We start from the raw sequence: 227,116 nt of genomic DNA, 5'->3' as shown, positions 1-227,116 counted from the left end.
CTGAACCTGCTGCGCATGAGCGGCGCACATCGCATTGCGGTGCTGGAGATGGGCATGAACCACCCCGGCGAGATTGCCGAGCTGGCTGCCATCGGCCAGCCCACGGTGGCCCTGGTCAACAACGCCCAGCGCGAACACCAGGAGTTCATGGGCACGGTGGAAGCCGTTGCGCGTGAAAACGGTTCGGTGTTGCGCTTTCTGCCCAAGGACGGCGTGGCCATCTTCCCAGCAGGAGATGAATACACACCGCTGTGGACGGAGCTGAGCGCCGGTCGCCCAAATCTGATGTTTGGCGAGGCCACTGATGGGGCCCAGGTTTTTGCTGGCGATGTGGTCTGGGCCAATGGAGCCTGGAGCTTTGCACTGAACACGCCGCAGGGCGTGGCTGCGGTGCAGCTGCATATTGCCGGCCGCCACAATGTGCGCAACGCACTGGCCGCGGCTGCCTGTGCCCATGCCGCCGGTGTGTCTCTGGCGGCCATTGCGAAGGGGCTGTCCGGCTTCGAGCCCGTGACCGGCCGCTCGCGTGCGCTGGCTGTGCAGATCAATGGTCAAGGCGTTACGGTGGTCGACGACACCTATAACGCCAATCCCGATTCCGTGGCTGCTGCCATTGCCGTGCTGGCCGAGCTGCCCGCACCGCAGTTGCTGGTGCTGGGCGATATGGGGGAGGTGGGCGATAACGGCCCGCAGTTCCATGCCGAGGCCGGCGCGCTGGCGCAGCAGGCAGGGATTGCCCATTTCTTTGCTCTGGGTGACCAGAGCTCGTTTGCTGCTTCTGCCTTTGGCAGTGGTGCTCAGTATTTTGATAGCATGGCCGCCCTTCAGCAGGCGGTGTGCGCAGTTTTACCCAAAGTAGGTAGTGTTTTGGTCAAGGGTTCGCGGTTCATGAAGATGGAGCAAGTGGTGCAGAGCATTGAGGCCTGCGCAGACAAGAAGCAGGGCAACTGCGGGGAGGCCGCATGCTGCTGATGCTGGCTCAATGGCTGCAGGGTATCTCGCCGGAGTTCGGCTTCTTGCGCGTCTTCCAGTACCTGACGCTGCGCGCCGTGCTGGCTGCCGTCACCGCCTTGCTGATCGGCCTGATCGTCGGCCCCAGGGCAATTCGCATGCTGACCGCACTCAAGATCGGTCAGCCCGTGCGTGGCTACGGCATGGAGACCCATCTGGTCAAAAGCGGCACGCCCACCATGGGCGGTGTGCTGATTCTGTTCTCGATTGCCGTGTCCACCCTGCTGTGGTTTGACCTGTCCAACCGCTTTGTCTGGATCGTGCTGCTGGTCACGCTGGGCTTCGGCGCGATTGGCTGGGTGGACGACTGGCGCAAGGTCGTCAACAAGGACCCCGAGGGCATGCGCTCGGGCGAGAAGTATTTCTGGCAGTCCGTCATTGGTCTGCTGGCCGCCCTGTATCTGGTGTTCTGCATCTCCGAGAACAGCAATGCCGAGGTGTTTGCGCTGTTCGTCTCCTGGGTGCAGTCGGGCTTTTCCATGGACCTGCCGCCCAAGGCCGGCCTGATGGTGCCCTTCTTCAAGGAAGTCAGCTACCCGCTGGGCGTTCTGGGCTTCATCGTCATGACCTATCTGGTCATCGTGGGCGCCAGCAATGCCGTGAATCTGACCGATGGCCTCGACGGTCTGGCCATCATGCCCGTCATCATGGTGGGCACGGCGCTGGGCATCTTCGCCTATGTGACCGGCAACGCCACCTATGCGCGTTATCTGTTGTTTCCCAGCATCCCCGGCACGGGCGAGCTGATGGTGTTCTGCGGCGCCATGGCAGGCGCAGGTCTGGCCTTTCTCTGGTTCAACGCGCACCCCGCCCAGGTCTTCATGGGCGATGTGGGCGCGCTGGCGCTGGGCGCCGCTCTGGGCACGATTGCCGTGATCGTGCGCCAGGAAATCGTGCTGGCCGTGATGGGCGGCATCTTTGTGGCGGAAGCCATCTCGGTGATGCTGCAGGTGACTTACTTCAAGTACACCAAGAAGCGCTATGGAGAGGGCCGCCGCCTGCTGAAGATGGCGCCGCTGCACCACCACTTTGAAAAGAGCGGCTGGAAGGAAACCCAGGTCGTGATCCGCTTCTGGATCATCACCATGCTGCTGTGCCTGCTGGGCCTGTCCACCCTGAAGCTGAGGTAATCGCCATGCAAGACGAAGACCTCAAGCTCGATGATCAGGTTCTGCTGCCGGAAGTGGAATCGGGCGCTATGCAAATGCAAGCACCTTCCGTTGATCTTCAAAGCATTTCGGATGGAAATATGTCTGAAATGATTCAGGAGAAAGCGCAGGATGCTCCTGAAATGGAAGCGTCTGTCATCATTGCCAAGACCTTGGATGCCGAGCCGGTGCCCGATATCTCCACCTTGACGGCAGCCAGGGACGCGGCCGCCTTTGTGGCGCAGATCTTTGCCGACCCCAGCATCTCCGACGCGGCCGACGCCGAAGTGACTGCCGCCGAGCCGCAGCCCGAGGCCGAGCAGCAGGAGGTGGTGGAGCTGCCGCCTGTCCCCGTGCATTGGCCGCAAGGCGCGGCGCAGCACCTGCAGGGGCAGCGCGTGCTGATTCTGGGCCTGGGCATCTCGGGCATTGCGATGGCCCGCTGGTGCGTGCGTGCCGGAGCCGAGGTCACGGTGGCCGACACGCGTGAAGCCCCACCCTATCTGTCCGCGCTGCAGACCGAGCTGCCCGGCGCGCGCTTTGTCGCAGGCGAGTTCACGGCGGCTCTGGTCGACGGCCAGAGCCTGAGCTCCGTCTATCGCTCGCCGGGCCTGAGCCCGGCCAGCGTGGCGCCAGTCTTCAATGCCGCGCGCAGCATCGGCCTGCCCACGGGGGGCGAGCTGGACCTGTTTGCCTTTGCGCTCAAGGGCCTGCGCGAAGCTCATGGCTATGCACCCAAGGTGCTGGGCATCACCGGCACCAATGGCAAGACCACGGTCACCTCGCTGACCGGTCAGCTGCTGGAGCATGGCGGATTGAGCGTGGGCGTGGCCGGCAATATCGGTCCCACGCTGCTCGACACCCTGTCCGGGCGCATCGATGCCGAGACTCTGCCCCAGGCCTGGGTGCTGGAGCTGTCCAGCTTTCAGCTCGACGACTGCCGCGGCTTCGAGCCCACGGCAGCCACGGTGCTCAATATCACCCAGGACCATCTGGACTGGCATGGCGGCATGCAGGCCTATGCCGATGCCAAGGCCCATGTCTTCGGCGAGCAGGCTCTGATGGTCCTCAACCGTGAAGACCCCGTCGTCATGGCCATGCTGCCCGCGCCCGTGGCGGTGCCCGGCAAGCGCGGCAAGACGTTCCAGCGTGCCCATGTCACCTTTGGCGGCGACATGCCGCGCCGCCCAGGCGACTTCGGCCTTGAGGTGGTCAACGGCATGACATGGCTGGTGCGCGCCCATGAGGCCGACGAAACCAGCAAGGGCAAGAACGTCGACGATCTGCACATCGTGCGCCTGATGCCCGCCGATGCGCTGCGCATCCGCGGCCGCCATAACGCCATCAATGCGCTGTCGGCCCTGGCGCTGGCGACCGGCGCGGGATGCACGCTGGCACCGCTGCTCTACGGTCTGCGCGAATACCGGGGCGAGCCGCACCGCGTGCAGCCCGTGGGCCGGGTGGGCGATGTCGAATACTTTGACGACAGCAAGGGCACGAATGTGGGCGCCACCGTGGCCGCCCTCATGGGCCTGGGGCCGGACCACCGCATCGTGGTGATTCTGGGCGGTCTGGGCAAGGGCCAGGACTTCACCCCGCTGGCCGCGCCCGTCTCGCGCTATGTGCGCGCGGCCGTGCTGATCGGCCAGGATGCGCCGCTGATTCGCGAGGCACTGGGCGACACCGGCGTGAGCCTGGTCGATGCCGCAAGCATGCAGGACGCCGTGCAGCAGGCTGCACGCCTGGCCCATGCCAATGATGCGGTGCTGCTCTCGCCCGCCTGCGCGAGCATGGACATGTTCAAGGACTATGCGGACCGCGCCCACCAGTTTGTGGAAGCGGTGCGCGAGCTGGCGCTTGAAGCCGGCCAGCAACTGGAGGACGGCGCATGACAGCCGCCTTCCTGACCAGCCTCTCCGGTCGCATGCGCTCGTGGTTCCGCACAGTCGGGGACAAGCCCATCGACGTGCTGCCAGTGCGCGTGGGCGGGCCGCTGTACGACCGTCCTACTCGTACTCCGGCAAGCGTACTGGGGCTGGATCAGGCATTGATCTGGGTCGTCATCGCCTTGCTGTCCTGGAGTCTGGTCATGGTGTATTCGGCATCGATTGCGATGCCCGACAACCCGCGCTTCGGCAAGATCGAGCCCTATCACTTTCTGCTGCGCCACACCATGTCGATAGGCATGGCCTTTGTGGCTGCGCTGCTGGCCTTCCAGGTGCCCATGAATGTCTGGGAGAAGGTGGCGCGCAAGCTGTTTCTGATCTCCATCGTGTTGCTGGTGGCGGTGCTGATCCCGCATGTGGGCACGGTGGTCAACGGCGCGCGTCGCTGGCTGTCGCTGGGCATCATGAACTTCCAGCCTTCCGAGCTGGCCAAGTTCTCCATCCTGATCTACGCGGCCGACTACATGGTGCGCAAGATGGAGGTCAAGGAGCGCTTCTTCCGCGCCGTGCTGCCCATGGGCCTGGCCGTGGTCGTAGTGGGCGTGCTGCTGCTGGCCGAGCCAGACATGGGGGCCTTCATGGTGATCGTCGTGATCTCCATGGGCATTCTGTTCCTGGGTGGCGTGAACGCGCGCATGTTCTTCATCATCGCGCTGCTGGTGGTGCTGGCCTTCGGCATGATCATCGCCACATCGGAGTGGCGCCGTGAACGTATTTTTGCCTACCTCGATCCCTGGGATGAGAAGCATGCGCTGGGCAAGGGCTACCAGCTCTCGCATGCGCTGATTGCCATCGGGCGGGGCGAGATCTTTGGCGTGGGCCTGGGCCGCAGCGTGGAAAAGCTGCACTGGCTGCCTGAGGCGCATACCGACTTTTTGCTGGCCGTGATCGGCGAAGAATTTGGTCTGGTCGGCCTGCTGCTGATTGCTGCCGTCTTCTTCTGGTTGACCCGCCGCATCATGCTGATCGGCCGTCAGGCCATCGCGCTGGACCGTGTCTTTGCCGGGCTGGTGGCCGAGGGCGTGGCGATCTGGATGGGCTTCCAGGCCTTTATCAACATGGGTGTGAATCTGGGCGCCTTGCCAACCAAAGGCCTGACTCTGCCGTTAATGAGCTTTGGCGGTTCGGCCATTTTGATGAATTTGATTGCGATAGCTGTGGTGCTCCGAGTCGACTACGAAAACAAGCTGCTGATGAAGGGAGGCCACGCATGAGCCTGCTCATCAAGCCAAACAAGCCGCGCACGGCACTGGTGATGGCCGGTGGTACCGGCGGTCATATCTTCCCCGGTCTGGCCGTGGCACAGGAGCTGCGCTCGCGCGGCTGGAATGTGCACTGGTTGGGCGCGCCCGGCTCCATGGAGTCGCGCATCGTGCCGCCCCAGGGCTTCGCACTGGAGCTCATCGAATTTGGCGGCGTGCGCGGCAAGGGGCTCAAGACCCTGGTGCAACTGCCGTTCAGGCTGGCGAAGGCCTTCTCGCAGGCGCGTGCCGTGATGAAGCGCGTGCAGCCCGATGTGGTCATCGGCCTGGGCGGTTACCTCACCGTGCCCGGCGGCCTGATGGCTGCCGCTTCGGGTGTGCCCGTGGTGCTGCACGAGCAGAACTCCGTGGCTGGAATGGCCAACAAGGTTGTGGCCAAGGTGGCCAAGCGCGTGTTCACGGCTTTTCCCAAGGTATTTGCCAAGGGGGAATGGGTGGGCAATCCGCTGCGTCAAGCGTTTCTGGAGCAGGCCGAGCCCGCCCAGCGCTTTGCTGGCCGTAGCGGCCCGCTCAAGCTGCTGGTGGTGGGCGGCAGTCTGGGAGCCAGGGCGCTCAATGAGATCGTGCCCCAGGCTCTGGCCCTGATGCCCGCCGAGCAACGCCCCGTGGTGCTGCACCAAAGCGGCACGACCCAGATCGATGCGCTGCGCGCCAACTATCAGGCTGCTGGCGTACAGGCCGAGCTGACCCCTTTCATCGACGACACGGCCAAGGCCTTTGCGGATGCCGATCTCGTCGTCTGCCGTGCCGGTGCCAGCACCGTGACCGAGATCGCTGCTGTAGGGGCGGCAGCGGTCTATGTGCCCTTCCCGGCTGCGGTGGATGACCACCAGACCAGCAATGCCCGCTTCCTGGTGGATGCCGGTGGCGGTTGGTTACAGCCTCAAAGTACTTTGAGCGCCCAAGGGTTGGCGGAAATGCTACAAAATATGCAGCGTGCGACGCTGTTGGAGCGCGCTGAACTCGCGAAGAAAATGCAAAAGACTGATGCCACCGCGAAGGTGGTCGCCGCTTGTGAGGAGTTGGCAGCATGAAACACGCCATTCATCACATTCACTTTGTCGGTATTGGCGGCGCCGGCATGAGCGGTATTGCAGAGGTTCTGCACAACCTGGGTTACGCCATCTCAGGCTCGGATTTGGCTGACAGCGCCACGCTGCGCCGCCTGGCGGGCCTGGGCATCAAGACCTTTGTCGGTCACGCGGCCGAGAACGTTGTTGGCAGCGATGCCGTGGTGACATCCACGGCCGTGCAGGGCGACAACCCCGAGGTCCTGGCTGCGCGCGAGAAAAAGATTCCTGTGGTTCCTCGTGCACTGATGCTCGCCGAGCTGATGCGTTTCAAGCAGGGCATCGCCATTGCCGGCGCGCATGGCAAGACCACCACCACCAGCCTGGTGACCAGTGTGCTGGCCGAGGCCGGTCTGGACCCCACCTTCGTGATCGGCGGCAAGCTCAACAGCGCAGGCGCGAATGCCAAGCTGGGTCAGGGCGACTACATCGTGGTCGAGGCTGACGAGTCCGATGCCTCCTTCCTGAACCTGCTGCCTGTGATGGCCGTCGTCACCAATATCGACGCCGATCACATGGAAACCTACGGCCATGACTTCGGCCGTCTCAAGCAGGCTTTTGTCGACTTCTTGCATCGCATGCCGTTTTACGGGCGTGCCATTCTCTGCGTCGACAGCCCTGCCGTGCGCGAGATCCTGCCCAAGCTGGCGCGTCCGGTCACGACCTACGGCTTTGCCGAAGATGCCCAGGTGCGCGCCGTGAACGTGCGTGCCGAAGCCGGTCGCATGCGCTTTACCGTGCGCCGCCAGAACGGCCAGAGCTACCCCGATCTGGAGGTCGTGCTGAGCCTGCCTGGCGAGCACAACGTGCTCAACGCCCTGTCTGCCGTGGCGGTGGCCATGGAGCTCGAGATTTCCGACGAGGCGCTGCTGCGCGCATTGGAAGGTTTCAAGGGTGTGGGGCGGCGCTTTCAGCGTTATGGCGAGCTGCCGGCTGCCAATGGCGGCACCTTCACCGTCATCGACGACTATGGTCATCACCCCGTGGAAATGGCAGCCACGCTGGCTGCGGCACGCGGTGCCTTCCCGGGGCAGCGCCTGGTGCTGGCCTTCCAGCCGCACCGCTACAGCCGCACGCGCGACTGTTTCGAGGACTTTGTGAAGGTCATCGGCAGCGCCGATTCCGTGCTGCTGGCCGAGGTCTATGCCGCGGGTGAGGCCCCCATCGTGGCTGCCGACGGTCGCTCCCTGGCTCGCGCCTTGCGTGTGGCGGGCAAGGTCGAGCCTGTATTTGTGGAAAACATTGCCGATATGCCGGCAGCCATCGCTGCCAATGCGCAAGCGGGCGATGTATTGCTGTGCATGGGGGCCGGGTCGATTGGCGCCGTGCCTGGAAAATTGGTTGAAATGCTTCAGAAACAAGAGCTGGCTGCGCCCGCAGGGAGCGCGCAATGAGCATGTTTGGTACAAATATCGACGTGAAGTCACTGGGCAAGGTCGCCGTGCTCATGGGTGGTCGCTCGTCCGAGCGCGAGGTCTCGCTGATGTCCGGCGCTGGCGTGCTGGCCGCATTGCAGTCCAAGGGTGTCGATGCCCACAAGTTCGACCCTGCCGAGCAGGGCCTGGACCAGCTCAAGGTGCAAGGCTTTGACCGCTGCTTCATCGCGCTGCATGGCCGCTACGGCGAGGACGGCACGGTGCAGGGCGCGCTGGAGTTGCTGGACATCCCCTATACGGGTTCGGGCGTGATGGCTTCCAGCATCGCCATGGACAAGATCATGACCAAGCGCATCTGGCGCTTTGAAGGCCTGCCCACGCCGGACTGGCGCATGGTCGATTCGGCCGAAGCCACCCGTGACGCATTGCAGGCCCTGGGCGCTCCCATGATCGTCAAGCCCGCACGCGACGGATCCAGCATCGGCCTGACCAAGGTGATGAATGCCGACGAATGCGCCAAGGCCTACGAGCTGGCGGCCCAATACGACGCAGAAGTGCTGTGCGAGCAGTTCATTGCCGGTGACGAGACCACCTGCCCCGTGCTGGGCACGGGAGCCAAGGCCGCTGCGCTGCCAGTGATCCGAATCGTTGCGCCCGAAGGCAACTACGACTACCAGAACAAGTACTTCACGGATACCACACAGTACCACTGCCCTAGCGGCCTGCCGGCTGCCGAGGAGGCCGAGATCCAGCGCATTGTGGAAAAAGCCTTCCGCACCCTGGGCTGCCGTGGCTGGGCGCGTGCCGACATCATGATTCGCGCCAGCGACCGCAAGCCTTTCTTGCTGGAGATCAATACCTCTCCAGGCATGACGGGGCATTCTCTCGTCCCCATGGCTGCGCGCGCCTCCGGCGTGAGCTACGAAAACCTGTGCCTTGGCATTCTGGCCATGAGCACGCTGGATGGAGAAGCGGAGCTGCCATGAACCGCAACCACCCCACAGCCGTCGTCCCGTTCGACGTCAAGCTCATGAACATCACTGCCACGGTGATGTTCATGGGCTGCTTGACGGCGTGCGTGATGGCCGTGGGGTGGTGGTTGATGCGAACTCCGGCCTTCAATATCGGCCGCATCGTGGTGGAAGGCGAGCTGGTGCATAACAACGCCGTGACGCTGCGTGCCAATGTGGCGCCAGTGCTCAAAGGCAACTTCTTCACGGTGGACCTGAAGGCGGCTCAGCACGCATTCGAGCAAGTGCCCTGGGTGCAGGAGGCGCAGGTGCGCCGCGAGTATCCGAACGGCTTGCGCGTTGCGCTCAAGGAGCATGTGGCCGAGGCCTTCTGGGGGGCCGAGACCGGCACCGGTCTGGTCAACAAGGCCGGTGAAGTGTTTGAAGCCAATCTGGGCGAACTGGACCGCGAAGGTCTGCCCCGTCTGCAAGGCCCCGAGGGCTCGGCCCCGCGTGTTCTGCAGATGTATCGAGCGCTGGAGCCGGCCTTGAAGCCGCTCGATGTGGCACTGGACAGCCTGACTCTGGATGCGCGTGGCAGTTGGACGCTGGTGCTGGACAACGATGCGCTGCTGGAACTGGGCGGCGGCACCACCGAAGACATATTGCAGCGCGTGCAGCGCTTTGTGCGCACGCTGCCTCAGATCACCTCTCAATACAAGCGCTCGGCTGCGGCACTGGAGTCTGCAGACCTGCGTTACGAAGACGGCTATGCCTTGCGACTCAAGGGCGTGACCACTGGAACCTCCGCGCCGGCAACTGCTGCCAGGGCCAGACGATGAGCGGGAGCAGGGGAACAGACATGCAAGGCGCACACAAAGACAAGACAGAACCTACCGGGGGCGGAAGCTGATATGGCAAGAGAATACAAGGATGTGATTGTTGGGCTGGATATCGGCACGGCCAAGGTCATGGCGGTGGTGGCCGAGGTCATGTCCAATGGCGAGCTCAAGCTGGCAGGGTTGGGCGTAGCCCCCAGCAACGGCTTGAAGCGCGGCGTGGTCGTGAACATCGATGCGACCGTGCAAAGCATCCAGCAGGCGCTCAAAGAGGCCGAGCTGATGGCGGATTGCAAGATTCAGCGAGTGTGCACCGGCATTACGGGCAGTCATATCCGCGGCCTGAATTCCAGCGGCATGGTGGCCATCAAGGACAAGGAAGTCTCGTCCACCGATATGGCCCGCGTGATGGAAACCGCCAAAGCCATCAATATCTCGTCCGACCAGCGTCTGCTGCTGGTCGAGGCGCAGGAGTTTGTCATCGACGGCCACGAGGTGCGCGAGCCCATCGGCATGAGCGGCATTCGCCTTGAAGCCAAGATCCATATCGTGACCGGCGCCCAGAGCGCGGCCGAGAACATCATCAAATGCGTGCGCCGCTGCGGCCTGGAAGTCGAGCAGTTGCTGCTCAACCCGCTGGCATCGGCCCAGGCCGTGCTGACCGACGACGAGCGCGAGCTGGGAGTGGCCGTGGTGGATATCGGCGCGGGCGCGACCGATGTGGCCATCTTCACCGGCGGTGCGATTCGCCACACGGCCGTGATCCCGATTGCCGGTGACCTGATCACCAGCGACATCGCCATGGCCCTGCGTACCCCCACCAAGGATGCCGAGGACATCAAGGTCGAGAGCGGCTATGCCAAGCAGTTGCTGGCCGATCCCGATGCCCAGGTCGAAGTGCCGGGCCTGGGCGACCGCAGCCCGCGCATGATCAGCAAGCAGGCCCTGGCCGGCGTGATCGAGCCCCGCGTGGAAGAGATCTTCTCGCTGGTGCAGCAGGTCATCCGAGAATCGGGCTACGAAGAAGTACTGTCCTCGGGCATCGTGCTCACGGGCGGTAGCGCCGTCATGCCCGGGATGATCGAGCTGGGCGAAGACATCTTCCTCAAGCCCGTGCGTCGCGGGCTTCCCAAATATTCCGGTGCGCTGGCCGACATGGTCGCCCAGCCCCGTGCCGCCACGGTGATGGGCCTGCTCGATGAAGCACGCCTGGCACGTCTGCGTGGCTACAAGGTGGCCCAGAAGAGCGGTTCCATGAAGACCGCTTTTGGCCGGTTCAAAGACTTCATCGTGGGGAACTTCTGATATGAGCACTTATCGCATGTTCATCACCGGACCACCACAGATGGATTTTTCGCGGTATCGACGACGAAGACCGCGAAGACCTCAAGAGTTCGAAATTTCTTTTCCACAGCAGCGACCAACCACCAACAGAGAACAGGAGCACCACCATGCCTATCGACATGATTGAAACCGAAGAATTCAACCAAGGCACGCAGATCAAGGTGATCGGCGTCGGCGGCGGCGGCGGCAATGCCGTCGACCACATGATCGAACGCAGCGTCCAGGGCGTCGAATTCATTACGGCCAATACCGATGCTCAAGCTCTGTTGCGCAGCCGCGCTCACCGCACCATCCATCTGGGTGGCAGCGGCCTGGGTGCCGGCAGCAAGCCCGACAAGGGTCGCGATGCTGCGGAAGCTGCTGTGGAAGATATTCGCGCTGCCATCGAAGGCGCGCACATGCTCTTCATTACGGCAGGCATGGGTGGTGGTACGGGTACCGGTGCATCGCCTGTGATCGCACGAGTGGCCAAGGAAATGGGCATTCTGACGGTGGGTGTGGTGACCAAGCCTTTCGAGTGGGAAGGTGGTCGCCGCATGCAGAACGCTGACGCCGGCCTGGCCGAGCTGGAAGCGAATGTGGACTCGCTGATCGTTGTGCTCAACGAAAAGCTGCTCGATGTGCTGGGCGACGATATCTCCCAGGACGAGGCTTTTGCCCATGCCAACGACGTTCTGAAGAACGCCGTGGGCGGCATTGCCGAAATCATCAACGAGTACGGCCATGTGAACGTCGACTTCGAAGACGTGCGCACCGTGATGGGCGAGCCAGGCAAGGCCATGATGGGCACGGCCAAGGCTGCCGGTCCCGATCGTGCCCGCATCGCCGCCGAGCAGGCCGTGGCCTGCCCGCTGCTGGAAGGCATCGATCTGTCCGGCGCCAAGGGCGTGCTGGTGCTGGTGACCGCCGCCAAGGGCAGCCTGAAGCTGTCCGAGTCGCGTCTGGCCATGTCCACCATCAACGCCTACGCGTCTCCCGATGCGCATGTGATCTATGGCGCAGCCTACGATGACTCGCTGGGCGACGAGATCCGCGTGACCGTGGTGGCCACCGGCCTGTCGCGTCCCAATGTGCGTCGCCAGAACATCCAGGTGGTGCAGGGCGGTCTGCGTACCGGTACCGACAACGTGGCCGTGGGCCTGCCTCCCCTGGGCGGCATGGAATACGGCACGGCCAACACCAATGTGCCCAGCGTCTGGCGCACCAACCGCACCCAGGCTTCGGAGCGTGTGAGCGCTCTGGCATCTGGCGGCATGGATGATGTGGAGATCCCGGCCTTCCTGCGCAAGCAGGCGGACTGACAGCCCGACACCCCCTGAGCGGCTGCGCCGCTTCCCCCTCTCTCGCTTCGCAGGAGGGGGACGACGCCATCGCTGCGGGGGCGGCCCTTGCTCGGCATCTCTGAGTTGGTGCTCGCCAGTATTTGAGAGGTCAGCCGCAAAGGCCTTTGGTTCGTTAAGGACTGAAGACCCATCAGTTCGCTGTATCGCAGCGATTAAGACAACCCTGGGTCGGTGTAAGCCGGCTCGGGGTTGTCCCATTTAAAATATCAGCATGCTTCAGCAACGTACCATCAAGACCATTTCCCGTGCCGTAGGCGTGGGCCTGCACAGCGGCCAGCGTGTCGAGTTGACGCTGCGCCCTGCCCAGCCTGATACCGGCATCGTGTTTCGTCGCGTGGACTTGCCCGAGCCTGTGGATATCCCCATTTCCGCCGAGGCAGTGACCGATACGCGCATGGCCTCCACCATTGGCAGCGGCGGCGCCAAGGTGCATACGGTAGAGCACCTGATGTCGGCCATCGCCGGTCTGGGAATCGACAACCTCTATGTGGACATCACTGCCGAAGAAGTGCCGATTCTCGATGGTTCCTCGTCCTCGTTCGTTTTTCTGCTGCAAAGCGCAGGAATCGAGTTGCAGAGGGCTCCCAAGCGCTTCATCCGCATCAAGAGCCCGATTGAGGTGCGCGAAGGTGAAGGCCAGAACCTCAAATGGGCACGCTTCGATCCCTACCACGGCTTCAAGCTGCGCTTCGAGATCGACTTCGCTCACCCCGCAGTGGACTCCACGGGGCAGTGCGTGGAGTTCGACATGGGCCTGGACAACTACACACGCGATATCGCCCGTGCACGCACCTTCGGCTTCACCAAGGACGTGGAAATGCTGCGCAACAATGGCCTGGCACTGGGCGGCGGGCTGGACAACGCCATCGTCATGGACGACTACAAGGTCCTGAACAGCGACGGCCTGCGCTATGACGACGAGTTTGCCAAGCACAAGATACTCGATGCAATCGGCGACCTGTATCTGATCGGCAAGCCCATTCTCGGTGCCTACAGCGCCTTTCGCTCGGGGCACGGCCTCAACAACAAGCTGCTGCGCGCCATGATCGCCCAGCCCGAGACCTGGGAGATGGTGACCTTCGAGAGCGAGCGCCAGGCTCCTCAGGGCTTTGCCATGCCTGCCCAGGCCTGGTGAGCGAGACCTCCATGCTGATCTTTCGCTGGCTGGCCGCCTTGCTGATTCTGGCTTCGGCACTGAGCTTTGCCTTCTACCTGGGCACCGGCAAGGCGCACTACAAGCGCCTGGGTTTTTTGCTGTTCAAGTGGACGGTGATCGCCGGTCTGGCCTTTTTTGCCGTGATGTTTGTCGGGCGCATCATCTGAGAGCTAATGAATATTGATAGCGGCTTGCCAAATCCGGCTTGGCGCTTCATGGGTTTCTGTTCTGTAAACAGCGCGCAAAAAGTGGTAAATCGGCAGTTGCTCACTTCTTGCGGTGCCGAAATTGGGTAAAGATGGAGCCGCTGCGGCCGCCATGACTGGCCGCACACCTTGTTGACCGAAACGATTCGACAAAGGAGTACCCATGTCCCGTTTGACTACCCGCATTCTTTCTGCCTCCATTGCCGCATGCCTGGGTCTGGGCAGTCTGGCCGTCCAGGCGCAGCCCGGACCGCCCCCCGGCCGGGGCAATGGTCATGGACAGCAGGACATGCGCCATGGCGGTCGCCATGATGATCGTGGCCGACATGAGCAGCGCTATGACAGGCGCGACGACCGACATGCCGATCGTCACGACAATGGTCGTCGTGGCGGTGGTCCCGACCATAACTGGTACAAGGGCAGTCGCGTGCCACCCCAATACCGCAGCCAGCACTATGTGGTGAATGACTGGCGTGGTCACCGCCTGTCGGCACCGCCGCGTGGCTATCACTGGATTCAGAACGGCGGCGACTATCTGCTGGTGGCCATTGCCACAGGCGTGATCGCCTCCATGGTGCTGGGCAATTACTAAACCGTGACACACCTCTCGAAAAGCCGCGGCATGCCGCGGCTTTTTTGTATGGGAAGGAGTCCTTTAAAGCAGGCTCATTTTGGGTCATGCAATTGACCATCTCCAGAATCTGGCCGAACATTCTCCGGACGCACAGCAATACAGACCGGGAGTGGATCACGGAGGGTTGACCTTATATGCGAAGAGTCGATGTGACGACCGGGGATGGGCATTCCATCGTGCTGACACGCATCGGCCCCGCGCGGGGGGCGGTGGTGGTCGTGACGCACGGCACGTTTTCCAGCGCCTCCTCATGCCAGAGGCTGGGTCGATTCCTCGCTGCGCAGGGTTTTGGCGTCTGGCTTTTCGATTGGCGAGGACATGGGCTGAATCAGTCAGTCAGCCACGATTACGACCTGGAAACTGTGGCCGAGCAGGACGTTGACAGCGCTCTTCAAGAGATTCTCCGCCAGGAGCAAGGTCGGTCCATGGTATTCATCGGGCATAGTGGTGGGGGCATTGCAGCAGCCATCTGGGCAGCGCGCCAGCCCGAGCGTGCGCAGGCGCATCTGGCCGGTCTCGTGTTGCTGGCCGCCCAGACGACCCATGCCGCTGCAACCTTTTCAGCGCGGATCGCAATCCACGGGTACAGGGCCTGGATAGGCCGTAGGCAATGGCTGACCGCAAGCTCAATGGTGGGTCCCGAGAGGGAAAGCGCTCGCCTGATGCGGCAGTGGTGCCATTGGAACCTGCGCCGCAGCTTTGTCGGGAAGGACGGCATGGATTATCCGAGCAGCCTGGCCCAGGTTCGGATTCCCGTTCTGGCACTGGCAGGATCTGCGGACCGTGTGATCGCTCCCTGGCGGGGCTGTGAAGCCCTTGCCAGGGCCTTCGGAGGGCCTGATGTGGAGTTTCTGCTATGCAGCAAGGCCGCAGGCTTTGCGGAGGACTACAGCCACAGTCGGTTGCTGATGTCCGGCAATGCGCAATCCGATGTGTTTCCCTGGATCGCGCAGTGGATCAGGCTCAGGTCCGCACTGGCTCAATAGACCCGTCCGCCCCGGTACATGGCATGTTGCTTGCGGCGCAGATCGGTGGACTTGGCCATCAGTCCCATGGCTGCAGCCGCATGGGCATGGGTGATGGCCAGTCCCAGCGCGTCGGCGGCATCGGTACCAGGCAGTCCAGGCAGTTGCAGCAGTCGTTTGACCATTTCCTGAATCTGGCTCTTGGCTGCGCGACCATGACCGACCACGGCTTTTTTCATCTGCAGGGCGGTGTATTCGGAAACCGCGAGATTGGCGTTGACCAGGGCCGTCAGCGCAGCGCCGCGTGCCTGGCCCAGCAGCAGCGTGGACTGCGGGTTGACATTGACGAAAACGATTTCCACGGAGGCTACCTCAGGCTGGTAGCGGGCAGCGACCTCGGAGATGCCGTCAAACAGCACCTTGAGGCGACCCGGCAGGTCGCCGAGCTCCATCTTGTTGGTGCGTATGGTGCCGCTGGCCACATAGGACAGGCGCTGGCCTTCCATGTCGATGACGCCAAAGCCCGTGGTCTGCAGGCCGGGGTCGATTCCTAGAATTCGCATGGCTATCGATTATCCACGTACAAAACCTTCACGCTCCATACGGGTGGCGGCAAGCAAGAGCCGCTTCCTCGGGGGAGGGCACGGGGCCGCCCAGGCGAAGCGCCTCAGGGGGGCGTCACCATCGGTATATAGCGCGCAATCGTGCGGCTGCGCTGCGCCAGATAGCGCGATTGCGGCATTTTCTCGAAGCGCTTGGGCGCCGGAAGCATGGCGGCAAGCCGTGCTGCCTCAGCCGCATTGAGCTGGGCGGCACTCTTGCGGAAGTAATGCCGGGCGGCGGCCTCGGCGCCGAACACGCCCTGGCCCCATTCCACATTGTTGAGGTAGATCTCCAGAATGCGCTGTTTGCTCAGCATCAGCTCCAGCAATTGCGCCAGCACCAGCTCCTGCCCCTTGCGCAGAAAATTGCGTTCGCCCGACAGCAGCAGGTTCTTGGCCAGCTGCTGGGTGATGGTGGAGCCGCCATAGACCTTGGCTGGCTTGATGTTGCTTCCGGCTTTTTCTGCCTGCATGGCCCTGGCCTCGGCTTGTGCGTTGCGCTGCCATGCCCTCTGAACGGCATTCCATTCCACGCCATGATGCTCCATGAAGCCGGCGTCCTCGGAGGCAATCACCGCGCGCTTGAGGTTGCCGGAGATCTGGTCGTAGTCCACCCATTGCTGGCGCCAGCGCAGGCCCTCGCTGCTGTGCACAAGCTGCCAGGCTTCGGAGCGCTGATAGCTGGTGGACTCCGGGTCCAGCCAGGCCATGACTGCGATGCGTGCCACAAAAAACAATTGCAGCAGCAAGGCCGAGCAGAGTATCAGCAGCAACAGTCGGCCCAGAGCTTTCATGATCTGCCCGCCTCAGTGGGCCGCTTCGGCGAGCAGCAGTGCACGCAGCTCGGCCAGCACCTGTGTCGACGGCGGACGTACGCCGCGCCAGAGCGCAAAGGACTCGGCCGCCTGCTCCACCAGCATCCCCAGGCCATCACGCGCCAGTGCGCCATGGCTGCTGGCCCAGTTCAGAAAATTCTGGGCGGCGGGTCCATACATCATGTCGTAGGCCAGACTGCGTGCGTGCAGCACGCTGGTGGGCGCCGGCACATCGGCCCCGGCCAGACTGCTGGCCGTGGCGTTGATGATGATGTCGAAGTTTTGGGTCAAATCGGTCTCAAGCACTTGTCTTTCAAGTGCTACCAGCTCTACTTGATGTAGTGCGGCAATGGCCGCGTGCTGCTCAATCAGCGCCACCGCCTTGGCCTGTGTGCGGTTGGTGACGACGATGCGGTGCGGCTGCTGCTCAATCAGCGAGCCAAGTGAGCCGGCTGCAGCGCCACCCGCACCCAGCAGCAGCACATCGCGCCCGGTGATGGGCACGCCGGCATTGCGGGTGATGTCGGCCACGATGCCCAGGCCATCGGTGTTGTCGGCATGAATGCCGTTGGCGCTGAATACCAGAGTGTTGGCGGCACCCGCCAGGCGCACGCGCTCGCTGGCGCTGGTGGCCAGCTCGGCAGCCTGCAGCTTGAAGGGAACGGTCACATTGCAGCCCTTGCCGCCGCGCGCGGCAAAGTCGCGCACAAAGTCGGCAAAGCCATCGAGCGGTACCAGGGCTCGGTCGTAGCTGAGGGGCTGGCCGGTCAGCTCGGCAAAGCGGGCATGAATCCAGGGGGAGCGGCTATGGGCAACGGGGTTGCCCATGACGCAGTAGGCATCAAGCGTATTTGTCATAAAAAGGCTGAAGGAAATCGCTGAGCAGAGTTGGGTATGCGTGGCCTGCGAAACCAGCCAAGCCTGAGCCAAGGCAGCCGCGCAAGGGCCGTCCCGCTGCGCTGGCTGCGTTCCCCGCCCTCAAGCGAAGCGATGCGAGAGCGGGGGAAGGCGCCGAAGGCAGCACAGGGGGTCACCTTATGTCTGTTTCCAGTGTCTGCTCTCGCGTGAATCTGAAGCGCGAGACGACGGCAATCTGATCGGCCTTGGTACGCATGGCCGGGCCGAAGTGGCCATAGGGGCCGGCGGCCCGGGCGATGGCCTCGGCACGGGTATCGAGCATGCGGTTGCCCGAACCCTGCACAACTTCGGTGGAAAGTACGCGGCCGTCATGATTCACAGTCAGGATCATGACCAACTCGCCATACAGCTTCTTGCCCTTGTTCTCGGGGAAATTTTCCGTGCCCTTGTCCTCCACCTTGCGGCGCAGCGCATCGTAGTAGACCGCATACACGGCCTCCTTGGTGGCGGGGCTGATATAGCGCTTCTTTGGGCGGGCGTTTTCTGCGTTGATGCGCTTTTCAATCTCGGCCAGCAGCTTGATGAGCTGCAAGCGCTTTTCTTCCTGGGCCTCCAGGGCCTTGTTGTCGGCACTCAGGCGCGGGTCTATGGGGGGCAGCGCGGCCATTTGCTGGCGCAGCTGGGTCAGCAACTGGTTCTGCTGCTCCTGCATGGCATCGAGCTGACGCTGTTTTTCCTCGAAATCATCGCCCACCGCCGTCAGGGCCGAGTAGGGCATGGGGCTGGTGGAGCGGCCCTGGTCGGCATCGCCGCCGCCGGCCAGCGAGGTCTGGGCAATGGCCTGGGCCTTGTCCGGCGTCTCGTTGGCGCGGGCGTTGACCAGAATCACTTCCAGCGGCGTGTCCTGAAAAACGCGCTCAAAGCGTTCCGGGTCCACGAAACGGATGGTCAGCAACACGGCATGGACGGCGATGGACACGCCCAGCGCCAGCTGCAGCGTACTCAGTCGTCGAAGAGAGGTGGGCAGTTTCACGGCAGCGTCAGGGCGATGAGGTTTGGAGGTCAGGACTTTGGCTGGTCTGCAGCGGGATCGGCGTCGTTCATGTCCACTGCAATGGAGATGGGGCCGGCCACGGTGTCGTCATCGTCCTCGGCGCTGTCCTCGCCGTCGCTCCCGGCTTCGGCTCCTGCATCCAGGCGTTCGATCAGCGTGCCCGAGATGTCCAGCGAGATCTCGTCGATCTCACCCAGCTTGACGCGCACATGGGCGCCGCGCGGCAGGTTCTGCGCACCCAGCACGGGCAGTACCAGCGGCAGATTGTCGGCTCGCACCAGGAAGGATCCGTTGGGGCCTTCCTTGAAGACGCTGGCCGTTAGCTCGGTAATGCCGTTCTGCTCCAGATACTTGAGCGTCCAGAAGCGCTCCATGCCGGCCTGATAGCCGTTGTAGGCGCTGTAGGCACCGTCAAAGCTGCTGATAATGCCGAACAGCTCGGCATCCTTGGGCTTGAATGGCGCTGCCAGGGCGGCCGTCTTGCCGTGGCGGGCGCAGGCAATGATCTGCCACTGATTGACCAGATCCACATAGCGGCGCAGCGGGGAGGTGGCCCAGGAGTAGGCTTTCACGCCGATGCCTGCATGGGGCAAGGCCTTGGTGCTCATGCGCACCTTGACGCCGGGTGCCAGGCTGGCCTGGCTGCGGTAGATGCCGGGCACACCGTGCTCGGCCAGCATCAGTCCCCAGGTGCTGTTGGCTACGATGGCTGCCTCGGCCACGATCAGGTCCAGTGGCGCGCCGCGCTTGCGCACGGTGATCTGCACCTGCTCGCTGCCGTTGGGCTCCGCGCCGTCGTTGCCGACGAGACGGAAGTTGTAGTCCGGACGGTTGAAGTTCTCGGGCTTGCCGCGCACCACTTCGCGATTGGCCTTGAGGAACTTGGACCAGCGCTGCAAAAAGGTGAGCTCCTTGCGCTTGCCCAGCAATGAATCAGGCGTATTTTCAACCTCGATTGAGGAGTCGGTCAGCCATTCCTCGGTGACGATGTGATCGAGCTTGTCGTAGCGGAAGTTGACTTCCACGGGCACGCGTTCGAGACGGGTTTCGCTGGAGATGGTCTCCAGCGTCTCCTCGTTGATCTGCACATACAGCGAAACGGCGGGGTTGGAGCGGCCCTCGTCCAGCGTATAGATATGCACCACGTCGTCGGGCAGCATGGTGATCTTGTAGCCGGGCATGTAGACGGTGGACAGGCGGGCGCGGCCCAGCTTGTCCAGCTCGCCGCCGGGTGTGATGGCCAGACCGGGAGCGGCAATGTGTATGCCCACGGTGACGGTGCCCGTACCCAGGCCGGTGACGGACAGCGCATCGTCGATTTCAGTGGTGGCCGAGTCGTCGATGGAGAAGGCCTTTACATCGGCCACGGGCAGGTCGGCTGGTGGCTGAGGTGCCTGCACGGCGGGGAAGCCCGTGCCTTTGGGGAAGTTGTCGAACAGGAAGCGCTTCCAGTGGAACTGGTAGGACGAGTCAATAGCGCCTGCGCGGTGCAGCAGCTCCAGCGGGGCCAGCTTGGTGGTGCGGCTGGCGTCGACCACGGCCTTGTATTCGGGGGCGTTCTTGTCGGGCTTGAACAGAATCTTGTAGAGCTGCTCGCGGATCGCCTGCGGGCACTCGCCGCGGCCCAGCTCCTCGGCCCAGGCGTCGATCTGTGCCTGAATCTGTTTTTTCTTCTCGATGGCGGCAAGGGCTTGCTGCAGGATTTCCGCAGGGGCCTTCTTGAAGCGGCCCTTGCCCGCACGACGGAAATAGTGCGGTGCGTCGTACAGGCAGAACAGCGCACCGGCCTGCTGGGCCAGCGTCGCGGATTCGGAAAAATAGTCACGCGCCAGGTCGGCAAAGCCGAACTCTTCCTCGGGGGCAAATTCCCAGGCCAGATCCAGATCGATCTCGGCGGCCTGGGCCTGGCCCTGAGCGACCAACTCGGCAGGAGCCGGCTTCTCGAACTTGAGCAGGATATTGGCGGCCTTGACCTTGACCCGCTTGCCCGAGTCCAGCTCGACTTGGGCAGAGGATTCGGCTTCGGAGAGGATGCGCCCGGCCAGAAATTTGCCGGCTTCTTCAAACAGTGCGTGCATAACCGCGCATTTTCCCACGAGCCGAACATTCGGTGCTCAGAAGTGATTCAGTTCATGCTTGAGATCGGTCAACATCAGACGCAGCCCCCGCGCGGTCAGGGCCGCGAACAGGGGGGCACGTTGCAGCAATACAGCCGTTCCCCAGGTCGGCGCATGGAGTCGCCGAGGGGATCAGGCCAAGGCCAGAAATTCGTCGATCCGGTCCAGATATTCGGCGAAGTTGCTCAGGGCGTGGTCGCCGCCTTCTTGCACCAATTGCAGGGCGTGAGGATAGCGCTCGCTCATCTCGTTCCAGTCCAGCACCTCGTCGCCCTGGGCGATCAGCACCATCTCGGGTGCTGCCGGCGTCATGGTGCGGGTGTCGAGCTGGCGCAATTCCTCAATGTATTCGGGGCGAAAGAAGAACTTTTCCTCGCGGTCATGCCAGCTGGACTGCTCGCCAATGTATTTTTCCAGGTCGCGGGCCGGGTTGACGGCGGGGTTGATCATCACGCTCTTGCAGCGCGCCAGCTGGGCCACCCAACTGGCGTAATAGCCGCCCAGCGACGAGCCCATGACGGCCATGTTCTGGCGTGGCCAGTTGGCGATGCCCTCGGCGATCACGGCCGCCGCTTCGCGCGGCGAGGGCGGCAACTGAGGACACCACCAGCGTACCTTGGAATGCCTGGCGCCCACGTAGTCCGCCATGATGCGTGCCTTGCTGGACTGAGGGGAGGAGCGAAAGCCATGCAGATACAGCAGGTGGGTGGTCGTCATAGCGGCAATCTCCTCTGGTAAAAAACACTTCTGTCTCGGCCATTGTGGACGGTTTGCTCCAAGACTATCAGGGGAGAAGGCCTATGGCGGGGGGGAATGAGCGTGGGCCGACTTGAGTCGTCAGCAAAGCTCAACCCTGCAAGCTGCACGGCGGTCGGCTCCCACGATAATTGCGGCCCATGTCCGCCATCGAATTCGATAAGCCCTCGCTGCTGCAACGCATTGTTCCGCTGTTTCGCGGCTTTGATTTCCTGCTGCTTCTCTTTATCGCCATGTTGGCGGGTGCGGGGCTGCTGGCCATGTACTCGGCAGGTTTCGATCACGGCACGCGCTTTGTGGACCATGGCCGCAATATGCTGATTGCGGCGGGCCTGCTGTTCGTGCTGGCCCAGATATCCCCCCAGCAACTGATGAAGGTGGCCGTGCCGCTCTACACCCTGGGCGTGGTGTTGCTGGTGGCGGTGGCGCTGTTCGGCATCACCAAGAAGGGGGCCACGCGCTGGGTGAATGTGGGAGTGGTGATTCAGCCCTCCGAGCTTTTGAAGATCGCCACGCCGCTGATGCTGGCCTGGTGGTTCCAGCGCCGCGAGGGCAATCTGCGCGCATCGGACTTTGTCATCGCCTTTGTGCTGCTGATGGTGCCCGTGGGCCTGATCATGAAGCAGCCCGATCTGGGCACCTCGCTGCTGGTGATGGCTGCCGGCCTGTCCGTGATCTTTTTTGCCGGCCTGCCCTGGAAGCTCATCGTGCCGCCCGTGTTGCTGGCCTTGGTCGGCATTTTCCTCATCGTCTGGTTTGAACCCCAGCTCTGCGCCGATGGCGTGAGCTGGTATTTTTTGCATGACTATCAGCGTACACGCGTCTGCACCTTGCTGGACCCCACGCGCGACCCGCTGGGCAAGGGCTTTCACATCATTCAGGGCATGATCGCCATCGGTTCGGGCGGTGTCTGGGGCAAGGGGTTCATGGCGGGCACGCAGACTCACCTGGAATTCATTCCAGAGCGCACCACCGACTTCATCTTTGCCGCCTATTCCGAGGAATTCGGCCTCATAGGCAATCTCTTCATCATCGTCGGCTTTCTGCTGCTGGTCTGGCGGGGGCTGGCCATTTCCATGAATGCCAACTCGCTGTTCGGCCGACTGATGGCAGCGGCCGTGGCCATGATCTTCTTCACCTATGCGTTCGTGAACATGGGCATGGTCAGCGGGATTCTGCCGGTGGTGGGCGTGCCTCTGCCTTTCATCAGCTATGGCGGCACGGCCATGGTCACGCTGGGCCTGGCGCTGGGCGTGCTGATGTCGGTGTCGCGGGCCCAGCGGCAACTCCCCGGCGGTGATGGGCATATTCCCCATGCGTGAAGACCCGTGATAGGGATTGAGTGCTCTTAAAAGGAGAGCTGCAATCCTATGCCTTGCAAGCCTTGAGTCATGGTTTTATGTGAAGCTGTATGCCGAGGCGGCGGGCTTAGATCGTTGAAAAATGTCAGTAGTTCCGTCCAAGGTCTTGCCTGGACTGTAAACAGCGTTTACAAACGGTTCTGGGGGGTCAGAAGACCGATCAAGCGGGAGCGGCAAAGACCCAGGTGGGGTTCTGTCATGCAAAGCGGGCAGGGCGGAACCCGGCAAGTGCGAAGCTAAGTGAATGGAGCGGAATGTTGTTCAGCCTGGTGGGGCAGCATTCCGCTCTTTTTTATGCGCAGCCCGAGACAAGTCAGGGCTTGCAGCTATCTCTACAATGCTCTCATGATTTCCCGCGAACCCACCATCGAACGCTTGGCCACGGCCCGTCAGTTGCTGCTTGAGCCCTTCGGCCTGGACGAAACCCATCTTGCGCGTGCGCTTGCCGAAATTCGCTCGCACCAGGTGGATGACGCCGATCTCTACTTCCAGTACACCCGCGCCGAGGGCTGGAGTCTGGAAGAAGGCATCGTCAAGACCGGCTCCTTCTCCATCGATCAGGGAGTAGGCGTTCGGGCGGTCAGCGGCGAGAAGACGGCTTTTGCCTATTCCGACGACATTTCCGAAGCCTCGCTGCTGGATGCCGCACGTACCGTGCGCTCCATCTCCAGCGCCACCCAGACGCGCCGCGTCAAGGCGGGTGCGCAGAAGATTGCACAAAGCCGTTCGCTCTATCCCGAACTGGACCCCATCAGCACGCTGGACAGCACGGCCAAGGTCGAGTTGCTGGGCAAGGTGGAAAAGCTGGCCCGCGCCAAGGATCCGCGCGTGGTGCAGGTCATGGCAGGCCTTGCCAGTGAATACGATGTGGTGCTGGTAGCCCGTGCGGACGGCACGCTGGCGGCGGACGTGCGCCCGCTGGTGCGCCTGTCTGTGACGGTGATCACCGAGCAAAAGGGTCGCCGTGAAGTCGGCTCTTCGGGCGGTGGCGGTCGCTTCGGTCTGGCCTATTTCAGCGACGAGCAGATCAGCCAGTACGTGGACGAGGCTGTGCATGCAGCCCTGGTCAACCTCGAATCGCGCCCTGCTCCGGCCGGCGTGATGACCGTGGTGCTGGGCTCGGGCTGGCCCGGCGTGCTGTTCCACGAGGCCGTGGGTCATGGACTGGAAGGTGACTTCAACCGCAAGGGCTCCAGCGCCTTCAGTGGCCGCATCGGTCAGCGCGTGGCCGCCAAGGGCGTGACCGTGCTGGACGACGGCACGATTGCCGATCGTCGTGGCTCTCTGAACGTCGACGACGAAGGCCATGTCAGCCAGAGCAATGTGCTGATCGAGGACGGCATTCTCAAGGGCTATATCCAGGACTCGATGAATGCGCGCCTGATGGGCGTCAAGCCCACAGGTAATGGCCGTCGCGAAAGCTATGCCCACATTCCCATGCCGCGCATGACCAACACCTATATGCTGGGCGGCGACAAGGATCCGCAGGAGATCATCGGCTCCATCAAGAAGGGCCTGTACGCCACCAACTTCGGTGGCGGCCAGGTGGACATCACCAGCGGCAAGTTCGTGTTCTCTGCCAGCGAAGCCTACTGGGTGGAAAACGGCAAGATCCAGTACCCCGTCAAGGGCGCGACCATCATCGGCAGCGGCCCGGAGTCGCTCAAGCACATCAGCATGATAGGCAACGACATGCGCCTGGACTCGGGCGTAGGCACCTGCGGCAAGGAAGGCCAGAGCGTGCCCGTGGGCGTGGGCCAGCCCACGCTGCGCATCGACGGCCTGACGGTCGGCGGCACGGCCTGACGGAAACCCCCGGCGGGTTTTCCCACCCAAAGCAAGACCCCGCTCTGCATGGCAGACCGGGGTCTTGTCGTTTCCGAGTGCGGCAATCGCCTGCCAGCAGGGTCTTTCAAGGGTGTTTTTGTGTTTGAGCGCGAATATTGTCGATTCGCTGAAAAATTGCATTCAATCTGGGTTTTTTGAAATATATATCAATAAAATTCAAAAAAAATAGAAAAAATGCAAAAAACTTGCGCTAAAGAAAATTATGAAAAATGCGCCATGTCAGAGGGAGAACCTGTTTTTGACAGAACTGCCGCGCCGGCCACAGATGTTGCAATGCAAAAGAGCTGTGCTACATTGAAAGACATGCAAACGCAACGCGCCTATTTCTTTTACTTTTGGTTCTCGCCCCCGGCGGCTGAGAGGTAAACGCGCGCACCCTGCAAACACCTCCCAAAGAACCGCCGAAGCTGCAAAGCCCGGCGGTTTTTTTTCACCCCTACGTTTCAGCACCCCCGGTTTTCAACGATCAAACACCTCACGAAAGATTGCCATGACTGCTCTGAACACTTCCGCCACTGATTCCTGGTATCGCGCCGGCTCTCCCAAGACAGGCCAGACCGACGACGCACGCATCAAGGAAATCACAGTGTTACCCCCTCCAGAGCACCTCATTCGCTTCTTCCCCATTCGCGGCACTGCCGTGGAGACGCTGATCAGCGACACTCGCCGCAGCATCCACAACATCATGCGTGCGCAAGATGACCGCCTGCTGGTCATCGTCGGCCCTTGTTCCATTCACGATCCGGCCGCTGCCCTGGACTACGCCCGCCGCCTGGCGGTCGTGCGCGAGCAGTACAAGGACACGCTGGAAGTGGTGATGCGCGTCTATTTCGAGAAGCCCCGCACCACCGTGGGCTGGAAGGGACTGATCAATGATCCCTACCTGGATCAGAGCTATCGCATCGACGAAGGCCTGCGAATTGCGCGCCAGCTCCTGATCGACATCAACCGTCTGGGTGTGCCTGCGGCCAGCGAATTTCTGGATGTGATCTCGCCCCAGTACATCGGTGATCTGATCAGCTGGGGCGCCATCGGTGCCCGCACCACGGAAAGCCAGGTGCACCGCGAACTGGCCTCGGGCATTTCGGCGCCGATTGGCTTCAAGAACGGCACGGACGGCAATATCCGCATTGCCACAGACGCGATTCAGTCGGCCAGCCGCGGCCACCACTTCCTGTCGGTGCACAAGAACGGCCAGGTCGCCATCGTGCACACGGGAGGCAACCAGGACTGCCACGTGATTCTGCGCGGCGGCAAGACCCCCAACTACGATGCCGCACATGTGGCGGCCGCCTGCCGGGATCTGGAGGCAGCTGGCCTCACACCTTCGCTGATGGTGGACTGCAGTCACGCCAACAGCAACAAGCAGCATGAGCGCCAGAAGGATGTGGCCCGTGATATCGCAGCTCAGATCGCTGGCGGCTCCAGCAGCGTGTTCGGCGTGATGATCGAAGGCCACCTGGTCGGCGGTGCACAGAAGTTCACGCCTGGCAAGGACGAAGTCTGCGATCTGACCTATGGCCAGAGCATTACCGATGCCTGCCTGGGCTGGGATGATTCCCTGGCAACGCTGCAAGAGCTGTCGCAGGCCGTGAGCCAGCGCCGCGCTGCTGCGCTCGCCAGCAAGCAGGAAGCTGAAGTGCTGGCCTGATCGACAGGGAGGGCATGAACGACGCAGGCCACAGGGCGTGTTCCCTGTGGCCTGTTTGCTTTTCCAGATGGAGTGGAGCGGGTTGTCTGCCGGCTCAGTGCTTGGTGTCTGGTGCCGGCTCCGGCGTCATATCGCAGCCGTTGAGCGTGGCATCGATGCGATTGAGAAGGCGCAGCAGATGTTGCTTGTCAAAGTCGGTGCGCTGCTGCCACTCGTGATCGGCCAGCGGATAGACATGGCTTTGGTGGGGGAGGCTGCCCTTGGCCTCGATCACGGCGCGCAGGCGCGGGATGAACACCCATTGCAGCCACTCGTGCAGCTTGAGCGTGTCATACATGAAGGGCGTGGTGGACTCCAGTGCCTTGGGGTCCGGGGCAACAGCAGACCAGAGCTTCTGGACTTGCAGTTCGGCCTCCAGCTGCAGCAGATGCTCGCGTATTTCTTGGTGGATGTTTTCAGCGGTCATGGTGATGGTTCCTGAAGGCATTGCAACGGCCTTGCAAACTGGCATTCGTCAAAGAGCTGCCTACTATGTGAGTCTTGTCATCGTGTTTTCAAGACAGGGCGCACCATGTCGATAACTGGCGGGTTACGAGACCGTAATGGCACTTGAAAAACACTGTTTTGACCTTATATTCATGCAAAGCGTGCAGATGATGCTATGAAATTTAATGATTTTGCATGGCTTTGCAGCCTATGTTCCCGTAACCACTGTGATGCTTGATGCAAGCCCTTGAGGCCTGCATTGTTTGCCGCAGCTGTTTGCAAACCGTCAGCTTGCAGCATCTTCAGCACCGCGGTCACCATTAAGCTGTGGCCACGACAACGAATGGTGCAAGAGTCACCAGGTCAGAGGAGATTTATGCGTAGTGAAGTAATCGTGGTTTTGGATGGCGACCGTGAATACCGGGTCGATACCCAGTCGCTGCCCCCCATAAGTTCGGATGAGGGCCGACGTTGGCTAGATCAGCAGTTTGTCTCGCTCGAATGCGAGCCTTTGCGGGCCACGGGCAAGGTGCTGCTGGCTGACAAGCTGGTGGTGGTTGCACGTGAGGCGCGCAATCGCCCCGAGCTGTTTGACAACGAAGACTGGCGCAACAGCTATGCCCTGGCAGCGCATGCTGTGCTGTCCAAGCCCTTGATCCGGGTGGATGTGCCGGCGATGTCGATTAGTTATTGACACCCCTGAGCCGCTTTGCGGCTTCCCCCTCTCTGCTTCGCGGAGGGGGCGACAGCCTAGCTGCGAGACGGCTCTTGTTTGCTGTCCCTATGTGGAGGCATGCCAGTTTTGAAGATCGCTGATGAAAATGCCCGCGTTGAGCGGGCATTTGCTTGTGTTCGAGGCTTATTTCAGCGCTTGCAGCAGCTTGGCGTGGATGCCGCCAAAGCCGCCGTTGCTCATGCAGACGATATGGTCACCAGGTTGGACGACGGCACTGATCTGCGCTATCAGGGTCTCGATATCACCCGCTACCTGAGCGCGCTGGCCGGCGCCTACGCCCATGGATTCCAGTGCTTCGGCGGCATCCCAGTCGAGGCCCGCAGTGTGGCAGAAGACCAGATCGGCGCTTTCCAGCGACCAGGGTAACTGGCTCTTCATGGTGCCCAGCTTCATGGTGTTGCTGCGAGGCTCGAACACTGCCAGGATGCGGGCCTCTGCCCCGAGCTTGCGGCGCAGGCCGTCCAGGGTGGTGCGGATGGCTGTGGGGTGGTGGGCGAAGTCGTCATAGACCTCGATGCCGTTCACGGTGCCGCGCAGCTCCATGCGACGCTTGACATTCTGAAAGCGCGACAGGGCTTCGCAAGCCGCCTCGGCACTGACGCCCAGATGGTCGGCGGCAGCGATGGCGGCCAATCCATTGAGCTGGTTGTGCACGCCAGTCAGGCTCCAGCGCAGTTGCGCCACCTGTTTTCCGCGGTGCAGCACGGCAAAGTCGCTGGGATCGCCATCGGCGCTGAAATCGCTGACAGCCGAGCCGAAGCTGCGCACTTCGCTCCAGCAGCCCTGGGCCAGCACGCGGGTCAGGCTTTCTTCCAGGCCATTGCTCACCACGCGGCCGGTTGACGGCACGGTGCGTATCAGGTGGTGGAACTGGCGCTCGATGGCAGCCAGATCGTCAAAGATGTCGGCGTGATCGAATTCCAGGTTGTTGAGCACGGCCGTGCGGGGGCGGTAGTGCACAAACTTGCTGCGTTTGTCGAAGAAGGCGGTGTCGTACTCATCGGCCTCGATCACAAACACGGGTTCGTCACCGACGGGGCCAGGGCCCGCGACGGGACGCTGGGCCGCACCGAGGCGGGCGGAGACGCCAAAGTCCAGCGGCACGCCGCCGACCAGGAAACCGGGTTGCAGACCCGCGCACTCCAGCACCCAGGTCAGCATGGATGTGGTGGTGGTCTTGCCGTGGGTGCCGGCCACGGCCAGCACATGGCGACCGCGCAGCACATGTTCGGCCAGCCATTGCGGGCCGCTGGTATAGGCGGCGCCGGTGTCCAGAATCGCTTCCATCAGCGGGAATTTGGGCGATCCGTCGGGCAGACGTTTGCGGCTGACGACGTTGCCGACCACATACATATCGGGCTTGAGCGCAATCTGGTCAGCGCCATAGCCCTCGATCAGTTCGATGCCCAGTTGGCGCAGCTGATCGCTCATCGGCGGGTAAACGCCGGAATCACAGCCCGTCACCTTGTGACCGGCTTCTCGTGCCAGGGCGGCCAGGCCCCCCATGAAGGTGCCGCAAATGCCCAGAATATGTATGTGCATGGCCGGGGATTCTACGTTTGCCTGCATGACCTGAAGGCGAGCCATGGCCCGCCTGGGTGCTGGCGGTAACCTTTCTTATCAAATTGATAGCTGGTTGCGCATGATTTATATGGATTTAAATGTGTTTTCACTTTCAGTTCGATACGAAGCGGGTGCTAGCAGCTATCAAAAGCTTGGTCTGTACGGTCCAGGTCAAAGCGCGGTCATTCATCTGGGTCACAATGCGTGCATGACCCGCCGCGCCTGCTGCTGCGGGCGTGATGAAATAGCGCTATGAGTTTGGATAACGTGACTGCTGAAATCGCTCAGACAGCGGCCCGCCTGGTGGTGGAGGAGGGCCTCGAATGGGGTCCTGCCAAGCAGCGAGCCGTGCGTCAGCTTGGCCTGCCCGGCCGCACGGCGCTGCCCGACAACGATCAGCTTGAAGAAGCGGTGCGTGAATATATAGAGCTGTTCTGCGGCGACACCCAGCCGCAGGAGTTGCAGGCACTGCGCGAGCTGGCCCTGCTCTGGATGGACAGGCTGCAGGAGTTTCGTCCGCATCTGGCTGGGGCGGTCTGGCGCGGTACGGCCACGCGGCTGTCGGATATCTATCTGCAGCTGTTCTGTGATGACCCCAAGTCTGCCGAAATAGCGCTCATCAACAATCATGTGCAATACGAGCCGAGCACGGTCACGGGCTTTCAGGGCAAGCCGGTCGAGGCGCTTTCCATTCATGCACTGTGCAAGCCGATCAATGAAACCGTGGGCGTGCATCTGCTGGTCTACGACCATGATGATATGCGCGGTGCCATGAAGCCCGACAGCCGTGGCCAAAGCCCGCGTGGCGACGCCAAAGCCTTGCGCAAGCTGCTGCAGGAGAGCTGAGATGAGTGAAAACACCCCTGAGAACAAGTCGACCAATGGCTCGCGCCGTCTGTGGCTGACCGGCGCGGTGGCCGCAGTGGCGGCCGGGGCCGGCGCCGGTGTGGCCTGGTGGCGCAGCCAGCCACAGGCCATGGGGCCTGGCGTCGAGGCACAGCTGTGGAGTCAGACGTTTGAAACCCCCGATGGCAAGCCTTTTGCCATGGCTGGTTTACAGGGCCGTCCCCTGCTGGTGAACTTCTGGGCCACCTGGTGCCCGCCCTGTGTCAAGGAGCTGCCCATGCTCAGCGAATTTGCGGTGCAGCAGGGCGCAAAAGGCATTCAGGTCGTGGGGTTGGCGGTCGACAAATCCGAAGCAGTGATGCGTTTTTTGCAGCGCCAGCCCGTGCAATTCCCGGTAGCCATCGCCATGCAAGGGGGATTGGGGCTGAGCAGAAGCCTGGGCAACTTGCAGGGGGGCTTGCCATTCACGGTTCTTTTTGATGCCAAGGGACAAGTGCGGCAACGTAAAATAGGCGAGCTTTCCAGCGAAGATCTGACAGATTGGAGCAAATAGAGCGAATGAACATTGCTCTTGTCGTCAGAAAAGTGTAGGTAACTAAATTCCATGGCGACGTTAGTGAAAAATATCTGCCAATGCACGCAGAAGGCCGAATTTGAGGTAAATTCGCGCCCTGTTTAGAATTACGTCGCTGGAGCTCCCATGGATTTGCGAAAACTCAAGACCCTTATTGATCTGGTGTCCGAATCGAATGTGTCGGAACTGGAGATCACCGAAGCAGAGGGCAAGGTCCGTATCGTCAAGAGCGAAGGTGTGGTCCACCAATACGTTGCTGCCCCCGTGCAGGCGGCTCCTGTGATGGCTGCCCCCTTGGCTGCCGCTCCCGTTGCCGCTGCTCCCGTGGCGGCCGCTGCCCCTGCTGCTGTAGAAGGTCATGTGGTCAAGTCGCCCATGGTCGGTACCTTCTACCGTGCCTCCAGCCCTGGCGCCAAGGCCTTTGTGGATGTGGGCAGCCAGGTCAAGGAAGGCGACACCATCTGCATCGTCGAAGCCATGAAGATCCTCAACGAGATCGAAGCCGACAAGACCGGCACCATTGTTCGCGTTCTGGGTGAAAACGGCCAGGCTGTGGAATACGGCCAGCCTCTGTTCGTGATCGAGTGATAGATCATGAGGCGTTGCATGCAGTTCGCATTGCAGCGCCGAGGTGCGCTAGCCACTGGCTGCGCGACTGAGTCATTGGCAGTGGTCTGTGCTGCGGCACAGGCACCAAGCTGCGAGGAACTTCATGTTTAAGAAAATTTTGGTTGCCAACCGGGGCGAGATCGCCCTGCGCATCCAGCGCGCTTGCCGTGAGCTGGGTATCAAGGCGGTGATGGTGTACTCCGAAGCCGATCGTGATGCCAAGTACGTCAAGCTGGCCGATGAGGCCGTGTGTATCGGTCCGGCTCCTTCCCCACTGTCCTACCTCAACATGCCGGCCATCATCTCGGCTGCCGAGGTGACCGATGCGGAAGCCATCCACCCCGGCTACGGCTTCCTGTCGGAGAACGCCGACTTTGCCGAGCGCGTGGAAAAGAGCGGCTTCACCTTTATCGGCCCGACGCCCGAGAACATCCGCACCATGGGTGACAAGGTGTCGGCCAAGCAAGCCATGATCAAGGCCGGCGTGCCTTGCGTGCCCGGCTCGGACGGCGAACTGCCCGACGATCCCGCACTCATCAAGCGCATTGCAAAGACTATCGGCTACCCCGTGATCATCAAGGCCTCGGGCGGCGGCGGCGGTCGCGGCATGCGTGTGGTGCACACCGAAGCTGCGCTGATCAATGCCGTGCAGATGACCAAGGCTGAAGCCGGCGCTGCTTTCGGCAATCCTGCCGTCTACATGGAAAAGTACCTGCAGAACCCACGTCACGTGGAGATCCAGGTGCTGGCCGATACGCACAAGAGTGCCGTGTATCTGGGCGAGCGCGACTGCTCCATGCAGCGTCGTCACCAGAAGGTGATCGAAGAAGCGCCGGCTCCCGGCATCCCCCGCCGTCTGATCGAGAAGATCGGCGAGCGCTGCGCTGCGGCCTGCAAGAAGATCGGCTATCGCGGTGCGGGTACCTTCGAGTTCCTGTACGAGAACGGCGAGTTCTACTTCATCGAGATGAACACCCGCGTGCAGGTGGAGCATCCCATCACCGAGCTGATCACGGGCATCGACATCGTGCGCACCCAGATCATGATCGCTGCCGGCGAGAAGCTGCCTTTCACCCAGCGCCAGGTCGAGTTCAAGGGGCACGCCATCGAGTGCCGTGTGAACGCTGAAGATCCGTACAAGTTCATCCCTTCGCCAGGTCGCATCTCCATGTGGCATGCTCCCGGAGGTCCTGGCGTACGTGTTGACACCCATGTGTACAACAATTACTTCGTGCCGCCCAACTATGACTCCATGATCGGCAAGATCATTGCCTATGGCGATACCCGCGAGCAGGCCATGGCCCGCATGCGCACGGCCTTGCTGGAGACCGTGGTGGAAGGCATCAAGACCAATATTCCGCTGCACCAGGATCTGATGGTCGACTCCAAGTTCATGGAAGGCGGCACCAACATCCACTATCTGGAAGAGTGGCTGACGCATCGCACGCCCAACAAGCGATGAGATCAGGAGCCTTGCTGCTCTGAGTTCCCATGCTGGCCTCTGGCAACGGAGGCCAGCATTTTCGTTTTTCAGGAAAGTACAAGTGCGTTCTCTCCATCAGGCCTGAGCTGGCATGGATGACGCAGTTGCTAGAAAGGATGGCCATGTTCGAGCTGAGCCTGCTGTGCCCCGAAGATCGGGTCGAAACCATTAGCGAAGCGCTGGATGCACTCGATGCATTGAGCGTGTCCGTAGAAGATGCCGATGCGCAGACCGAGGCCGAGCAGGCGCTGTTCGGCGAGCCTGGCATGCCCGCACCGAAGGAAGGCTGGAACCGCAGCCGCGTGATTGCCCTCTATCCCGACGAAGCTGCGGCCACCGAAGCGCGTGATCTGCTGCTGCCGCAGGACTTTTTTGAAGGCTGCAAGATTCTCGCCCTCAAGCCCGTTCCCGAGCAGGACTGGGTGCGCCTGACGCAGTCGCAGTTCGAGCCCGTGGATATCACGCCCGAGTTCTGGATCGTGCCCACCTGGCATGAACTGCCCGAGCAGGCCAAGGTCAGCATCCGTCTGGACCCTGGTCTGGCTTTTGGTACCGGCACCCACCCCACTACTCGCATGTGTCTGCGCTGGATTGCACGCCAGCCCGAGGGCTCCCTGGGGCGCACGCTGGACTATGGCTGTGGCTCGGGCATTTTGGCCATTGGTGCCGCCAAGTTCGGCGCGACCGATGTGGATGCGGTGGATATCGATCCCGCAGCCGTGGAATCGACCAACTACAACAGCAGCGCCAACCATGTGGAGATCAAGGCCGGTCTGCCCGATGCGGCTGGCGGCGAGTACCGGACCGTGCTGGCCAATATTCTGGCCACGCCGCTCAAGGTGCTGGCTCCGCTGCTGTGCGGCCGTGTGCAAGCTGGCGGCAATCTGGTGCTGGCCGGCATTCTGGAGCGCCAGGCCGATGAGCTGAAAGAGGCCTATGCGCCTTATCTCAAGCTTGAGGTGGCCGATAGCGAGGACGGCTGGATTCTCATGACCGCCCAGCGCGCGGCCTGATTGCGAGACAGACCCGCCGCCAGCAGGTGTGCGGGTGGTTGCTGCCTACAATGACATCTTGATGAGCCAAGTCACCCGTTGCCCCTCCTGTGGAACCCGCTTCAAAGTGGTTGCCGACCAGCTGCGCATCTCGCAGGGCTGGGTGCGCTGCGGGATGTGTCAGAGCGTCTTTGATGCCTCGCAGGATTTGCAGTCCGTGCCCGATGAGCTGCTGCAGCCGGAAGCTGCTGATGCGCCGCAGAAGCCGCCCGTGCAGGAGGCGCAGCCGACGCAGGCTGGCGAACGGGCGCCGGCTTGGCCGCAGCAGGAGGCCGCAGATTCTGCGCTGGCCGCTCCCGCCTTCGATGCGCAGAAGGCTGAGGCACCGCAGAAATCGGCTTCGGATTCGGTAGTCGCGGCAGCGACTGTTGCTCAGACCGGAGCAGCCACGCCGCCAGCAAAGCCTGCCGATGTGGCTTCCGAGCCAGAGCCTTTCGGGGCCATGCCCGGGATGGCGGATGGACAGTCCTCGTTTGTCGATCAGGCGCGTCCTCTGACTGAAGAGGATGCAGAGCCTGCTCAGCATGAACCTCATCCCGAGGTGAGGGAGCCGGAAGACAGGCTGGAAACCAGTGATATTCCCGCGCCCGCCGAGCCGGCGCTGGAGCCGGAGCTGCTGGTATCGCCGCCGCCAAGCGAGGCCCTGATGCCCGAGGCCGCGCAGGACCTCGAGGATGAGGCCAAGGCCGTCTCCAAAGAGGCGCTGCTGCACGCCGATATCGGCGATATACAACCTGCCAGGGACCGGGCGCAGGCCGTCACGGATTCGGATCAGGATGAGGCTGTTGCCATTGCAGGCGATGAGCCGGGCTTTGTGCGCGAGGCCCGCCGGCAGGCGTTCTGGCACTCGGCAGGAATGCGTGTGGCGCTGGTTCTTGGCTCGCTGGTGGCTGTTGCCGGTGTCGTCGGACAGCATGCCTGGCAGCAGCGTGATGTGCTGGCTGCGCAATATCCGGCGCTGGCCCCTGTGCTGGCCAAGGCCTGCAGTCTGGCGGGTTGCGAGCTGCAGGCCCGCCGCGCGATTGCCGATGTGGTGATCAGTGGCTCGGGCTTCAAGCAGCTTGCCGATGCCCGTCAGTACCAGTGGAGCCTGACCCTGGAGAATCGCTCCGATGTGCCGGTGGCCATGCCCATGGCCGAGCTGACCCTGACCGATGCACAGGACAGGCCTTTGCTGCGCCGGGTCATCGACCTGAAGCCTCTGGGTGCCCCGCAGCAGCTGCAAGCCCGTCAGGAGTGGAGCGTCAACGTGCCTGTGCAAGTGCAAGTGCAGGATCTTGGCGCTGCCGTGGCGGGTTACCGGGCACTGGTTTTTTACCCCTAATACGGCTTGTGCCAATGCGGATCAGGCAAGGTGTCTCGTCAGCAGAAACGCCCGTTGTACATCTTTGTTGGCGCAAGCCCCCCTTCATTCATTTCTGAAAGAGAACGCACCATGGCCGCTTTGATCTGCGGGTCGCTGGCATTCGACAACATCATGACCTTTGAAGGTCGTTTCGTAGACCAGATTCTTCCCGACCAGCTGCACATACTGAATGTATCGTTTCTGGTGCCCACGCTGCGCCGCGACTTTGGTGGCTGTGCCGGCAATATTGCCTATAGCCTGAAGCTGCTCGGCGGCGATGCGCAGCCCATGGCCATGGTGGGCAGCGATGGTGCGGATTATGTGCAGCGCTTCAAGGAGCTGGGTATTGAGACCCGTCATGTGGGTCAGCTGCAGAGCACGCATACGGCGCAGTGCATGATCATGACCGATCATGACAACAACCAGATCACTGCCTTCCATCCAGGCGCCATGATGCAGGCGCATGAGAACCGCATCACTGCCGACATGGCTGCCGAGGTCAAGGTCGGCATCATTGCTCCCGATGGCCGCCAGGCCATGATCGAGCACGCCGCCCAGTTCAAGGCTGCAGGCATTCCTTTTGTGTTCGATCCGGGTCAGGGCCTGCCCATGTTCAACGGCGATGAACTCAAGGCCTTTATCGAGCAGGCCGACTGGGTGGCGGTGAATGACTATGAAGGCAAGATGCTCAGCGAGCGCACGGGCCTGAGCTTTGACGAGATCTCGCGCAAGGTGCGCGGTCTGGTCGTGACCCTGGGTGCCGAAGGCTGCGAAGTCTGGCAGCAGGGTGAGAAGACACTGGTTGCTCCGGTCAAGCCCGCTGCCGTGGTCGACCCCACGGGTTGCGGCGATGCCTGGCGCGGTGCCTTCCTGTTTGGTCTGGAGCGTGGTTGGGACCTGGTGCGTTGCGCCGAACTGGGCAACCGCTTGGGGGCGCTGAAGATTGCGCAACGCGGCCCGCAGAACTATCAGCTGGACTTCCAGCCCTGATGCGATGTCAGTGCCCTGAGGGTACTGATCGCGGTGCATGTAAAAAAGCCCGGCTCTCGCAGGAGAGCTCGGGCTTTTTTATGGCGTGCAGGTCAGCGAACCGATCAGGGCTTGTTACCTGTGGGGAAGGGCCAGGCGGCTTGAGGTGCCAGGCGGGTCTGTGCCACGGGTGCAGCGGTTTCGGTCACTGCGGCAGGAGCGGGTGCTGCTGCAGCCTTCTTGGGAGCGGCGGCCTTGGCAGCGGTTGCAGCCTTCTTGGGTGCAGCCTTTGCAGGAGCGGCGGCCTTGGCAGCAGTTGCAGCCTTCTTGGGGGCAGCGGCCTTGGCAGCAGTTGCAGCCTTCTTGGGCGCAGCGGCCTTGGCAGTAGTTGCAGCCTTCTTGGGGGCAGCGGCCTTGGCAGCAGTTGCAGCCTTCTTGGGGGCAGCCTTTGCAGGAGCAGCGGCCTTGGCAGCGGTTGCAGCCTTCTTGGGGGCAGCCTTCGCAGGAGCAGCGGCCTTGGCAGCGGTTGCAGCCTTCTTGGGGGCAGCCTTTGCAGGAGCAGCGGCCTTGGCGGCGGTTGCAGCCTTCTTGGGCGCGGCCTTTGCAGGAGCAGCGGCCTTGGCAGCGGTTGCAGCCTTCTTGGGCGCGGCCTTTGCAGGAGCAGCGGCCTTGGCAGCAGTTGCAGCCTTCTTAGTTGCAGCCTTTGCAGGAGCAGCGGCCTTGGCAGTGGTTGCAGCCTTCTTGGGTGCAGCCTTGGCAGGAGCAGCGGCCTTGGCAGTGGTTGCAGCCTTCTTGGGTGCAGCCTTGGCAGGAGCAGCGGCCTTGGCAGCGGTTGCAGCCTTCTTGGGTGCAGCCTTTGCAGGAGCGGCGGCCTTGGCAGCGGTTGCAGCCTTCTTGGGAGCAGCCTTTGCAGGAGCAGCGGCCTTGGCAGCGGTTGCAGCCTTCTTGGGTGCAGCCTTTGCAGGAGCAGCAGCCTTGGGAGCTGCGGTCTTGGTTGCAGCCTTCTTGGGCGCAGCCTTTGCAGGAGCAGCAGCCTTGGGGGCTGCGGTCTTGGTTGCAGCCTTCTTGGGTGCAGCCTTTGCAGGAGCAGCGGCCTTGGGGGCTGCGGTCTTGGTTGCAGCTGCCTTCTTCACAGCTTCAGCCTTGGGCGCGGCCGCCTTCTTGGCAGGTGTCTTTTTCTCGGTTGTGGCCTTGGCGGCCGTCTTCTTCGCAGTTGCCATCATTTTCTCCTTCGTTGATTTGCATAAGACGTCCGGCTCTTTGCAGTGCCGGACGATTCAAAGCGATGTGGAGTTACGCATCGCTAGGAACACAAATTTGCTTCACGCCAAAAATCTCAGTTTTTTGTAGCAATGAAGTGAAGCAAGTCATGACTCGCATTGTGCCTGCTTAGAAGCAATTAATCCCAAGAAAGTGCGCCTCCGGTCTGATACTCGATCACTCGTGTCTCAAAGAAGTTACGTTCTTTCTTCAAATCGATCATTTCGCTCATCCAGGGGAAGGGATTTTCTTCACCGGGGAATAGCTCTTCGAGACCGATCTGCGTGGCACGACGGTTGGCGATGTAGCGCAGATAGCCCTTGAACATGGATGCATTCATGCCCAGCACGCCGCGTGGCATGGTGTCCTCGGCATAGCGATATTCAAGCTCCACGGCCTTCTGGAACAGCTCCGTGATTTCCTGCTTGAACTCGGCTGTCCACAGATGCGGATTCTCGAGCTTGAGCTGGTTGATCAGATCGATGCCGAAGTTGCAGTGCATGGACTCGTCGCGCAGGATGTACTGGTACTGCTCGGCAGCGCCCGTCATCTTGTTCTGGCGGCCCAGGGCCAGGATCTGCGTGAAGCCCACGTAGAAGAACAGACCCTCCATCAGGCAGGCAAAGACGATCAGCGACTTCAGCAGAGTCTGGTCGGTTTCGGGCGTGCCGGTGTTGAAGTTGGGGTCCATGATCGCTTCGATGAAGGGGATCAGGAACTCGTCCTTGTCGCGGATGGATTGGACTTCGTTGTAGGCGTTGAAGATTTCCGATTCATCCAGGCCCAGCGATTCCACGATGTACTGGTAGGCGTGAGTGTGGATGGCTTCCTCGAAGGCCTGACGCAGCAGGAACTGGCGGCACTCGGGCGCCGTGATGTGGCGGTAGGTGCCCAGCACGATGTTGTTGGCGGCCAGCGAATCGGCCGTCACAAAGAAGCCCAGATTGCGCTTGACGATGCGACGCTCGTCTTCGGTCAGACCGTTGGGGTCCTTCCACAGCGCGATGTCGCGCGTCATGTTCACTTCCTGCGGCATCCAGTGGTTGGCGCAGGTGGCCAGATACTTTTCCCAGGCCCACTTGTACTTGAAGGGAACCAGCTGGTTCACGTCGGTCTTGGCGTTGATGATGCGCTTGTCAGCGGCATTCACGCGCTTGTGGGTGCTGGTGGACGCGCCGGCTTCTGCGCTGGTGGCGGAAGGGGCAAAGGTGTCGTCGTCAAAGCTCAGCATGAGTTATTCCTTTAAGGGAAAAAGCTGGGCGCAGTGCAATCGACATCCAGCTTTTCAATCATTTATTTATCGAGTGGCGCCACTCAAATACTGGCGCACTCTAAAGCGAGAGACACCGAGGAAGCGCCGCCGCGCACCGAGGGTGTCGTCCCCCTCCCGTAAAGCGAGAGAGGGGGAAGGCGCGGGGGCCGCCTAGGCCAAGCGCCTCAGGGGGTGTTGCCAGTTATTGGCACGCCTCGCAGCCTGGATCGTCAATCGCGCAGAACTTGATGTCCGTGGCGGGTGCCTGGGCACGGGCAGCGGCGGCAGCGGCTTCCAGTGCGCTGACCGCAGGCTTGGCTGCAGGAGCCGCCGAAGCGGCAGGAGCGCCGGAGGACACTGCGTTCAGCACACGGCTTTGCACGGTGGACTTCTCGATATTGGTCGCGCTGGTGGTGCGCAGATAGTAGGTGGTCTTCAGACCGCGCAGCCAGGCCAGCATGTAGGTGTCGTGCAGCTTCTTGCCCGATGCACCGGCCATGTAGATGTTCAGGCTCTGGGCCTGGTCGATCCACTTCTGGCGGCGCGAGGCGGCTTCCACCAGCCATTCGGGCGAGACTTCGAACGCGGTGGCGTAGAGGTTCTTGATCTCTTGGGGCACGCGGTCGATGGCGCGCAGCGAGCCGTCGAAATGCTTGAGGTCCATGACCATCACGTCGTCCCACAGGCCTAGACGCTTGAGGTCGCGCACCAGGTACTGGTTGATGACGGTGAATTCGCCCGACAGATTGGACTTCACGGACAGGTTGCCGAACGAAGGCTCGATCGAGGCATCCACACCCACGATGTTGGAGATGGTGGCGGTGGGCGCAATGGCCACGCAGTTGGAGTTGCGCATGCCGTCCTTGGCGATCTTGGCGCGCAGGGCATCCCAGTCCAGCTTGGCGGAGCGGTCCACTTCCACATAGCCGCCGCGGGCCTTTTCCAGCAGCTTCAGGGTGTCGGGAGGCAGGATGCCCTGATCCCACAGCGAGCCCTTGAAGGTGGAGTAAGTGCCGCGTTCCTTGGACAGCTCGGTCGATGCCCAGTAAGCGTAGTAGCAGATCGCTTCCATGGCTTCGTCGGCGAACTCGACGGCGCCCTGGCTGGCGTAGGCGGTGCGCATTTCATACAGCGCGTCCTGGAAGCCCATCAGGCCCATGCCCACGGGGCGGTGGCGCAGATTGGAGTCCTTGGCCTTTTGCACGGCGTAGTAGTTGATGTCGATCACGTTGTCCAGCATGCGCATGGCCGTGTTCACGGTCTTGCGCAGCTTGTCGTGGTCGATCTTGCCGTCCTTGATGTGCTGGACCAGGTTCACCGAGCCCAGGTTGCAGACTGCGGTTTCTGTGTCGCTGGTGTTGAGCGTGATCTCGGTGCACAGATTGGACGAGTGCACCACACCCACGTGCTGCTGGGGCGAGCGGATGTTGCAGGGGTCCTTGAAGGTGATCCAGGGATGGCCGGTCTCGAACAGCATCGAGAGCATCTTGCGCCACAGATCCACGGCAGGCACGCGCTTGAACAGCTTGAGCTCGCCGCTGTCGGTCTTGGCTTCATAGGCGGTGTAGGCCTTCTCGAAGGCTTCGCCGTACAGGTCGTGCAGATCGGGGGCGTCGGCGGGCGAGAACAGGGTCCACTGGCCTGCTTCCATCACGCGCTTCATGAACAGGTCGGGAATCCAGTTCGCCGTGTTCATGTCGTGGGTGCGGCGGCGGTCGTCGCCGGTGTTCTTGCGCAGCTCCAGGAACTCTTCGATGTCCAGGTGCCAGGATTCCAGATAGGTACAGACCGCGCCCTTGCGCTTGCCGCCCTGGTTCACGGCGACGGCCGTGTCGTTGACCACCTTGAGGAAGGGGACCACGCCTTGCGATTCGCCGTTGGTGCCCTTGATGCGCGAGCCCAGGGCACGCACACGGGTCCAGTCATTGCCCAGGCCGCCGGCAAACTTGGACAGCAGAGCGTTTTCCTTGATGGATTCGTAGATGCCGTCCAGATCGTCGGGCACGGTGGTCAGGTAGCAGGACGACAGTTGCGAGCGCAGCGTGCCGCTGTTGAACAGCGTGGGAGTGGACGACATGAAGTCGAAGGACGACAGCAGCTCGTAGAACTCGATGGCGCGGGCGTTGCGGTCGGGCTCGTTCAGCGCCAGGCCCATGGCCACGCGCATGAAAAAGGACTGGGGCAGCTCGATGCGGGTCTTGCGCACGTGCAGGAAGTAGCGGTCGTACAGGGTCTGCAGACCGAGGTAGTCGAACTGCTCGTCGCGCTCGGCCTTCAGGGCCTTGGCCAGACGGGGCAGGTCGTAGTTCAGCAGCTCGGGGTTGAGCAGCTCGTTGTCCACGCCCTTTTGTACAAAGCCGGGGAAGTAGTCGGCATAGGCGGCCTGCATTTCTGCGGGCTGCACGTCGCGGCCCATGACTTCGCGCACGATGGTGTGCAGCAGCAGGCGGGCGGTGACGTAGGTGTAGTCGGGGTCTTTTTCGATCAGCGTACGGGCGGCCAGGATGGATGCCTTGTAGACCTCGGCCAGAGGCACGCCGTCGTACAGATTTCGCAGGGTCTCGGCCACGATGGGTGCGGACTGAATGTCGGCATTCAGATTGCGGCAGGAAGCGACGATCAGGGCCTCCAGGCGCTCCTGGTCCAGCGGCACGCGCTGGCCGTTGTCGGTCACATGCAGCACGGGCTTGGCGGCGGCAGCGGCGGCCACTTCGGCGACCTTCTTCTGCTCGGCACGTTCCTGGTTGCGGCGCTCGCGATACAGCACATAGGCGCGGGCCACGTCCTGGTGACCGGCGCGCATCAGGCCCAGTTCGACCTGGTCCTGCACATCTTCGATATGGAAGGTGCCGCCATCGGGGCGCGAGCGCACCAGTGCGCGCACCACGCCGTCGGTGAGTTCGTTGACGGTGTCGCGCACGCTGGCGGAAGCCGCGCCTTGCGCGCCGCGCACGGCCAGGAAAGCCTTGGTCAGGGCCACGGCAATCTTCTGGGGCGCGAAAGCCACCACATCGCCGCTGCGGCGGATGATCTGATAGCTGTCATTGGGGGAGGAAGAATTGGCTGCACCGGCAGGTGCGGCAGAAGGCAGTGAGTTCAACGCTTCTTGCATAAGTTCCTCTGAGTCAGTATGTGGATAGGCAGACAAAGGCCTGCACTGCTGGCAGGCCATCAAAAACACGATTCGGCGCCTCGGTTTACACATGGTTTGCACAGGGTGTGCACAACTTGTAAACACTAGATATGGGGTCTAAGGCGCTTCAAAACACTACCGGTAGTGTATCGCGCTTAAATCCGAGAGACTTGATGAAACTACTGAATCTGGCATTTCGAGCGCCGCTTGACAGCCGCAAAAATGACTTCATCCCGCATGAATAAAGGCCTGTGGCGCGGTTGCGCGCGGCGGCAGATCGGGCCGGAAATATGTAAAAAATTTGCGTGTTTGATGCAGGCGACAGTTGTTGCGCGCGCGCCATTGACATGCCGTCTCGAAGCCCCACAACGATGAATGCTTGGGATTCTCAAAATGAGGAGCGCATAGCGCCTGCCAGTAAATGATTTCAGCTTTAAATATGTATGAAATCGAGTGCTGGAAGGCGGTAGGTGCTATGAAGATTTCAGGCGGCGCCTGAGGCTGCAGGGCTGGGGGGGAATTCCCAGCTGCGCGTGCCGTCTGTGCTGCCCAGCTGCTGCTGCAGCCGCTGCCAGTCAAAGCCCGGGCCGGGGTCCTGCTTGCGCCCGGGCGCGATGTGCTCGTGTCCGGCGATGTAGTGCACCGGATAGTGCACCGCGATGGCTATGCAAAGCTGCTGCAGGGCCTGGTACTGCGCAGCTTCAAAGCTCAGGCCTTCCAGGCCTTCGAGTTCGATGCCGATGGAGTCGTCGTTGCAGCGCTCGCGCCCGCGCCACTGGCTCACGCCGGCATGCCAGGCGCGGTCGTCGCAGCTGACGAACTGCCAGATCTCGCCATGACGCGTGATAAAGAAATGTGACGAGACTTCGAGGCCGCGAATGCCCTGGTAATAGGGGTGAGCGTCCCAGTCCAGCTGGTTGGTGAACAGCTGCTGCACCGCGCCTGTGCCGTACTGGCCCGGGGGCAGGCTGATGGAGTGGATGACGACGAGGTCGATCTGCGCGTCGCCGGGGCGAGGGCCGAAATTGGGAGATCTCAGGTGACGCGCTGCACCAAACCAGCCGGCCTGCCAAGGCTGCTGTGGCAGCGGCAAGGATGAAAAATGAGGTGCGGGATCAGACATTGTCGCTCTGGTGTTTGCTGCCTTCGGCCGGCAGGTCTATGCCCAGACGGTCGATGCGGTAGCGAATCTGGCGCAGGCTGATGCCCAGTCTGGCCGCCGTGGCAGTGCGGTTGAATCCGTTGTCCTGCAGGGCTCTGACTAAAATGCTGCGCTCCTGCTCATCAAGCCAGCCTTGCAGATCCTCCGGCAGCGTGGCCGGACTGCCTGCGTGCCTAGCTTGCGGCGGCGGTGCGCTTGATGCCCAAGCGCCCGAGCAAGCCGCTGCCGCCGCACCTGCGTCCTCCGTCGGCATGCTGGATTCGGGCAGACGCAGCGGGCCTTCCTCGCCCAGTGCAATGGCGCGGTGCAGCACGTTCTCCAGCTCGCGCACATTGCCAGGCAGCGGGAGCCGGGCTATCTGGCTGAGGCTGATCTCGTCCAGCTCCGGCGTAGCCAGTCCGGACTCGCGGGCCAGCTTTTGCAGCAAAGCCTGGCATAGCTGGCCCAGGTCTTCACGGCGCTCGCGCAGCGCGGGCAGCTCGATTTCGATGACATTGAGACGGTAGAACAGGTCCTGGCGGAAATTGCCTGCCTGCACTTCGGCTCCCAGATCGCGGTGGGTGGCACTGACGATGCGCACATCGACGGCTTCTTCCTGGGTGCTGCCCAGCGGGCGAATCTTGCGCTCCTGAATGGCGCGCAGCAGCTTGGCCTGCATGGCCAGGGGCAGGTCGCCGATTTCATCGAGAAACAAGGTGCCGCCCTGTGCGGCCTGGAAGTAGCCGGGCCTGTCCTGCGTGGCACCGGTGTAGGAGCCCTTGCGGGCACCGAAGAACTCGGCTTCGAGCAGGCTTTCCGGGATGGCGCCGCAGTTGACCGCGACCATGGGACCATCGGCCCGCTGGCTGCAGCCGTGCAGGGCGCGTGCCACCAGTTCCTTGCCCGTGCCGGATTCACCGTGGATCAGCACGGGAGCCATGCCTTTGGCGACCTTGGCAATGCGCTGTTTGACCAGTTGCATGGCCTGAGACTTGCCAACCAGAGCCTCCAGGGCGCCAGCTTGCGCTCCCGCCCCTGTGCCGGCGGCGACCGAGCTGTCGCTGGTTGGCGGGTTGCCGGGCTTGGGCACTGCGCCAATGCCTTGCACGGCCGAGGCCACGACCTGGCGGAACTGGCGCAGGTCCACGGGCTTGGTCAGATAGTCGAACGCGCCCGCGCGCAGGGCCTCGACGGCGTTTTCGGCAGAGCCGTAGGCCGTCATGACGATGCAGCGCTCGCTGCGTGACTGGTCGCGCAGGTGCAGCAGCAGCTCCATGCCGATCCCGTCGGGCAGGCGCATATCGGTAATCAGGACATCGAAATTGCGGCCTTGCAATTGAGTCATGCCTTCCTGGACCGAGCCCGCAGTTTCCACGCGGTAGCCTTCCCGCAGCAGGGTCAGCTCGTAGAGCGTGCGCAGATCCGGTTCATCGTCGACCACGAGAATGCTGGCCGCTGCGGATGAGTGAGGCGATGATGTCACTGGGCTTACACCATGATCGAGTCAAAAAGAGAGTGGCTTGCGAGGGATGAAGGGCCGCTGCGCAGAGTCACGATAAAGGCGTTGCCGTTCACATCGCCTTGCGGTGTGTTGCGAGCCAGGCGTTGATAGCTGATGGAGGCATCGTAGCGCTGGCACAGCTCGCGACAGATATAGAGTCCGAGGCCGCTGGAGCGGCTTTGAGAGGAGAAGAACGGCTCGAACAGATGGCGCTCGACGCTGGACTCCAATGGTGCTCCATCACTCCAGACCATGAACCAGCAGGTGTCGTCCTGCGGTGCGAGACCCTGGATCTGGCCGTTCAAGGGCCCGTGGCCGCTGATCAGCTGCAGGCCCGCTTCATCGCCGGCATGGCTGCGGTGGCGCTGGGCATTGTCCAGCAAGTTGATCAGCACGCGGCGCAGATGCTCTTCATCGAACAGGATATGGCGGGCCGTTGCATTGAGCCGCAGCAGAAGCTGGCGCGGCGGAGCGGCCTGTATGCGCCATTCATGGCTGATCTGGGCCAGCAGGGTGTCCAGCGGCAGCGACTGGCCCTGATGGGTTTCTGCGCCCTGCTGCACGCGTGCCAGGTTGAGGATTTCTTCGGCGATGCGGGCCAGTCGGTCGGCGTTCTGCCCCACGATGCGGCATAGCTGCTGTGGTCCGGGCTGGCTCGCCAGGTCTTCGGCCAGCAGCGCATTGGCCTGGGTGATGGCCGCGAGCGGGTTGCGTATTTCATGAGCCACGGCAGCCGACATGCGGCCCATGGAGGCCAGCTTTTCGGTGCGCAGCTGCGCTTCCATCTCGCGCAGGTCGTGAAGAAACATGACGCAAAGCGAGTGGCTGGCTTGCGCCTGCGGACCCTCGTCCAGATAGGGCGCCGAAACTTCGGTGATGCGTGTGCGCACATGCATGCCGGTGGCACCGCGTCGCTCATGGGCCTGCAGGTGAATCGTGGCGGACAGCGGGCGGGCATGGGCAAAGCTGGCTTGTGTGGAATGCGCCAGCGGCTCCCACCAGCTATGGGCCTGCAGGGAAAAAGGCTGAGGGTGATCTATGGGCAGGCCCAGCAGCTGCAAGGCGGCCGGATTGGCCTGCAGAACCTGCAAGCTCGAGTCGACCACCAGCACGCCGTCTGAGAAGTGGTTGATCACCAGACTGTTGACCTGCTCCTGGGTCTGGGTGCGCAAACGGTTGAACAGGGCCTGGGAACGCTCGCGCCGGACACGCTTGGCCAGCTCGTGCGTGAGATAGGCCACGCAGAAGTAGCCGGCGCAGGAAAAAGCCGCCTGGTAGTAAGACTGGGCGCCGTCGTTGAGCCCGCCATGGTATTGCCAGAAGGTGTAGGCCAGCGTCAGCAGCGTGATACAGGCCGTGGTGCCAAAGGCCAGCATCAGCCCGCCCAGCGCCGAGGAGATCAGGACGGGAATGGCCAGCAGCGCGGTGTAGTTGAGCGAGCCGACCTGAAAGATCTGCAGCAAAAAGATCGCCGCAATGTCGACGCCGATCACGGGCAGCCATTGCAGGGCTGCGCGAGGCGCTGGCAAATGACGCCCGGCTGCCAGGCGCAGCACGACGGTCAGCGTCAGATAGGTGAAGCAGATCAGCCAGGCCAGGGGGGAGCTGATGTTCTGCAGCTGCAGATTCAGCGTCTGCAGCAGGACCAGGGCCAGCGCCAGAAGCACGCGGCCGCTGAGAAAGGCCTGCCACAGGCGTACGAATGGGGCGTTGAGGCTGGCGTCTGCGCGCCGGCTGATGGCCGCATCCAGCGGGATGGCGGTGTGCTGCCAGGGCGAGGCGGAGTTCACCATGCGGTCAGTGGCGCTCAGTGTCTTGCTGGGCCAGGCGGCGGTGCTCTGCGCTGCAGAAGACCTTGCCCGAGGCGTCGCTCACGGCATCAGCCTGCGGCAGGTGAAGGCCGCAGTGAGCGCAGGCTACCATGGACTGTAGGCGCTTGGGGGGGCTGGCAGGCCTGGTCTGCTCGGCCACTTCAGCGCGACGTTTGCTGCGCCAGATTCCGACAGCCACCACCACGACCAGCAGGACCAGCAAATACTTCATGCTGCGCGCTCCAGCAGGACTTCAATCACAAAGCGCGAGCCGACATAGGCCAGCAGCAAAAAGATGGCGCCGATATAGAGAACTCGTACGGCGCTTTGGCCGCGCCAGCCGAATCGTTTGCGGCCGAACAGCAGCACGGCAAACGCCAGCCAGGACAGCAGGGAGAAAATGGATTTGTGATTCCACACCCATGCCTTGCCATAGAGCTGCTCGCCAAACAGCCAGCCTGCAGCCAGTGTGGCGGTCAGCAGCACAAAGCCCGCTCCGACAAAACGGAAGGTCAGCCGCTCCAGCGTCAGCAGCGGCAGCCCGCTGTCATGGTCGCCGCCCTGGCGCATCTGCCGCTCGGCATGGCTCATCAGCGCGCCATGAACGACGGCTGCGGCAAACAGACCGTAGGAAGCAATACCCAGAGCCAGATGCAGCGGCAGCCAGGGCGAGGCGTTGACATGCAGCGGTGTACCGGGGAACACCACGGCCAGAAGCACGGCCACGCTTCCCAGGATGGACAGCGGCCAGCGCGAGCGCAACTGCGGGTACAGCTGCTGCTCCACCACGTAGACGGTCAGCACCAGCCAGGCAGTGATCGACAGTGCGGGAGCAAAGCCGAAGTGCGGCAGCTCGCCAAGCAAACCCCAGCCCAGCAGCAGGGCATGCAGTGCCCATGCCAGACGCAGGCAGCGACGGGCACCGGCTTCTTGCAGGTGCTGGGTGGCAAGTGCAGGAATGGCGTAGGCAATGGCTGCTGCCATGGCCAGGATCCAGCCAATGGGGCCAGCTGCAGTGAGCGGTTGGGAGAGCATGCTTTCTATGATAGTGCCGCTGGCCCTCACTCATCTTCTGCAGGCCGCTGCCGTCCGTCAATTTTGCGCATAAAGCGCTGCCTGAACCCGGTCATGAGCGCGGGTTTGAGCGTTTGCTGAGCAGATCGTCGGCTTTTGAGCCCGGTCTTCAAGGATTTTCTCCGGCCTGGTCTCTTTTTCGAGGGAGCTGCGGAGCAGAGCGCAGCGACGTTGCACGCCTGAGGCAGATCACGGACAAGCCTGCGGGGCATCGTCAATCAAGGGCAGCGGGTAAAATGCCTGTTCATGCAGCTTCGCCTCGCCTGAGCTGGGTCCGCAAGCTGCCCGGAGAGTCGTGCTGCCCGCTCGCGCACGACTTCCGCCCATCCATAACTTTCGAATGCTTTTTGCTTATGGCCTCCGCACTCACCGATAAACTCTCGCGCCTTGTCAAAGAGATGCGCGGCCAGGCCCGCATCACCGAGTCCAATGTGCAGGACATGCTGCGCGAAGTGCGCATGGCCTTGCTGGAAGCCGACGTGGCCTTGCCCGTGGTGCGCGACTTCATTGCCCGCGTCAAGGAAAAGGCGCTGGGCCAGGAAGTCATCAGCTCGCTGCAGCCCGGCCAGGTGCTGGTGTCCATCGTCAACAAGGAGTTGGCGGCGACCATGGGCGAAGGCGTGGCCGACATCAACCTCAATGCCCAGCCTCCCGCCGTCATCCTGATGGCTGGCCTGCAAGGCGCCGGCAAGACCACCACCACGGCCAAGCTGGCCAAGCATCTGATCGAAAAGCGCAAGAAAAAGGTGCTCACGGTCTCGGGTGACGTGTATCGCCCCGCGGCCATCGAGCAGCTCAAGACCGTGACGGCCCAGGCTGGCGCCGAGTGGTTCCCTTCCACGCCTGACCAGAAGCCCCACGATATCGCCGTGGCCGCGATTGATTACGCCAAAAGGCATTTCTTCGATGTGCTGCTGGTGGATACGGCCGGCCGTCTGGCCATCGACGAGCTGCTGATGGCTGAAATCAAGGATTTGCACGCCACGCTCAAGCCCGTCGAAACCCTGTTCGTGGTCGATGCCATGCAGGGCCAGGATGCGGTCAATACCGCCAAGGCCTTCAAGGAAGCGCTGCCGCTGACCGGTATCGTGTTGACCAAGCTCGACGGCGATTCGCGCGGCGGTGCGGCGCTGTCGGTGCGCCAGATCACAGGAGCGCCGATCAAGTTCGCCGGTGTCTCGGAAAAGATCGACGGCCTGGAAGTCTTCGATGCCGACCGTCACGCTCAGCGCGTGCTGGGCATGGGCGACATCGTGGCCCTGGTCGAGCAGGTCACCAAGGGCGTGGACATGGAAGCCGCGCAGAAGATGGCCGAGAAGCTCAAGAGCGGCGACGGCTTCGACCTCAACGACTTTCTGGCCCAGCTGCAGCAGATGAAGCAGATGGGCGGTCTCTCGACCCTGATGGACAAGCTGCCCGCCGAGCTGGCCGGCAAGGCCGGTCAGGTCGATATGGACAAGGCCGAGCGCGAGATCAAGCGCAAGGAAGGCATCATCTGCTCCATGACCTTCAAGGAGCGCAAGAACCCCGCCCTGATCAAGGCCACGCGCAAGAAGCGTATCGCCGACGGCGCCGGCGTGCAGGTGCAGGAAGTCAACCGCCTGCTCAAGGAGTTCGAGCAGATGCAGACCATGATGAAGAAGTTCAAGGGCGGCGGTCTGATGAAGATGATGAAGAAGATGGGCGGCATGAAGGCCATGAAGGGCATGATGGGCGGCGGTGGCATGCCCAAGCTGCCGTTCTGATATTTGATCCCCCCTGAGCCGCTGCGCGGCTTCCCCCTCTCTCTACGCGCTGCGCGCTATGGGAGGAGGACGACAGCCTCGCTGCGCGGCGGCGCGGCCGGCATAGGCGCTTGTGCCTGTCCCTGAGTTGGGGTGTGCTTGGTTTGAGATCAGCGATCTATAAAAAGTGAGCTGCTTGCGCTTGTTGTTTATGGGTTTGGATGAGAAATGCATCTGAATCTAAGGAATAGCAAGCGAGAGCAGCTCACTTTTTTGTAAAGAAGCGCGCCAATCCAGGGCAAATACTGGATGTGGCAGCGGCTTTCTGAGAACATGCGGCCTCATGAAGCTACAAGACAGGACTTTCGTGGAGGCGGGTCAGCGACAACCTCTGCCTCAATGTCTGGAGCGCCGCAGCGCGCTGATGCTGGCGGGCTCGCTGCTTGCGGTGCTGGCAGGGTGCTCCACCACCAAAGACAGGCCCCGGCCTGCTGCGCAAGGTGGCTCCTCCGCGCGCCCGGCCAATGCCCTGAGTCTGGATGCAGAGCTGCGCGAGTCGTTGCTGGCACGCACCATGCTGGTGGTCAACACGCCTTACACCTATGGCGGCAACTCGCCTGAAGGCGGTTTTGACTGCAGCGGTCTGATTCAGTGGGCCGTGGGCGGCATCACGGAAACCCGTCTGCCCCGCACCACATCGCAATGGGCGCAGGCCAGCAATCCGGTGGACGGGCGCGATCTGATGCGCGGCGACTTCGTGTTCTTCAACACTCTGGGCGGGCGCTATTCCCATATGGGAATTTTTGTGGGCAACGGACAGTTCGTGCATGCGCCGTCCAGCGGCGGAACGGTGCAGCGGGTACGCATGGACAATGTGTACTTCGCCAAGCGATTCACGGAAGCCCGAAGTATCTTTGCCTGAACGGCTGCGCTGCGGATGAAAAAAGGGACTGCTTGGCAGTCCCTCGGTTTTTGCGGGTGTCCCGCACTTATGCTGCAGGCGCGGAGGCGGGCTTTGCCTCATCGCCGCCCAGCGGCAGATTCCAGCTCATCGCATGCCAGGGGTGCTGCTCCTGCGTCACCCATTGGGCCACTTCTTCGGACGTGAAGGCCTTGCCCAGCACATCGCTGCGGCCTTGTGCCAGCCATTGCGCGCGGCCCTGGGCATAGGCCTGGCCGAAAGCAAGCCAGCTGTCGAAGCATTGCTGGGCGCGCTGGGCGTTGAGCTCGAGGATATCCCAATGCAGGGCTTCGTCCGTCCATTCCAGCAGCCTGGCGCTGCGCACGAAAAAGGTCACGCGCGCGCAGGCAAACGCCATCGCGGCGCGCACGTCGTCGCTGCGCTGCAGGCGCTGCAGATCCAGCATGAACCAGCGCTGGCGCAGTGCATCGGGCAGCTGCAGGCGCACCTGTTCGTCGCTGAGGTCGGTGCGCAGGCCAAGATGGTGCAGGATCATGGGGCGCAGCTGCCTGGCCAGCGCTTCGTCAGCGCCATGCAGATCGCTGGCAAAGCCGCCTTGCATGGCGTGGTAGGCCATCGGGTGGGCCAGGGCCAGGGCCCAGTTGCGCTTCTGACTGCCCGCCTGGTAGCTGATGATGTCGCCGCGTTGCTTGGCCTCCTTGAGGCGCTTGAAGCCGCCGCGCAGCACCCAGTAGATCAGGGCCACGATGAGCACAAAGATCGTCCATCCGCTCATGTGCGCACTCCTGTGCGACCGGGGCGCTTTCTGGCCATCACCAAGGTCTGTTTCAGTGCCGCGGATTTGGGCATGCGTTCAATGACTTCGCTGTCCAGCGAATCCTTGCGTGCCGCCACCATCCACTGCATCAGTGGTGACTGCAGATTGAGCCGGGGCAGCAGGCCGGGGTGCTGCTGCATCAGCCACAGTTGCTCGTCGTCGGTCTGCAGCTCCTGCACCGAGCACCAGGGCGCAAGCCCCGGATGGGCCTTCAGCAGCTCCGGCGGGCGGCGCACAATGCCCATGGACAGAGCGTCTTCGGGTACCTCGTCGTTGAGCGGCAGATGGTTGAGCAGGGTCACCACATCGGGCATATAGCGATCAATCGGCGGCCGGTTCTGCTTGCCCTTGATCTGCTCGATCTGAAGCTTGCCGTCCTTTTGAACATAGGCATTGACGGTGATGCGGGGCTGGGCAGTGCCCGTGCGGTAGCTGAACAGCCGCATGCGCCCCGATTCGAGACCCTCGGCGTAATGTTCTCCATAGCCGCCGCTGAAGGACTTGCGGTTGGCAAACTGGCCCACACAGTGGCCCATCATCTGGCTTTCATAGGCCATTTCCTGGCGCATCTGCGCACTTGTGCCGTCAAACTCCACAAAGGTACCGTGCTGGCCACGCAGCAGCCCGTGCACGGCGCTTTGGCTGTGCTCAACCCGGCCGCTGTTCTGCTTTTTCTCGAAAGCCAGATGCTCCAGTGTCCAGCGCGCCAGCGCCTGTGGACAGTTCACGCGCTGAAGCTTGCCTTCGAGAGAGGTGCCCTTGCGGGTGGAGAGAAATTCCACCAGCCGCGTCTCCAGCGCCAGCAGGGCGGCGCTGTCGGGCTGCACCCACCAGAGGTCGGGCAGCTCGAAGCCGGCCTGCTTGCGCGCCAGCCGCTCCAGCGCCCAGGCCGGCGGCTCCTGGCGGCCGGCCAGCTCCTGCAACTGCCGGGCGTCGGCAATGCGCAGCACGGCAGGCTCGTCGGCCTGCAGATTGCCCACCACATGGCGGTAGAAATGGTTGCCCAGCCAGGACGCGACATCGGCCGCGTCACCGCGCTCTGCGCTGCGCTCCTTGATGCGCTGCTTGATGGCTGGGGCGTTGACGACATCGCGCGCCTTGTAGGCACTGGCGGCAGCGGCCTTTTCGACGACCTGATTCACCAGAATTTCCACCATGGTTTGCGACCCGAAGCCGCAGTGCCGGTCTGGGCGTCGCGCTCGGCCAGCTTGCGCTCGGCGCGCTCTATGCCGGACTGCGACATGCGCCGCTCGTCCTCGTCGTCGTCCTTGTCCAGATAGCTGTTGGCCTGCTTGTGCAGTGCCACGGATTCCTCCAGCAGCTCGGGGTAGGCCTCTAGCGCACAGGCCAGGCGGCGCAGCGGATAGCAGTCCTGCAGCGCAATGACTTCTTGCTGATGCGTGCGCAGGCGCGGCAGCACCAGCTCGGGGCGCGTGCTGGAGAAAAAGTCCAGCATGGACATCAGGGACGCCAGGTAGTTGCGGCGCACGTCGCGCTGCTCGTCCTCATCCAGGTCGTGGAACCACTGGTCCAGACGCTCCATCCAGATGCTGATCTCGTCATCGCGGTTGAGCTTGTAGAGCGACAGGGCGACGGTGGAGAAGTAGCGCGTGGGCTCATGGCGGCTGTAGCCATGCTCCTGGGCGAAATGCCACAGGCGCTCGGCCTCGACCACGGTCTGCGCATCGTCGTCCTTGCCCACGGCGCACCACAGCAGGCCGTTGTGATGCTCGGCAAACGGGCTGCTGCCCAGTCCCTTGTGGTGCAGCTCGGCGGCCTCGTCGTAGCGGTCCATGAAGCGGTACTTGATGGCCAGGTTGTTGCACAGCATGGAGTACACATGCAGGTCGCCATCCTTGAAGCGGCCCTGGCCAGTCGCCCAGAAATGCTCGAAGCGGGCGAGACCTTCCTCGTAGTAGCGCACGACCAGAGGCTCGCGAACCTCCTGCGCAGGCACTTTCTTCTTGCCACCCATCAGCGGTGCCAGATCGTCTGCATCGTCAAGGACCACGCCGGCGGCGTAGCACCAGTGCGCGCCATGGCCCTGGGGGAAGGGCCGAGCCAGCGCTTCTTCCAGCGGCAGCGCGGCAAAGCGGGCAGCCCAGAGCGTGGGCAGCTTGTCGCTGTCGGCCATCTCGGGGTGCTGGCCCACGCCGATTTCCAGCAGCGGCAGAGCCTGCTCCATCTGGCGCTTGCGTGCCAGGCGCAGGCCGTCGAGCAAGGCCAGCACCGGATGCGCCGGCTGGGCTGCGCGCACCATGTTCAGATAGAAATCCGCCGGGTGCAGCGGCCTCTCTTCTTGCGCGAGCAGCTGGCGCATGTCCTCGTCAGTCTGGCCAATGGCCAGAACCAGGGCCCAGGTGATGGCGTTTTCCGGGTCGTTGCTGAACTGCTTCTTGGCCATCTCGAAGGCGGCCACGGCCGAGACGGGACGAGCGTGGAGCACGCTCTGAAGCGCCAGATCGGCGGCTTGCTTCAGGCGCCCGGTCTGCTCCAGCCAGCCCAGCCAGGAGGCGGTGAATGGATCGCCCGAATCATCCGTCAGTCCGAAGTGTCCCTGAGGGGCCAGCTGCAGCGCCGCCTCCAGCTGACCGGCCTGAGCGCAGGCCTGGGCCTGCAGCCGCACGATCTTGACCTGGCGATGCGCCTTGACGGCTTGCGAGGGCGGGGGATTTTCCAGGGCGGCCAGTTGCTGCTCGCAGGCCATGAGCAAGGCGGGCAGGCTTTGCGGTGCCAGCGGCAGCACATGATCGGCCAGCGTCATCCAGCGGTCAAAGTCCACCTGCTGGTCGGGTGCGGCATCGCGCAGGAGATTGATGGCGTTCTGCACCAGGCTGACGGCTTCGCTGGCGTGGCCGCTTTTCTGGGCCATTTCCGCCTTGCGAACACAGACAATGGCATCGAGGTAGGCCGCATCTTCGGCCAGATCGGGGTTGCGACGCTCCTGGGCGCGTTGCAGCTCAAGGCCCGTGGCCGCAGCTTCCCAGGCCTGCAGCTGCGAAGCCATCCAATGCCAGCCATGCCAGTAGTTGTCGCTGTCCACATCCTCGGGCAGCCGGGCAATGGCCTGTGCCGCCGCACCCAGCAGGGCTTGCGCGGAGGGCTGGTCAAAGCCCATGCGGCTCTGGATGTCGCTCAGGCTCAGGCGCAGCGCGGCTTCTGCGGGGCTCAGTTCGTCGGCCGCGGCCAGGGCTGCGCCGCGATGCTGCTGCAGCAGCTTGTTGGCCGCTTCGGGCTGATCGAGGTAGAGCCAGAAGTCGTGAACGCGCTCGAGCTCCTGCACGGTGGCCGGGGCAAAGTTCTGCTGCCCCATCAATTCCACCGCAGCGGCGATGCGGTCCTGACGGCTGATGCTGCCGGGCTTGTCGTCGTTGTAGTCGTTCAGTAGCTCATGGGCTTGGTCCAGCAAGGCGTAGATGGAATCGCCCTGCAGTGCGGCAGTTTGGTTCATGGTGTCCAGAGTTCAATCCGAGGCAGCTTGGCCCCAATAGGCCACCATCCTAGCGGCGGATTGAAGAGGCGTGTGCCATCCGGCAAGGCATCACCATTTGTTACAGAATTTATAACCAGTCATGAAAAAAGCCTGCCTTGGCATTGCAGGCAGGCTTCTTGTGGATGAGGCCAGGGACTGTCGGGCTGTCAATCCTTGAGCAGGACTTCGCCGCGCAAGGTGTAAGCCTTGGCTTCGGTAATCTTCACATCCACCATCTGTCCGATCAAACGCTCGTTGCCGGGGAAGTTGACCACGCGGTTGCAATAGGTGCGGCCCATCAGCTCGCTGCCGTCGCGCTTGCTCACGCCTTCGACCAGCAGGCGTTGCACCGTGCCGACACGCTCTTCGCTGATCTCCTTGATGTTGGTGTTGATCACGGCTTGCAGCTCCTGCAGGCGGCGCAGCTTGACTTCGTGCGGCGTGTCGTCGTGCAGATTGGCAGCAGGCGTGCCGGGGCGGGGGCTGAAGATGAAGCTGAACGAGTTGTCGAAGCGCACGTCGTGGATGAGCTTCATCATCTTCTGGAAGTCTTCCTCTGTCTCGCCGGGGAAGCCCACGATGAAGTCGCTGCTCATGGCCAGATCGGGACGGATGGCGCGCAGCTTACGGATGGTGCTCTTGTATTCCATGGCCGTGTAGCCGCGCTTCATGGCCATGAGGATCTTGTCGCTGCCATGCTGCACGGGCAGGTGCAGGTGGCTGACCAGCTGCGGAATCTTGGCGTAGGCCTCGATCAGGCGTGGCGTGAACTCGTTGGGATGGCTGGTGGTGTAGCGGATGCGCTCGATGCCGGGAATTTCGGCCACATATTCCAGCAGCAGCGCGAAGTCGGCCATCTCGCTGCTGTCGCCCATCTTGCCCAGGTAGGCGTTGACGTTCTGGCCCAGCAGCGTGATTTCCTTGACGCCTTGCTCGGCCAGGCCCGCGACTTCCACCAGCACGTCCTCGAACGGGCGGCTGACTTCCTCGCCGCGCGTATAGGGCACGACGCAGTAGCTGCAATATTTGGAGCAGCCCTCCATGATGGAGACAAAGGCCGAAGCGCCTTCCACGCGTGCCGGCGGCAGGTGGTCGAACTTCTCGATTTCGGGGAAGGAAATATCGACCTGGGGCTTGGCCTTGGCCGCACGCTGATTGAGCAGCTCGGGCAGGCGGTGCAGGGTCTGGGGGCCGAAGACCACATCGACAAACGGCGCGCGCTTGATGATCTCGGCACCCTCCTGGCTGGCCACGCAGCCGCCCACGCCGATCAGCACGCCTTTTTCCTTGAGGTGGCGGATGCGGCCCAGATCGCTGAATACTTTTTCCTGGGCCTTCTCGCGCACCGAGCAGGTATTGAACAGGATCAGATCGGCCTCGTCCACGTTCTGCGTGGGCTCGTAACCCTGGGCCGCGCCCAGCACATCGGCCATCTTGTCCGAGTCGTACTCGTTCATCTGGCAGCCAAAGGTTTTGATAAAGACTTTCTTGCTCATGGGGCGCTCTTGTCAGGTGTTGTCGGGTGCGGGCTTGCAGAGTCTGCGAGCACAGAGTGATAGCGGCTAGCGCTTGCCATCACTTGATTTGAATATGAAAACAGTTCGAAAAGCTTACGGAAAAAGCGCAAGCAGCTCTTTAATCAATAGCGGTCGGCGCGGGCCGGACTCAGCTGCCGAAAACGCGCTGCAGCAGGGTGCGCGGCTGGATCGGCTTGTATTTCTCGATTTCGGCAGGGGTCAGAATCCAGGCCGTGTGCAGGCTCTGGGTCTGCGGCTCGATCACATAGCCCACCAGCATCTTCTGGCCTGCATAGTTGCTGGCAAAAACAATGCTGCGCTCGCGGCTGAACAGGCGAAAGCCGGGCGTGGTGCGAATGGCTGTGCCGTTGATGGCCACTTCGGGGAAGTTGGTGACCGTCAGTTCGCCGAACTGCGCCGTGGGCGGAAAGTTGCGCGTGTCGTCCGAGGGCAGGCCCTGGGCCAGGGCCGGCAGACCGGCGCTAGCGGCAGCAGCCAGCAGGGCGCAGGCCACGAAGCGGCGGCTGATGAGGTCGGTGGTGCAGCGGTTCATGGTGTATATCCAGGGGCTGATCGTGGGGCGGTCAGAGCTTTAGTCATGGCCGCAATGCCGTGATTCTAGAGGCTGGCGCTTGGCAGCAGGGCTTGCTCAGGCTTTGCCGCCCGCGGCATAGAGCACCGCTTTGGGCGGACGGCACAGCCCCCAGAAGCGCAGGCCCGTCAGTTCAGCCATGCGCACGCCCATGGAGGTGGGCGCGGAAATCGTGGCCAGCGCCGCGATGCCGACCTTGGCGCATTTGCGCACCAGTTCATGGCTTCCGCGGCTGGACAGCACTACAAAGCCGGGCTCGCCGAGGCGGCCCGTGCGCGCCAGCCGGCCGACCAGCTTGTCCAGCGCATTGTGGCGGCCCACGTCTTCGAGCACATCCGTGATGTCGCCCGCCAGCGTGGCCCAGCCTGCGGCATGGATGGCGCCGGCCTCGGCATTGAGAATCTGGTGTGGCGGCAGGGCGTCAATCGCCTTGAGCACGGTGGCGGCGTCGACCTGCTCCAGCCAGTCCTGGTGCGGCAGGGCGTCAAACGACAGGTCCAGCGCCGCAAAGCTCTCGACTCCACAGACGCCACAACCCGTGCGGCCCGTCATGCTGCGGCGCCTGTCCTTGAGCCGGGCAAAGCAGCGCGAGGCGATGTCGAGCTGCACTTCCATGCCGTCCATGCCTTCGGGCAGGCCGGCTGCCGCGGCAGACACGGGGCGGGCTTCGATGCCGTAGCAGTCAGCGGCGCTGTCGATGATGCCCTCGGTCAGCGCAAAGCCCCGTGCAAAGTCTTCCACATCGGTGGGCGAGCCCATCATCACCGCATGCGAGATGCCGTTGAAGACCAGCGCGATCGGCACCTCGGCCGCCAGCACGCGCTCCTGCCGCTCCTGCTGCCCGGCGTGGAAGAAGCTCACGGCATGGGTGTGCAGCGGTGCTATCGGCTGGGCAGGGATGGGGCAGGCGGACTCGGTCATGGGCTGATGATAGTCAGCAGGCGCATCCCTTGCCGGCAAGGGGCGGACTCCGGCTCGGGGCTTTGCGCAGCGCGGGCCTAGGCCAGCAGCGGCAGCATCAAGGGGTTGATGCCGCTGCGCGCAAGCTCTTTTTCCTCCATCTCGGCATCCAGGGCCAGACTGGCCAGGTCGTCGGCCACCAGTTCCAGCTGGTGATCCGTCTGCTGGTAGAAGGCCTTGAGGTAGGTCTGGCACTCGTTGCAGCTCTCGGCCTTGATGGGCGCTTTTTCGTCTTCCAGGCACCAGTAGTCCAGTGCATGCGTGCTGTCGCAGTTGCTGCACTTGCTGCGCACCACATGCCACTGGCATTCGCACAGGCTGCATTGCAGATAGCGCACACCGGCCTGGGCGCCACCGAGCACCAGACTGCCGGTGGGTACATGGCCGCAGACGGGGCAAAGATGGCGCTGCTCGCCTGGCTCGGCCCGGCCGGCGGCGGGCAACTGGCTGGCCAGCTGGCGCCAGTACAGCGACAGCGCGCTCCACAGCAGCTGGGCCACGCCCGCTTCGGGCAGGACCGCGTCGTCGGGCAGTGCTTCGCTTCGCAGGGCCGTCAGCAGGGCGTCGGCCCAGGCCTGGCGCTGCGTGGCATCGGCCTGCTGCAAGCGCGCCAATGCCTGGCGGATGGCGGCAGTCTGCATGCCAGGCTGCTGTGTCATTCGGTTCAGCAGCTCGTCGAGCAGGGCCAGCCAGTGGGCCGAGCGAGGCCATTGGGCCGAATGCAAAGGCGTTTGCGTGTGCTGTTGCAGGGCCGCACCCAGGCCGGCTGCTTCCTGCTCGGGCAGGGGCAGGGCCTCGGCCGTGGCCTGCTGGGCACCGGCCAGCTCGGCGGCCCACAGCAGATACTCGGCCATGGCATGGCCCTGGGCCAGATGCTGCAGGCGGCTGGCGCGAGCCGCATAGGGCAGTCTGGCGGCGGGCAGTTGAACGGGAGCGATATGGCCCACACCCGGCGAGCGTTCGGACTCGGGAACCAGATGGATGCTCATCGTGTGCTCCCTGTCTTGGCTTTGCCTGCTGCCGCAGGTTTGGCGCTGATCTCCTCATGCCAGCGGTCGTGATGGGCGCGGGCCCAGGCATGGCTGACATAGCCGGTGACCATGCCGCGGATCGAACCCTTGACCCAGAAGGCCAGATAGATATGGCCAAGGATCAGCAGGATCAGGCCCACGCCCGCCAGAGCGTGCAGCGCCAGCGCGACACGCAGCACGGGAATCGGGAACAGATGGGCGAAGTAGGCGCGCCAGATCACCAGGCCGGTGAGCAGCAGCACGCAGATCAGGCTCATGATGCCCCAGAACAGCAGCTTCTGGCCTGCGTTGTACTTGCCGATGCGCAGCCGCTGGCTGTGGTCTCCTGCCACCACCGTTTTCACGTTCTCCACCCAGATGCGGTCTTCCCTGACGAACAGGTTGTATTTCACAAAGCGCACGAACAGATAGACCAGGGCCACGAACACCACGATGCCGAAGAAGGGGTGCAGCAGCCGCGCCAGCTGCGGCGTGCCGAAGACGCTGTTGAGCCAGTTCAGGCTGGGAAACACCCAGGACAGGCCCGACATGGCGACCAGAAAGAAACACACCACCATGGCCCAGTGGCAGAGGCGATCGGGCAGCGGGGTGCGTAAGATCATGCGGTCTTTGTTCATGCCGTTTCTCCTTTCTTGGCGCGGTCATCGCCCGCATCGTCTTCGTCGATCTCGTTGGGGCCGGCGGCCATGTAGTGGGCCGCAGCACCGGCCAGCGTGGCCACGAAGCCCAGGGCGGCCAGCGGCTTGAACCAGCCCTTCCAGCCCTCGACCACGGCGCTGATCTTGGGGTCCTTGGGCAGCTTGTGATAGAGCTCGGGCTGGTCGGCATGGTGCAGCACATACATCACATGGGTGCCGCCCACGCCTTGCGGGTCGTAGATGCCGGCCTGGTCAAAGCCGCGGGTCTTCATCTCCTGCACGCGGCCTTCGGCCTTGACCAGCATGTCGTCCTTGCTGCCGAACGCGATGGCGCCCGTGGGGCAGGTCTTGACGCAGGCCGGCTCCTGGCCCACAGCCACGCGGTCCGAGCACAGCGTGCACTTGTAGGCCTTGTTGTCCTTCTTGCTGATGCGCGGGATGTTGAAAGGGCAGCCGGCCACGCAGTAGCCGCAGCCAATGCATTGCTCGGACTGGAAGTCAACAATGCCGTTGGCGTACTGCACGATGGCACCGGGCTGGGGGCAGGCCTTCAGACAGCCCGGGTCTTCGCAGTGCATGCAGCCGTCCTTGCGGATCAGCCACTCCAGCTTGCCCTGCTCGTTGACATACTCGTCAAAGCGCATCAGCGTCCAGCTCTCGGGCGAGAGATCGCGTGGGTTGTCGTAGACGCCGAAGTTCTCGCCCACATCGTCGCGCAGATCGTTCCATTCGCTGCAGGCCACCTGGCAGGCCTTGCAGCCAATGCAGATGCTGACGTCGATGAGTTTGGCGACCTCTGCCTTGTGGTCACGGGCGCGCGCGGCGGGCGTGAGCCCGTTGGTGGCCGAGCGCCGCACGATATCTTGGGATTGCATGGTCATGGGTGCTCGCCTTATGCCTTTTCGATGTTGACCAGAAAGGCCTTGAACTCGGGGGTCTGGGCATTGGCATCGCCGATGCCGGGGCTCAGCGTATTGGCCAGATAGCCCTTGCGCGTCGTGCCTTCATAGCCCCAGTGGCAGGGGATGCCGATCTGCTCGATCTCCTGGCCATCGACCTGCAGCGTCATCACGCGCTTGGTCACCACGGCCTTGCCCTTGATGTGGCCGCGCTTGCTGGAGACCCGGATCATGTCGCCGGCCTTGATGCCTTTCCTGTCGGCCAGCTTTTCCGACAGCTCGATGAACTGCTCGGGCTGCACGATGGCGTTCAGGCGCGAGTGCTTGGTCCAGTGGCGGAACATCTCGGTGATGGAGTAGGTCGTGGCCACATAGGGGAACTGCTCGCGTGAGCCCATGCGGGCCGCGTCGTCGGCGAACACGCGCGCCACGGGGCTCTTGCTGACCTTGGGATGCAGCGGATTGGCTGCAATCGGGCTTTCGGTGGGCTCGTAGTGCTCGGGGAAGGGACCATCGTTCATGCCCTTGGCCGAGAACAGGCGTCCCAGGCCTTCGGGCTGCATGATGAAGGGGCTCACGCCGCTGTTGGGTGCAGCGGTCAGGGGATAGTCGGGAACGTCGGAGCCGCCCCATTTCCTGCCATCCCAATGCAGGATCTGGCGCTTGGGGTCCCAGGGCCTGCCGGCCGGGTCGGCCGAGGCGCGGTTGTAGAGAAGACGGCGATTGGCCGGCCAGGCCCAGGCCCAGCCTGGCGTGTTGCCCAGGCCTGTGTCGGTGTTGTCGCGGCGGGCCATCTGGTTGCCGGCCTCGGTCCATGAGCCGGCAAAGATCCAGCAGTAGCTGGAGGTCGTGCCGTCGTCGCGCAGCATGCCGAAGTCGGACAGCAGCTCGCCCTTTTTGGCGATCAGCTTGCCGTTGTCGTCGAACAGGTCGGCCAGTGCGTAGCCGTTGGCTTCCTTGGCCACTTCCTCGGGATGGGGGTCGTGAGGGTCATGGTAGTCCCAGCGCATATTCATCAAGGGCTCGGGGCAGGTGCCGCCTTCCTTGGCGTACAGCTCGCGCAGCTTCATGAAGATGCCGCCCAGGATGCGGCCGTCGTGGCGCGCCTCGAACGGCGGCTCCTGCGCGGCCCAGTGCCATTGCAGCCAGCGGCCGGAGTTGACGATGGCGCCGTTCTCCTCGGCAAAGCAGGACGAGGGCAGGCGGAACACCGTGGTCTGGATCTTCGCGGGATCCACGTCGTTGAATTCTCCGTGGTTCTTCCAGAAGGTGGAGGTCTCGGTCTGCAGCGGATCGATGATGACGAGGAACTTCAGCTTGGACAGGGCGTCGCGGATCTTGCCCGAGTCGGGCATGGCGGCCACGGGGTTGAAGCCTTGGGCGATGTAGCCGTTGACCTTGCCGCGATACATCAGGTCGAAGTAGGCCAGCATGTCGTAGCTGCGGTCCCACTTGGGCAGCCAGTCGTAGCCCCAGCTGTTCTCGCGCGTGGCGTGCTCGCCGTACAGATCCTTCATCAGGCTGACGAAGAACTTGGGCGTGTTCTTCCAGTAGTTGACCTGGCCGGGCAGGTCGGCCTTGGGCGTGGCGTCCGCCAGGTACTGCTCTATGGTCTGCTGCCTGTCCTCGGGCAGGTTCAGATAGCCAGGCAGGCGGGTTGAGAGCAGGCCCAGGTCGGTATAGCCCTGGATGTTGGAGTGACCGCGCAGCGCGTTGACACCGCCGCCGGCCATGCCGATATTGCCCAGCAGCAGCTGGATCATGGCTGCGCCGCGGATGATTTGTGCGCCGGCCGTGTGGTGGGTCCAGCCCAGGGCATAGAGGAAGGTGGCCGTGCGGTCCGGCACGCAGGTGCTGGCCAGTTGCTCGCATACATGCAAGAAGTCGGCGACCTGGGTGCCGGTGATGGTCTGCACCATCTCGGGCGTGTAGCGCTCCACATGCTTTTTCAGCAGGTTCAGCACGCAGCGCGGGTGCTGCAGGCTCTCGTCGGTGAGGGCATGTCCTTCGGCATTGCGCTCGTAGGTCCAGCTGGATTTGTCGTAGGCCTTCCTGTCGGCGTCGTAGCCGCTGAACAGACCTTCGTCAAAGCCATAGTCCTCGCGCACGATCAGGCTGGCATTGGTATAGGCCTTGACGTATTCGTGCTGGATCTTGTCGTGCTGCAGCAGGTAGTTGACCACGCCCATGAGAAAGGCGGCGTCCGAGCCCGCACGGATGGGGGCGTAGAAGTCGGCCACCGAGGCCGTGCGGTTGAAGCGTGGGTCCACCACCATGAGGTGAGCCTGGTTGTGGATCTTGGCTTCGATGGCCCACTTGAAGCCCACGGGGTGGGCTTCAGCGGGGTTGCCGCCCATGACCAGGATCACGTTGGCGTTCTTGATATCCACCCAGTGGTTGGTCATCGCGCCGCGACCGAAAGAGGGCGCCAGGGCCGACACCGTGGGGCCGTGGCACAGGCGGGCCTGGCAGTCGAAGCCCACCATGCCCAGCGCGCGGCCGAAGCGGAAGTCCAGGATGCCGGTTTCGTTGGAGGCGGCCGACGAGGCCAGCATGCCGGTGCTGAGCCAGCGGTTGACGCGCTGGCCCTTGTCGTTCTTTTCGATGAAGTTGGCGTCGCGATCGTCCTTGAGCAGGCGCGCGATGCGTTCGTTGGCTTCGTCCCAGCTGATGCGCTTCCACTCGTTGCTGCCGGCTTCACGCACCTCGGGGTATTTCAGGCGCTGGTCCGAATGGATGTAGTCCAGGGCCCCGGCACCCTTGGGGCACAGCGAGCCGCGGCTGACGGGGTGGTCGGGGTCGCCCTCGATGTGGAAGATCCTGGACTTGGCGTTCTTGGCGCCGTCGCCCAGGCTGTACATCAGCATGCCGCAGCCCACCGAGCAGTAGGTGCAGTTGTTGCGGGTTTCCTTGGCGCGCAGCAGCTTGTACTGGCGGGGCAGTGTGGCCATGGCCACCGATGGGGCAAAGCCCAGAGATGCAGCAGTGGCGCCGGAAATGCCGGCACCGCACAGCTTGAAGAAACGTCTTCTGCCGTGATTCATCATGTGTTGTTTTCTTCAACCGCGCTCCCATGACCATGGAGGGCGTTAGGTTTGCAGGTGGCTGCATGCGCAGATGCAGCCACCCGTGAGCCGGGGGAACAGCCCGGACTCGGGGCCTCGACCTTGACGATTGCTCACGCATTGCCGGACCTCACGGGCCACGTCGAATGTTGAGGGATGCCAATGGCAAGCAATTGAACCGGCTCGCACAGCCAGGTTCGCAAAGCGAGGAAGCGCGACAAAAGCCCTCAAGCTTTTTGTCGTTTGACTCTTAGATAAAGGTCAAAGGATCGCGAATCTATTCAGTAAGCGAATGTTTGTCCAGCAAAGGCTAGTGCAGGCCTCGGGTATGAAACGGAAAACTCTTGATTTGCATCAAATATTTAGTCCAGCAGCGCCATTCCCTTGATCTGTGCATACACCGGCATGCCGGCCTGCAACTGCAAGGCCTTGGCCGAGTGCTGGGTGATTCTGGCCAGCAGCCGGGTGCCGCCCGCCTGCAGCGAAACCATGACCTGCCCCGGTCCATCCTCGCGCAGGCCCAGCACCTGCACCGGCAGGATGTTGAGAATGCTGCTGCCCTCGGGCCTGAGCAGACTCAGGCTGACATCGCGCGCCTGCACGCGCAGCGGTACCTGGCTGCCCAATTCGCGCGGACGGGCCATGACGAGTTGGAGCCGGCCTCCGTCAAAGATCAGCGTGCTCAGATGGTCGGCCGCGTCATGGTCATGCACCGCGGCATGCACCACGCTGGAGGCCACGTCGCCATGGGCCAGCGGCAGATCGAGGCTGGATAGCAGCTCGGTGACGGAGCCCTGCGCCAGCACCTTGCCTGCACCAAGCAACACCATGTGCTGGGCCAGGCGCGCGACCTCGTCCATGGAGTGGCTGACATAGATCACTGGAATCCGCAGATGCCGCTGCAGCTGCTCCAGATAGGGCAGGACTTCGGCCTTGCGCTGGGCGTCGAGCGCTGCCAGAGGCTCGTCCATGAGCAGTACTTCGGGACTGGTGGCCAGCGCTCTTGCAATCGCCACGCGCTGGCGTTCGCCGCCCGATAGCGTGGCTGGCATGCGATCCATCAGATGGGCGATGCCCAGTAGCTCCACGGCCCGCTCCTTGGAGACCTTGCGGCGTTCCTGCGGCGTGCGCTTGAGACCGTAATCGATATTGCGCTGCACCGACAGATGAGGAAACAGGCTGGCCTCCTGGAACACATAGCCGAGTGCGCGCTGGTGCGTGGGCAGCCATTGCCGGCTGGCGTCGTCCTGCCATACGGTCTGGTTGACGGTGACGCGGCCTTGCGCGCGCTCAAGCCCGGCGAGGCTGCGCAGGCAGGTGGTCTTGCCGCAGCCCGAGGGGCCGAACAGGGCCGTCACCCCGTGGCCGGGAAGCTGCAGATCCACATCGAGTTCAAAGTCCGGCCGGCTCAGCCTGAGCTGTGCGGTGATGAAATTGGTGGCTGTCATGCGCGGCGCTCCGCTTTGGGTTGCAGCCAGTTCAAAGCCAGCAGCACGATGAAGGAGAACACCACCATGCCGGCCGCCAGCATATGGGCGTGGCCGTACTCCATGGCTTCCACATGGTCGTAAATCTGTACCGAGACCACGCGTGTCACGCCGGGGATATTGCCGCCCAGCATCAGCACCACGCCGAATTCGCCCACGGTGTGGGCAAAGGTCAGCACGGCGGCAGTGATGAATCCGGGGCGCGCCAGCGGCAGTGCAACGGTCAGAAAACGGTCCAGCGGACTGGCGCCCAGGCTGGCCGCCGCTTCCATGGGGCGCGGTCCCAGGGCTTCAAACGCGCGCTGCAGCGGCTGAACGGTAAATGGCATGGAGTAGATCAGCGAGCCCACCACCAGACCGGCAAAGGTGAACGGCAGATTTCCCAGGCCCATGGCCTGCGTGAGCTTGCCTATGGGCCCGTTGGGGCCCATGGTGACCAGCAGATAAAAGCCGATGACGGTGGGCGGCAGCACCAGCGGCAGCGCAACCACGGCACCGATCGGGCCACGCCAGCGCGAACGGGTATGGGCCAGCCACCAGGCCAGCGGTGTGCACAACAGCATGAGCAGCACGGTGGTCACGCCCGCGAGCTTGAGCGTGAGCCAGATGGCTGCGTAGTCTTCGGCATTCAGTTGCATGGAATCAAAAACAGGACTTGCGCAAACAAGTATGCACAACGGACATCTCTATCGGCAAAGCACCATGTCCGATCCGAATTTGCGCAAGTCGTAAAAAAAAGACCCTTGGAGCGCCCAGCTTAGCCGAGCAGCGCCAAGGGTAGAGCGGATTGGTTTGAGCTCTGGGACTTGCCGGCCAGGCGTCAGAAGCTATAGCCGTAGGAGCGGATGATGTCGTGCGCCTTGGGGCTGCGCAGGTACTTCATCAAAGCCGCGGCGGCTTCGTTGTCCTTGGCGCTATTGAGCACAATGGCATCCTGGCGGATGGGTTCATGCATATTGCCGGGCACCTGCCAGGCCGAACCCTCGCGGATCTTGCCGTTCTCCATGACCTGGGACAGCGCCACAAAACCCAGCTGCGCATTGCCGGTGGCAGCGAACTGGTAGGTCTGGGCGATGTTCTCGCCCATCACCACCTTGGGCTGCACCTGTGCGCTCAGGCCCAGCTTGTTCAGCACTTCCATGGCCGCTGTTCCGTAAGGGGCCAGCTTGGGGTTGGCGATCGCGATATGTTTGTAGTCGCCGCTCTTGAGCACATCGCCCTTGTCGTCCACATAGCCGGCCTTGGGGCTCCACAGCACCAGCGTGCCGATGGCGTAGGTAAAGCGCGAATCGGTCACGCCCTTGCCTTCCTTGGCCAGTTTTTCGGGCGTGGTGTCATCGGCGGCCAGCAGAATGCCGAAGGGCGCGCCATTGTTGATCTGGGCGTAGAACTTGCCGGTGGCGCCAAACGACAGCTCGGCCTTGTGGCCTGTATCCTTCTCGAACTCGGCCGCAATCTTCTTCATGGGAGCGGTGAAGTTGGCTGCCACGGCGACCGCCACTTCAGCGGCCTGCGCCTGCGCAGACCACAGGCCCAGCACGACTGTGCCGATCACGGCTGCAGAGCGAGCCAGTTGAAAGGAAAAACCGGTGGAGCGGGCAGTGATCTGAGTCATTGAAATTTCGCTATTCATTAATGGAATAGCGAGTGTAGCGTGAATGAACAACTGAGGTCGAGCGAGGAAATTGGCTGTCAGGGCATGATGGCGGTCTATGTCAGACACAGAAAATTTCGAACAAGAACAATTGGATATGGCCGGCGACGAGGCTGTGTCGGGTGGCGCACTATCGTCCGATTCGGTCTCCCAGGCGCTGGGCTATGACATGGCCGACCGTCGCATTGCCATCCTGCGCGGGATTGCGCAAAGCGGCTCCATCTCTCAGGCCGCACGTGACGTGGGCGTGAGCTACAAGGCGGCCTGGCAGGCCATCGATACCCTGACCAATCTGGCTGGCGTGCCGCTGGTCGAGCGCAGCGTGGGCGGCACCGGGGGCGGCGGTGCACAGATCACGCCGGCGGGCGAGGAGTTGCTGCACGCGGCCGAGGCCATGATGCGCTTGCGTACCGAGTTGCTGCAGCGCATGCAGGCCGGCACGCCAGGCGGCGGTCAGCCCAATCTGGGCCTGATGACCAGCATGCGCAATCAGTGGCCTTGCAGCGTGCTCAAGGTCGAGTCCATAGGCGGGCAGATTCGGGTCTGGCTGCGTGCCGCAAGCGATGCAGGCTCGGACTGGACGATTGCTGCGCGCATCACGCCCGAAAGCTATGAGCTGCTGGGTCTGGCACCCGGTGTGCAGGTGCTGGCGTTGTGCAAGGCCACGGCCGTCAAGGTCTGGCTGGGACAGGAGCGGCCTGCGGGGTCCACACAGCCCATCAATATCTGGCCGGCCGTGGTGCAGCGCGCGACCTACGGCGCAGCCACGGTGACGGAAGAGAGCCTGGCTTGCGACGAAGCCATCTGCCGTTTGAGCTGGGGTGCGCAGATCGTGGGCTTTGCGCCGGCCATGAGCGCTCTGGTGGCCAATGACAATGTCTGGCTGGAGGTGGCCGAGTCTGCGGTAGTGGTGGCGGTGGCGTCCCACTGAGCACGACCTGCGCAAACTCGGATCTGACTTGGTGTTTTGTCGGTAGGCATGCCTGCTGGACATTCTTGTTGGCGCAAGCCAAAAAAAGACCGCCGATCCTTTCAGATGGGCGGTCAAAAGGGAGTTTTCGGGCAACCGGACTCCCACGTTGATCTGAAATTTCTTAGTCCACTTTCAAGCCGATTTCCTTGATCAGCGGTGCAAAGCGGGCCCGTTCCTTGGCATGGTGTTCCACGAAGTCCTGGCGGCTCATGCGCGGCTCGGGCGTGGCACCCAGGCCCTGAATCACATCGACCACGCTCTTTTGCTCCAGTGCCTTGATCACGCTGGCGCGCACGGCATCCACCACGGGTGCGGGTGTGCCGGCTGGCGCGTAGATGCCGAACAATGTGTCGGCATCGAAGCCCGGCAGGCCGCTTTCAGCCAGCGTGGGTACCTTGGGGTACAGGGGCGAGCGGTGCGGGCTGCCTATGGCCAGCAGCTTGAGCTTGCCGGCCTCGACCTGCTTGAGTCCCGGGCCCGGATCGAACCAGTATTGCAACTGACCGCTGAGCACATCGGTCAGGGCCGGACCGGCACCCTTGTAGGGAATATGGCTGGCATCGACCTTGGCCGCGCGCTTGAACATTTCACCGGCCAGATGAGGCGAGCTGCCCGGGCCTGGAGAGCCGTAGGACAGCTTGCCAGGATTGGCCTGCAGGTGCTTGATGAAGTCCTGCACATTGCTCACGGGAAGGCTGGGGTTGGTTTCCAGAAACACATGCACGCGTGCTACGGCCGCCACGGGGATCAAGTCCTTTTCAGGATTAAACGGCAGCTTGCTGTAGATCAGCGGATTGATGCTGATGCCGCCGCCGCTGCTCAGCAGCAGCGTATAGCCGTCCTTGGCAGAGCGCACGGTTTCGCTGATACCGATATTGCCGTTGGCTCCGGGCTTGTTGTCCACCACCACGGACTGGCCCAGCACCTGGCTCATGGAGGGCGAGATCGCGCGCCCCATCACATCGGCGGCGCCGCCAGGGGCGAAGTTCACGATCAGGCGGATGGGGCGATCCGGCCATGTCTGCGCCTGGGCGGCCGGCACCAGGCAAAGCGCCATGCCCAGGCTGGCCCAGCCTTTGGCGATCAGGGCGCGCAGCGGCCTGTGCGAAGAGGGGCGTTGAGTGATGGGAGTCTCCATATGTGTTTTCCTGCTTGTCATTGATATCGATCAGTCCAGCTTGATGCCTGCGGTCTTGATGACCTCTCCCCAGCGCTTCTTCTCGGAGAGCCAGAACTCGCGCATCTGCTCTGGGGTGCTGGGCAGGGGTTCCAGGGCCAGGGCCTCGAAGCGGGCCTGCACGGCCGGCGTCTTCAGGGTTTCCTGCAGCGTCCTGGACCACATCTGTATGGTGGCGTCATCCGTGCCCCTGGGGGCGACCAGGCCCTGCCAGGCGAATGCCTCGAAGCCGGCCACGCCCTGCTCGATGAGCGTGGGCGTCTGGGGCAGGCTCTTGAGCCGCTGCGCGCTGGCCACGCCGATGGCGCGGACCTTGCCGGCGTTGATGTGGGGCAGGCCTGCGGCGCTGTCCACCAGCATGAAGGGAATCTGGCCTCCGATCACATCCAGCATGGCCGGGCCGGCGCCGCGATAGGGGGCGTGGGTCATCTTCACGCCCATCTTCTGGGCCAGCAGTTCGGTGGCCAGGTGGTGCGGAGTGCCCAGCCCGGGAGATCCATAGCTGAGCTTGCCGGGGTTGGCCTTGGCCCAGGCCGCAAATTCCTGGAAGCTGCGCACCGGCAATTCGTTGTTGACGACCAGCAGCAGCGGAAAGCGCGCCAGCAGGCTGATGGGGACGAAGTCCTGCTCGGCGTTGTAGGCCAGCTTGGGGAACAGATGCGGGTTGGCGGCCAGGGTGGCGAAGTCAGCGGTGAAGACCAGGTTGCCATAGTCGCGCGAGCGCGCCGCATATTCTGCGGCGATGTTGGTGCCGGCGCCCGGCTTGTTGAGCACCACGATGTTGCGATGGATGGGCTTGGCCCAGGCTTCGGCTACGCCCCGAGCCACAGCATCCGAGCCGCCGCCTGCGGCAAAGCCGACCACCCATTCCATGGGCCTGCCGGACGTCTGCTGGGCGTGGGCCGTACCCAGCATGAGCTGTACACCGCAAGCAGCGCCGGCTTTGAGAAAGGTTCTGCGCATGTTGTCTCCTTGTTGTTGAATCCGCGGGCCCGGTCCCTGCTGTCTTTCTCTTTGTTTTGCAGTCTTTCCCGAGCCTTCGATGCGTCTTTGCCGAGTCCTGGTCCTAGGGCGTGCGCTGCTGCGTCATGCTGATGAGCCGGTGCAGGGTACGTGTCATGGGCGTGTCGATGCCATGCCGCTCGCCAGCGCGCACCACCGCACCGTGGATGGAATCGGTCTCGGTGGGGCGCCTCGCCAGCAGGTCCTGCAGCAGCGATGGCTGGTGTCCCACATGGTGATTCAGGGCATCCTCTACCGTGGCCTGGATGCGGAGGGCGTCCACAGCGATGCCGTTGGCCGCAGCCACGGTAACGACCTCGTCCAGGACTTCGCGGATCAGGCTGCGGCCCAGGGGGCTGGCCAGTGCGTCCACGGTCTGGCGCGTGATGCCGCACAGACCGTTGAAGGCAGCATTGAAGGCCAGCTTTTCCCAGATGGCGGTCTCGACCTCGGGATCGATCTCGCTATGCAGTCCGGCGCGGTTGAGGTCGTCGCAGAAGTCCTGGAAGCCGGCATCCACCTGTCCAGTGCGCGGCATGAAGCGGATCTTACCGCTGCCCAGCGAACTCACTTTTCCGGGGGCCAGCAACCGGGCCGGCCATGTCGTCACACCCACGGCGATCTGCCGGGCATCGGCAAATTCGTGCAGGGTCTCGATATGTCCTATACCGTTTTGCAGGCTGAGCAGCCGGGTCCCGGGCCCTATCAGGTGGGCAATGCTTTGCAGTGCGGCCTGGGTGTGGGCGGCCTTTGTGAAGATCAGCCAGCGCGCGGGCGGCAGCGTCAGCTCATGGGCCTGCAGGGCCTGAACGCTGGCGTGCAGCGGACCCTGGTCGGTCTCGCAGTGCACGCCGTGCTCGCGTATGGCCTGGAGCAGCTGCGCGTTGACGTCCACCAGCGTGACGGGGATGCCGGCCCGGGCCAGCCGGGTACCGAACAGGGTGCCCATGGCCCCCGCTCCCAGGATGCCGACGGTGGCCGCTTGCGGCTCTTGTGTGTTGTGCATGTCTTGTCTCCGAGGGCACGGGGCCGGGTCAGGCGACCTCGACCTCGACCAGCGTGGCGCGCGGGCTGCGCAGGGCGTCCCGCAGAACCTGGGACAGCTGGGCGGCGTCGGTGACGCGTACGCCGTCGCAGCCCTGGCCCTTGGCCAGGGCCACGAAGTCGATGTCGGGCAGGTCCGTTCCCTCGACCTTCTCGCCCTCACGGTAGCCGAACACCCTGGAGAAATCCTGCAGGGCGGCATAGCGGCGGTTCTTGACAATGATGTAGGTGACCGGCAGCTTCAGATGGGCTGCACTCCACAGTGCCTGGATGGCGTACATGGCCGAGCCGTCGCCGATGACGCCTATGACCTTCTTGTCGGGCCTGGCCAGCGCGATGCCTACGGAAGCAGGCAGGCTGTGACCCAGCCCGCCGCTGCACATGGTGAAGAAGGTCTCGGCAGCGTAGATGGGCAGATGGGCCTGGATGATGGAGCGCGAGCCAGGCGCCTCCTCGACGATGATGCTGTCGCGCGATCGCACCTGGGCCAGTGTGTGCATGAGGAAGGCATCGGTCATCAGCCGGCCCGGCTCGGGTGCCGCCGGCGCCGGTATGGCGGGCCGGGGCTGGAGCGCAGGGCGTGGATGTGTCAGGGGGCGGGCCAGCAACTCCTGCACGCCCATGCGGATATTGCCCACGGCTGCGTCGCCCACGGGTGCCCAGGCGGCGATGGCGGGGTCCTCGATGAGCTGGAAAAGCTGCGTGCCTTCGGCGATGAAGGGGCCGTGGCCTTCGACGTGGTAGGTGAAGGCTGGTGCGCCGATGACGAAGACCACGTCATGGCCCGAGAGCCTGTCCACGATGCGCTCGCGCATGGCCGGCAGGAAGCCGCCGAACAGCGCATGGTCCTCGGGGAAGCCGCAGCGCCCGCTCATGGGGGCTACATAGACGCGCGCCTGGTGGCGTTCGGCCAGGGCCTGGACGGCCTCGAAGGCCTGGCTGCGGTCCACGGCCGCTCCGACCACGAAGGCCGGTGCGCGCGCGCCCTCCAGCGCCTGGCCTATGCTGTCCAGCAGGCGTGGGTCGGGTCGGGTTTCGAAGCCGACTTTGCGCAGCGTGATGGGCTCGCAGGGCACATCCCAGTCATCGGCGGGAATGGAGACGAAGACCGGGCCGCGCGGCTCCTGCATGGCGATGTAGTAGGCGCGCGCCAGGGCCTGGGGCACGTCCTCGGCGCGTGCGGGCTCGCAGCTCCACTTCACATAGGGCTTGGGCAGCTCGGTGGCCTGGTTGGAGTGCAGGAAGGGGTCGAACTGCAGCAGCGAGCGGGTCTGCTGGCCGGCCGTGATGACCATGGGCGTGCGGTTCTTGAAGGCCGTGAAGATATTGGCCATGGCGTGGCCCACGCCGGCGGCCGAGTGCAGGTTCACGAAGCTGGCATTGCGCGTGGCCTGGGCATAGCCGTCAGCCATGCCCACGACCACGGTCTCCTGCAGGCCGAGGATGTACGAGAAGTCCTCGGGATAGTCGCGAAACAGGGGCAGCTCGGTGGAGCCCGGGTTGCCGAAGATGCGCGTCATGCCCAGCTCGCGCAGCATGTTGATGACGGCGTGGCGTACGGTGAAGACCTCGGCGGCCTGGGCATTGGGGGTGGTGTTGGCAGGCAAAAAATTCTCCTTGGATCGGGCTGGCACTGGGCCTTGGCACTGTTGGCATCAATCCTGCCTTTGGAGATAATTTCCAGCAATTGAATAAATCATCTAAGAGATATTCGTTTAATGGATATATCAGGTCTGGATCTCAATCTGTTGCGTGTTTTCGATGCGGTGTTCCGCCACGGCAGCGTCAGCCGCGCTTCGCAGGAGCTGGGTCTTTCCCAGCCCGCAGCCAGTCAGGCGGTGACGCGGCTGCGCCATTTGCTGGGCGATCCGCTGTTCGAACGCATGCATGGGGGCGTGCGCCCCACGCCGCGTGCCGAGCGGCTGGCCCAGGCGGTAAGAACTGCACTGGCAACGCTGGAGGTGGCCTTGGCAGAGGCGCACAGTTTTGATCCCTTGCAGGCGAATCAGTGCTTTCGCATTCACCTCAGCGACATCGGCGAAGCGCGCTTCTTGCCACCCCTGATGCAGGCCTTGAGAGGCCGGGCGCCCCATGTGCAGCTGGAAACCCTGCCCATGCCCATGGGCGAGATTGCCGATGCCCTGGATCGCGGCTCGCTGGATATCGCCATCGGCTTCCTGCCTGGTGTGACGGGCACGCAGCAGAAGGTGCTGCTGTCCGACCACTACGCCCTGTTGCTGCGTCAGGGGCATCCGGTGCTCAAGGGTTTGAAGACCGAGAGGCTGAGCGTTGAACATTTGCGCGGGCTGGACTATGTGGCCGTGCGCTCGCATTCCGAGACGCTGCGCATTCTGCGCAAGCTTGAGTTGCAGGATCAGGTGAGGCTGTCGGCGGCCCACTTCATGGCAGTGCCTTCCATCGTGCATCAGACGGATCTGGCCGTCATCATGCCCGCCGAGATTGCCCAGACCTTTGAAGCACAGGGCGGATATGTGGTGCTGCAGGCCGATCTGCCAGAGAGTGCATTCGATGTCTCTTTGCACTGGAGCTGGCGCTTTGCGCAGGAGCCTGCGAACCGGTGGCTACGGGAATTGGTCAGCGAAGTGTTCGGGCAGCGCAGATAAGGTGTCCAGCCTCCACACATGCCCGCCTCGTGTGGCCGCTGCTCCCGCGCCGGGCGCCCGCGTGGGGGCTTGTTGCCCTGGGATGGCCCCGCAGCAATAAAAAAGCGCCAAGCTTTCAGGCTCTGGCGCTTGATGGGTCTGCAGTGGCAGCTATCTTTAATGAAGTTCCTTGCCCTTGAGTTCGGGAATCAGGAAGATCGTGGCCAGCATGTCCAGCACATAGATGGCGGCCAGCAGGGCAATGGCCACCTGGAAGGAGTAGGCCATGGCCAGCGCACCGATGACGACCGGGCCCAGGCCGCCGACGGCGCGGCCGATGTTGAACAGCACGTTCTGTGCCGTGGCGCGGGCTTCGGTGGGATAGGCTTCGCTGATGACGGCGCCATAGCCGCCCATCATGCCGTTGACACACAGGCCCATGATGGCTCCCACCCACAGCATGGCCGTGGCATCGGTGAGCTGGGAATAGGCCAGCACCGAGATCACGGAGCCGACCTGGAAGATCAGGAAAGTGGGCTTGCGGCCGATGCGGTCGGCCAGCTGGCCGAAGACCCAGATACCCAGCGACATGCCGACGATGGTGACGGCTGTCCACACCGACGACTTGGTCAGGCTGAAGCCCATCTGCTTGGACAGAAAGCTGGGCATCCAGATCATGATGCCGTAGTAGCCGAAGTTCTGCACCGAGGTCAGCACGATCACGCCCAGGCTGATCTTGCGCGTGGCCTTGTCCTTCATCAGCAGCTTCAGGCATTGCATGGCCGATGGCTGCTCCTTCTTGCTACGGTTCACGAACACTTCGGGCTCATGCAGCTTGTTGCGGATGACCCAGGCCACGACTGCGGGAATCACGCCGACCAGAAACATGCCGCGCCAGCCGATGGAGGGCAGCAGCAGCGGGGTCAGCATGGCTGCGCCCAGCACGCCCAGTTGCCAGCCCAGGGCCACATAGGACGAGACGCGTGCGCGATGGCGTGCGGGCCAGGCCTCGGCGGCCAGTGCCATGCCGATGCCGAACTCTCCCCCCAGGCCGATGCCTGCAATGGTGCGGTAGATCAGCAAGTCCCAATAGCCTTGTGCAAAGGCACACAGGCCGGTAAAGACGGCAAACAGCACGATCGTCCAGGTCAGCACGCGGATGCGGCCGTATCTGTCGCTGAGCATGCCGAACACGATGCCGCCGAAGACGGCACCGATCAAGGTCCAGGTCACGAGAGAGCCGGCCTGGCCGGGCGTGAGGTTCAGGTCCTTGGAGATGGCCGAGAGCATGAAGCCAAGAATCAGCAGGTCAAAGCCGTCCATGGCGTAGCCGACGGCCGAGCCCATGAGTGCTTTCCAGCTGTATCCGTTGACTTCTGTTGGAGCGGCGGGCGCGGCTATGCCTGCCACGGCGCCTGTGGTTTGTGTGGTCACGGGAGAGTCCTTGAGCGAAGACGGACTTTTCGGGCCTGTGAGCCTGCTTTTGCAGAAAAAAGCAGGCCCTCGCTGGGCGCAAGACCAGCGCGCGGGCACGCAGCGTGCGTGCAGCATCCTTGAGGTGCAACGGGCACGAAAAAGTCCTTGAAGGGGAGGTTTGAGCGGCAGGAGCATGGCGGCGCGGACTGCGTTGATTTCTGCGGGGCAGAAAGGGCAGTGCGGCGCAATGTCGCCTCTGTAAAAAGCGAAAAGCCCCAGTTGCGTGAGCAACTGGGGCCTGGATGTGGTGGTCGTAGCGGGACTCGAACCTGCGACATCAGCATTATGAATGCTGCGCTCTAACCAACTGAGCTATACGACCGACAGCCCGCAATTGTATAGGAAGAAATGGCCTTGGCAGCCAAGTTGGGAATTTTTGTGCGCAGACTGCAGCGAGCGTTGCTGCAAAGAAAAAACCGCAGTGCTTTTGCAAACACTGCGGTTTCCTGTCTGGTGGTCGTAGCGGGACTCGAACCTGCGACATCAGCATTATGAATGCTGCGCTCTAACCAACTGAGCTATACGACCGAAGACAGCGATTATATGCAAAAAATCGCTTCTTCAATCGGTTTGCTGAAATTTCTTGCGAAAAATCTGGTGCTTACTGGTGGGTGAAGTTGGCGGGGCGCTTGTTCACAAAGGCGTCCATGCCTTCCTTCTGGTCCTGGGTGGCAAACAGGGCATGGAACAGGCGGCGCTCGAACATCACGCCATCGGACAGGCCGCTCTCGAACGCACGGTTCACGGACTCCTTGGCAGCCATCACGGCCAGCTGGGAGAAGCCGCTGATGATGATGGCGGCGCCCAGCGTCTCTTCCATGAGCTTGTCAAAAGGCACAACGCGGCTGACCAGACCGGCGCGCTCGGCCTCGCTGGCATCCATCATGCGGGCGGTCAGAGCCATGTCCATGGCCTTGGATTTGCCCACTGCGCGCGGCAGGCGCTGCGTGCCGCCGGCACCGGGAATCACGCCCAGCTTGATCTCGGGCTGGCCGAACTTGGCGTTATCGGCAGCGATGATGAAGTCGCACATCATCGCCAGCTCGCAGCCGCCGCCCAGGGCAAAGCCGCTGACGGCGGCAATCACGGGCTTGCGGATGCTGCGAATGGTCTCCCAGTTGCGCGTGATGTAGTCGCCGCCATAGGCGTCGGCAAAACTGTACTTGGCCATGGCACCGATGTCGGCACCGGCGGCAAAGGCGCGTTCGCTGCCGGTGATGATCATGCAGCCAATGCTTTTGTCGGCATCGAACTTCCTGAGCGCATCGCCCAGTTCGTCCATGAGCTGGTCGTTCAGGGCATTGAGCTGCTTGGGACGGTTCAGCGTGATGACGCCGACTTTTTCCGCTTCCACGCGGACTTCGATGGTTTCGTAGGCCAAGTTTGTCTCCTGCTAAAGAATGAATGGCTGCTGCCAAGAATAACCGCTGAGTCTGGCTGCCGGCTGTCGCGCTGCAGCGCCACTTTGGGGCCGGGCTCAGGCCGCAATGCCCGTCAGCCAGCGCTCTGCGGCGGCCTTGTCGCTGATTTCCAGCCCCAGATTGCTGATGGGGCTGGCGCTATCTGCATCCTCGCTGGCGGCTTTGGCGAGCAGGCTGCCCGTGTTCAGCGTCAGCTGCAGGATCTGCTGGTCGCGTGCTACCCAGGCAGTGAGCTGATTGGAGCCGGCCGCGTACAGCTGCACATCGTCCAGTTTGCTGATGCGCCAGCGCTGACCATCGGCCTCGACGGCCAGCCACTCGTCTCCAGCCATCATGCCGGCCTGCTCGGCAGCGCCGCCGCGCAGCACGGTCTTGATCTGCACGCTATGGTTTTCCTGGACACGCAGGCCCAGTTTCTGCGCCAGCTGTGCGGGCTCGGCCTTGCTCTTGATTCCATGCGTGGCCAGCAGCTCGCGCAGCGGCAGCTCGCCGGTGGAGTGCACCCAGGTCTGCAGCTGTCCGGCAATGTCGAGGTTGCCCACTTCGCTGACCACGGTCAGCACATCGGCTTCGCTGATGGGGCCGCCTGCGCTCTTGTGCCACAGGCCGCGCATCACATCGTCCAGGCTGCCCGGACCGTTGGCGCGCAGGGCCAGATCCAGGCACAGAGCGACCAGCGAGCCCTTGGTGTAGTAGCTGACCGTGTGATTGGCGGTGTTCTCGTCCTGGCGGTAGTACTTGACCCAGGCATCGAAGCTGGCCTCGGCCACGGACTGCACCAGGCGGCCCGGCGTCTGCAGCACCTGGTTGATGGTGCGCGTGACGAGCTTGAGGTACTGGCTGTTGTCCAGCAGTCCGGCACGGCGCAGGAACAGATCGTCGTAGTAGCTGGTAAAGCCTTCGAAGAACCACAGCAGCTCGGTGTAGTTCTCCTGCTCGTAGTCATAGCGGGCCAGTTCGGCCGGGCGCAGGCGCTTGACGTTCCAGGTGTGGAAGTACTCGTGGCTGATCAGGCCCAGCAAGGTGTTATAGCCTTCGCCAGCCTTGGCTTCGCCCTTGCGCGGTAGATCGCGGCGGCCGCAGATCAGCGCCGTGCTGTTGCGGTGCTCAAGGCCGCCATAGTTGTCATCCACCACATTGAGCATGAAGACATAGCGATCCATGGGCGGCTGGCTGCCGTCGGCGTGCCAGAAGGCGATCTCGGTCTCGCAGATCTTTTTCGTATCGACGAGCAGGCGCTCGCCATCAAAGCTGGGCGCTGCGCCGGCCACCACGAACTCGTGGGGCACGCCGCCGACCTCAAAGCTGCCGCGCCAGAAGCGGCCCATCTCCACGGGGCAGTCCACCAGCTCGTCGTAATGGGCAGCCGTGTAGAGGCCGAAGCCGTTGGCATCGACTTGCGCGGGCGTGAGGCCAGTGGCGACCTGCCAGCCCTCGGTGGCGGGGCTGCCGAGCAGCTCCAGCGCATGGGGGCGGTCCTCCTGGCCATGCACGCGCAGACACAGGCTGGTGCCGTTGAAGAAGCCACGCCGGCGATCCAGCCAGGCCGTGCGCACCGAGGTGTCATAGGCGCAAACCTGATAGCTGATAACGCAATCTGCATCAGCGTTACAGGCGATTTCCCATTGATTCTTGCTGAGCTGTTGCACGGCCACGGGCTGGCCGTTCTGCGTGGCCTTCAAGGCCTGCAGATTCTTGGAAAACTCGCGCACCAGATAGCTGCCCGGAATCCACACCGGCAGCGACAGCAACTGCTGTGCCGCAGGCTGGGCGATATGCAACTCCACATCGAAAAGATGGGCGTCCACCGCGCTGGCCTGCACGGCGAAGCGGATGTCGGGGCGAATGCCGGATGTGTTGAGAACAGAGGTCATGGCAGCTCCAGAAATGCGGGCCGGAGCATGCGAACCTAGCGCAGCGCGCCTGAAACTGCATCAGGTGCGCGCTGCTCCGGCAATGAGACAGAGATTACTTGGCGGCGGCCAGGTGCTTTTCGACCTCGGCAGCCGAGATGGCGCCGGGCACACGAACATTGTTGGAGAAGATCACGGTGGGCGTGCCGGTGATCTTGTACTTGCGGCCGAAAGCCAGATTACGCTGGATGGCGGCGGGGTCGCACTGGGCGGCTGGCGCGTTCTTGCTGTTCAGCATCTGCTCATGCCAGGCCTTTGCCTGATCCTTGGCGCACCAGATATTGCGCGACTTCTCGGCCGAGTCCGGACTCAGGATGGGGTAGAGGAAGAGGTAGATGGTGACGTTGTCCACGCTCTGCAGGTCTTTCTCAAAGCGCTTGCAGTAGCCGCAGTTCGGGTCTTCAAACACGGCCATCTTGCGCTCGCCCTTGCCATGCACGATGGTGATGGCGTCCTTGATGGGCAACTGCTTGAAGTCCACGGCCGTGAGCTGGGTCATGCGGTCTTCGGTCAGATTGCGGCGCGCCTTGGTGTCGATCAGCTCGCCCTGAATCAGGTAGTTGCCCTTGGCATCGGTGTAGAAGATATCCGTGCCCACGCGCACTTCGTACAGGCCGCTCATGGGGGTGGAGCGCACCTCGTCGATTTTCTCGAGCTGGGGAATGCGCTCGGTCAGCGTCTTCTTGAGGTTGGCATCCTGGGCATGCACGCTCAGGCCGAAGGTCAGGCTGGCGGTGGCCAGCAGGCAGGCAACAAGTTTCATGGAAGATGTCGTGGGCTGCAGCGGGCTGCAGCGTGGAAAGAATGAGATAGGCTGCCATCCACTATGCATGGACGGCAGGGCTGTTGCTTGGAGTAAGGACTGAGCCAAGGGTTCCCTGAACCCGCCTCTCAGAGCAGACCCATGGCCTGCTTGGCCATCCAGGACTTGAGCAGGCCGCTGCGTTCAAAGCCCTTCATGCCCCAGTTGCGCAGCATCTGCACAGGCACTTCTGGGCGGGCAAACAGCTGCTGCAGTCCGTCCATGGCCAGGCCCATGGGAGCCAGAGATGCCTTGCGCTCACGCTCGTACTGGCGCAGCAGCTTCAGATCGGCGGGGCTGCGCCAGTAGTCGCGCTCCTGAAGGATGCGTGCCAGAGTCTGCACATCGCCCAGGCCCAGGTTCAGACCCTGGCCGGCCAGCGGGTGGACGTTGTGGGCGGCGTCACCCGCCAGCACCCAGCTTTGTTGACTGTTCCTGTCCAGCGGTCCGCACCAGCGGTCGGCCACGGCCTGCTGCAGAGGCCAGGTGGCGCGCTCGGCCACCAGCTCCAGCCGGCCCAGCGCATCCTGGCTGATGGACTGCAGGCGAGTGGTAAAGCTTTCTTCGTCGCTTTCCAGCCAGTCAGGCACCAGCGATTGTTCCAGCGACCAGACAACGGCCACTTCGTGACCTTCGGCACCGCCCAAAGGCAAAAAGGCCAGAATCCCTTCCGGCGTGAACCACTGGCGTGCAATGCCGCCATGCGCCAGCTCACAGCTCAACCGGGTGGCAATGGCGTGTTGGGAATAGGGTGTGACGGAGAAATCCACGCCGAACTCGGTGCGCGTGCTGCTTGAGCGGCCTTCGCAGACGGCGGTGAGTGCGGCCTCCACCGGTTCCTTGACGATTTCCACCTGGGGTTGATAGCGCACGGCCTCGGCCAGGCGCTGCTCCAGCGCGGGGACATCGACGATCCAGGCCAGTGCCGGCACGTCCTGAGACGCTGCGTCGAACTGGACCTGGCCGTCCAGATCGCCAAACACCTGCATGCCGACCACGGGTGTAGCATCCTCGTCGTCAGGCCAGCAGCGCAACGACTGCAGCACGGCCCTGGAACTGGCATTGAGCGCATAGGCGCGCACATCCTTTTGTTGCGGGGATCGAGGCTGAGGCGGCGCCACCAGCGCCACACGCAGACGCTCACGCGCCAGCAAAAGAGCCAAGGTCCGGCCCACGATGCCGGCTCCACGAATACATACATCAAAGGTTTGCGCCATGTCCGGCATTGTAGGAGGCGCGGACAGGGCCTGCGCTCATAGAGGAAACCTCAGGCCCGTTGACCACCCGTTGCGGGCAACTATGTTGTTGATAGCGGCCTGCGGATATCAGGCAAGGGATTAGCGGCAAAATGATGAAGAATCCGTAATCGAAGGAGATGTGATGACCGACACCGCCTATGACGTGCAGGGCCGGATTGCCGAACTGTGGATCTACCCCGTCAAATCCTGCGCTGGTATTGCCGTACCGAAGGCCGAGCTCTCGCGCCATGGGCTGCAATGGGACAGGCACTGGATGGTGGTCGATGCCAATGGCGATTTCTTGACACAGCGCAGTCATCCGCGCATGGCGCTGATCCGGCCCGAGATTACGGATGAGTATTTGCTGTTGCATTTTCCGGATATGGACAGTTTGCAGATTCCTTTGCTGGTACAGGGCCGCAAATGCCGTGCGCGGGTCTGGAAGGATACGGTCGATGCCTGGGACCTCGGTGAATGGGCCGCGCCTGCACGCAGCTGGCTGAGTCGGGCTCTGGCGCAGGACTGCCATCTGGTGCGCTTTGATAGTTCGCAACCGCGCCGGGCCAGTGAACGCTGGGTGGGCGATAGCGACGCTCCGGTGCATTTTGCCGACGGCTACCCTTTGCTGCTGCTGAGCCAGTCGGCCGTGGACGAGCTCAATCAGCGATTGACGCAGGCTGGCGAGGCTGCTGTCGATGCGCGGCGCTTTCGTGCGAATATCGTGATTGCCGATATCGAGGCCCATGATGAAGATCGTGTGGAACAGCTGGATCTGCCCCAGTTGCCCGGTCTGAGCCTGCTGCCCTGCAAGCCCTGTACGCGCTGCCCGATTCCCGATATAGACCCCGACACCGCCGTACCCGGCACGGCAGTGGGAGATTCAATTTCCAGCTATCGCCAAGATCCGCGTGTGGATGGTGCTATTACTTTTGGTATGAATGCCATAGTGATGGGTCTTCCGGACGCTGCGGATGCTGCAGCAGAGCTGGCTGTGGGTCAGCAACTGGCGGGCAATCTGCGCTTTGATTGAGGGTGTAGGCCTTTGACCCTCAAAGACTTGGGGCATCCCTGTAATGGTGATGCAGCAGAACCAGTGTCCAATAAGGGCATTGGCAACAGCAACGAGGGGAGGGCGGCATGGCTGAATTCAAATCTGGCGATTTCGTGGTTCTCACCGGCAGCAGTGCTTTTGCCGGAAAGATCGCTCGCCTGACTTTTCGTGCACCCGACAGCGATTTCTGTCTGCCGGACGGTCATGGCCATATTGGCTGTGAGGCTGGAGACTGGGTGCTGGAGTTTGCCCAGAAGGTGCCAGCCTTGATGCGCAACTGTCAGACTCCCTGCATGACCAAATATCTGTGCAGTCCGCAATCCCAGTTCCGACGGCTGCAGGAGACTGCCGGGCTGGAGCAACTGTTTGGCCCGATGCGACAGAGTTCGCCGGCGTTGACCGCTGATTGATCCGACATATCCCGGACTTTTTCTCCCAAGCCTGTCTTTACGCAGGCTTTTTTGCTTTCTGGCCGGAACGGCGGCGCAATCTACCGCAGATGAGCAGAGATTGCCGGGTCATTACAATCGGGGGCTTTCCGTGGCCAAACCGGGACGAAACTCTGAGTGAACAGAGTGCCTATGGGTCACGCTTCAAAAGAACCGGATTCGCGACGATGCGGATCGGGCACTTCCGCCACATGGGTGTGGTGCCGGGTAGTGCATTGATACATAAGGAATTTCCATGAGCCTCAAATGCGGCATCGTGGGCCTGCCCAACGTGGGCAAGTCCACTCTTTTCAACGCGCTGACCAAGGCCGGCATCGCCGCCGAGAACTATCCCTTCTGCACGATCGAGCCCAACACCGGCGTGGTGGAAGTGCCCGATCCGCGTCTGGATCAGCTCTCCGAGATCGTCAAGCCCGAGCGCATCGTTCCCGCGATCGTGGAGTTCGTGGACATCGCCGGCCTGGTGGCCGGTGCTTCCAAGGGCGAAGGACTGGGCAACCAGTTCCTGGCCCATATCCGCGAAACCGATGCCATCGTCAACGTGGTGCGCTGCTTTGAAGATCCCAACGTGATTCACGTGGCCGGCAAGGTGGACCCGATTTCCGACATCGAAGTCATCCAGACTGAGTTGTGCCTGGCCGATCTGGCCACGGTGGAAAAGGCTTTGAACCGCTACAGCAAGGCCGCCAAGTCCGGTAACGACAAGGAAGCCGCCAAGCTGGTGGCACTGCTGACTCCCATTCAGGCAGCCCTGAATGAAGGCAAGCCCGCCCGTGTGGTGTCGGTGTCCAAGGAAGATGCGCCCCTGCTCAAGCCTTTCTGCCTGATCACTGCCAAGCCCGCCATGTTTGTGGGCAACGTGTCCGAAGACGGCTTTGAAAACAATCCTTTTCTGGATCGTCTCAAGGAATATGCAGAAGCTCAGGGCGCCCCCGTGGTGGCCATCTGCGCCAAGATCGAGGCCGAAATGGCCGAGATGGAAGACGAAGACCGCGATATGTTCCTGCAGGAGCTGGGCCTGGAAGAGCCTGGCCTGAACCGCCTGATCCGTGCAGGCTTCAAGCTGCTGGGCCTGCAGACCTATTTCACCGCCGGTGAAAAGGAAGTGCGTGCCTGGACTGTGCGTGTCGGCGCTACGGCTCCCCAGGCCGCGGGCGTGATTCACGGTGACTTCGAGCGCGGTTTCATTCGTGCCCAGACCATTGCCTTTGAAGACTTCGTCGCTTTCAAGGGCGAGCAAGGTGCCAAGGATGCCGGCAAGATGCGCGCCGAAGGCAAGGAGTACATCGTCAGGGACGGCGATGTGATGAACTTCCTGTTCTCTCCCAAATAAGCACGATTGACATGCACTCTGGCCACATATGGATGCCCGTTTGTGCCCAGGTGCTACCGTCATTGAAGGGCGCATCTGGCAGAGGCTTGCGGCGGCATTGTTGAATCAATCAGTGTCGCGGCGACAGGCAGGTCTGGATACTGGGCACAGCTCCCAGCAGTCCAGCCCCGCTATCGAGCCCAACTGGATGCAGTACAAGGCAGCGCATCAATCCAGCCAGGGTAGGCAAGCTTCTGCTTGCTGAGTCCACCGGACTCAAATTCCCGGGCCGGCGGTACTGCCGCGATTGCAGGCACAACGCACGGCGTTGCGGTTGACCGTCACATCTCATGGAGCTCATGACGCACAGCCCCTGCATGCTGCCCCGCCACACCCATCATGCCCGGATGCGCAAAGGCGATGTCTTTATGTGCATCGCAATGAGAGCGACTGCCGCATGCAGGCGCTTTGGACGCAAGGCATGCCATGGCTGGCGCGGGGATCGCCAGCGCAGCTAGGTAAAGACCAGGCTGCACGGCATCAAGCAACTGGGTGAGAGGGTGATGTCGCCTGGGTTTGAACCTGACAGCTCAATGAGCTGAACATCAGCCCTCAGGGCGTCACTTCGACGACCTGCTCGAAACCCCCAAAGATCATGCGCTTGCCGTCGAAGGGCATGGGCGGGTTGCCGGGGGCGGATGGGTCCATGCGCGGGTCTTCCATCATCTTCTTCATGGCTGCGTCGCGCGTGGCCTTGTCCGGCCATTCGACCCATGAAAAAGCCACTGTCTCCTCGGCAGTGGCCTGAACCGAGCGGCGGAAGTCGGTGACTTTTCCATCGGGGACGTCATCTCCCCAAGCCTCGATCACCCTGATTGCGCCCAGCTCGATGAATATCGGGTCGAGCTTGCGCGCGTGCTCAATGAACTTCTGCTTGTTGGCGGTGGGGACAGCGATCACGAAACCATCGATATATGACATCTCTTCACTCCTGCTGAATTGACCGTTAGATGCGGAGCTGGCGCCGCATTCACTATGCCCATAGAGCCGGTGGCTGAAATGCTCTCAGCCTGGACCCCTTGAACTCGCAGATCACGCTCCAGCAATCAAGGCTGAGCATGGCCTTTCAACATTGTCTGTGGCGACCGGGAATCTGACCAGTCAATGTGCATGCATCCTGCTCCTCAACTTGATGTCGGTCGATTGGCTCGCTGGGAACGTAGTGGCAGTTTTCGCGTTGATCGTAAGGCAGTTCACCAGCGCAGAAGCTGAAGTTTGTGACAGACAGCTTCTGGCCGTCGGCAAAATCCGTTGCAGCCTTTGCTGCTGCCAGGGAAAGCCGACATTGTTGAGCGGCATTGCAACCTTTCGTCATTCTTTCTTGTGTCTATCGAGCACCAGCACCGGTGCAGCCTCCATGACAGATTCAGATCAGGGACTGGCTATGGCTTTGCGTTGTGTCCCGAAAGTCTGCAGCTCGCTGTGTCGGACTTTTGGTGAATACAACAACTTTGTTGCGACCTGTCGTCTTGGCCTTGTACAGCGCCTCATCGGCCGAACGGATCACCGAGGCTACATCTGCATCGTGTTCTGGCTCCCATGCCGCGCAACCAATGCTGACTGTGATGTAGCCGAATTCGCTTCCGGAGTGCTCAACACAGAGTTGCGAAACGGCAGCGCGGATGCTTTCTGCAAGGCATGAAGCGCCCTCTAGAGATGTATCCGGCAAAACAACAATGAACTCCTCGCCTCCATAACGAGCTGCGATATCTCCTGGCCTGCGAATACTGTCACCTATGCATTTGGCTATGGTTGCGATGACGTCATCCCCAGCTTGGTGTCCGTATGTGTCGTTGTAGACCTTGAACCTGTCAATATCGACGAATAGCAATGAAAAAATACTATGGTTTCGTCTTGCTCTGTGCCATTCCTGATCCAACATTTCGTCGAGTCTGCGGCGGTTGTTCAAGCCCGTCAGCCCATCGGTACGAGCTAGCAAGGCCAGCTCCGACTCGGCGCGTATTCGTCGCTTGAGCTGTGTCACGAAAGCAAAGGACAAGCCGATAAAGGCTGCTGTGAGCACCCCCATCAGACAGGCAATGATCAGTGCACGTTGTCGCCAAGCCGTGAAGATATCGGAGTGCGCTTTCGCGACCATGATAATGAACGGCAAGCTCGGAAGATTCTTGAAGTAGTACAGGCGATGAGTGCCATCAAGGTAGGAGATATCTGAAAAGCTGCCCTCAGGCTCAGCAATGAACCGCTTGAATGTGCTTGCGTTTCGTATATTGCGCCCTATGACCTTGGCATCAAAGGGTTGGCGCATCATCATCGCGCCATCTTTTCTTATCAATGCAAGCGATCCATTCTCACCCAGCGACAGCCCGGAAAATAGTTTTCTGAAATATTCAAGCTGGACATCGATCAGCACTACGCCTGCAAAAGAGCCGTCTGCATGAGAAAGCCGACGGCTCAGGGGAATGCTCAAGGCGCCGCCATGTAGCGGCGATGCGTATGGGTCTCCCACAAATAGTCCTTTGCCGGAATTTTCTCGATGCACGGTGAAGAAATCATGGCCGGAGAAGTTGACATTGCCTGGGTTGACTTTTCGTGCATCGATGGCAATGTTTCCCTCGGTATCCAAGACCAGAATTGATCCCAAATAGGATGCAGTCGCAGCTTTGTCGAACAAGGCAACTTCGCGCAGGTGCGGCGATGCCGCCATCACTTCAGGATCGTTCAATCCATCAATCACGGCCTGCAATGACAGCGCATAGAGTTCGAGATTTCGAACTACGTCATTTTCGGCGAGAAGCGCCACATTACGCGATGTCTCCACCGCGTGCTTCATCGTGTCCAGCCGACTTTGATAAAGAGCTGCTGCGCAGATCGCAGCCATCGAGAGCGCAATTGCTCCAGCCACGAAGAGCATTGCATAGGAGATGTTGGAGAAGTGACTGCGATCAATAGCAAACCAATGAGTTGATTTCATATTGTCTAAGCACCTGCGCTGGTGATATCGAACTTGTAAAGATTGTGCTTGAATAAGTCAGCACAGCGCTTTCTTCACATTTCACAACAGTCTGCTTTGATGGCTCTTGGGGATTTCGGCCATAGACGGTTTTGATCGCAGGCGCGCACTTCACTGCACCTCGATTCGCCGACAGTGCTGAGCGCTTGCTTCACGAGGAGATCTAGCCTCTGGTCGAAAATAGCTTTTGCACCAGAGGATGTAGCACCTTCCGGCTTGCACCAATCGCGAAGAAGTGTTCTTCCACACCCTCGCAATCGCCCAAACGCTTCACCTCATATCGGGTCGTCAAGTCTTCGTGAACCAAGCTGGCCATTGGAAAGACACCCATGCCAGCTGCTCCAAACGTCTTGAGCAATGCACTGTCCTCGAACTCGCCTATGACATGCGGTTTGATGGATTCGCGTTCAAACCACTGATCAAGCCTTGCGCGCACTGCCGCATGGGCCGTTGGCAGAAGTACGGGAACTTTGGCCAGAGACTGCGGAAAGTCTTGCCGAGCTGCTGCAAACAAGGATGCAGGTGCGTACCAGGCCAATGGGGATGAGCCCAGAGAGTGGCTATAGACCTTCAGGTTGGGGTTTGGAGGGGCGGCCCGGTCGGCAAGAACGACATCGAGTCGATGCAAAGCCAGGTCGCCCAGCAAATCCTCGAATTCGTCAACCAAGCACAAAAGTCGAAGATGAGGCTCCTGCATCACAGGTTGCATCAGGCTTCGTACCGCCAGCTCAGGCAACTCGTCGGCGATGCCGACGATCAACCGCATGGTCGGCATGCCCACTGCGTCACGCACTACCGCAGGCAGCTGCTCCCCTAGCTGGAAGATTTGCTCTGCCTGTCGCATGGCGGCAAGTCCTGCGTCTGTCAGGACAACGCCTCGCCCTGCAGGTTTGAGCAGTGCATAGCCCAGTGACCGCTCCAGCTCACGAACCTGGGTACTAACTGTTTGTACAGCCATGCCCAGGCGCTCGGCAGCACGGGCCATGCCTCCTTCTTTGGCGACAACCCAAAAATAGTAAAGGTGCCTGTAACTGAAGCCATGGCTCATTGTTCGGCTTTTCGGAGCTATTGCTTCCGAATTATCTGCTTTTATTAAATTGCTGCATCGCTATTGTTGGTGCTGTCCGGGGCAGGGAGAAGTGCTCTGCAAAGAACCTTCGAATCAGAAGGCGCAAGCAGTCTTTGAACGAGGATTCACTCAGGAGAGTCACTGCACCAAGCAGCTCACCTCAAAGGAGAAGCACCATGCTGAGAGTTCTTGTCCCGTCAGACGGATCAGCTAATTCGTTGTTTGCAATACGTCACGTGATCGACGAGTTCAGGAAGAGCGAAGATCTGGAGATTCATCTCCTGAACGTGCAGCCGCCATTCTCGAAACTCATCGCCGATTACTCAAGCAGGAGTGACCGGATGGAGTTTCATCATGAGCAGACGGAGTCGGCGCTCTTAACTACTCGACAAATGCTGGATGCTGCCGGTATTCCATACGCTGTCCACTCGGAAGTCGGCAACAAGGTTGACTGCATTGTGGATGTTGCGCGCAGGCTTCATTGCGACCTGATTGTCATGAGCACGGCACGAAAGAGCTCCTTGGTACGTCTTGTCGAAAATTCAGTGATGAATCAGGTGCTGGAGCGAACCGGCGTGCCTGTAGAGCTGATCCCGGGCGAGCCCGCCTCGAAGCTGGAGCGCATTGGTATTCCCGCGGGAGTCGGTGCCGGAGCGGGCATTGTGGCTCTATGGATGGCTTCCAGTTGAGAACTCAACAGCTACGTTGAGAGCCGCTCGTTCCACCCTCGCTACGCTGTTGTTTCACCTTGTCTCTGCGGTTTACCGGGGCATGTCAGCGGCTCATGGTGCAAGCAGCATCTCAAGGCAAAAGAAGCAAACGCTTGGGGCCATTTCATGCAAAACATCGAAACCCTGGCAACTGGCCCAATGTGGGTCGGCTTCATTGTCTTTGTGCTCATCATGCTGGGCCTGGATCTATTTGTCCTCGGTGGAAACAGGGCTCACCGCGTATCGGCCAAGGAGGCTGCCAGCTGGACTGCCACCTGGATGGCTCTTGCCACGACATTCGGCGCGTTGCTATGGTGGTATTTGGACGCTACCGCAGGTCGTGAAATTGCCAATCGCAAGGCACTTGAATTCTTTACCGGCTACCTCATCGAGCAGGCATTGTCGGTAGACAACATGTTCGTCTTCGTGATGATCTTTACCTACTTCGCTGTCCCGCCAGAGTTGCAGAGACGCGTGCTGCTGTATGGGGTTCTTGGAGCGATCGTGATGCGGGCAGCAATGATTCTTGGCGGAATCTGGCTCGTTTCCGAGTTTGAGTGGGTGCTCTACGTTTTTGGGCTGCTGCTCGTGGTCACGGGCGGCAAGATGCTGATCATGGCTGAGCAAAAGCCTGATTTGGAAAGGAATCCACTGCTACGCTGGTTGCGCTGCCATATGCGTATAGCGCCAGGCTTTCATGGCCAGTCGTTTTTCGTACGCGTCGATGGATTGCTTCATGCAACACCGATGTTCTTGGTGCTTCTGATGATTGAGGCGAGTGACCTGGTCTTTGCCGTGGATAGTATTCCGGCCATCTTTGCTGTCACCACCGACCCATTTATCGTCTTTACATCCAATATCTTCGCGATCCTGGGTTTGAGGGCGCTGTACTTCCTGCTGGCCGACATGGCCGAACGCTTCCATCTGCTCAAGTACGGCCTTGCTCTGGTATTGATCTACATCGGCGGCAAGATGCTGATGATGCCCTGGTTTCATATGCCCGTGCATTGGTCGCTACTCATTGTTGGCTCGATTGTCCTGATTTCCGTGCTGCTTAGCGTGAAGCTCTCAGACCGAAAATCTTCGAGGAGTGTTTTATGAGCAATGCAGCGATGCCTGCACTCATACCTGCGCCTGATCTCGAGCGGCGCGATAGTCTTGGCAGGCTGATTTCGTTGACGTGGAAAGGCGAGTGCAACCGTGCGAACACCGGCGGCGAGCGTTGGCTGGTGGCAGTGGACGGCTCCGCGTGCTCTTCGCGTGCTGTTGCCGTGGGTGCCCATTTGGTGGCAATGGGGCAAGGGAGCATGCTTGACCTCGTGAATGTGCAGCCCTGGTTGAGCAAAGAGGCTGCGGAGACCGAGTTGGGTCGATACGGCTGGGCAGCCACGGCCATGGCGCGCCGAGCGCTTGCAGAATCGGCCACCCTTATCACCTGGCGCCTTCACGTCGTCATGGGTGATGATGCAATCGCTATCGTGGGCTTGGCTGAAACTCTTGGCTGCTTCGGTATTTGCATCGGCTCCCACGGGCTCACGGCAGCAGAAGCCGTATTGCTCGGGTCTGTGACTTGCAAGGTCTTGCGCTTGGCACAGATGCCGGTTTTGATCGTACGTTGAGTCAAGATGTGCATGGAGTTGGCTGACGCAACAGACTGCCTGCATTCGTGCAGAGCTGACGCATTCAGCGGACCGGCGATGCTTGACTGGTGAAAGTGGATACCAAGCAGGCACCGGCAATCGAAATCTTGTGGATTGGTTGCGGCAGTGAATGCCCGGCCTGTGCAGTCTTCCCGTGGCCGGATCTGACGGGTTTGGGTGCAATGGCTGGTTCGGGTGTTCACGTTGACTGCATGGGGCGCAGCCTGCGTCAAGTCGTCAAGTCACTTGCTCAAGTCCAGTCCGAACAGTCCGCAAATGCTCATGACCGATCGCTCTTGATCGTGAGAGGCTATCCCCGATTGAATTGGTTGAACAGCCCGGCCAGGGTAGTCTTTATGTCCACAAAATAGACAGAAGAATTGTCAATGCCGATGCAAGACCGCCTTCGCCTTCTCTTTCTGGCAAATGCCACCATCCTGATCACGCATCAAATCGACGCAGCCTATTGGCATGAATGGGAGCTGTTCCTCATTCCTGGCGGCAATCAAATCAACCTGCTCCTCAATATTCCAATCATTGGATTGGTCATGTACTCGCACAGCCGGGTTGTCGCCAACATGAAAACCGGCTTGCCTTTCTACAAGCTCTTGGCCTGTCTCGGCCTTTTGACCATAGGCATTCACGCGTTTTTCTTCTTCCAAGGCAGCGAGTCGTTCATTCAGCCCATGTCGATTGCGCTGATGCTGGCTACATTCATTCTGTCGATATGGCAACTGGTGGCTCTGCGTCGTCTAGAAAAACTGCCTTAGTTCGTGACCGCCTGATCCCGGCCGGTGCCGGCAGTCAACCGGCGTCGACAGTGGCTCCATGGCGGGCAACTGACAGTCAATCAGATGGATTCATATCTGCAAGTGCTTATGGGCTGAACACAGCGAGGTTCAGCGCTAGCAGTTGCCTTTCTTGGCTTGCCCAGGGGGGCACCCATGAGGATGAGGCTTTCTGTATCCGTCGTCGTAGTAGCCGTTCGGATACACGACACAGCCGCTGAGCAGCAAAGCGGTGGCGACCAGCGCTAGCACTTTTTTCATAGAAATCCTTTCGATCTGACGCATGTCGCCGAGAGCTGCAGGGAGGTCCTGAGAATGATTGGAGGGATCTCGGCGACGTCACCATTTCTTTTGCTCAGGGCCTGGAACTGGCCGTCGCGATTGATGCTGGCAACAGCGTTGTTCGGCCTCAAGGGGCTAGTCGTTCTGTCCCAAGGCGATCAGGACTGCACCGCTGAGGAGCAGCAGGACTGCCAAAGCTATCCAAAGCTCAAGGTTCGCGATGCTGCCCTGGGCATCCAGAGCAAATCCTGCCGCACAAGAAAGTGCAGCACTGATCACCAGCAGTGTTCCGAATTTGCTGCGCAGCATGGCTTTGGTCTGTATTTCTCTATCAATGATTGCTCGAGGGCGGCAATGCAGGCTTGGTATCCGAGCCTTGATGGAACCCATACCTGGATCACCTCGGCCAAGTCCTATTTTCGGCGATGACTGTGGCAGATGGAGGCAGGTTTCAATGGCTTTGTTACCGAAGGTAGAGCATGATCGGATCTGCTCAGAGACCGGCTTTAATGCCGCGTTCTACGAGTCGTAACACTGTATCCAAGGGCACTCCTAGCATTGCGCTGTCTTTGTTTTCAAAAAGGTACCGTATGAGTAACTTGCATGGATTTCGCTCTGCCAAAGCCCTGTGCTGGGCTGGGCTGGGTTTGATTGCTGCCGGCCTGGCAGCATGTGGCGGCGGTGGTGGAGGCGATAGCTCCCCACAGCAAGGCACGCTCAAGCTGGCCATGACCGACGCTCCGGCGTGCGGCTACGACCATGTCTATGTCACTGTCACCAAAATCCGTGTGCATCAGAGCGCTACGGCAGGTACCATCGATTCTGGCTGGAGCGAGTTGACGATTCCAGCCCAACGCATCGACCTGCTCGGTTTGACCAATGGGGTACTGCAGGAATTGGGTTCGTTGCCGCTGCCGGCCGGCAACTACCAGCAGATCCGCTTGGTGCTGGCTGACAATCCTTCCAACCCGACATCTGCCAATCCGTTGGCCAATGCACTGGTGCTATCGGGTTCGACCAACGAGATCGCACTGACCACTCCCAGCGGCCAACAAAGCGGCTTCAAGCTGAAGGCCAATTTCAATGTCACCGGCGGCCAGGTCGCCGATATGGTTCTGGACTTCGATGCCTGCAAGTCCATTGTCAAGGCAGGTAACTCGGGCAACTACAACCTCAAACCCGTGGTGGCCGTCATCAAGCGATTGACGACAGCAATTGTGGGCTATGTGGATCCTGCTCTGGCCTCCAGCGTCGTGGTGTCCACGCGTGACCCGGACAACAATTTGCGCGCCACCGTGCCCAACGCCACTACAGGCAAGTTCGTGCTGGCATATCTGCCGGAGAACACCAACTATACCGTCGTCGTTGCAGGCCAGAACCTGACCACCGCCGCAGTGACTGGCGTTCCTGTCTCGATCGCTGCTGGTACGACCACGCTCAACGCATCGACGGCCCCCATTCCACTGCCTGCGTCTGCTTCGGCGACTGTTACGGGCAAGGTGACAAACACATCCAATACGCCTTTGACAGATGCTGAGGTGAATGCCCAGCAAGTGCTAAGCGCAGGTCAAAGGCTCGATGCTGCTTGGACTCTGGTTGATCCCGCCAATGCAAACTACAGCCTGAATCTGCCATTGGTGGCGCCCAACAAGGCACCTTACGTCGCAAGCGGGCCGTTGGTGTTTACTGCAGATACTGCTGCCGCTGGCAAGTACAACATATTGGGCAGCGCTGCCGGCTACACCACTCAGACCACTGCGCCAGCCGTGACGCTGACAATCGCCAACAGTGTGACCACCAAGGATCTGGTTCTGGCACCTTGAGGAAAAAACTGGGCAATGGACCGAAATGCTGCTCGTGGCATTCCGTATCCATGCCCAGATCGTGCTGTCGCCTGCTTCCCAAAATGAAAGCCTGGCCTTTTAGGCCGCTTTCATTTCATCCATCGAAGATCACCGGGGTTGCAATCGCAGTATGAAGAGTCGGGGGTTATGAGGAGAACGATGGATGCACCAGCACTTCAGGGAGTGAACCGGTCGCTCTGGCGAGATCCTTGCCTCAATCGGTCTCCTCATTGACCTAGCCGTCGTCGAAGCTCATGAGGGTGCATCATCGCCACCGCTGCATGAAACACCGGGATGTGCCGCCCGGCATTTGCATCGAGCAGTATCTGGGCCTGCATTGCCTGCCAGGGCGGAGGTCGGTTCAATCAGCTCAGGCGTATACCCCGCATCCTGGATGGCCTCTGCAAACTCGGCGTCAGATGCGGTTCCTGAGATAAGCACGGTTTGCTCCTTAAGCTCAAACTTTATATAGGCCTTGTCATCCATGGCCACAATTGATCGTTTGATGCGCCCCGCGCAGCCACCGCATGTCATATCGGTCACACGAAAAACAGTCATTGCATGCTCCTTTCAAGGTTTTGAGTCAAGTCTCAACCCTGACATCATGAGAATGTCAAATGCCTTGTACCTACGAACTGACCGGGAACGATGTCATCTGCCAACCTGTTCTTGATGCGCTTGGTCTGCGCGGGGAGCACGCCAGCGGCCCCGCCGAGAGCACGCTGGGAGTGCAACTTGGGTTTACTTGTATGCCTTCTGCGGGTCATCTGCCGGATCGACGTAGTTCAGGTCGAATGGGCCTTCCCCGTGGATCTGGATCACTGTTGGAACCTTGAACATGGCGAAGTGATTGGTCTTGGCCGGAATCGATCCGAAGCTGCCGGCTTTTTGGACTTTGAGTGCCTTCGAGTCCCACTTGTCGCCCATCCCGATCATGACCGTGCCCGAGATGACAGTCACGTTCTCGGCTTGGCTGTGCCAATGCGGCAAGACGCGATAGCCGGCAGGCACGGACAGACGCACCACATAGGGGCCGGGTTGATTGGGGTCACCCAGGAGTACCGCGAATTTGGCCCCTTTGGCGAGAACCGGAGGCGGTGCTCCCCACTCGACACCTTCGGCGCCGTGAATGGCCCAGGATGCCATAGGAATCATTGCCAGCGCGACGAGGCTGGCCGAGCGAGCGAACGAGAAATGAGACATCAGAGTCTCCTTGCGCGCGACCCATGCACACCGCCGCTGACATCGCACGCGCCATCAGGGACGAGCCTCCTGAATTGGGTTGTGATGATCCGTCATGCGCACTTCACAGATATTGACAGGAGGTATCAAAGCCTATTGCAGGCAGATTGGGTTGGCAAGCCAAGCCAATGCTGAAGCTAATGTCTGTGTACGCAGCTCATGGTCGTTTCCGGCTCTTGGCAATCAGGGGCCAAGGGGCGCCAGAGGTAAGGCATGGTTGCCAAGCTCGAGGTTGCAGAACCAGCAATTTGCTCTGGCATGCGGCATCACTGGCTCCGATATGGAGTGAGGCCCTGGAGCCAGCAGATCGCAGAATCGATTGACAACGACGACACGTTTTGCGGCTGCCGCATATCTCCCGCAAAAGAGCCGAGGGTCTATTGCCGCGCATTCAGCCTCGATGTTCAGCGGCTTTTGGCACTGAGACCATATGAACCGAGCCTGTTGACTACGTTGATGCTTCGGACCTGAGGCTCAGCCATCGTCATAATTCGTGTTGTGCCGGAATAGCTCCGCCCAGGCGACGTGGTTACGCTGAGCCTTCAGTAACTTCACATCTTGCGCTTTCAAACCACATGTCCAATACACCTTCACGCTCTAATCTCGCTTCACCGGAAGTGAAGCTGCGCATGCGTGTTATGGCCGGCGACATCATTGCCATCGGCCCTGGAAAAATCGAACTCCTGGAGACCATCAACGAAACCAAATCCATTGCTGCGGCCGCCAAATCCCTGGGCATGTCCTACCGCCGTGCCTGGTTGCTGGTCGATGGAGTCAATCATGCGCTGAATAAGCCGGCGGTGATCACGTCGACGGGAGGCTCTCATGGAGGTGGTACGGAGCTCACTGAAACGGGGCACCTGGTGATTGCCCTGTACAGGCGCATCGAGCAACATGCTCTCAGGGCATGTAAAGCAGATCTGGACAAGCTGGTCGCCTTGGTCCACAGCAGCTAGGCAGGCTGGAGGCACAAGCACCTGTACGCATGCGGAATGCTGCGTGGCCCGCAGTGGCGTAGTGCAAAGGATCCCTCATGACATTGAACTTCGCGCAGGAGCTCAAGTACGAACTTCATCGCCCAGCACCTCCCCGTCACCACGGGTGCAGGGCGCTGAATGCATCGCATCAATTCCGTCAGAAACGCTGGTCCGCTTCTCGCAAAGCATGAGCAAGCAGTGATGCAGATTTTCAACCACCATTATTCAATGGGGGGCTCATCTCTTCGTAATATATACTCGAATATAGCGAGGCTGGCATGGCAGACTTCGTCTGGTTGGCGCGCAGCGGCTCTTCCTGCTTGCATCTGCCACTGCCTCCCGAACTCTTGTGCCTATGTGAATTGAGACCTATATGGGAAGCGAAAAGCTCAGCGTTGAAGAGCGGCTGCAAGTGCTGGAAATCCTGTTGGAGGAGTCAATCTGGGGGCTCCACCTCGAGCGGCCTGAGCACCGCAAGGCCATCGCGTCTGCTCTGTATACCCGCCTTGAAGTGGCCAACCTGCACCAGGCGTACTCACCAGGCGTGACTGCCGCTTTGTATGAACAGGCGGATGCGCTGTCCGAGTTGGACAACACGCCTGATCCGCTCAAACCCATGCTGCGTCCGCTGGTTCGATATTCAGGGACTGCAGACTGAACACCACATCTTCCTGAACACCACATCTTCCCCGAAAAGATTTGTGCAGGCAGGGGCGCAGCTTTGCAAGAGCAGACATTGAATCAAGAAGATGTGCGTTCTATGTGCAAAGACATGACGAACACGGCTTGCCCATATCACCGTTCATAAGCTGGTTCGAATAACCAATGCCTTGTTCTTACTTCGCGACGATCATGTTTAGTAGAGGGCTTTAGTGAAGCAAGATCACATTTCCTACCTGCTGGCCCTCCATCGGGAGCAGGACTGGGCGGCAGCAGCAATTGCATGCCAAATCTCTCAAGCGCAGTTGAAGAAAGCCGTGGCAGAAGCCGAACGCGAGTACGGCTGTTGTCTTGTGAAAACCGGGACAGTCTTTCGGGGGTTCACGACTGAAGGCGAGAAGGTCGTTGTCTGGGCTCAAGGCTTGTCGGAGGCCATCTCCACCCTCAAGCATGTATTTGCGGTTTCCAACAGCAGAAAGGCAATTGCTCCTCTTCTGGATCGACGCTCCGTCTCACCGAAGCGACTTGAGGCACCTGGAGCGGATAGTCAGGAGATCGACCTGATGATCGAGGCGGCGTTGAGAGCACCAGACCATGGTGGTCTACATCCTTGGCGTGTACTGGTGTTTGCCTCGGATTCTCGAGCGCGTCTGGCGGATTTATTCGAACAGGAGAAATTGCGCCGCGACCCTCTCGCCTCCGGTGAGGACCTCAGGCGTGCGCGTGAGCACGCCACACGCAGTCCGACTTTGCTCGCTTTCATCATATCGCCCAAGCTGCGCATGAGAGTGCCGGAGCGTGAGCAATGGCTGGCAGCCGGCTCAGCACTGGGCAACCTGCTGAATGCGGCGCATCAACTCGGCTTTGGAGCCATCATGCTCAGCGGCGAGCGCTGCTTCGACGTTTTGCTTTGCTCTGAGCTGGGGGTCGAGTCAACCGAGTATCTGGCCGGATTCATCAGCCTCGGCAGCATCACGGCAGCGCCGCCGCAGCGCAAGCCAGTCATGCTCGATACTGTGAGAGCTTTCTGGCATTCCGGTGAGCCGAGTGTTGAGACACCTGCGAAAAGCCAGATCGGCCCTGATTCGGCCGCCAGCAATGCAATCTCTGAATCACGGGCCCCACGCTAAGTTATGCGACTCCTTCAGGCGACATGCTGTCGGCAGGTAAGCGGCAAGCGCTGCTCTTGTCGGGCCAAGTTTGCGCAAGGAGATGACCGACACGCTTGAGCAGGCCAGGGGCAGCGCGGCCCGAAGGCTGGCCTCAGGTCCTACTTCGACTGACGGCTCGAAGCCCCAAGAAATCATGCGTTTGCCAGGGAGGAGTGCTGCGGCTGTTTCGGTTCGATGTTGCCGCTGCATATCTGTCCAGAGGCTGAGGTTTGCGGCCGCAAGCTTCCGGTTTCAAGCTGGGGCTGTGCTCGACCGAGGCCTTATGAAAAATCGAAGAGGCAGGTTTTGGGGAGCAGCCAGACCATTCCAGCTGGTGGGGTCGTCGATTCCGTATCGATCTGAAAGATCGACTTTTGCATGCGGTTGTTCACCCGGGCACCATGCCGCAACTCAATGGCGACGACCAAGGGCTGCTTTGCAACAATCACTCTCAGACAAGAAATGCCTAGCCGGCAGTCGCGTGACGGCGGCCTAGAGCGACTGGTCAGGATCGCGGGAGGCTTCGGCCATTTTCTGGCGTGTGCCTTCGTCGAGGATTTCGCGCACCAATGAAAACAGAGGTTCGGCACTGGTGTGCTTCTGACCGTAGGTCAGATTGAACCCGTAGTCGAAGTCGGCCGGATTGATTCCTTGATTGTGCTGAAGAATGGTCTCCAGCTTGTCCAGTGCCTTCACGGCTTTGGCTTCGGGCGATGCGGCATCCTCATACTCCTGCCAAAGCGAGAGGATCTCGGCCTGGTGCGACTTATCGAGAGAGCGTGTGAGATGCAGTAGGTCGGCCTTTTCCTGCTCGCTTTTGTCAGGGTACTGGTCTTTCTCGATGGCAGGAATGTCACCGTGAATCGCTTCGCCCAAATCATGCACAAGGCACATTTTCAGCAACTTGAGCATGTCCATGCCGGCCAGTTCGTCCTCGAATGTCATCGCCATCAGGCACAGGCGCCAAGTATGTTCGGCGGTGCTCTCCGTCCTGCCTGTCGACGTGTGTGCGCTTCGGAGCACGCTCTTGAGCTTTTCCGCTTCTTGCAGAAAGGCCAGGCGGCCCTTGATCTTGTCGATATCCATGCCCGATTCTATAAAGACCCATATGCTCTCGGTCGTCGCATGTCGAAAACTCCTGCTGAAAAGTCAGGGAGGCCAGGAGACGCGCATTCGCGCTTGTCGAGAGCGCAGCTGCGCTCGCCCTGACTGCGTCTAGCTTTGAGTGGCAAGCCACGCAGAGCCATGCACCAGTTGCCTCTGGCCGAACGCAGTCGATCATGACCTGCTGACTGTTCAGCTATCGCTGGCACAGATAGTCGGTGCATGCGAAAGACGTTGCAGGCTCAAAGTGGTTCAGCAGGTCGCCCATGCAGGGCCGCTTGCCGTGAATGGAGCAAAGGGATCAATCCGTTCTCACGGTTGGGCTCTCGAACCTCCGAAGCAGAAAGAAGGCCAGCGCTGCAACTCCGGTCAGAACCAAGGACAGAGCGTTAGCACAATCCGTCTCCGACCCCAGGACATGGTTGTAGACAGCCAGCGACAGCGTCTCGGTACGACCGCTGATATTGCCCCCAACATCAGCGAAACACCGACTTCCCCCATTGCACGGCCGGATGCCAGCACCAGTACGGCCAGAATGCCGAGCCGAGCCTGCGGCAACTCGATCTTCATGATCACCTGCCAAGGTCGTGCACCCAGCGTCGCCGCCACTTCGCGCAGTGATTCATCAATCTCTGCAAAAGCGGCTTGATAAGGTTTGACCATGAGCGGTAGACCGGCACACACTTTCGCTGATCGCTCTGTGCCTATCCGCGCTTGGCCTGAGCGCTTGCTCATCCACGGGCTCTCACTCCATGTATTCACAAGCCGAACTTCCGGTTTCCGTGCAAGTGCCCGCAGGACATAAAGTGGCCATGGAGACCGTGGGTGTTGGCCTGGTTACCGATGAGTGCCGGGCCAAAAGGGACATGGCAGCCGAGCACGAACGGGTGTATGTAGGCCCCAATGCCAAGCTGCAAACGCGAAGCGGTACGGTCATCGGCAAATACTGGGGGCCGCCAGCGACTTGGGAAAATAGCGACGACTCCAAGGTCACTGCCACGCAGCTTGCCGTGGCTCCTGCCGGGGCGGGCAATATCCCTGTGCAACTGGTCAAGGCCAATCCTGCCACCGGCATGGGAGCCATGCAGGGTGTGACCTATATCCAGCGTGTGGCAACCAAGGGGGCGTCGCGCCGAGCATGGCCTGCGGAGCCGCGAATCTGGGCAGCAAGCAAATCGTGCAGTATCAGGCCGACCATATTTTCTGGAAAGCAGCCTGACAGAGAGCCCTGTGGCGTGCCTTCCCTGTCAGAGGCCGGGACGTTGCGCCTTTTCTCAGCCTGGTGCGCGAGGTGCTTTGGCTTGGGGGGGCGTCCCCACGCAGGTCCTGTGGCGGGCGTGCCCATGGATCTCGTGGCTCAACCGCCCAGGGTAGCCAGAGCCTCAATTCCGGCACTTTGCATGGACTCGCCTGCGGCAATGGCCTGCTAGGCTTGATTTCGGCAATCACGATGCGTGTCCCGGCCCATGCCGGAGCCACTGCCGGGCACCAGAGCGGTCTTGTCCTTGAGGCCTGCCTTTTCATTGATGTCTGCTTCCAGGAATCATGGAAATGGCTGCGGCACGCCACTGGGGCCGGATATGCAAGGTTTGAGCTATCGGTATCCCTGACGATATCCCTGACCATGGGTGATGTGCGATGGGAACGGACGCGGGCAGCTCAGCCAGCGGGAAAAGCCCGGAAGTATCCGATTGATGGCTTGGTGGCCGCACATCCGGGGGCTGCTCGGCGTGGACAAGCTGAGATGCTGTGTTTTTGGTATACGCAAGTGACGCAAAGTAACGAATAATGAGCCTTCACGACTGCAAGCGCGCTCGAGGTTTCAAACATGATTCGTGCCAATGCCATCGCAAAGCGAACGATCACCGGCCAGTTGCTGGAGATCGCCATGGCTCAGTCCTTTTGCGCGGTGATGATTACCGATGCCAGGTTGGATGGAGAGGGTCCTGTCATCGAGTACTGCAATGCGGCCATGTGCGAGATGACCGGATACACCGAAGCAGAGCTTCTGGGCCGCTCGCCGCGCATGCTGCAGGGGCTGCTGACGGATCAACTGGTATTGCAGCGTTTGCGTGACTGTCTGCATCAAGGCCTGTCATTTCAGGGCAGTGTGCTGAACTACCGCAAGGACGGCAGCACCTACCACGTGGAGTGGAATATTTCCCCCGTGCGTGATGAGAAGGGTGTCATTCGGCATTTTGTGGCGGTGCAGCGCGATATTTCGGAGCGTGTGCAGGCCGAGCAGGAGCGCGCGCTGCTCGCCAGGGCATTGAATGCGGCCAATGACGGAATCTTGATCACGGATCGCGACTCCACCATCGTCTTCGTCAACCAGGCTTTTGAAGCTCTCACGGGCTACAGCGCGGCGGAACTGCTTGGCAAGCCCACCGAGATGCTGCGCTCGGGCCTGCATGAGCCCGAGTTCTATGCCCAGTTGCAGGAAGCATTGAGTCTTGGCCACAATTTTCGCGCCACCTTCATCAACCGTCACAAAAGCGGCGGCGTGTATTACGCCGAGCAAAGCATTGCAGCTCTGCGCGATGAGTCAGGGCAGATCAGCCACTATGTAGGGGCATCCAAGGACATAAGTCGCATGGTGCAGCGAGAGATGGAGTTGCGTGAGCGTGCAAACCGCGACAAGCTGACGGGCTTGCTCAACCGCCATGCAGGCGAGACCGAGCTCAAGCGCAACCAGCTCCAGGCTCAGAATCAGCTGCGACCTTATGGCGTGATATTGGGCGATATCGATCTTTTCAAGCAGGTCAACGACCGCTTTGGTCATGTGGCCGGAGATCGTGTGCTCAAGATGGTGGCACATGTGCTTTCCGGCAAGGTTCGTCGCTATGACCATGCCGTGCGCTGGGGCGGGGAGGAGTTCCTGATCGTCCTCTCGGATGCCAGCCTCGGTGTGGCCGCAGGCTTGGCAGAGCGCATTCGCTGTGCCGTGGAGGAATGCGCGGATCCTGAGGTAGGGCGTTTTACCATCTCTTTGGGGGTCGGGCTCTGGGAGCCGGGCGAAACCGAGGACGATCTGCTCAAGCGCGCAGATGCGGCGCTCTACAGGGCCAAGCATAGGGGGCGCAATCAGGTGGCCATCGCCACGGGGTCGATGAACATGCCTTTGGTGCAAGCCCCAGAGCTGCTGGCGCAGGGCGATTCCTTGACCTTTTCGGGGAAGAGTCCGGATAAGCCGTGGACAGGGGCTGCCTCACCGTAGAATTTGCTCTTCCTCCCTGTCCTCGTCTTCATAGCTTTTGAGTGGTTTGAACAATTCCGAACTGCATTCCGTGCAGGCCGATCTGGTGGCAGTGCTGGTTGCCGTCACGGGTGGCCAGCCCCGTATCCTGACCACCGGGGCCGGGCGTGCCCTGCCTGCCGGGCCTTTTACCAGTAACCACCGCTCGCTGCAGGCCAGCCTGCGTGCCTGGGTGGAGAAACAGACCCACCATCCTCTGGGCTTTGTGGAGCAGCTCTACACCTTTGCAGACCGGGAGCGCTCGCAGCAGCTTGGCATGCATGTCATCTCCATCAGCTATCTGGCGCTGACGCAGGAACTGGACGAGGTCGGCGCCGCACAGCCGGGCTGGCAGGACTGGTACCGCTACTTTCCCTGGGAGGACTGGCGCGACGGTATGCCCGGCGTGATTGCCGAGCGCATTGCGCCAGCGCTGCATGCCTGGAGCGAAGCTGCTTCAGATAGTGTGGCTAGAAGTGCGCGCTGGCAAAGAGCTTCAATGACTTTTGGCCTGGATGAGCACGAATGGAACGAGGAGCTGGTTCTGCAGCGCTACGAGCTGCTGTTCGAGGCCGCCGTGGTACCCGAAGCCTGGGGAGAGGGCGATGCTGCCACTTCACTGCTGCCCGGTGCTGCCATGAGCAACGACCACCGCCGCATTCTTGCCACCGGCATGGCTCGCTTGCGCGCCAAGATCAAATATCGGCCCGTGGTGTTCGAGCTGATGCCCGAGGAATTCTCGCTGCTGCAGCTGCAGCAGACGGTGGAGGCGCTGGCCGGGCGCGGTCTGCACAAGCAGAACTTCCGGCGCCTGATCGAGCAGCAGGCGCTGGTTGAGGAAACCGGCCAGATGACGGCCGTAGGTGCGGGCCGCCCGGCCAAGCTGTTCCGTTTCCGACGCAATGTGATGCTGGAGCGCGCCATCGCGGGCAACAAGCTGCCGCTGGCCAGAAGTCATTGACTGCCTGATCCCTGCTGTGAATGGAGGACTGTTTTCACTGCGGCGACTGCTTGACTTAAATAATGCTCAGACTTAGCATAAGTCGGTTTGCGTAAGGCCTGAAAGCGATCTGGAAGTCTTTGCGTTTTTTATTGAACTAAAAATACTCAATATGAGCATTAATAAGATTGCGGCCTTACCTGTTCCTCCCCTGCCTGATGTGATGCTGGAGCCGCTGGTGCGCATGGCCTTGCTGGAAGATCTGGGGCGCGCCGCAGACTTGACCACCGACACCATTGTTCCTGCCGATGCGGTGGGCGAGTTGCGCCTGGTGGCCAGGCAGGATGGCATCTTGGCCGGACTTGATCTGGCACGTCTGGCCTTTGTGCTGATGGATGCTCGCATGGAGTTTGACGTCCGCTGCGCAGACGGCACGCTGCTGCAGCCAGGCATGGAGATCGCACGCATCCGTGGCAAAAGCCGAGCCATTCTCACGGCCGAGCGTACGGCGCTCAACTACCTTTGTCATCTCAGTGGCGTGGCCAGCGCCACGCATTCGATTGCCGAGGCCATCAAGCCCTTTGGCACCCGAGTGACCTGCACGCGCAAGACCATGCCGGGCCTGCGCGCCTTGCAGAAGTATGCCGTGCGTGTCGGTGGCGGCAGCAACCACCGTTTTGGCCTGGACGACGCCGTACTCATCAAGGACAACCACATTGCACTGGCCGGCGACGTCGCCACGGCTGTGGGGCGTGCTCGTGCGGGCGTGGGACATATGGTCAAGATCGAGCTGGAAGTGGATACGCTGGCCCAGTTGGATGTGGCACTGCAACTGGGCGTGGATGTGGTGCTGCTGGACAACATGGGCCTGGATGATTTGCGCACTGCGGTCGGCATGTGCAAGGGCCGGGCCATCACCGAAGCCTCGGGGCGTATTACCCCTGAAACTGCACCTGCCGTGGCTGCCACGGGCGTGGACCAGATTGCCGTGGGCTGGCTCACGCACAGCGCGCGCGTGCTCGATATAGGTCTGGACGCTTGATGGCCTGCCCCCTGAGCGGCTTTGGCGCTTGCCTCCATGGGAGGAGGATAGCCTCGCTTCACAGCGGCGCTTGCTTGCGATCCCTTGTTTTAGGGGCGCATTGATGAAGGCCGTGCTTAAGGAGCGCCGCAGCTGGGCGGTACTGGTTGCTGCCGCGCTGGCGGTGACGGCTGCGGGGATTTGGCATGCCCGCGCGGGCATGGCGGTTGTGCGTTTTGAAAAGCCCATCACCATCGTTGTGACCTTTCCGCCAGGCGGCGGCACGGACCTGTTGGCGCGTCGCCTGGGCGCGGCCATGCAGCAGCGCCTGGGCCAGTCCGTAGTGGTGGAGAACCGGCCCGGCGCCAGTGGCAATATCGGCGCACGCGCCGTGGCCGATGCCGCCCCCGACGGCGCCACGCTGCTCATGGTCAACAGCTCGTTTGCCATCAACCCCGGTGTCTACCGGCATCTGGACTTCGATCCGCGCCGGGACTTCAAGGCCGTGTTCAATGCCGGCAGCATCGCTTCGGTGCTGGTGGTACCGAGCCAAAGCAGCGTGCGCAATCTGCACGATGCGCTGGCTGGGGCGACCGTTGGCCAGCCCTTGTCTTTTGCCTCCTGCGGCAACGGCACGCCCCAGCATATGGCGGGTGAGATGCTGGCCCAGGCCGCCCATGCAAGCCTCCAGCATGTGCCCTACAAGGGTTGCGGCCCGGCCATCACTGCGGTAGCTGCAGCGCAGCTACCTGTGGCGGTGGTCACGGCCAGCAGCGCTGCGCCCCTGATAGCGGCTGGCCGCGTGCGGGCCATCGCCGTCACGGCACCGGCCCGCGTCGCATCCCTGCCTGATGTCCCCACGGTGGCCGAGCAGGGTCTGGCCGGTTTTGCCGTAGAGCAGTGGCATGGCCTGCTGGTGCCGGCCGCCACGCCGCAGCCCGTGATCTCCCATCTGCACCAGGTGCTGACGCAGATACTGGCCGAGCCCGAGATGCAGCAGGCGCTGCGCGAGCAGGGCTATACGCTGATGCAGCAGTCCCCAGCTCAATTCGGGGCACAGATTCTTGCAGATATGGACCGCTATGCCGTGGTGACCCGGAGTCTTGGTCTGAAGGTGGATTGAGCCCGCATGTCTGTCTTAGGGGGGGCTGCTGGCGGGAAGGCAGTGGAAACGGTCATTGGAATGCGCGCGCGAATGCTGCGGGCCTTTTTTGTTGCTCATCAATCAATAGCTTCATGTACTTGTCGTACAAGGACTAAGTCAGAAAAACACTTGGATTGTCGGGCTGCCCAAGCTGTGTCACAGTGCTGCGCTAATCTTCTGCCAAGCGGTTGATTGCCGCAGAGCAACGCCTCTGAATAAAGCACATAGCAGGGAGGGAACTCATGACTTTACACAAGCTGCTGCCGGTAGCGGTTGCAACTCTGGCCACGGCGGCCTATGCGGCCCGCCCTATGAATACTGATGATGCACGCATCGTCGATGCCAAAGCCTGCCAGCTTGAGAGCTGGGTCAAAAGCCCCAAAGGACATACCGAGTTCTGGGCGCAGCCGGCCTGCAATTTCACCGGCAACCTGGAATTGACCATGGGCGGGGCTTTGAGCCGTGAAAACGGCAGCACGCGTGGCAGCGCACAGATGCTTCAGGGCAAGACGCTGTTCAAGACGCTGGAGACCAATGGCTGGGGCTGGGGGCTGGCTGCAGGCATGTCGCGCGACCCGCGTCGCGATGCGGGTGGCGGTCACGATATGTATGCCTATGTGCCCGTCAGCTGGTCGCTGGCTGATGATAAAGTGGTGTTGCACACCAATTTGGGCTGGCTGCGCGAGCAGGGTACGCGCAGTAATCATCTGACCTGGGGCTTGGGCAGCGAGACCCAGTTGCGGGAGCGCACCTGGCTGATTGCCGAGACTTATGGACAGGGCTCGGGCAAGCCTTTGGTGCAGGTGGGCATGCGTTACTGGGTCGTGCCGGACAGAGTGCAGATTGATGCGACCTACGGCAACCGCCTTGGCGAAGGCAACCAGCGCTGGTTCTCGCTGGGCTTGCGTCTGCTGACGCCCTCGTTTCTGCCTTGAGCTGGAGCTAAAAAAAGCGCTGAATGATCTGGTGCAGGCCTGCCGTCATCAAGGTATAGCGCAGGAATTTGCCAACTGCCATATAGGCGACGCAAGGCCAGAAAGGCAGGCGTACCCAGCCGGCGACCGCGCACAGCGGGTCGCCGACGACAGGCAGCCAGCTCAGCAGGCAGGCCTTGGCGCCGTATTTGCGCAGCCAGTAACGAGCGATGCGGTTCCAGCGTGACTTGTGGTGCATGTTCTGGGGCGGCGGCTCTCCATGCCTGCGCAGTTTCTTGGCCTTGTTCCAGGCCTGGTTGGCGGCCAGTCCCATCCACCAGCTGATGGCCCCACCCAGCGTGTTGCCCGCCGTGGCGACCACAATGGCGGGCCAGAACAGGTCGGGGTTGGCTGAGACCAGTGCGGCCACCACGGGCTCAGAGCCCAGCGGCAGCAGGGTGGCCGAGACAAGGGCCACGACAAACACGGTGCTAAGACCCAGCTCCGGCAGGGCCAGCCATTGCAGCAACTGATGTATCCACGCTTCCATAGGGCGGCTAGTTTAGGCGGGTCGCTCAATTCCCTGAACTTTGCATCCTGTCATTTCTCGATCATCAGCCTGGTTGCAGGCTGTTGATATATGGTTTCTTATCCAAATGCGTACACGGGTGTTATCCGGTAACGCCAGATCAATGGGAGTAGGAATGGCTTTCAGCCCTCTAAAAAAAATGATGCGATCGAGCCAGGCAGCAGGCTTGGCGGTCGCTTTGCTTTTGATAGCTGGTTGCGCACCGAACATAAAGACCATCGCGCCGTCTGATGCCAAACCCGCGGTCACGGTGGCTGCCGATCTGGTGCCGCTGGCGACGCTGGCGCCCGGCATCAAGCAGGACATGCGCTATGTCTCCAAGCACAACTTCATGGGCCGCCCCGTGGCTGGCTATGAAGCCGGGGTTTGCTGGCTCAGCCGCATAGCCGCCGAATCTCTGGCAGCTGTTCAAAAGGAACTGGCAGGACAGGGGCTGGCTCTCAAGGTCTATGACTGTTACCGACCCCAGGCGGCCGTCGACGACTTTGTGCGCTGGGGTCGCGATATGGCCGATCAGAAAAACAAGGATATGTATTACCCGCGCGTGCCCAAGAGCGAGCTCTTCAAGCGTGGCTACATCGCCGAGAAATCGGGTCACAGCCGTGCCAGCACTGTGGACATGACGCTGTTGGTGGTGGATGCCAAGCGCGCCAGAAAGCTGGTGCGTGGGCCGTTGGCTGACGGCATCGAAGTGGACATGGGCACGCCCTTCGATCTCTTTGACGAGCAATCGCATACCGACAATGCCCAGCAGTCGCCCGATGTGCAGCACAACCGCCGCTGGCTGCGCAACCTGATGCAGCGCAATGGCTGGAAGAATCTGCCCGAGGAGTGGTGGCATTACACGCTGGTCAGCGAGCCCTATCCGGAGCAGTACTTTGATATGCCGGTGCGTAAAAACTGAGACGCCGGTGGTGCCATTGCTCGATAGTGACTCGCCTCGCAGGGTGATGCATAGAGTTTGGTTTTGCTGAAAATTTGAGCAGGTATAATCCGGCCCTCTTTTCCAGCGCCCGGTCTGCGCCAGATATTGCCTGCCGCAGCAACCAAATTCTCTCCATGCCCGCCCTGCACATTGGTCATATTCCATTGGCAAATCGTCTGTTTGTCGCTCCCATGGCGGGTGTGACGGACCGGCCGTTTCGTCAGTTGTGCAAGGCACTGGGGGCCGGTTACGCGGTCAGCGAGATGGTGACCAGCCGCAAGGACTTGTGGAACAGTCTCAAGACCAGTCGCCGAGCCAACCATGAGGGCGAGCCTGGTCCGATCTCGGTCCAGATTGCCGGCACCGAAGGGCCCATGATGGCCGAGGCTGCCATCTACAACATCGAGCGCGGCGCGCAGATCATCGACATCAACATGGGCTGCCCGGCCAAGAAGGTCTGCAACAAATGGGCGGGCTCCGCCCTGATGCAGAACGAGCCGCTGGCCGTGGAAATTGCCCAGGCCGTGGTGGAGGCCGCACGTCCCTACAACGTGCCCGTCACCCTGAAGATGCGCACCGGCTGGTGCGATACGCACAAGAACGCAGTTTTGCTGGCGCGCCAGTTTGAAGATGTCGGCATCCAGATGCTGACCGTGCACGGCCGCACGCGCGAGCAAGGCTACAAGGGCTTTGCCGAGTACGACACGATTGCGGCCGTCAAGCAGGCCGTCAAAGTGCCCGTGGTGGCCAACGGCGATATCAACAGCCCTGAAAAAGCCCGCGATGTGCTGGCCTATACGGGGGCGGACGCCATCATGGTCGGCCGTGCAGCTCAGGGCAGGCCGTGGATCTTCCGCGAGATCGCGCATTTTCTGGCCACCGGCGAGCATCTGGCTCCCCCCCTGGTGGCCGAGTTGCGTTGCATGCTGCTCGAACATTTGCAAGATCACTACAGCCTGTATGGCGAGGGAGTCGGCGTGCGCAGCGCCCGCAAGCATATTGCGTGGTATCTGCGAGCTCTGCCGGGCGGGGAAGAGTTCAGAAAACACATCAACACTATTGAGGACTGTGCGGTGCAATGGCAGGCCGTGGCCGACTATCTGGATGCCCTGGGGCAGCAGATGGAGCGGATCCCGGCGGCCACGGCCGCTGCTGAACCAAGCAGCGAGCTGGACGAACCGGCAGAAATGGCTGCATGAGCAATCAGAATTTAGAACAAGTCGTTCGCGATAGCCTGGAGGGCTATTTCCGCGATCTCGAGGGCGAAACACCGGCCAATGTCTATGACATGGTGATTCGTCTTGTCGAAAAACCGTTGCTGGAAGTGGTGATGGGCCAGGCCGACAACAACCAGTCGCGTGCCGCCGAATGGCTGGGCCTGAATCGCAACACCCTGCGCAAAAAACTGGTCGATCACGAGTTGCTCTGAACGACGAAGCTACCGAATCCATAGCTGCAAGCGCCTGATATATCTGCACTTGCAGCTTGTTTTTATCCAAACTTTGAATTGACGCCCATGAAAGCTCTGATCTCCGTCTCTGACAAGACCGGTATCGTCGAATTTGCGCAAGCCCTGCACGCTCTTGGCGTGCAGCTGCTGTCCACCGGTGGCACCGCCAAGCTGCTGGCAGGCGTGGGCCTGCCCGTGACCGAAGTGGCCGAAGTCACCCAATTCCCCGAGATGCTGGACGGCCGCGTCAAGACCCTGCACCCCATGGTGCACGGTGGTCTGCTGGCCCGCCGCGAACTGCCCGACCACATGGCTGCTTTGAAGGAACATGGCATCGAGACCATCGATCTGCTGGTCGTGAACCTCTACCCCTTTGAAGCTACGGTGGCCAAGGCCGGCTGCACGCTGGCCGACGCCATCGAGAACATCGATATCGGCGGCCCCGCCATGGTGCGCTCCGCCGCCAAGAACTGGAAGGACGTGGGCGTTCTGACTGCCGCCGACCAGTACGAGGCTGTGCTGGCCGAACTCAAGGCGAACGGCAAGCTGTCCGACAAGCTGCGTTTTGCGTTGTCCGTGGCAGCCTTCAACCGCATTGCCCAGTACGACGGAGCGATCAGCGACTACCTGTCTAGCGTCAAGTTCGAAGACGAAAAGCTCAGCGAAGAATATGTGCCCGAGCGCGCCCTGTTCGGCGGCCAGTCCAACGGACATTTCATCAAGGTGCAGGATCTGCGCTACGGTGAAAACAGCCACCAGCAAGCCGCCTGGTACCGCGACCTGTACCCCGCTCCCGGCTCGCTGGCCACGGGCGTGCAGCTGCAGGGCAAGGAGCTGAGCTACAACAATATCGCTGATGCCGATGCGGCCTGGGAATGCGTCAAGAGCTTTGACACCCCTGCCTGCGTGATCGTCAAGCACGCCAACCCCTGCGGCGTGGCCGTGGGCGCGAACGCCTTCGAAGCCTATTCCAAGGCCTTCCAGACCGACCCCACCAGCGCGTTTGGCGGCATCATCGCCTTCAACCGCCCTGTGGACAAGGCCGCTGCCGAAGCTGTGTCCAAGCAGTTCGTCGAAGTGCTGATGGCTCCCGAGTTCAGCGCCGAAGCCCTGGAAATCTTCAAGGCCAAGGTCAATGTGCGCCTGATGAAGATCGCTCTGCCCGCCGGCGGCGCAACCGACTGGGACAACGGCCGCAACGCCATCGAATCCAAGCGCATCGGCTCCGGCCTGCTGCTGCAGACTTCCGACAACCACGAGCTCAAGCTGGCCGACCTGAAGATCGTGACCGTCAAGCAGCCCACGCCTGAAGAGCTGAACGACCTGCTGTTCGCCTGGAACGTGGCCAAGTTCGTCAAGTCCAACGCCATCGTCTTCTGCAAGAACGGCATGACCATGGGCGTTGGTGCCGGCCAGATGTCGCGCCTGGATTCGGCCCGCATCGCCTCCATCAAGGCCGAAGCCGCCAAGCTGTCGCTGCAGAACACCGTCGTGGCGTCGGACGCCTTCTTCCCCTTCCGTGACGGCCTGGACGTGGTGGTCGATGCCGGTGCTACCTGCGTGGCCCAGCCTGGCGGCTCCATGCGCGATCAGGAAGTGATCGATGCGGCCAATGAGCGTGGCGTGGCCATGGTGTTCACCGGCGTGCGCCATTTCAGGCACTGATTGCTCCCCCTGAGGCGCTATCGCGCCTTCCCCCTCTCTCGATGCTTGGCATCGGGAGGGGGACGACAGCCTCGCTGCGAGGCGGCTCTTGCTCGCTGTCCCTTTGATGGGTCATGCCTGTTCGGGTAAGGTGCTCAATGGCTGGCGTCTGCCGGCCATACTTTTTTGTGAATCTGGTGCTTGGTATGACTGATCCCATCGACGACGAAGAAAACTATCCGCCGCGTCCGCGCTGGATTGGCTGGCTGATCGGGCTGGTCATGGTGGCTAGCGCCTTAGGTGTGGCCAATATCGGCTGGCGCATCATGCGGGTGAGCACGGCCGAGAAGGCGGCTGATGCGCTGGTGGCAGCCAGGCCCGAGCTGGCGGCAGCCCGAAAGCTGGTGGAGGGAGCAGATTGCATGCGCTGCCATGGTCTGGACCGCAAATTTGTGGGCCCCGGCTTTACGGAGATCGCACAGAAGTACGGCTCGCAAGCCGATGCCCAGAGCTATCTGGCAGACAAGATTCGCAGCGGCAGCGTGGGTGTCTGGGGCAATGTGATCATGCCGCGCCACCCGCAAATCAGCGAGGCCGATTCTCTGCAGATGGCCCGTTGGGTGCTGTCGGCTCAGGCGCTATCGGCTGCAGCTCAATAAGCCGGGTTGCTGAGATCGTGCGTGAATTGAAGGCTGCTGGCGCTTGGCGCCGGCAGCCTTTTTTGCTTTGCAGCCTACGCAGGGTGGCAGGCCTTGCTTTCATAATCCTCAAATGAGAAAACCCGAGCCCGCTCCTGTGCTGAGCCAAGCCGATCAAGCCCTGCACACGCCTGTGCACGCCCCGGCGCGTCAGCGCGGCTTTGTCTTCTGGGCCATCTGGGTGAACATCGCCACCTACGCGATCTATCCCGCAGCCAACTGGCTGGCCAGCCTGCGCGACCAGCGCTATGACTTCATCACGCGCTGGGACGCGATGATTCCGCTGGTGCCGGAATTCATCTTTGTCTATTTCTCGTTTTTCCCGTTTCTGGCCCTGCCGTTCTGGCTGGTGGGCCAGCCCGATACGGCGGCGCTGGGCAAGCGCCAGGTGCTGGCCACGCTGATCTGCGGCCTGGTCTTCGTGCTGTTTCCGGCGAATCTGGCCTTCGACCGAGTGATCCCCGAGCTGGAGCCCTATCGCAGCATTTTTGCGACCATGTTCTTTGTGGACCAGCCGCACAATCTCCTGCCCTCGCTGCACATCGTCTACACAGCGCTGACCTGTCTGGCCATCTGCCAGGCGCAATGGCAGCGTGGCCGCTGGGGGCTGTGCGTGCTCATGGTGCTGTGGAGTGTGGCCATCTGCGCCTCCACCATGCTGGTGCATCAGCACCATGTGCTGGATGTGGTCACGGCGCTGCTGCTGGTGCCAGTGCTCTGCCTGCTGATTCGTCCGGCCGATGTGCCGCCGCAGCCTCCGCGCATCTGACTTTTCGGGGCTGGCCAGGCCCATTGCGAATCCTGCGTCAGTGATCGCTTGCATGCAGGACTGCGGCGCGATTTTTGAGCGCGGTGCAGGCTTCGTGAAGCGCGGGCCTGCCTAGTCTGTTTTGAGATGGGTGTGCAGCCGGGCCTGCACAAAACATGCCGATGGACTGGTGATGCTGCAGGGAATCTGCGCGTTATTGGTGAAATCCCTAGGATGCCGTTTTGAACAAAAGGACCGGGCCGAAGGCGCCGCGCCATAAGCGTGGCCAAGAGCCTGGGGATATGCATGCAGTGGCTGAAAACCAAAACCATTGAACAGGCGCTGGCCGATTCGGACGAGCCGGGCCGTCAACTTCAACGCAGCCTGGGCGCGTTCGACCTGATGATTCTCGGCGTGGCCGTGGCCGTGGGCGCCGGCATTTTCTCGGTCGGCGCGCGCGCGGCGGGCAGCTTTGCCGGGCCGGCCGTGATTTTCTCCTTCATCCTGGCGGCCGCCACCTGCGCGCTGGCCACCATGTGCTATGCGGAGTTCGCCTCCAGCGTGCCGGTCACGGGCAGCGCCTATACCTACACCTATCTGACGCTGGGCGAGGGCGTGGCCTGGATCATCGGCTGGAATCTGCTGCTGGAGATGATTGCCGCCGGCGCGGTGATCGCCAAGTACTGGGGCATTTACCTGTCCACGGTGTTTGCCACGGCAGGCGTGGACATTCCCAGTACCCTGCATCTGGGAGCCATCAGCCTGGAGTGGGGGCCGTTCTTCATCGTGACGGTATTCACCGGGCTGCTGATCCTGGGCACGCAGGAGTCGGCCCGGGTCAACAATGTGTTCACCCTGATCAAGATCGCCATCACCCTGTTCGTGATCGTGGTGGGCTTCACCTATATGGACCTGAAGAACTTCACGCCCTTTGTGCCGCCGGCCCAGCCGCCCGTGGCAGGGCATGGCGTGACCGCCGATGTCTGGGGCCAGCCCATGCTGGCCTGGCTGTTCGGCGCCCGCCCCAGCCAGTACGGCTGGCTGGGCGTGATCTCGGGCGCATCGCTGGTGTTCTTTGCCTTCATCGGCTTCGACGTGGTCGCCACCTCGGCCGAGGAAGTCAGGGACCCGCAGAAAACGCTGCCGCGCGGCATCTTCGGCGGCCTGGCGCTGGTGACCCTGCTCTACATCCTGGTCACGCTGGCGCTGACCGGCATGGTGCCCTACACCGAGCTGGCCAAGGCCGAGAATCCCTCGCTGGCCACGGCCTTCATCAGCGTGGGCGCCAACTGGGCTGCCCAGGTGATCGCCGTAGGCGTGCTGCTGGGTCTGACCACCGTGGTCATGGTGCTGCTCATGGGCTCGGCCCGGATCCTGATGGCGCTGTCGCGCGACGGCCTGCTGCCGCGCAGCTGGAGCGTGACCTCGGCCAGGCGCAAGACGCCGGTACGCCTGCAACTGATGGTGGGTGCCGTCGTCGCAGTCCTGGCGGGCTTCACCAAGGTGGAGCTGCTGGAGGAGATGATCAATATCGGCACGCTGTCGGCCTTTGTGCTGGTCAGCATCGGCGTGCTGCTGCTGCGCAAGAAGCGCCCCGACGCCGGAGCCGGTTACCGCGTGCCCTGGGTGCCGGTGCTGCCTGTGCTCTCGGCGCTGCTGTGCTTTTATCTGATGCTGAATCTGACCACTCTGACCTGGCTGCGCTTTCTGGGCTGGATGGCGCTGGGAGCGCTGATCTACATGGCCTATGGCATGCGCCATTCGCGCCTGGCTCAGGCAGATAACAAGTGAGCTGCTAGCGCATGATATTCATTGATTTCAGTATGTTTTATATCTGAAATCGTTTGAATTCAATCGTAACAAGCTATCAAAATAGAAGCCCTGCAGGGAATGCTCTGCAGGGCTTTTGCATTGGTTAGAGTGCTGGGCATGAGTACCGAACCCACCGAGACCCCGCAGACCCGCTCCCCCACCCAGTCCGCCGAAGACGGCCAGCAGCGCTGCCGCTGGTGTCTGGCCACGCCGGGCTATGTGCACTATCACGACCGCGAATGGGGGTTCCCGGTGGGCAGCGACCAGCGCCTGTTCGAGAAGCTCTGCCTGGAAGGCTTTCAGTCCGGCCTGAGCTGGCTGACCATTCTCAACAAGCGCGAGAACTTCCGTGCAGCCTTTGCGGGTTTCGATTTCCAGCGCGTCGCGCAGTTCGGCGAGGCCGATGTTCAGCGCCTGCTGCAGGACGCAGGCATTGTGCGCCACCGCGGCAAGATCGAAGCTGTGATCAACAACGCCCAGCGGGCCATCGAAATGGTCCAGGACGAAGGCTCGCTGGCCGCGTTCTTCTGGCGCTATCAGCCCGCTGTGCCCTCGACCGGCACGACCATTCAGGCCCAGACGCCGGAGTCGCAAACCCTGTCCAAGGAGCTCAAGAAGCGCGGCTGGAAGTTTGTCGGTCCGACCACCATGTATGCACTGATGCAGGCCATGGGCATGGTCAACGACCATGCGCCGGGCTGCATCACCAGAGCTGAAGTGGAGCGCGCCAGAGCCGCTTTTCAGAGGCCCTGAGGGCGGACTCGTTTCGCCTTGCGGGTCCGGGGATCAGGCCTTGACCAGCAGCCCCGGCGCGCTGGCCAGAACTTTCATGGAGGCTTCGGTGCTGGCCGTGAACTGGCGGCTGCTGATGGTGTTCACATACACCCAGTCGGCGCGGCAGGCGTCCGCCGTGGCCGTCACCAGCATGTAGCCGCGGCGCGAGGTGTCGCAGTATTTAAGCGGCTTGATGAGTTGCTGCAGCGCAGCGGCCAGCGTAGCGGGGTCTTCGCCCGGCAGGTATTGCTCAAAGCCCGGCGAGCTGACCGAGGAGGTTGCAAACTCCACGCCCACGGCCTTGCCGTTCATGTCCTGCAGCTCGCTGGCCCAGGCGTTGTGCGTGTCGCCGGCCAGCACCACCAGCTTCTTGCCGAGCTGACGCGCCGAGCCCAGAACGGTCTCGCGCGCGACCTGATAGCCATCCCAGGCGTCCAGGTTGTAGGGGATCGAGGGCTGGGCCAGGATGGCCTGCTCCTGAGGCGTGAGCGTCGCGGGTGCGGTCTGCGCCTTGGCCGCCAGCGCTGCATACTGCGAGACCGATACGCCCGCACCGGCTTGAATGGTTTCCATGAGTATGGGGGCGGGAATGTTCATGCGCCCCATCAGCACCTGCTGGCCCAGCACCTGCCAGGTGGCACGGGAGGCAGCCATCTGCTGCTGCAGCCACTGTGTCTGGGTCTGCCCCAGAAGCTGACGCGCCGGGTTGGCCATGGCCGTGGTGAAGCCCGCCGAGTCGATGCCGGCAGAGGTCATGAAATCGGCATAGTCCAGTTGCTTGTCGCGGCCTATCACGCGGGTGTCCAGCATGTGCAGCGAGACCAGATCGCCGAAGTCGAAGCTGCGGTAGATCAGCTCGGCGCTCGCGGTGCGCGTGGGCATCCACTCGTGGTAGGCCTGCATGGCGGCGGCCTTGCGCATGGCAAAGTCGCCCTCGCCGGGCTGGTGATTCTCGGCTCCCGCACTCCAGGTGTCGTTGGCAAATTCGTGGTCGTCCCAGATGGCAATCATGGGCGCTGCAGCATGCAGAGCCTGCAGGTCTGCATCGCTCTTGTACTGGGCATGGCGCTCGCGGTAGTCGGACAGCGAGAGAATTTCTCCGGCAGGATTGACCAGGCGGCCCATGGCCTCGGCCTGGGCCGAGGCATAGCCGCCGCGCGCGTACTCATAGATGTAGTCGCCCAGGTGTACCGTGGCATCCAGGTCGCTGCGCCTGGCCGCATCGGCGTATACGTTGAAGTAGCCGGCCGGATAGTTGGCGCAGGAGAAGACAGCCAGCCTGACCTGAGCCACCGAGCCGGTGGGCAGGGTGCGCGTGCGCGCTGCCGCCGAAGTCACTCCATGGGCGCGGAAGCGAAAGTGATAGACCGTGGCAGGCCTGAGGCCGGCTGCATCGACCTTGACCGTGAAGTCCCTGGCGGCGGTGGCGCTGCTCTCGCCACGCGCCACGATGGAGGCGAACGCTGCATCGCTGGCAAGCTCCCATTGCACGGGAATGTCTGCCTGGTGGCCGGCGGGCGGGGTGATGCGGGTCCAGAGCATCACGCGGTCGGACAGCGGATCGCCGCTGGCCAGGCCATGGGCGAAGCTGACCCTGGGAACGGCTGGCTCCGTCGCCGGCTGGCCGTCATCGCCGCCGCAGGCCGCGAGCGGCAGCACGGTCATGGCGCCGGCGCTCCAGGCCATCTGGCGCACAAAGCGGCGGCGGTTCAGGTCACTGGCTTCGGCAGCAGTGTCTTTGAGCAGGTTGTGCAGCGTCGGCTTGCTGGATTCGTCGGTCATGGTGCTTTCATTGCTGACAAAAACGCGAGCGTGGCAAGCGTCCATGACGTGGCTGTGAAAGCAAACATGTCTTTGCAGAAGGCAGCGCAAGAGCGGTCTGCTGCAGAAAATAAAAAGCCCTGCAGGCATCGGCTGCAGGGCCTGGGGCGAGGCTGCGAACTTACAGCGTCTTGAACACTTCGCGAGCCGCTTCGATGGTGCGGTCGATATCTTCGTCGCTGTGCGCCGCGCTGACAAAGCCTGCCTCATACAGAGCCGGGGCAAAGTAGTGGCCGCGCTCCAGCATGCCGTGGTAGAACTTGTTGAAGACCTTGCCGTCGGTCTTCATGACCTGGGCATAGTGCGTGGGCAGCTCGGGCAGGAAATAGAAGCCGAACAGTCCGCCTTGCCAGTCCACGCTGAAGGGAATGCCGGCGGCATTGGCTTCGGCCTTCAGACCCTGCATCAGGTGGCCGGTCTTGAGGTGCAGCTCGGCATGGAAGCCGGGACGACTGATCAGCTCCAGCGTCTTCAGGCCGCAGGCCGTGGCAATGGGGTTGCCCGACAGCGTGCCGGCCTGGTAGACGGGGCCCAGCGGCGAGAGCTTTTCCATGATCTCGCGGCGGGCACCGAATGCCGCCATGGGCATGCCGCCGCCGATGACCTTGCCCATCACGGTGATGTCGGGCGCAAAGCCTTCGATTTCCTTGGCGTACAGGCTCTGGGCGCTGCCCAGGGCGACGCGAAAGCCCGTCATGACTTCGTCATAGACCAGCAGCGCGCCATGCTCGCGGGTCAGCTCGCTGATGCGACGGGTGAAGTCCACCGAGGCGCGCACAAAGTTCATATTGCCGGCAATCGGCTCCATGATGACGCAGGCAATGTCGCTGCCCATCTTGGCAAAGGCCTCTTCGAGCTGGGCAACGTCGTTGTACTCCAGCACGATGGTGTCCTTGGCCACATCGGCAGGCACACCGGCCGAGGACGAGGCGCCGAAGGTGGCCAGACCCGAGCCGGCCTTGACCAGCAGCGAATCCGCATGGCCGTGGTAGCAGCCGTTGAACTTGATGATCTTGTTGCGGCCGGTGTAGCCGCGCGCCAGGCGCAGCGCGCTCATGCCAGCTTCGGTGCCGGAGCTGACCAGGCGCACCATGTCCATGCTGGGCATGAGGGCGCGGATCTTCTCGGCCAGCACAACTTCGCGCTCGGTGGGTGCGCCAAAGCTGAAGCCTTCGAGCACGGCGGCCTGCACGGCCTCGACCACTTCGGGGTGGCCGTGGCCCAGGATCATGGGGCCCCAGCTGCCGATGTAGTCAGTGAACTGCTGATCGTTCTGGTCCCAGAAATAGGCGCCCTGGGCGCGCTTCACAAAGCGCGGCGTGCCGCCCACGGCGGCGAAAGCGCGCACGGGCGAGTTCACGCCGCCAGGGATCACGCCCTTGGCGCGCTCGAACAATGCAATATTCAGATCAGTGTTTTGTGTCATGAGAGGGAATCACAAAGCCTTCAATCGGCTTGGAGTCGGGTTCGTCATCGGTGGCATCTTCGGCCTGCTCGTCTTCGGACTCCTCGTCCTCGGTGGGCTGGGCCCAGAACAGACGATCGGGCAGATAGTGGCCCATGCCGGGCCTGAAGCCGGCATCCAGGCTGTGGTCCAGGTATTCCAGCGCCTCCAGCGTCGCGGCGCCCAGATCGTTGCCGGTGGCCAGCAGGGCCGTAATCGCAGCGGACAGCGTATCACCGGCACCTGTGAACGTGGCGTCAAACATCTCGTACTTGCTGTTGCCCAATACGGACTGGGCCGTGGTCAGCACGTTGTCCACGAACTGGTCGGGCAGGGGGATGCCTGTCACCAGCACATAAGGCACTTCCAGCGCCTCGGCTGCCATGGCGATGTCGCGCGCCGTGGGCGCGCGGCTGTTTTCCCAGTCCGGCAGCAGCCAGCGCCACAGCGTGTTGTGGTTTCCAACCAACACCGAGGTTTGAGGCAGGACAAGCTCCTTGAACGCATCCAGGTACTGATCCTGCTTGTCGTCCTCCCACCAGGACAGGTCCGGCATGTAGCTGATGATGGGAATGTCGGGGTAGTCCGATGAGATCGTGGCGATGGCGGCCAGATTGGCAGGGCTGCCCACGAAGCCGACCTTGATGGCGGTGACGGCAATGTCCTCGAGCACCATGCGCGCCTGCTCGGTCACCGCGTCATCGTCGAGTGAAAAGTGCTCGTAGATGCGGGCCGTGTCTCTGGCGTAGGCGCCGCAGGCTACCGGCAGCGCATGGCCGCCGATGGAGGAGATGGTGGCGATGTCGGCCGAGAGACCGCTGGCTCCGCTGGGGTCACTGCTGTTGAAGGACAGCACGCAGACGGGAGCGGACTCTGTCGCTTCTTCCTGGCGGGTGCGGCGAGGGGGGGGAGAGGAGATGGGGTTCAATGCCATGGCGCACCCCAGTTTGCACCCGGGAATGCAAGGGTGGGAGCCGGGGTTGTGACTAGATACAATCGTTGCATTCTATGTGAAGCCCCTTTAAGCTGTGACTGACCCTAAAACCTGGATGTGTTTGACCTGTGGCTGGCTTTATGACGAAGCCCAAGGTTGCCCCGAACATGGAATTGCTCCGAACACCCGCTGGGAAGATGTACCCATGAACTGGACATGCCCGGAATGCGGTGCACGCAAAGAAGATTTTGAAATGGTGGAAATCTGAGTGCAAGAGCCGCTCACTCCATCAACGACCGAATTGGGAGGAATTTCAACGTGACAGCATCTGGTGCGCCTTTGCGCGTTCTGGTCGTGGATGACAGCAACACCATTCGCCGCAGCGCTGAAATTTTCCTCAAGCAAGGTGGTCACGAAGTTCTTCTTGCCGACGATGGCTTCGATGCCCTGTCCAAGGTCAATGACTACCAGCCCCAGCTCATCTTCTGCGACATTCTGATGCCCAAGCTCGATGGCTATCAGACCTGCGCCATCATCAAGCGCAATGCTCGCTTTGCAAATACGCCCGTCGTGATGCTGTCATCCAAGGACGGTGTATTCGACAAGGCTCGTGGTCGCATGGTGGGCTGTCAAGACTATCTGACCAAACCATTTACCAAAGATCAATTGCTGCAAGCCGTACGACAATTCGCGCTGCAAGCTGCAGATGTGGGAGCTGCATGATGACAATTCAAAAAGTTCTGGTCGTTGACGATTCCAAGACGGAGCTGATGGCTCTGAGCGATATTTTGCAAAAGCAGGGCATGCAGGTGCGTACCGCAGAGAATGGCGAGGAAGCCATGAAGCGCCTGGCCGAAGACAAGCCCGACCTGATCCTGATGGACGTGGTAATGCCCGGACAGAACGGCTTTCAGCTGACGCGCGCCATCTCTCGCGATCCCCTGTATGCCGATGTGCCCATCATCATGTGCACCAGCAAGAATCAGGAAACCGACCGGGTCTGGGGCATGCGTCAAGGCGCACGTGGCTATATCACCAAGCCCGTGGATGCAGCCGAGCTGCAAGCCAAGATCGCAGCGCTATAACGAGCTGCGCTGCTTATGGCGAACCGCGAAGCCCTCCGAGATCTTCAATCCCGTCTGGCCGGGCGCCTGCAGGCAGCACGCAGCGAAGGCGTCAGCGTTGCTGCCTGGCTGGCAGTGCAGGCTGGCGGGCGGGATTATTTGCTGCCGCTCAATCAGGCGGGAGAAATCTTTCCCTGGACCGGCGTTCAGCCCGTCCCATACACACAGGCCTGGTTTCTGGGCATCGCCAATCTGCGCGGTGCTTTGATGGGGGTTGTGGACCTGGCTCAATTACTGGGACATGGAAATGTCCGCAATGAGCAGGAACTGATGGACTGCAGCCTGCTGGCCTTCAACCCTGCCCTGGAGGTCAACGCAGCCCTGCTGGCCGATCGTCTGCTGGGCCTGCGTGCCGCAGATGCGTTTTCCAAGGCCGAGCCTGCGCCTGAGCGTTCCCCGAGTTTCTTCGGTGCCGTCCATATCGATGCGAGCGGCCGCCGCTGGCAGGAGCTGAAATTGCAGTCCCTGTCTCAAACCGCCAAATTTTTGAGCATTCGTGCTTGAGGTTCCTGGATACAGCGCTATGTCCTTTGCACAGAAAATAAATCAGTTGTTCCGACGCAAGCCCATCGCGGAAGCCGTCAGTGGTGATAGCGGCATGATGGGAGACACGGTCGTACAGGACATGTACGACGGAGCTCTCAACAGCGTGCAGGGGGCACCTTCCGTCTTCGGCGTTGATGAGGAGGCCAGCCGTGCGGACGAACTGGTGAGCCTGCCTATTCTTGGTGCGGCCACGACTGCCAAGCATCAGCGCACCTTGTTTACCTTGCTCGGTGGCTCGGTGCTGGTGCTGGTGGTGCTGTCGGCATGGATGCTGCGCGAAGCGGGCAACTCCAACCAGCAACTGGCGGCGACCGGTCAGGCATTGATGCAGTCGCAACGTCTGGCCAAGTCGGTCTCCATCGCCATGACGGGAGCCGCTCCTGCATTTTCCGACGTCAAGGACAGCGCCGGTGTTCTGGCGCGCAACGTGCGAGCGCTGGCTGCCGGCGATTCCGATCTGGGCGTGAACGCGCTGGGCGGCGGTTTGCAGGATGAGCTCAGCTCCATCAGCACCCTGGTGGAGCGAGCGGAAAAGAGCGCCGGTCTGATTCTCGGGCAGCAAAAGACTCTGACTCAAGTGGGCGACGCGCTGCGCACCATCAACCGTCAGTCCTCCGATCTGCTGGAAACCGCAGAAACCATTTCTTCGCTGAAGCTGCAGCAAGGTGCAGGCGCGGCCGAGATCTCTGCTGCCGGTCAGCTGGTGATGCTGACTCAGCGTATTGCCAAGTCTGCCAACGAATTCCAGACCATGGAGGGCGTGAGTCCCGAGGCCGTTTTCCTGCTGGGCAAGGATTTGAACTCCTTCAAGGAAATCTCCGAAGGTCTGCTCAACGGCAGCGCCGAGATGCGGCTGACGGCGGCGCGCGATCCCCAGGTGCGTGAACAGCTCGAGATGCTGATCAAGCAGTACGACGATACGCGTACCCAGGCCAGCGCCATTCTGGGCAATCTGCAAGGGCTGGTGTCGGCCCGGGAAGCGCAGACCAGCATCAACAACGACAGCGAACCGCTGCGTCAGCAACTGGAGCAGCTGCAGACGGCTCTGCAGGGACTGGGCGGGGCCAGCATGCTGCAGCTGGCTCTGCTGGCCATCGCCATTTTGACCGTGGTTCTGAGCGGTATCGGCATCTCGCGCGTGCAACTGCTGGACAGCCGGGCACGCCAGCAGGAGGCCGAGCGCCACCAGGTCGATGCACGTTTGCAGGAGCAGGAGGCCAAGCGCATCAACGACGCCAACCAGGCGGCTATTTTGCGTTTGATGAACGAGCTGCAATCTGTGGCCGAGGGCGATCTGACGCAGGAAGCCACAGTGACCGAGGACATCACGGGCGCGATTGCCGACTCGGTGAACTACACGGTGGAAGAGCTTCGCGCTCTGGTGGGCTCGGTGCAGAACACCGTGACCCGTGTGGCCCAGACCACCGAGCAGGTGGACGTCACATCGACCGAACTGCTGGCTGCATCGAACGAGCAGCTGCATGAAATTCGTGAAACCGGCAAGTCGATTCTGGACATGGCCGGCCGTATCAACAACGTCTCGGCCCAGGCCCAGGAATCGGCCCAGGTGGCCCGCCAGTCGCTGCAGGCTGCGGACTCGGGTCTCAAGGCCGTGCAGAACGCCATCGGCGGTATGAACTCCATCCGAGATCAGATTCAGGACACTTCCAAGCGAATCAAGCGTCTTGGTGAGTCGTCCCAGGAGATCGGTGAAATTACCGAACTGATTTCCGACATTACCGAGCAGACCAACGTGCTGGCGCTGAACGCCGCCATCCAGGCCGCATCTGCCGGTGAAGCTGGTCGCGGCTTCTCGGTGGTGGCGGAAGAAGTGCAGCGCCTGGCGGAACGCTCGGCAGACGCCACGCGACAGATTGCCGCGCTGGTGAAGGCCATTCAGACCGACACCCAGGATGCCGTGGCCGCTATGGAGCGCTCTACCCAGGGTGTGGTGGAAGGGGCTCGTCTGTCCGACTCTGCTGGTACTGCACTGTCTGAAATTGACAGCGTGTCGCGCCGACTGGCCGAGCTGATTGAGCAGATTTCCAGTTCCACATCACGTGAAGCCAACATGGCCAACGGCGTGGCCGAAAACATTCAGCACATTTTTGCCGTGACCGAGCAAACCGGTGAGGGAACCCGCACCACTGCGCAGCAGGTGCGAGAGCTCTCCCACATGGCTGAAGAGCTGCGTCAGTCTGTTTCCCGATTCAAGATTGCCTGATTTGACTGGCTCTTTCTCTCATAAAAATGCACGACCCTTGAGGGTTAAGGAACTAGAGCATGTCAGTGGTTGACGACTCGCCAATACGTACAGCCATGTCTGCAACTGCAGAGCAGGATCTGGGCCCGCTGGCCTGGGTGCTCGATGAAGTGCGCAAGTCGCTGGAGGCGGCGACCAAGGCTGTGAGCCGTTTCATGCGCGATGCAGATGCGGCCCGTTTGTCTGATCTTGAGGAGTTGGATACATCGGCATTGCGCATTGCACGCCAGCAGCTGCATCAGGCTTGCGGCGCGCTGGAGATGGTGGGCGTCACCGCCCCGGCGCAGGTGTTGCGCAGCATGGAAGCTGCGGTCAACCGCTTTGTGCAGCGTCCCGAATATTGCACGCAGGAAGCGGCGAGCACGCTGGAGCGCACGCACTTTGCGCTGATGGAATTCCTGGAGGCCGTGCTGGCCGGTCAGCAGGTCTCGGCCGTAGCCCTGTTCCCTCAGTACCGTGAGACCCAGGTGCTGGCCGGCAATGACAAGGCCCACCCGGCAGACCTGTGGCCTGCCGAGCGCCGTGCGCGCGAGCCCCGCTGGAGCGGGATCATTCCCGAGCCGCTGGCCTATGGCCCGCATGCACGTGCCATGCTGGACGGCGTGGTGCTGCGCATGGTCAAGAGCGACGACCGCGAGGCGGCAGCCCAGATGTGCGAGCTTTGCCGGCGCTTTGCGGCCGGCCAGGCCGAGGATGTGGCGGCGCGCAGTTTCTGGAAGATTGCCGCAGCTTTCTTTGATGCTCAGGCTCGCGGGCTCATCACTGCAGATATCTACGTCAAGCGCATGGCTTCGCGCGTGCTCATGCAGTACGCCAGCATGGCCAAGGGCGACAGCCTGCCGCCCGCACGTCTGCTGCAGGACCTGATGTTCTTCTGCGCGCAGGCCAAGCCCCGTGAGCAGGCCGGCGACAGCCTGAAGGCCGTGCACGAGGCCTATGCCATGGAGCTCATGCCGGTAGTGGACTACCACGTGGCGCGCTATGGCCGCTTCGATCCATCGGTGCTGGTGCAGGCGCGCAAGCGCATTGCGGCTGCTGCCGAGACCTGGTCGGCCGTCGCCGGCGGCGACCGCAGCAAGATCAGATCCATGGCCGAGCAGTTCGGGCTGGTGTCCGAGTCGCTGGTCAAGCTGCAGCCTGTCAGTCACGGTCTGGCGCGTGCGCTGATTCGTGTGGCGGAGACGGTGGAGCGCATTGGGGAGCCGCCTCCGGCCGAGCTGGCCATGGAGGTGGCGACCGCAGTGCTTTATCTGCAGGCCAGCTTCATGACCGCCGGGCATGACGACGAAATACAGTCCGCCCAGTCCAGCGTGCTGGTCCAGCGTCTGGATGCGGCTTTGCATGGCGCGCAATCCGAGCCGCTGGAAGTCTGGATGGAGGAGCTCTACCGTCAGGCCAGCGACCAGCAGACCATGGGATCGGTGGTTGGAGAGCTGCGCATCACCCTGGGCGAGGCAGAGAAGCATCTGGATCTGTTCTTTCGCAATCCCGCAGACACCTCGGTGCTGGCCTCGGTGCCGGGCCAGATGGCGCAGATGCGCGGCGTGCTGTCGGTGCTGGGCTTCGAGCAGGCCGCAACCGCCATGCAGCGCATGCGTGACACCGTCGAGCATCTGATGCTTGGCGAGGTGACGGTCGAGAATCAGCCGCGTATCTTCGAGAAGCTGGGCAGCAGTCTGGGCGCCATGGGCTTTCTCATCGACATGCTCAGCTACCAGCGCAATATGGCGCGCAAGCTGTTCGTCTATGACGAGGAAAAAGACGAGCTGCGCATCGTCATGGGCCATAGCCGCAGTCGCGGCCCCGAAGCCTTCCGCCCGACCGTGGACATTCCCATGGAGGGCGTGGCGCCCGTGCAGCCTGCGGTTGCTGCATCCGCCACAGCGGCCACCCCGACAACTGCGGCGGCCGTCGAGCCTTCGGTCGCTGCCCCGCCGCCGCCCACCGAAGTGCGGCCTGTGGCCCAGCCTCAGCCCTTGCAGGCCCGGCTCACAGACGACGAGGACAGCCCGCCCTGGGCCGCGACCGAGCCCGGTGCCTTGCCCGATTTCGAGGCCATGGCCGCACCTGCCATGGCCGAGCCGGCAGTGGCAGGCTCCGATGCACTGGCCGATGCCATGGCCCAGGTGTTTGCGGACATGCAGTCGGGCAGGCCGGCAGGCGATGAAGCGGGCCGCGAGGATTTGACGGCCTTGAGCCGCACTGCAGTCCCGGCGGCCGAAGCCGCGTCGGCGCCCTCCGAGCTGAGCGCTGCCGAGCTCGATGGCGACGACGAGCTGCTGTCCATCTTCCTGGAGGAAGCCCGTGAAGTCGTGGACAACGGTCAGCAAGCCCTGCAGGCGCTGGCGGACGAGCCTGGCAATCTGAGCGAGCAGACCACGCTGCGCCGTGCGTTCCACACGCTCAAGGGCAGCTCGCGCATGGTGGGGCTGGATGAGTTTGGCGAAGCTGGCTGGGCCATGGAGCAGATGCTCAATGCGTGGCTGGCAGAGCAGCGACCCATGCCGCAGGCCATGCAGCAGCTGGCTCAGGATGCTCTGAAGGCCTTTGCCGTCTGGGCGCAGGATATTGAAAACCAGCAGGCGCAGAACTGGTCGGCCACGGCCTTCCGTGCCGCTGCAGACGCCATGCGCCTGCAGGGCGAGCGTGCCGATGTGGCCCTGGTTCCGCGTCGTGGCGAGCGCGCCCAGCACACGGAGCAGGCCGAGGTGTCAGCCGCCGCAGCGCACGAGCAAGTGCTGGAGCTGCGGTCCGAGCTCGAGTGGCCGCTGGAGCCCGGCCCCCTGGCTGCAGAACCCGGCGCCGATGCCCAGCCCGCCCAGCGCGAGCCCGCATTTGCCATGCCGGAGCTGGACTTCTCCCTGGAGGAGCTGTCTTCCGTACCTGTGCAGGAGCCTGTGCTTGAGCCGGAATCGGCAACGGCCGACTTTGCCTTGCCGCAGCTGGATATTCCCGACGATCTGCTGCAGCAGCTGGTGGCGCCGGAGTTGCTCGAAGCATCGGCGCTGCCCACGCTGGAGTCGGAAGGCAGGCCTGAGCCGGAGCAGACCGAAGACGCTGCTGCCGATGCCCTGATGCAAGCTCAGCCCGTGACGGAGCCAAGCAGCAGTGCAGAAGAGGTGCAGGAGCTGGACTTCGCCGCCTTCGAAGCGGCCATGCGTGAAAGCGAGCAGGCTGCCATAGACATGCAGACTGCCGTGGAGCCCCCCGCCATGGACGCAGCTACCGGGGCGCCGGCCGCTGTGGAGATGGCGCTCGAGCTGCCGTCTGCAGAGGCAGCGATCGAGCTGGAGGCCATTGAAGCCTTGCTGGATGGCGTGCCCGAGCCAGTCATGGCCGAAGAACCCGCTCAGCTGCCGGAGCCTGAAGTCTTGGCGATTGAGGAGCCGGTGCTCGAGCAGACCGGACAGACAGGTGAGCCGGACGACGGCTATCGCAATATCGACGGCCTGCGCATCAGCGCAGCGCTGTACAACGTCTATCTCAACGAAGCGGACGAGTGGTCAGAACGTCTGGGCGAGGTGCTGCAGCAATGGCTGCAAGAGCCAGCTGACGCCATTCCCGATGATGCGATCGCGCTGGCGCATTCGCTGGCAGGCAGCTCCGGTACCGTGGGCTTCAAGGCCTTGTCGGAGCTGGCACGTCTGCTCGAACACGCACTGCTGCATCTGCAGCCTCAGGGCTATGCCAGCGCGCTGCAGATTCAGCAATGCGTGACCGCATCCGATGAGGTACGTCGTCTGCTGCACCAGTTTGCGGCGGGCTTCCTCAAGGACGCTTTACCCGCTGTCGAAGACGCGCTGCGTGAAATCCTGAATACTCCGATCGATGCCGGTGCGGCAGCTGAAACTGCCGATCTTGAGCTGTCCGATCTGGCTGAGCTGGATGAGGCAGAGTGGCCCGAGGTGCAGGCGCTGCAGCCGCCTGCAGATCCCAAGGACTTGCCGCTGGACTTTGCCGCCGAGCTTTCGCAGGAGGCGGCCTTGCCCGAGCTTGCGGGTGATGGACTCAAGGATGTGGCCGAGGAAGACGCAGGAGCATCGGCAGCCGATCCGTTGCTGGATGCCGTGGCACAAACTGCGGATCAGGCACCGTATTCCATGGTCCCTGCCGCAGGCAGCGTGGAGCATGAGGCCGAGCTGCAGCGCCGCATCGATGAAGCCATTGCTCTGGCGGTGCATGCCGGAGATGACGAAGACGATATCGATGTGCTCGACCAGGTCGATGCCGACCTGTTTCCCATTTTCGAGGAAGAGGCCATCGACCTGCTGCCCAAGCTCGGTGCTGCACTGCGCCGCTGGCATGGGCGCCCGAAGCTGGATGAGGCTCGCAACGAAGCCCTGCGCGCGTTGCACACCATCAAGGGCAGTGCCCGTCTGGCCGGTGCCATGCGCATGGGTGAGATGGCCCACCGCCTGGAATCGGCGGTGGAGCGTATCGACCAGGAGCGGCCCACCGCCGAAGCGATCGAGCCGCTGCTGAGCAGCTTTGACGCTTTGCAAGCCAGTTTCGATGTGCTGCGCATGGCTGGTGAGCAGGAGCCCGAGCAGCCGCTGGCGCAACTGGACGATCTTCTTGCTCAGGCGCCTTTGCATCTGAGCGCGGCGGAGTCTGCTGTAACGCCAGCAGCAACGGAAGCTCAAGCCGGAGAAAAGACTGCCGCAGATTCTGTGCAGGCCATTGAGCTGCCGGCACCGGTGGTACCGCGTCCTGCATCGCAGCAGACCGTGCGTGTGCGGGCGCAGTTGCTGGACCGCTTGATTTCCCAGACCGGTGAAGTGCTGATTGCCCGCTCGCGTGTCGATGCGCGGCTGTCGCAGGCGCGTTCGGCGCTCAATGACTTGACGGGCAACCTGGAGCGCCTGCGCACGCAGTTGCGCGACATCGAGGTGCAGGCCGAAAGCCAGATGCAGTCGCGTCTGGCCCTGTCCAAGGACACGGCAGCCGGTTTCGATCCGCTGGAGTTCGACCGTTTCACCCGCGTGCAGGAGCTCACGCGCATGATGGCCGAATCGGTCAATGACGTGGCCACCGTGCAGCGCAATCTGCAGCGGGATCTGGCCGCTGCCGAAGACGATCTGGTGGCCCAGGGCCGGCAGGCACGTGATCTGCAGCGAGATCTGCTGCGCACGCGCATGGTGGAGTTCGACTCCTTTGCCGAGCGTCTGTACGCCGTGGTGCGCCAGACGTCCAAGGAAATGGGCAAGCAGGTGCGCCTGAACATCCTGGGCGGCACCATCGAAATGGACCGCGGCATGCTCGAGCGCATGATGCCGGCCTTCGAGCATCTGCTGCGCAACTGCGTGGCTCATGGCATCGAGTCGCCCGAGCGGCGCCAGGAGCTGGGCAAGCCGGCCGTGGGCACCATCGAGATCGTGCTGGGTCAGGAGCGTAACGACGTGGCGCTGTCCGTGGAAGACGACGGGGCCGGTCTGGACCTGGAGCGGATTCGCGCCAAGGCCATCAGCCTCAAGCTGTGGACCGACGAGCGTCCCATGACGCTGGAAGATGCGGGGCGTCTGATCTTCGAGCCGGGCTTTACCACCGCCACCGAGGTGACGGGCGTTGCCGGTCGCGGCATTGGCATGGATGTGGTGCGTTCCGAGGTGAATGCTCTGGGCGGTCGTATCGAAACCCATACCGAGCCAGGCCGTGGCAGTGCCTTCCGTCTGGTTGTGCCGTTGACCACGGCCGTGACCCAGGTGGTGATGCTGCGCATGGGTGCCGTGTCCATGGGTGTGCCGGCCAACCTAGTGGAAATCGTGCGCCGCGTGCCCGTCGATGTGCTGGAGGAAAGCTACCGCAAGCAGGAGTTCCAGGACGGCAGCGAAGTCATGCCTTTCTATTGGGCTGGTGCGCTGTGGCAGACCTCGCTGCGCAGCGAGGAGAACCTCGGTCGCACGCGCCCCGTGGTGATCGTGCGCAGTGCCTCGCAGCGTGTGGCGCTGCATGTGGACGAAGTGCTGGGCAACCAGGAAGTGGTGATCAAGAACCTGGGCCCGCAGTTGTCGCGTCTGCCTGGCCTTACCGGCATGTCCGTGCTGCCCTCGGGGGCCGTGGTGCAGATCTACAACCCGGTGGCGCTGGCCAATGTCCATGGCGAGCAGGTGCGAGCCATGCTGGCCAGGGCCGAGCAGGCCGCAGCCGATGGCGAACTGCAGGCTCATTCAGGCGGTGCCGATCTGCTGGGCGCCGAAGCTGCGCAGACCACGGTGCCACTGGTGCTGGTGGTGGATGACTCCATCACCGTGCGCCGCGTCACCCAGCGTCTGCTGCAGCGCGAAGGCTACCGCGTCACATTGGCCGCTGACGGCCTGCAAGCCATGGAGCGTCTGCAGGATGAGCGCCCGACCCTGGTGCTGTCCGACATCGAAATGCCGCGCATGGACGGCTTCGATCTATTGCGCAATATTCGCGCCGATCAGAAGCTCGAAGGCATGCCGGTGGTCATGATCACTTCACGCATTGCCCAAAAGCATCGCGAAATGGCCCGTGACCTGGGAGCCAATCACTACCTGGGCAAGCCCTATTCCGATGAGGAACTGCTGGGTCTGATCCAGCACTACGCCTTGCAGCGCAGGGGCCCCGCGCCTGAGCGCAGCCCGCTTGGCGGGCCTGCCGAGGAGCCAGGAGTGGTGGTCGAATAAGCGCTGCTCCTGATAAGGAAGCGGCTTGCGCTAGTCAGTATTGCATTTCAGGTTGATATCTATTTGAAATGTATGATGGACTTGCGCAAGCCGCTTCTTTTTTTGATAAGGAGCTGGCTGGGAACCTGACGGTCGCGTGCAAAGCAGCATGTACTGTGCCGTTGGCCAGGACCGTCACAGGGCCTGAAGGCGGGAGGCAGATCAGGACTCCTTCTTGAGGATTCCGTAGCGCGCCAGGGTTTGCTCCCGCGCCGCCGCATGATCCACGACGGGCAAGGGATAGTCGTGCCCCAGTGCGATGCCTGCTTCGGCCATCTCCAGCGGCTTGGCCAGCCAGGGAGCATGCCGCAGTTTGGCCGGCAAGGGCGTCAGCTCGGGCACGTAGCGCGCGATGAACTTGCCGTCGGGATCGAACTTCTCGCTCTGGGTCACCGGGTTGAAGATGCGAAACCAGGGCTGGGCATCGCAGCCCGTGGAGGCCGCCCATTGCCAGCCGCCGTTATTGGCCGCCAGATCGAAGTCATTGAGCTTCTCGGCGAAATAGGCCTCGCCCCGGCGCCAGTCCAGACCCAGGTCCTTGACCAGAAAGCTGGCCGTGACCATGCGTAGCCGGTTGTGCATATAGCCGCTGGTATTGAGCTGGCGCATGGCGGCATCGACCAGCGGGTAGCCGGTGCGGCCCTCGCACCAGGCGGCGAAGAGGGCGTCGGCCTCAGCTCCCGTCTCCCATTCGATAGCGTCATAGGCTGGCTTGAAGCTGCGTTCTACGACATAGGGCTGGTGGGCCAGGATCTGGAAGTAGAAGTCTCGCCAGATCAGCTCGCTGAGCCAGGTGGCCGCGCCTTCGCGTGCTGCGGCGGACCAGTCCTCATTGTGGGCCGCCTCGTGGGCGAGGCGGGCCAGCTCGCGTATCGAGACGGTGCCAAAGCGCAGATGCACGCTGAGATAGCTGGGTCCCTTGAGGGCCGGGAAGTCGCGCGCCGTCTTGTACTGCGGCAGGCGTGGAAGAAAGTCGGCCAGCAACTGGCGCGCGCCGCTGACGCCGGTGGGCAGGCGCAGGCCGGCCAGCGTGTCCGGGGCAAAGCCCAGATCCGCAGCCGAGGGGATCGGGCGGCGCTCGGTGTCCGGCAGATCGGCCAGCTTGCTCGCCAGATTGCGCTCGCTGGGGTAGGCCGAGAGATAGAACGGTGTGATCTTTCGCAGCCAGGCGTTCTTGTAGGGCGTGAAGACCGAGAACGGCGACAGGTTCTGGGTCAGCACCTCGTCACGCGCAAAGATGCGGTGGTCCTTGAAGCGCAGCAGCAACTGCCCCTGGCTCTTGAGGCTGCGCGCCACCTGGGCGTCGCGGGCAAGAGCCGCCGGCTCGTCGTCGTCGTTGCAGAAGACGGCACCCGCGCCCAGCTGCCGGGCCAGGGCCGGGATGATGTCCTGGGGCAGGCCGCGCCGGGTGATCAGCCCTGTGTGCGCGCGTCCTGCGGCCTCGCGCAGGGCGGCATCCAGCTCGGTCAGACTCTGGCAGATGAACTCCACGCGGCGGTCGGCGCGGGGCAGGGCGGCAAGAATGCTGTCGTCGAAGACAAAGACGCAATACAGCTTTTCACATTGCTGCAATGCGTGATAAAGGGCTGCGTTATCAGCCAGACGCAGGTCGCGCCGCAGCCAGATCAAGCCCACAGGGTAAGAAGGAGTCATGGATCGCCAGTAAAATCGCTGCATGTCTGCAGAATCTGCGCCTATCAACTTGACGCACCACTTCCTGATTGCCATGCCCGGCCTGGAAGATGAGTCGTTTTCGCGCAGCGTTGTCTACCTGTGCGAGCATAGCGAGCGTGGCGCGCTCGGTCTGATTATCAACAAGCCCTCCAAGCTCAGCCTGCAAGGCCTGCTGCAAAAAGTGGATTTGGGTCTCAAACGCGATGATTTGCGCGACCAGCAGGTCTTTACCGGTGGCCCGGTGCAGACCGATCGCGGCTTTGTGCTGCATGAGCCCATGGTCATCGAAGGCGCCCCCGAGAACGAATCGGCCTATGCCTCGACCATGACCATTCCTGGTGGGCTGGAGATGACCACGTCCAAGGATGTGCTCGAAGCCCTGTCGGATGGCGCCGGTCCCAAGCGCGTGCTGGTCACGCTGGGATATTCCTCCTGGGATGAGGGCCAGCTCGAATCCGAAATCGGCGAAAACGCCTGGCTGACCGTGGAAGCCGACCCCGAGGTGATCTTCAGCACCCCGGTGGACGAGCGCTATGACCGTGCTCTGGGCCTGCTGGGCCTGCAGCGCTGGATGCTGTCTCCTGAGTCGGGTCGCGCATGAACGATATTTCCTCTTCCAACAAGGCCGCCGATGCGGCCTTTTCCTCGACTTTTTCCTCGGCCGAAAATGCGGCTGCCAGGCCTGCAGCGGCGCCCGCACCGCAAAAGCCCGAGGTGCCGGCCCATTTCCAGCAGTTCCTGGGCTTTGACTTCGGCATCAAGCGCACGGGTTGCGCCTCGGGTAACCGCGTGCTCGGCGGCGCCAACCCGCTGCCCACCATCAAGGCCGAAGGGGCGGATGCACGCCTGGCTGCGGTGGAGAAGCTGATCCGCGAGTGGCAGCCCAATGCCCTGGTGATAGGCGTGCCCTACCACCCCGATGGTGCGGCGCACGAGAACACGGCCCGGGCCCTGAAATTCGGCCGCCAGCTCAGAAGCCGCTTCAAGCTGCCGGTGTACGAGGTGGACGAACGCTACAGCACGACCGAAGCCCTGGCGGGGGGCGCACGCGACGCCGACGCGGCTTCGGCCTGCATCATTCTTGAACAGTTTTTGAGGAGTCTCCCATGAGTGAAACCATTGCCGGTCAGGGCAGCCTGATCCTGGACGCCGAAGCCCTGTATAGCGAGCTGCTGCGCGGCGTGCAGCGCATCATGGGGCCGAACACCCGTCTGGCGGGCATCACATCGGGCGGTGCCTGGTTGGTCGAGCGTCTGCACAAGGATCTGAATCTCAAGGGCAAGCCCAGCGTGCTGTCTTCCTCGCTGCACCGCGACGATTTTGCCCAGCGCGGCATGGCCTCCAGCGCCCAGACACAGATCGCCTTCGATGTGAACGGCGCCGATGTGCTGGTGCTCGACGATGTGCTCTACACCGGCCGAACCGTGCGCGCCGTGCTCAACGAACTCTATGACTACGGCCGTCCCGCCAGCGTGCGACTGGCCGTTCTGGTGGACCGGGGAGGGCGCGAGCTGCCCATCCAGGCCGACTTTGCCGCAGCGCGCGTGGCGCTGCCGGCCGACCGTTCCCTGGCGCTGGCGCGCGACGAGGGCGGTGTTTTCCACTTCCGCATTCAAGAGGCCTGATCGTGCTGTACAAGCGCAACCCCCAACTCAACAAGAACGGCGAGCTGATCCACCTGCTCTCCACCGAAGGCCTGTCCAAGGACATCCTGACCCAGATTCTCGACACGGCCAGCAACTTCGTCAGCGTCAACGACCGTGAAGTCAAGAAGGTGCCGCTGCTGCGTGGCAAGAGCGTGTTCAATCTGTTCTTCGAGAACAGCACGCGCACCCGCACAACCTTCGAGATTGCGGCCAAGCGCCTGTCGGCCGACGTGTTCAACCTGGACATCGCGCGCAGCTCGGCCAGCAAGGGCGAGACCCTGCTGGACACCATCGACAACCTCTCGGCCATGGCGGCCGACATCTTTGTCGTGCGCCACAGCGAGTCGGGAGCTCCCTATCTGATCGCCAAGCATGTGGCGCCCCATGTGCATGTGGTCAATGCCGGCGACGGCCGCCATGCCCACCCCACCCAGGGCCTGCTGGACATGTACACCATCCGCCACTACAAGCAGGATTTCTCCAATCTGCGTGTGGCCATCGTGGGCGACGTGCTGCACTCGCGCGTGGCGCGCTCGGACATCCACGCCCTGACCACCCTCGGCGCTGCCGAGGTGCGCGTGGTCGGCCCGCGCACCCTAGTGCCCTCGGACATGGCCAGCATGGGCGTGCGCGTCTTCCACAATCTGGAGGAGGGCATCAAGGACTGCGACGTCATCATCATGCTGCGCCTGCAGAACGAGCGCATGAGCGGTGCGCTGCTGCCTTCGAGCCAGGAATACTTCAAGAGCTTCGGCCTGACTGAAAAGCGCCTGGAGCTGGCCAAGCCCGATGCCATCGTCATGCACCCCGGCCCCATCAACCGAGGCGTTGAGATCGACTCCGCCGTGGTGGACGGCCCGCAGGCCGTGATCCTGTCGCAGGTGACCTTCGGTATCGCCGTACGCATGGCTGTCATGTCGATCGTCGCGGGGAATGAGGCTTAAACACCCCCTGAGCCGCTGCGCGGCTTCCCCCTCTCTCGCAATGCGGGAGGGGGACGACGCCTTCGCTGCGAGGCGGCTCTTGCTCGGCGTCTCTGGCTTGGAGCGCGCCGGTTTTCAGATAAGTAATATTTTTGTAGCTGCTAGCGCTTGTGTGGCAAGGGCTGGAAGCCAATTTGGTGCCAAACCATGAAGATTCTGATTCGCAATGGCCGGGTGATGGACCCGGCACGAGGTTTCGACCAGCAGGCCGATATCGCCATCGATGGCAGCGTGATCGCTGCCATCGGCACGGTGCCCGATGGTTTTGTGGCCGAGCGTGAAATCGACGCCTCGGGTCAGTGGGTGCTGCCTGGTCTGGTGGACCTGGCCGTGCGTCTGCGCGAGCCCGGTCACGAGCATGAAGGCATGCTGCAGTCCGAGATGGCGGCTGCCGTGGCCGGCGGTGTGACCAGCCTGGTCTGCCCGCCCGATACCGAGCCCGTGCTCGACGAGCAGGGCCTGGTGGAAATGCTCAAGTTCCGTGCCGAGAAGCAGCACAAGTCGCGTCTGTTCCCCATGGGCGCGCTGACCATAGGCCTCAAGGGCGAAACCCTGACCGAGATGGCCGAGCTGACCGAGTCCGGCTGCGTGGCCTTCGGCCAGGCGGATGTGCCGCTGTCCAGCATCACCACGCTCAGCCGTGCTCTGAGCTACGCCAACACCTTTGGCTACGCCGTGTGGCTGCGCCCGCAGGACAAGGATCTGGGCAGGGGCGTGGCTGCCAGCGGCGCGCTGGCCACCCGCATGGGTCTGGCCGGGGTGTCCGTGGCGGCAGAGACGATTGCGCTGCACACCATCTTCGAGCTGATCCGTGGCTCGCAGACCCGGGTTCACCTGTGCCGCATCTCCAGCGCCGCCGGCGTGGAGCTGGTGCGCCGAGCCAAGGCCGAAGGTCTGAACGTGACCGCCGACGTGTCCATCAACTCTCTGCTGTTGACCGAGAACGACATCGGTTACTTCGACAGCAGTGCCCGCGTGGTGCCCGTGCTGCGTCAGCAGCGCGACCGCGATGCGCTGTCTGCCGCACTGGCTGACGGCACCATCGATGCGCTGGTTTCCGATCACTGCCCGGTAGACGAAGACGCCAAGGTGCTGCCTTTTGCCGAAGCCGAACCCGGTGCGACCGGCGTGGAACTGCTGCTGTCGATTGCCGTGAAGTGGAGCCGCGACTACAAGGTGCCGCTGAACCGCGCACTGGCAGTCGTGACTTCGGCACCCGTGGCTGTGCTGGGCAGTGCCCTGGGCGAGCAGCAGTCACTGCTGGGGCAGCTCAGCGTGGGCGGCGTGGCTGATCTGTGCATCGTCGACCCCGAAGCTGAGTGGACGGTTGATCCCAAGACGCTGCAAAGTCAGGGCAAGAGCACGCCATTCAACGGCTATGAACTGCCTGCGCGCGTGAGCCTGACCATTGTGGATGGTGCGGTGGCTTATCAACGATAGGCTCCCCCTGAGTGGCTTTGCCGCTTCCCCCTCTCTCGATGCGTTGCATCGGGAGGGGGACGACACCTTCGGTGCGCGGCGGCGCTTCCTCGGTGCCTCTGACTTTGCATTGCGCCAGTCTTAGGCGCTTGCCGGTTTCAAGTTGGTGCAACTTGTGCGAGGCGAGTCGCTAAACTCTTTGGGAATCATGGCAAACGGCTTGCACAAAATCAAAACCGGCTCGCGTGCGGTATGGCGCGGGCTGCGTCTGCTGGCCCATGTGGCCAAGGGCGCCTGGATCGTGGCGTTTCGCTTTCCGCAGCTGCACTACCTGCAGCAGCACGAGCATGTGCAGGCCTGGGCCGCAACGCTGCTGCTGCGGGCCGGGGTGCAACTGCAGGTCAAAGGGCAGCCACCGGCCAAAGGTCCGGTGCTCATGGTCAGCAACCATATCTCCTGGCTCGATATTCCGCTGCTGCATGCGGCGCGCCATTGCCGTTTCATCTCCAAGTCCGACGTCAAGGGCTGGCCCATCATCGGCACGCTGGCGACGGCTGCAGGCACGCTCTACATCCAGCGCAGCTCGCGCCGAGATGCCGTGCGCATGGTGGGAGCCATGGAAGAGGCCTTCAAGCGCGGCGAAATCCTCGCCGTCTTCCCCGAGGGGACGACAGGCGATGGACGCAGCCTGCTCTCGTTTCACTCCAATCTGCTCGAAGCCGCCGTGCAATGCGATGCACCGGTGCAGCCCGTGGGGCTGCGCTTTGTCGATGGCAAGACAGGCAGCACCAGCTATGCCGCCACCTATGTGGGGGACGAGACCTTGCTGGGCTCCATCTGGCGTGTGCTTTGCTCGGAGCAGCTGATTGCCGTGGTGCACTATGGCGAGGCGCAGAGCGCACAAGGGCGCGACCGCCGCGCCTGGGCCAAGGACTTGCACACCGAAGTGGACAGGCTGCGCCAGAGCTAGGCGCTCTGCCGGCGCTTTGCTGGCTCCGTCAAACCCTGTAGGCTGCGCGCATGCATGCCAGAGTTTTGCGCTATCTAGATGAAGTGGTCCGCCGCGGCTCCATCCGCAAGGCGGCCGAGTACCTGCATGTGGCTCCTACGGCCGTGAACCGGCAGATTCTCGATCTGGAGGCCGAGCTGGGAGCGCCGCTGTTCGACCGCATCCACAACCGCCTGCGCCTGACGCCTCTGGGCGAGATGGTGCTGACCCATGTGCGCAGCACCTTGCGCGAACATGCCGCGTTGCGTGAGCGCATTGCCGACTTCAAGGGCATGAGACGCGGCGAGATCACGGTGGCGGCAACCTCGGGCCTGGCGGGCTCCTTGCTGCCATCGCTGGTGCATGACTTTCGCAGCAGTCATCCGGGGATGGTCGTGCGTGTCATCGACTTGCCGACGCAGGCCATTGTGTCCGCCGTGGAAGCTGGGGAGGTGGATCTGGGTCTCGCCTACGATCTGGCGCCCAGACCCGGCTTGCGCATGCTGGCGGCCAGCGAATGGCAGATCGGAGCCATCCTGCCGGTCAAGCACCCATTGGCGCATCAGTCATCGCTGCTGCTCAGTGAATGTGTGGGCCATCCGCTGATTCTGCCAGCACCGGCGCTGACCATACGCAGCCTGCTCGATGAAGCCTTCGCGCGCAGTGCCATCGAGGTGACGCCGGTGGCCGAGTCCACCTCCATGGCCTTGATGCAGCGCCTGGTCATGCTGGGCGAGGGCATTGCCCTGCTCAACGCGCTGGATGTGCTGGAGGAGCTCGATCGCGGCTCGCTCAGTTTTGTGCCCCTGCGCGATGCGCATCTGCAGCGCCAGACCCTGATGCTGTTCGTGCGCAAGGGGGCGGAGCTGAGCGCTGCCGCTTCGCTCATGGCAGCAAGCATCGAATCGGCGCTGGCACGGCTCTACGCCAGAAAACGCTGATTTTCTGTCCACATTTTGTGGACATGGTTGGCGGAATTCGGCGCTATCGCGCGCTTGGGTGCCTCTCTAGACTGGTGCTTCTTGTTTAGAGAGGAAGAAACCCATGACCCTGATAGCCCTGAATGCCGACGTACTGGTCACCATGGATGCGCAGCGCCGCGAGATCAAAGGCGGTGCGCTGGTGGCGGACGGACCGGCCCTGCTGTGGGTGGGTGCAACGGCCGAGCTGCCGGCGCAATACCGCCGCATGGCCGACGAGGGCCAGGCGCGCGTGCTGGACATGCGCGGCAAGGTCGTGACGCCGGGTCTGGTCAACACCCACCACCACATGTACCAGAGCCTGACGCGCGCCGTGCCGGCCGCCCAGGATGCCGAGCTGTTCTCGTGGCTGCAGAACCTCTACATGCTGTGGTCGCATCTGACGCCCGAGATGATCCATGTCTCGACCCAGACCGCCATGGCCGAGCTCATGCTGTCGGGCTGCACCACCACCAGCGACCATCTGTACCTGTTCCCCAATGGATCGCGCCTTGATGATTCCATCGCAGCCGCGCAGCAGATGGGCATGCGCTTTCACGCCGCACGCGGCTCCATGAGCCTGGGCCGCAGCAAAGGCGGTCTGCCGCCCGATGTGGTGGTGGAGGAGGAAGAGGCCATTTTGCGCGACAGCCTGCGCCTGATCCAGCAGTACCACGACGGCTCGCGCCACTCCATGCTGCGCGTGGTGTTGGCCCCTTGTTCGCCGTTCTCGGTCACGCGCGATCTGATGCGCGAATCGGCGGTGCTGGCGCGTGCGCATGGCGTCTCGCTGCACACCCACCTGGCCGAGAACGACAACGACGTGGCCTTCTCGCGCGAAAAATTCGGCCTGACCCCGGCGCAATACGCCGAGGACCTGGGCTGGGTGGGGCGCGATGTCTGGCATGCGCATTGCGTCAAGCTGGACCCCGAAGGCATTGCGCTGTTTGCGCGCACCGGCACCGGTGTGGCGCATTGCCCATGCTCCAACATGCGCCTGGCCTCGGGCATCGCGCCCATTCGCGGAATGCGCGATGCGGGCGTGCCCGTGGCCCTGGGTGTGGACGGCAGCGCATCGAACGACGGAGCCCACATGCTGGGCGAGGCGCGCCAGGCCATGCTGCTGCAGCGCGTGGGCTACGGCCCGGCGGCCATGAGTGCTCGCGAGGCGCTGGAGATCGCCACGCTGGGCGGTGCACGCGTGCTCAACCGCGACGACATCGGCGCGCTGGCCCCCGGCATGTCGGCCGACTTCGTGGCCTTCGACATGGAGGCTGTCGGCTATGCGGGCGCCGGCCATGACCCCGTGGCGGCGCTGGTGTTCTGCACACCGGCCAATGTATCCAGCAGCGTCATCAACGGCCGCGTGGTGGTCGAGGGTGGACGTCTGCTCACGGCCGACCTGCCTGTCGTGCTGGGCCAGCACCGCCGTCTTGCGCGCAGCCTGTTCGAGCGGGCCGCGGGACAGTAATGCACCCCCTGAGCGGCTTTGCCTAGGCGGCCCCGCCGCTTCCCCCTCTCTGGTGCGTTGCGCCAGAGGGGGGGCGACAGCCTCGCTGCGGGGGCGGCCTTTGCTCGCTGACCCTGAGGTGAGGGCATCAGTTCTCAACATGCAGTCCCGAATGGCTGGATTCAGCCTACCGCTGCAACCGCCGATTCGACCAAGGAGATATGCCACGACACAGCCAAGCACGCAGTGAAGCCCTCACGGGCACCCCTCGACGACATATCTACAAGTGCCTCTGAAGAGGCCATCGCATAGGGAAAAGGAGACACAACCATGGAAAAACTGCTTTACGGGGTGGAAGACCGTCCGCCCAGCCTCATCACCACTACGCTGCTTTCGCTGCAGCATCTGCTCGCCGCGCTGGGTGGCATCATTGCCGTGCCGCTGGTTTTCGGCGGTGCGCTCAAGCTGCCGGCCGACCAGATCGTGGCCCTGGTCAATGCGGCTTTGCTGGGCTCGGGCGTGGTCACCATCATCCAGTGCCGAGGCGTGGGGCCTGTCGGCATACGCCTGCCTTGCGTGATGGGCACAAGCTTTGCCTTTGTCGGTGCGGGCATCAGCGTGGGACTGGAGCATGGCGTTCCCGGCATCCTGGGCTCCTCATTGGTGGGCTCGCTGGTGATGATCATCGGCAGCTTTTTCATGCCGGTGATCCGTCGCTTCTTTCCGCATACCGTGACCAGCGTGGTCGTGACCATGATCGGGCTGTCGCTCACGCCCGTTGCCGTGGATTGGGCCGCAGGCGGCGTGGGCAGCGGCAGCTACGGCGCGGTGGGCAATCTGGCGATTGCCGGCTTTGTGCTGGCGCTGGTGATCGGCTTTGTGCAATGGGGCAAGGGCGTGATTTCGGCATCGGCCGTGGTGCTGGGCATTGCCTGCGGCTATCTGCTGTGCCTGGCCCTGGGTCTGATCGACTTCACCCAGGTGCGCGAGGCGCCGATCTTCGCGATTCCTCAGCCGCTGCATTTCGGTATGAGCTTTCCGGTATCGGGCATCGTTGCCATGTCCATCGCCTTTCTCGTGACCATTGTCGAGACCACCGGAACATTCATGGCCCTGGGAGCGGCAACGCAGACGCCAATCCGCGGCAAGCGCCTGGCCAGCGGCATGCTGTGCGACGGCGTGGGCTCGGCCTTTGCCGCCGTGATGTCGAGCCCGCCGGTTTCCACCTTCGCGCAGAACGTGGGTGTGGTGTCGCTCACCGGCGTGGCCAGCCGCCATGTGGTGATGCTGACCGGCGTGATGCTGCTGCTGGCCGGACTGTTCCCGGTGCTGGGTGCGCTGGTGGTGACGATTCCCCAGCCCGTGCTCGGAGGTGCAGGTCTGATGATGTTTGCCATGATCATCCTGGCGGGCATCCGCATGCTCAGCAGCGCCGAGCAGACACGTCGCAGCGGTCTGATCATTGCGGTCTCGCTGGGCTGCGGGCTGGCCGTGACGGTGCGCCCCGATCTTCTGTCCAAGATGCCTGCCTTTGTGCGCGAGGTCTTTGGTTCGGGCATCACTGTGGGTGCGCTGGTGGCCGTGGGACTGAATCTGCTGCTGCCGGGGCGCGAGTTCGATGCGCATGAGGAAGAGCTGGAGCTGGAGCCGGCGACGGCTGCCGTGGCCGCCGCTTCCGCTGCTGCCTGAAGCCTCAATGCTGCCCGTTCACAGCGTCATCTTGCTGTCGACGATGACCTTGCGCCAGCGCGCGAGGTCCTTGACTATGAGGTCGGCAAAGACCTTGGGCGTGCTGGGCATGGGCTGGGCACCTTCGCTTTGCAAACGCTCAAGAATAGAAGGGCTTCGGAGCGATGCATTGATCTGCTGATTGATCTTGGCGACCACGTCGGCGGGCATATTGGCAGGGCCGACCACGCCATACCATTGGTCGGCCTCAAATCCGGGCAAGCCTGCTTCGGCCACGGTAGGCACATTGGGTAGTGCAGGGATGCGCTGAGGTGATGAAACGGCGATCGCCTTGATCTGGCCGGAGCGAATTTGGGCCAGCACCGCAGGGATGCCGGTGAACAAGGCCTGAACCTGGCCGGCCACCAGATCATTGACGGCCGGTGCCGTGCCCTTGTAGGGCACATGCTGCATCTTCAGCCCGGCTTGCAGGCTCAGATAGGCCATGGTCATATGCGCGGCACTGCCGTTGCCCCCCGAGCTGAAATTCACTGCGCCCGGGTTGGCCCTGGCGTAGCTGATGAACGATGCCAGATCATTGACCGGCAGCGATGGATGCACGACCAGCACGTTGGGCACACGCGCCACCCAGGCCAGCGGCGTAAAGCTCTTGATAGGGTCGTAAGGCAGCTTGGGGTAGAGCGTGGGTGTAACGGCCAGCGTGCCGACATGGCCCATGAGCAGGGTGTAGCCATCGGCACTGGCCTTTGCCACGCGGTCCGCGCCAATGCTGCCACCTGCGCCGGCGACGTTTTCCGGCACCACGCTCTGGCCCCAGGCGGTCGTCAGCTCATGACCTATGGCGCGACCCAGAATGTCTGCAGAGCCGCCGGGCGTGAACGGAATGACCATGCGTATGGCCTTGCTGGGGTACCTCGAGTCCTGCGCCAGAGCAGTGCCGGTCAGACTGCCCAAGGCGGCAGCCGCAGCCCATTGGCTCCATTGGCGACGGTTCAGAGAGGAGGGTTCACGTGCGGTGAAAGCGGGCATATTGTCTCCTCATGATGTTTTGCAGACAGTCTATGAGATGGCGCTCTGCCTGGCTCTGGCGCAGCCGGCATAGCTGCTATGCAGTGGCTGCCTGCCAAGCCTTTGACAGGCACAGGCTCGCTACACTGCAGTCATGACTACAAGTACAGACACCCCCGTGAATCGCCCCGACATCACCATTTTTCACAACAGCCGCTGCAGCAATTCGCGCGGCGCGCTGGCGCTGCTGCGCGAGCATGGCATCGAGCCCAATATCGTCGATTACATCGCCACGCCGCTGACGGCGCCGGAGCTGGCTGAGCTGGTGGCGCATCTGGGTGTCCCCGTGCGTGACTTGCTGCGTACCAAGGAGGCCCAGTTCAAGGAGCTGGGTCTGGATAACGCAGCCGTCAGCGATGTCCAGCTGATTCAGGCCGTGGCTGCGCATCCGGTGCTGCTCAATCGACCCATTGTGGTCACCCCCAAGGGGGCCAAGCTTTGTCGCCCGCCGGAGCTGGTGCTGGAGCTGATCTGAGGCTGTAAAGAGCCTGAGCACGCCGGACCGTGTGCGAGCCGGCGGCTGCCGGATCAGGCCTTTGGCCCAGAGCTGCACGGGCCTAAGTCTGGCCTAAGTGTGCATGTTCAAACTTCCCTTCAACGACACCGATCCGGTGCTTTTCTTTGAAAGGATGACCATGAACACAATTCTGTCTACGCCTCGCCGACTGGTGATGGCCCTGGTGGCTGCTGGTGCGATTGGCGCACTGGGCGCCACCGGCGCCGGCCTGGTGGGAACCCGCAGCGCTGCCCAGGCGCAGGTGACGCAATCTGCAGTGGCTGCACAACCCACAGCGTTTAACCTGCCTGCGGTGAATGCTCCCAATTTTGCGGATATCACGGCACGCAACGGCGCGGCCGTGGTCAATATCAGCGTGGTGGGCTCCTCTCGTGCCATGAGCGACGATGAAGGTGACCAGACCAGCGAACGTCAGCAACAGGGCCCTGGCATCAGCCCTGACGATCCCTTCTTTGAATTCTTCCGCCAGTTCGGCATTCCAGGCATGCCTGGTGGCCAGGGCATGGGGCCGCGTGCGCAACAGCCCGATACACCCATGCGCGGACAGGGCTCGGGCTTTATCGTGTCCAGCGACGGCGTGATTCTGACCAACGCCCATGTGGTGCGCGGAGCCAAGGAGGTGACGGTCAAGCTCAACGATCGCCGCGAGTTCAGGGCCAAAGTGCTGGGAGCCGACCCCAAGACCGATGTGGCGGTACTCAAGATTGACGCCAGCGGCCTGCCCACGGTCAAGCTGGGCCAGACCAGCCAGTTGCGCGTGGGCGACTGGGTACTGGCGATCGGCTCGCCCTTCGGTTTTGAGAACAGCGTGACGGCTGGCGTGGTGAGCGCCAAGGGTCGTTCTCTGCCCGATGACTCCTTCGTGCCTTTCCTGCAGACGGATGTGGCGATCAACCCCGGAAACTCCGGAGGCCCGCTATTCAACGCTCAGGGCGAGGTCGTGGGCATCAACAGCCAGATCTACACCCGCTCTGGCGGGTATCAAGGGGTGTCGTTTGCGATTCCCATCGAACTGGCAACCCGTGTGCAACAGCAAATTCAGGCAACGGGTAAGGCCCAGCATGCCAAGCTGGGCGTGAGTGTGCAGGAGGTCAATCAGGCCTTTGCCGATTCCTTCAAGCTGGATAAGCCCGAAGGTGCATTGGTGGCCAGTGTCGAAAGGAATGGCCCTGCCGCCAAGGCCGGACTGGAACCAGGCGATGTGGTGCGCAAGGTGGATGGCAAACCCGTTGTTGGTTCGGGCGATCTGCCAGCCTTTATCGGCCAGGCCTTGCCAGGGCAGAAAGTGACTCTGGAAATCTGGCGCAAGGGTGAGTCCAAAACCCTGAGTGCGACCCTTGGCGATGCCAGCGACAATGCTGTGAAGGTGGCCAAGTCCTCTCCCGATGGAGACAAGGGCAAGCTGGGTCTGGCGCTGCGCCCCCTGCAGCCTGAGGAGAAAAAGCAGATTGGTGTGGACTCCGGTCTGCTGGTGGCTCAGGCCAGCGGTCCGGCTGCAGCGGCAGGCATCAGCCAGGGAGATGTGCTGCTGTCCATCAATGGCGCACCTGCCGGAAATATCGACGAGGTGCGGGCCGCAGTCGCCAAGGCGGACAAGACCGTGGCCGTGCTGATCTGGCGCGAAGGCAACAAAATCTTTGTGCCGGTGCGCCTGGGCTGACTGACGCCCTGACTACGCAGAAAACCGCAACCTTCCGGGTTGCGGTTTTTCTTTATCTGCTTTCATTGATTTAAAACAAAAAATATCTGAATGAATGAATATTCTATGAATTTCAACATAATGTTGTCATATTTCAAGAAGTGACGAGTTTCAGGAGAAGTAATGCCATAGACTGCCGGGCCAAAGCACTCATTCGTCTTTTTGACGCCGTTTGGTGGCGATTTGGCGTGACCGCAAATACATCATGACGGCCCTCGGAGCAGGCGCTGCGAGGGGAAGATTTTTTGGATCAGCAACACAGTCTGCAGGTGCAAGGCCTGGGCGCTTCATATGGTCCACGCGTGGTTCTGGCCGAAGTGGACTTCACGCTGCCGCAATCAGGCGTAACCGCATTGCTGGGCCCTGCGGGTACAGGAAAATCCACGCTGCTGCGCACGCTGGCCGGACTGAATGCGGTCAATCCGCGTTTTCGCAGCTGGGGGCAGGTGGTCTATTGCGCTCATCCATTGCGTATGCCTTTGAGCGCCGATGGCGTGCAGGCCTTGCCGCGCCTGGTACAGCAGCATGCCCGGCTCATGCGTGCCAACACCCTGGATGCACTGATCGAGAAGGCGCGCCAGAGCGAGTCACGTGGGCCACTGCAGTGGCGCACGTGGGTGACTGAACAGCTGCAGCACTATGGTTTTGCCGAGCTGGCCCAGGTACTGGACAAGTCCACCATGCTGTTGAGTGCGGTGCAGCAACGCGCTGTAGCCATTCTGCGCGAGGCCTGGGCCCGGCCTGCGGTGTTGATGGTGGATGAGCCCACGGCTGATCTGGATGGCTATGAGGCGTTTTTGCTGCTGGACTTGATCAAGCAGATAGGGCAGCACAGTAGTGTGCTGCTCGTCACGCACCATCAGCAGCATGCCCAGGCTGCTGCCCAGCAGATGCTGTTGCTCGCAGGTGGTCAAATTCAGGAAGCCGCCGCAATGGCGGCGTTCACTCAGCGGCCGCTCAGTGCCGCCGGTCAGCAATTCCTGCGTACCGGCAGCTGCGCTGTCCCCATGCCGGGTACCCCTTTGAATGAGCTGGCCGACGATGTTTTGCCGCCACCTCCCTTGCCTGCCGCCGCCTTGGCGGCCATCGCCGAATTTTCCGACTTGCCTGCATCTTCGGCAGCCGTAAGTGAGGTCGTTACTTCCTCCAAACTGGAACCCGTGCTGCCTGCGTCAACGTCGGTCTCTGCACCTGAACCTGCACTGTCGCAACCGGCAGCGGTCGCGTCATCTGGCCTGTCCTCTGCAGCCCGCTACCAGCCTCGCACCGTGAATGCGGCTGTGCTGATGGAAATGCAGCCATTGCTGGCTGCTGAAAATGCCGTGCCAGCCAGCCGCGGCCCGAATGGATTTTCCTGGCTGGTGCCAGGGAGGCTGGCAGGTACGCCCTGGCCGGGCGTGGTGCACGACATGGACGCCGATCTCAAAGCCCTGAATCGTTGCGGCGTCACCATGCTGATCACGCTGACGGAAAAGGACTTCCCGCAGGATGCCTTGGCCCGCAATGGGCTCAAGAACTTTCACCTGCCGGTCTATGACCACGAGCCACCGACAGTGGCACAGATGCAGATGCTGCTGGCACGCATGTCTGCCGCCCTGCGCCGTGGGGAGGTGCTTGCCGTGCACTGCCTTGCCGGATTGGGCCGCACCGGAACCGTGCTTGCCGCCTGGCTGGTGCGCGAGGGCCTGACTGCCGAAGAGGCGCTGCGCCGTGTGCGATTGATTGACGCTCAGTATGTGCAATCCGAGGCGCAGGAAGCGCTTCTTTATGAATTCGAAAACGCATTGCTGCAAAAGATGGCGTGATGTTTTCAAGACCACCAAAGCATGGCCGCTGCGGACTGCATACGGCCATGACGCAAAAGATAAGCAATAGGAAAGTGAGAGCGAAATGAGTTTGGATGCTGTGTTGACGCAGGCCGTGGCTTCGGTGCCTGAATGTTTGGCTGCAGGTTATGTGGATGCTGCTTCGGGCATGCTGCTGTCGATCCGTACCGTGGATTCCCATCCGCGTGACGTGATTGATCTGGTGGCTGCGGCTACGGCCGACCTGTTCAACGGCCCCAATGTCTCCATGATCGAGACCCTGTTCAAGCGGTCGCGCGGCATCAGCGATGATGGTCACCACTATTTTCAGGAAATCATCATCAACAGTGACAACCTGATTCATGTCTTTCTGCGTAGCAAGGCAGTGCCTGACTATGTGGCAGTCTTTGTCTGCCGCCGTACCGCCAACCTGGGCATGGCATTGACCAAGGCACGTATGGCGATGCCGGGCATCGAGGCTGCGGTGTAACCGGCAGCCCTTCATGTGAGGTGGCGGCTTGCCCGCTTGGGGTGGGGCTGGCTCGTTTGCCGCCGTGCGGGCATGCAGGCAGCGTGCGATGCGCCCTTTGTTTCTGGTGCTGGGCATTTCCGCTGTAGCGGCGCTATCCTTGCGCCATGCGTTTGTTGCTTGTTGAAGATGACACCATGATCGGCCAGGCCGTGCTGGCGCTGCTGCGCGGTGAAGGCTATGTGGTGGACTGGGTTCAGGATGGCGCCCAGGCCGATACAGCCTTGCATGGCCACCAGTACGATCTGGTGCTGCTCGACTTGGGCTTGCCCAAGCTTGATGGCTTGCAGGTGCTGCGCCAGTTGCGTGCGCGCAAGGATGCCACCCCGGTGCTGGTGGCGACCGCCAGGGATGCCGTGCGTGACCGCATTGCGGGGCTTGACGCCGGGGCCGATGACTACGTCATCAAACCCTATGACATGGATGAGCTGCTGGCCCGCATTCGCGCGCTAACGCGGCGTGCGGCAGGGCATCTGGATGCGGTGTATGAGCATGAAGGCATCATGCTCAACCCCAATACCCGTGAGGCCAGCGTGAATGGTCAGCCAGTCACCCTGTCAGGCCGTGAATGGGCGGTGCTGCAGGCATTGCTGACAAGGCCGGGAGCTACGCTGTCACGTCAGCAAATCGAAGACAAGCTCTACGGCTGGGGCGACGAGGTCAGCAGCAATGCGGTGGAGGTCTATATCCACGGGCTGCGCAAAAAGCTCGGCGCTGCAGCGGTGCTCAATGTGCGTGGTCTTGGATATATGGTGCCAAGACCATGAGCAAAAACCAGGCATTGAAGCGGCTGAAGCTGCCTGGTTCGCTGGGCGGACGCCTGCTGCTGTTCATCGGCATGGCGATTTTGCTGGTGGCAGTTCTGCAGGGGGCTTTTGCCTATCGCAATGCTCTGGAGCAGACCGATACCCTGTTCGACTACCAGATGCAGCAGACGGCGTTTGCACTGCGGGCAGGTCTGCCGGTCGACGCCAAAGGCCGGCCGCAGGGAACGCCGCCCGAAGATGAAAACAACGAGTTCATCGTCCAGGTCTGGACCAATGAGGGACTGAGAATCTTCGAGTCGGCTCTGGGCGATGCCTTGCCTCAGATGGCTGTGCTGGGCTTTGCCGATGTGCCTGCGCGTGGCACGACCTACCGTGTGTTCTCACTGCAGACACGCTCTCAGGTGATTCAGATTGCACAGGACATGCGCGTGCGTCAGATGCTCGCGCGTGAAGCCGCCTGGCGCAGCTTGTTGCCTGTGGTGTTGCTGTTGCCGCTGCTGGCGCTGGCCGTGTGGTGGGTGATTCGCCGTTCACTGACTCCCGTGCATCGGGTGCGCAGGGAGTTGGCCCTGCGTCAGCCCCAGGATCTGGCACCCGTGGCGGAGCATGATCTGCCGGATGAGATGCGCCCGCTGGTGGAGGAGCTCAACAACCTGCTGCAGCGCGTACGGCAGGCTTTTGAGGCCCAGCAGAATTTCGTTGCAGATGCTGCGCATGAGCTGCGCTCGCCGCTGGCCGCGTTGCAGCTGCAATTGCAGCTGCTGCGCAAAGCGACGGACAGCGCTGAGCGCGAGTCAGCGCAGACCAGTCTGGCGCAAGGAATAGAGCGCGCCAGACGACTGGTGGAGCAGTTGCTGGCATTGGCCAGGCAGGAAGCCAGGCCGCAGACTGAAGACGCGCCGCTGGCGGACTTGCGTGTGCTGGTCGAGCAGGCCCTGGCTGATGCCGCACCGGCTGCCCAGGCCAAGGGGCTGGACATGGGCCTGAGCGAAGACCCGCAGCAGCAGTCCGCATTCAGCGTGGCCGCAGATGCCGGTGCACTGGCGGTGCTGCTGCGCAACCTGCTGGACAACGCGATTAAATACGTGCCCGCCGGGAGCCGTGTTGATGTGGGCTGGTTGCAGGACGAGCACGGACGTGCACTGGTAGTGGAAGACTCGGGTCCTGGCATTGCACCGGCAGAGCGTCAGCGCGTCCTGCAGCGCTTTGTGCGAGGTCAAGGGGCTGGCGGCATGGCCGGCGGTAGTGGCCTGGGACTGGCCATTGCGCAAAGCATTGCGCAAAGCAGTGGTGCGGAGCTTTTGCTTGACGAGTCGCCGCAACTGGGCGGTTTGCGTGTCAGGGTCCTGTGGCCTCAGTCCTAGTCTGACAATCGATTGCTTGAAAATATGAGCGTTGGGATCTGGCTTTCATTGCATGATTGAAAGATAGTCTCAGTCGAATGAAAGTGATGATGCCTAGGCTTTAGGCTTTGCTTGAGCTGCCCCACTCGTCGTGCGGCCGTACCCCCAAATTGCACCATGCCATCAATTATTCAACGCCTTTCCCAGACCGTCTCTGCATCTCAGAATCTGCCCAGCTTCACGCGACCTCTTCTGGAAATCATGGTGGAAGTGACTGATCTGGAGTCGGCCTACCTCACCACCGTTGATGAGACACGCGGTATTCAGAATGTGCTGTACTCCCTCAATACGGGAGGCATGAGAATTCCCGAAGGGCTGGAGGTTCCCTGGAACGATACCTTGTGCAAGCGCTCGCTCGACGAAGGACGTACCTTTACCGAGAATGTTGGCGAATGCTGGGGCGACTCGGATGCAGCGCGCCAGTTGGGTATCCAGACTTATGTGAGCACGCCCGTGCGTTTTTCCAATGGTGCGTTGTTTGGCACTTTGTGTGCAGCCAGCGACCATTCCGTCGCGCTGGCAGCAGAGGCCGAGGATTTGCTGCGACTGTTTGCCAAGATCATTGCCGGCTTTGCCGAGCGCGAGCAACTGGTGAGATCGTTGCAACATGCCAATGAGGAGCTGGCCTCGCTGGCCATGCTCGATGCCCTGACTGGATTGCCCAATCGTCGCTGCGTGACTGAGGAGCTCAACCGGCTCATTGCTCATTGCCGCCGCACCCGTGAATGGGTGCTGGTGGGCTTTGTGGATCTTGACCGCTTCAAGCAGATCAATGACCAGTTTGGTCATGAGGCTGGGGATGCGTTGCTGCGTGCCATGGCCGAACAATTGCGAGCAGGACTGCGCAGCAGTGACATGCTGGCTCGTTTCGGTGGCGATGAATTCGTCATGGTCGGTGCAGGGCCTCTGCTGGATGAAGACGCTGAGGCCGTGATCAGGGAGATGCAGTTGCGACTGAGCAAAGCCTCTGTCGCCATCTTGCAATTGGCCGACGGACGTGAGATCGAGTACGCAGGAGCCAGCGTAGGCATGGTCTGTTTGACGCCCGATGACACCGACGTGGACGATGCTTTGCAGAAAGCCGATGCTGCGATGTACAAAGTGAAAGCTGCAAGGCAGAGACTGCCTGAGGTGATCTGACTTTAAGAGACTCCCCAGGGGGTCTTTTTCATTGCTGCACGACAGTCGATCGACCTTGCAAAGGAGGGCAGCGTGCAGGCTTGATGTCTCGGTAATAATCGTTGGCGGAGGTATTGTTTGTGAAAAATTCGCTCGCAGAAGGTCTGGACTTCGAGGATATGTTCAACCTGGCCCCGGTATCGCTCTGGATGGAGGACTACAGCGGCCTGAAACAGATATTCGATCAATGGCGGGCGCAGGGCGTGAGCGATCTGCTCAGTTTTCTCAAAGAAGATCCGGAGCGGCTCAAGCTGTGCAGTCAGTCCTACAAGGTGCTGCGGGTCAATCAATACACGCTTGACCTGTTCAAGGCCGCTGATGAGGAAACCCTGAAGAGCCGGCTGAGCGAGGTCTTTCGCGGCGACATGCTCGACAGCATCATGAACGAGCTGCTCGCCCTCTGGGAAGGAGTGCTCAGTTTCGAGACCCGTTCGGTCAACTATGCCCTGGATGGACGGCGGCTTGATGTGCAGGTGAGGGCGCGTGTACTGCCGGGCTACGAGCAAAGCTGGAGCCGGGTGCTGGTCTCTCTGGAGGATGTGACGGCCGAAGTGCAGAGCACGGTGAAGCTTCAGAGCAGCGAGCAATATTCCAGAGACCTGTTCGAGTACTCGCCGGTGTCGCTGTGGGTCGAGGACTTCAGCGTGGTCAAGCGCCTGATGGACGATGTTCGAGCGCGCGGAATCACCGATTTCCGGACTTTTCTGAAAGTGCATCCGGAATTCGTGACCCGCTGCATGCAGGAAATCCAGGTGCTCGATGTCAATCGCCAGACGCTGCAAATGTTCGGTGCCGAGAGCAAGCAGCAACTGCTGCAGAATCTGTCCAAGGTTTTCAGGGGCGAAATGTACGATTCGTTTGCCGAGCAGCTGATAGACCTTTGGGAAGGTAAGCTGGTGCAGCAGCGGGAAGTGGTGAACTACGGACTTTCTGGCGATGTGCTCCATATTCATATGGAGTTCGCCATCATGAGCAGCCATGCGGAAAAATGGGGCTTGGTGCTGCTGTCACTCGTAGATATCACCGCTCGCAAGAAGGCTGAGGCTTATCTCGAATATCTGGGCAAGCATGATGTGTTGACCCAGTTGCGCAACCGCGCTTTCTATACGGAAGAGCTCAACAGGCTGTCGCGCAAAGGGCCCTGGCCCTTGTCCATGCTTGCCATAGATATGAATGGACTCAAGGTAGTCAACGACGAGCATGGTCATACTGCAGGCGATGCCATGCTGAGGCGTATGGGAGAAGTTCTCTCCAAGGCGGTGGATGCGCCGGCCTGCGCTGCCCGCATCGGTGGCGATGAGTTTGTCGTGCTTTTGCCGGGAACCGATGAACGCGGTGCCGTGGCATTGCAGGAGCGCATCTTGTCCTTGCTGGAGCTGAACAATCAGTTCTATCCGGGTCACAGCATCCAGGTCTCCATGGGTCATGCCTGTGGCCAGGAAGGCACGCCGATAGAGAGCATCGTTCAAGGGGCGGACAAGGCCATGTATGCTGAAAAAGCACGTCTTTACCGGGACAAGGAGCGCGACAGGCGTGTGAGCTCAACCTGAGCGCAGGTATGCGTCAATCCAGTTCCACTTCGCGTCACAGTCTGACTGCAGGAGCTTGTAGCGGGTTGGGACATTCCTATCTGTCGAGACAAAGGCCAAAGGCGATCAGCCAAGTTTTGGAAGTGCTACAAGACACCAGAGTTCTTCATGGCTGCTTGAGTCTTGCCTTGAAATATCACGGGAGAAGTCTATGAAAGTCATCGGCCTTGCCATGCTTGCCGCAATCGCCGTCAGTGCCTGCAGTTCTGCGCCGTCTCAAGATGCAGACCGTGAAGTTGCATTCACCTGCGCAAACGGAGAATCCATTTCGGTGCGTTTCTCGCCTGCCAACAGCAAAGCAGTCCTGATACGCGGTGGTCAAGGCATAGAGCTTCCACAGCAGCCAAGCGGCTCCGGATTTGTGTATAGCAACGGGCCCAATACCATCCGAGGAAAAGGACTGGATCTGACGGTCGAGGTCGGCCGCATGGTGCCGATCCAATGCAAGGCCCGGTAAGGGTCCTCTGACTATCGCCGTAATTCAACCGCATTCATGCGCATGTGCTCGGTTGCAGGCGCAGACCTTTGAAGCGTATTTGGCGTTCGCTGCCATCTGACGCTGGAGTCTTCTTGAGTGGTTAGTCTTTGCCGCAGAGCTGGGCTGAGCTGCTTATGTTGCCAGCTGTCTTTGCAACTCCTCGACGAAGCATTGCGTGCGTTCTGAAGGTGCCGAATGACTTGGCAGTGCTAGCGCTACCTCTACTGAGCACTCGGGCAGGAACGGTTTGATGCAGAGGGTTGACGCAAATGTTGCCGCCACGTATGGGTTCACTACGCCCAAGCCTGTACCTTGCGCTGCGAGGCAGCAGATGGTGGAAGAGTAGGTTGTCTCGACAGTTGAGCTGGGCCGGACATCATGCTCGAGCATGGTTCGCTGCAGTTGCAGGTAGATGTTGTCGTCCGAATTCAAAGTCAGCAGCAGCTGATTTTCCAAATCCTGGACATGCAGGCTGCTGTGCTGTGCCAGCGGATGGCCTGGATGCATGACGCAGACGGCCTGGGTCTGATGCAGAACGCTTGCATTGAGTTCAGGGGCGCCAATGGCCATGGTACTGACCACCAGGTCAAACTGGCCGTGCAGCAGTCCTTCCCGAAGATGTGTGGTGCCTAGCGTCTGCAGACTGATGTGTGTGCTTGGGTAGTGCTGCAGAAAATTGTGCAGGGCCGCAGGAACGATGGACAGTCCCAGTGCCGGGGTGCAGCCTATGCGCAGAGTGCCTGCACCGAACTGCCGCAACCCCTGAAGGTCGCGCTCAATGCGGTCCAGACCTACGAAATGTTGCTGCACCGTCGAAAAGAGCTCCCGTGCCTCTGCAGTCGGGCGCAGCCGCCCTTTATACATATCAAACAGCTTCAGGTCCGCGCCCGTCTGCATCTGAGCCAGCAGACGGCTGATGGACGGTTGGGTGGTGTGCAGCAACTGCGCAGCGGCGGTCGTTGTGCCGGTTTGCATCACGGCACGAAATGCTTCAATTTCTTTAAAACTCAAAGGGCGTGGCATGGCGCAATCGGATTGATGCTGAGGGGGAAGGGTATACCAGCTGCGTATAGATGAGTTTGAAAAATGAATTTTTCCGAGTAGGTTAGGCTTTCTACACTGACTTCCATACGAATAAGTGCATGCGTTTTCAGGAATTGAGGGCGCATCGATCAATCCAAGGAGTCATTAGATGGTTTGCATTAGCGCTCGTCGCTCTCTGTGCATGGGAGTGCTGGCTGCCGCAACGCTGGCGAGTGTCGGCTCAGCCTGGGCTGAAGACAGCTCCGCATATCCCAACCCTGCTCGTCAAATTCGCATCATCGTGCCGTTCACTGCGGGTGGCAGCTCGGACGTGCAAGCCCGTATGCTTGCCGACAGGCTCGGCCGTATGTGGAACCAGCCTGTGGTGGTGGAAAACAAGCCCGGGGCGGGCGGTCATCTGGGCGGGAAATATGTGTCCGACCAGCCTGCGGACGGCTACACGCTGATGGTGGGCTCCATCGGATTGCATGCTGCTTACGGGGTTTACAAGAAACTGCCTTACGACCCGGCCAAGGAGTTGCGCGTTGTCACCGTGCTGGCGGAGATGCCCCATGTCGTGGTTGCTACTCCCAATTTGCCGGTCAAGAATCTGCAGGAGCTGACCGCGCTGGCCAAAAAGGACCCAGGCAGCATCAATTTTGGCTCTGCTGGCGTGGGCTCGTCGGTCCACATGATGGGGGAGCTGTACAAGCTCCAGTCCGGTGCTCCCATTGTTCATGTGCCCTATCGTGGCAGCTCGGCAGCACTTAACGATTTGCTTGGTGGCCAGATCCAGCTGATGTTCGAGAACCCTCCGACAGTGCTGGCGCACGTCAAGGGCGGCAAGCTCAAGGCACTGGCGGTCACAGGCAATGAACGCCTTGCGGCATTGCCGGATGTACCGACGGCCAGCGAGGCAGGAATGAAGGACTATGTGGCCACATCGTGGACCACGGTTGCTGTGTCTTCCAAGGTGCCTCAGGCGGTGGTGCACAAGCTCAGCGAAGACATCCGCAAGGTGGTCAATACACCCGAGTTCCGCAAGGGGCTGCAGGAGCAGGGGATGAGTGCCCTGGCCAATACCACGGTAGAAGCGCAAAGCTTTGTGGCCAGGGAAAAGCAGCGTTGGGATCAGGTGATCGCTGCTGGAAAGATTACGGCGAACTAGCCAGAGCCGGGCTTTTTCATGCCCTGCATCGTTTTCGAGTCGCAGCCTGTGCTGCGACGCTACTGCTTGACATCCAATGACGACCTCTTCTCATTCTTCTTTTGCTCCCTGCCGACGCGTGGGTAACGGCAGCCTTCATCACTTCTTCGGCTACTACAACAAGTCCAACTGGGACAAAAGCAATCGCCTGCTGGCCGCCCAGCAAACGCCCTGGATGGACATCTATCTGACGCCAGAGGTCAAGGCAACGATTGGCTATTTCGACACTCAGGACGGTGACCGCTTTCACGCAGTGGGCGAGACCGGTGCCTGGAACTTCCAGATGGGCAGCCAGCTGCAATGGCTTGACGGTGCACCGGGCCGCAAGCTGATCTATAACGATCGCACGGGCGATATGTCCGCTCGTTACCCTGGCTTTGGCGCCGTGGTGGTGGATGTGGATACGCAAGAGCGCCGCGTTCTGCCCATGCCCGTGTATGTGGTGGCACCCAGCAGTGCCTGGGCGCTGTCGGTCAACTACCGGCGTCTGTACATCACGCACGAGACCATTGGTTACAGCGAACCGGGCCAGCCGTTTGAATTGCCTCTGGCGCCCGCTGATGACGGCATCTGGCGCATGGAACTGGCGACAGGCGATGCCCGGTTGCTGGTCAGCTATGCGCAACTCAAGGCATTCCATCCTGTGAGGTCGATGGACAAGGCCATCCACTGGGTAAGCCATATCGAGGTCAACCCGGCTTCCTCACGCATACTTTTTCTGCATCGCTGGACAGAGCGAGTGAAAGATGAGACCTGCTTTCTGCACCGCCTTATCACCATGAATCCGGACGGTTCGGACATGCGCTTGCTGGAGTGTTCCGATCACCCGCTGCCGCAACTGGCCGACGACTTCGACCCCGATGCCGTAGGCACGTTTGACTATGAAAAATCGGAATACCAGATCTCTCACCCCCTGTGGCAGGACAACGAGCACATCATTGTCTGGGGGCCGCATGCAGGCGAGATCCACTACCACCTCTATCACGACGTTGAAGGAGGCGAGGTACAGGTGGTTGGCCGCAATGTGCTGGTGGAAAACGGCCATATGACATTCTCGCCGGTGAGCACCCGCTGGATGCTGAGTGATACCTATCCCGACGACAGCACGCACGAGCGCTTTCTGTTCCTTTTCGACATGCAGACCGGCGAGCGTCGCAATCTGGGCAGTTTCTATGCCACTCCGGACCTGAGCAAGGAAAACCGCTGTGACCTGCATCCGCGCTGGAGCCGTGATGGCAAGCAGGTCTGCATTGACTCCGTACATGAAGACCAGCGCCAGATGTATGTGCTGGATGTCTCGTCGATTGTGGATGCAGCCTGAAGGTTGAAAGCAGCGCTATCGCTGATGAGATGCCGGCTAGCCGAGCTGCACTGTGCCTCAAGGCAGTGAAAACGCCAACGCCCGGTGGCTTCGTCTGCACGAGAGATCTGAGGCGAAGAAGCCCTGGGCATCGAAGGCTGAAATGCATGCTCTTGTGGAACACGGCAAGTGCGGCTGTGTTCCATAAGCTGGCGCTGCTCTCGGTGACTGCAGACTTTGTCCTCGGCGTGTACGAGCGCCCGGGCGACTGGGCTAGAATTTCTACATCGGGAAAGCAGCCTCCCGTCCCGCAAGGGTAGACGGTGTCTCGTCCAAGAGCTGGATATTCCCTATGGAGCTTTTATGGACACCGCTTTGCCCAGGCCCACCGATCCGGTTGCGCCGGTCTCTCTTTCTCTTTCAGAAGCGCTGCGTTTCTGGTTGAAGCTGGGCTTCATCAGCTTTGGCGGCCCTGCAGGTCAAATAGCACTCATGCATGAGGAGCTTGTAGACCGTCGCCGATGGATTTCCGAGAAGCGATTTCTCCACGCCCTGAACTACTGCATGCTGCTGCCGGGGCCTGAGGCTCAGCAGCTTGCCACCTACCTGGGATGGTTGCTGCATCGGACATGGGGCGGCATTTTGGCAGGGGTTCTTTTTGTCCTGCCATCGCTGTTCATCATCATGGCTCTGGCCTGGCTGTATATGGCCCACGGCGACATGCCGGTCATTGCCGGCATTTTCTATGGCATCAAGCCCGCTGTGACGGCGCTTGTGGCACAGGCCGCCTATCGGGTGGGCTCAAGGTCGCTCAAGAGCAGTTGGCATTGGGGAATTGCGGCAGCTGCGTTTCTCGCCATTTTTGCCCTTAATGTTCCGTTCCCGCTCATCGTCATTGCGGCCGCAGCCATCGGTTTCATCGGCGGTAAATTGCGACCCGAGGCCTTTGATGGCTCCAGCCATCAAAAAGGCAATGCGCGTCAGTCACTCGGGGCTGCATTGATCGACGACGACACTCCTACTCCGCCGCATGCGCGATTTTCCTGGCGAGGATTCTGGAGGGTGTCGCTGGTCTGCCTGACACTGTGGGGCAGTGCTATGGGCGTGCTCGCCACGGCGTTTGGTCTGGAGTCTGCCTTGGTTCAAATGGGGTGGTTCTTCACGAAGGCCGCGCTGATGACCTTTGGGGGCGCATATGCGGTGCTGCCCTATGTTTACCAGGGCGCGGTGGAGAACTTCCATTGGTTGACTGCAACACAAATGATCGATGGCCTGGCTCTGGGAGAGACCACTCCGGGCCCGCTCATCATGGTGGTGTCCTTTGTGGCCTTCGTAGGCGGCTGGACCAAGGCGATCTTCGGTGCGGATTCGCTGTTGCTGGCCGGAGTCGTCGCAGCAGTGATCGTGACCTTCTTCACTTTTCTGCCGTCGTTCTTTTTCATTTTCCTGGGTGGCCCCTTTATCGAGTCCACCCACGGCAAGCTGAAGTTCACTGCACCTTTGGTCGGCATCACCGCTGCGGTCGTGGGTGTCATCCTGAATCTGGCGGTTTTCTTTGCCTACCATGTCGTTTGGCCTCAAGGCTTCGCAGGACACATGGAGTGGCCGTCGATTGTCATTGGGCTGGCAGCAGGCATTGCGTTGCTCCGCTTCAAGATCAATGTCATCTACGTCATTGTGGCGGCAGGGCTGGCAGGATTGCTAGCGCAGTTGTGGTGATCGCTCCAGCCCCTGTTTTGGGGTGAGTCGTGGGGCGTTTTGCGGCTGCTACAGGCCGGGAGTTCTGGTTAAACTTGTCTTTCCCTGCCATCAAACAGGCTCCTGCCTCTATGCCAGGAGCCACGCTGATGCTCATTCGCATAGGTCCAGGTGATGCCTACCGTCAAATCCATCATCCCGCTTGAACTTGCACCAACCCTGTTCAAGAGCGCCAAAGCCTTCGAGGCCTGGCTGAAGAAGAATCACGCTACCTCCGAAGGCCTCTGGCTCAAGATCGCCAAGCGAGGCTCCAATGAGTCCAGTGTCACCTACCCCGAAGCGGTGGAGATTGCGCTGTGTTGGGGCTGGATCGATGGACAGAAGAAAAGTTTTGACGATCAACACTATCTTCAGCGCTTCACGCCGAGGCGCGCGCGCAGCGTCTGGTCAAAGATCAATGTCGAGAAGGTACAGGCACTCATTGAAGCGGGCCGCATGCAGGCCCCAGGTCGGGCTCAGGTAGAGGCAGCCAAGGCTGACGGGCGCTGGGCGCGGGCCTACGACGGTGCGCGCACGTCCACTGTGCCTGAGGATCTGCAGGCTGCACTGGAGGCCGAGCCGGCGGCCAAGACCTTCTTTGCAAGCATCAATGCCTCCAATCGCTACGCGATACTGTGGCGTATCCAGACGGCCGCGAGAGCCGAAACGCGCGCCAGGCGCATCGCTCAATTGGTGGGAATGCTTGCCCGCGGAGAAACCATCCATCTCTTCAAGCCCAAAGCCAGGGCTTGATTGCGAAGTTCGCACGCGGATGGGCATTTTGCATTGAGCGGCCCCTGTCCCTGTTGTTGTCTGATTGCCTGCGGCGAAAAGCGTGACTCATATACCAGCGCCAGAGAAGGGCTGGTCGATGTTCACGCTGGCGAGGGCTCGGGTTGGGTGACGTGTGGGGAGATGAAGCCTGGAGGTAAAGGCTGAGGGCATTTGAAATGTGCCACCTTTTCCTAAAAATGTGCCCCCAAATGTGCCCCCAGATGTCCCTGGACTACGGAGCACTTCTGTGGACTTTGTCGCACTTCCAATTGAAGACTAGAGAGGGGAAAAAGAAAAAGGCCGGAAGGCTATGCACCTTCGCGGCCTTGAATTTGCAGGACAAGAATCGAACCCGTCACACCAGCTTTTCTGCCGAAATCCACATTGCTTTTCCTATGAGTTCTCCGGGCGATCATCGCTAAATTCGGACTTTTGCACTCCTCATGTCCCTTGCCAATGTCCCGCAGCTTAGGAGAAAAATGCGTTTTGGGCAGACCGCATTCGGCGACTTTCGCAACTCGTTTCGAGTGCCGTCTTGCGAGCTTTCTGGATCTATGCCGTCTTTGACGCGCTACGGCCTGTCACCTGCCGTTTAGGGAGGGGGCGCCTGTTTGTCGCGTTTTCCTCCGCCAAGCAAGGCGAAGCAGCGTTTTTACCTCTTCATCCGTGGTCTGTGCGAAATTTCGGTAGTACTGACCAACGGAGTGGAAGGGCTTCGGGGTGAGCTGACAGATCAGTTGGTCGACAAGTGGGCGTAGCATCGCCAGCGTCTCAACGGGGGCGACCGGCACGGCGACTACGATACGCGCCGGTGCCTGCTGGCGCACCGCCACAATCGCTGCTCGCATGGTGGCACCGGTCGCTATCCCGTCATCGACCAGTATCACCCGTTGCCCCAGCATGGTTGGCGCAGGACGTTTGCCTCTATAGACCTTGTCTCGGCGCAGCAACTCCAGGGTTTCCTCGTGAATTGCTGTCTCGATGGCCGTTGGGGAGATGTGCAGGTCACGGATGGCGTCATCGTTAAACACCTGTACGCCGCCACAGGCAATGGCGCCCATCGCCACCTCTTTGTGGCCGGGCGTGCCTAGTTTGCGCACTAGGATCAAATCCAGCCGCAGGGCCAGCGTATTGGCAACTTCATAGGCGACTGGAACACCGCCTCGAGGCAAGGCCAGCACGAGCACATCGGCTTGCTCACGAAATTCCCTCAAAGTCGCAGCCAGGGCTTGACCAGCCTCCGCCCGGTCACGAAACGGAGTATCCCACTTCATGTCTCTGGCTCCTCACCGTTCAAAACGTTGAACTACTCCTGATTTTCGCGCTTTGGGTGGACGCTTGGTTGACTTCTAGAGGCTGATACAGACCCAGCCTTCAACCCCGCGGCGCGCCATGACGCCCCCGCCACGCCTGCCCACTTCGTGGGGCGCAAATTGCTACCGGGTTGATTCACCCATAGGCCGCGCCAATGAACGCAATGCATGGCATTTGGGTTGTATCTTGTATTACGGGAAATTACGAGGTTTTCAGCACAAGCTGAGCGTCCGTCGCAGTGCTTGCGACGACAAAGTCCGTGTGTCAGCGTGGTTCGATCGCATGTAGAGCGATGCCGCAGAGGTCAACGACAAGTTCCTGAGCCTGCGCAATCCGGGGGCATCTATCACCGAGGTGAACCCCTTGAGCGTGACGCAGGGAGTGAATTTGCCGGTAGGGCAAAGCAATGCGTCGGGGATGCTGATTATCTCGATCGCACCGCAGCTGATCTGGCTGTTTGGCGACACGATCGAAAAGGTGTTTCTGGCCAAGGTGGACGCCATGGACTATGTGCCCGGCCTGCCACTGACCGAGCGCACCACACGCCGTGAACAGCTGACCACGCAGCTGCGCACACTGGAGGAAAAAGAAGAAGAGCTGATCTGTGAAGCCGAGCTGGCCCACCTGCCGATCTACCGCCGTGGTGCTGGCCTACGACCCGGACGGAGACATGGGGACACAAGGTGCACGGATGGTGAGTGTCAGCGGCAGCGCCCCCACATCGAACCCGGCCGCGCCCTAGAGCGAAAGCGCTTGCAGGTCTGCGGTGACGGTCTCTAGTCGATGCTGCGGCCGGTGTTGACGTTCATCATGCTGCGCCCCCGATAGGTCCGCCGCTGTTGCCGCTACCCGTCTGCACGCCACCATGCGGGCAAAGTTGCCAGCAGGGCGGTCGTCTGCGCGGGCCAATTGCAGCACTTCGTCCAGCTCTTGCTGGCCCAGGCGGATGGCAATGGGCTTGTCCACAGAGGCACTGACTAAAGCGGCGCGCTGGGATGTCTGCAGGTTGACGGTGGTGGTCATGTACGATGAGAACTGAGATTTACAACGTAACTGCATCTTTGATAGCAAAAATGAGCGTGTCAATGCATCATGGATGAATTTTGTGAGCTTATAGGCGAGCGAATCAAGGAAGAGCGCTTCCGCCTGGATATGCCACAGCTTGCATTTGCAGAGGCATGCAATGTCTCGAGATGTGCTTTGCTCAAATGGGAGAAGGGCGAAGCCACCCCAAATGCTGGCGTTTTGGCGCTGATGGCCGGTCTTGGTGTTGATGTGCTCTATGTAGTCACAGGACAAAAGGCCAATGCCTCAGAAAGCACCCTGGCCACAGCAGAGCGCGAACTGCTGCAAGCCTGGCGCAACAGCACTTCTGAAGGCCGTACTGCCCTGGAAGCTGTTGCAAAGCTCGCCTTTTCGTCAGAAGAGAAAGAGAAATAGGTAAGAACCGAATTTCGGGCTGACGGTCCAGAGAGACTGCGGCTCACAAAAGAGGGGGAGTGCAATGCTGGTTCTAGAGAGCGCCCGTTCAACGCGGCGAGGTCTTTTCACAGCCTTGGTCGCTGCTGCACTGGTGCCCACGGTGGCCCAGGCTCGCGGCGGCGGTGGCCGTCGCAATTCAGGTGGCAGTAGCCGTAGCTCGGGCGGCAGCATCCGAAGCAGCCGACGTAGCTATGGCAGCGGTGGCTCCGGGTACGGTTCGTCAGGTGGCGGCTACTACAGCGATAGCAGCAACGCGCCAAAGCCCCAGGTACAAAAGTCAGCTAGCGCTGCAACGCCCAAAGCGCAGAACACTGCTGCACGACCAACTCGCCGGTCTGCAGAGGACGATGTCTGTGAACCAAACTCCAGCTGTGTCGCTGAAATGAGAGCGCAAGCTGAGTTCAACCGGCAGTCTCGATGATGGCGCCCGGCACGCGCAAGCCGTGGGCTCAGCAAAAGTCTCTGCACTCCATATTCATAGCTGCATGCGCTTTAGTGCTGTTGGCTTTGAGCAGCTTTGACGTTAACGCTGCCAACTATCCATGCTCGGGCCGTAAGGGCGGTGTGTCGCATTGCCAGGGTGACCTGTTTATCTGCAATGACGGCTCCGTCAGCGGCTCCAAGCGCAGCTGCAGCGCAGAGATGGGCGGCGGTGCCAGCCGCGCGCTGGGGCTGACGTCACAGCCTAAACCTACCCAATCTGCTGGCGGTGATTGCAGTTGCCGCAGCGGCAATATCTGCACTGGACCACGTGGCGGGCAGTATTGCTATACGGATTCGGGGCGTAAGAGTTATTTGCGGCGGTGAGGTCGGTGGTCGACCGCTGATTCAGTGAATCAGATACAAAACTAGGAGGCAATCAACATGAGTCGTTGGGTCGATGCAGGGATGACGCATCCATTCCGTGCAACTTGGAAAGTTCTTTTAGAAGCTGTTGATAGTCAAGTAATTGATGATGTGACAGTGTTAACGACAGTTGAAGAGCTGGCAAGATTGAAAAAAATAATAGTGTACATCGATACTATTATTTCAGGATTGGATCTTGAATTGACGCCTCTGACTATATTTAATAGCTTTCAACAACAGGCTGCTCTCTGTCTCTCAGAAGTTCAAAATTATCAATCAAACCGTAATGCTGCTCATTTGTCCAACGCAAACGGTAATGCCGATAATTTACTATCGTACATACGGCCCTACATGGTTGTCCCAGAGGTTGCGCTTGATGCCTATGGAGCATCGGTTAAAGCTTACACAGATAAAGTTAATGGCTATATAAAATCGTTTGAGCAATCTGCAAAAAAATCTCAATCATCAATTTCCACCGCATTCGGTGAAATTCAGTCAAAGAAAGATAATATTGATGCGATAGAGATAAAGGTTAAGGAATTTTCGGCTTACCTCTTTGAAGGAGATGGTGATCATAGAGCAGCAGAGATATATATTAAGGATTTGATATCTAGCGTTGAATCTGATAAAAACTCTGTCGCAGCTTTCCGGAAAGAGTTGTTAGATGGGCCGGATTCAATCTCTAATACGATCAATTCGCACAAAAATAATATTCAGGCAATAAATTATGAACTAGGTGAAATGAGGGAGGCTTCCACTAAGGAGCACAAGGAGCTTAAATCATTTCATGCCACTATTTTCGGAAAACCTACAGAAGATGGTTCCGATACCCTGACGGGTGGATTGAAGCAAGAATTGGATGATAGAAAAAAAGATCTAAATGATTTTGAAGAGGATCAAAAAGTCAAGCACCAAGCAATGCATATTCAAATTGAATCGCTCTTGCCAGGTGCGACTAGTGCGGGTCTAGCTAGTGCATATAATAAACTGAAAAATTCATTCGATAGACCTATATTTATATATTCAGTTGCATTTTACATATCATTATTTTTAATGTTGATCGGTGGCTTGGTAATGGTTACTGATACATTTGGTTTTTCACCATTTGCGTGGACGATGGTAAAGGCCGGTGACTGGAGTGAGATGCTCCGCACAATTCTGACAAGAGTACCAATAATTGCACCTGTTATTTGGCTTGCCATTTTTTCCGCGACGCGCAGAAGTCAATACGAGAGACTGCAGCAAGAGTATGCGCACAAAGAATCTCTGGCTTCATCTTATCAAAGTTACAAGATGCAGCTTGTAGATTTAAAGGTTGATGGAGATCAATTGCAAAAAGAACTGATTGCTAAGTCGATTGATGCAATTGCCTATAACGCATCCAAGTCACTCGATGGCAATCACACGGAAAAACCGCCTGTTCTTCAACTGCTTGAAAAACTCAATTTGGATGAAATAAAGAGTCTGATTGAGCTTGTGCGTGGAAAGCTTAAGTCAAATTAATTTGAGTGTTTACTGGCAGAAGATATGAGTAATGCAGATGTTGTTGATGGAATTAGTTCAATTTCTGGTTCATTCCAAATATGGGGGGCTGCATTTGTAGGCGCTCTTATTATTTTCTGTCTTGGTATTTGTGTTTACAGAGCTAAATCCATAAACTTCCTTTTGGATAGGATATGGATATTTTTCGGGGGCAAGCTGGAATTCAATGACAAAGAACTTAATAATGATTGGGAGATTATTAGAGATTTGGAGCTATTTCGGTATAGGTATGGGTTCGATGTGGAAACAAAAGATCATGTTAGGTCATTGAGAAACTGGCTTTCCTCTAATAACGTGAACTTTCTTGAGCTTCGCAAGATTTCCAACCTCTTTGATGTCAGGCTTGGTCGCATAAAGAAAGATAGTTTTAAATATGACATTATTATTAATGTCACTCTTATTTTGGCTCTCGTATCATCTATTATTATTTCAAATATTTTTTTAAATACAAATGATGCGCAATTTGTCGTTGTTGAAACAGAGCAAAATTTTCATTTTGATGGAAAAAAGCTATCCATTTACGATGAGAAATTTAGTCGTAGGCAATGCGATGTGATGACCGCTGGAGCATATCCAGAGCCTGGCAGTGATGATGCCAATAAGAAGTTTAACAAGTACATCGCTTGCGGAATATTTGGTGTCGAAGGAAAAAAATTCTACCAAGATACTATAAAAAATCAAAAGCATTTTCTGCCGGAATTTTTGTTGCGTGTTTTGGAATGATTTTAGTTTTTGGTTATCAGATAATTAAATATATAATGGCTTCCAAAATTAATAAAAGAATTGAAGAATATAGTAAATATAAAAACTTAAAAAATAATGAAGATCTCGGAATTGAGTAATTAATTGAATTTCAGTAAAAATTAATCATTCATTTGCCTCATCCCCTCCATCCACGCCCTCGCTCTGCTGAGTCTCCAGCGTTAGCTGGCTGATATAGCCGCTGCTGCTCAGGCTGTGGCGCACGGCAGTGACCATCCACACGGTTTCATCGATCTGCTTTTTCCAGCAGCTGACGATCACTGGCCGCTGGGGCATGACATCGGCGCGGCCGTAGGCCAAGGTGATGTCAAAGGAGTAGATGCCGCGCTGGATGAGCAGCCATTCGGCACGGGCGGCAGCCAGAGCGTCCGCCTCGTTGGTAAAGGCTTTGACTTCGCTTCAAGAGCCGCAATCAGGCATTGGCAACGTCGTTGAATTCTAGAAAGTCAAAAAAAGCGATGTGGCTTTGGGCCCACATCGCTTTTTGTGCCGTTTATCGGTATCAGTTCAGGTCTTGAGACAGACCCATGGTCACGTAGTTGCCTTCGCCGAAATCAAGTTTCGTATTCTTGGATGTGGCCACTGCAACATAGGCGTAGGTTGTCTTGCCGTTGATGGTGATTTTGAAGGCTTTAGCTTTGACCACTGCGTCCTCTCTGGGGTCTTCCATCCCTTCGCCAGTAAACGCCTTTGAGAAGCCAAGCAAAGACTCTGGCTGAGCGTTTGAACCGTATGGGGTGTACGTGAAAGAGCCGTCGGAATGGAACTGGGTGAACCCAGTGTCTTGGCAATACTCATATTCACGGAAGATCTTGCCGACCAGCTCATTGCTGTCAGTTACGGGGGTCCAGTCATCAGAAATATAAGCATAGTGGACCGAGTACGGCTCACTTTGGCAGTACTGTGCAAAGCGATTGCTCAGAAAGCTGACGACGTTGCGCAGAGGCTGGCCAACCTGAGTCACATTGCCGTCTGAACTCATGGTGATCTTCGCAGTAGAGAGCCCGCGCTTGGGGTCGGGGATGGAGAGCACATAGTCCCCGCCATGGGTGAGCGCACCGCCGGCACGGAATGTCAGCATATTGCGAGTGGTGAACATGGAACCCGCAAATGCACCCTGAGTCAGAGGCTTGCCTGCAGAAGCGCTTGCAGCAGCTTCTGTTTGTGTGAGCCCTGTGGAGGTCAGTGCTGCGCCGTAGCTCTCCAGCAGATCATCACCTGCATCGCCCTTTTGAGCATTGAATGCGCTGGTCACAGGGTTGAAACCATCGGGAAGAGCTGGCTTTCCGGGCAGGCTGGCCAGAGTCTCTTTGAGCTTGTCTTGCGCACTGGCCAAAGCTGTAGCAGAGATTTTGCTGCCCAGATCCCCATTGTTGGCAGAGTCAAACCATGCGTTGGGCTTGCTGTTGCTGAGGATCCCGACCATCAGGTCGGTCAGCGGTGTGATGTTGGAGATACCAGAGCCTGCAACCACAGAGTGCAGGGGCGTGGCCAGAGCTTGGCCGTGAGCTTGACCACCATCCACTCGGATTACGCATGGATAGTCACCGCTCTTGAGGGAAACTTTCCAGGTGCCGTCAGTGCCGGTGGTTGTCGTCGCTGTAGCCCCCGAAGCACATTTCAGGGTGACAGTGCCTCCCACGATCGGAGCGCCCACTGCAGCTACGCCGCTGGCAGTCGTTGTGCTGGGGGCTGGATTACCTGCATTGCCGCTGTCTCCGCCACCGCCACCGCCGCATGCAACCAGTACTGCTCCCATGATTGCGCTCAAGGCGATTTGAGCAATTCCCTTGTTTGTGATCTTCTTCATTTATTTCCCCATTAATGATCTGTTCAAACTGCCGATGAATTTTTGTCAGCAGCAAACTAGAAGCACTCCCGCTAGCCACAGATGGCGCGTCATTTCGCAATGGTGCTTATCCATGGATGTGTTCATTTGTAACTGAAGCGGGCGGAGTATCGTTGGTTCTATTGCTTGATAGCAATAACTAACTCGTTTACAGAGAATGTGGAGCAGATGAAACCTACCTCTGACGGTTATTTGTCCTCCGCTTCATCACCGCCCTCCACGCCCTCGCTCTGCTGCGTTTCCAGAGTCAGCTGGCTGATGTAGCCGCTGCTGCTCAGGCTGTGGCGCACGGCGGTAACCATCCACACGGTCTCATCAATCTGCTTTTTCCAGCCGCTGACGATCACCGGCCGCTGGGGCATGGGCCATAGGCCAAGGTGATGTCGAACGAGTAAATGCCGCGCTGAATGCGCAGCCATTCGGCACGGGCGGCGGCCAGGGCGTCCGCCTCATTGGCATAGGTCTGGCGTAAGGTCTTGGCCCGGCCGCTGATGCCGGCCACCACGCTGGAACGGGTATCTGGCCCGGATCCTTGGGGTACATCCTGCAGAGCGCCTTGGGGGTACAAATGAAATGTGCCCCCAATTTTTGAAAGCATGCCCCCAAATGTACCCCCACATATGCGTGGATGCCATTGGACTCTGATGGACTTCAGTGGAAAGAAAAAGGCCGTTTTCAGCGGAGAAATAAAAAAGTCCGGAAGCCTTTGGAAGCTACCGGACTAGGAAATGGTCCCCCCGACAGGAATCGAACCTGTATCTGTCGCTTAGGAGGCGACCGTTCTATCCATTGAACTACGGGGAGGGACGCTGGATTCTACCCGTGTTGTCAGCCTGCGGATTCCAACCGACTTATTTATGCCGGCTCTGCGCGGTTGACTTCGACGGAGACATGGGTGAGTTCTTCGTGTACCGACAGCAGCTGGCGGATGTAGTCGGGGGTGACCGTAGCTGCACCCTCGACCGCGATGATGCAGGCATAGTGGCTCTTGCCCACACGCCAGACATGCAGGTCTGTGATGTTGACGGGGTGCGGACCTTGTGCAACAGCTTCACGCACTTCTTCCACGACGGGAGCATCCATTTCGGCATCGAGCAGCACGCGGCTGCTATCGTGCAGCAGGCCTGAGGCCCATATTGCCACCATCACGGAGCCGACAAGGCCCATGACCGAATCCAGCCAGGCAAAGCCCAGGAGCATGCCGCCCAGCAACGCTGCGATGGCCATGACCGATGTGGCAGCGTCTGCAATCACGTGCAGATAGGCGGAGCGCAGGTTCAGGTCGCCGTGCGCATGGTCGTGTCCATGGTGATGATCGTGGTGCGATTCATGGCCGTGGTGATGGTGGTTTCCGTCCTTGAGCAGCCAGGCGCAGGCCAGATTGACCAACAGACCAAGAGTTGCCACGCCTATGGCCTGCTGATAGTGAATGGCGGCAGGCGAGAGCAGGCGTTGTATGGATTCAAAGGCCATCAGGGCGGCAACCAGCAGCAGGCAGATGGCGCTGGTGTAGCCCGCCAGGATTTCTATCTTCCAGGTGCCGAAACTGAAGCGCCTGTCATTGGCCAGCTTGCGCGCAGCGGCATAGGCGCTGACGGATAGACCGAGCGCCAGCGCGTGTGAACTCATATGCCAGCCATCGGCCAGCAGGGCCATGGAGTTGAAGTAGTAGCCTGCAGTGATTTCCAGCACCATCATGGCCAGCGTCAGCAACATGGCCAGCTTGGCGTTTTTTTCACCCAGCGGATTGCCTTGGTCAAAGCTGTGGGAGTGCTGCCGGGTCAGTGTGGAGTTGGTGTATGAGGTCATGATTGGTATGTTTTCATATACTCTACCCCAGTATATTTTCCATGCCGGCATGAGGACTACAATTCCTGCTTATGTCGCATACCGTTTCGAATCAAAAGCCACTGCTCGCGCGCATTCGCCGTATCAAGGGGCAGACACAGGCCCTGGAGCGAGCTCTGGAAGAAGGGCAGGACTGTGCCGTGGTGCTGCAGCAACTGGCGGCTGTGCGCGGGGCCGTCAATGGTTTGATGCTGGAGTTACTCGAAGGCCATGTGCGCGAGCATCTGGGGGCCGAGGCTGCGACGGCCGAGCAGCGTGAGCAGGACCTGGAGCTGGTCGTGAAGGTGCTGCGTTCCTACGTCAAATAAGGCGTGGCAGCAGGCCGCTGAGGGCCTGTATAGATGGATCAGGACTGCAGTTGCTCGGTCAGAGCATTGACGAATGGCTGCGTAGCCATTCCCTGCCCAGAAATTCTTCAATCGACTGCTGCTGCAGCCCCTGGTCGAGCCGGCCGGCCGATGCGGCCACAAGCAAGTCATGGGCGCGGTTCATGACTTGCTCGCTGTCTGCAGCTGCGGGCTCGCCCAGCTCCTGCATCCATTCCTGCTGGATGCGAAGTATGAGCTTGCCGGCGGCTTGCTCCAGCGTGGTGCGGCTGCGTGGCATTTCAGGATTGATAGCTGTTATCGCTTAACAGTAAATGGTTATAGGCATATTTCATGCTTAATCCTTGCGAACGGTATACACGATGTCCATGGCGCTGGTCATGCCGGTCTGAGCGCGCAAGGTGACGCTGCGCGACAGGTCGTAGAAGATGTAGATGATGCCCATGGCTCCCGACAGGCTCTGCTCGTAGGTCAGGTAGAGCTTGTCCGAGATGCGCTTGCCCATGGTCAGCGCAGCACCTGCAGCATCCGTGCCGTCGCCGCCGCCCTTGAAGCCGACTTCATCGAGCCCCAGGCTGCCCGCAATCTTGCCGCTTGAGCTGTTGCCACCAGCCAGCAGGGCCATGGCGGCCTGCTGAAGCAAGGCGCTGCTGGCCCCGCCAGAGGCGGGATCGCGTCCCATGACCACCCAGGAGAGCTTTTCTGCATCGGGAAGAGCCGGGTCCGAATACAGCAGCACGCGTGGCGCACTGGCTGTGCCCAGCACTTGCACACCGGCCTTGACGGCAATATTCGGGCGCAGCGCCAGTATGTCCAGCGAGGGGTTGTTGTAGGGGCCATTGAAGCGTATCAGTCCGGTTTCCACATTCAGCGACTGTCCCCAGGCACGGTAGCGGCCTTCCTCGGTACGGATTTCTCCGGTCACGCTGGGCGGGCCGCCGATGTAGCTGGCTCCTCGCACTTCAAGCTGGCCCAGCAGTCGCGTGGTGATGCCAAAGCCTTGCAGAGCAAAGTCGCGGCCCATGTCGAGCTTGACGAGAATGTCGGGCACCTTGCGCGGCGTGGCCCGGGCCTGCTCCTTGCGTGCCTGTTGCTCGGCACGCTGGCGCTCTTCCTCTTCGGCCTTGCGCGATGCCGCCGAGCGCACGACCACATCCTTGTCCAGCGATGGTGCGGATTCCTCGGGCAGGATGATGGAGGCTCTGTCGACGCTGAGGTCGCCGCGCAGCGTGAACTGGCCCTGCTCCAGCCGGGCCTGCAGATCGCCGGAGACGCTGACCTGACGGTCGGCGCGCACCAGGACTTGCAGCTTGCTGGCCTTGGCCTGCAGATTCATGCTCAGGCCCGATTCAGCCCCCGTACCCGGTGGTGTGAACTGGGCATAGCCCGAACCGGTAAGCTGGCCGCCGTCTTCGGGAGCTCGGGTCAGGTTGCCGCTATAGCCCAGAATGCGTGCCTGGCTGCCCTTACCGCCCTTGAGGCGCAGCTCGGTGATGTCCAGCCTGGTGCCTTGCAGCTTGGCGCGCAGAATGCCGTCGCGCAGGTCCACGCCATCGAGCAGAGACACGATATTGAGTCCATCGGCCTTGATATCGCCCTGCCACTTGGGGTCCTGCAAGGTGCCGCTGATGCTGGCGTCAGCCGCCAGCGTGCCCTGAATGCGCCAGCCCGGTGGCGCAAACAGGGCCCACAGTCCCATATCTGGCATGTTGGCGTGTAACTGACCGGACAGAGGTGCCGTGGCGGGTAGCGTCCAGCCGTCCTGCTGATAGCTGAGCTGGGTGCGCAGTTCGGCACTGAGCTTGCCTGCACGCTCGCTCTCCCAGAGTAGCTTGGCGTTGACCTGGCTGCCCTGGGCCTGCACGTTGAGGCGTATATCCTTGATGCGCGAGCGCATGCCTGCGCCGCCGATCTGGCGCGTGCGCGTGCCGCCGGCGCGTGTGGCGGTGGGGCCGGTGGTCTGGATGACGGTGGTGCTGGAGCCATCGTCCACCGCCAGCCGCAGATCACCTGCGGCGCGCTCGACCGTGAGATCGGCCTTGAGATCCTTGCCCAAGGTGTCCAAGTTCCAGCGTGCGTTAAAGCTCAGGTCACCGGAAATGCCGGCTGCCTCCAGCGGCGGCTCGTCATCGCCAAGGCTGAAGGCATCGACCCAGGCCAGTGGAATTCCAAGCGCCTGCCCTGCGCTGCGCACACCCCATTGGCCGCTGCCGGTACGGGTGACGGAGCCCTCATCCCATGCCAGCTGTACAGGTGCCAGTGGCTCGCTGCTGGTACGTCTGATGCCCAACTTCGGGGGCGTGATCTGCAGCTTGCCGGCGCTGAACTGATAGACGGTGCTCAGCACCGTGCTGCCGCTGGTGCGCTGCCTGAGCTGCACGGGGGCTGGGGCTTGCAACTGCACTACCCAGGGGCCGGGCTTGTTCTTGTCGGGTGTGAGCTGGGCCTGCAGCTTTTCCAGACTGGCTTGCCAGTCCAGCGGTGCCATGCCCTTGCCGCCGACTAGACCGGCCTGCAAAGCGGTGTCGAGCTGAATGCTCTTGCCCGCTTGCTGGGCCTGTGCGGTCAGGCCGACCCTGGCATTTTCGGGGCTGCCGTCAATGCTCAATGCCAGCGCAGGCAGGACGGCGCCCTGGTCGACTGCGGTGCCGGCAGGCAGATAGCGAATCTTCTCGGCGCGCAGCTTGGCCTGAATCTGCAAGCCACTGGCGGGAATGGCCGCGCCATGGGGAGCGCTCAGGCGCTTGAGCAGATTTTCCCAACCGCCCTTCAGAGTCAGTTGCAGATCTGCGCTGCCATCGAGTTGCGCGCCGGCCAGCGGATCCTTGACGCCTGGCAGTTTGCGCAGCCATTGTGTGAGCGTGCTCATGGAGCTGAGCTGCAGCTGGCTTTGGACAGCGCCGCTAGCAGGACTCATCTGCCCGTCAAAGTTCAGCTGCGCACCGGGTGCCGTAGCCTTGAGTCGAGCCTTGGCCTGCTGGGTTTCGGTATTGAACTCCACGGCTCTGGCGTCGACGCTGGCTTGCAGGGCTTCCAGCTGCAGCTTTTCCAGTTGCAGCAGCGGAGCCTGCCACTGGCCGCTGGCCGCCAGTGTCTGAATGCGCAAGGCTTTGCTGTCGCGCTTGCCGCCCGCTGCCTGCAGATTAGCGGCAAACACAATCTTGCTGGCAGCGGCATCGCCGCTGCCAGGCTCGGCTTGCACAGCCTTGGCGCTGATTTCGCCTTCCAGAGGGGCGGCTTCCAGCGTGCTGTAGAGATCGGCCGGGTTGAGCTGTTCCACCGTGGCCAGGCCTTCAAACAACCGGGTGCTCGGAGTGAACTGACCGCCGAGCGCGATATTGCCCTTGCCGATCTGGATACGAGAGTCGTCGACCTGCCATTGCTGGCCGTTGAAATGGACTCGGGCCATCAGCTCGGCCACGGGCAGGCGTTGCCGGTCCCAGGGGCCGGGCAGCGAGTTGCTGAAACTGGTGTTCAGGTTCCAGGGCTGAGCCTCCAGGTCCGTAGCTGCAGCTACCGTTTCGTCGGGGCCAGCCTGCAATTGGCCGGTCAACAGGGTGCGCGGTCCTTGAGGCCAGAATGCCGAGACATCGAGATTGCGGAGCTGGGCCTTGGCAGCCAGCAGCGGCTGGCTGCGCCAGGGCATGATGCTGGCCTCCACATCCGCTTGCATGGGGGCGGCATCTGCTGCTTGCCCGGACTTCGCGCCTGAGGGCTGCGGGTTGCCTTTGAGTTTGGGGTCGAGAGCTGTTTTTACTTGAGTGTCTGCGCTGGAGCCGAAGGCCTCGGCGCTGGCATTGGCCTTGATCTCCAGCTTGGCCGCGTCGGTGGCCAGAGTGCCTTCGGCTGTCACTCTGGCCTGCACGGCAATGGTGTTGGCAGAATCATCGCTTTTGTCCAGCGGATTGGGCACTTGCACATCGCCGCTTGCTTCGGCCTGCAAGGACATGGGTGCGGCGCCCTGCAACTTCAGCTGGGCCTGGTAGGCGCCCTGGGCAAAGCGCAGGCTGCTGACTTTGAGTTCGTGATGCGTGCCCGTGTATTCATAGCGACCGCGAAGGTCCTGCACCACGGCTTCAGGCGGGCCTTGCCAGATGATCTGATCGACCTTGAAGGGCAGCTCTATCTTCACTGGAAGGGTCAGCGACTGCAGCGGTTCGCTGGCGGGTTTGTCGGGATCAGGGGTGCTGGAAATGCGCAACTCGGCAATATGAACCTCGCCCAGCTTGAGCGTACGCGACAGCAGCAAAGGCCTGAACTGCCAGCCGATCTGAGCTTCCCTGACTTCGACCTTCATGGTCGGGCTTTGCCATTGCAGCCAGCCGATGCGGCCGCCATTCTTGACACTGCCCGTGACCTCTTTGGCGACCAGGGTCTGGTCTGCGGGCATCCAGCCGGCCACACGCTGCAGCGTTTGGTTGAGCGAGTCGTCCCTGCCAATCCACCACAGCAAGCTGCCGAGCGCCAGCACCAGGGCGAGCAGGGTCGCTGCAAAGGTCCAACCCAGCGCGCGTAGCCAGCGGCGGCGTTTGAGAGGTGAAGAGGATGCCTTGGCGGGAGGGGAGGTGTTTTGTTCTGCCATGCTTAAAACGTGAAGCCAAGACGCAGGTGCAGGCGCAGTTGCTGCTCCTGTGCGCCCCAGGCGAGATCTGCTTGAATTGGGCCAACCGGGCTTTTCCAGCGAATGCCGGTGCCAAAACCGACGCGGGTGTAGAGGCGGTTGATGTCATCGCCCACGGTGCCGGCATCGATGAAGACGGCGTGCTCGAAGTCCTGGGTATTTCCCTTGATGGTGATGGGCCGCTGCCATTCCACGCTGCCCATCGCCAGATAGCGGCCCGCAATCACACGGCCGTTGTCGGTGCGTGCGCCAATCGATTGATAGCCGTAGCCGCGCACCGTGTTGTCGCCGCCGGTCAGAAACATGATGGTGGTGGGCAGATCCACATCTTTCTTGGCCATGACGGCGCCGACTCCAGCCTTGAGCTGCAGACGGCTGTGGCGCCTGGTTTCCTCGTCGCGCTCGCCCAGCGGGATCAGGCTGAGCCAGCGCCCAGTGAGGCGCCCGAACGGCGAGCGCTGCGGCGTCAGCGTGGTGCCGGCACCAGCCTCCAGGGCCAGGCCGAAGCCGGAGGTGGGCAGCAGATTGTTGTCGAAATAGCGGGCCGTCCAGCCATAGTTGGCCAGCAGCGAGGAAGCACCGGGCGGAGCACCTGCGCCCTGGGTCTTGGCATAGTCGTACTGCAGGTACATATTGCGCTCTATACGGTCTTCGGCCTTGGAGCGGCCAAAGCGCATCTGTGCACTGTTGGTGTAGAAGTCGCCTGCAGGCGCACGCTCGAGCTTGCCGCTGGCAAACCAGCGCCAGAGATTCTCTCCGGGAAGGCCAACCAGCTGCGTGGATATAAGCGGGTTCTTCCTGTCCAGCTGCAGCTTGCTGACGGCGCGCCAGTTCAGACCGGGCACCTTGTTGTAAGTGTGGTCGATGGACAGACGAGGTCCGGTGTCCGTGCTCAGACCCACGCCGAACACCCATTTCTGCAGCTTGGCTTCGCGCACCTTGGCAATCACGGGCGAGGTGATGGCTGCACCCTGATTCTTGCGCTGCTCGTCGCGCTCAGCTTCGGTAGCGGCCTGTTGTGGCGAATCGGCCAGGGAGAGAAATACCGAGTCGTAATAGCCGCTGCTGACCAGGCGCTGCTGCGCATCGAGCATGCTTTGCAAGTCATATTCCTGACCTTCCGGAAGGCGCGCAATACGGGCCGTTCGCACCGGGTCGTAGCGCTCGGCGCCATCAATCTGTAGCGGACCGAAGGTATAGGCAGGGCCGGGGGCATAGCTAACGCTGACCTGGGCCTTGTTGGTGTCGGCATCCACATCGGCCAGACTGGTATCTATGCGTGCCAGCGGGTAGCGGCGCTTTTGCAGCTCCTTGAGACCACCGCTCTTGGCGCTGCTCCAGGCCGATTGCGAGAATTGCTCGCCAGCCTGCAGCGGCCAGGTTTCTTCGATCTGCAGGCGCTGCGAGGTCCCCAGTTCATCGCTGGCATTGACGCCGGTAAAACGCACCTCGGATTTTTCAATGATGGTGGGCGGGCCTGGATCGACCTTGACCACCACTTTGCGTGGCGCTTCTTCCTCGGGTGTATCGGTCAGCTCCACGGTCACCGTGGGACTGAAATAGCCAAGGGTGCCTATCAGCTCGCGCACGTTGGCATCAGTCGCGCCCAGCAGGCGTGTCAGCTCGCGGCGCTGCAGATCGGGCTGGTGGCGAAAACGCTTGAGTTCAAGATGCTGCTCCAGCAGCGCACGGACTTGTTTGGGGGCATCGACTTCCAGAGTGAAGGCTGGGGGGCCGCTGGTGTCGATGCCCATGGCTTCGGCTTCTTTGTCTTTGGGGGAAAGCAGGCTGCAGCCGCTGAGGAGCAAGGCGGCTCCCAAAAGCAAAGCCGGCCTCAAGGCCGGCTTTTTCAAGGGCAAGGTCTGGGGCATGCCCCTATTTTGACAGCATGCGCATGGCGTCTTCCAAGCCTTTGAGCGACAAAGGGTACATGCGGTCCCCCATCAGCTGCTGGATGATGCTGATGCTCTGGCGGTACTGCCATACGCCCTGAGGTTCGGGGTTGATCCAGGCAAAGTGCGGGAAGGCATTCGTCAGGCGCTGCAGCCACTCGGCACCGGGCTCCTCGTTCATGTACTCGACCGAGCCGCCGGGCTGCAGGATTTCATAGGGGCTCATGGTCGCGTCACCGACAAAGATCAGCTTGTAGTCCTTGTTGTACTTGCGAATGATGTCCCAGGTCGGAAATTTTTCGGCAAAGCGGCGGCGGTTGTTCTTCCACATGAAGTCGTAGACACAGTTGTGGAAGTAATAGAACTCCAGATGCTTGAGCTCGCTCTTCACGGCCGAGAACAGTTCTTCCACTCGCTGTATATGCTCGTCCATGGTGCCGCCCACGTCCATGAGCAGCAGCACTTTCACATTGTTGTGCCGCTCGGGGATCATCTTGATGTCGAGATAGCCCGCATTGGCGGCCGTGGAGCGGATGGTGTCCGGCAGGTCCAGTTCCAGTTCGCTGCCCTGGCGCGCAAACTTGCGCAGGCGGCGCAGAGCGACCTTGATGTTGCGCGTGCCCAGTTCCTGGGTGTCGTCATAGTCGCGGTAGGCGCGCTGCTCCCAGACCTTGACGGCGCTCTTGTTGCGGCCCGGCCCGCCAATGCGTATGCCCGCCGGGTTGTAGCCGCCATGGCCGAAGGGGCTGGTGCCGCCAGTACCAATCCATTTGTTGCCGCCTTCGTGGCGTTCCTTTTGCTCCTCCAGGCGCTTCTTGAGCGTCTCCATCAACTCGTCCCAGCCCATGGCTTCGATCTTGGCCTTGTCCTCGGGGCTGAGTTCGCGCTCCAGCAGCTTTTGCAACCAGTCCTGCGGAATTTCCTTGGTCAGGTCGGCCAGCATCTCCACGCCCTTGAAATAGGCGGAAAAAGCGCGGTCGTACTTGTCGTAGTGCTTCTCGTCCTTGACCAGAATGATTCGGCCCAGGTGGTAGAAGTCGTCCAGGCTCCAGCGATCTTCGCTCTTGGGGCCGATGATGCCCGCGTCCAGTGCTTCCAGCAGAGCCAGAAACTCCTTGACCGACACAGGCAGTTTGGCGGCGCGCAGGGTATAGAAGAAATCGATCAGCATGAAAAATGCCTCCAGCGCTTATGCAGCGGGTGCATGTTGCTCCAGAAGGTAGAGCAGTTGTGCACGGGCTTCAGGCCATTCGCCACTGCGCATGCTGTACATCACGGTGTCGCGAATCGTGCCGTCGCGGCGCAGCGCATGGCCGCGAATCACGCCATCCTTCTTGGCTCCCAGACGCTCGATGGCGCGCTGGCTGGCGAAGTTGAAGTTGTCCGTGCGCCAGCCCACCACATGGCAGCCAAGCGTACCGAAGGCATGGGCCAGCAGCAGCAGCTTGGCCGAAGTGTTGACATGGGTGCGCTGCACGCTTTTGGCATACCAAGTGTAGCCAATCTCCACACGGCGAATGGCAGGCACGATGTCGTGATAGCTGGTCGTGCCCAGCACCTTGCCGGTGGCATCGTCAAGCACGGCGAACGCAAAGCGGTGGCCCTGGTCGCGGCCCAGCAGCGCGGCCTCGATATAGCTGCGTACTTCGCCAGGCTCGGGCACGGAAGTCACTCGTATCTTCCACAGCTCTCCATCGGCTGCGGCCGCTGCCAGTCCAGGCTCATGGCTCAGAGCCAGCGGCTCCAGCCGCACGCCGCGGTCGCGCAAGGTCACAGGTTCTACAAAAGTCATGGCTCGCTCACTCAAAGTGGATTGCGCTTGCCGCGCCAGAGTCGGGCCAGCTTGAGCCCCAGGCCTCCGCCAAGTCCCACCAAGGCGATGGCGGCAATGCTGCCCGCACCATAGCCCTGGGCAAACAGGTCAAGCCCCAGCACATGGGAAAGGCCCCAGCCCAGCAGGGCTCCACCCACAAAGCCGATGGCGTCGGAGCCACCTTCCAGCAGCAGTTGTTGTGCGGTGCTCATGGGCTGTGTCTCCTCGGTTCTTAAGGAAGGTTAGCGGTTGCGCTGGTTCATGAAGACCAGCTTTTCAAACAGGCTCATATCCTGCTCGTTCTTGAGCAGTGCGCCAACCAGGGGCGGTACGCTGACCTTGCCTTCCTCGGACTGCAGGGCCGATGCAGGGATCTCCTCGGCGACCAGCAGTTTGAGCCAGTCGATCAACTCGCTGGTTGAAGGCTTTTTCTTGAGGCCGGGCAGATTGCGCACATCGTAGAAGACCTTCATGGCGGCGCTCAGCAACTCACCCTGCAGCCTAGGGAAATGCACGTTCACGATCTGGCGCATGGTGTCGGCATCGGGGAACTTGATGTAGTGGAAAAAGCAGCGGCGCAAGAAGGCGTCGGGCAATTCCTTTTCGTTGTTCGAGGTGATGAAGACCAGCGGGCGGTGCTTGGCGCGGATCATCTCGTGGGTTTCGTAGCAATAGAACTCCATGCGATCAATCTCGCGCAGCAAGTCGTTGGGGAACTCGATGTCGGCCTTGTCGATCTCGTCGATCAGCAGGGCCACGGGGCGTTCCGCCGTGAAAGCCTGCCAGAGCACGCCCTTGACGATGTAGTTGTGAATGTCCTTGACGCGCTCGTCTCCCAACTGCGAATCGCGCAGACGGCTTACGGCGTCATACTCATACAGGCCTTGCTGGGCCTTGGTGGTGGACTTGATATGCCACTGCAGCAGTGGCATGTCCAGCGCCTGAGCCACTTCCTCGGCCAGCATGGTCTTGCCCGTGCCGGGCTCGCCCTTGATCAGCAGAGGGCGCTGCAGGGTAGCGGCAGCGTTGACGGCCAGCATCAGATCTTGCGTGGCCACGTATTTGTCGGAACCTTGAAACTTCATGGGCGGTATCAGCGTAAGTATTGATAAGCGTGCGAAATTCTCACTGCCATAATCGTTTGCACTGCAGCAAGGCATTTGAGCACCCGTCTGAACTCTTGAAGGATTGTGCGCGCAAAATGATAAAAACTTGGACCACGGTATTGGCAGTAGTTGTCGCATCAGTGACCGGCGCGGCAAACGCCCAGGCTGTCAAGGGCGATGCAAAGGCCGGCGAAGGCAAGATCGCCATGTGCATAGGCTGTCATGGCATCACCGGTTATCAGGCCAGCTTCCCTGAGGTTTACAAGGTGCCGATGATCGGCGGGCAAAACGAGGCCTATATCGTCTCGGCTCTGAATGCCTATAAAAAAGGCGAACGAAAACACCCCACCATGCGCGGCATTGCCGACTCGCTGAGCGAGCAGGACATGGCCGATGTGGCGGCCTTCTATGCAGGTCATGGCAAGGCCAAGGATGGCAAGGCCAAGGAGGCGAACCCTGCTGTCACGGCGCTGCTGCAAAAAGGTGCCTGCTTCTCCTGTCACGGTGAAGGCTTTTCAAAGCCCATTGACCCGTCCTACCCCAAGGTGGCAGGGCAGTATTCGGACTATGTCTTGCGCGCGTTGCAGTCATACAAAACCGATGGCAATCCGCTCATCGGGCGCAGCAATGGCGTGATGGCGGGTATTGCCAAGCAGTTCAAGAACGACGAGCTGCAGCAACTTGCCAAGTACATCGGCAGCCTGGACAGCGAGATGCAGGTGGTGGCGCAGCCGCACTTCCGTCTGGGCCAGAAGTAGCTCGGCTGCGACAAAGAAAAAGCCCGTGAAGACGGGCTTTTTCTTTGTCTCCATGAAGTGCCGCTCTGCGGCACATCGCCTCAGGGGCTGCTTTTGAAACTGCCGTCGGTGGTGGCCAGACGCTGAACTCCGGCGACATACGCCTCACCATCGGGCGGGCGTCCCGAGCGTTGGCTTTCCCAGAGCATCTGGCCGAGGCATTCCATCGCGGCGTGATGGGCGTCATGCAGATCACGCTTTCTGGTCAGCAGTTCCACGGCCTGGCGTATGCCGCGTGGCGAGTCCACGCTGCACTGTTCGCTGATGGACAGATGCATGGACAGGTGCAGAAACGGGTTGGTACGCTCGGTCTCCGCATCGTAGTTGCGCGCCACGGCGGCATCCACGTCGGAGAGCTCATCGAAATACTCTGGGTGCTCGTCTATCCACAGGCTGGCCAGCGTCTCGATGGCCTCCATGGGCGCGCCGCTGATCATCTTGGCGCGCACACCGCAAAAAAATCGCCGTACGTCGGCTTGACTGGGGTTGAACATGATGGCGCGCAGCGTATCACGGCTGCCGGGCGTCGGCCGGACTGTGGTCTTGCTCGCTGGCCGGGGCGGTATCTGGTGTTTCTGCGCTGTCAGCCAGGAGGTCGGCACGTTCCTTGGCCATTTGCTCCACCAGTTGCTGGCGTCCCTGCTTGGCCACCGCAATCAGCTGGTTCTTGTCCTTGTAATGCGGGTACATGCGCTCAGCCAGAGCCAGATTGTGCTCCCTGAAGCGTGCCGTGATGCGTTTGGCCTCGGCCGGACTCTGACCTAACAGTTCCAGCACCGACTGGGCCGAGATCAGGCTGGACTCGAACACTTCACGCTGGGCATGCTCCACACCCAGGTCGCGCAGTTGGAACCAGTGATTGAGATCCCGGGTGCGGGCCACGATCTCCAGGTTGGGGAAATGCTTGCGTACCTGACTGGCTATCTTGAGGGACTGCTCGGGAGTGTCGACGGCAATTACCAGCACATGTGCCTTGGCTGCGCCTGCAATGCGCAGCAGGTCCATGCGAGTGGCATCGCCGTAAAACACCCGGTGGCCATAGATCTGCGCGGCCTCCAGCATCTCCACGCTATGGTCCAGGATGGTCGGGCGTATGCCCTGGGCCAGCAACACGCGAGCCACGATCTGGCCGTAGCGGCCGAAGCCGGCAATGATGATGGGCGAGTCCTGAGGCTCGGAGATCTCTCTGGCCTTGTCGGAGCCGCACTCCTCATCCTTGATGGTGGAAAAGCGGCGCAGCAGCAGTTTGTCCAGCAGCACCAGCAACAGCGGGCCCAGCAGCATCGACAGAGCCACGGCCGCGACCAGCATGGACGAGACGCTGTGGCGAAACACCTTGTACTGCGCGGCTGTCTGGAACACCACAAAGGCGAATTCCCCACCTTGCGCCAGCATCAGCGTGAACACAGGGCGTTCGCGCCAGGGAATCTGCATGAATTTGGCCAGGCCGAAGATCATCACTGCCTTCAGCGCAATAAAGCCCGTCACCATGGCGGCCATGGCCCAGGGAGACTGGAGGATGACGCCAAAGTCAATGCTCATGCCCACGGCCATGAAGAACAGGCCCAGGAGCAGCCCTTTGAACGGCTCGATATTGGTTTCCAGCTCGCTGCGGTATTCGCTGTCGGCCAGCAGCACGCCGGCCAGGAAGGCGCCCAGCGCCATGGACAGGCCCACCTGTGTCATCAGCATGGCAATGCCTACGACCAACAACAAGGAGGTGGCAGTAAAGATCTCGGGGGTCTTGCTGCGCGCAATCCAGCGCAGCAGCGGTTGCAGCAGCAGGCGGCCGCCGATGATTACGGCGCCAATCGTGCCCACGGTCTTGAGAATGGCCAGCCAGACATGGCTGTCACCGTGGCTGGCATGGGCGGCCTTGTAAGCGCCGAGAATCGGAATCAGCGCCAGGATGGGGATGGCCGCCACGTCCTGGAACAGCAAGATGGAGAAGGCGGCCTGTCCGCTGGGAGTGCGCATCAGATTGCGCTCGGCCATGATCTGCAGGCAGACAGCGGTAGACGACAGTGCCAGGCCCATGCCCGCAATCAGGCTGACGCGCCAGGACAGACCAAAGGCCCAGGCGGCCAGAAACAGAATGCCGGTGCAGACCGCCATTTGCGCCATGCCCCAGCCGAAGATGGGGCGGCGCAGCTCCCAGAGGCGCTTGGGCTGCAGCTCAAGTCCGATCACGAACAGCATCAGCACCACGCCAAACTCGGCAAAATGCAGGATGTCATCTACATTGCGCACCAGACCAAAGCCCCAGGGGCCCATGGCAATGCCGGCGCCCAGATAGCCGATGATGGCTCCCAGGCCCAGGGCTCTGGCGATGGGGACAGCCAGAACCGCCGCCGTAAGATAGATGAAGCCGTAAGTCAGCCAGATGGGAGAGCCGTGTTCCATGGGAATGTTATGTGGTGTTAACCCTAGAGAGATTCCATTTTGGCACCTGCAGCCAGGCGTCAGATTTCTGACAGAAAGAAAAATGGCACGAATGTTTACCTGGTACTTATAGCGCCTGGTCAACCATGCGTCTGCAAGTTGATAGCGCAACTTTTAAGATAGGCGCTTTGTGACTGGCGCTTTAGATCGGCGTTTGGAGTGAGTATGGATCTGCACACCTGGTTTGCTTTTTTTGTGGCCTCCTGGATCATTGCGGTCTCGCCGGGGTCGGGGGCTGTGCTGTCCATGAGTCATGGCCTGTCCTATGGTGTGCGCAAGACCAGCGCCACCATCATGGGTCTGCAACTTGGGCTGCTGCTCATCTTGTTGATAGCAGGTGCCGGCGTGGGCTCGCTGCTCATGGCATCCGAGTGGGCCTTCAATGCCGTCAAGATCGTGGGCGCAGGCTATCTGATCTATCTGGGCATCAGCCAGTGGCGCTCGGGTGGCTCGCCGCTGGCAACGCAAGAGGCAGTGCCTGAGGCCAGTCTCAAAAAGCGTGTGCTGACGGGTTTTCTGACCAATGCCACCAATCCCAAGGGCATCATCTTCATGGTCGCCGTGCTACCCCAGTTCATGACCACCAGTCGTCCCCTGGCCCCTCAGTTGGCGATTCTGGCCGTGACCATGCTGGCCGTGGACACCACTGTGATGCACAGCTATGCCGCAGGTGCCAGCGCCTTGCGTGGCCTGATGCGCAGCGCACGCGCCATGCGCAACCAGAACCGGGTGTTCGGCGGCCTGCTGATGGCCGTAGGCACAGGCCTGTTTTTTGTTCAGCGCTCCAGTGAAGCCTGATCTGCTTTGAAAAGCATAGCTGCATGCTTATGAATAGATTGAGCCAGCGGCATATTTGATCGAATCATCTAGGGTAAGCCCCTTGTCCCGCGTCAGACATGGCGCAGGGCAGGGGGCTTCTACATTGGGGGCATGAAAACCTTTCGCTCCTACTCCGAAGTGCTGGCCTCGATTGGGCAGGAAGTCGCCGTCAGCGACTGGATTACCATCACCCAGGCCCAGATTCAAATGTTTGCCGACGCCACGGGCGATCAGCAATGGATTCATACCGATCCCGAGCGCGCCGCCCAGGGACCGTTCGGCGCGCCGATTGCCCATGGCTTTCTCACGCTGTCCCTGCTGCCGCAGTTCTTCGAAGGCACGTTCAAGATCGAAGGCGCCAAGATGGGGGTGAACTACGGGCTCAACCGTGTGCGCTTCATGGCTCCCGTGCCCGTCAACAGCCGCTTGCGGGCCCGCATGACATTGCAGGCGGCGGAGCGCATCGAGCCGGCCGGCATTCAGATGACCTGGCTGGTGACGGTGGAGCGCGAGGGCAGCGACAAGCCTGTGTGCGTGGCTGAGTCGCTGGCGCGCAGCTTTGGTGCTGCGGCCTGATTCGCAGCGTAATCTTCAAGCCATGAAAAAAGCCCCTTGGCATCGGCCTTGGGGCTTTGCTATTGAGCCGCACCTTGCACAGCAGGGTGCTGCGCAGAGGCCGTCATTCGCCATAGTTGTCCAGCAAACCGGCCTTGCCTGCGGCAATGGTTTCCTGGCGCACTTGCTCACGGCTGAGGTTGCTGGATTGCTGTTGCTGGGACAGAGGCAGATAGGCATCGCCAACGGGTTGCAGCTGACCCTTGGCCATGGCGTCCTGCACCTGAGCCTTGACCTGGGCACGGGTCAGGGTGGACTGAGAGGCCACTTCGGGAGGGTAGTGATCGCCGGTGAAGTCAAAGCCTGCGGCCTGTGCAGCGGCGGCGGACATGGCCAGGGTGGCAACGATGGCGAGGCGGTTGGCGTATTTCATGATTCGTCCTTTGGGTACATCGGGCCTGCAGTCCTGGCGGATATCGTCGGTCGGCTGCAAGTCCATGGGTCGTACTTTAGGACGATCTAATTGCGAGAAAAACCCCTTGTTGCGCAACTTATTGTTCCGAAAATAGAGACAATAAGCGGGAACTTAAAGAGCTGTCTTGGGCTCCGCAAGGGCAGCTCCCACGAAGCCCTGCTGGCGCCAGGCTTCGAACACCGTCACGGCCACGGCGTTGGATAGGTTCAGGCTGCGCTGAGATGCCAGCATGGGCAGGCGCAGTCGCTGCTCATTGGGGAACTGGGCGCGCACCTCTGGTGGCAGTCCCTTGCTTTCAGAACCAAAGACCAGCCAGTCGCCCGCCTTGAATTCCATGGCATGGGCCGGACTGCTGCTATGCGTGGTCATGGCGAACATGCGCTCGCGCTGCGGCTGACAGGTTTGAAGGAAGACGTCCCAGCTGGCGTGGCGGGCCACATTGGCGTACTCGTGATAGTCCAGTCCGGCGCGGCGCATATGCCGGTCTTCCATGGAAAAGCCCAGCGGCTCGATCAGATGCAGGCTGCAGCCCGTATTGGCGGCCAGACGGATGACATTGCCCGTGTTGGGAGGGATCTCGGGCGCCACAAGAACGATATGAAACATGGGGCGCTATTGTGCAGCCCGGCTTTTACCCACGCTGCTGCCTCCGCAGTTCCAGAGTGGCGAATATGGGTCAAGGCGTGCGTGCCAGCACGACGGCGCTGACCGAGGCCGCGCCAGCCGACAGCAGGCAGCCTGCCAGTGCATCCAGCGTGGCACCAGTGGTCATCACGTCGTCGAGCAGCAAAATCTCCCGTCCTTTCACCAGAGCCTGCCGAGCCGGGGCGAGGCTGAAGATGCCGCGCAGCTGGCGCAGTCTTTGTTCCCGGCTGGAGGCATGTTGGGGTAGCTCCAGATGTTGGCGTTGCACAGCCTCGCTCAGCAAGGGCAAGGGCCTGTCGTATTGCTCCGAGAGGGAGCGTGCCAGCAGCAGACTGTGGTCAAAGCCGCGCTCGCGCACGCGCTGTGCGGAGGCCGGCATGGGCAGCAAGGCATCGCAGGCCCGCAACTGCTCCCTGACTTCGGGGTGACTGGCCATCAGCCTGCCTAGGCTGCGCGCCAACCCCAGATCGGCCTGAAATTTGTAGCGTGTGATGAGGTTTTGCCAGGGGTAGGCATAGTCCAGCGCGGCGGTGCAGCGCTTGAGTCGGGGTGGTTGCTTGAGGCAGTTGCCGCAGAGGCTGACCAGAGCAGGCAGCGGCAAGGCACAGCTGTGGCAGCGGTGCTTGTGCTGAGCCCAGCGGGCATGGCAGTCGCGGCAGATGCGTGGCCCCGGCCAGCGACCACAGACTGCGCACTGGCTGGGCAAGGCATCCAGCCAACGCTGCTGCTGGCGGCGCAGGCGTGAAAGCCATGTCGCATGAAGGTCGGGCATGGAATCAATATACTCGCGCCGCATTGATCTTCACTCCGGCAGTTGGTGAGCGGCTCGCTTGCTCGACTTGCTGCCTGCTTTTGTCTGCCCATGTCCCACGTCCTGCCTCCAACAATTGATTCTGCAGCTGCAAACCATTGGCAAATGTCCGCTCCGGCCGAATCCCCGTGGTTGCACGAAGAGGTGGCCAGCCGCATGCAGCAGCGCCTGGACTGGATAGTGAAGCCGCCTGAGAAATGGTGCCACTGGGAGCCGGTTCGCGGCGGCATGCAGGCACACCATCTGCTGCGCGAGCGCTATCCGCAGGCGGAATGCACGATCTATGAACCCGTAGCCCGCCGCGAGGCCGTGGCCCAGGACAAGCTCGGCAGCCGCTGGTGGCAGCTCTCGCGCTGGAAGGGGGCTGCCGTGCAGATGGGGGCGCCTGCAGATGCCAGCATGGACATGCTCTGGGTCAATATGCTGCTGCATACGGCCGCCGACCCGCAGGCCCTGATCGAGCGCTGGCACAAGGCGCTCAAGGTCGACGGCTATGTCATGTTCTCCTGCCTCGGGCCGGATACGGTGCAGCAGTTGCATGGGCTCTACGCCGAACTGGGCTGGGGCCCGGCAGGTCATACGTTTACCGATATGCATGACTGGGGCGACATGCTGGTGCATTCGGGCTTTGCCGAGCCCGTGATGGACATGGAGCGCATCACACTGACCTTTGCCACGCCGCAGCGCCTGTTGCAGGAGCTGCGCGAACTGGGCCGCAATCTGCATCCCGGGCGTTTTGCCGGCCTGCGCGGCCGTGGCTGGAAGGCCGAGCTGCTGCAGAAAATGGCGGAGCGCTGGGCCGACAAGCAGCCCGATGGCCAGCTTTCGCTGACCTTCGAGATCGTCTATGGCCACGCCTACAAACCGCAGCCCAAGCTGCGTCTGGAAGCCAACAGCGCCGTGTCGCTGGAAGACATGAAGGCCATGCTCAAGCAGCCCCGCAACACGGGTTTGCGATAGCACATCTGTCGTTTTCCGGTCATTGATTCGACACAAAGCTGCCTACAATTTCCCCAAGTTATTTCATGGATAGCAGCAATCCTTCGGGCTTCTCTCCTGCCTGAAGGAAAACAGACAGTGCGGCCCAAGCCGCCAGGGGAGATATCGGGTGTTTCGCTTTGCCAAGGGGACTGGCCAGCGGGTTCGACAGCGGCCGGTTTTCGCATTTCATCATCACCACAAGCCAGCCTTTTGCTGCGCTGACGCATCCCTGTGCCCGGCGGTTGTCGCGGTGCTGGGGCGTCCCATCTTCTCCCCTTCTGTCTTGGCTGCCAGGCCAGTTTCAGCCATGTCCGGCACTTGCCGTGAGATGCGCTTGCCAGTACGAGTTTCAAGTCCGGTCAGGCCCGCTTGCGCAAGGTCGATTGGCATGGGTTTCCGGTACATGCATTAGTGAATGCGCGCAGACAGTGCTATCAAATTCTGGGGCATGCTGCGTTGAAGTTCGCGAAGTAGTGTGAGTGTCACAGCCTTCTGGCCAGCCATGGCGGAAGCGGTGTGAGCGAGTGGACAACTGAGGCTTAGAGGTAAGTGAAAACGATGAAAAACATTTCCACCAAGCTGGTTCCCTGGAGTTTGGCCTTGGCGGCGTGGGGTAGTTCCATGGCCTATGCGGCACAGGATCTGCCGGGAGGCCCTGCCGTCAACCAGCTCAATCTGCATCCGCCTGTGACACGCATTGCCGTGGAACAGCACTGGCTGCACTGGATGATGCTCATCATCTGCACGGTGATCTTTATCGCGGTGTTCGGGGTGATGTTCTACTCCATCTGGAAGCACCGCAAATCCCAGGGTGCCAAGGCCGCGAACTTCCATGAATCGGTCAAGGTGGAAGTGGCCTGGACGGTGGCTCCCTTCATCATCGTGATTCTGATGGCGCTGCCTGCCACCAAGGTGCTGGTGGCGCAGAAGGACACGACCAATGCCGACCTCACCATCAAGGCCACCGGCTATCAGTGGAAATGGGGCTATGACTATCTGAGCGGCGAGGGCGAAGGCCTGGGCTTTGTTTCCACGCTGGACAACGCCCAGCGTCAGATGTCCAACAGCGGCGATGTGAGCAAGGCGCCCAACGACTATCTGCTCAGGGTCGACAACCCGCTGGTCGTGCCTGTGGGCAAGAAGGTGCGCATCATCACCACGGCCAACGATGTGATCCACTCCTTCATGGTGCCGGCCTTTGGCATCAAGCAGGACGCGATTCCCGGCTTTGTGCGCGATACCTGGTTCAAGGCCGAGAAGACCGGCGACTACTACGGCCAGTGTGCCGAGCTGTGCGGCAAGGAGCATGCCTACATGCCCATCCATGTGAAGGTGCTGTCTGCCGAAGCCTACAGCGCCTGGGTGGCCGAAGAAAAGAAGAAGCTGGCCGCCAAGGCCGATGATCCGAACAAGGTCTGGGTGCTGGCCGATCTGGTGGCGCGTGGCGAAAAAGTCTATGCGGCCAACTGCGCAGCCTGCCACCAGGCCAATGGCAAGGGAGCCGGTCCCATCAAGCCGCTGGACGGCAGTCCCGTGGTGCTGGGCCCCACGGCCGACATGATGCATGCCGTGCTCGAAGGCCGCGCCAACGGTGCCATGCCGGCCTGGAAGCAACTGAGCGACACCGAACTGGCCGCAGTGGTGACTTTTGCCAAGAACCACTGGAGCAACCAGACCGGCCAGTTGGTGCAGCCCGCCCAGTTCGTGGCTGCGCGTGGCGGCAAGTTTCCGGAAGGCGGAGGCAGTGCGGCACCCGCAGCTCCTGCGGCTGACTCTGCAGCCCCTGTGCAAGGTGCAGCCGCTGCCGCCAGCGACGCCGGCCCTTATCAAGTCTTTTTCGAGACCGGCAAGAGCGTGCTGGACGACAAGGCTCAGGCTGCGGTGAAGAAGGCGGCCGAGTACTGGAGTGCCCACAAGGACGGCAAGATTGCTCTGTCAGGCTTTGTGGACTCCACCGGCAACGCCGACAAGAACGCGGAGCTGGCCAAGGAGCGAGCCAAGGCCGTGGCCAAGCTGCTGGAGGACAGCGGCATTGCCGGTGACCGCATCGAGCTGCGCAAGCCCGAGACCATCACGGCTGCGGCAGGCGCGGACCAGCAGGCACGCCGTGTTGACATCACGGCCGCGAAGTAAGCCCCGGGTATAGAGACCGATTGGAGAAAAGAATATGAGCGCCGTAGTTCCTCCCGTCCACACCCATGAGGGCCATGGTCACGACCATGGGCACGACGACCATCACCACGCCATGCCCTCTGGCTGGCGCCGCTGGCTGTTTGCCACCAATCACAAGGACATCGGCACGATGTACCTGCTGTTCTCCTTCACCATGCTGATGGTGGGAGGCATCCTGGCCATGCTGATTCGTGCCGAGCTGTTCGAGCCGGGTCTGCAGATCGTCAACCCCGAGCTGTTCAACCAGCTCACCACCATGCATGGCCTGATCATGGTGTTCGGCGCCATCATGCCGGCCTTCGTGGGCTTCGCGAACTGGATGCTGCCGCTGCAGATCGGCGCGTCCGACATGGCGTTTGCGCGCATGAACAATTTCAGCTTCTGGTTGCTGATTCCTGCTGGCATCATGCTGGTGGGCTCGTTCTTCATGCCCGGTGGTGCGCCGGCGGCCGGCTGGACGCTGTATGCGCCGCTGACGCTGCAGATGGGCCCGTCCATGGACACCAGCATCTTTGCCATGCACATCATGGGCGCCAGCTCCATCATGGGCGCGATCAACATCATCGTCACCATTTTGAACATGCGCGCGCCCGGCATGACGCTGATGAAGATGCCGCTGTTTGCCTGGACCTGGCTGATCACCGCCTATCTGCTGATCGCCGTGATGCCTGTGCTGGCCGGCGCCATCACCATGACGCTGACCGACCGTCACTTCGGCACCAGCTTCTTCAATCCTGCAGGCGGCGGCGATCCGGTGATGTACCAGCACATCTTCTGGTTCTTCGGCCACCCCGAGGTCTACATCATGATCTTGCCGGCCTTCGGCATCGTCAGCCAGATCGTGCCCGCCTTCAGCCGCAAGAAGCTGTTCGGCTACACCTCCATGGTCTATGCCGTGGCGGCGATTGCCATCCTGTCCTTCATCGTCTGGGCGCACCACATGTTCACCACCGGCATGCCGGTCACGGGTCAGCTGTTCTTCATGTATGCGACCATGCTGATCTCCGTGCCCACGGCCGTGAAGGTGTTCAACTGGACGGCCACCATGTGGCGCGGCTCCATGAGCTTTGAAACCCCGATGCTGTTCGCCGTGGGCTTCATCTTCGTGTTCACCATGGGCGGCTTCACGGGGCTGATCCTGTCCATGGCGCCCATCGACATCCAGCTGCAGGACACCTATTACGTGGTGGCCCACTTCCACTATGTGCTGGTGGCCGGCTCGCTGTTTTCCATGTTCGCCGGCTATTACTACTGGTCGCCCAAGTGGACGGGCGTGATGTATTCCGAGACGCGCGGCCGCATTCATTTCTGGGGCTCGCTGATCTTCTTCAACATCACCTTTTTCCCCATGCACTTCCTGGGTCTGGCCGGCATGCCGCGTCGCTATGCCGACTACCCCATGCAGTTCGCCGACTTCAACATGATTGCCTCCCTGGGCGGCTTTGGCTTCGGTCTGATGCAGGTGTATTTCTTCCTGTTCGTCGTCTGGCCCGCGATGCGCGGTCACGGAGAAAAGGCGCCGCAAAAGCCCTGGGAAGCGGCCGAAGGTCTGGAATGGGAAGTGCCTTCTCCGGCTCCGTTCCACACCTTCGAGACGCCTCCCAAGCTCGATGAAACCGCCACCAAGGTGATCGGTTGAGGAGGCGCGTATGACGACACAGGAGCAACGCAAGGCGAACCGGAGGCTGGGGCTGATCCTGGCCTCCACGGCTGCCGTGTTCTTTATCGGCTTTGTGGTGAAGATGGCCTGGCTGCATTGAGGCAGGCCGATGGCAACCGAGTGAAGGAGCTTGAGGTGAGCATAGCCAAGGAAAACGCGAAGATGGTGGGCAAGCTGGCGATCGTTGCCCTGGGCATGTTTGCGTTCGGCTATGTGCTCATTCCCATCTACAAGCATATCTGCGAGCTGACGGGCATCAACATCCTGTCGCTGTCCGAAAAACAGGTGCCCGGTGCCGGCGTGGCGGGCCGCGACGTGAAGCTTCCGCCCAACAGCCAGATCGACACCAGCCGCACCATCACCGTGGAGTTCGATGCCAATGCACGCGGACCCTGGGACTTCAAGCCGGCCAAGCGTTCGGTGCAGGTCCATCCCGGCGAGCTGGCCACGGTGATGTATGAGTTCCAGAACGTGCAGAACCGGCGCATGGCCGCCCAGGCCATCCCCAGCTATGCGCCGCGCCAGGCCACGGCCTTCTTCAACAAGATGGAGTGCTTCTGCTTTTCGCAGTACACGCTGGAGCCCGGCGAGAAGCGTGAATGGCCGGTGGCCTTTGTCATCGATCCGCGCATCTCCAAGGATGTGAAGACGATCACGCTGTCCTACACATTCTTCGAGGTGGGAGGCAAGACCCCCGCAGCGCCCGAAGGCAGCACGGCTGCTGTCGTCACGCCAGGAGGCAGCTCATGACGCAGGACGCCAAGAAGACCGGATTCTGGCGCAGCATTGTGGCCGTCGCCTGGGCCATGCTGGGCGTGCGCAAGGGCAAGGAGTACGAGAAGGATTTCGCCAGCATCACGCCGCTGCATGTGATTGCCGTGGGGCTGGTAGCGATTTTTGCCTTGGTATTAGCGTTGATATGGATCGTCAACCTGGTCGTTTAGCCTTGGCTGAAACAGGTGTGGCGAATGCAGTGCAAGTGATAGTGGAGCGTCGGTCAAAACAACGATCAACAGAGTCAGGAGCCGAGTGATGAGCGCAACCCCGCAGGGCGCAACCCCTTACTACTATGTGCCAGCCGAATCCAGCCATCCCGTGATGGCGGCCATCGGTCTGTTCTTTGTGATTCTGGGCGCAGGCACCTGGATCAATGGCCACGAATGGGGAATGTATTCCCTGTTCGTCGGTCTGGTCTGGTGGCTGTCCGTGCTGTTCGTCTGGTTCCGCGATGCAGCGCGCGAAAGCGAGGCCGGGCTCAACAGTCGCAAGATCGACCTGTCCTACCGCTGGAGCATGAGCTGGTTCATCTTCTCGGAGGTGATGTTCTTCGGCGCCTTCTTCACCGCGCTGTGGTGGGCGCGCGCGCACTCGGTGCCGGCACTGGGCAGTCTGGCCAACGAGCTGCTGTGGCCGAACTTCCAGGCCGTGTGGCCCAGTGTGGCTCCCGGAGCCACGGCGTCGCCCGCGAATATCGTCGAGCCGTTCAAGACCGTGGGGCCGTTCTGGCTGCCCACCATCAACACGGCGCTGCTGCTGAGCTCGGGCGTGACGCTGACCATCGCCCACCATGCGCTGCAGGTCAACAACCGCGCGCGTTGCATCAGCTTCATGTGGATGACGGTGATTCTGGGCTTTGTCTTCCTGTGCGTGCAGGGCTACGAGTATCACCATCTCTATAACGACTACAACCTCAAGCTCAACTCGGGCGTTTTCGGCTCCACCTTCTACATGTTGACGGGCTTTCACGGCTTCCACGTGCTGGTGGGCATGCTGATGCTGTTCTTCATCACCATCCGCCTGATGAAAGGGGACTTTACCGACAAGCACCACTTCGGCTTTGAGGGGGCTGCCTGGTACTGGCACTTTGTAGACGTAGTCTGGGTCTTTCTCTACATCCTTGTGTACTGGATGTAAGACTCTCAAAAATAGAAGCGTCTTGCGCATGACCAACATCGGTTTCAGCATCAAACAATGCTGAATCCTATGAATGGCAAGCGCAAGGCGCTTTTGTTTTAGGAGCGTTATCCTGCGCGACTCAAAGCGGTCTATTGCCCGGGCTGCCAGCCTGTGGGCTGTATCCATCCCAGCTTGGCCGCCATCAGAACGCAGAGAAACAGCGCAACCGACAAAGCCACACGCAGGGCCAGGGCGCGAAACATCTTGCGGCTTCGCTCGGCATCGTCGGCCTCCGAGTTTTCGCCGCCGTCGCCCCTGCGCATCATGAAGAAAAGCGCACTGCCGAGACTCGCCAAAATGGCGAGAAAGGCGAGAATGATCACGAATTTCATGAACGGATTATCTGGTGCGCATTTCCCGATTTCCAGACCTCTGGCGGTTTCTACTGATTTCTGCGGCGGCCTTGATCTGCGTGGCCGCCACAGCATCGCTGGGCTTTTGGCAACTGGGCCGGGCCGCGCAGAAGCAGGCTGTTTTCGATGCCATCACGCGCCAGCAGGCGCTGCAGCCCTGGCATAACGCCCAGCTGGCCGCCGAGGTGGCTCTGGCGGCAAACTCCGCCGGCGAAGCACAGAAGGCGCATCTGCTGCATAGACCCGTGCAGTTGCAAGGCCAGTGGCTGGCCGAGCAGACCCTCTTTCTGGACAACCGCCAGATGCAGGGTCGGGCCGGCTTCTATGTGCTCACGCCCTTCAGATTGAGCGCTCCTTATGAGCACAGGGTCATCATCGTGCAGCGCGGCTGGGCACCGCGCAACTTCATGGATCGCTCGGTCCTGCCAGAGGTGCAGACGCCTGCAGGCACGGTCAGCATCGAGGGCAGGCTGGAGGCGCCACCGTCCAGGCTGATGGAGCTGGAAGCCGCCCATGGCGGGGCAGACCCTGATGAGCAAAAGTCGCGCATCCGACAGAATGCAGACATTGCCCTGTGGGCGCAGCAAAGCGGCTTGCCGCTGCTGGCGCTGAGCGTGGTGCAAGGCGGCGGCGCAAGCGAAGGCTTGCTGCGCGACTGGCCGCAGATCAATGCCGGTGTGCAAAAGCACTACGGCTATGCATTTCAGTGGTTCGGACTCAGTGTCTTGGTGGTGTTGCTCTATGTCTGGTTTCAACTCGTCCGACGCTTTTACCCCCGCCGCCGCGCCGCGCAGCCCGAGGGATGAACCGCTGAGCTTTGCGGTCCACAGCCTGCCCGATCCCGCGCATACCCAGGCACGGCAGATGCAGGCGCGCAGCGGTCGCTGGAAGATGCTGGCCGTGCTGCTGGTCTGTGCGGCGCCGGTGCTGGCCTCCTACTTCACCTATTACGTGTTGCGTCCTTCGCAGCAGCGCAGCTACGGCGAGCTGATTGCCGAGCAGCCCGGCCTGCCCGATGTGCAGGCGCAGACGCTGGACGGCCGCAGCGTGAATCTGAACAGCCTCAAGGGCCAGTGGCTGCTGCTGAGCACCAGTGCCGGGGACTGCGGGCAGCGCTGTCAGGAGCATCTCTATCTGCAGCGCCAACTGCGTGAAACCCTGGGTCGTGATAAGGACCGGCTGGACTGGGTCTGGCTCATCAGCGACCAGCAGCCCGTGCCTGAAAAAATCCTGCCGGCTGCCGAGCAAGCCATAACGGTACGTGTGCCCGCTGCAGTCATCGGCAACTGGCTCAAGCCCGAGGTCGGGCATGCACTGGACGAGCATCTGTATGTGGTCGATCCGCAGGGGCATTGGATGATGCGCTTTCCAGCAAGCATGGATAAAGCCACGGCCGGCAAGGCCAAGCGCGATCTGGAGCGGCTGCTGCGCGCCTCTGCCTCATGGGACGAGGCCGGGCGGGCTACGGTCGATGCAGCACGGAAATAGGTGTTGAAACCGGCTTTAGCCTGCTTTCGCAAGGCACTGCCAGCCATCTGAATCACAGTCAGCGAGGAGGGCCGCATGCAGGCAGAAATCTCGGATTTGAACGGCGCTGTTCCGGCTGCAGGAGCGGCTGCTTCGCGCTGGGCGCAGTACTACGCGCTGACCAAGCCCAAGGTGGTGCAGCTCATCGTCTTTTGCGCCTTCATCGGCATGGTGCTGGCCGTGCCGGGCGTTCCCGGCTGGCAGGATTGGGGCCGCATGCTGGCGGCCTGCGCGGGCATCTGGCTGGTTGCGGCAGCGGCAGCGGCCTTCAACTGCCTGGTCGAGCGCAGCATTGATTCACGCATGAAGCGCACAGCCTGGCGGCCCACGGCGCGCGGCGAGCTCTCGCATTCCCAGGCCCTGCTGTTTTCGGCCTTGCTGTGCGCAGCAGGTGCCGCCATCTTGCTGCTGGCCGTGAATGCTCTCACGCTGTGGCTGACGCTGGCCACCTTCATTGGTTACGCCGTGATCTACACGCTGGTGCTCAAACCTTTGACGCCGCAGAACATCGTCATCGGCGGGGCATCGGGCGCCATGCCGCCCGTGCTGGGCTGGGCGGCGATGACGGGGCAGGTTGGGCATGAAGCCCTGCTGCTTTTTCTCATCATCTTTCTCTGGACGCCGCCGCATTTCTGGGCGCTGGCGCTGTACCGAGTGGAGGATTACCGCCGCGCCGGTTTGCCCATGCTGCCGGTCACGCATGGCAATGCCTTCACGCGGCTGCAGGTGTTTCTCTATACCCTGGTGCTGTTTGCCGGCTGTCTGCTGCCTTTTGTGGTGGGCATGAGTGGCTATCTCTACCTTTTTGCCGCAGTGATTCTGGGGTTGGGCTTTTGCGGTTATGGTTGGGCACTGCTGCGCAACTACTCGGATGCGCTGGCACGCAAGACCTTCCGCTTTTCCCTGATCCATCTGAGCCTGCTGTTTGCTGCGCTGCTGGTGGATCACTACCTAGCCTGATCGACCATGGATAAACGAGCTGCGCTGCGCGTACTCGGCGCTTTAGGCGCCGCAACACTGGCCGGTGCGGCCACATTGACATTGACTGGCTGCAAGGACGATAGCAAGCCCAAGTTTCAGGGCGTGGATGTGACGGGCGCAGACTACGCCAAGGACATTCCGCTCACCGATGTCCACGGGAAAAAGCGCAGCCTCAAGGATTTCTCGGGCAAGGTGGTGGCCGTGTTCTTCGGCTACACCCAGTGCCCCGATGTCTGCCCCACCACGCTGCAGGAGTTGCTTGAAGTCAAGCAGGCCTTGGGCGCCGATGGCGACAAGCTGCAGGCCGTGTTTGTGTCGCTGGACCCCGAGCGTGATACGCCTGAGGTGCTCAAGGCCTATCTGGCCAACTTCGACGAGAGCTTTGTGGGGCTCAGCGGTACGGCCGACGAGATTGCTGCCGTGGCCAAGGATTTCAAGATTTTCTTCAAGAAAGTGCCAGGCAAGGTTGACGGAACTTACACCCTCGATCACTCGGCCGGTACCTATCTTTTCGATCCCCAGGGCCGGTTGCGCGTTTACGAGCGCTACGGCGCGGGGCCGCAGTTGCTGACTCAGGACGTGAAGGCACTGCTGGGCTGAAGCTGTCGCGACCAGCAGCATTGGTCTCAAACTCTGAAAATTATTGTTACATGTTGGTGTTTGATATAGCGCAAGGAGAGCGTGCGATGTCGCGCGCATAGTGAGCGACTTCAAACACTTGGCAAGGCTCGATCCGGCTTTCTAGAGTTGGGCATGCAGGCCGTTGATGCAGCATGGGGAGTGGCTGCACGCAGGGACGCCAGAGTGGATATCTGGAGTCTGTGTATGGCCGAGTGCCCTTTTTCTTCAATGCTCAAACCGGTGTCTGAACCAGCGCTGGCGGACTGTCAGCGCCGGTTGCGACTGGCCATGTCGGCCTGGCAGGAGGGGGTGAGCCTTTCCGTCATGCTGAGCCGGCGTGAGCAGCAGGCACTGGATGCCGCTCCGGACGGCATTTTGCTCGTGGACCGCGACGGGCACATCGTGACGGCCAACGCCGCCATGCAGGCCATTTCAGGCTACGGGCGCGGCGAGCTCGAAGGGCAGGCGCTGGACACGCTGCTGCCGCCCGAGTTTCAGGCCGGGCATGGCCATTACCTGCGCAGCTACTTTGCCCAGCCATCGCGCCGGCCCATGGGGCTGGGTGGCGTGCTGTGGCTGCAGCGCAAGCAGGGCAATGCCGTGCCGGTGGACATTGCTCTTGGCTATTTTGGCGATGACGACAAAGGCCTGGCCATTGCCTTTGTGCGCGATGTGACGGAGCTGCATCAGATGCAGCAACGCCTGAAGTTCCAGGCCACCAAGGACACCCTGACCGGACTCAATAATCGCTGGCAATTCGGCCAGGAGCTGCAGGAGCAACTCAAGCTCGCACAGGCCGACGGGGAAGCACTGGCCCTGTTGCAACTTGATCTCGACAACTTCAAGGCCATCAATGACGGCTACGGCCATGCAGCAGGCGATCAACTGCTGCGGGAGGTCGCCAGGCGGCTGAAGTCCCAGCTGCGCAGCGAGGGAGTGCTGGCACGCCTGGGTGGCGACGAATTCATGGTGCTGCTGGTGGGTGAGAATGCGGCCCGAGCCCGTTTCTGGAGCGAACAGATACTGGCTGCGCTCTCCATCCCCTTCAAGCATGACGGGCTGGCGCTGGATTTTGGTGCCAGCGTGGGCATTGCCCTTTATCCCGACGATGCGCAGACTGGCGACGACCTGATGCGTTTCGCCGATATGGCCATGTACAGCGCCAAGGCCCAGGGGCGTGGCCATGCGGTGTTTTTCGAACCTGCCATGGGCAAGGAGATGGCTGAACGCGTGCAACTGGCCGAGCGCTTGCGCATGGCGCTCAGCTATGGTGGCTTGCAACTGCACTACCAGCCTCAGGTCAAGGTCGAGAGCACCGCAGTGGTGGCTGTGGAGGCCCTGCTGCGCTGGCATGATCCCTTGCTGGGCAATGTCAGTCCGGCGCGCTTTATTCCGGTGGCCGAGGCCTCGGGCCAGATCGTGGCTCTGGGCAACTATGTGCTCGACGCAGCCTGCAAGCAGATCGCTTTGTGGCTCAAGGCCGGTACGCCGCTGCGGGTTGCGGTCAATCTTTCTGCCTATCAACTGCGGCAGGTGAATCTGGTTGAGCAGGTCAGCAGCTGTTTGCAGCGCTATCAGGTACCGCCGCAATGGCTGGAGCTGGAGGTAACCGAATCCCAGGCCATGATCAACCCCGCTCAGGGGAGCGAAGTGCTGCAGGCTCTGGCGCGGCTGGGAGTGACGATTGCGCTGGATGATTTTGGTACCGGCCATTCGTCATTGGCCTATCTTCAATATCTGCCGCTGCAGCGCGTCAAGCTGGGGCGGGAGTTTCTGTTTCCGTCGCCTTGTCGGGACAGGCTGATGGGCGGCATTGTGCATATGGCCCATGCGCTGGATCTGGAGGTGGTGGCCGAAGGTGTCGAAGAGCTCGATCAGCTGCAGCTGCTGCGTGACATCGGCTGCGAGTTCTTCCAGGGCTGGCTGCATTCGCGTGCCATGCCCGCCGAGCAGGTGCGGGACTGGCTGGCAGTGGCTTGATGATATTGACTGACGGGATTAGCGTGGCTGCTGCTTCCAGTCCGGCACGGGAAAATGCTCGTTGGATGCGGTGACGATCAGGTCCAGCACCGGCTTGCCATCCTCGTTGAAGCGTACTCCGGGGCCCCAACGCGCCTGTTGGCGCTGGCCCGAGAACCAGAACAGCTTGCGCTCCCAGCTGCCGGGCTTGGGCGGCTTGCGGTTGGCCTGAATCAGGTGCTCCTGTATGCGTTGAAGGCCTGCTGTGAGACGCCACGGAGCCAGCTGCAGAAGAGCATCTCGCAGCTCTTGCACCCAGGCCTCTGGCGCGGGCGAGAAGCGCTGGAATGACTGACCTGCGGCAAGTCTTCGCACGCGTTCGTGAAGCTCGATGCCATACAGTGCGCAGGCCTCGCTGACCTTGCCTTGTGCCATCAGATTGCGTGCCTTGCGCTCCAGAGCCGAGTCCTTGGGGGCCTCTGCCGGCGACCACAGCCAGCGGGCATCGCTCCACTGATGGCGGCAGTTGTAGAGAAATTCGGACGACACAAGCAATTGCCAGCCCGGCATCTTTGACTGCATGACCGATCGAACCAGCAGGCAGGGCTGGCGCTTGCGGGTGGCGGGGCCGTAGGCCGCAAGCACGGCGGTGGTGCGCGCCGCAGGTCGTCCGCGATCATCTCGCGGCCAGGACTGAAGCAGGCGCATGAGGTCGATGGCGGCCACATCGGCCTTGAGCCGTTCAAGTGCCTGCTGTGCATCCGCGAGCTCGTCCAGCAGGCCGAGGTTCAGCTCCTGATCCATCGAAGGGACACAGGTTTCAGCCTCATCGGTAGACGGACCGCAAGCCAAGGCCTGGATGGTGACTTGTTCCGGTGCTGCATCAGGCGCTGCGCGCCATTCATGCAGCAGCTGAGCAAAGCGCCCGGGGTTGCAGCTGACTTCATGGTGTATGACTTCACCGTCCGCATCACGCAGCGTGATCCAGGCATGAAGCCGATGCTCCGCGCTCAACTGCATGGCCTCCTCATACCTGGTGGCCGAGAAAGAGCCGTTGCCACCGTGGTGCACAAAGAATTCGACATCCATGCAACCGGCTGCTGCGCTGCTGGTAATGCGTGTTCTGGCTGCGTCCTTGTGCTCGGTCTGGCAATCCGGCAGCTGCAGCCATTGCTGCGAAATCTGGGCAATGAAGTCGTGCATGAAGAAGATGAAAAAAGCGTCTGAGCTGCGTCAGTCGTCAAAAAGACCGATGTAGCTCAGTCCGTTGTAGAGCTTATCCGGATCGGTGATCGGCTCGGTTGGGTCGGCATAGACAAACATGGCGTTGGCCGTGTGAATGCCATGGGTTTCACAGGCTTGCACGATGAGCGCGAGCGATGTGTCGGAGTCCAGAGTGCTGTGGCTCACCAAGGCAGAGACAGGGACAGGCTCGGGCAGCCAGATCATCAGCAGAAGGTCTTCGTCGAACAGAAATTGTCTGCCCAGATCCTGGCAGAAGCCGCAGCCCGTGACATCTTGCTTGCTGCTTTCAATGTCTTCGACTTCCAGCTCCCAGTAACTGTCTGCATGTTCAAAGTAGCGGGCAAATTCCGGCTCGCCCAATGGCGTATTTCCTATCCAGAAATGCAGTGCAGAAAAAGGCGCGGGCGGTGGTGCTGGACCCAGCTCCTCGACCCAGTCGAACAGGGTTCCGGGCTTGAGGCGGTGGCGCTTTTCCAGTTCCGGAAAGCCGCCGCCGGGTGTGCGGTTCAGCGCTTCGTCCACCAGGGCTTTGCGAAACGCCAGCGAATAGGTCTTGCCGGATTGGCTTTCAGACTTCATTGGGCGGGTCCGTAGTGCATGACCACGAGCTTGTTCAAAGGCTCCGGGTAGTCCCAGAAGGCTTCTTCCAGTTCCTGCAACTGCTCATGCTCGGCGTCCGTCAGCAGTGCAGGCAGATCGGAGAAGTCCACATTCTCTGGCATGTCTTCAAATCGCCTGAGCACCGCAAACATGTCTTGCAGACATTGCTGCGTGACGGGGGCGCCTATGGCTTGCAGAGCCTGCAGTGTGAGCTGATGGTTCTCCACTCCCCAGTTGCCCAGAAACTGCAGAAAGCCGCCGTTGTTGATATCGGCTTCCATGCGCCACAGAGCCACCAGCTCATGCTGGACCGGGGATATCTGTGTAACGTCCCATTTGGCGCCGAGCAGCGCACCCATGGCCTGGTTGTAGAGACTGTCCTGATCCATGTCCCAGACGCTGACCATGCCTGCGGGAGATGGCTGCCACAACGCCGGCCAGTTCAGACCGTGATCCTCGTCGCTCAGAACCCAGTGCAGCCTTTGCTCGGGCGTGGCTTTTTCGAGGCGGATATGCCGCTTGATGGGCTCGGCCAGTTCGCGTCCGTCCGCGAGTGCCAGCCAGATGGTCTGCTCGTCGATGCGAACGCCTGTGATGCGGTTGCTTCGTGGGTCCATGGCTCAGCTTTTTGCAGCGGTTTGATCCATCACCGTCTCGGCGGCCTGGTGCATCTTGGCCAGCTCGCGCGCGGGAATGGGGTGCTCGCCGTTGGCCATGCGTGTCAGCAGCGAGTGCAGCATCTCGGTGGAAAGGCCGTGCAGCACCAGGCGGTAGGCGGCATACAGGGTGGACAGGGGCACCATGGGATGCTTGTTGTTGAGCAGCACCAGGTGCTCAGGCGAGGCCAGGATCTTGGCGCAGTAGATGGCAACGGTTTCGTCGAGCTGCAGCGAGTTGCTGGCGCGCCAGAAGTCGTTGTCGGTCAGCAGCAACTGGTAGATGGGCGTGTACAGCTCAATGGCGCTTTGCAGGTCGATGACGTTGAAGCGCCCGCGCGGCATGTCTTCGAGCCTGAGATCGGGCTCGCGGATCATGGAGAAATCGGGCTCGGCCACGGGCACCAGTTCCTGCCCGTTCTCGCGCAGAGCCTTGTTCAGACGAATCACGAAGTTGAAGAGGTTGAGGTCGTGCTTGAGAAACAGCTCGTCCTTCACATCGTCGATTTCCATGGGCGTCAATGGCGCCGTGCTGACCTTGGTGGGGGCATTGGCGGCGACGAAGGCCAGTACCTGGGAGCCCAGATGAAAGTGGCGCATGATGAGCCAGTTGGCCTCTGGCGAGAGAAACTTCTTCATGCCGAAGGCCAGCAGGCGGTGCAGCAGCATGGAGTGCGACCAGCGCTTGGGCAGAAAGATCTTCAGCGCCTGAATGATGATCATGGACAGCCGCGCCAGCGGCCGCATGGCGGGCAGAAAGAACTGGCGCGAGCTGCTGCTGCAGTCGCGTAGCCAGGCGGCCTTGACGTCATCGGGCAAAGGTGTGCTCTGGTCGAGGTAGAGCGCCAGCCAGGGGCTGGGGTCGCGCTCGTCCCAGACATGGTCGTTGAACTCGTTCTTCATGAATCCTCCCGGTGCTTCTTGCTGCTTCTAGTTATCGCTCGGCCAGCACATGCTGAAACTGCATCAGGTACATGGCGGCCGTGTTGCGCGCGGTCTGCAGTATGGCCTGCTGGGCCGTGCCTTCACTGTCCAGCTCCAGCGCCATCTGCACGGCCAGCAGCCAGCGCTCCAGGTGGTTCTCGTCGTTGGCGCCGTGGTATTCGAGAAAGCGGAAGGCATCTGGCGGCAGCGGCAGGCTCTGGCGCAGCAGGGGCAGCAGGCTGGGAACGATGCGCTGGCCCGTGCCTTCAATGATGTAGATGGCGCCCAGCAGGCCGATCGGGTTGGGCGTGGCAGCCAGGCTGTGCAGATAGGCATTGAGCGCTTCGCCGCCTGGGTTGCGGCGCAGGCGGTTAATGTCGGTCTCGGTGCCGCCGGCCTTCAGATAGTCGCTGTGCAGAATCTTGAAGTCGTTCTGCTCCTCGCCTGCATGCAGGTCGATCAGCGAGGCCAGCGTGGCGTAGTCGCCGGTCAGCGAGGCCGCGCCTTCGCGCATCCACAGACTGCCTTCGCGCACCTGGGGAATCCAGTGACTCATCCAGCGCAGATAGTCGGTGATCTGCAACTGGCGCGTGCGCATGCGCTGGAGCAGGGGAGTGCGCCAGACATTGCTGCGGTAGTCCTGCCAGATGCTGGCCAGCTCGGTCAGCAGCGGCGCCAGTTGCGATGGCGCAGCGGCCGGGTCATGGGGTGCGGCGATGGTGGATACATCGGGAAGAGCATCATCCGGCAGCGCCGCCGACTGTGCCGATTTCCGAGGGGTGCTGGCCTCTGGCGTTTGCTCGGTATTCGCATCCAGCTCCACTTCCCATAGCATGTAGCCTGCTGTGAAACGGCCCGACTCGGGGATGAAGCAGAGCACTGTGTCGCCGGCTTTCAGACGCTGGCCCTGTTTTTGCAAAAACTCCGACAGCATGATGAAGATGGAGGCCGCCCCCGTGTTGCCGCGCCATGCCAGATTGCTCCACCAGCGCTCGCGCGGAATGCTGAGCTGGGCCTTGCCCAGCAGCTCGTCGACAACGGGGATGAAGCGCTCCGACGAGTAGTGGCAGAGAAAGTGGTCTATGCCGCGTTCGGGCACCCAGCCCTGGTGGGCAAGGGCTGCATATTCGTGAATGCAGACATCGAACAGATGCGGCAGCAGACGAATGTCCTGACGCAGTGCCAGAGCGCCTGCGGCCTCTGCATCGCTCCAGGCAGGGAAGTCCAGATGGCTTTTTCCGCGATCGGCCGTCATGCCCAGCTGCATGCACACGGGGTAGTCGCCGGCAAAGCTGCGCTGGTGTGTCCACTTGAGCTTGAGGCGCAGTCCGTTGGCCTGAGGCAGTGCCTTGGGGCCGCCCAGCAGCACGGCGCCCGCGCCGTCGGACAGCATCCAGCGCAGAAAATGGGCGTCAAAGTCTGTGTCATAGCCCTGGGCCGCAAAGCGCGAACGCTTGAAAAGGCGCGAGGGCATTTCGCTGGCCACCGACAGGGCCAGCGCATGGGCGCCGCTTTCCACTGCCATGGCAGCGGCCTGCATGGCGCCCACACTGGCGGCGCAGACCCCATGCACAGAAAGCGTTTCCATGGGCGGGGCGGCCATCTCGCCCTGAATCATGCTGGCAAAGCCGGGCATCAGCGCGTCCCCCCCCGAGGAGCCGCTGGACAGAAAGCCTACATCGCCGAGCTTTTTGCCAGCCAGGGCCAGAGTCTCCTCGATGGCTCCGGCAGCCATCTGGGCGTTGCTGAACACCGTCTGGCCTTCGCCATCAATGGCGTAGTGGCGGGTCTGGATGCCGTTTTCGGCCAGGATGCGGCGCTTGATACGCTCGGAGATGCGGTTCAGCGGTGCGACAAACGCATCCATGCCAGCATTGTCCACCGGGGCACCGGGCAGAAACATGCCGGCAGATTGCAGATAGACGTTGGAATAGGCAACAGGCATAGATCCTCAACAGGTTTTTACTTCACAGCGTCGGGTGGCATCTGCGGCTCGGTTCTTGCCGCGGGCCAGACCAGACCCAATACAAACACGCGTCCCATATAAGGCAGCAGGCCACCCTCGTTCAATGAAGGTGTGACCCGTTGGCGGTAAATGCGCTCGTGCAGTCCGCTCAGGTCAGACCAGTGGGCATGCGGGCATTCATGGTGCGCGGTGTGCAGGCCAATATTAAAAAGCAGGGGGTTGACCAGGCCTTCAAAGTTGCGCGCGTAGTTCAGCTCGATACCTGGAGTATTGCGCTGCGCTCTGGTCAGCGGCCTTCCATCGGCGTGGGCATGCTGCAGATAGTTGGTGGCCAGTAGCCAGTGCAGGCCGTGCAACTGGGGAACGATGATGAAGATCAACGCCTTTTGCCAGTCCAGCCAGAGAAAGAAGCCCCAGCTGCCCAGCCACAGCGCGTATTGCCCCATGCAGTAGCGAAAGGCGCCAGGCCAGTGACGGCGCAGATTGTTCAGCCAGCGAAAGAACAGCGGATACAGCACGAAGGCCGCCTGCACCGGGTGAATCAGATAGCCCCACAGATGATTGGTATCGCCGCCCCATTCAGGGCGGTAGGTGCGTGCCAGATCGCGTGGTCCGTGGCGAAATCGGTGGTGATTGGCCACATGGGCGGGCCAGAACACAAAGGTGGGGTGGCCTTGAAGCAGGGTGAGCCAGTAATCGGTGAAGCGGTTGGTCCAGCGCCCCCACCACATGCGCACATGGGTGTGGTTGTGGTGAATCACGCCTACGCCCAATGTCAGAAACAGCTCGATGCTGTAGAGAATGAAGCTGAAGCCATGGCTCCATTGCCACCACACGAGCAGCGGCAGCAGGAGCATGTAGAAGACGGATTGCCAGTCCCGCCAGTGGCGCAGGACTGGATACCGGCGCTGGGCAGGGTGCCTGCTCATTCAGTGACCGGAGCTTTTGGGGGTGTTGTCTGCAACCCGCGTGCGCATGAGCTGGTCCATGAAGGCCAGCGCAAAGCCATAGTTGCCTGCCGGGCGCGCGTGGTGCAGATGGTGACGGCGGCTGGCGGCCAGTGGATGGGTGTCGGAGACTGAGGGGAAAAAGTCGTAGTTGGAGTGGCCGATCAGATTCAGGATCAGGCTCAATACCGGCACAGAGGCCAGCGACCAGAAATAGAAGTCGTGCACCAGCATGGGCAGCAAGATGATGTTGCCCAGCATCAGAGCTTCGATGGGGTGGAAGCTGTAGGTGGACCAGGGTGTGGTCACCACGGAGCGATGATGGTCGCCGTGATAGCGCACCAGGCGGCGCGTGTGCAGCAGGCGGTGGTTGATCCAGAAGTGCACATCGTTCCAGATCAGCAGCGCAAAGATCTCCACAGCGATGCGTCCGGCGCTGGCTGTGGGCGAGAGCTGGGCCCAGCCCAGTTGCAGAAAGCCCCAGGGAACGATCATCCCGATGCCGAAGATCAGTATGGAATGAAAGGACTGGCGCCATTCACGTTGCAACTGACCGGGCTTGAGCGGACGTATATCCAGCGGCCTGCCAATACCTGCACGGGCAAGAGATGTCGTCAGAGCACCCATGAGCAGGCCGCCCAGCAGATAAATACCCCCGAAAAAAACCAGACCCAATGCCATGACTTGCCAGGCATTGAGCTGCGTGAACCAGGTACCAGCGTCCATGAAGGCTCCAAAAGCGGTGGCGCTGCCCTAGATACAACAATGCGCCCGACGGCATAGCGTAAACCCATGCCTGTCGGGCGCATGATAAAGGACGCCGCAGTAGCTCTCGTTGATACCCGGAGTGGCTTCAGCGTGTGGGATGGAGGAAAACTGGCGCACGTCATCTGCGTGACAGCGAGCAAGCGCCGCCGCGCAGCGAGGCTGTCGTCCCCCCTCGGGGGAAGCCGCAAAGCGGCTCAGGGGGCGTGTTTACTGCGCCGTGATGCCCTGCTCGCGAATGATGGTGCCCAGCGCCTTCACATCCTGCTGGATACGGTTGCTCAGGCCTTCGGGCGAGCTGCCCACGGCTTGCCAGCCTTGCATGGACAGCTTCTGGCGCATCTCGGGCGTACGCACGATCTCGCTGACGGCGGCCGCCAGCTTGTCCACATGGGCCTTGGGCATGGATCTGGGCGCAGCCACGGCGTTCCAGATTTCCAGATCAAAGTTGTTGACGCCGAGCTCTTTGAGGCTGGGAAGACCGGGAGCCAGCGGGCTGCGTGCTGCAGAGGTCACGCCGATGCCGTGCAGCTTGCCGGCCTGAATCTGTGCCATGGCCAGTGCCGGAGGGAGCATGGACAGCTTCAAATCGCCGCCCTGAATGCCGTTGAACACTTGGGGGTAGCCGGTATAGGGCACGTGCACGGCCTTGATGGCCGAGCGGCTCTTGAGCAGTTCCATGCCCAGATGGCCCACGGTGCCGACACCGGGCGAGCCATAACTCCATTTGTCGCCAGCCTTGGCAGCCGCTTCCATAAAGGCCTTGCCTTGTGGGGCCGACGCAGGGGCCACCAGTACCAGCGGAGCCACGCCGATCAGGCTCACGGGCTGTAGGTCCTTGATAGGGTCATAGCGCACGGCTGGGTTGAGCATCTTGGCAATGGTCATATTGCCGTTGATCATCACGCTGAAGGTGTAGCCATCTGCCTTGGCCACATATTCTCCGGCGATATTGCCGCCAGCACCCACGCGGTTTTCCACGATGATGGTCTGACCCAGCTTCTTCTCCAATGGCTCGGCCAACGCGCGGGCCGTCAGATCAGGCGAGGAGCCTGCGGGGAAGCCCACGATCAGGTGCAGGGGCTTGTCGGGCCAGTTGTCGGCTGCCAGGACGGCCGGAGCCATTGCTGTCGCCCCCATGGCGACTCCTGCAGCAACCAGGCTGCGGCGGGACAGGTTCTTCAAGATGCGCGAAGTGCGAATAGGCATGGCAGGTCTCTTTTGAATTCTTGATAGGCGATCGGTGCACATGAGAACATGCATCAATGCCGAAAAATAAAAAACCCGGAAATTATCCGGGTTCGAGGTTCAGCATTTCAGCCTTTTAAAGGCTTGGAGCGCAAGTTGGCGTTTACGCAAACTCGGCCAGCGCTTTTTTCATCTTTTTCATGGCGGCTACCTCAATTTGGCGAATGCGCTCGGCACTCACACCGTATTCGGCAGCCAGCTCATGCAGCGTCATGCCGCCAGATCCGTCGTCATTGACCTTGAGCCAGCGCTCTTCAACGATGCGGCGGCTGCGGTCATCAAGGCCTTCCAGAGCCATGACCAAGCCATCGGTTGCCAGATGATCGCGCTGGCGCGATTCGAGCATGGCTGTAGGCTCGTGACTGGCATCAGCCAGGTAGGCGATAGGGCCGAAGGCCTGTTCTCCATCATCGCTGGGAGAGGGATCCAGCAGCACATCGCCACCGGCCAGACGGGTTTCCATCTCGATGACTTCCTCGCGCTTGACGTTGAGCTTTGCAGCGACCGCGTCAATTTCGTTCAAGGTCAGGGTCTCGCGCAGGGCCAGCTCTTCGTCCGCCATGGCAGCATCGGACTTCAGGTCATGCTTCATCGAGCGCAGATTGAAGAACAGCTTGCGCTGGGCCTTGGTCGTGGCGACCTTGACCATGCGCCAGTTCTTCAGAATGTACTCGTGGATTTCCGCCTTGATCCAGTGCATGGCGTAGCTGACCAGACGCACGCCCTGATCGGGGTCGAAGCGTTTGACAGCCTTCATCAGGCCCACATTGCCTTCCTGAATCAGGTCGCCGTGAGGCAGGCCATAACCCAGGTACTGGCGCGAGATGGAGACAACCAGACGCAGGTGGGACATCACCAGACGCCCGGCGGCGTCCAGATCATTGTGTTCTTTGAGCTTGCGAGCGTAGTCCTGCTCTTCCTCAAGGGTGAGCATTGGCATACGATTGACCGCCGAGATATAGGCATCCAGGTTGCCCAGCGGAGGTACCAGCGCCCAGGGGTTCGCGGGCGCCAAGGCAGTAGCAATGGAGCCGGAGGCAGTTTTCATTGCAGGTTTCCTTTCTTCCATGATCTTCATATTAGCACTCCGTTAGAGGGAGTGCTAAAGACAAAGTTCCCACAGTTTTTGTTGGTTTTTGGTGGCGCACGTGGCTCGTATCGAACAGCGGGAAATTTTTTACATGCCCTTCGACCTCTGCCTTTCCCGGCATCCGGAGCAGTGCTCTAGCTGGAATGAGAGGCCAGGTTGTGCAGGCTCGCTCTGATTAATGTCTCTAATTTCCTGGCCGCCGAGCTTCGAGGTGCATGGCGGCGCATCACCATGCCCAAAGGACGTTGAATTCCAGGGGCCGACAAAGGAATCTGCGCAAGGCGGTCGGCCTGTAGCAGCGATATGGCTGTTTCGGGCAGTGCGCTGATGCCCAGACCAGCGCTGACCAAGGCTCCGATGGTCGCAATATGGTCAACTTCAAAGACAGGAGCGAAGTAAAGCCCTTTGGAGAGCAGATCCGCATCAATGTACTGGCGCACGCTGGCAGAGCTGGGCATGGAGACATGCGGATAGTCCAAGGTGTTCTCGATTGCGATCGGACCTGTCTGCTTTGATAGAGGATGGTCATCGGGACAGATGAGAAAGAACTGGTCCTCCATCAATTGCTCATAGGCGAGGTCTTCCTGTTTGGGATCGGCTGCAGTGAGCGCAAAGTCGACCTTGCCATCACGAACGAGATCAAACGCCGGGCCCGACAAGGTATCAAGCAAGGCAAGGCGCACCCCGGGGTGGATCCGCGTGAATTCGGCAAAGACCTTTGGCAACAGCGAGGCGGCCAGAGAGGGAAGTGCAGCAACCGTCACCGAACCAGTTCTGAGCTGTACGGTGTCCGTCACGGCGCGCAAGGCACGCTGCGTATCGCGCAAGATCTCCTGGGCATGGGCGATAAAGACATGGCCCGCATCGGTCAGCTCGACGGCGCGAGTGGTGCGCTCAAACAGTCTTGCTCCGATCTGGGCTTCTACACGCGCAATCAGAGCCGACAGCGCGGACTGGGAGAGGTGAACCTGGAGGGCGGCTTGGCCAAAGCTCTTGGTCTGGCTCAGGGCTACTACCGCTCTCAGGTCTTTGGTTGATAGGTTGGCTTGCACCACCGCAGTATAGGTAGCGGAGCTGCAGCGTCCTGGAGCTCCGCTACCTTCGCTTATTCAGCCTTGATGTCGCTGTCTTTGATCAGCCGGGCCCACTTGGCGTACTCGGCGTTGATGATCTTGGCCGACTCGTCCGGCGTGCTGTAGGTGGCAATAGTGCCCTGGGCGAGCATGGAGTCCTTGACATCCTGCTTGGACAGAATCACTTTCAGCGCTGAATTGATCTTCTGAATGACTGCAACTGGCGTTCCGGCAGGAGCCGAGAGTGCAAACATGGAGCTGACCTGCATGTCTGGAAATCCAGCTTCCACGACAGTAGCGATGTCTGGAATCGAGGCAACACGTTCTTTGGTCGTTGTGGCCAGAGCGCGGAGCTTGCCTGCCTTGATCTGACTCTGTGCGGCAGGAACGGTGTCAATCATTGCATTGACCTGACCGCCGAGCAGATCGGAAAGAGCGGGTCCGCTGCCTTTATAGGGCACATGCACGACTTCAACCTGTGTCTGACGCTTGAACATCTCGATCGAGAGATGCTGAGGCGAGCCATTGCCTGCGGATGCGAACGTGACGCTGCCGGGGCTGGTTTTGGCAAGGGCCACCAGTTCCCTGACGGATTTCGCCTGAACACTGGGATTGACCACAAATACCAGCGGAACGGTGCCTACGACCGAGATGTGAGAGAAGCTCTTATGGATGTCAAAAGGAGTCGCCGCAGGCGTCAGCGCTGCATTGATGGTGTGGCTTGTGAATGCCCCCATCAGCAAGGTGTAGCCATCGGCGGGTGATTTAGCGACTTGACCTGCGCCAAGGCTGCCGCCAGCTCCGGCGCGATTGTCGACGACGAACTGCTGCCCAAGCGCGTCTGAAAGCTGCCTGGCAAGAACGCGGCCGATGACATCCGTCGCTCCGCCTGGAGCATAGGGAACCACAAGCCTCACGGGTTTGTTGGGGTAATCAGTCTGCGCACTGGCTGCTCCAGATACGCCAGATGCAACGAGGGCTGTTGCAACCAAGCTAAGGAGCTTGCGGCGGCGCATGGCCGGATTGGCGAGTTGTGTGGGTTTCATGAAGTCTCCTTTAGGGTTTTCAGGTATGCGCTTTCTTGTTCGAGCGCTCGATTTTTCTTCTAATCAATAATATTATTAATAATCAGTGCATCAACAATGGTTAACCCTCCCATGACGAACAAGCCAGACCAGCAAGCCACGATCCATCCGGAAGCCGCTTCGAGCGGAATTTCCAAAGGACTCACCAACTACGGTGATCGCGGCTTCTCTCTTTTTTTGCGCAAGGCCTTCATCAAAGGAGCGGGCTATACCGACAAGGCGCTGGACAGACCCGTGATCGGTATCACGAACACAGGCAGCTCCTACAACCCTTGTCACGGAAACATGCCGCAATTGATCGAGGCGGTGAAGCGCGGCATCCTGATGGCAGGTGGACTGCCCATGGACTTCCCGACCATCTCCTTGCACGAGAGCTTTTCCCAGCCGACCAGCATGTATCTGCGCAACCTCATGTCCATGGACACGGAGGAGATGCTGCGAGCGCAGCCCATGGATGCGGTCGTGCTGATCGGGGGGTGTGACAAGACAGTGCCGGCTCAGCTGATGGGCGCGGCTTCGGTCGGACTGCCGGCGGTTCAACTGGTGACCGGCTCCATGCTCACTGGATCGCATCGAAGCGAAAGAGTGGGGGCCTGCACCGATTGCCGACGCTACTGGGGGAAATTTCGTGCCGAAGAAATTGATGCGGAGGAAATTTCCGACGTCAACAATCAGCTCGTCGCCAGTGTTGGCACCTGCTCGGTGGCGGGCACTGCCAGCACGATGGCCTGCATTGCAGAGGCTCTGGGAATTGGCCTTCCAGGCAGCGCGACCCCTCCAGCGGTCACTGCCGATCGCATCCGGATTGCGGAGCGATCCGGTGAGGTGGCCGTGCATATGGCGCGTGCAGGATTGAGCATTGACAAGATTCTCACGCCAGCTGCCTTCGAAAACGCCATGCGCGTGCTGCTGGCTATGGGGGGCTCGACCAATGCCATCGTGCATATGGCCGCGATCGCGGGTCGTCTGGGCTACGAGCTGGATCTCAAGGCCCTGGATGTCATGAGCCGCAATACTCCGGTGTTGCTCGATCTCAAGCCGTCCGGCGACCACTACATGGAGGACTTCCATGCAGCCGGCGGCATGCATACCCTGCTTCGAGAGCTCAAGCCTCTGTTGCACCTCGATGCTCTGACCGTGACGGGGCGCACCCTGGGCGAGGAACTGGAGGCGGCCGGCCCCGGCTTCAAGCAGCATGTGGTCAAGACTCTGGATGCTCCCTTGTATCCACAGGGGGGCATTGCCGTGCTGCACGGCAATCTTGCCCCGGCAGGCGCCATCATCAAGCAGTCCGCAGCGAACCCCGAACTGATGGAGCATGAGGGCCGTGCCGTTGTCTTCGAGAATGCGGAGGACCTGGCCGCTCGTATCGACTCGCCCGAGCTGGATGTCCGGGCCGAGGATGTGCTGGTGCTCAAGAATATCGGTCCCAAAGCAGCGGCGATGCCGGAAGCGGGTTACCTGCCCATTCCCAAGAAACTCGCCGCCCAAGGCGTGAAAGACATGGTGCGTGTCTCCGATGGCCGTATGAGCGGCACCGCTTTCGGCACCATCGTCCTGCATGTGACGCCGGAGGCGGCGATTGGCGGCCCCTTGGCCTGGGTGCAAACCGGAGACAGAATTCGCCTGTCGGTGCGCGAGCGCTGTATTGAGTGGCTGGTCAGCGATGAAGAGCTGGCTATGCGTCAGAATGCCAAGCCTGTTCAAGTTCCTGTAGCAGAGCGTGGTTACGCGCATCTGTTCAAGAAAACTGTTTTGCAGGCTGATCGTGGCGCAGACTTTGATTTCCTGACTGCGACGCAGCGCAAGGGTTCGATTCCAAGGAGTTAAGTTCATATGCCGACGGGCGCTTTTGCCAAGGACCGCCGTCCATCCGGGGCCGGCGCATCCGTGATTGCCGCGACATTGGAGGAAGACATTGTTCTGGGCCTCTTGGCTCCCAGAGTGCGTCTTGTCGAAGATGAGCTGATGGAAAGGTTCGCAGCCAAACGACATGTGGTGCGAGACGCTTTGGCTCAGCTCGAAAGTGCTGGCCTGCTTGAGCGCAGGCGCAATATTGGCTCCATGGTGAAGGCTTTCAGCAGGGAGGAAGTCATTCATCTCTACGAAATGAGAGAGCTGCTCGAGCTGGAGGCGATGCGCAGAATTGCGCTGCCTCTGGACCGTGATGCCCTGGAGCAACTCAGGCGCATTCAGGCCGGGCATGACGCAGCTATCCAGCAGCAGGACCCGCGCGGCATTTTTCGGACCAACCAGGAGTTTCATCGGCTTTTGTTTGCGCAGTGCGGCAATGTTTTTCTGTCGCAATCCATCGAAGACTTCGCGCGCCAAACGCATGCAATTCGATTTGGAACGCTGATGAACAGAGAGCGTCAGCTGCAATCCCAGAAGGAGCATCACGAGCTGCTGGCGGTGCTGGCGCAGGGGGAGGGGTCGAGGGAGCGTCTGATCCGCCTGACAGCAGATCATCTTGTGCCTCCAAGAGATCACTACTTGAAGGCACAAGAGGCGCTGCTGCCTTGAAGTGCTGATCAGTTCAGGAACATGCCTCGAATATCGTGAGCCGTGGCCAGAGGGCGGCCCAGTGCTGCGGCCCCCTGGCACACCTGGGCGACCAAGGCTGCATTGCTTGCTGCCGGCTCGCCGCTCTTCAGGAACAGGTTGTTCTCGAAGCCGACGCGCGCATGGCCGCCAAGACTTGCTGCAGCCATCGCGCATGCATTTTCCTGAGGGCCGAAGGCGCACATCGCCCATGGATGGGCATCGTCATGGGCATTCAGGAACGGCAGCAGATCGATGGGCGAAGAGGTCTGGCCCGCCGAGTAGCGGCCCAGCACAAAAAGCAGAAACCATTTGTTTTCGGGGATGACGCCGCTTGCAAGCAGGCGCTGCCAGGCCTGCACGTCCGCCACGTCATACAGGATGATCTGGGTCATCACATTGCTCTGCTTGAGCCATGTGAAGAAGGATTGGATATCCGCTTCGGGAACTTCAGGTTTGAGTATTTCGCGCAAGCCGACAGAGATCGCTTCCGGCGCCGTTTCCCGTGCGACCCGCATCTGCTCGTATGGCTGATAGACCTGAGCCGCTTCAGTGGTGACCTGAACCACCAGTTCCTGGCCCACCGCCTTGCGCACTGCAGCAGTGGCTTCAATGTAGGCGTGGGCATCGAGCAAATGCTTGCCGTCAGGCTTGCGTACATGCATATGAATCATGGACGCCCCGGAGTCCAGACATTCCCTGGCGGTCTTTGCCAGATCGGCCGCAGTCAATGGAACCTCGGGGTGTTGCTCCCTGGTCTTGTAGGCTCCGTTGGGAGCAACGGTGATGATCAGAGGTGTATTCATCATGCGTTCCTCTTACTGCACGGCAGCGTCGCCCACGGAAGGCAATTCGCTCTTGAGAAGTTCGAGACCTGCCAGCAGCGTCTTCTGGTAGCGCTGTTTCTCCTGCGCGATGCTCTCTGGAGTCCACTTGAAAAAACCTTCACCGGACTTCATGCCGAACTTGCCTTCAGCCACTCTTTGCGACAGGCATGGGCTTGGCTCCTTGTTGTCCGCCAGCGATGGATACATCGTCGCACCGGCAGCGCAGTGGACTTCCAGACCCGCATGGTCGCGTTGAAGCACGGGGCCCGCTGCAAGAAAGCGAAAACCGAAGCCAAAGCGCACAGCTGAATCCACGTCTTCGGCTGATGCAATGCCCGCTTCAATCAGTGCAAAAGCCTCGCGAGCCAGCGCGTGCTGAAGACGGTTCGCCAAAAAGCCTGGCAAGTCCTTCTTGACCAGCACCGGCACCATGCCGCACTGACGCATGAACGCATGAAGGTTCTCTGCACACTCCATGCGGGATGCCTCGCCGCACACCACTTCGACAAGAGGCGTCAGGTGCGCGGGCATGAAGAAATGCAGCCCCAGCATGCGTTCCTGTGTTTGCAGGCCTTGTGCAATTGCGGTGATGGGAAAGCTCGAGCTGTTGCTGGCCAGCAATGCATCTTTGCGGGCGCGCTGCTCGAGTTGCTTGAAAAGCGCTTGCTTGATGTCCAAACGCTCCGGGATGCACTCGATCACCAGGTCTACCGAGCTCCAGTCCAGGTCGTCCAAGGACGATACGACGGACAACTGGGCAAGCCGCTGAGCGGCATCGAGTTGGGTCAAGCCGTGATGGACCAGTTCAGGGACTTTGGCAGCCCGGTCGGCATCGGGCTCGACAACAGTCGTTTTGCACGCTCCGCGGCAAAGGACGACCGCGACATCGGCTCCCATCGTCCCGCCGCCAATGACAACAGCATGTGAACGCGAGGGACGGAAAAAGTGCCCAGGCGCACTGAAAATCTTTTGCTCCAACGGATGTCTCCAAGTTCTATGAGTCTTGGAGTGAGTCTGGAGGGTTTCGATAAATTTGTTAAACAAATTTATTGGGATAAATATCCTGATTTTTAAATATATTGCGATGTGCCTCTTCTATCCGTGAGGAGCCGTCGACACGATTCAGCAAATCGCAGGCGGAGCAAAAGGGCGGCAGTCTTTGATCGACTTGGAGCGTGCTATGAATGCGCCACGGCAACGCATTGGGCCGCTATGCCGCTCACTGGCACCAGCTTGGACGCTACCTGGAGTGCTGCACTGACATTCACCAAGATTAGAAACAAGGTGCATGGTAGAGAGATGCACCAGAGCTGGAGAGGCAAGCAGTGGTACTTCCGCATGGGGGCTGATCCTGGCCTGGTGCACACAGTACGTGGCACGGCCGCCAATGTCGGCGAGCTTGTCGAGGCCAGCGGCTTGCCATAGAGGCAGGAAATCGATGCCCATGGAAATGCAGGCTGCCAAGTTGCAGATCAGCGGGTAGATTCTTGCCCATGGGCATGGAGCGCCATCAAAGTCAGCGGGCTGGCCTGCGACCCGAAAAGATCACAAAGCTGCCCAGTGCCAGCAGCCACACGGCGATGGCGGCATAGAGCATTACGCCGCCAAAGCTGTGTACCAGTGCCTCGCGGGCAATGTCTGTCAGTGCCTGCGGCGAAGTGATGGCACCAGCGCCTGCCTGCAGGGCGTGCAGGTTGCCAGAGACAATGCCGTTGGCCATCTCGCGCAGCGCAGCAGCATCTACGGGTTCATGCAATGCGGTTTGCAGGTGCTGCTGCACGCCGCGCACCAGCAGGAAACCCATCAGCGCGATATTGATCGACAGCGTAATCATGCGGGCACTCATGTCGATGCCGGACGCCATGCCGGCGCGTGCGCTGGAGACCGCTGCAGTGGTGGTATTGGTCACCGGGGTGTTGGTGATACCCAGCCCTGCGCCGGCGATCAGGCAGCCCGGCAGCACGTAAAGCCAGTGGCTGTGGGCAAGCTGGCTGCCAGCGAGCATCAGCATGAATCCAAGGCCGATGGCGAATAACCCCAGCGGAATGGCGATACGCGGCCCATAGCGCATCGCGATGCGTTCTCCAACCACCGGGAACACCAGCGTGGGAAGGGTGTAGGCTAGCAGCGAGACGCCGGCGGCCGTGACATCCTGACCTAGCGCACTTTGAAAATAGATGGGCAAGTAGATGATGAACGCCCAGAAGCTGAAGTTCATGCCCATGGAGCCCATCAGCGCACCGGAGAAATTGCGTACCCGAAAGACGGAGAAGTCGAACATGGGATGCTGGGCACGCAGTTCCACCCACACAAAGGTTGCAAAACTCAGCAGACCCACAGCCATGGCGGCCAGCGCAGACATGCTGCCAAAACCGGTATCGGAGCCCTGGGTCACAAAGAAGGCCAGGCCGAATACTGCGAGGGACAGCGTGACGATGCCCGCAAGATCCAGCGCGACGGCCTTGGGGTCATGCGATTCCTGCACGGCGATGGTGGCAAGAAAGAAAGTCAGCGTGGCAATCAGCACGTGTACCCAGAACACCCAGCGCCAGTCCGATAGGGCGACGATCATGCCGCCAATGAGGGGGCCGAAGCCCAAGCCTATGCCCAGCATGACTCCCCAAGTGCTGAAGGCGCGGCTGCGCTCGGCGCCTTGCGGAAATTGATGCGAGAGGACGGCTACCAGGCAGATCAGCATGGCGCCGCCACTGGCCCCCTGGAACACGCGGCTGGCAATCAGCATCGGTGTGTTCCATGCCAGGCCGCACAGCAGCGATGAAAACGCAAAGAGGGCGATGGAGATCAAAAAGACCCGCTTGCGGCCAAACCGGTCTGCCAGTGTCCCGGTGGCCATGAGCACCGAGACGCAGGCGATGGTGTAGGCATTCATGATCCACTGAATGTCTTTGAAGTCACTGTGCAGAACGGACTCCAGCGTGGGCAAGATGACAGGCACGCTGGAGATTTCAAGGCTGAACATCAGTGCGGCCAGACAGACCGATAGCAGCGCAATGCGATTGCGCCGGGTCGGTGCCGGCTCCAGGCTGCTGGTGTTCAAGAGATCAACATCATTCGAGGACATGGTTGCGCACTCCAGAAAAGGGAAACGGCGTTCTGGCGCAGAACGTTCAACGCGAGTCTATGGGAATAAAATTCTTAAATTTACGCGTTGATTTCCCATCATTGGGGAGCTAAAGGATCCAATCGACATGACTGTGCAAGACCCTCTGGAAGGAGTCTCCACCTTTGTGCAGGTGGTGGAGGCGGGCGGCTTCACTGCTGCTGCCAAGCGGCTTGGCGTGACGCGCTCTGCTGTGGGAAAGGCCGTTGCCAGGCTGGAGGCACGTCTGGGCTCGCGGCTACTGCAGCGCAATACGCGTACCCAGACCTTGACTGCGGAAGGGCAGATCTACTACGAGCGCTGCACTCGTGCACTCAAGGAGCTGGATGCAGCCGAGGCGGATCTGGACAGTGGCCGCATGGAGCCCATCGGCCGCCTGCGGGTCAGCGTGCCAGAAGGCTTTGGGCAGCTGTGCGTGGCGCCAATACTGCTGAATCTGACGCGTCTGTATCCGCAGCTGAGCATCGATCTGTCGTTTGGCGACCGTACAGTGGATCTGATCGAGGAAGGATTTGACCTAGCCATACGCATAGGCCCGCTGCAAGACAGCGGCACCCTGTCTGCGCGTCTGCTGGGCACACAGCACATCAGCATCGGAGCTTCCCCGGCCTATCTGGCACGCCACGGCACGCCCGGCAAACTGGAGGAGCTCGATGGTCATGCGGTCATCAGTTACTCGCACTCGGGTGTCGTCGCCCCGTGGAATGTTTCGCCAGTTGCTGGGCGAGGCGCCAGCTCGGACTACCGCCTGCAGGTGCGCTCCCAGATCAGCATGGACGATATACAGGCCATTGCCGCTGCTGCTGTGGCGGGCTATGGCATTGCCTGGGTCCCCTGCTGGCTGCTGAGCAGCTATGCCAAGCGTGGCGAGCTGGTACACATCCTGCCTGCTTATCGAGCCCGCTCTTATGAGATCCATGCACTCTGGCCACAGGCACGGCAATTACGTTGCAAGTTGCGGGTGGCCATTGACGCGCTGGTGGCCGAGATTCCGGCGTTGCTGAATCCTGAGGATGATGCGGTGGCAAAAAACGACAATTCAATCCGTTCTCGGTAAGGGCTGCGCTTTTCCACTAGGGAATCTCTGAATAAATCCTCAACGCATGTACTTGCACATGCGTGCCGGGTGCGTCGGCATTTCGGCCCATGCAGCAAACTGATCTCGGCCTGAACCTCTCCACCAAGAAGACACGCAAACGCGAATTCCTTGAACAGATGCAGCAGGTTGTGCCCTGGAGGGATATGGTGGCACTGATTGCACCATACGCTCCAGAAGGGCGCAAAGGCCGACCACCGTTTCCCGTTGAGATGTTGCTGCGCATCCACTTCATGCAGCAGTGGTTTATTACCCTCAGCGATCCTGCCATGGAGGAAGCGCTGCATGACATGCCACTGTTCCGGGACTTTGCAGGCTTGTCATGGGACAGCGCTACACCCGATGAGAGCACCATCCTGCGCTTTCGCCATTTGCTGGAAACGCACAAGCTCGCGGAGCAGATTCTGCAAACCGTCACAGACCTGCTGGAGGGGAAAAAAGCTGCTGCTTCGTACCGGAACCATCGTGGATGCCACACTAATTGCAGTGCCCAGTTCCCCCAAGAACAGCTCCAGGTCTTGTGATCCAGAGATGCACCAGACCAAGAAAGGTAACCAGTGGCACTTTGGTATGAAGGCCCACATTGGCGTGGATGCAGACTCAGGGTTGGTGCGCACCGTACGAGGCACTGCAGCCAACATCAACGATGTAGTTGAAGCCAACAGCTTGCTACACGGACAAGAAACCAATGGATATGGCGACGCTGGCTACCAAGGTGCTGATAAGCGTCCCGACATGCCTGCGGCCACACCTGAGCGCAAACTGCGTTGGCATATTGCGATGAAGCGCAGCAAGCGCAAGGCCCTGGATCTGATGGAGCCGATCTCCGCCTTGCAGGAGCAAATTGAGCAGGTCAAATCCAAGATACGGGCCAAGGTCGAGCACCCATTCCGGGTCATCAAACGGCAGTTTGGTCATGTCAAAGTTCGCTACCGAGGCTTGAGCAAGAACACTCAGCAGTTGCATACCTTGCTTGCCTTGGCAAACTTATGGATGGCCCGTGGCCCGTGGCCGGTTGCTTGTGAACATCCAATCCAAGCCAGTGATAACAGCCTAAAAAGGCAATATGCCCGCGAAGCGCGGGCATATTGGGGGGAGGAGAGTCGCCAAAAATAGCGGTACACGCTTATGCGGTGACTATCACGCTCGGAACTGCTTTGTGCAGAGGTTCCCTAAGTCCGGAATCGTTGTCTTAACCACCCACGCTGCAGTGGGCCCGGGCGAGGTTTTGCTCCTAGGGACCGACGATATCCACTCCACCGAAGTAGTTGGCCAAGCTGCTACGTATCACCTCCACCTCTATGGGAGGCCATTGAGTGCTCTTTCAAGTTTTCAAGCCCGTTGCTTCAGCCGAGCATCAACCAAGACACGCCCCGAGCAACACCAAGAAACCTCTTGGTACAAAGTTCATTTGGCCTGCAGGAAACGGTTGATTTCCTCCAGCGTTTCAAGCAACACCTGCGCCGCGTCACGCAGATCTTTGGTAAGGCCTTTGACACCAAGGTCCTCCAGTTCCATGCATTGCTCCAGCAACCCCTGGTGATTGAGCAGGTACGCCGTCCCCTTGAGCTTGTGCACGATGCGCTTCACAGCGACCAGATCATGCGCATCCAGCGCATGGCGCAGGGCATCGCTTTCGGACTGATTGCTGGAAATGACCCGCTTGGCCATCGATGCCTGAATATCGTTGGTCAATAACGAAGCTTCAACGGCCTGCGACTGCCCCGCGTCCAGCTTGGGAATCAGGCGGTTCAGTGCAGCCAGATTGGTGGGTTTGGCCAGCGCATGGTTCATGCCTGCGTAGAGACAGCGCTGAAACACTTCGCGTTGCGCATCTGCCGTCAGACCGATGATCAGACAGGGCTTGATGGACTGGCCCTGCTCCAAGCGACGAATGGCACGGGTCATCTCAAGGCCGTCCATCTCCGGCATATTGCAGTCGGTAATCACGATATCAATGTCATGCTTGCTCCAGACGGCCAACCCTTCCAGGCCATTGCAGGCGGTCAGCGTGCGATGACCCAGATAACCGATCTGCTGAATCAGCAAATACTGGCTTGGCAAATGGTCCTCAACAATCAGTACCGTCAGCACCGTTGCCGTATTTTCCGAAGATTCAATGCTGCTTTGCGCCACAGCATCCACCATCACCCGCGCCAGAGTGACCGAAAAATCAATACGCGTTCCGCTGCCCACCGTGCTCTTCACATTCAGCTTGCTGCCCATCAGCAGGCACAGTGCCTGGCTGATCGTCAGCCCCAGGCCTGCACCAGCATTGGGGTCGCTGACCACGCCATCCACCCCGCGATAAGGTTTGAAGATTTGATCCAGCTGCGCCGCAGGAATGCCCACCCCGGTATCGATGACGCTGATATCAAAGCGCAACCCCGAGTCACCGGCCACCTCCACCGAGCAACGCAGCTCCACCCCGCCGCGGTGCGTAAATTTGATGGCATTGCCAAGCAGGTTGGAGACGATCTGCTTGAGCTTGACGGCATCTGCCCACACCAGCTGTGCCGCGCGCGCATCGATTGACAGGCTCAGGCGCAACTGCTTTTGGCGCGCAAGCCCCGAGAACACCTTGCCCACAGACTCCAGCAGATCTTTCACCTTGACCGGCTCCAGCTCCAGGCTCAGCTTGCCCGCTTCAATGCGCGAGATATCCAGAATGTCGCCAATCAGCGCCAGCAGGCTGATCGCCGCCTCATAGGCAATATGGGCAAGCTGATGGTTCTGCTCCGCGTCGCCCTTGCGTGCCAGCACCAGCTCCAGCATGCCAATGATGGCGTTGAGCGGCGTGCGAATCTCATGGCTCATCGTGGCCAAGAACACCGACTTGGCGCTGCTGGCCTTGTCGGCCGATTCCTTGGCAACCCGCAACTCATCGAGCAACAGCTGCCGCTGCTGCAGATCCTCGCGCTTGCTGCGAATGCGCCTGCGCTGGGCAACAATCAGCCCCCCCGCCACCAGCAGCAGCACAGTAAGCACCTCGAACACGCGCCAGACGTACGACACGACGCCCTCCCAGTACTTGTCGTCGGTGGCTGAATTGGCACGCCAGCGGCCAATAATCTGCAGATACTCCCGGGGCTTAATCTCCAGCATTGCCTTATCAAGAATGCCAATTAATTGTGTTTGCCCCTGCGGCGCGCCGAACACAATACCTACGCCCAGACCGCTGACAACGTCTCCTGCCTTCAAACTACTTTCGTACTTGTAGGGAAGGTAATAACGCACCATGTTGGCGGGCGCAAGCGCCATATCAACGCGGCCATCACGCACCAGCTTGAAGGCCTTCCCCATGGTCTGCGTTTCATGAAAGCGCAATTTGGGATACCGGCTCTTGAACTGCTCGGGGTCTACATAGCCCTTGGCGACAGCGACGGTTGTTGTGCTCTTCTCATCCAGCGCGACCTGCGCTGACTCCTTGCGCTGCACGAACAGATAGTGGGTCGTCGTCAGCGGCTCTGTACGCAGATACGGCAGTGAGGCTGAAGCGGTATCGGGCAGGATGCTCAGAATGCCTTGTCCATGATCGAGCAAATCGTGCGCTTCGGTCAGCGAGCTGACGCGGCGAATCTTCAAGCGCATGCCGGTCTTGCGCCGGATGATGTCCAGCACATCTGACGCAATACCATTGAGACGGCCACGGCTGTTGAAAAAAGCGAAAGGTGCCAGATCCTCGCTCACCACCAGCTCCACCGTTTCATTGCGCTCCAGCCAGTCAAGCTCCTGCGGACTGAGGCGGCTGCGCAAATCACTGACGCTGCAGTCTTCTGTACCGCCCCACAGATGTTGCGCAGTCACTATCTGGCAGCGCGTCAGCCCGCCCAGCGCCCGCCCAAGCACCCCTGCAAGCAGCGTGCTGTCTGGCAACAGACCAAACCCGGCTTGCACCTCAGGCAGCTTGGCGCTCTGGTTAATCACAAACTGATTGCTGAACAGCTGGCTGGACAGGTACTCGCTAGACAGCGTGTCCCCCAGAAACACATCGTTCTCACCGTTCAATACCGAAGCCATCGCCAGCAAGGGCGACGAATATTGCTGAAAACGACCGCGCCCGCCAACGCTCTCAAACAGCTCCTGCATCATGCCGTTGGCTACTGCAATGCGGGTCTTGCCGTCCGTCGTGCTGTACTCATGCAAGTCCCCGCCCTCAGAAAATAACGCCAGCTGCGCCAGTGTGTAGGGGGCACTCAGCACCCAGCCATTGCTTTTCGCCATCAACGCATTGACATTGCTGACCATGTCAATGCGGCCATCGCGCAGTGCTGCATACATATCGCTACGGGCATCAAAGGCACGCACTTGCACAGGCACGCCCAGCTCGCGCTGCAGCGCCAATACATAGTCGGCCACAAGCCCTTCAAGGCGCTGACCCTCAACGAAGATACGAAACGGAGGCAGCGGATCGTTGAGCACACCAACCACCAGCAACTGCTTTTGTGCAAGCCACTGCCGCTCTGGCTGGGTCAGCGTGACCCTGACCTCGCTGAGTGCCTGACGGGGAACTGGCGTCAGCACAAGGTCGCCCGCAAAACTAATCCGGCTGCAGATCAGCAAACAAAAGGCGATGTGCAACAGGCACTGCACGGACGAACTTTCAGCTCAGCTCATACCAGATGGTGCCGGCGCGCAATTTCGCCCAGCTCAATCACAGAATCAACACTGAGCTTGGTCTGAATATTGACCTTGTGCCCGCTCACTGTCTTGTTACTCAAACTCAGCCGGGCCGCAATTTCTGCATTAGAGAAACCTTCCGCTAGCAGTTTCAAGATCTGCAGCTCTCGGTCCGTCAGATCGTCCAGCCCGCCCTCCGCCTTCACCTTGGCCTTGCCCAGCAAAGGCATGGCGCTCTTGGGAAAGAAAACATAGCCGTCGGCAACCGTCTTGACCGCCTTGGTGAGCGTCTCAATGGGTTCGCTCTTGCTGACAAAACCGCTTGCACCCGCTTGCAGGCAGCGAGTGGCATAGCTGTCTTTAGACTGCGAGGTAAACACCAGCACCCGCACATCCAGTTTCTCCCGGGTAATACGCTTGAGCACGGTCAGCCCATCGAGCTTCTCCAGGCCAATATCCAGAATGACGATATCGGGCGTTAACGACTCAATCATGCGCAAGGCATCAATGCCGTCGGCAGTCTCACCAAGGGCTTCAAAGCCAATGGGCAGCAGAGCCTGGCGAATGGCTTCGCAAATCAATGGATGATCATCAACGATCAGGACTTTCTTACGCACGGGACCACCGCAACCTTAAGAGGCACCACTTTTTCTCAAGCGGCAGGGACAATGAGGTATTAGCGACCAACTCCCCCAGCGATGGGGCAGCATCGAGTGAATCAGCCCAAGCTTTCAAAGATTACTCCATCTCTAAGGTTTGCACAGAACAGCCCCGTGGCTGCTGACCTTTGATGACATTCCCCATGCACCGCGGTGCGCCTGTTTTCATCCACCGATTCACACAGGCAAACGCAGCCATCCCTGATGCAATTAAAAGCCGGTGCTGCAGTAGCGCCATGCGGTGATTGCCATCAACAATCGCCGCAAATGATGCGGCGATTAGATTAAATAAACACCGCATAGCCTCAAGGCAGCTCCCAATCGGTCCATAGCGGCCACGTCAGGGTGTGACAAGGCGCGCTCACAGCGGGCTTTGTCATTTGCACGTTTGGAGAAAATTTCAGAAATTTAGAGAACCTAACGGTTGATCTTTCGCAGTTCAAGTCGCTCACATTCGCATTGGCTCGCCCCTGATTTATCTCGCCCCACCCGCATTGCGCGCACCGGCTGCGGTTGCCTGCACAAATCCGCCCAAGCATCACAAGCATCGCATCCATTGGGTTCAGTGGCGTAACGTGGGCCGCTCTCCAGCTGCTTCAACGCCATCTTCCGTAGCAATTAAAACAATAGCTGTCATCGCTTATAAATAAAGGTTTTTAGATATTTTTATATCGTAAAACCTTTGCAGTTAAGCCTTGGCAGCTATTAAAACAACTCAATCGCCAATCACATGGCCCTTGGGCTCAGTTGTACTCAATCACGTAGTTCATCGTTGCATCGGCTTTGCCAACTTCGACTTTGCTGTTACCAATACGCTCATAGCCCGCCTCAAGCGGCAGGTTGTACCGCTCTCCGTCAGACGTGGAGTGCTGCCAATCCATATTCAGCGCACTGCCAACGTTAAAGGGCAGTTTCACGCCGTTGCTGGTCACTGCAATTTCAACACCTGTTGCACCGCCCGGCGTAAGGCGCAGCCTGCCCGGGCCATTGTTGCTGCCCTCAAAATAAACCTTGACCGGCAACTTGGAGCCCGCCGGCAACCCGGTACACACCACATTCAGCCAGGAGCGACGTGTTTGGCGCTTCGGCAAATCTGATACATGGACTTTGCCCAATGGAAAATCAATGATTGGATCCCCAGTACAGCCCGAGAAATACTCGCGGGTGGTCAGCTCAACAGTGCTATTGCCAATAAAGGTAATGGCCGTCCAGTCGTGGTATTTGCCAAAAACCTTGAAATTCAGATGAACCTGTCCCGGCTGAATGTGGTGTGCCGTGCGAATGAATTCCAGGTTGAAGTTTCTGAGCCCAAACGTCGCGAGCGGTGCGTTTTTCCTGCTCGCACTGAAAGGAACAGTTTCTCCCCCCGAACCGGCCGACCTGAGCCTGAAACCTATGCCAGACAAATTGGTGCTGTACACATCGCTGTAGCCGGGCTCCAGCTGGGCACCCTCCAGCCAATATGACAGGGTCACATTCGGCACTTTGTCGAGCGGACACTTGAGGTCAGGCATCCCTCTGAAGGGGTAGCTCAAAAAGAAGTGCCCCATCGGTGCACCAATGGGCACCAGCCTGAGATCTTGTGTTGAAGGGAACCCACCGTAGTTGGCGGTTCGAGAGGCCGTGTCAGGCTGCGAAGCTGGTGGTTGCTCCAGCCAGTAGCATCCGGCAGTGTTTTGAGCACTGGCGCTCAGGGCCATGAACAGCGTTACAGCGGCAAGAAGAAGTTTTTTAATCACAGGGGGGCTCCATGGTCAGCCCGGGCATTGCCGCAGGTAACGCTTACTTGGTCATAGGTCAGGGCACTGTCCTTGGCCGGCAAGGTGTAGGGGGCTAAGCAGCTTTGATCGCCCCAGTGCACAGTCACCCAGCCGTCATCCTTGATGCCAAACACCAGAGCGCGCGACTGGTTGTCAATCACCGCCAGCACGCTGCCCGTGTCATCTTCTACGCGGGCACCAAAAGGCAGTTTTTCGCCATTGACCGTGGCCAGAACAAACTGCACACGCCGGCCCGAAGATGCGTCAAAGCTGGCCTTGACCACGGCACCGCGCCGCGGCACAACGAACTGCGATGTTTCACGCACGTCCACGTCGGCACTCAGCGTCTGCGTGTCAATGCCGATGCTGTTGTAGCGGTAAGGCTGCGCATAACTTTCAATGGCGTAGCCAGACTTGTTGGTGCGAGAGACGGCGCCGTTCACGCCCACGCCCTCTACGCCGGGCACTTCCACCAGCACAAAGGTTTCGCCCACCGGCTGGCCAAAGGTGATACCGCCCGCATGCGCCACCACCGAGCCAGAGGCAGACACATCCACGTGGCGCGATGCACCAGATTGCGAGTAGTTACCCGCCAGCTTGGCCGCCGGAATATCCCAAAGCACACCAACGCCGCCAGAGCGCTGGCTGTCTGCCGAACCGGCCTGCGCCGAGTAAGACAGTCGGTTGTCATCGTCCAGGTAGCCCGACACCCCAGCCTGCAGCATCTCGCGGCCGTTGCTCGACCGCGTCATCTGGCTGTACAGCCGCTGCGAGCGTGACCCCAGGGGAATACTCACGCCTATGGCAAGCTGGTTTTCAGGCTTGCGCGAAGAATTGGTATTTTTCGTGCGCAATCCCGAGATGTTGAAGCTGATGCCTTTGTAGTTGCCGTTGTAGCCCAGCTGCGCACTCTGGGTTTTGCCCGCACGGTCGCGGTAGCTGGTTGCGCTCACACTGGCAAACAACGAGCCATAGCTGCCCAGTGGCTGATTCAGGTTCAGGTTGAGGCGGTTTTTGGGGCGGTTGCTGAAAAACGGGTGCAGGTCAGAGTCGTTGCGCGCCTGAATATGCTCGCGCACCGTGCGATAGCCCACGGTGGAATAAAGGTAGCCCGCCATGGTGAAGGCCGTGTTGGTGAGAGAAAGCGTCTTGGAGTACAGCAGGCGCGTACTCTGGCCCGTGGTGGTGTTGTGGCCATCGCCTCTTCGAGACTGGCTGTTGGTGACGTCCAGCGACACACCACCCAGTGCACTGTTCAAACCCAGTCCCAGGTTGAGGGCGCGGTAGCCGCTGGTACTTAAAAAGCCGCCAGAAACCGTCAGATTGTTGGTGGCGCCATACACCGCTGTGGCCTGCAGCAGTTGGGGTGCCTTCAGGCCCTCGGCGTCGTACTTCCCCACTGACAGGCTGTACCGAAAGGCACCCTTGCGCACCATCACCGGCAGGTGGGAATAGGCTTGCGTGAATGAGCGCTTGCGGCCATCGGATTCAATGATCGTGACCTCAAGGTCGCCGTTGGAGCCACCGGGGTAAATATCGCGAATCTCGAATGCGCCCGGAGACACGGTGGTGGAGTAGATGACATAGCCGTTCTGGCGCACTTCAACCGTGGCGTGCGTTTCGGCAATGCCATGCACCACTGGCGCATAACCGGCCTGGTCATCAGGCAGCATGCCAATGTCTGAGGCAATCTGAACCCCGCGAATGCGGCTGCTTTCAAAAATATCGCTGTGGGTATACAGCTGCCCGATGGCAAAACGGCCCTTGAGCAAAGTGACATCGCGCTCCACATAGGTGCGGTTGCTGGTAAAGCGGCGCGCGGCACCCGTGCTCTGGCTGAGAGACGAATCATTGCGCAGGCGCCATGGGCCCATGTTCAAACCATTGCGCATTCCCAGATAGGCGTAGTCACGGCTAAAACTGTCACCGCTGTTGCGGTTAACCGTCCACTGGTAGTTGCTGAAGGCTGCGGTCACGCCGTCATCCCACAGGGAGGGGTCCACGTAGCCCCGCGAGTTACGGCGGATGTATGCCTGAGGCACACTGAGGTACAGGGCGAGCTTGGAGACATCCATGTCAACAACAGCCCCCTCAATGCGCGCCAGCGTGACGGCCTCATCGTCGCCGCTGCTTTGCGCCACGAGGCCTTCTTTTTGCAGCCGCTCAATGTCCACCCCTATCTCACGCAACAGGCCAGCACTGAGCACCGGTTCAACCTCTGAGCGTTTGTCTGCCGCGCCAAAGGAAATGTTCTGGCGGCGTACCAGGCGCTGGTTCAGGTAAAGATCGACGATGTAGCTGCCAGGCAGCATGCCGTTGGACTTTTCGAAGAAACGCAGATCCACATTCGCCCCCTTGTCTTTGAGGAACATGGGGTTGAACTGAATGGCGTTCGCGGGGGAGACGCCCATCAGGCACGCTGCGGCCAGATAAGGCAGGGGCACACCGGTTTTCATCCAGATGCGCTGCGTTCTGGGTGTTTTATTGATTGTGCTCATCGGTATGCAATGCAGTGAGGGACCGCCAAAGCGGCGCGTTCTGCGCGCTGAGGCAATTGCCGCATCAAGAGTGCGAAAGCAATAAAGCAGTGGATACAGCATCAGAAACGAAGCAAGGCCTGGTGCTTGACCAGCCCCCCGTAGTCATTGATAGATTCCCAGTGCACCTGTGCATCACCACTGAGCGTGGCGGGCAGCTGGGTAAACGTCATGCGCTCGGTGCCCTGAGGCGCAACCATGGAAGGAGCCACCTCATACTCTTTCTCATCAACAACGATGCTGACCTTGCCGAAAGAGACGTGGAAAGCGGAGCCATTGCTGGCCAGCAGCGCAGGAGAGCCCGAGGTCTTGTCGACACTCCAAGTCAGGTTGCGCGCAGCTTCGTCCGCTGTGCCCGGCAGATCTTTGGGGCGGTAGAACAGCTTCAGCCGCTGCCGGATAGCGATCTGCAGGCTGTTCTCAGACGTGCTGACCTGGGGAATTTCTTGAACGTTCAGCCACATTACGGACTCACGGTCCTGCGGCAGGCCAACGCCCTGATAGAAGATGCGCAGCGTCTGCTCTTTGCGGTGGCCCAGGCGGGCCAGCGATGGTGTGATGGCAAACGGGACATCGCTCTCTGCCTGATTGGGCATGGCCTCAATCCACGACTGAATCATGATGTCATCGGCACCTTGATTGCGCACCTGAAGCGCGGCCTCTTGTTGCGTGGCGGGAAAGATAACCCTTGTTCCACCAACCTGAATGCCAGCCATGCCTGTTGCGGCGTGCGCCCAAAATGCCAGCACCAGATATGTGCGTAAAAAGAATTTGATATTCATTAGCGGCTCGCTGAAACCTGGGGCATCAGAGCGGCCAACACCACCTGGCAAATCGCAGATTTGCGACTGAGACGAGACGTAAAGCCGCAGGCAGTAAGGCGTACGACAAGGCGAAACAACGACGTATCAGAGGTGGTATTAGCGGCTCTGAAAGCCCCCCTTGGCACGACTTAGTCGTAAGTCAGAGTGAAAGGCAAAGTGCCGTTGGCTGCGCCTACTACGACCGTTTGGCCGTTGCCCACATACGAAGCACTCATGTTCATCGTGGCGGTGTATTTATTATTACCACCAGTACCACCAGCAGCAGCAGTCAGGGCTGCGGAGTATTCCTTACTACTATCAGACAGGTTAATGAGCTGGTTCGATCCGTCGTACAGACCGATACCCACACCAGTTGCGGCACCTGTGGTTTTCAGAAGGCGGGTATCGTGCGAGTCGATACCCGAGCCGCCAGAGGTGGGATCAAATTTGAACTTGACGGTTGTCAGGCCTGTGGAAGAGTTGCTGCAATCAAGATTTATCGCAATCGGTACGCTCTTGACCTTATTACCGGTACCCGCATCCGTAATGGCGCTCATTAAGACCTTGCCCAGCTTCACTGGGACGCTGTTGCCGGCACCCCCGCCTGTCACCTCGCACGAACCAGAGATGATTTCACCGGTGAATTCAATTTTTCCATCAGGATCCGCCGCCATTGCGGTACTGGTCAACGCGCATGCGGCGCAGGCAGCCATAATAGTCTTTAATTTATTCATGAGTTTAAACCTCCATAATATTCGCTGTTATTGGCGATCAGGAACTCTAATACCATTAATCAAATAAATAAACAAGAAATTTCTTGGTAACAAGCGAGATCCCTCTTGAATCCATCTTATTAATAGGATTTAAAATATTGCTTTTTTATAATCAGAAGAATAAATAGACAAATAAATACCATCAAACAATATAAAACAATATTCGGAATAATTTAAAACAGGCACTTTCTGTATTCATTCAATTGATTAGAATAATTTATGCCAGCAATTGAACATCACTCAAAATTAAACAGTGCAATATAAATATTGAATTAATATAAAAATTACATGCAGCGTGAGTGATTCATTTCACCGCCCGAGATTTCTACAGGCGGTGCATGGCTTTCAACATATTTTCAAGAGCTACGAATGAAATTTCGTACAACGAAACAATTTGCAGCATGAACACGCCTTCTGACTGCAACTTGCCATGACGCATCCGAGATGCAATCAAACGCAGCCTCCGCACCAGCATTCAAAGACGATGCCCCCAACTCTGGTGATGGGCCTGAGCACGCAATGCCCTCAACGGGCAGCATGTTTGCGGTCACCCGGGCCATGAAGGTGCTGGATGCTTTTGCGCTGGGAGAGTCTCACCTGACGCTGGCCGAGCTGAGCCGGCGCTGCCCATTGCACAAGACCACCGCACTGCGTATTGCACGCACGCTTGCACAGTAGTCTGGATACCTGGTTCAGCGTGAAGACGGTGATTGGCGTTGAGGCCCTGCAGCAGGCTGGCTGGGAGCGCGTTACCAGGCTGGTTTTGATGTGCAAAACGTGCTGGAGCCCGCACTGCGCGCGCTCACCATGGACAGCGGAGAAAGCGCCGCCTTCTACGTCAGAGAAGGCAATGTCAGAACCTGCCTTGTGCGCGTGCAAGGGCCGCAAGCGCTGCGCCATCACGCACGGATGGGTGAAGGCCTGCCGCTGGACAAGGGGTCTCCAGGGCGCGTGATACCTGCTTTTTCTGGAGCGCCCGGCGAGCTCTATGAGGCCATACGCCAGCGTGGTTTTCACTGGTCGATTGGAGAGAGCGAGCAAGGCGTGGCAACCATTTCTGCCCCCGTTTTTGGCAAGCACTGGCGGCTTCTGGGTTCCGTGTGCGTGTCGGGCCCGGCTTCACGCCTGCCGCAGCAAAAATTGGAAGAAATGGCCCCCACTGTGATTGCTGCAGCCAACCAGCTTTCTGATGCATTGGCCGGAAATACGGGCACAACCGCGCCCCTAGCCAGAGAAAGCTATTGGCACCCGTGATGGTGTCTGCACCCGCTGTTCTCAGCGAGGGCTGACCGGAGCGCGCCAGTCAAAGGTTTGCGGTAGAGACAGGGCCTGAGAAGTACGCTCCCCCGGTCGCATACCTCGGGCACATAGCCCGGCGCATCCCCCGATGAGCAGTTGCCATGTACTGAAGATGCAGAGCGCCAGATGCTGGCGCGCAGTTGCAGGCGCTAGGCATGGGGTTCGTGGAGCCAGTAGTGGCTGTCCGGCAGGGCGCGAGCGCCAAAGATGGCCTGACCGACGCGCACCACCGTAGCGCCTTCTTCGATGGCGATCTCGAAATCCCCGGACATGCCCATGGACAGCTCTTGCAGCCCGATGCTGGCGTGCACGCTCTGGCGCAACTGCTCGCGCAGGTTGCGCAGCCGCACAAAACACTGGCGCACGCGTTCCGCATCGCTGGAGAACAGTGCCAGTGTCATCAGCCCGCGCACGCGCAGCGCAGAGAACGCGGGCAGCTGTGCGTGGCGCCAATACTGCTGAATCTGAGCGTCTGTATCCGCAGCTGAGTATCGATCTGTCGTTTGGCGACCGTACAGTCGATCTGATCGAGGAGGGATTTGACCTGGCCATACGCATAGGCCCATGCATGGCATTCCTCTCAATGGCTTGCTCCCACTTCTTGATGGCTCACTGGCCGGTCAGCGCGCGAGAAAGTCCTGAACCATATTGTTGAAGACTTCGGCGTGCTCCCACTGTGCCCAATGGCCGCACTGACTGAACACGTGGAATTCCGAGTTGGGAATGCCCCATAGCAGGCGCAGGCCGATGTCCAATGGCACAAAGCGGTCGTCACGGCCCCAGATGATCAAGGTCCTGGCCTTGATTTCAGGCAGGCGCGCGCCGTAGTCGCTGAACTGCTTCGGGTTGATCTGGGCGCTCTTGACGAAGTTTTCGAGGTGATCACGGCGGGCCAGGATATTGCTCAGACGCTGCTGATAGAGCTCTTCGGTCAGGCTGCTGCTGTCGTACACAAACACATTCATCATGCGCTTGAGGTTCTCCACCGTGGGGTCGCGGTACAGCGCGCCGATGAGCTTGATGCCTTCGGCGGGCATGGGCACGAGGGCGCTGGGTCCGCCTGTGCCGCCGCCCATGAGGATGAGCTTGCCCACCATCTCGGGATGGGCCAGCGCAAAGCCCACGGCGCTATGACCGCCCATGGAGTTGCCGATGATGTGAACCTTGGCGATGTCCAGCGCGTCCAGCACGCCTTTGAGGCAACGTGCGTTCAGATCCGAGCGCGAGCCTGTGCTGACGATTGTGTCGCTTTTGCTCCAGCCGGGGCAGTCCAGCAAAATGACACGGTATCCCGCATCCACCAGCGGCTCGATATTGCGGTGGAAGTTGGCCCAGCCGCTGGCGCCTGGGCCGGAGCCGTGCAGCATGACCACGACTTCGCTGCCGCAGCCGACATCGTTGTAGTGCAGCCTCAGGGGCTGTCCCGCTTCGGTGATCGTGACAAAGCGACTGCTGGAGGCTTCCGTGTTGGGGGCGTTCATAAATGACTCCGTGAAGGCGGCAGCCACGGCTGGCTGACCGCAGGGATGGTGAAAAGATCAGAGGGAGGCGGCTTCGCGTTGCCTCAGCAGGTCCAGGGCGACGTCGACAATCATGTCTTCCTGACCCCCGACCATGCGACGCTTGCCCAGCTCGACCAGGATGTCCACGGCCTTGAGTCCGTATTTGGCGGCAGCCACTTCAGCGTGACGCAGGAACGAGCTGTAGACCCCGGCATAGCCCAGTGCCAGCGTCTCGCGGTCCACGCGTACCGGACGGTCTTGCAGCGGGCGCACGATGTCGTCGGCCGCATCCATGAGTTTGTAGAGATCCGTGCCGTGGTTCCAGCCCAGGCGCTCCGCGGCTGC

203 protein-coding genes, 3 tRNA genes and 6 pseudogenes (1 of these 212 cut by a window edge) are annotated in these 227,116 nt (G+C 60.9%); 111 read left to right on the top strand and 101 right to left on the bottom strand.

The window, feature by feature from the left end:
• The 14 genes from murF to DFO48_RS09480 all read left to right on the top strand — a co-directional run.
• On the top strand, positions 1–972 hold the 3' portion of the coding sequence (gene murF / locus DFO48_RS09545) for a UDP-N-acetylmuramoyl-tripeptide--D-alanyl-D-alanine ligase (protein ID WP_114863226.1). The gene continues 456 nt to the left of window position 1, outside the view; the window shows 972 of its 1,428 coding nt (coding positions 457–1,428); its start codon lies off the left edge, out of view; the stop codon is at positions 970–972.
• Positions 963–2,141, top strand: coding sequence for a phospho-N-acetylmuramoyl-pentapeptide-transferase (mraY, locus tag DFO48_RS09540; protein ID WP_003081135.1), 1,179 nt, complete (start codon positions 963–965; stop codon positions 2,139–2,141). Before murF ends, mraY begins: the two co-directional genes overlap by 10 nt.
• Positions 2,142–2,146: 5 nt before the next feature.
• A complete protein-coding gene (gene murD / locus DFO48_RS09535; RefSeq protein ID WP_114863225.1) occupies positions 2,147–4,051 on the top strand; it encodes a UDP-N-acetylmuramoyl-L-alanine--D-glutamate ligase in 1,905 nt (634 codons plus the stop codon).
• Positions 4,048–5,319, top strand: a complete 1,272-nt coding sequence (gene ftsW / locus DFO48_RS09530) for a putative lipid II flippase FtsW (protein ID WP_003081131.1) — start codon at positions 4,048–4,050, stop codon at positions 5,317–5,319. Before murD ends, ftsW begins: the two co-directional genes overlap by 4 nt.
• Positions 5,316–6,401: an undecaprenyldiphospho-muramoylpentapeptide beta-N-acetylglucosaminyltransferase gene (gene murG, locus DFO48_RS09525; RefSeq protein WP_114863224.1), complete on the top strand. Its 1,086-nt coding sequence runs from the start codon at positions 5,316–5,318 to the stop codon at positions 6,399–6,401. Before ftsW ends, murG begins: the two co-directional genes overlap by 4 nt.
• On the top strand, positions 6,398–7,831 hold the full coding sequence (gene murC / locus DFO48_RS09520; protein WP_003081129.1) for a UDP-N-acetylmuramate--L-alanine ligase: 1,434 nt from the start codon (positions 6,398–6,400) through the stop codon (positions 7,829–7,831). The genes murG and murC overlap by 4 nt, the downstream gene beginning before the upstream one ends.
• The gene (locus DFO48_RS09515; RefSeq protein ID WP_114863223.1) at positions 7,828–8,799 is read left to right on the top strand and encodes a D-alanine--D-alanine ligase; all 972 of its coding nucleotides are present in this window, start codon (positions 7,828–7,830) and stop codon (positions 8,797–8,799) included. Before murC ends, DFO48_RS09515 begins: the two co-directional genes overlap by 4 nt.
• Positions 8,796–9,605: a cell division protein FtsQ/DivIB gene (locus tag DFO48_RS09510; protein WP_003081127.1), complete on the top strand. Its 810-nt coding sequence runs from the start codon at positions 8,796–8,798 to the stop codon at positions 9,603–9,605. The genes DFO48_RS09515 and DFO48_RS09510 overlap by 4 nt, the downstream gene beginning before the upstream one ends.
• A 72-nt stretch (positions 9,606–9,677) precedes the next feature.
• Positions 9,678–10,907 (top strand): cell division protein FtsA, encoded by a 1,230-nt coding sequence (gene ftsA, locus DFO48_RS09505; RefSeq protein WP_003051293.1) that lies wholly within the window; start codon positions 9,678–9,680, stop codon positions 10,905–10,907.
• Positions 10,908–11,053: 146 nt separating this feature from the next.
• Positions 11,054–12,247 carry a cell division protein FtsZ gene (ftsZ, locus tag DFO48_RS09500; RefSeq protein WP_003051295.1) on the top strand — a complete coding sequence of 398 codons (1,194 nt, stop codon included), beginning with the start codon at positions 11,054–11,056 and terminating at the stop codon, positions 12,245–12,247.
• A 253-nt stretch (positions 12,248–12,500) separates the two neighbouring features.
• Complete coding sequence (lpxC, locus tag DFO48_RS09495) at positions 12,501–13,424, top strand: UDP-3-O-acyl-N-acetylglucosamine deacetylase (protein ID WP_003081124.1); 924 nt, start codon at positions 12,501–12,503, stop codon at positions 13,422–13,424.
• Between the two features lie 11 nt (positions 13,425–13,435).
• On the top strand, positions 13,436–13,612 hold the full coding sequence (locus DFO48_RS25420) for a hypothetical protein (RefSeq protein ID WP_169315354.1): 177 nt from the start codon (positions 13,436–13,438) through the stop codon (positions 13,610–13,612).
• Positions 13,613–13,814: 202 nt separating this feature from the next.
• Positions 13,815–14,243, top strand: coding sequence for an RcnB family protein (locus DFO48_RS09485; RefSeq protein ID WP_114863222.1), 429 nt, complete (start codon positions 13,815–13,817; stop codon positions 14,241–14,243).
• 176 nt (positions 14,244–14,419) lie between these two features.
• Positions 14,420–15,271: an alpha/beta fold hydrolase gene (locus DFO48_RS09480; RefSeq protein WP_114863221.1), complete on the top strand. Its 852-nt coding sequence runs from the start codon at positions 14,420–14,422 to the stop codon at positions 15,269–15,271.
• Here the strand turns inward: DFO48_RS09480 and ruvC are convergent.
• The 6 genes from ruvC to DFO48_RS09450 all read right to left on the bottom strand — a co-directional run bounded on the left by ruvC (position 15,265) and on the right by DFO48_RS09450 (position 21,413).
• A complete protein-coding gene (ruvC, locus tag DFO48_RS09475; protein WP_003081116.1) occupies positions 15,265–15,813 on the bottom strand; it encodes a crossover junction endodeoxyribonuclease RuvC in 549 nt (182 codons plus the stop codon). The genes DFO48_RS09480 and ruvC overlap by 7 nt on opposite strands.
• A gap of 104 nt (positions 15,814–15,917) precedes the next feature.
• Positions 15,918–16,646, bottom strand: a complete 729-nt coding sequence (gene mtgA, locus DFO48_RS09470) for a monofunctional biosynthetic peptidoglycan transglycosylase (protein ID WP_114863220.1) — start codon at positions 16,644–16,646, stop codon at positions 15,918–15,920.
• Positions 16,647–16,658: 12 nt separating this feature from the next.
• Positions 16,659–17,525 carry a shikimate dehydrogenase gene (gene aroE / locus DFO48_RS09465; RefSeq protein WP_114863219.1) on the bottom strand — a complete coding sequence of 289 codons (867 nt, stop codon included), beginning with the start codon at positions 17,523–17,525 and terminating at the stop codon, positions 16,659–16,661.
• A gap of 172 nt (positions 17,526–17,697) precedes the next feature.
• Positions 17,698–18,558 (bottom strand): energy transducer TonB, encoded by an 861-nt coding sequence (locus tag DFO48_RS09460; protein WP_114863218.1) that lies wholly within the window; start codon positions 18,556–18,558, stop codon positions 17,698–17,700.
• Between the two features lie 29 nt (positions 18,559–18,587).
• Positions 18,588–20,657, bottom strand: coding sequence for a ribonuclease catalytic domain-containing protein (locus tag DFO48_RS09455; RefSeq protein ID WP_003081108.1), 2,070 nt, complete (start codon positions 20,655–20,657; stop codon positions 18,588–18,590).
• A gap of 171 nt (positions 20,658–20,828) precedes the next feature.
• Positions 20,829–21,413 (bottom strand): YqiA/YcfP family alpha/beta fold hydrolase, encoded by a 585-nt coding sequence (locus tag DFO48_RS09450; protein ID WP_114863217.1) that lies wholly within the window; start codon positions 21,411–21,413, stop codon positions 20,829–20,831.
• 179 nt (positions 21,414–21,592) lie between these two features.
• On the opposite strand from DFO48_RS09450, the gene rodA reads away from it, so the two are divergent.
• The 3 genes from rodA to DFO48_RS09435 all read left to right on the top strand — a co-directional run bounded on the left by rodA (position 21,593) and on the right by DFO48_RS09435 (position 26,312).
• Positions 21,593–22,774, top strand: coding sequence for a rod shape-determining protein RodA (gene rodA / locus DFO48_RS09445; RefSeq protein WP_003068946.1), 1,182 nt, complete (start codon positions 21,593–21,595; stop codon positions 22,772–22,774).
• A 384-nt stretch (positions 22,775–23,158) separates the two neighbouring features.
• Positions 23,159–24,619: a metalloprotease TldD gene (tldD, locus tag DFO48_RS09440; RefSeq protein WP_114863216.1), complete on the top strand. Its 1,461-nt coding sequence runs from the start codon at positions 23,159–23,161 to the stop codon at positions 24,617–24,619.
• 532 nt (positions 24,620–25,151) lie between these two features.
• On the top strand, positions 25,152–26,312 hold the full coding sequence (locus DFO48_RS09435) for a 3-deoxy-7-phosphoheptulonate synthase (RefSeq protein ID WP_114863215.1): 1,161 nt from the start codon (positions 25,152–25,154) through the stop codon (positions 26,310–26,312).
• A 94-nt stretch (positions 26,313–26,406) separates the two neighbouring features.
• Here the strand turns inward: DFO48_RS09435 and DFO48_RS09430 are convergent, their stop codons facing one another.
• On the bottom strand, positions 26,407–26,778 hold the full coding sequence (locus tag DFO48_RS09430) for a YqcC family protein (protein ID WP_114863504.1): 372 nt from the start codon (positions 26,776–26,778) through the stop codon (positions 26,407–26,409).
• Between the two features lie 396 nt (positions 26,779–27,174).
• Here DFO48_RS09430 and DFO48_RS09425 point away from each other — a divergent pair, with 396 nt between their 5' ends.
• Positions 27,175–27,492, top strand: a complete 318-nt coding sequence (locus DFO48_RS09425; RefSeq protein WP_034350152.1) for a hypothetical protein — start codon at positions 27,175–27,177, stop codon at positions 27,490–27,492.
• Positions 27,493–27,657: 165 nt separating this feature from the next.
• On the opposite strand, the gene mpl is transcribed toward DFO48_RS09425, so the two are convergent.
• Positions 27,658–29,076: a UDP-N-acetylmuramate:L-alanyl-gamma-D-glutamyl-meso-diaminopimelate ligase gene (gene mpl / locus DFO48_RS09420; RefSeq protein WP_114863503.1), complete on the bottom strand. Its 1,419-nt coding sequence runs from the start codon at positions 29,074–29,076 to the stop codon at positions 27,658–27,660.
• Between the two features lie 43 nt (positions 29,077–29,119).
• On the opposite strand from mpl, the gene DFO48_RS25135 reads away from it, so the two are divergent.
• From DFO48_RS25135 to DFO48_RS09385, 8 genes are all read left to right on the top strand, one after another.
• Positions 29,120–29,353, top strand: a complete 234-nt coding sequence (locus DFO48_RS25135) for a hypothetical protein (RefSeq protein WP_138983871.1) — start codon at positions 29,120–29,122, stop codon at positions 29,351–29,353.
• Positions 29,350–29,943, top strand: coding sequence for a hypothetical protein (locus DFO48_RS09415; RefSeq protein WP_003081089.1), 594 nt, complete (start codon positions 29,350–29,352; stop codon positions 29,941–29,943). The genes DFO48_RS25135 and DFO48_RS09415 overlap by 4 nt, the downstream gene beginning before the upstream one ends.
• A gap of 1 nt (position 29,944) precedes the next feature.
• The gene (locus tag DFO48_RS09410; protein ID WP_114863214.1) at positions 29,945–30,496 is read left to right on the top strand and encodes a TlpA disulfide reductase family protein; all 552 of its coding nucleotides are present in this window, start codon (positions 29,945–29,947) and stop codon (positions 30,494–30,496) included.
• A 147-nt stretch (positions 30,497–30,643) separates the two neighbouring features.
• Entirely contained in the window at positions 30,644–31,105 is a 462-nt protein-coding gene (accB, locus tag DFO48_RS09405) for an acetyl-CoA carboxylase biotin carboxyl carrier protein (RefSeq protein WP_003081085.1), read from the top strand.
• A 124-nt stretch (positions 31,106–31,229) separates the two neighbouring features.
• On the top strand, positions 31,230–32,588 hold the full coding sequence (gene accC, locus DFO48_RS09400; protein ID WP_003081083.1) for an acetyl-CoA carboxylase biotin carboxylase subunit: 1,359 nt from the start codon (positions 31,230–31,232) through the stop codon (positions 32,586–32,588).
• A gap of 143 nt (positions 32,589–32,731) precedes the next feature.
• A complete protein-coding gene (gene prmA / locus DFO48_RS09395) occupies positions 32,732–33,622 on the top strand; it encodes a 50S ribosomal protein L11 methyltransferase (protein WP_003081081.1) in 891 nt (296 codons plus the stop codon).
• A 61-nt stretch (positions 33,623–33,683) separates the two neighbouring features.
• The gene (locus tag DFO48_RS09390; RefSeq protein ID WP_114863502.1) at positions 33,684–34,985 is read left to right on the top strand and encodes a DUF3426 domain-containing protein; all 1,302 of its coding nucleotides are present in this window, start codon (positions 33,684–33,686) and stop codon (positions 34,983–34,985) included.
• Positions 34,986–35,096: 111 nt separating this feature from the next.
• A complete protein-coding gene (locus DFO48_RS09385) occupies positions 35,097–35,996 on the top strand; it encodes a carbohydrate kinase family protein (RefSeq protein ID WP_003081078.1) in 900 nt (299 codons plus the stop codon).
• Positions 35,997–36,100: 104 nt separating this feature from the next.
• Here DFO48_RS09385 and DFO48_RS09380 read toward each other — a convergent pair whose 3' ends face one another.
• The 8 genes from DFO48_RS09380 to DFO48_RS09345 all read right to left on the bottom strand — a co-directional run bounded on the left by DFO48_RS09380 (position 36,101) and on the right by DFO48_RS09345 (position 47,108).
• Entirely contained in the window at positions 36,101–37,195 is a 1,095-nt protein-coding gene (locus DFO48_RS09380) for a hypothetical protein (protein ID WP_114863501.1), read from the bottom strand.
• A gap of 179 nt (positions 37,196–37,374) precedes the next feature.
• Positions 37,375–38,466 (bottom strand): ribonucleotide-diphosphate reductase subunit beta, encoded by a 1,092-nt coding sequence (locus DFO48_RS09375; RefSeq protein ID WP_003075222.1) that lies wholly within the window; start codon positions 38,464–38,466, stop codon positions 37,375–37,377.
• Positions 38,467–38,689: 223 nt separating this feature from the next.
• The gene (locus DFO48_RS09370; protein ID WP_003075224.1) at positions 38,690–41,599 is read right to left on the bottom strand and encodes a ribonucleoside-diphosphate reductase subunit alpha; all 2,910 of its coding nucleotides are present in this window, start codon (positions 41,597–41,599) and stop codon (positions 38,690–38,692) included.
• A 505-nt stretch (positions 41,600–42,104) separates the two neighbouring features.
• Positions 42,105–42,743, bottom strand: a complete 639-nt coding sequence (gene ampD, locus DFO48_RS09365) for a 1,6-anhydro-N-acetylmuramyl-L-alanine amidase AmpD (RefSeq protein WP_114863213.1) — start codon at positions 42,741–42,743, stop codon at positions 42,105–42,107.
• Entirely contained in the window at positions 42,736–44,202 is a 1,467-nt protein-coding gene (locus DFO48_RS09360; RefSeq protein WP_003075228.1) for a sigma-54 dependent transcriptional regulator, read from the bottom strand. Before DFO48_RS09360 ends, ampD begins: the two co-directional genes overlap by 8 nt.
• Positions 44,203–44,249: 47 nt before the next feature.
• The gene (locus DFO48_RS09355) at positions 44,250–46,055 is read right to left on the bottom strand and encodes a PAS domain-containing sensor histidine kinase (RefSeq protein ID WP_003075230.1); all 1,806 of its coding nucleotides are present in this window, start codon (positions 46,053–46,055) and stop codon (positions 44,250–44,252) included.
• A gap of 4 nt (positions 46,056–46,059) precedes the next feature.
• Positions 46,060–46,305, bottom strand: coding sequence for a PP0621 family protein (locus DFO48_RS09350; protein ID WP_003075232.1), 246 nt, complete (start codon positions 46,303–46,305; stop codon positions 46,060–46,062).
• Entirely contained in the window at positions 46,302–47,108 is an 807-nt protein-coding gene (locus DFO48_RS09345) for an inner membrane protein YpjD (RefSeq protein WP_003075234.1), read from the bottom strand. Before DFO48_RS09345 ends, DFO48_RS09350 begins: the two co-directional genes overlap by 4 nt.
• Positions 47,109–47,500: 392 nt before the next feature.
• On the opposite strand from DFO48_RS09345, the gene ffh reads away from it, so the two are divergent.
• Both ffh and DFO48_RS09335 read left to right on the top strand, forming a co-directional pair.
• Positions 47,501–48,892 (top strand): signal recognition particle protein, encoded by a 1,392-nt coding sequence (ffh, locus tag DFO48_RS09340; RefSeq protein ID WP_003075236.1) that lies wholly within the window; start codon positions 47,501–47,503, stop codon positions 48,890–48,892.
• 322 nt (positions 48,893–49,214) lie between these two features.
• Positions 49,215–49,793 (top strand): C40 family peptidase, encoded by a 579-nt coding sequence (locus tag DFO48_RS09335; RefSeq protein WP_034348519.1) that lies wholly within the window; start codon positions 49,215–49,217, stop codon positions 49,791–49,793.
• Between the two features lie 67 nt (positions 49,794–49,860).
• On the opposite strand, the gene DFO48_RS09330 is transcribed toward DFO48_RS09335, so the two are convergent.
• From DFO48_RS09330 to modA, 13 genes are all read right to left on the bottom strand, one after another.
• Entirely contained in the window at positions 49,861–50,568 is a 708-nt protein-coding gene (locus DFO48_RS09330) for a DUF1266 domain-containing protein (RefSeq protein ID WP_114863212.1), read from the bottom strand.
• Positions 50,565–51,767: a hypothetical protein gene (locus tag DFO48_RS09325; protein WP_114863211.1), complete on the bottom strand. Its 1,203-nt coding sequence runs from the start codon at positions 51,765–51,767 to the stop codon at positions 50,565–50,567. Before DFO48_RS09325 ends, DFO48_RS09330 begins: the two co-directional genes overlap by 4 nt.
• Positions 51,749–54,061 (bottom strand): hypothetical protein, encoded by a 2,313-nt coding sequence (locus DFO48_RS09320; protein ID WP_003075243.1) that lies wholly within the window; start codon positions 54,059–54,061, stop codon positions 51,749–51,751. The genes DFO48_RS09325 and DFO48_RS09320 overlap by 19 nt, the downstream gene beginning before the upstream one ends.
• A gap of 188 nt (positions 54,062–54,249) precedes the next feature.
• The gene (gene miaB, locus DFO48_RS09315; RefSeq protein WP_003075245.1) at positions 54,250–55,578 is read right to left on the bottom strand and encodes a tRNA (N6-isopentenyl adenosine(37)-C2)-methylthiotransferase MiaB; all 1,329 of its coding nucleotides are present in this window, start codon (positions 55,576–55,578) and stop codon (positions 54,250–54,252) included.
• A 169-nt stretch (positions 55,579–55,747) separates the two neighbouring features.
• Positions 55,748–56,152 carry a hypothetical protein gene (locus DFO48_RS09310; protein ID WP_114863210.1) on the bottom strand — a complete coding sequence of 135 codons (405 nt, stop codon included), beginning with the start codon at positions 56,150–56,152 and terminating at the stop codon, positions 55,748–55,750.
• A gap of 96 nt (positions 56,153–56,248) precedes the next feature.
• Entirely contained in the window at positions 56,249–57,112 is an 864-nt protein-coding gene (fdhD, locus tag DFO48_RS09305) for a formate dehydrogenase accessory sulfurtransferase FdhD (protein WP_114863209.1), read from the bottom strand.
• Positions 57,113–57,189: 77 nt separating this feature from the next.
• A complete protein-coding gene (gene fdhE / locus DFO48_RS09300; protein WP_114863208.1) occupies positions 57,190–58,140 on the bottom strand; it encodes a formate dehydrogenase accessory protein FdhE in 951 nt (316 codons plus the stop codon).
• Positions 58,137–58,799, bottom strand: coding sequence for a formate dehydrogenase subunit gamma (locus tag DFO48_RS09295; RefSeq protein ID WP_003075254.1), 663 nt, complete (start codon positions 58,797–58,799; stop codon positions 58,137–58,139). The genes fdhE and DFO48_RS09295 overlap by 4 nt, the downstream gene beginning before the upstream one ends.
• Positions 58,796–59,701: a formate dehydrogenase subunit beta gene (fdxH, locus tag DFO48_RS09290; protein ID WP_114863207.1), complete on the bottom strand. Its 906-nt coding sequence runs from the start codon at positions 59,699–59,701 to the stop codon at positions 58,796–58,798. Before fdxH ends, DFO48_RS09295 begins: the two co-directional genes overlap by 4 nt.
• Positions 59,702–59,712: 11 nt before the next feature.
• Positions 59,713–62,763, bottom strand: coding sequence for a formate dehydrogenase-N subunit alpha (gene fdnG, locus DFO48_RS09285; protein ID WP_114863500.1), 3,051 nt, complete (start codon positions 62,761–62,763; stop codon positions 59,713–59,715).
• A 383-nt stretch (positions 62,764–63,146) separates the two neighbouring features.
• A complete protein-coding gene (modC, locus tag DFO48_RS09280) occupies positions 63,147–64,232 on the bottom strand; it encodes a molybdenum ABC transporter ATP-binding protein (RefSeq protein WP_114863206.1) in 1,086 nt (361 codons plus the stop codon).
• Entirely contained in the window at positions 64,229–64,909 is a 681-nt protein-coding gene (gene modB, locus DFO48_RS09275; protein ID WP_003075261.1) for a molybdate ABC transporter permease subunit, read from the bottom strand. The genes modC and modB overlap by 4 nt, the downstream gene beginning before the upstream one ends.
• Before the next feature lie 182 nt (positions 64,910–65,091).
• On the bottom strand, positions 65,092–65,886 hold the full coding sequence (gene modA / locus DFO48_RS09270; RefSeq protein ID WP_003075262.1) for a molybdate ABC transporter substrate-binding protein: 795 nt from the start codon (positions 65,884–65,886) through the stop codon (positions 65,092–65,094).
• Positions 65,887–65,983: 97 nt separating this feature from the next.
• Here modA and DFO48_RS09265 point away from each other — a divergent pair, with 97 nt between their 5' ends.
• A complete protein-coding gene (locus tag DFO48_RS09265) occupies positions 65,984–66,856 on the top strand; it encodes a TOBE domain-containing protein (RefSeq protein WP_199406974.1) in 873 nt (290 codons plus the stop codon).
• Between the two features lie 163 nt (positions 66,857–67,019).
• Here DFO48_RS09265 and DFO48_RS09260 read toward each other — a convergent pair whose 3' ends face one another.
• The 4 genes from DFO48_RS09260 to mdlC form a co-directional block, all read right to left on the bottom strand.
• The gene (locus tag DFO48_RS09260) at positions 67,020–68,036 is read right to left on the bottom strand and encodes a tripartite tricarboxylate transporter substrate binding protein (RefSeq protein ID WP_003075267.1); all 1,017 of its coding nucleotides are present in this window, start codon (positions 68,034–68,036) and stop codon (positions 67,020–67,022) included.
• Between the two features lie 30 nt (positions 68,037–68,066).
• Positions 68,067–69,038, bottom strand: coding sequence for a tripartite tricarboxylate transporter substrate binding protein (locus DFO48_RS09255; RefSeq protein ID WP_003075269.1), 972 nt, complete (start codon positions 69,036–69,038; stop codon positions 68,067–68,069).
• A gap of 103 nt (positions 69,039–69,141) precedes the next feature.
• A complete protein-coding gene (locus tag DFO48_RS09250; RefSeq protein WP_114863205.1) occupies positions 69,142–70,083 on the bottom strand; it encodes a ketopantoate reductase family protein in 942 nt (313 codons plus the stop codon).
• A 28-nt stretch (positions 70,084–70,111) separates the two neighbouring features.
• On the bottom strand, positions 70,112–71,728 hold the full coding sequence (gene mdlC / locus DFO48_RS09245; RefSeq protein WP_114863204.1) for a benzoylformate decarboxylase: 1,617 nt from the start codon (positions 71,726–71,728) through the stop codon (positions 70,112–70,114).
• Positions 71,729–71,839: 111 nt separating this feature from the next.
• Between mdlC and DFO48_RS09240 the strand changes: the two genes are divergently transcribed.
• On the top strand, positions 71,840–72,745 hold the full coding sequence (locus tag DFO48_RS09240; protein WP_114863203.1) for a LysR family transcriptional regulator: 906 nt from the start codon (positions 71,840–71,842) through the stop codon (positions 72,743–72,745).
• A gap of 156 nt (positions 72,746–72,901) precedes the next feature.
• Here the strand turns inward: DFO48_RS09240 and DFO48_RS09235 are convergent, their stop codons facing one another.
• The 7 genes from DFO48_RS09235 to DFO48_RS09205 all read right to left on the bottom strand — a co-directional run bounded on the left by DFO48_RS09235 (position 72,902) and on the right by DFO48_RS09205 (position 79,553).
• Positions 72,902–74,071: an MFS transporter gene (locus DFO48_RS09235; RefSeq protein ID WP_003075277.1), complete on the bottom strand. Its 1,170-nt coding sequence runs from the start codon at positions 74,069–74,071 to the stop codon at positions 72,902–72,904.
• Positions 74,072–74,445: 374 nt separating this feature from the next.
• Positions 74,446–74,522, bottom strand: a tRNA-Met gene (locus tag DFO48_RS09230).
• 129 nt (positions 74,523–74,651) lie between these two features.
• Positions 74,652–74,728, bottom strand: a tRNA-Met gene (locus DFO48_RS09225).
• Between the two features lie 73 nt (positions 74,729–74,801).
• Positions 74,802–75,581 (bottom strand): enoyl-CoA hydratase, encoded by a 780-nt coding sequence (locus DFO48_RS09220; protein WP_057093504.1) that lies wholly within the window; start codon positions 75,579–75,581, stop codon positions 74,802–74,804.
• A gap of 96 nt (positions 75,582–75,677) precedes the next feature.
• Positions 75,678–77,495 carry a M61 family metallopeptidase gene (locus DFO48_RS09215; protein ID WP_114863202.1) on the bottom strand — a complete coding sequence of 606 codons (1,818 nt, stop codon included), beginning with the start codon at positions 77,493–77,495 and terminating at the stop codon, positions 75,678–75,680.
• A 94-nt stretch (positions 77,496–77,589) separates the two neighbouring features.
• Positions 77,590–78,297: a DsbC family protein gene (locus DFO48_RS09210; protein ID WP_003071046.1), complete on the bottom strand. Its 708-nt coding sequence runs from the start codon at positions 78,295–78,297 to the stop codon at positions 77,590–77,592.
• A 128-nt stretch (positions 78,298–78,425) separates the two neighbouring features.
• The gene (locus DFO48_RS09205) at positions 78,426–79,553 is read right to left on the bottom strand and encodes an FAD-dependent monooxygenase (RefSeq protein ID WP_199406973.1); all 1,128 of its coding nucleotides are present in this window, start codon (positions 79,551–79,553) and stop codon (positions 78,426–78,428) included.
• Positions 79,554–79,716: 163 nt separating this feature from the next.
• Between DFO48_RS09205 and DFO48_RS09200 the strand changes: the two genes are divergently transcribed.
• The 3 genes from DFO48_RS09200 (at position 79,717) to ychF (ending at position 82,407) form a co-directional block, all read left to right on the top strand.
• Positions 79,717–80,604 (top strand): MOSC domain-containing protein, encoded by an 888-nt coding sequence (locus DFO48_RS09200; protein WP_003075286.1) that lies wholly within the window; start codon positions 79,717–79,719, stop codon positions 80,602–80,604.
• Positions 80,605–80,711: 107 nt separating this feature from the next.
• On the top strand, positions 80,712–81,035 hold the full coding sequence (locus DFO48_RS09195) for a hypothetical protein (RefSeq protein WP_114863200.1): 324 nt from the start codon (positions 80,712–80,714) through the stop codon (positions 81,033–81,035).
• A gap of 274 nt (positions 81,036–81,309) precedes the next feature.
• Positions 81,310–82,407 carry a redox-regulated ATPase YchF gene (ychF, locus tag DFO48_RS09190; RefSeq protein ID WP_003075290.1) on the top strand — a complete coding sequence of 366 codons (1,098 nt, stop codon included), beginning with the start codon at positions 81,310–81,312 and terminating at the stop codon, positions 82,405–82,407.
• A gap of 591 nt (positions 82,408–82,998) precedes the next feature.
• Here ychF and DFO48_RS09185 read toward each other — a convergent pair.
• The 3 genes from DFO48_RS09185 to DFO48_RS09175 form a co-directional block, all read right to left on the bottom strand.
• Positions 82,999–83,367: a DUF1428 domain-containing protein gene (locus DFO48_RS09185; protein WP_114863199.1), complete on the bottom strand. Its 369-nt coding sequence runs from the start codon at positions 83,365–83,367 to the stop codon at positions 82,999–83,001.
• Between the two features lie 445 nt (positions 83,368–83,812).
• Entirely contained in the window at positions 83,813–85,378 is a 1,566-nt protein-coding gene (locus DFO48_RS09180) for a sensor domain-containing diguanylate cyclase (protein WP_003075293.1), read from the bottom strand.
• A 202-nt stretch (positions 85,379–85,580) separates the two neighbouring features.
• Complete coding sequence (locus DFO48_RS09175) at positions 85,581–86,465, bottom strand: LysR family transcriptional regulator (RefSeq protein ID WP_114863198.1); 885 nt, start codon at positions 86,463–86,465, stop codon at positions 85,581–85,583.
• A gap of 197 nt (positions 86,466–86,662) precedes the next feature.
• On the opposite strand from DFO48_RS09175, the gene DFO48_RS09170 reads away from it, so the two are divergent.
• The 4 genes from DFO48_RS09170 (at position 86,663) to DFO48_RS09155 (ending at position 89,606) form a co-directional block, all read left to right on the top strand.
• Positions 86,663–87,175, top strand: coding sequence for a universal stress protein (locus DFO48_RS09170; protein ID WP_114863197.1), 513 nt, complete (start codon positions 86,663–86,665; stop codon positions 87,173–87,175).
• A gap of 147 nt (positions 87,176–87,322) precedes the next feature.
• The gene (locus DFO48_RS09165) at positions 87,323–88,297 is read left to right on the top strand and encodes a TerC family protein (protein WP_114863196.1); all 975 of its coding nucleotides are present in this window, start codon (positions 87,323–87,325) and stop codon (positions 88,295–88,297) included.
• Positions 88,294–88,815, top strand: coding sequence for a universal stress protein (locus tag DFO48_RS09160; protein ID WP_114863195.1), 522 nt, complete (start codon positions 88,294–88,296; stop codon positions 88,813–88,815). Before DFO48_RS09165 ends, DFO48_RS09160 begins: the two co-directional genes overlap by 4 nt.
• A gap of 407 nt (positions 88,816–89,222) precedes the next feature.
• Positions 89,223–89,606 (top strand): DUF6713 family protein, encoded by a 384-nt coding sequence (locus DFO48_RS09155; RefSeq protein ID WP_114863194.1) that lies wholly within the window; start codon positions 89,223–89,225, stop codon positions 89,604–89,606.
• A gap of 435 nt (positions 89,607–90,041) precedes the next feature.
• Here the strand turns inward: DFO48_RS09155 and DFO48_RS25130 are convergent, their stop codons facing one another.
• Positions 90,042–90,296, bottom strand: coding sequence for a hypothetical protein (locus tag DFO48_RS25130; RefSeq protein ID WP_147282732.1), 255 nt, complete (start codon positions 90,294–90,296; stop codon positions 90,042–90,044).
• A gap of 200 nt (positions 90,297–90,496) precedes the next feature.
• Between DFO48_RS25130 and DFO48_RS09150 the strand changes: the two genes are divergently transcribed.
• Complete coding sequence (locus DFO48_RS09150; RefSeq protein ID WP_114863193.1) at positions 90,497–91,729, top strand: DUF4382 domain-containing protein; 1,233 nt, start codon at positions 90,497–90,499, stop codon at positions 91,727–91,729.
• Between the two features lie 273 nt (positions 91,730–92,002).
• On the opposite strand, the gene DFO48_RS09145 is transcribed toward DFO48_RS09150, so the two are convergent.
• Both DFO48_RS09145 and DFO48_RS09140 read right to left on the bottom strand, forming a co-directional pair.
• Positions 92,003–92,308, bottom strand: coding sequence for a heavy-metal-associated domain-containing protein (locus DFO48_RS09145; protein WP_114863192.1), 306 nt, complete (start codon positions 92,306–92,308; stop codon positions 92,003–92,005).
• 183 nt (positions 92,309–92,491) lie between these two features.
• A complete protein-coding gene (locus tag DFO48_RS09140; RefSeq protein ID WP_003075311.1) occupies positions 92,492–92,953 on the bottom strand; it encodes a cupin domain-containing protein in 462 nt (153 codons plus the stop codon).
• A 677-nt stretch (positions 92,954–93,630) separates the two neighbouring features.
• Between DFO48_RS09140 and DFO48_RS09135 the strand changes: the two genes are divergently transcribed.
• The 3 genes from DFO48_RS09135 to DFO48_RS09125 all read left to right on the top strand — a co-directional run bounded on the left by DFO48_RS09135 (position 93,631) and on the right by DFO48_RS09125 (position 95,759).
• The gene (locus DFO48_RS09135; protein WP_003075313.1) at positions 93,631–93,948 is read left to right on the top strand and encodes a winged helix-turn-helix domain-containing protein; all 318 of its coding nucleotides are present in this window, start codon (positions 93,631–93,633) and stop codon (positions 93,946–93,948) included.
• 394 nt (positions 93,949–94,342) lie between these two features.
• The gene (locus DFO48_RS09130) at positions 94,343–94,627 is read left to right on the top strand and encodes a hypothetical protein (protein WP_114863191.1); all 285 of its coding nucleotides are present in this window, start codon (positions 94,343–94,345) and stop codon (positions 94,625–94,627) included.
• A gap of 214 nt (positions 94,628–94,841) precedes the next feature.
• Positions 94,842–95,759: a nitroreductase gene (locus DFO48_RS09125; RefSeq protein WP_114863190.1), complete on the top strand. Its 918-nt coding sequence runs from the start codon at positions 94,842–94,844 to the stop codon at positions 95,757–95,759.
• Positions 95,760–96,272: 513 nt separating this feature from the next.
• On the opposite strand, the gene DFO48_RS09120 is transcribed toward DFO48_RS09125, so the two are convergent.
• Together DFO48_RS09120 and DFO48_RS09115 are read right to left on the bottom strand one after the other, a co-directional pair.
• On the bottom strand, positions 96,273–96,866 hold the full coding sequence (locus DFO48_RS09120; protein ID WP_114863189.1) for an HD family hydrolase: 594 nt from the start codon (positions 96,864–96,866) through the stop codon (positions 96,273–96,275).
• Between the two features lie 387 nt (positions 96,867–97,253).
• On the bottom strand, positions 97,254–97,547 hold the full coding sequence (locus DFO48_RS09115; RefSeq protein WP_233506360.1) for an ABC transporter permease subunit: 294 nt from the start codon (positions 97,545–97,547) through the stop codon (positions 97,254–97,256).
• Positions 97,548–97,573: 26 nt separating this feature from the next.
• Between DFO48_RS09115 and DFO48_RS09110 the strand changes: the two are divergent.
• The 6 genes and pseudogenes from DFO48_RS09110 (at position 97,574) to DFO48_RS09085 (ending at position 104,159) form a co-directional block, all read left to right on the top strand.
• Positions 97,574–98,103: pseudogene (locus tag DFO48_RS09110) on the top strand (DUF3455 domain-containing protein).
• Between the two features lie 609 nt (positions 98,104–98,712).
• Positions 98,713–100,101, top strand: coding sequence for a diguanylate cyclase (locus DFO48_RS09105; RefSeq protein WP_114863188.1), 1,389 nt, complete (start codon positions 98,713–98,715; stop codon positions 100,099–100,101).
• A gap of 46 nt (positions 100,102–100,147) precedes the next feature.
• Positions 100,148–101,080, top strand: coding sequence for a hypothetical protein (locus DFO48_RS09100; RefSeq protein WP_114863187.1), 933 nt, complete (start codon positions 100,148–100,150; stop codon positions 101,078–101,080).
• 151 nt (positions 101,081–101,231) lie between these two features.
• A complete protein-coding gene (gene nadC, locus DFO48_RS09095; RefSeq protein ID WP_114863186.1) occupies positions 101,232–102,101 on the top strand; it encodes a carboxylating nicotinate-nucleotide diphosphorylase in 870 nt (289 codons plus the stop codon).
• A gap of 103 nt (positions 102,102–102,204) precedes the next feature.
• Entirely contained in the window at positions 102,205–103,203 is a 999-nt protein-coding gene (locus tag DFO48_RS09090) for a tripartite tricarboxylate transporter substrate binding protein (RefSeq protein ID WP_114863185.1), read from the top strand.
• Positions 103,204–103,466: 263 nt separating this feature from the next.
• The gene (locus DFO48_RS09085; RefSeq protein ID WP_003075340.1) at positions 103,467–104,159 is read left to right on the top strand and encodes a hypothetical protein; all 693 of its coding nucleotides are present in this window, start codon (positions 103,467–103,469) and stop codon (positions 104,157–104,159) included.
• 7 nt (positions 104,160–104,166) lie between these two features.
• Here the strand turns inward: DFO48_RS09085 and DFO48_RS09080 are convergent, their stop codons facing one another.
• Together DFO48_RS09080 and DFO48_RS25125 are read right to left on the bottom strand one after the other, a co-directional pair.
• Positions 104,167–104,688 carry a YqaA family protein gene (locus DFO48_RS09080; protein ID WP_042437679.1) on the bottom strand — a complete coding sequence of 174 codons (522 nt, stop codon included), beginning with the start codon at positions 104,686–104,688 and terminating at the stop codon, positions 104,167–104,169.
• 12 nt (positions 104,689–104,700) lie between these two features.
• Positions 104,701–104,976 (bottom strand): hypothetical protein, encoded by a 276-nt coding sequence (locus DFO48_RS25125; RefSeq protein ID WP_147282731.1) that lies wholly within the window; start codon positions 104,974–104,976, stop codon positions 104,701–104,703.
• 1 nt (position 104,977) lies between these two features.
• Here DFO48_RS25125 and DFO48_RS09075 point away from each other — a divergent pair, with 1 nt between their 5' ends.
• The 8 genes from DFO48_RS09075 to DFO48_RS09040 all read left to right on the top strand — a co-directional run bounded on the left by DFO48_RS09075 (position 104,978) and on the right by DFO48_RS09040 (position 112,757).
• Positions 104,978–105,631 (top strand): M15 family metallopeptidase, encoded by a 654-nt coding sequence (locus DFO48_RS09075; protein WP_003075343.1) that lies wholly within the window; start codon positions 104,978–104,980, stop codon positions 105,629–105,631.
• Positions 105,632–105,786: 155 nt separating this feature from the next.
• Positions 105,787–106,851, top strand: coding sequence for a tRNA dihydrouridine synthase DusB (dusB, locus tag DFO48_RS09070; protein WP_114863184.1), 1,065 nt, complete (start codon positions 105,787–105,789; stop codon positions 106,849–106,851).
• Complete coding sequence (locus DFO48_RS09065) at positions 106,848–107,081, top strand: Fis family transcriptional regulator (RefSeq protein ID WP_003071135.1); 234 nt, start codon at positions 106,848–106,850, stop codon at positions 107,079–107,081. The genes dusB and DFO48_RS09065 overlap by 4 nt, the downstream gene beginning before the upstream one ends.
• Positions 107,082–107,168: 87 nt before the next feature.
• Complete coding sequence (purH, locus tag DFO48_RS09060; protein ID WP_114863183.1) at positions 107,169–108,767, top strand: bifunctional phosphoribosylaminoimidazolecarboxamide formyltransferase/IMP cyclohydrolase; 1,599 nt, start codon at positions 107,169–107,171, stop codon at positions 108,765–108,767.
• Positions 108,768–108,952: 185 nt separating this feature from the next.
• Positions 108,953–109,405, top strand: coding sequence for a c-type cytochrome (locus DFO48_RS09055; RefSeq protein ID WP_034348584.1), 453 nt, complete (start codon positions 108,953–108,955; stop codon positions 109,403–109,405).
• 112 nt (positions 109,406–109,517) lie between these two features.
• Complete coding sequence (locus DFO48_RS09050) at positions 109,518–110,213, top strand: hypothetical protein (RefSeq protein WP_114863182.1); 696 nt, start codon at positions 109,518–109,520, stop codon at positions 110,211–110,213.
• A 285-nt stretch (positions 110,214–110,498) separates the two neighbouring features.
• Entirely contained in the window at positions 110,499–111,983 is a 1,485-nt protein-coding gene (locus tag DFO48_RS09045) for an amino acid permease (protein WP_114863498.1), read from the top strand.
• Between the two features lie 138 nt (positions 111,984–112,121).
• Positions 112,122–112,757, top strand: coding sequence for a DNA-3-methyladenine glycosylase I (locus DFO48_RS09040; RefSeq protein WP_114863497.1), 636 nt, complete (start codon positions 112,122–112,124; stop codon positions 112,755–112,757).
• 33 nt (positions 112,758–112,790) lie between these two features.
• Here DFO48_RS09040 and DFO48_RS09035 read toward each other — a convergent pair whose 3' ends face one another.
• The 3 genes from DFO48_RS09035 to DFO48_RS09025 form a co-directional block, all read right to left on the bottom strand.
• Positions 112,791–114,560: an alkaline phosphatase gene (locus tag DFO48_RS09035; protein WP_114863496.1), complete on the bottom strand. Its 1,770-nt coding sequence runs from the start codon at positions 114,558–114,560 to the stop codon at positions 112,791–112,793.
• 160 nt (positions 114,561–114,720) lie between these two features.
• A complete protein-coding gene (gene hemL, locus DFO48_RS09030; protein WP_114863181.1) occupies positions 114,721–116,025 on the bottom strand; it encodes a glutamate-1-semialdehyde 2,1-aminomutase in 1,305 nt (434 codons plus the stop codon).
• Positions 116,009–116,977, bottom strand: a complete 969-nt coding sequence (locus DFO48_RS09025) for a bifunctional hydroxymethylpyrimidine kinase/phosphomethylpyrimidine kinase (RefSeq protein WP_034348529.1) — start codon at positions 116,975–116,977, stop codon at positions 116,009–116,011. The genes hemL and DFO48_RS09025 overlap by 17 nt, the downstream gene beginning before the upstream one ends.
• A gap of 115 nt (positions 116,978–117,092) precedes the next feature.
• On the opposite strand from DFO48_RS09025, the gene DFO48_RS09020 reads away from it, so the two are divergent.
• From DFO48_RS09020 to DFO48_RS08995, 6 genes are read left to right on the top strand one after another with little or no spacing between them, the layout of a single operon-like run.
• Positions 117,093–117,245, top strand: coding sequence for a rubredoxin (locus DFO48_RS09020; RefSeq protein ID WP_034399566.1), 153 nt, complete (start codon positions 117,093–117,095; stop codon positions 117,243–117,245).
• 50 nt (positions 117,246–117,295) lie between these two features.
• Entirely contained in the window at positions 117,296–117,700 is a 405-nt protein-coding gene (locus DFO48_RS09015; RefSeq protein ID WP_034348530.1) for a PleD family two-component system response regulator, read from the top strand.
• Positions 117,700–118,062: a PleD family two-component system response regulator gene (locus DFO48_RS09010; protein WP_003071159.1), complete on the top strand. Its 363-nt coding sequence runs from the start codon at positions 117,700–117,702 to the stop codon at positions 118,060–118,062. The genes DFO48_RS09015 and DFO48_RS09010 overlap by 1 nt, the downstream gene beginning before the upstream one ends.
• Positions 118,063–118,077: 15 nt before the next feature.
• A complete protein-coding gene (locus DFO48_RS09005; RefSeq protein WP_003075373.1) occupies positions 118,078–118,605 on the top strand; it encodes a chemotaxis protein CheW in 528 nt (175 codons plus the stop codon).
• A 19-nt stretch (positions 118,606–118,624) separates the two neighbouring features.
• Positions 118,625–120,871, top strand: a complete 2,247-nt coding sequence (locus DFO48_RS09000) for a methyl-accepting chemotaxis protein (protein WP_114863180.1) — start codon at positions 118,625–118,627, stop codon at positions 120,869–120,871.
• A gap of 59 nt (positions 120,872–120,930) precedes the next feature.
• Positions 120,931–127,557 carry an Hpt domain-containing protein gene (locus tag DFO48_RS08995; RefSeq protein WP_114863179.1) on the top strand — a complete coding sequence of 2,209 codons (6,627 nt, stop codon included), beginning with the start codon at positions 120,931–120,933 and terminating at the stop codon, positions 127,555–127,557.
• A gap of 201 nt (positions 127,558–127,758) precedes the next feature.
• On the opposite strand, the gene DFO48_RS08990 is transcribed toward DFO48_RS08995, so the two are convergent.
• Entirely contained in the window at positions 127,759–129,249 is a 1,491-nt protein-coding gene (locus DFO48_RS08990; protein ID WP_114863178.1) for a deoxyribodipyrimidine photo-lyase, read from the bottom strand.
• Between the two features lie 22 nt (positions 129,250–129,271).
• On the opposite strand from DFO48_RS08990, the gene DFO48_RS08985 reads away from it, so the two are divergent.
• From DFO48_RS08985 to DFO48_RS08945, 9 genes are all read left to right on the top strand, one after another.
• The gene (locus DFO48_RS08985) at positions 129,272–129,871 is read left to right on the top strand and encodes a YqgE/AlgH family protein (RefSeq protein ID WP_003051525.1); all 600 of its coding nucleotides are present in this window, start codon (positions 129,272–129,274) and stop codon (positions 129,869–129,871) included.
• Positions 129,868–130,380 carry a Holliday junction resolvase RuvX gene (ruvX, locus tag DFO48_RS08980; RefSeq protein ID WP_039049773.1) on the top strand — a complete coding sequence of 171 codons (513 nt, stop codon included), beginning with the start codon at positions 129,868–129,870 and terminating at the stop codon, positions 130,378–130,380. Before DFO48_RS08985 ends, ruvX begins: the two co-directional genes overlap by 4 nt.
• On the top strand, positions 130,377–130,895 hold the full coding sequence (pyrR, locus tag DFO48_RS08975) for a bifunctional pyr operon transcriptional regulator/uracil phosphoribosyltransferase PyrR (protein WP_003075383.1): 519 nt from the start codon (positions 130,377–130,379) through the stop codon (positions 130,893–130,895). The genes ruvX and pyrR overlap by 4 nt, the downstream gene beginning before the upstream one ends.
• A gap of 2 nt (positions 130,896–130,897) precedes the next feature.
• Entirely contained in the window at positions 130,898–131,860 is a 963-nt protein-coding gene (locus DFO48_RS08970; protein ID WP_003051536.1) for an aspartate carbamoyltransferase catalytic subunit, read from the top strand.
• Between the two features lie 186 nt (positions 131,861–132,046).
• Positions 132,047–133,339 (top strand): dihydroorotase, encoded by a 1,293-nt coding sequence (locus DFO48_RS08965; RefSeq protein ID WP_003075385.1) that lies wholly within the window; start codon positions 132,047–132,049, stop codon positions 133,337–133,339.
• A gap of 187 nt (positions 133,340–133,526) precedes the next feature.
• Positions 133,527–134,288: a 1-acyl-sn-glycerol-3-phosphate acyltransferase gene (locus DFO48_RS08960; protein ID WP_003075388.1), complete on the top strand. Its 762-nt coding sequence runs from the start codon at positions 133,527–133,529 to the stop codon at positions 134,286–134,288.
• A 50-nt stretch (positions 134,289–134,338) separates the two neighbouring features.
• A complete protein-coding gene (locus tag DFO48_RS08955) occupies positions 134,339–135,247 on the top strand; it encodes a LysR family transcriptional regulator (protein WP_114863177.1) in 909 nt (302 codons plus the stop codon).
• Between the two features lie 103 nt (positions 135,248–135,350).
• A complete protein-coding gene (locus DFO48_RS08950; RefSeq protein ID WP_114863176.1) occupies positions 135,351–136,736 on the top strand; it encodes an 8-oxoguanine deaminase in 1,386 nt (461 codons plus the stop codon).
• Positions 136,737–137,045: 309 nt separating this feature from the next.
• Positions 137,046–138,404 (top strand): nucleobase:cation symporter-2 family protein, encoded by a 1,359-nt coding sequence (locus DFO48_RS08945; protein WP_003075394.1) that lies wholly within the window; start codon positions 137,046–137,048, stop codon positions 138,402–138,404.
• Between the two features lie 18 nt (positions 138,405–138,422).
• On the opposite strand, the gene DFO48_RS08940 is transcribed toward DFO48_RS08945, so the two are convergent.
• Positions 138,423–139,433 carry a tripartite tricarboxylate transporter substrate binding protein gene (locus DFO48_RS08940; protein ID WP_003075396.1) on the bottom strand — a complete coding sequence of 337 codons (1,011 nt, stop codon included), beginning with the start codon at positions 139,431–139,433 and terminating at the stop codon, positions 138,423–138,425.
• Positions 139,434–139,566: 133 nt separating this feature from the next.
• Between DFO48_RS08940 and arsC the strand changes: the two genes are divergently transcribed.
• The 9 genes from arsC to DFO48_RS08895 all read left to right on the top strand — a co-directional run bounded on the left by arsC (position 139,567) and on the right by DFO48_RS08895 (position 149,417).
• The gene (gene arsC / locus DFO48_RS08935) at positions 139,567–139,947 is read left to right on the top strand and encodes an arsenate reductase (glutaredoxin) (RefSeq protein ID WP_042437682.1); all 381 of its coding nucleotides are present in this window, start codon (positions 139,567–139,569) and stop codon (positions 139,945–139,947) included.
• A gap of 160 nt (positions 139,948–140,107) precedes the next feature.
• The gene (locus DFO48_RS08930; protein ID WP_114863495.1) at positions 140,108–141,649 is read left to right on the top strand and encodes a Do family serine endopeptidase; all 1,542 of its coding nucleotides are present in this window, start codon (positions 140,108–140,110) and stop codon (positions 141,647–141,649) included.
• A gap of 284 nt (positions 141,650–141,933) precedes the next feature.
• Positions 141,934–143,493, top strand: a complete 1,560-nt coding sequence (locus DFO48_RS08925; RefSeq protein ID WP_114863175.1) for an ATP-binding cassette domain-containing protein — start codon at positions 141,934–141,936, stop codon at positions 143,491–143,493.
• Between the two features lie 85 nt (positions 143,494–143,578).
• Positions 143,579–143,983 (top strand): hypothetical protein, encoded by a 405-nt coding sequence (locus tag DFO48_RS08920; RefSeq protein WP_003075403.1) that lies wholly within the window; start codon positions 143,579–143,581, stop codon positions 143,981–143,983.
• A gap of 146 nt (positions 143,984–144,129) precedes the next feature.
• On the top strand, positions 144,130–144,789 hold the full coding sequence (locus DFO48_RS08915; RefSeq protein ID WP_034348534.1) for a response regulator transcription factor: 660 nt from the start codon (positions 144,130–144,132) through the stop codon (positions 144,787–144,789).
• Entirely contained in the window at positions 144,786–146,153 is a 1,368-nt protein-coding gene (locus DFO48_RS08910; RefSeq protein ID WP_114863174.1) for an ATP-binding protein, read from the top strand. Before DFO48_RS08915 ends, DFO48_RS08910 begins: the two co-directional genes overlap by 4 nt.
• A gap of 156 nt (positions 146,154–146,309) precedes the next feature.
• Positions 146,310–147,332 (top strand): sensor domain-containing diguanylate cyclase, encoded by a 1,023-nt coding sequence (locus DFO48_RS08905; protein WP_114863173.1) that lies wholly within the window; start codon positions 146,310–146,312, stop codon positions 147,330–147,332.
• A 119-nt stretch (positions 147,333–147,451) separates the two neighbouring features.
• On the top strand, positions 147,452–148,921 hold the full coding sequence (locus tag DFO48_RS08900) for a GGDEF domain-containing protein (RefSeq protein WP_172590562.1): 1,470 nt from the start codon (positions 147,452–147,454) through the stop codon (positions 148,919–148,921).
• Between the two features lie 190 nt (positions 148,922–149,111).
• Positions 149,112–149,417: an MliC family protein gene (locus tag DFO48_RS08895; RefSeq protein ID WP_114863172.1), complete on the top strand. Its 306-nt coding sequence runs from the start codon at positions 149,112–149,114 to the stop codon at positions 149,415–149,417.
• A gap of 153 nt (positions 149,418–149,570) precedes the next feature.
• On the opposite strand, the gene DFO48_RS08890 is transcribed toward DFO48_RS08895, so the two are convergent.
• Entirely contained in the window at positions 149,571–150,461 is an 891-nt protein-coding gene (locus DFO48_RS08890) for a LysR family transcriptional regulator (RefSeq protein ID WP_034348537.1), read from the bottom strand.
• Positions 150,462–150,630: 169 nt separating this feature from the next.
• Between DFO48_RS08890 and DFO48_RS08885 the strand changes: the two genes are divergently transcribed.
• From DFO48_RS08885 to DFO48_RS08870, 4 genes are all read left to right on the top strand, one after another.
• The gene (locus tag DFO48_RS08885) at positions 150,631–151,629 is read left to right on the top strand and encodes a tripartite tricarboxylate transporter substrate binding protein (protein ID WP_114863171.1); all 999 of its coding nucleotides are present in this window, start codon (positions 150,631–150,633) and stop codon (positions 151,627–151,629) included.
• 76 nt (positions 151,630–151,705) lie between these two features.
• Complete coding sequence (locus DFO48_RS08880; protein ID WP_114863170.1) at positions 151,706–152,989, top strand: hypothetical protein; 1,284 nt, start codon at positions 151,706–151,708, stop codon at positions 152,987–152,989.
• Between the two features lie 342 nt (positions 152,990–153,331).
• Positions 153,332–154,687 (top strand): chromate efflux transporter, encoded by a 1,356-nt coding sequence (gene chrA, locus DFO48_RS08875; RefSeq protein ID WP_114863169.1) that lies wholly within the window; start codon positions 153,332–153,334, stop codon positions 154,685–154,687.
• Between the two features lie 153 nt (positions 154,688–154,840).
• Positions 154,841–155,458, top strand: coding sequence for a YdeI family protein (locus DFO48_RS08870; RefSeq protein ID WP_199406972.1), 618 nt, complete (start codon positions 154,841–154,843; stop codon positions 155,456–155,458).
• Between the two features lie 602 nt (positions 155,459–156,060).
• Here DFO48_RS08870 and DFO48_RS08860 read toward each other — a convergent pair.
• A complete protein-coding gene (locus DFO48_RS08860) occupies positions 156,061–156,753 on the bottom strand; it encodes a phosphoribosyltransferase (RefSeq protein ID WP_114863166.1) in 693 nt (230 codons plus the stop codon).
• 457 nt (positions 156,754–157,210) lie between these two features.
• Between DFO48_RS08860 and DFO48_RS08855 the strand changes: the two genes are divergently transcribed.
• On the top strand, positions 157,211–157,573 hold the full coding sequence (locus tag DFO48_RS08855; RefSeq protein ID WP_114863165.1) for a hypothetical protein: 363 nt from the start codon (positions 157,211–157,213) through the stop codon (positions 157,571–157,573).
• On the opposite strand, the gene DFO48_RS08850 is transcribed toward DFO48_RS08855, so the two are convergent.
• On the bottom strand, positions 157,532–157,816 hold the full coding sequence (locus DFO48_RS08850; RefSeq protein WP_147282730.1) for a hypothetical protein: 285 nt from the start codon (positions 157,814–157,816) through the stop codon (positions 157,532–157,534). The two genes, DFO48_RS08855 and DFO48_RS08850, sit on opposite strands and share 42 nt — an antisense overlap.
• 69 nt (positions 157,817–157,885) lie before the next feature.
• Between DFO48_RS08850 and DFO48_RS08845 the strand changes: the two genes are divergently transcribed.
• From DFO48_RS08845 to DFO48_RS08830, 4 genes are all read left to right on the top strand, one after another.
• Entirely contained in the window at positions 157,886–158,233 is a 348-nt protein-coding gene (locus tag DFO48_RS08845; protein WP_114863163.1) for a helix-turn-helix domain-containing protein, read from the top strand.
• 549 nt (positions 158,234–158,782) lie between these two features.
• Positions 158,783–159,082 carry a hypothetical protein gene (locus DFO48_RS25865; RefSeq protein ID WP_003075434.1) on the top strand — a complete coding sequence of 100 codons (300 nt, stop codon included), beginning with the start codon at positions 158,783–158,785 and terminating at the stop codon, positions 159,080–159,082.
• Between the two features lie 57 nt (positions 159,083–159,139).
• On the top strand, positions 159,140–160,624 hold the full coding sequence (locus DFO48_RS08835; protein WP_138983849.1) for a hypothetical protein: 1,485 nt from the start codon (positions 159,140–159,142) through the stop codon (positions 160,622–160,624).
• 24 nt (positions 160,625–160,648) lie between these two features.
• Positions 160,649–161,386, top strand: a complete 738-nt coding sequence (locus DFO48_RS08830; protein WP_147282729.1) for a DUF6216 family protein — start codon at positions 160,649–160,651, stop codon at positions 161,384–161,386.
• 144 nt (positions 161,387–161,530) lie between these two features.
• Here DFO48_RS08830 and DFO48_RS08825 read toward each other — a convergent pair whose 3' ends face one another.
• The 6 genes from DFO48_RS08825 to dmeF form a co-directional block, all read right to left on the bottom strand.
• On the bottom strand, positions 161,531–161,725 hold the full coding sequence (locus DFO48_RS08825; RefSeq protein ID WP_114863161.1) for a hypothetical protein: 195 nt from the start codon (positions 161,723–161,725) through the stop codon (positions 161,531–161,533).
• A 202-nt stretch (positions 161,726–161,927) separates the two neighbouring features.
• Complete coding sequence (locus DFO48_RS08820) at positions 161,928–163,235, bottom strand: hypothetical protein (RefSeq protein WP_042437689.1); 1,308 nt, start codon at positions 163,233–163,235, stop codon at positions 161,928–161,930.
• Between the two features lie 227 nt (positions 163,236–163,462).
• Positions 163,463–163,636 carry a hypothetical protein gene (locus DFO48_RS25415; RefSeq protein WP_003075444.1) on the bottom strand — a complete coding sequence of 58 codons (174 nt, stop codon included), beginning with the start codon at positions 163,634–163,636 and terminating at the stop codon, positions 163,463–163,465.
• Positions 163,618–163,842: a hypothetical protein gene (locus DFO48_RS08815; RefSeq protein ID WP_003075445.1), complete on the bottom strand. Its 225-nt coding sequence runs from the start codon at positions 163,840–163,842 to the stop codon at positions 163,618–163,620. The genes DFO48_RS25415 and DFO48_RS08815 overlap by 19 nt, the downstream gene beginning before the upstream one ends.
• 161 nt (positions 163,843–164,003) lie before the next feature.
• Positions 164,004–164,078, bottom strand: a tRNA-Arg gene (locus tag DFO48_RS08810).
• A gap of 51 nt (positions 164,079–164,129) precedes the next feature.
• Positions 164,130–165,083, bottom strand: coding sequence for a CDF family Co(II)/Ni(II) efflux transporter DmeF (gene dmeF, locus DFO48_RS08805; RefSeq protein ID WP_003075447.1), 954 nt, complete (start codon positions 165,081–165,083; stop codon positions 164,130–164,132).
• A 71-nt stretch (positions 165,084–165,154) separates the two neighbouring features.
• Between dmeF and DFO48_RS08800 the strand changes: the two genes are divergently transcribed.
• On the top strand, positions 165,155–165,430 hold the full coding sequence (locus DFO48_RS08800) for a metal/formaldehyde-sensitive transcriptional repressor (protein WP_003075449.1): 276 nt from the start codon (positions 165,155–165,157) through the stop codon (positions 165,428–165,430).
• Between the two features lie 58 nt (positions 165,431–165,488).
• On the opposite strand, the gene DFO48_RS08795 is transcribed toward DFO48_RS08800, so the two are convergent.
• The 7 genes from DFO48_RS08795 to DFO48_RS08765 form a co-directional block, all read right to left on the bottom strand.
• Positions 165,489–165,728, bottom strand: coding sequence for a hypothetical protein (locus DFO48_RS08795; RefSeq protein WP_114863160.1), 240 nt, complete (start codon positions 165,726–165,728; stop codon positions 165,489–165,491).
• 57 nt (positions 165,729–165,785) lie between these two features.
• Positions 165,786–170,030 carry a translocation/assembly module TamB domain-containing protein gene (locus tag DFO48_RS08790; protein ID WP_114863159.1) on the bottom strand — a complete coding sequence of 1,415 codons (4,245 nt, stop codon included), beginning with the start codon at positions 170,028–170,030 and terminating at the stop codon, positions 165,786–165,788.
• A 2-nt stretch (positions 170,031–170,032) separates the two neighbouring features.
• Positions 170,033–171,823 (bottom strand): autotransporter assembly complex family protein, encoded by a 1,791-nt coding sequence (locus DFO48_RS08785; RefSeq protein ID WP_003075454.1) that lies wholly within the window; start codon positions 171,821–171,823, stop codon positions 170,033–170,035.
• 121 nt (positions 171,824–171,944) lie between these two features.
• Positions 171,945–173,132 carry a VWA domain-containing protein gene (locus tag DFO48_RS08780; RefSeq protein ID WP_114863158.1) on the bottom strand — a complete coding sequence of 396 codons (1,188 nt, stop codon included), beginning with the start codon at positions 173,130–173,132 and terminating at the stop codon, positions 171,945–171,947.
• An 18-nt stretch (positions 173,133–173,150) separates the two neighbouring features.
• A complete protein-coding gene (locus tag DFO48_RS08775; RefSeq protein ID WP_003075456.1) occupies positions 173,151–173,753 on the bottom strand; it encodes a GNAT family N-acetyltransferase in 603 nt (200 codons plus the stop codon).
• Positions 173,754–173,764: 11 nt separating this feature from the next.
• Positions 173,765–173,986 carry a hypothetical protein gene (locus tag DFO48_RS08770; RefSeq protein ID WP_003075460.1) on the bottom strand — a complete coding sequence of 74 codons (222 nt, stop codon included), beginning with the start codon at positions 173,984–173,986 and terminating at the stop codon, positions 173,765–173,767.
• A gap of 30 nt (positions 173,987–174,016) precedes the next feature.
• Positions 174,017–174,859 carry a MoxR family ATPase gene (locus tag DFO48_RS08765; protein WP_003075462.1) on the bottom strand — a complete coding sequence of 281 codons (843 nt, stop codon included), beginning with the start codon at positions 174,857–174,859 and terminating at the stop codon, positions 174,017–174,019.
• A gap of 116 nt (positions 174,860–174,975) precedes the next feature.
• On the opposite strand from DFO48_RS08765, the gene DFO48_RS08760 reads away from it, so the two are divergent.
• Positions 174,976–175,638 carry a cytochrome c gene (locus DFO48_RS08760; RefSeq protein ID WP_034348604.1) on the top strand — a complete coding sequence of 221 codons (663 nt, stop codon included), beginning with the start codon at positions 174,976–174,978 and terminating at the stop codon, positions 175,636–175,638.
• A gap of 80 nt (positions 175,639–175,718) precedes the next feature.
• On the opposite strand, the gene DFO48_RS08755 is transcribed toward DFO48_RS08760, so the two are convergent.
• Together DFO48_RS08755 and kefC are read right to left on the bottom strand one after the other, a co-directional pair.
• The gene (locus DFO48_RS08755; RefSeq protein WP_003075467.1) at positions 175,719–176,171 is read right to left on the bottom strand and encodes a DUF1841 family protein; all 453 of its coding nucleotides are present in this window, start codon (positions 176,169–176,171) and stop codon (positions 175,719–175,721) included.
• Between the two features lie 16 nt (positions 176,172–176,187).
• Entirely contained in the window at positions 176,188–178,080 is a 1,893-nt protein-coding gene (gene kefC / locus DFO48_RS08750; protein ID WP_003075469.1) for a glutathione-regulated potassium-efflux system protein KefC, read from the bottom strand.
• 204 nt (positions 178,081–178,284) lie between these two features.
• Between kefC and DFO48_RS08745 the strand changes: the two genes are divergently transcribed.
• Together DFO48_RS08745 and DFO48_RS08740 are read left to right on the top strand one after the other, a co-directional pair.
• On the top strand, positions 178,285–178,917 hold the full coding sequence (locus DFO48_RS08745; RefSeq protein WP_003075471.1) for a LysE family transporter: 633 nt from the start codon (positions 178,285–178,287) through the stop codon (positions 178,915–178,917).
• 132 nt (positions 178,918–179,049) lie between these two features.
• Positions 179,050–179,514: a MaoC family dehydratase gene (locus DFO48_RS08740; RefSeq protein WP_003071260.1), complete on the top strand. Its 465-nt coding sequence runs from the start codon at positions 179,050–179,052 to the stop codon at positions 179,512–179,514.
• 103 nt (positions 179,515–179,617) lie between these two features.
• Here DFO48_RS08740 and DFO48_RS08735 read toward each other — a convergent pair whose 3' ends face one another.
• The 3 genes from DFO48_RS08735 to DFO48_RS08725 all read right to left on the bottom strand — a co-directional run bounded on the left by DFO48_RS08735 (position 179,618) and on the right by DFO48_RS08725 (position 181,385).
• A complete protein-coding gene (locus DFO48_RS08735; RefSeq protein ID WP_233506359.1) occupies positions 179,618–179,992 on the bottom strand; it encodes a DUF4148 domain-containing protein in 375 nt (124 codons plus the stop codon).
• A gap of 87 nt (positions 179,993–180,079) precedes the next feature.
• Positions 180,080–180,574: a tRNA (uridine(34)/cytosine(34)/5-carboxymethylaminomethyluridine(34)-2'-O)-methyltransferase TrmL gene (gene trmL / locus DFO48_RS08730; protein WP_003075476.1), complete on the bottom strand. Its 495-nt coding sequence runs from the start codon at positions 180,572–180,574 to the stop codon at positions 180,080–180,082.
• A gap of 70 nt (positions 180,575–180,644) precedes the next feature.
• Positions 180,645–181,385 (bottom strand): ComF family protein, encoded by a 741-nt coding sequence (locus DFO48_RS08725; protein ID WP_034348551.1) that lies wholly within the window; start codon positions 181,383–181,385, stop codon positions 180,645–180,647.
• Positions 181,386–181,475: 90 nt separating this feature from the next.
• Here DFO48_RS08725 and DFO48_RS08720 point away from each other — a divergent pair, with 90 nt between their 5' ends.
• From DFO48_RS08720 to DFO48_RS08690, 7 genes are all read left to right on the top strand, one after another.
• Positions 181,476–182,384, top strand: a complete 909-nt coding sequence (locus tag DFO48_RS08720; protein ID WP_114863493.1) for a class I SAM-dependent methyltransferase — start codon at positions 181,476–181,478, stop codon at positions 182,382–182,384.
• 579 nt (positions 182,385–182,963) lie between these two features.
• Entirely contained in the window at positions 182,964–184,538 is a 1,575-nt protein-coding gene (gene coxB, locus DFO48_RS08710; RefSeq protein ID WP_114863156.1) for a cytochrome c oxidase subunit II, read from the top strand.
• A gap of 34 nt (positions 184,539–184,572) precedes the next feature.
• Positions 184,573–186,216 carry a cytochrome c oxidase subunit I gene (gene ctaD, locus DFO48_RS08705; protein ID WP_114863155.1) on the top strand — a complete coding sequence of 548 codons (1,644 nt, stop codon included), beginning with the start codon at positions 184,573–184,575 and terminating at the stop codon, positions 186,214–186,216.
• A 10-nt stretch (positions 186,217–186,226) separates the two neighbouring features.
• Positions 186,227–186,337, top strand: coding sequence for a cytochrome oxidase small assembly protein (locus DFO48_RS25600; RefSeq protein ID WP_003075487.1), 111 nt, complete (start codon positions 186,227–186,229; stop codon positions 186,335–186,337).
• A 35-nt stretch (positions 186,338–186,372) separates the two neighbouring features.
• Positions 186,373–186,987, top strand: a complete 615-nt coding sequence (locus tag DFO48_RS08700) for a cytochrome c oxidase assembly protein (RefSeq protein WP_003075489.1) — start codon at positions 186,373–186,375, stop codon at positions 186,985–186,987.
• Complete coding sequence (locus DFO48_RS08695; RefSeq protein WP_003051791.1) at positions 186,984–187,181, top strand: DUF2970 domain-containing protein; 198 nt, start codon at positions 186,984–186,986, stop codon at positions 187,179–187,181. Before DFO48_RS08700 ends, DFO48_RS08695 begins: the two co-directional genes overlap by 4 nt.
• A gap of 88 nt (positions 187,182–187,269) precedes the next feature.
• Complete coding sequence (locus DFO48_RS08690) at positions 187,270–188,151, top strand: cytochrome c oxidase subunit 3 (RefSeq protein WP_114863154.1); 882 nt, start codon at positions 187,270–187,272, stop codon at positions 188,149–188,151.
• Between the two features lie 131 nt (positions 188,152–188,282).
• Here DFO48_RS08690 and DFO48_RS08685 read toward each other — a convergent pair whose 3' ends face one another.
• Positions 188,283–188,525, bottom strand: coding sequence for a twin transmembrane helix small protein (locus tag DFO48_RS08685; RefSeq protein WP_003075492.1), 243 nt, complete (start codon positions 188,523–188,525; stop codon positions 188,283–188,285).
• 14 nt (positions 188,526–188,539) lie between these two features.
• Here DFO48_RS08685 and DFO48_RS08680 point away from each other — a divergent pair, with 14 nt between their 5' ends.
• From DFO48_RS08680 to DFO48_RS08660, 5 genes are all read left to right on the top strand, one after another.
• Positions 188,540–189,352, top strand: a complete 813-nt coding sequence (locus tag DFO48_RS08680; RefSeq protein ID WP_114863153.1) for an SURF1 family protein — start codon at positions 188,540–188,542, stop codon at positions 189,350–189,352.
• Positions 189,288–190,034: a hypothetical protein gene (locus DFO48_RS08675; RefSeq protein WP_114863152.1), complete on the top strand. Its 747-nt coding sequence runs from the start codon at positions 189,288–189,290 to the stop codon at positions 190,032–190,034. The genes DFO48_RS08680 and DFO48_RS08675 overlap by 65 nt, the downstream gene beginning before the upstream one ends.
• A gap of 75 nt (positions 190,035–190,109) precedes the next feature.
• Complete coding sequence (cyoE, locus tag DFO48_RS08670; protein ID WP_114863151.1) at positions 190,110–191,033, top strand: heme o synthase; 924 nt, start codon at positions 190,110–190,112, stop codon at positions 191,031–191,033.
• A 6-nt stretch (positions 191,034–191,039) separates the two neighbouring features.
• A complete protein-coding gene (locus tag DFO48_RS08665) occupies positions 191,040–191,654 on the top strand; it encodes an SCO family protein (protein WP_034348560.1) in 615 nt (204 codons plus the stop codon).
• 225 nt (positions 191,655–191,879) lie between these two features.
• Positions 191,880–193,655, top strand: a complete 1,776-nt coding sequence (locus DFO48_RS08660) for a bifunctional diguanylate cyclase/phosphodiesterase (RefSeq protein WP_034348613.1) — start codon at positions 191,880–191,882, stop codon at positions 193,653–193,655.
• Positions 193,656–193,673: 18 nt separating this feature from the next.
• Here the strand turns inward: DFO48_RS08660 and DFO48_RS08655 are convergent, their stop codons facing one another.
• The 12 genes and pseudogenes from DFO48_RS08655 to DFO48_RS08605 all read right to left on the bottom strand — a co-directional run bounded on the left by DFO48_RS08655 (position 193,674) and on the right by DFO48_RS08605 (position 205,194).
• A complete protein-coding gene (locus DFO48_RS08655) occupies positions 193,674–194,837 on the bottom strand; it encodes a hypothetical protein (RefSeq protein ID WP_114863150.1) in 1,164 nt (387 codons plus the stop codon).
• Positions 194,838–194,867: 30 nt separating this feature from the next.
• Positions 194,868–195,458: an immunity 22 family protein gene (locus DFO48_RS08650; RefSeq protein WP_114863149.1), complete on the bottom strand. Its 591-nt coding sequence runs from the start codon at positions 195,456–195,458 to the stop codon at positions 194,868–194,870.
• Positions 195,455–196,096 carry a DUF4375 domain-containing protein gene (locus DFO48_RS08645; RefSeq protein ID WP_114863148.1) on the bottom strand — a complete coding sequence of 214 codons (642 nt, stop codon included), beginning with the start codon at positions 196,094–196,096 and terminating at the stop codon, positions 195,455–195,457. Before DFO48_RS08645 ends, DFO48_RS08650 begins: the two co-directional genes overlap by 4 nt.
• 3 nt (positions 196,097–196,099) lie before the next feature.
• Positions 196,100–197,038, bottom strand: a complete 939-nt coding sequence (locus DFO48_RS08640; RefSeq protein ID WP_003075511.1) for a hypothetical protein — start codon at positions 197,036–197,038, stop codon at positions 196,100–196,102.
• A 31-nt stretch (positions 197,039–197,069) separates the two neighbouring features.
• The gene (locus tag DFO48_RS08635; RefSeq protein ID WP_003075513.1) at positions 197,070–199,004 is read right to left on the bottom strand and encodes a StlD/DarB family beta-ketosynthase; all 1,935 of its coding nucleotides are present in this window, start codon (positions 199,002–199,004) and stop codon (positions 197,070–197,072) included.
• Positions 199,005–199,021: 17 nt separating this feature from the next.
• Positions 199,022–199,954 (bottom strand): fatty acid desaturase, encoded by a 933-nt coding sequence (locus tag DFO48_RS08630; RefSeq protein WP_114863147.1) that lies wholly within the window; start codon positions 199,952–199,954, stop codon positions 199,022–199,024.
• A complete protein-coding gene (locus tag DFO48_RS08625; protein ID WP_114863146.1) occupies positions 199,955–200,698 on the bottom strand; it encodes a sterol desaturase family protein in 744 nt (247 codons plus the stop codon).
• A gap of 249 nt (positions 200,699–200,947) precedes the next feature.
• Positions 200,948–201,946: a tripartite tricarboxylate transporter substrate binding protein gene (locus DFO48_RS08620; RefSeq protein WP_003075518.1), complete on the bottom strand. Its 999-nt coding sequence runs from the start codon at positions 201,944–201,946 to the stop codon at positions 200,948–200,950.
• A 142-nt stretch (positions 201,947–202,088) separates the two neighbouring features.
• A complete protein-coding gene (gene rpoH / locus DFO48_RS08615; RefSeq protein ID WP_003075520.1) occupies positions 202,089–203,033 on the bottom strand; it encodes an RNA polymerase sigma factor RpoH in 945 nt (314 codons plus the stop codon).
• Positions 203,034–203,209: 176 nt separating this feature from the next.
• Positions 203,210–203,902 carry a LysR substrate-binding domain-containing protein gene (locus DFO48_RS08610; RefSeq protein WP_233506382.1) on the bottom strand — a complete coding sequence of 231 codons (693 nt, stop codon included), beginning with the start codon at positions 203,900–203,902 and terminating at the stop codon, positions 203,210–203,212.
• A gap of 87 nt (positions 203,903–203,989) precedes the next feature.
• Positions 203,990–204,127: pseudogene (locus tag DFO48_RS25595) on the bottom strand (LysR family transcriptional regulator); the annotation flags it as partial.
• Positions 204,128–204,180: 53 nt separating this feature from the next.
• Positions 204,181–205,194: a tripartite tricarboxylate transporter substrate binding protein gene (locus tag DFO48_RS08605; protein ID WP_034348564.1), complete on the bottom strand. Its 1,014-nt coding sequence runs from the start codon at positions 205,192–205,194 to the stop codon at positions 204,181–204,183.
• Between the two features lie 111 nt (positions 205,195–205,305).
• Between DFO48_RS08605 and DFO48_RS08600 the strand changes: the two genes are divergently transcribed.
• Together DFO48_RS08600 and DFO48_RS08595 are read left to right on the top strand one after the other, a co-directional pair.
• Entirely contained in the window at positions 205,306–207,063 is a 1,758-nt protein-coding gene (locus DFO48_RS08600) for an IlvD/Edd family dehydratase (protein WP_114863145.1), read from the top strand.
• Positions 207,064–207,123: 60 nt separating this feature from the next.
• Positions 207,124–207,756 carry a GntR family transcriptional regulator gene (locus DFO48_RS08595; RefSeq protein ID WP_233506358.1) on the top strand — a complete coding sequence of 211 codons (633 nt, stop codon included), beginning with the start codon at positions 207,124–207,126 and terminating at the stop codon, positions 207,754–207,756.
• Positions 207,757–207,764: 8 nt separating this feature from the next.
• Here DFO48_RS08595 and DFO48_RS08590 read toward each other — a convergent pair whose 3' ends face one another.
• Positions 207,765–208,580: a 3-keto-5-aminohexanoate cleavage protein gene (locus DFO48_RS08590; RefSeq protein ID WP_114863143.1), complete on the bottom strand. Its 816-nt coding sequence runs from the start codon at positions 208,578–208,580 to the stop codon at positions 207,765–207,767.
• A 12-nt stretch (positions 208,581–208,592) separates the two neighbouring features.
• Positions 208,593–209,498 carry a 3-hydroxyacyl-CoA dehydrogenase family protein gene (locus DFO48_RS08585; RefSeq protein WP_233506381.1) on the bottom strand — a complete coding sequence of 302 codons (906 nt, stop codon included), beginning with the start codon at positions 209,496–209,498 and terminating at the stop codon, positions 208,593–208,595.
• Between the two features lie 402 nt (positions 209,499–209,900).
• On the opposite strand from DFO48_RS08585, the gene DFO48_RS25590 reads away from it, so the two are divergent.
• The gene (locus DFO48_RS25590; protein WP_370449566.1) at positions 209,901–210,026 is read left to right on the top strand and encodes a hypothetical protein; all 126 of its coding nucleotides are present in this window, start codon (positions 209,901–209,903) and stop codon (positions 210,024–210,026) included.
• A gap of 91 nt (positions 210,027–210,117) precedes the next feature.
• Here DFO48_RS25590 and DFO48_RS08575 read toward each other — a convergent pair whose 3' ends face one another.
• Complete coding sequence (locus DFO48_RS08575; RefSeq protein ID WP_114863141.1) at positions 210,118–211,683, bottom strand: MFS transporter; 1,566 nt, start codon at positions 211,681–211,683, stop codon at positions 210,118–210,120.
• Positions 211,684–211,810: 127 nt separating this feature from the next.
• On the opposite strand from DFO48_RS08575, the gene DFO48_RS08570 reads away from it, so the two are divergent.
• Both DFO48_RS08570 and DFO48_RS08565 read left to right on the top strand, forming a co-directional pair.
• The gene (locus DFO48_RS08570; protein ID WP_003075533.1) at positions 211,811–212,779 is read left to right on the top strand and encodes a LysR family transcriptional regulator; all 969 of its coding nucleotides are present in this window, start codon (positions 211,811–211,813) and stop codon (positions 212,777–212,779) included.
• An 89-nt stretch (positions 212,780–212,868) separates the two neighbouring features.
• Positions 212,869–213,934 (top strand): IS5 family transposase gene (locus tag DFO48_RS08565; protein ID WP_233506357.1). Its coding sequence is split into 2 segments (ribosomal slippage): positions 212,869–213,249 and positions 213,251–213,934, totalling 1,065 coding nucleotides; the frame shifts between segments, so codons are not numbered across the junction.
• 291 nt (positions 213,935–214,225) lie between these two features.
• On the opposite strand, the gene DFO48_RS08560 is transcribed toward DFO48_RS08565, so the two are convergent.
• The 6 genes from DFO48_RS08560 to DFO48_RS08535 form a co-directional block, all read right to left on the bottom strand.
• Complete coding sequence (locus DFO48_RS08560; protein ID WP_233506356.1) at positions 214,226–217,342, bottom strand: transporter substrate-binding domain-containing protein; 3,117 nt, start codon at positions 217,340–217,342, stop codon at positions 214,226–214,228.
• 89 nt (positions 217,343–217,431) lie between these two features.
• Positions 217,432–218,055 (bottom strand): response regulator transcription factor, encoded by a 624-nt coding sequence (locus tag DFO48_RS08555; protein ID WP_034348569.1) that lies wholly within the window; start codon positions 218,053–218,055, stop codon positions 217,432–217,434.
• Between the two features lie 785 nt (positions 218,056–218,840).
• The gene (locus DFO48_RS08550) at positions 218,841–219,836 is read right to left on the bottom strand and encodes a fimbrial protein (RefSeq protein WP_114863139.1); all 996 of its coding nucleotides are present in this window, start codon (positions 219,834–219,836) and stop codon (positions 218,841–218,843) included.
• On the bottom strand, positions 219,833–222,355 hold the full coding sequence (locus DFO48_RS08545; protein WP_199406971.1) for a fimbria/pilus outer membrane usher protein: 2,523 nt from the start codon (positions 222,353–222,355) through the stop codon (positions 219,833–219,835). The genes DFO48_RS08550 and DFO48_RS08545 overlap by 4 nt, the downstream gene beginning before the upstream one ends.
• A 101-nt stretch (positions 222,356–222,456) precedes the next feature.
• A complete protein-coding gene (locus tag DFO48_RS08540) occupies positions 222,457–223,176 on the bottom strand; it encodes a molecular chaperone (RefSeq protein WP_114863137.1) in 720 nt (239 codons plus the stop codon).
• A gap of 170 nt (positions 223,177–223,346) precedes the next feature.
• Positions 223,347–223,931, bottom strand: a complete 585-nt coding sequence (locus DFO48_RS08535; protein WP_114863136.1) for a fimbrial protein — start codon at positions 223,929–223,931, stop codon at positions 223,347–223,349.
• 558 nt (positions 223,932–224,489) lie between these two features.
• Between DFO48_RS08535 and DFO48_RS08530 the strand changes: the two are divergent.
• Positions 224,490–225,224: pseudogene (locus DFO48_RS08530) on the top strand (IclR family transcriptional regulator).
• A 194-nt stretch (positions 225,225–225,418) separates the two neighbouring features.
• Here DFO48_RS08530 and DFO48_RS08525 read toward each other — a convergent pair.
• Positions 225,419–225,709: pseudogene (locus DFO48_RS08525) on the bottom strand (alanine racemase); the annotation flags it as partial.
• Here DFO48_RS08525 and DFO48_RS25585 point away from each other — a divergent pair.
• Positions 225,701–225,834, top strand: a pseudogene (locus tag DFO48_RS25585) (LysR substrate-binding domain-containing protein); the annotation flags it as partial. The pseudogenes DFO48_RS08525 and DFO48_RS25585 overlap by 9 nt on opposite strands.
• Positions 225,835–225,889: 55 nt before the next feature.
• Here the strand turns inward: DFO48_RS25585 and DFO48_RS08515 are convergent.
• Together DFO48_RS08515 and mhpE are read right to left on the bottom strand one after the other, a co-directional pair.
• Positions 225,890–226,750: an alpha/beta fold hydrolase gene (locus DFO48_RS08515; protein WP_114863134.1), complete on the bottom strand. Its 861-nt coding sequence runs from the start codon at positions 226,748–226,750 to the stop codon at positions 225,890–225,892.
• Positions 226,751–226,807: 57 nt separating this feature from the next.
• Positions 226,808–227,116: pseudogene (gene mhpE / locus DFO48_RS08510) on the bottom strand (4-hydroxy-2-oxovalerate aldolase); the annotation flags it as partial.

This window comes from Comamonas sp. AG1104 (genome assembly GCF_003350425.1).
In the GTDB taxonomy this organism is placed as follows: Bacteria; Pseudomonadota; Gammaproteobacteria; order Burkholderiales; family Burkholderiaceae_C; genus Comamonas; species Comamonas testosteroni.
The sequence above is the reverse complement of the archived record's forward strand: the minus strand, read 5'-3'. Positions and strand labels throughout refer to the sequence as shown.

What these genes read in the sequence shown, in the direction of transcription:
- DFO48_RS09130 (WP_114863191.1), top strand. Translation starts at nt 94,343, where the DNA reads ATGGGAAGCGAAAAGCTCAGCGTTGAAGAGCGGCTGCAAGTGCTGGAA.
- ruvX (WP_039049773.1), top strand. Translation starts at nt 129,868, where the DNA reads ATGAACGATATTTCCTCTTCCAACAAGGCCGCCGATGCGGCCTTTTCC.
- DFO48_RS08570 (WP_003075533.1), top strand. Translation starts at nt 211,811, where the DNA reads ATGACTGTGCAAGACCCTCTGGAAGGAGTCTCCACCTTTGTGCAGGTG.
- DFO48_RS08990 (WP_114863178.1), bottom strand. Translation starts at nt 129,249, where the DNA reads ATGACTCCTTCTTACCCTGTGGGCTTGATCTGGCTGCGGCGCGACCTG.
- DFO48_RS08800 (WP_003075449.1), top strand. Translation starts at nt 165,155, where the DNA reads ATGTCGCATACCGTTTCGAATCAAAAGCCACTGCTCGCGCGCATTCGC.
- DFO48_RS25420 (WP_169315354.1), top strand. Translation starts at nt 13,436, where the DNA reads ATGCTGATCTTTCGCTGGCTGGCCGCCTTGCTGATTCTGGCTTCGGCA.
- DFO48_RS09165 (WP_114863196.1), top strand. Translation starts at nt 87,323, where the DNA reads ATGCAAAACATCGAAACCCTGGCAACTGGCCCAATGTGGGTCGGCTTC.
- modC (WP_114863206.1), bottom strand. Translation starts at nt 64,232, where the DNA reads ATGACAGCCACCAATTTCATCACCGCACAGCTCAGGCTGAGCCGGCCG.
- DFO48_RS09080 (WP_042437679.1), bottom strand. Translation starts at nt 104,688, where the DNA reads ATGGAAGCGTGGATACATCAGTTGCTGCAATGGCTGGCCCTGCCGGAG.
- DFO48_RS09205 (WP_199406973.1), bottom strand. Translation starts at nt 79,553, where the DNA reads ATGGCGCAAACCTTTGATGTATGTATTCGTGGAGCCGGCATCGTGGGC.
- DFO48_RS08605 (WP_034348564.1), bottom strand. Translation starts at nt 205,194, where the DNA reads ATGAAACCCACACAACTCGCCAATCCGGCCATGCGCCGCCGCAAGCTC.
- DFO48_RS08685 (WP_003075492.1), bottom strand. Translation starts at nt 188,525, where the DNA reads ATGAAATTCGTGATCATTCTCGCCTTTCTCGCCATTTTGGCGAGTCTC.
- DFO48_RS08740 (WP_003071260.1), top strand. Translation starts at nt 179,050, where the DNA reads ATGAAAACCTTTCGCTCCTACTCCGAAGTGCTGGCCTCGATTGGGCAG.
- DFO48_RS09005 (WP_003075373.1), top strand. Translation starts at nt 118,078, where the DNA reads ATGGCGAACCGCGAAGCCCTCCGAGATCTTCAATCCCGTCTGGCCGGG.
- DFO48_RS09480 (WP_114863221.1), top strand. Translation starts at nt 14,420, where the DNA reads ATGCGAAGAGTCGATGTGACGACCGGGGATGGGCATTCCATCGTGCTG.
- purH (WP_114863183.1), top strand. Translation starts at nt 107,169, where the DNA reads ATGAAAGCTCTGATCTCCGTCTCTGACAAGACCGGTATCGTCGAATTT.
- DFO48_RS08620 (WP_003075518.1), bottom strand. Translation starts at nt 201,946, where the DNA reads ATGCCTATTCGCACTTCGCGCATCTTGAAGAACCTGTCCCGCCGCAGC.
- DFO48_RS25415 (WP_003075444.1), bottom strand. Translation starts at nt 163,636, where the DNA reads ATGCCCCAGCGGCCGGTGATCGTCAGCGGCTGGAAAAAGCAGATTGAT.
- DFO48_RS08630 (WP_114863147.1), bottom strand. Translation starts at nt 199,954, where the DNA reads ATGAGCAGGCACCCTGCCCAGCGCCGGTATCCAGTCCTGCGCCACTGG.
- DFO48_RS09085 (WP_003075340.1), top strand. Translation starts at nt 103,467, where the DNA reads ATGACTTTACACAAGCTGCTGCCGGTAGCGGTTGCAACTCTGGCCACG.
- DFO48_RS08795 (WP_114863160.1), bottom strand. Translation starts at nt 165,728, where the DNA reads ATGCCACGCAGCCGCACCACGCTGGAGCAAGCCGCCGGCAAGCTCATA.
- DFO48_RS09200 (WP_003075286.1), top strand. Translation starts at nt 79,717, where the DNA reads ATGACCGACACCGCCTATGACGTGCAGGGCCGGATTGCCGAACTGTGG.
- DFO48_RS09415 (WP_003081089.1), top strand. Translation starts at nt 29,350, where the DNA reads ATGAGTTTGGATAACGTGACTGCTGAAATCGCTCAGACAGCGGCCCGC.
- ctaD (WP_114863155.1), top strand. Translation starts at nt 184,573, where the DNA reads ATGAGCGCCGTAGTTCCTCCCGTCCACACCCATGAGGGCCATGGTCAC.
- DFO48_RS09380 (WP_114863501.1), bottom strand. Translation starts at nt 37,195, where the DNA reads ATGGCAACTGCGAAGAAGACGGCCGCCAAGGCCACAACCGAGAAAAAG.
- DFO48_RS08745 (WP_003075471.1), top strand. Translation starts at nt 178,285, where the DNA reads ATGGATCTGCACACCTGGTTTGCTTTTTTTGTGGCCTCCTGGATCATT.
- DFO48_RS09065 (WP_003071135.1), top strand. Translation starts at nt 106,848, where the DNA reads ATGAGCAATCAGAATTTAGAACAAGTCGTTCGCGATAGCCTGGAGGGC.
- ruvC (WP_003081116.1), bottom strand. Translation starts at nt 15,813, where the DNA reads ATGCGAATTCTAGGAATCGACCCCGGCCTGCAGACCACGGGCTTTGGC.
- DFO48_RS08770 (WP_003075460.1), bottom strand. Translation starts at nt 173,986, where the DNA reads ATGAGCACCGCACAACAACTGCTGCTGGAAGGTGGCTCCGACGCCATC.
- DFO48_RS08940 (WP_003075396.1), bottom strand. Translation starts at nt 139,433, where the DNA reads ATGCCCGCTTTCACCGCACGTGAACCCTCCTCTCTGAACCGTCGCCAA.
- DFO48_RS08765 (WP_003075462.1), bottom strand. Translation starts at nt 174,859, where the DNA reads ATGAAGTTTCAAGGTTCCGACAAATACGTGGCCACGCAAGATCTGATG.
- DFO48_RS09455 (WP_003081108.1), bottom strand. Translation starts at nt 20,657, where the DNA reads ATGCACGCACTGTTTGAAGAAGCCGGCAAATTTCTGGCCGGGCGCATC.
- DFO48_RS08690 (WP_114863154.1), top strand. Translation starts at nt 187,270, where the DNA reads ATGAGCGCAACCCCGCAGGGCGCAACCCCTTACTACTATGTGCCAGCC.
- DFO48_RS08540 (WP_114863137.1), bottom strand. Translation starts at nt 223,176, where the DNA reads ATGAATATCAAATTCTTTTTACGCACATATCTGGTGCTGGCATTTTGG.
- DFO48_RS09345 (WP_003075234.1), bottom strand. Translation starts at nt 47,108, where the DNA reads ATGCTCTCCCAACCGCTCACTGCAGCTGGCCCCATTGGCTGGATCCTG.
- DFO48_RS08720 (WP_114863493.1), top strand. Translation starts at nt 181,476, where the DNA reads ATGTCCCACGTCCTGCCTCCAACAATTGATTCTGCAGCTGCAAACCAT.
- miaB (WP_003075245.1), bottom strand. Translation starts at nt 55,578, where the DNA reads ATGAGCAAGAAAGTCTTTATCAAAACCTTTGGCTGCCAGATGAACGAG.
- accB (WP_003081085.1), top strand. Translation starts at nt 30,644, where the DNA reads ATGGATTTGCGAAAACTCAAGACCCTTATTGATCTGGTGTCCGAATCG.
- DFO48_RS08995 (WP_114863179.1), top strand. Translation starts at nt 120,931, where the DNA reads ATGTCAGTGGTTGACGACTCGCCAATACGTACAGCCATGTCTGCAACT.
- DFO48_RS09295 (WP_003075254.1), bottom strand. Translation starts at nt 58,799, where the DNA reads ATGAACAAAGACCGCATGATCTTACGCACCCCGCTGCCCGATCGCCTC.
- DFO48_RS09105 (WP_114863188.1), top strand. Translation starts at nt 98,713, where the DNA reads ATGATTCGTGCCAATGCCATCGCAAAGCGAACGATCACCGGCCAGTTG.
- fdhE (WP_114863208.1), bottom strand. Translation starts at nt 58,140, where the DNA reads ATGAGCATCCATCTGGTTCCCGAGTCCGAACGCTCGCCGGGTGTGGGC.
- DFO48_RS09425 (WP_034350152.1), top strand. Translation starts at nt 27,175, where the DNA reads ATGCGTAGTGAAGTAATCGTGGTTTTGGATGGCGACCGTGAATACCGG.
- dusB (WP_114863184.1), top strand. Translation starts at nt 105,787, where the DNA reads ATGCCCGCCCTGCACATTGGTCATATTCCATTGGCAAATCGTCTGTTT.
- DFO48_RS08675 (WP_114863152.1), top strand. Translation starts at nt 189,288, where the DNA reads ATGTCTGGTTTCAACTCGTCCGACGCTTTTACCCCCGCCGCCGCGCCG.
- ychF (WP_003075290.1), top strand. Translation starts at nt 81,310, where the DNA reads ATGAGCCTCAAATGCGGCATCGTGGGCCTGCCCAACGTGGGCAAGTCC.
- DFO48_RS09410 (WP_114863214.1), top strand. Translation starts at nt 29,945, where the DNA reads ATGAGTGAAAACACCCCTGAGAACAAGTCGACCAATGGCTCGCGCCGT.
- DFO48_RS08830 (WP_147282729.1), top strand. Translation starts at nt 160,649, where the DNA reads ATGAGTAATGCAGATGTTGTTGATGGAATTAGTTCAATTTCTGGTTCA.
- dmeF (WP_003075447.1), bottom strand. Translation starts at nt 165,083, where the DNA reads ATGACCTCATACACCAACTCCACACTGACCCGGCAGCACTCCCACAGC.
- DFO48_RS09450 (WP_114863217.1), bottom strand. Translation starts at nt 21,413, where the DNA reads ATGACGACCACCCACCTGCTGTATCTGCATGGCTTTCGCTCCTCCCCT.
- DFO48_RS08895 (WP_114863172.1), top strand. Translation starts at nt 149,112, where the DNA reads ATGAAAGTCATCGGCCTTGCCATGCTTGCCGCAATCGCCGTCAGTGCC.
- rpoH (WP_003075520.1), bottom strand. Translation starts at nt 203,033, where the DNA reads ATGAAAACTGCCTCCGGCTCCATTGCTACTGCCTTGGCGCCCGCGAAC.
- trmL (WP_003075476.1), bottom strand. Translation starts at nt 180,574, where the DNA reads ATGTTTCATATCGTTCTTGTGGCGCCCGAGATCCCTCCCAACACGGGC.
- DFO48_RS09040 (WP_114863497.1), top strand. Translation starts at nt 112,122, where the DNA reads ATGAGTACCGAACCCACCGAGACCCCGCAGACCCGCTCCCCCACCCAG.
- DFO48_RS08960 (WP_003075388.1), top strand. Translation starts at nt 133,527, where the DNA reads ATGGCAAACGGCTTGCACAAAATCAAAACCGGCTCGCGTGCGGTATGG.
- DFO48_RS09310 (WP_114863210.1), bottom strand. Translation starts at nt 56,152, where the DNA reads ATGAACCGCTGCACCACCGACCTCATCAGCCGCCGCTTCGTGGCCTGC.
- DFO48_RS08625 (WP_114863146.1), bottom strand. Translation starts at nt 200,698, where the DNA reads ATGGACGCTGGTACCTGGTTCACGCAGCTCAATGCCTGGCAAGTCATG.
- DFO48_RS09435 (WP_114863215.1), top strand. Translation starts at nt 25,152, where the DNA reads ATGACTGCTCTGAACACTTCCGCCACTGATTCCTGGTATCGCGCCGGC.
- DFO48_RS08915 (WP_034348534.1), top strand. Translation starts at nt 144,130, where the DNA reads ATGCGTTTGTTGCTTGTTGAAGATGACACCATGATCGGCCAGGCCGTG.
- DFO48_RS08920 (WP_003075403.1), top strand. Translation starts at nt 143,579, where the DNA reads ATGAGTTTGGATGCTGTGTTGACGCAGGCCGTGGCTTCGGTGCCTGAA.
- DFO48_RS08850 (WP_147282730.1), bottom strand. Translation starts at nt 157,816, where the DNA reads ATGACCACCACCGTCAACCTGCAGACATCCCAGCGCGCCGCTTTAGTC.
- DFO48_RS09390 (WP_114863502.1), top strand. Translation starts at nt 33,684, where the DNA reads ATGAGCCAAGTCACCCGTTGCCCCTCCTGTGGAACCCGCTTCAAAGTG.
- fdnG (WP_114863500.1), bottom strand. Translation starts at nt 62,763, where the DNA reads ATGAATCACGGCAGAAGACGTTTCTTCAAGCTGTGCGGTGCCGGCATT.
- DFO48_RS09370 (WP_003075224.1), bottom strand. Translation starts at nt 41,599, where the DNA reads ATGCAAGAAGCGTTGAACTCACTGCCTTCTGCCGCACCTGCCGGTGCA.
- DFO48_RS09185 (WP_114863199.1), bottom strand. Translation starts at nt 83,367, where the DNA reads ATGTCATATATCGATGGTTTCGTGATCGCTGTCCCCACCGCCAACAAG.
- DFO48_RS09150 (WP_114863193.1), top strand. Translation starts at nt 90,497, where the DNA reads ATGAGTAACTTGCATGGATTTCGCTCTGCCAAAGCCCTGTGCTGGGCT.
- DFO48_RS09215 (WP_114863202.1), bottom strand. Translation starts at nt 77,495, where the DNA reads ATGACCTCTGTTCTCAACACATCCGGCATTCGCCCCGACATCCGCTTC.
- arsC (WP_042437682.1), top strand. Translation starts at nt 139,567, where the DNA reads ATGACTACAAGTACAGACACCCCCGTGAATCGCCCCGACATCACCATT.
- DFO48_RS09250 (WP_114863205.1), bottom strand. Translation starts at nt 70,083, where the DNA reads ATGCACAACACACAAGAGCCGCAAGCGGCCACCGTCGGCATCCTGGGA.
- DFO48_RS09430 (WP_114863504.1), bottom strand. Translation starts at nt 26,778, where the DNA reads ATGACCGCTGAAAACATCCACCAAGAAATACGCGAGCATCTGCTGCAG.
- nadC (WP_114863186.1), top strand. Translation starts at nt 101,232, where the DNA reads ATGAGCATTAATAAGATTGCGGCCTTACCTGTTCCTCCCCTGCCTGAT.
- DFO48_RS08695 (WP_003051791.1), top strand. Translation starts at nt 186,984, where the DNA reads ATGACGCAGGACGCCAAGAAGACCGGATTCTGGCGCAGCATTGTGGCC.
- DFO48_RS08575 (WP_114863141.1), bottom strand. Translation starts at nt 211,683, where the DNA reads ATGTCCTCGAATGATGTTGATCTCTTGAACACCAGCAGCCTGGAGCCG.
- DFO48_RS08945 (WP_003075394.1), top strand. Translation starts at nt 137,046, where the DNA reads ATGGAAAAACTGCTTTACGGGGTGGAAGACCGTCCGCCCAGCCTCATC.
- DFO48_RS09170 (WP_114863197.1), top strand. Translation starts at nt 86,663, where the DNA reads ATGCTGAGAGTTCTTGTCCCGTCAGACGGATCAGCTAATTCGTTGTTT.
- cyoE (WP_114863151.1), top strand. Translation starts at nt 190,110, where the DNA reads ATGCAGGCAGAAATCTCGGATTTGAACGGCGCTGTTCCGGCTGCAGGA.
- DFO48_RS09175 (WP_114863198.1), bottom strand. Translation starts at nt 86,465, where the DNA reads ATGAGCCATGGCTTCAGTTACAGGCACCTTTACTATTTTTGGGTTGTC.
- DFO48_RS08760 (WP_034348604.1), top strand. Translation starts at nt 174,976, where the DNA reads ATGATAAAAACTTGGACCACGGTATTGGCAGTAGTTGTCGCATCAGTG.
- DFO48_RS09180 (WP_003075293.1), bottom strand. Translation starts at nt 85,378, where the DNA reads ATGAAATCAACTCATTGGTTTGCTATTGATCGCAGTCACTTCTCCAAC.
- DFO48_RS08910 (WP_114863174.1), top strand. Translation starts at nt 144,786, where the DNA reads ATGAGCAAAAACCAGGCATTGAAGCGGCTGAAGCTGCCTGGTTCGCTG.
- DFO48_RS09120 (WP_114863189.1), bottom strand. Translation starts at nt 96,866, where the DNA reads ATGGATATCGACAAGATCAAGGGCCGCCTGGCCTTTCTGCAAGAAGCG.
- ffh (WP_003075236.1), top strand. Translation starts at nt 47,501, where the DNA reads ATGGCCTCCGCACTCACCGATAAACTCTCGCGCCTTGTCAAAGAGATG.
- DFO48_RS08590 (WP_114863143.1), bottom strand. Translation starts at nt 208,580, where the DNA reads ATGAATACACCTCTGATCATCACCGTTGCTCCCAACGGAGCCTACAAG.
- DFO48_RS08585 (WP_233506381.1), bottom strand. Translation starts at nt 209,498, where the DNA reads ATGGGAGCCGATGTCGCGGTCGTCCTTTGCCGCGGAGCGTGCAAAACG.
- DFO48_RS09135 (WP_003075313.1), top strand. Translation starts at nt 93,631, where the DNA reads ATGGCCGGCGACATCATTGCCATCGGCCCTGGAAAAATCGAACTCCTG.
- DFO48_RS08845 (WP_114863163.1), top strand. Translation starts at nt 157,886, where the DNA reads ATGGATGAATTTTGTGAGCTTATAGGCGAGCGAATCAAGGAAGAGCGC.
- coxB (WP_114863156.1), top strand. Translation starts at nt 182,964, where the DNA reads ATGAAAAACATTTCCACCAAGCTGGTTCCCTGGAGTTTGGCCTTGGCG.
- DFO48_RS08950 (WP_114863176.1), top strand. Translation starts at nt 135,351, where the DNA reads ATGACCCTGATAGCCCTGAATGCCGACGTACTGGTCACCATGGATGCG.
- DFO48_RS08985 (WP_003051525.1), top strand. Translation starts at nt 129,272, where the DNA reads ATGTCTGCAGAATCTGCGCCTATCAACTTGACGCACCACTTCCTGATT.
- modB (WP_003075261.1), bottom strand. Translation starts at nt 64,909, where the DNA reads ATGCAACTGAATGCCGAAGACTACGCAGCCATCTGGCTCACGCTCAAG.
- ftsW (WP_003081131.1), top strand. Translation starts at nt 4,048, where the DNA reads ATGACAGCCGCCTTCCTGACCAGCCTCTCCGGTCGCATGCGCTCGTGG.
- DFO48_RS09255 (WP_003075269.1), bottom strand. Translation starts at nt 69,038, where the DNA reads ATGCGCAGAACCTTTCTCAAAGCCGGCGCTGCTTGCGGTGTACAGCTC.
- DFO48_RS08780 (WP_114863158.1), bottom strand. Translation starts at nt 173,132, where the DNA reads ATGCTGATCGATTTCTTCTATACCCTGCGCGCCGCCAAACTGCCTGTG.
- pyrR (WP_003075383.1), top strand. Translation starts at nt 130,377, where the DNA reads ATGAGTGAAACCATTGCCGGTCAGGGCAGCCTGATCCTGGACGCCGAA.
- mtgA (WP_114863220.1), bottom strand. Translation starts at nt 16,646, where the DNA reads ATGAAAGCTCTGGGCCGACTGTTGCTGCTGATACTCTGCTCGGCCTTG.
- DFO48_RS09210 (WP_003071046.1), bottom strand. Translation starts at nt 78,297, where the DNA reads ATGAAACTTGTTGCCTGCCTGCTGGCCACCGCCAGCCTGACCTTCGGC.
- DFO48_RS08645 (WP_114863148.1), bottom strand. Translation starts at nt 196,096, where the DNA reads ATGGACCCACGAAGCAACCGCATCACAGGCGTTCGCATCGACGAGCAG.
- DFO48_RS09000 (WP_114863180.1), top strand. Translation starts at nt 118,625, where the DNA reads ATGTCCTTTGCACAGAAAATAAATCAGTTGTTCCGACGCAAGCCCATC.
- DFO48_RS08790 (WP_114863159.1), bottom strand. Translation starts at nt 170,030, where the DNA reads ATGGCAGAACAAAACACCTCCCCTCCCGCCAAGGCATCCTCTTCACCT.
- fdhD (WP_114863209.1), bottom strand. Translation starts at nt 57,112, where the DNA reads ATGACCGAGTCCGCCTGCCCCATCCCTGCCCAGCCGATAGCACCGCTG.
- modA (WP_003075262.1), bottom strand. Translation starts at nt 65,886, where the DNA reads ATGACTCAGATCACTGCCCGCTCCACCGGTTTTTCCTTTCAACTGGCT.
- DFO48_RS08855 (WP_114863165.1), top strand. Translation starts at nt 157,211, where the DNA reads ATGCTGATTATCTCGATCGCACCGCAGCTGATCTGGCTGTTTGGCGAC.
- fdxH (WP_114863207.1), bottom strand. Translation starts at nt 59,701, where the DNA reads ATGACCATGCAATCCCAAGATATCGTGCGGCGCTCGGCCACCAACGGG.
- DFO48_RS09035 (WP_114863496.1), bottom strand. Translation starts at nt 114,560, where the DNA reads ATGACCGACGAATCCAGCAAGCCGACGCTGCACAACCTGCTCAAAGAC.
- DFO48_RS08880 (WP_114863170.1), top strand. Translation starts at nt 151,706, where the DNA reads ATGACGACCTCTTCTCATTCTTCTTTTGCTCCCTGCCGACGCGTGGGT.
- hemL (WP_114863181.1), bottom strand. Translation starts at nt 116,025, where the DNA reads ATGACACAAAACACTGATCTGAATATTGCATTGTTCGAGCGCGCCAAG.
- mraY (WP_003081135.1), top strand. Translation starts at nt 963, where the DNA reads ATGCTGCTGATGCTGGCTCAATGGCTGCAGGGTATCTCGCCGGAGTTC.
- DFO48_RS08735 (WP_233506359.1), bottom strand. Translation starts at nt 179,992, where the DNA reads ATGGACTTGCAGCCGACCGACGATATCCGCCAGGACTGCAGGCCCGAT.
- DFO48_RS08515 (WP_114863134.1), bottom strand. Translation starts at nt 226,750, where the DNA reads ATGAACGCCCCCAACACGGAAGCCTCCAGCAGTCGCTTTGTCACGATC.
- DFO48_RS08600 (WP_114863145.1), top strand. Translation starts at nt 205,306, where the DNA reads ATGACGAACAAGCCAGACCAGCAAGCCACGATCCATCCGGAAGCCGCT.
- DFO48_RS09055 (WP_034348584.1), top strand. Translation starts at nt 108,953, where the DNA reads ATGACTGATCCCATCGACGACGAAGAAAACTATCCGCCGCGTCCGCGC.
- DFO48_RS09355 (WP_003075230.1), bottom strand. Translation starts at nt 46,055, where the DNA reads ATGGTGAACTCCGCCTCGCCCTGGCAGCACACCGCCATCCCGCTGGAT.
- DFO48_RS08835 (WP_138983849.1), top strand. Translation starts at nt 159,140, where the DNA reads ATGAGTCGTTGGGTCGATGCAGGGATGACGCATCCATTCCGTGCAACT.
- DFO48_RS08725 (WP_034348551.1), bottom strand. Translation starts at nt 181,385, where the DNA reads ATGCCCGACCTTCATGCGACATGGCTTTCACGCCTGCGCCGCCAGCAG.
- DFO48_RS09320 (WP_003075243.1), bottom strand. Translation starts at nt 54,061, where the DNA reads ATGAACCAAACTGCCGCACTGCAGGGCGATTCCATCTACGCCTTGCTG.
- DFO48_RS09335 (WP_034348519.1), top strand. Translation starts at nt 49,215, where the DNA reads ATGAAGCTACAAGACAGGACTTTCGTGGAGGCGGGTCAGCGACAACCT.
- DFO48_RS25130 (WP_147282732.1), bottom strand. Translation starts at nt 90,296, where the DNA reads ATGGGTTCCATCAAGGCTCGGATACCAAGCCTGCATTGCCGCCCTCGA.
- DFO48_RS09195 (WP_114863200.1), top strand. Translation starts at nt 80,712, where the DNA reads ATGGCTGAATTCAAATCTGGCGATTTCGTGGTTCTCACCGGCAGCAGT.
- DFO48_RS08665 (WP_034348560.1), top strand. Translation starts at nt 191,040, where the DNA reads ATGGATAAACGAGCTGCGCTGCGCGTACTCGGCGCTTTAGGCGCCGCA.
- DFO48_RS08955 (WP_114863177.1), top strand. Translation starts at nt 134,339, where the DNA reads ATGCATGCCAGAGTTTTGCGCTATCTAGATGAAGTGGTCCGCCGCGGC.
- DFO48_RS09350 (WP_003075232.1), bottom strand. Translation starts at nt 46,305, where the DNA reads ATGAAGTATTTGCTGGTCCTGCTGGTCGTGGTGGTGGCTGTCGGAATC.
- DFO48_RS08930 (WP_114863495.1), top strand. Translation starts at nt 140,108, where the DNA reads ATGAACACAATTCTGTCTACGCCTCGCCGACTGGTGATGGCCCTGGTG.
- DFO48_RS09385 (WP_003081078.1), top strand. Translation starts at nt 35,097, where the DNA reads ATGGCCGCTTTGATCTGCGGGTCGCTGGCATTCGACAACATCATGACC.
- DFO48_RS09265 (WP_199406974.1), top strand. Translation starts at nt 65,984, where the DNA reads ATGTCAGACACAGAAAATTTCGAACAAGAACAATTGGATATGGCCGGC.
- DFO48_RS09515 (WP_114863223.1), top strand. Translation starts at nt 7,828, where the DNA reads ATGAGCATGTTTGGTACAAATATCGACGTGAAGTCACTGGGCAAGGTC.
- DFO48_RS08535 (WP_114863136.1), bottom strand. Translation starts at nt 223,931, where the DNA reads ATGAATAAATTAAAGACTATTATGGCTGCCTGCGCCGCATGCGCGTTG.
- DFO48_RS25600 (WP_003075487.1), top strand. Translation starts at nt 186,227, where the DNA reads ATGACGACACAGGAGCAACGCAAGGCGAACCGGAGGCTGGGGCTGATC.
- DFO48_RS09010 (WP_003071159.1), top strand. Translation starts at nt 117,700, where the DNA reads ATGACAATTCAAAAAGTTCTGGTCGTTGACGATTCCAAGACGGAGCTG.
- DFO48_RS08965 (WP_003075385.1), top strand. Translation starts at nt 132,047, where the DNA reads ATGAAGATTCTGATTCGCAATGGCCGGGTGATGGACCCGGCACGAGGT.
- DFO48_RS09050 (WP_114863182.1), top strand. Translation starts at nt 109,518, where the DNA reads ATGAGAAAACCCGAGCCCGCTCCTGTGCTGAGCCAAGCCGATCAAGCC.
- DFO48_RS08640 (WP_003075511.1), bottom strand. Translation starts at nt 197,038, where the DNA reads ATGAAGAACGAGTTCAACGACCATGTCTGGGACGAGCGCGACCCCAGC.
- DFO48_RS09020 (WP_034399566.1), top strand. Translation starts at nt 117,093, where the DNA reads ATGTGTTTGACCTGTGGCTGGCTTTATGACGAAGCCCAAGGTTGCCCC.
- accC (WP_003081083.1), top strand. Translation starts at nt 31,230, where the DNA reads ATGTTTAAGAAAATTTTGGTTGCCAACCGGGGCGAGATCGCCCTGCGC.
- tldD (WP_114863216.1), top strand. Translation starts at nt 23,159, where the DNA reads ATGATTTCCCGCGAACCCACCATCGAACGCTTGGCCACGGCCCGTCAG.
- murC (WP_003081129.1), top strand. Translation starts at nt 6,398, where the DNA reads ATGAAACACGCCATTCATCACATTCACTTTGTCGGTATTGGCGGCGCC.
- DFO48_RS25590 (WP_370449566.1), top strand. Translation starts at nt 209,901, where the DNA reads ATGCACCAGAGCTGGAGAGGCAAGCAGTGGTACTTCCGCATGGGGGCT.
- DFO48_RS09115 (WP_233506360.1), bottom strand. Translation starts at nt 97,547, where the DNA reads ATGGTCAAACCTTATCAAGCCGCTTTTGCAGAGATTGATGAATCACTG.
- DFO48_RS09140 (WP_003075311.1), bottom strand. Translation starts at nt 92,953, where the DNA reads ATGTCTCATTTCTCGTTCGCTCGCTCGGCCAGCCTCGTCGCGCTGGCA.
- murD (WP_114863225.1), top strand. Translation starts at nt 2,147, where the DNA reads ATGCAAGACGAAGACCTCAAGCTCGATGATCAGGTTCTGCTGCCGGAA.
- murG (WP_114863224.1), top strand. Translation starts at nt 5,316, where the DNA reads ATGAGCCTGCTCATCAAGCCAAACAAGCCGCGCACGGCACTGGTGATG.
- DFO48_RS09485 (WP_114863222.1), top strand. Translation starts at nt 13,815, where the DNA reads ATGTCCCGTTTGACTACCCGCATTCTTTCTGCCTCCATTGCCGCATGC.
- chrA (WP_114863169.1), top strand. Translation starts at nt 153,332, where the DNA reads ATGGACACCGCTTTGCCCAGGCCCACCGATCCGGTTGCGCCGGTCTCT.
- DFO48_RS08820 (WP_042437689.1), bottom strand. Translation starts at nt 163,235, where the DNA reads ATGAAGAAGATCACAAACAAGGGAATTGCTCAAATCGCCTTGAGCGCA.
- DFO48_RS09510 (WP_003081127.1), top strand. Translation starts at nt 8,796, where the DNA reads ATGAACCGCAACCACCCCACAGCCGTCGTCCCGTTCGACGTCAAGCTC.
- DFO48_RS08890 (WP_034348537.1), bottom strand. Translation starts at nt 150,461, where the DNA reads ATGCCACGCCCTTTGAGTTTTAAAGAAATTGAAGCATTTCGTGCCGTG.
- DFO48_RS08655 (WP_114863150.1), bottom strand. Translation starts at nt 194,837, where the DNA reads ATGCACGACTTCATTGCCCAGATTTCGCAGCAATGGCTGCAGCTGCCG.
- DFO48_RS09045 (WP_114863498.1), top strand. Translation starts at nt 110,499, where the DNA reads ATGCAGTGGCTGAAAACCAAAACCATTGAACAGGCGCTGGCCGATTCG.
- DFO48_RS09145 (WP_114863192.1), bottom strand. Translation starts at nt 92,308, where the DNA reads ATGACTGTTTTTCGTGTGACCGATATGACATGCGGTGGCTGCGCGGGG.
- DFO48_RS09235 (WP_003075277.1), bottom strand. Translation starts at nt 74,071, where the DNA reads ATGGGCTCGGCCGTCGGCTACGCCATGGACGGCTTTGACCTGCTGATT.
- lpxC (WP_003081124.1), top strand. Translation starts at nt 12,501, where the DNA reads ATGCTTCAGCAACGTACCATCAAGACCATTTCCCGTGCCGTAGGCGTG.
- DFO48_RS08650 (WP_114863149.1), bottom strand. Translation starts at nt 195,458, where the DNA reads ATGAAGTCTGAAAGCCAATCCGGCAAGACCTATTCGCTGGCGTTTCGC.
- ampD (WP_114863213.1), bottom strand. Translation starts at nt 42,743, where the DNA reads ATGTCTGATCCCGCACCTCATTTTTCATCCTTGCCGCTGCCACAGCAG.
- DFO48_RS08660 (WP_034348613.1), top strand. Translation starts at nt 191,880, where the DNA reads ATGGCCGAGTGCCCTTTTTCTTCAATGCTCAAACCGGTGTCTGAACCA.
- DFO48_RS08870 (WP_199406972.1), top strand. Translation starts at nt 154,841, where the DNA reads ATGCCTACCGTCAAATCCATCATCCCGCTTGAACTTGCACCAACCCTG.
- DFO48_RS09330 (WP_114863212.1), bottom strand. Translation starts at nt 50,568, where the DNA reads ATGAGCGGATGGACGATCTTTGTGCTCATCGTGGCCCTGATCTACTGG.
- DFO48_RS09325 (WP_114863211.1), bottom strand. Translation starts at nt 51,767, where the DNA reads ATGGTGGAAATTCTGGTGAATCAGGTCGTCGAAAAGGCCGCTGCCGCC.
- DFO48_RS08905 (WP_114863173.1), top strand. Translation starts at nt 146,310, where the DNA reads ATGCCATCAATTATTCAACGCCTTTCCCAGACCGTCTCTGCATCTCAG.
- DFO48_RS09260 (WP_003075267.1), bottom strand. Translation starts at nt 68,036, where the DNA reads ATGGAGACTCCCATCACTCAACGCCCCTCTTCGCACAGGCCGCTGCGC.
- ftsZ (WP_003051295.1), top strand. Translation starts at nt 11,054, where the DNA reads ATGCCTATCGACATGATTGAAACCGAAGAATTCAACCAAGGCACGCAG.
- DFO48_RS08545 (WP_199406971.1), bottom strand. Translation starts at nt 222,355, where the DNA reads ATGAGCACAATCAATAAAACACCCAGAACGCAGCGCATCTGGATGAAA.
- DFO48_RS09155 (WP_114863194.1), top strand. Translation starts at nt 89,223, where the DNA reads ATGCCGATGCAAGACCGCCTTCGCCTTCTCTTTCTGGCAAATGCCACC.
- DFO48_RS09090 (WP_114863185.1), top strand. Translation starts at nt 102,205, where the DNA reads ATGAAGGCCGTGCTTAAGGAGCGCCGCAGCTGGGCGGTACTGGTTGCT.
- DFO48_RS08785 (WP_003075454.1), bottom strand. Translation starts at nt 171,823, where the DNA reads ATGGGCATCGACACCAGCGGCCCCCCAGCCTTCACTCTGGAAGTCGAT.
- DFO48_RS09160 (WP_114863195.1), top strand. Translation starts at nt 88,294, where the DNA reads ATGAGCAATGCAGCGATGCCTGCACTCATACCTGCGCCTGATCTCGAG.
- aroE (WP_114863219.1), bottom strand. Translation starts at nt 17,525, where the DNA reads ATGACAAATACGCTTGATGCCTACTGCGTCATGGGCAACCCCGTTGCC.
- DFO48_RS25135 (WP_138983871.1), top strand. Translation starts at nt 29,120, where the DNA reads ATGGCCCGCCTGGGTGCTGGCGGTAACCTTTCTTATCAAATTGATAGC.
- DFO48_RS08755 (WP_003075467.1), bottom strand. Translation starts at nt 176,171, where the DNA reads ATGTTCAACCCCAGTCAAGCCGACGTACGGCGATTTTTTTGCGGTGTG.
- DFO48_RS08860 (WP_114863166.1), bottom strand. Translation starts at nt 156,753, where the DNA reads ATGAAGTGGGATACTCCGTTTCGTGACCGGGCGGAGGCTGGTCAAGCC.
- rodA (WP_003068946.1), top strand. Translation starts at nt 21,593, where the DNA reads ATGTCCGCCATCGAATTCGATAAGCCCTCGCTGCTGCAACGCATTGTT.
- ftsA (WP_003051293.1), top strand. Translation starts at nt 9,678, where the DNA reads ATGGCAAGAGAATACAAGGATGTGATTGTTGGGCTGGATATCGGCACG.
- DFO48_RS09025 (WP_034348529.1), bottom strand. Translation starts at nt 116,977, where the DNA reads ATGGCATTGAACCCCATCTCCTCTCCCCCCCCTCGCCGCACCCGCCAG.
- DFO48_RS08885 (WP_114863171.1), top strand. Translation starts at nt 150,631, where the DNA reads ATGGTTTGCATTAGCGCTCGTCGCTCTCTGTGCATGGGAGTGCTGGCT.
- DFO48_RS08635 (WP_003075513.1), bottom strand. Translation starts at nt 199,004, where the DNA reads ATGCCTGTTGCCTATTCCAACGTCTATCTGCAATCTGCCGGCATGTTT.
- kefC (WP_003075469.1), bottom strand. Translation starts at nt 178,080, where the DNA reads ATGGAACACGGCTCTCCCATCTGGCTGACTTACGGCTTCATCTATCTT.
- DFO48_RS09240 (WP_114863203.1), top strand. Translation starts at nt 71,840, where the DNA reads ATGGATATATCAGGTCTGGATCTCAATCTGTTGCGTGTTTTCGATGCG.
- DFO48_RS09375 (WP_003075222.1), bottom strand. Translation starts at nt 38,466, where the DNA reads ATGCTGAGCTTTGACGACGACACCTTTGCCCCTTCCGCCACCAGCGCA.
- DFO48_RS08775 (WP_003075456.1), bottom strand. Translation starts at nt 173,753, where the DNA reads ATGACTTTTGTAGAACCTGTGACCTTGCGCGACCGCGGCGTGCGGCTG.
- mpl (WP_114863503.1), bottom strand. Translation starts at nt 29,076, where the DNA reads ATGCACATACATATTCTGGGCATTTGCGGCACCTTCATGGGGGGCCTG.
- prmA (WP_003081081.1), top strand. Translation starts at nt 32,732, where the DNA reads ATGTTCGAGCTGAGCCTGCTGTGCCCCGAAGATCGGGTCGAAACCATT.